Origin of the sequence: Pseudomonas sp. A214, assembly GCF_900156295.1 — a bacterium.
Classification (GTDB): Bacteria; Pseudomonadota; Gammaproteobacteria; order Pseudomonadales; family Pseudomonadaceae; genus Aquipseudomonas; species Aquipseudomonas rhizophila.
In genome coordinates, this window is the sequence record NZ_LT707062.1 from 5,762,944 (window position 1) to 5,993,629 (window position 230,686).

The 230,686-nt window shown below is 60.4% G+C and carries 205 protein-coding genes, 8 tRNA genes, 3 rRNA genes, 2 pseudogenes and 1 riboswitch (2 of these 219 running past the window's edge); of the genes and pseudogenes, 102 read left to right on the plus strand and 116 right to left on the minus strand.

Features of this window, described 5'->3' with window-relative positions:
* From BW979_RS25820 to BW979_RS25835, 4 genes are all read left to right on the plus strand, one after another.
* Positions 1–166 carry the 3' end of a TRAP transporter small permease gene (locus tag BW979_RS25820; RefSeq protein WP_047229439.1) on the plus strand. Its footprint begins 467 nt before the window's first position, so 166 of the gene's 633 nt are visible here — the last part of the coding sequence; the start codon falls outside the window, past its left edge; the stop codon is at positions 164–166.
* Positions 163–1,446 carry a C4-dicarboxylate TRAP transporter large permease protein DctM gene (gene dctM / locus BW979_RS25825; protein WP_047229438.1) on the plus strand — a complete coding sequence of 428 codons (1,284 nt, stop codon included), beginning with the start codon at positions 163–165 and terminating at the stop codon, positions 1,444–1,446. Before BW979_RS25820 ends, dctM begins: the two co-directional genes overlap by 4 nt.
* A 108-nt stretch (positions 1,447–1,554) precedes the next feature.
* Positions 1,555–2,550, plus strand: coding sequence for a TRAP transporter substrate-binding protein (locus BW979_RS25830; protein ID WP_047229437.1), 996 nt, complete (start codon positions 1,555–1,557; stop codon positions 2,548–2,550).
* A gap of 147 nt (positions 2,551–2,697) precedes the next feature.
* Positions 2,698–4,605: an alkaline phosphatase D family protein gene (locus tag BW979_RS25835; RefSeq protein WP_076386267.1), complete on the plus strand. Its 1,908-nt coding sequence runs from the start codon at positions 2,698–2,700 to the stop codon at positions 4,603–4,605.
* A 147-nt stretch (positions 4,606–4,752) separates the two neighbouring features.
* Here the strand turns inward: BW979_RS25835 and BW979_RS25840 are convergent, their stop codons facing one another.
* The 5 genes from BW979_RS25840 to BW979_RS25860 form a co-directional block, all read right to left on the minus strand.
* Positions 4,753–5,253 carry a methylated-DNA--[protein]-cysteine S-methyltransferase gene (locus BW979_RS25840; protein WP_076386269.1) on the minus strand — a complete coding sequence of 167 codons (501 nt, stop codon included), beginning with the start codon at positions 5,251–5,253 and terminating at the stop codon, positions 4,753–4,755.
* A gap of 47 nt (positions 5,254–5,300) precedes the next feature.
* On the minus strand, positions 5,301–8,030 hold the full coding sequence (locus BW979_RS25845; RefSeq protein WP_076386271.1) for a LuxR C-terminal-related transcriptional regulator: 2,730 nt from the start codon (positions 8,028–8,030) through the stop codon (positions 5,301–5,303).
* A gap of 325 nt (positions 8,031–8,355) precedes the next feature.
* The gene (locus tag BW979_RS25850; RefSeq protein WP_047229433.1) at positions 8,356–9,720 is read right to left on the minus strand and encodes a DUF1329 domain-containing protein; all 1,365 of its coding nucleotides are present in this window, start codon (positions 9,718–9,720) and stop codon (positions 8,356–8,358) included.
* Positions 9,721–9,745: 25 nt separating this feature from the next.
* Positions 9,746–11,611: a DUF1302 domain-containing protein gene (locus tag BW979_RS25855; RefSeq protein ID WP_047229432.1), complete on the minus strand. Its 1,866-nt coding sequence runs from the start codon at positions 11,609–11,611 to the stop codon at positions 9,746–9,748.
* A gap of 335 nt (positions 11,612–11,946) precedes the next feature.
* Positions 11,947–13,629, minus strand: coding sequence for a fatty acid--CoA ligase (locus tag BW979_RS25860; protein ID WP_076386273.1), 1,683 nt, complete (start codon positions 13,627–13,629; stop codon positions 11,947–11,949).
* A gap of 269 nt (positions 13,630–13,898) precedes the next feature.
* Here BW979_RS25860 and BW979_RS25865 point away from each other — a divergent pair, with 269 nt between their 5' ends.
* Together BW979_RS25865 and BW979_RS25870 are read left to right on the plus strand one after the other, a co-directional pair.
* Positions 13,899–14,813 carry a glycosyltransferase family 2 protein gene (locus BW979_RS25865; RefSeq protein ID WP_076386275.1) on the plus strand — a complete coding sequence of 305 codons (915 nt, stop codon included), beginning with the start codon at positions 13,899–13,901 and terminating at the stop codon, positions 14,811–14,813.
* Positions 14,810–15,427, plus strand: coding sequence for a CatB-related O-acetyltransferase (locus BW979_RS25870; protein ID WP_076386277.1), 618 nt, complete (start codon positions 14,810–14,812; stop codon positions 15,425–15,427). The genes BW979_RS25865 and BW979_RS25870 overlap by 4 nt, the downstream gene beginning before the upstream one ends.
* 46 nt (positions 15,428–15,473) lie before the next feature.
* Here the strand turns inward: BW979_RS25870 and BW979_RS25875 are convergent, their stop codons facing one another.
* Positions 15,474–16,103 (minus strand): LysE family translocator, encoded by a 630-nt coding sequence (locus BW979_RS25875; protein WP_076386279.1) that lies wholly within the window; start codon positions 16,101–16,103, stop codon positions 15,474–15,476.
* 140 nt (positions 16,104–16,243) lie between these two features.
* Between BW979_RS25875 and BW979_RS25880 the strand changes: the two genes are divergently transcribed.
* The 3 genes from BW979_RS25880 to BW979_RS25890 all read left to right on the plus strand — a co-directional run bounded on the left by BW979_RS25880 (position 16,244) and on the right by BW979_RS25890 (position 19,088).
* The gene (locus BW979_RS25880) at positions 16,244–17,209 is read left to right on the plus strand and encodes a 2-hydroxyacid dehydrogenase (RefSeq protein ID WP_076386281.1); all 966 of its coding nucleotides are present in this window, start codon (positions 16,244–16,246) and stop codon (positions 17,207–17,209) included.
* 33 nt (positions 17,210–17,242) lie between these two features.
* Positions 17,243–18,241, plus strand: coding sequence for a class I SAM-dependent methyltransferase (locus BW979_RS25885; protein WP_076386283.1), 999 nt, complete (start codon positions 17,243–17,245; stop codon positions 18,239–18,241).
* Positions 18,242–18,291: 50 nt separating this feature from the next.
* A riboswitch (yybP-ykoY riboswitch) is annotated at positions 18,292–18,414 on the plus strand.
* A gap of 89 nt (positions 18,415–18,503) precedes the next feature.
* Positions 18,504–19,088 carry a TMEM165/GDT1 family protein gene (locus BW979_RS25890; protein ID WP_076386285.1) on the plus strand — a complete coding sequence of 195 codons (585 nt, stop codon included), beginning with the start codon at positions 18,504–18,506 and terminating at the stop codon, positions 19,086–19,088.
* 195 nt (positions 19,089–19,283) lie between these two features.
* Here BW979_RS25890 and BW979_RS25895 read toward each other — a convergent pair whose 3' ends face one another.
* A complete protein-coding gene (locus BW979_RS25895) occupies positions 19,284–20,099 on the minus strand; it encodes a M48 family metallopeptidase (RefSeq protein WP_047229426.1) in 816 nt (271 codons plus the stop codon).
* Positions 20,100–21,402: 1,303 nt separating this feature from the next.
* Between BW979_RS25895 and BW979_RS28235 the strand changes: the two are divergent.
* Both BW979_RS28235 and BW979_RS28240 read left to right on the plus strand, forming a co-directional pair.
* A pseudogene (locus BW979_RS28235) lies at positions 21,403–21,597 on the plus strand (HAMP domain-containing protein); the annotation flags it as partial.
* A gap of 114 nt (positions 21,598–21,711) precedes the next feature.
* Positions 21,712–22,455 carry a methyl-accepting chemotaxis protein gene (locus BW979_RS28240; protein WP_442962061.1) on the plus strand — a complete coding sequence of 248 codons (744 nt, stop codon included), beginning with the start codon at positions 21,712–21,714 and terminating at the stop codon, positions 22,453–22,455.
* A 113-nt stretch (positions 22,456–22,568) separates the two neighbouring features.
* On the opposite strand, the gene BW979_RS25905 is transcribed toward BW979_RS28240, so the two are convergent.
* From BW979_RS25905 to BW979_RS25915, 3 genes are read right to left on the minus strand one after another with little or no spacing between them, the layout of a single operon-like run.
* The gene (locus BW979_RS25905) at positions 22,569–23,192 is read right to left on the minus strand and encodes an SOS response-associated peptidase (RefSeq protein ID WP_047229424.1); all 624 of its coding nucleotides are present in this window, start codon (positions 23,190–23,192) and stop codon (positions 22,569–22,571) included.
* Between the two features lie 35 nt (positions 23,193–23,227).
* A complete protein-coding gene (locus tag BW979_RS25910) occupies positions 23,228–23,488 on the minus strand; it encodes a putative signal transducing protein (protein ID WP_014340166.1) in 261 nt (86 codons plus the stop codon).
* A gap of 12 nt (positions 23,489–23,500) precedes the next feature.
* Entirely contained in the window at positions 23,501–23,683 is a 183-nt protein-coding gene (locus tag BW979_RS25915) for a CPXCG motif-containing cysteine-rich protein (protein WP_047229423.1), read from the minus strand.
* A 139-nt stretch (positions 23,684–23,822) separates the two neighbouring features.
* On the opposite strand from BW979_RS25915, the gene BW979_RS25920 reads away from it, so the two are divergent.
* Positions 23,823–24,989: a 1-acyl-sn-glycerol-3-phosphate acyltransferase gene (locus tag BW979_RS25920; protein ID WP_047229422.1), complete on the plus strand. Its 1,167-nt coding sequence runs from the start codon at positions 23,823–23,825 to the stop codon at positions 24,987–24,989.
* A 99-nt stretch (positions 24,990–25,088) separates the two neighbouring features.
* On the opposite strand, the gene BW979_RS25925 is transcribed toward BW979_RS25920, so the two are convergent.
* The gene (locus tag BW979_RS25925) at positions 25,089–25,370 is read right to left on the minus strand and encodes a hypothetical protein (protein ID WP_047229421.1); all 282 of its coding nucleotides are present in this window, start codon (positions 25,368–25,370) and stop codon (positions 25,089–25,091) included.
* A 332-nt stretch (positions 25,371–25,702) separates the two neighbouring features.
* Between BW979_RS25925 and BW979_RS25930 the strand changes: the two genes are divergently transcribed.
* Positions 25,703–25,909 (plus strand): hypothetical protein, encoded by a 207-nt coding sequence (locus tag BW979_RS25930; RefSeq protein ID WP_047229420.1) that lies wholly within the window; start codon positions 25,703–25,705, stop codon positions 25,907–25,909.
* Positions 25,910–26,038: 129 nt separating this feature from the next.
* Here BW979_RS25930 and BW979_RS25935 read toward each other — a convergent pair whose 3' ends face one another.
* Positions 26,039–26,623, minus strand: coding sequence for a YajG family lipoprotein (locus BW979_RS25935; protein WP_047229419.1), 585 nt, complete (start codon positions 26,621–26,623; stop codon positions 26,039–26,041).
* Positions 26,624–26,828: 205 nt separating this feature from the next.
* Between BW979_RS25935 and BW979_RS25940 the strand changes: the two genes are divergently transcribed.
* Entirely contained in the window at positions 26,829–27,062 is a 234-nt protein-coding gene (locus tag BW979_RS25940; RefSeq protein ID WP_047229418.1) for a hypothetical protein, read from the plus strand.
* 737 nt (positions 27,063–27,799) lie between these two features.
* Positions 27,800–29,308, plus strand: coding sequence for a malate dehydrogenase (quinone) (gene mqo / locus BW979_RS25945; protein ID WP_047229417.1), 1,509 nt, complete (start codon positions 27,800–27,802; stop codon positions 29,306–29,308).
* Positions 29,309–29,425: 117 nt separating this feature from the next.
* On the opposite strand, the gene BW979_RS25950 is transcribed toward mqo, so the two are convergent.
* Both BW979_RS25950 and BW979_RS25955 read right to left on the minus strand, forming a co-directional pair.
* Positions 29,426–29,713 (minus strand): PA4642 family protein, encoded by a 288-nt coding sequence (locus BW979_RS25950; protein ID WP_047229416.1) that lies wholly within the window; start codon positions 29,711–29,713, stop codon positions 29,426–29,428.
* 63 nt (positions 29,714–29,776) lie between these two features.
* Positions 29,777–30,262 (minus strand): hypothetical protein, encoded by a 486-nt coding sequence (locus BW979_RS25955; RefSeq protein ID WP_047229415.1) that lies wholly within the window; start codon positions 30,260–30,262, stop codon positions 29,777–29,779.
* Positions 30,263–30,581: 319 nt separating this feature from the next.
* Here BW979_RS25955 and dauA point away from each other — a divergent pair, with 319 nt between their 5' ends.
* Complete coding sequence (dauA, locus tag BW979_RS25960; RefSeq protein WP_047229414.1) at positions 30,582–32,321, plus strand: C4-dicarboxylic acid transporter DauA; 1,740 nt, start codon at positions 30,582–30,584, stop codon at positions 32,319–32,321.
* A gap of 128 nt (positions 32,322–32,449) precedes the next feature.
* On the opposite strand, the gene BW979_RS25965 is transcribed toward dauA, so the two are convergent.
* Together BW979_RS25965 and BW979_RS25970 are read right to left on the minus strand one after the other, a co-directional pair.
* A complete protein-coding gene (locus tag BW979_RS25965; RefSeq protein ID WP_076386290.1) occupies positions 32,450–32,923 on the minus strand; it encodes a WbuC family cupin fold metalloprotein in 474 nt (157 codons plus the stop codon).
* 3 nt (positions 32,924–32,926) lie between these two features.
* On the minus strand, positions 32,927–33,484 hold the full coding sequence (locus tag BW979_RS25970) for a hypoxanthine-guanine phosphoribosyltransferase (RefSeq protein ID WP_047229412.1): 558 nt from the start codon (positions 33,482–33,484) through the stop codon (positions 32,927–32,929).
* Between the two features lie 175 nt (positions 33,485–33,659).
* On the opposite strand from BW979_RS25970, the gene upp reads away from it, so the two are divergent.
* Complete coding sequence (gene upp, locus BW979_RS25975; protein ID WP_030138594.1) at positions 33,660–34,298, plus strand: uracil phosphoribosyltransferase; 639 nt, start codon at positions 33,660–33,662, stop codon at positions 34,296–34,298.
* A gap of 2 nt (positions 34,299–34,300) precedes the next feature.
* Positions 34,301–35,575: a uracil-xanthine permease family protein gene (locus tag BW979_RS25980; protein ID WP_076386292.1), complete on the plus strand. Its 1,275-nt coding sequence runs from the start codon at positions 34,301–34,303 to the stop codon at positions 35,573–35,575.
* A 129-nt stretch (positions 35,576–35,704) separates the two neighbouring features.
* Here BW979_RS25980 and hemH read toward each other — a convergent pair whose 3' ends face one another.
* The gene (gene hemH, locus BW979_RS25985; RefSeq protein ID WP_076386294.1) at positions 35,705–36,730 is read right to left on the minus strand and encodes a ferrochelatase; all 1,026 of its coding nucleotides are present in this window, start codon (positions 36,728–36,730) and stop codon (positions 35,705–35,707) included.
* 13 nt (positions 36,731–36,743) lie between these two features.
* Positions 36,744–37,643, minus strand: coding sequence for a TIGR01777 family oxidoreductase (locus BW979_RS25990; RefSeq protein WP_047229409.1), 900 nt, complete (start codon positions 37,641–37,643; stop codon positions 36,744–36,746).
* 196 nt (positions 37,644–37,839) lie between these two features.
* Here BW979_RS25990 and BW979_RS25995 point away from each other — a divergent pair, with 196 nt between their 5' ends.
* The 6 genes from BW979_RS25995 (at position 37,840) to BW979_RS26020 (ending at position 43,565) form a co-directional block, all read left to right on the plus strand.
* On the plus strand, positions 37,840–38,826 hold the full coding sequence (locus BW979_RS25995; protein ID WP_047229408.1) for an NAD(P)/FAD-dependent oxidoreductase: 987 nt from the start codon (positions 37,840–37,842) through the stop codon (positions 38,824–38,826).
* Between the two features lie 170 nt (positions 38,827–38,996).
* Positions 38,997–39,959 carry a YbgA family protein gene (locus BW979_RS26000; RefSeq protein WP_047229407.1) on the plus strand — a complete coding sequence of 321 codons (963 nt, stop codon included), beginning with the start codon at positions 38,997–38,999 and terminating at the stop codon, positions 39,957–39,959.
* Complete coding sequence (locus BW979_RS26005) at positions 39,959–40,897, plus strand: MerR family transcriptional regulator (RefSeq protein ID WP_047229406.1); 939 nt, start codon at positions 39,959–39,961, stop codon at positions 40,895–40,897. The genes BW979_RS26000 and BW979_RS26005 overlap by 1 nt, the downstream gene beginning before the upstream one ends.
* Positions 40,898–42,331: a deoxyribodipyrimidine photo-lyase gene (gene phrB / locus BW979_RS26010; RefSeq protein ID WP_076386296.1), complete on the plus strand. Its 1,434-nt coding sequence runs from the start codon at positions 40,898–40,900 to the stop codon at positions 42,329–42,331.
* A gap of 126 nt (positions 42,332–42,457) precedes the next feature.
* On the plus strand, positions 42,458–43,231 hold the full coding sequence (locus BW979_RS26015) for an SDR family NAD(P)-dependent oxidoreductase (RefSeq protein WP_076386298.1): 774 nt from the start codon (positions 42,458–42,460) through the stop codon (positions 43,229–43,231).
* A gap of 28 nt (positions 43,232–43,259) precedes the next feature.
* On the plus strand, positions 43,260–43,565 hold the full coding sequence (locus BW979_RS26020) for a YkgJ family cysteine cluster protein (RefSeq protein ID WP_076386300.1): 306 nt from the start codon (positions 43,260–43,262) through the stop codon (positions 43,563–43,565).
* Positions 43,566–43,664: 99 nt separating this feature from the next.
* On the opposite strand, the gene BW979_RS26025 is transcribed toward BW979_RS26020, so the two are convergent.
* The 6 genes from BW979_RS26025 to hemA form a co-directional block, all read right to left on the minus strand.
* Positions 43,665–44,183 (minus strand): acyloxyacyl hydrolase, encoded by a 519-nt coding sequence (locus BW979_RS26025; RefSeq protein ID WP_047229402.1) that lies wholly within the window; start codon positions 44,181–44,183, stop codon positions 43,665–43,667.
* 113 nt (positions 44,184–44,296) lie between these two features.
* Positions 44,297–45,088, minus strand: a complete 792-nt coding sequence (gene murI, locus BW979_RS26030; RefSeq protein WP_076386302.1) for a glutamate racemase — start codon at positions 45,086–45,088, stop codon at positions 44,297–44,299.
* Positions 45,081–45,839, minus strand: coding sequence for a molybdopterin-synthase adenylyltransferase MoeB (locus tag BW979_RS26035; RefSeq protein ID WP_076386304.1), 759 nt, complete (start codon positions 45,837–45,839; stop codon positions 45,081–45,083). The genes murI and BW979_RS26035 overlap by 8 nt, the downstream gene beginning before the upstream one ends.
* Positions 45,833–46,663, minus strand: a complete 831-nt coding sequence (gene prmC, locus BW979_RS26040) for a peptide chain release factor N(5)-glutamine methyltransferase (protein ID WP_076386306.1) — start codon at positions 46,661–46,663, stop codon at positions 45,833–45,835. Before prmC ends, BW979_RS26035 begins: the two co-directional genes overlap by 7 nt.
* A gap of 14 nt (positions 46,664–46,677) precedes the next feature.
* Complete coding sequence (gene prfA / locus BW979_RS26045) at positions 46,678–47,760, minus strand: peptide chain release factor 1 (RefSeq protein WP_047229398.1); 1,083 nt, start codon at positions 47,758–47,760, stop codon at positions 46,678–46,680.
* Positions 47,757–49,046: a glutamyl-tRNA reductase gene (gene hemA / locus BW979_RS26050; RefSeq protein WP_047229397.1), complete on the minus strand. Its 1,290-nt coding sequence runs from the start codon at positions 49,044–49,046 to the stop codon at positions 47,757–47,759. Before hemA ends, prfA begins: the two co-directional genes overlap by 4 nt.
* A 171-nt stretch (positions 49,047–49,217) precedes the next feature.
* On the opposite strand from hemA, the gene BW979_RS26055 reads away from it, so the two are divergent.
* The 8 genes from BW979_RS26055 (at position 49,218) to ychF (ending at position 56,138) form a co-directional block, all read left to right on the plus strand.
* Positions 49,218–50,942: a tetratricopeptide repeat protein gene (locus BW979_RS26055; protein WP_076386308.1), complete on the plus strand. Its 1,725-nt coding sequence runs from the start codon at positions 49,218–49,220 to the stop codon at positions 50,940–50,942.
* Between the two features lie 4 nt (positions 50,943–50,946).
* Positions 50,947–51,564 (plus strand): lipoprotein insertase outer membrane protein LolB, encoded by a 618-nt coding sequence (gene lolB / locus BW979_RS26060; protein WP_047229395.1) that lies wholly within the window; start codon positions 50,947–50,949, stop codon positions 51,562–51,564.
* A 1-nt stretch (position 51,565) separates the two neighbouring features.
* Positions 51,566–52,417 carry a 4-(cytidine 5'-diphospho)-2-C-methyl-D-erythritol kinase gene (gene ispE, locus BW979_RS26065; RefSeq protein WP_076386310.1) on the plus strand — a complete coding sequence of 284 codons (852 nt, stop codon included), beginning with the start codon at positions 51,566–51,568 and terminating at the stop codon, positions 52,415–52,417.
* Positions 52,418–52,453: 36 nt separating this feature from the next.
* Positions 52,454–52,528: transfer RNA gene (locus BW979_RS26070), tRNA-Gln, on the plus strand.
* 47 nt (positions 52,529–52,575) lie between these two features.
* The gene (locus tag BW979_RS26075; protein WP_003171603.1) at positions 52,576–53,517 is read left to right on the plus strand and encodes a ribose-phosphate pyrophosphokinase; all 942 of its coding nucleotides are present in this window, start codon (positions 52,576–52,578) and stop codon (positions 53,515–53,517) included.
* Positions 53,518–53,660: 143 nt separating this feature from the next.
* Positions 53,661–54,263 carry a 50S ribosomal protein L25/general stress protein Ctc gene (locus BW979_RS26080; protein ID WP_076386312.1) on the plus strand — a complete coding sequence of 201 codons (603 nt, stop codon included), beginning with the start codon at positions 53,661–53,663 and terminating at the stop codon, positions 54,261–54,263.
* A 167-nt stretch (positions 54,264–54,430) separates the two neighbouring features.
* A complete protein-coding gene (gene pth / locus BW979_RS26085; RefSeq protein ID WP_003185374.1) occupies positions 54,431–55,015 on the plus strand; it encodes an aminoacyl-tRNA hydrolase in 585 nt (194 codons plus the stop codon).
* A 22-nt stretch (positions 55,016–55,037) separates the two neighbouring features.
* Positions 55,038–56,138: a redox-regulated ATPase YchF gene (gene ychF / locus BW979_RS26090; protein WP_047229391.1), complete on the plus strand. Its 1,101-nt coding sequence runs from the start codon at positions 55,038–55,040 to the stop codon at positions 56,136–56,138.
* 159 nt (positions 56,139–56,297) lie between these two features.
* Here the strand turns inward: ychF and BW979_RS26095 are convergent, their stop codons facing one another.
* From BW979_RS26095 to BW979_RS26120, 6 genes are all read right to left on the minus strand, one after another.
* The gene (locus BW979_RS26095; protein WP_076386314.1) at positions 56,298–57,845 is read right to left on the minus strand and encodes a TerC family protein; all 1,548 of its coding nucleotides are present in this window, start codon (positions 57,843–57,845) and stop codon (positions 56,298–56,300) included.
* Between the two features lie 374 nt (positions 57,846–58,219).
* Entirely contained in the window at positions 58,220–59,245 is a 1,026-nt protein-coding gene (locus BW979_RS26100) for a sensor histidine kinase (protein ID WP_076386316.1), read from the minus strand.
* A gap of 9 nt (positions 59,246–59,254) precedes the next feature.
* Positions 59,255–60,715: an ATPase domain-containing protein gene (locus BW979_RS26105; protein WP_076386318.1), complete on the minus strand. Its 1,461-nt coding sequence runs from the start codon at positions 60,713–60,715 to the stop codon at positions 59,255–59,257.
* A complete protein-coding gene (locus BW979_RS26110) occupies positions 60,712–61,146 on the minus strand; it encodes a hypothetical protein (protein WP_047229387.1) in 435 nt (144 codons plus the stop codon). The genes BW979_RS26105 and BW979_RS26110 overlap by 4 nt, the downstream gene beginning before the upstream one ends.
* A 174-nt stretch (positions 61,147–61,320) precedes the next feature.
* A complete protein-coding gene (locus tag BW979_RS26115) occupies positions 61,321–63,483 on the minus strand; it encodes a methyl-accepting chemotaxis protein (RefSeq protein WP_076386320.1) in 2,163 nt (720 codons plus the stop codon).
* Positions 63,484–64,011: 528 nt separating this feature from the next.
* Positions 64,012–65,229 (minus strand): MFS transporter, encoded by a 1,218-nt coding sequence (locus tag BW979_RS26120; RefSeq protein ID WP_076386322.1) that lies wholly within the window; start codon positions 65,227–65,229, stop codon positions 64,012–64,014.
* A gap of 327 nt (positions 65,230–65,556) precedes the next feature.
* On the opposite strand from BW979_RS26120, the gene BW979_RS26125 reads away from it, so the two are divergent.
* The 3 genes from BW979_RS26125 (at position 65,557) to ggt (ending at position 69,779) form a co-directional block, all read left to right on the plus strand.
* Positions 65,557–67,614 carry a methyl-accepting chemotaxis protein gene (locus BW979_RS26125; protein WP_076386324.1) on the plus strand — a complete coding sequence of 686 codons (2,058 nt, stop codon included), beginning with the start codon at positions 65,557–65,559 and terminating at the stop codon, positions 67,612–67,614.
* 103 nt (positions 67,615–67,717) lie between these two features.
* Positions 67,718–67,794: transfer RNA gene (locus tag BW979_RS26130), tRNA-Met, on the plus strand.
* 143 nt (positions 67,795–67,937) lie between these two features.
* A complete protein-coding gene (gene ggt, locus BW979_RS26135) occupies positions 67,938–69,779 on the plus strand; it encodes a gamma-glutamyltransferase (protein WP_076386326.1) in 1,842 nt (613 codons plus the stop codon).
* Positions 69,780–69,852: 73 nt separating this feature from the next.
* Here ggt and BW979_RS26140 read toward each other — a convergent pair whose 3' ends face one another.
* The 4 genes and pseudogenes from BW979_RS26140 to BW979_RS28250 form a co-directional block, all read right to left on the minus strand.
* Positions 69,853–70,077, minus strand: coding sequence for a helix-turn-helix domain-containing protein (locus tag BW979_RS26140; protein ID WP_047229383.1), 225 nt, complete (start codon positions 70,075–70,077; stop codon positions 69,853–69,855).
* Positions 70,078–70,084: 7 nt separating this feature from the next.
* Entirely contained in the window at positions 70,085–70,639 is a 555-nt protein-coding gene (locus tag BW979_RS26145) for a DUF2975 domain-containing protein (RefSeq protein ID WP_076386328.1), read from the minus strand.
* A 91-nt stretch (positions 70,640–70,730) separates the two neighbouring features.
* Positions 70,731–71,162: a methyl-accepting chemotaxis protein gene (locus tag BW979_RS28245; protein ID WP_373685103.1), complete on the minus strand. Its 432-nt coding sequence runs from the start codon at positions 71,160–71,162 to the stop codon at positions 70,731–70,733.
* A 108-nt stretch (positions 71,163–71,270) separates the two neighbouring features.
* A pseudogene (locus BW979_RS28250) lies at positions 71,271–72,047 on the minus strand (PAS domain-containing protein); the annotation flags it as partial.
* A gap of 220 nt (positions 72,048–72,267) precedes the next feature.
* Between BW979_RS28250 and BW979_RS26155 the strand changes: the two are divergent.
* From BW979_RS26155 to BW979_RS26165, 3 genes are all read left to right on the plus strand, one after another.
* A complete protein-coding gene (locus BW979_RS26155) occupies positions 72,268–73,686 on the plus strand; it encodes a short-chain fatty acid transporter (protein WP_076386741.1) in 1,419 nt (472 codons plus the stop codon).
* Positions 73,687–73,797: 111 nt separating this feature from the next.
* Entirely contained in the window at positions 73,798–74,955 is a 1,158-nt protein-coding gene (locus BW979_RS26160; protein ID WP_047229380.1) for a hypothetical protein, read from the plus strand.
* A gap of 174 nt (positions 74,956–75,129) precedes the next feature.
* On the plus strand, positions 75,130–75,657 hold the full coding sequence (locus BW979_RS26165; protein ID WP_047229379.1) for a lysine methyltransferase: 528 nt from the start codon (positions 75,130–75,132) through the stop codon (positions 75,655–75,657).
* A 10-nt stretch (positions 75,658–75,667) separates the two neighbouring features.
* Here the strand turns inward: BW979_RS26165 and can are convergent, their stop codons facing one another.
* Positions 75,668–76,312, minus strand: coding sequence for a carbonate dehydratase (gene can / locus BW979_RS26170; RefSeq protein ID WP_047229378.1), 645 nt, complete (start codon positions 76,310–76,312; stop codon positions 75,668–75,670).
* 132 nt (positions 76,313–76,444) lie between these two features.
* Between can and BW979_RS26175 the strand changes: the two genes are divergently transcribed.
* The gene (locus BW979_RS26175; RefSeq protein ID WP_076386330.1) at positions 76,445–76,849 is read left to right on the plus strand and encodes a serine kinase/phosphatase; all 405 of its coding nucleotides are present in this window, start codon (positions 76,445–76,447) and stop codon (positions 76,847–76,849) included.
* 280 nt (positions 76,850–77,129) lie between these two features.
* Here the strand turns inward: BW979_RS26175 and rimI are convergent, their stop codons facing one another.
* Positions 77,130–77,582: a ribosomal protein S18-alanine N-acetyltransferase gene (gene rimI / locus BW979_RS26180; RefSeq protein ID WP_047229376.1), complete on the minus strand. Its 453-nt coding sequence runs from the start codon at positions 77,580–77,582 to the stop codon at positions 77,130–77,132.
* Positions 77,575–78,360 (minus strand): energy transducer TonB, encoded by a 786-nt coding sequence (locus tag BW979_RS26185; protein ID WP_076386332.1) that lies wholly within the window; start codon positions 78,358–78,360, stop codon positions 77,575–77,577. Before BW979_RS26185 ends, rimI begins: the two co-directional genes overlap by 8 nt.
* Before the next feature lie 180 nt (positions 78,361–78,540).
* Between BW979_RS26185 and mksB the strand changes: the two genes are divergently transcribed.
* The 3 genes from mksB to mksF are packed head-to-tail and all read left to right on the plus strand — an operon-like array spanning position 78,541 to position 83,349.
* Positions 78,541–79,821, plus strand: coding sequence for an Mks condensin complex protein MksB (gene mksB, locus BW979_RS26190; RefSeq protein ID WP_047229374.1), 1,281 nt, complete (start codon positions 78,541–78,543; stop codon positions 79,819–79,821).
* On the plus strand, positions 79,811–80,512 hold the full coding sequence (mksE, locus tag BW979_RS26195) for an Mks condensin complex protein MksE (protein WP_047229373.1): 702 nt from the start codon (positions 79,811–79,813) through the stop codon (positions 80,510–80,512). Before mksB ends, mksE begins: the two co-directional genes overlap by 11 nt.
* Positions 80,509–83,349, plus strand: coding sequence for an Mks condensin complex protein MksF (gene mksF / locus BW979_RS26200; protein ID WP_047229372.1), 2,841 nt, complete (start codon positions 80,509–80,511; stop codon positions 83,347–83,349). Before mksE ends, mksF begins: the two co-directional genes overlap by 4 nt.
* Before the next feature lie 177 nt (positions 83,350–83,526).
* Here the strand turns inward: mksF and BW979_RS26205 are convergent, their stop codons facing one another.
* The 14 genes from BW979_RS26205 to BW979_RS26270 form a co-directional block, all read right to left on the minus strand.
* Positions 83,527–85,830 carry a PqiB family protein gene (locus BW979_RS26205; RefSeq protein ID WP_076386743.1) on the minus strand — a complete coding sequence of 768 codons (2,304 nt, stop codon included), beginning with the start codon at positions 85,828–85,830 and terminating at the stop codon, positions 83,527–83,529.
* The gene (locus BW979_RS26210; protein ID WP_047229371.1) at positions 85,823–86,446 is read right to left on the minus strand and encodes a paraquat-inducible protein A; all 624 of its coding nucleotides are present in this window, start codon (positions 86,444–86,446) and stop codon (positions 85,823–85,825) included. Before BW979_RS26210 ends, BW979_RS26205 begins: the two co-directional genes overlap by 8 nt.
* Positions 86,433–87,092 carry a paraquat-inducible protein A gene (locus BW979_RS26215; RefSeq protein ID WP_047229370.1) on the minus strand — a complete coding sequence of 220 codons (660 nt, stop codon included), beginning with the start codon at positions 87,090–87,092 and terminating at the stop codon, positions 86,433–86,435. Before BW979_RS26215 ends, BW979_RS26210 begins: the two co-directional genes overlap by 14 nt.
* 149 nt (positions 87,093–87,241) lie before the next feature.
* Positions 87,242–87,357: ribosomal RNA gene (gene rrf, locus BW979_RS26220) — 5S ribosomal RNA — on the minus strand.
* A 150-nt stretch (positions 87,358–87,507) separates the two neighbouring features.
* Positions 87,508–90,399, minus strand: a 23S ribosomal RNA gene (locus BW979_RS26225).
* A gap of 248 nt (positions 90,400–90,647) precedes the next feature.
* Positions 90,648–90,723 (minus strand) — tRNA-Ala (locus BW979_RS26230).
* 27 nt (positions 90,724–90,750) lie between these two features.
* Positions 90,751–90,827 (minus strand) — tRNA-Ile (locus tag BW979_RS26235).
* 65 nt (positions 90,828–90,892) lie between these two features.
* Positions 90,893–92,429, minus strand: a 16S ribosomal RNA gene (locus BW979_RS26240).
* Together the 16S, 23S and 5S rRNA genes with 2 tRNA genes alongside form the textbook arrangement of a ribosomal RNA operon.
* 541 nt (positions 92,430–92,970) lie before the next feature.
* On the minus strand, positions 92,971–93,591 hold the full coding sequence (gene msrQ, locus BW979_RS26245; RefSeq protein WP_047229828.1) for a protein-methionine-sulfoxide reductase heme-binding subunit MsrQ: 621 nt from the start codon (positions 93,589–93,591) through the stop codon (positions 92,971–92,973).
* Positions 93,591–94,604, minus strand: a complete 1,014-nt coding sequence (gene msrP, locus BW979_RS26250) for a protein-methionine-sulfoxide reductase catalytic subunit MsrP (RefSeq protein ID WP_047229829.1) — start codon at positions 94,602–94,604, stop codon at positions 93,591–93,593. The genes msrQ and msrP overlap by 1 nt, the downstream gene beginning before the upstream one ends.
* 63 nt (positions 94,605–94,667) lie before the next feature.
* Positions 94,668–95,525, minus strand: a complete 858-nt coding sequence (gene pssA / locus BW979_RS26255; protein ID WP_076386334.1) for a CDP-diacylglycerol--serine O-phosphatidyltransferase — start codon at positions 95,523–95,525, stop codon at positions 94,668–94,670.
* A gap of 143 nt (positions 95,526–95,668) precedes the next feature.
* Positions 95,669–96,685 (minus strand): ketol-acid reductoisomerase, encoded by a 1,017-nt coding sequence (gene ilvC, locus BW979_RS26260; protein WP_003228216.1) that lies wholly within the window; start codon positions 96,683–96,685, stop codon positions 95,669–95,671.
* A gap of 45 nt (positions 96,686–96,730) precedes the next feature.
* Complete coding sequence (gene ilvN / locus BW979_RS26265) at positions 96,731–97,222, minus strand: acetolactate synthase small subunit (RefSeq protein ID WP_003205610.1); 492 nt, start codon at positions 97,220–97,222, stop codon at positions 96,731–96,733.
* A gap of 2 nt (positions 97,223–97,224) precedes the next feature.
* The gene (locus BW979_RS26270) at positions 97,225–98,949 is read right to left on the minus strand and encodes an acetolactate synthase 3 large subunit (RefSeq protein ID WP_047229879.1); all 1,725 of its coding nucleotides are present in this window, start codon (positions 98,947–98,949) and stop codon (positions 97,225–97,227) included.
* Between the two features lie 400 nt (positions 98,950–99,349).
* Here BW979_RS26270 and BW979_RS26275 point away from each other — a divergent pair, with 400 nt between their 5' ends.
* The gene (locus BW979_RS26275) at positions 99,350–99,772 is read left to right on the plus strand and encodes a DUF4124 domain-containing protein (RefSeq protein WP_076386336.1); all 423 of its coding nucleotides are present in this window, start codon (positions 99,350–99,352) and stop codon (positions 99,770–99,772) included.
* A 7-nt stretch (positions 99,773–99,779) separates the two neighbouring features.
* Here the strand turns inward: BW979_RS26275 and BW979_RS26280 are convergent, their stop codons facing one another.
* From BW979_RS26280 to mrcB, 3 genes are read right to left on the minus strand one after another with little or no spacing between them, the layout of a single operon-like run.
* Positions 99,780–100,109: a YqcC family protein gene (locus tag BW979_RS26280; RefSeq protein WP_047229832.1), complete on the minus strand. Its 330-nt coding sequence runs from the start codon at positions 100,107–100,109 to the stop codon at positions 99,780–99,782.
* Entirely contained in the window at positions 100,109–100,828 is a 720-nt protein-coding gene (locus tag BW979_RS26285; RefSeq protein WP_047229833.1) for a tetratricopeptide repeat protein, read from the minus strand. The genes BW979_RS26280 and BW979_RS26285 overlap by 1 nt, the downstream gene beginning before the upstream one ends.
* 16 nt (positions 100,829–100,844) lie before the next feature.
* Complete coding sequence (gene mrcB / locus BW979_RS26290; RefSeq protein WP_047229834.1) at positions 100,845–103,163, minus strand: penicillin-binding protein 1B; 2,319 nt, start codon at positions 103,161–103,163, stop codon at positions 100,845–100,847.
* Between the two features lie 127 nt (positions 103,164–103,290).
* Between mrcB and BW979_RS26295 the strand changes: the two genes are divergently transcribed.
* The 3 genes from BW979_RS26295 to BW979_RS26305 all read left to right on the plus strand — a co-directional run bounded on the left by BW979_RS26295 (position 103,291) and on the right by BW979_RS26305 (position 105,762).
* Positions 103,291–104,847, plus strand: coding sequence for a bifunctional aminoglycoside phosphotransferase/ATP-binding protein (locus BW979_RS26295; protein WP_076386338.1), 1,557 nt, complete (start codon positions 103,291–103,293; stop codon positions 104,845–104,847).
* Positions 104,848–104,938: 91 nt separating this feature from the next.
* Entirely contained in the window at positions 104,939–105,280 is a 342-nt protein-coding gene (locus BW979_RS26300; RefSeq protein ID WP_047229836.1) for a pentapeptide repeat-containing protein, read from the plus strand.
* A 209-nt stretch (positions 105,281–105,489) separates the two neighbouring features.
* Positions 105,490–105,762, plus strand: a complete 273-nt coding sequence (locus BW979_RS26305) for a TfoX/Sxy family protein (protein ID WP_047229837.1) — start codon at positions 105,490–105,492, stop codon at positions 105,760–105,762.
* Between the two features lie 172 nt (positions 105,763–105,934).
* Here the strand turns inward: BW979_RS26305 and BW979_RS26310 are convergent, their stop codons facing one another.
* From BW979_RS26310 to BW979_RS26325, 4 genes are read right to left on the minus strand one after another with little or no spacing between them, the layout of a single operon-like run.
* A complete protein-coding gene (locus BW979_RS26310; protein ID WP_076386340.1) occupies positions 105,935–106,831 on the minus strand; it encodes a ChaN family lipoprotein in 897 nt (298 codons plus the stop codon).
* 21 nt (positions 106,832–106,852) lie between these two features.
* On the minus strand, positions 106,853–107,620 hold the full coding sequence (locus BW979_RS26315) for a heme ABC transporter ATP-binding protein (RefSeq protein ID WP_076386342.1): 768 nt from the start codon (positions 107,618–107,620) through the stop codon (positions 106,853–106,855).
* Positions 107,620–108,603, minus strand: a complete 984-nt coding sequence (locus BW979_RS26320) for a FecCD family ABC transporter permease (protein ID WP_171061425.1) — start codon at positions 108,601–108,603, stop codon at positions 107,620–107,622. Before BW979_RS26320 ends, BW979_RS26315 begins: the two co-directional genes overlap by 1 nt.
* 50 nt (positions 108,604–108,653) lie before the next feature.
* The gene (locus BW979_RS26325; protein ID WP_047229840.1) at positions 108,654–109,532 is read right to left on the minus strand and encodes a heme/hemin ABC transporter substrate-binding protein; all 879 of its coding nucleotides are present in this window, start codon (positions 109,530–109,532) and stop codon (positions 108,654–108,656) included.
* A 263-nt stretch (positions 109,533–109,795) separates the two neighbouring features.
* Between BW979_RS26325 and BW979_RS26330 the strand changes: the two genes are divergently transcribed.
* Positions 109,796–110,119: a Rieske (2Fe-2S) protein gene (locus BW979_RS26330; RefSeq protein ID WP_047229841.1), complete on the plus strand. Its 324-nt coding sequence runs from the start codon at positions 109,796–109,798 to the stop codon at positions 110,117–110,119.
* Here BW979_RS26330 and sfsA read toward each other — a convergent pair.
* Both sfsA and BW979_RS26340 read right to left on the minus strand, forming a co-directional pair.
* The gene (gene sfsA / locus BW979_RS26335; protein WP_047229842.1) at positions 110,069–110,809 is read right to left on the minus strand and encodes a DNA/RNA nuclease SfsA; all 741 of its coding nucleotides are present in this window, start codon (positions 110,807–110,809) and stop codon (positions 110,069–110,071) included. The genes BW979_RS26330 and sfsA overlap by 51 nt on opposite strands.
* Complete coding sequence (locus BW979_RS26340) at positions 110,809–111,981, minus strand: pyridoxal phosphate-dependent aminotransferase (RefSeq protein ID WP_047229843.1); 1,173 nt, start codon at positions 111,979–111,981, stop codon at positions 110,809–110,811. The genes sfsA and BW979_RS26340 overlap by 1 nt, the downstream gene beginning before the upstream one ends.
* Positions 111,982–112,323: 342 nt before the next feature.
* Between BW979_RS26340 and dksA the strand changes: the two genes are divergently transcribed.
* The 15 genes from dksA to BW979_RS26410 all read left to right on the plus strand — a co-directional run bounded on the left by dksA (position 112,324) and on the right by BW979_RS26410 (position 132,446).
* A complete protein-coding gene (gene dksA / locus BW979_RS26345; RefSeq protein WP_047229844.1) occupies positions 112,324–112,767 on the plus strand; it encodes an RNA polymerase-binding protein DksA in 444 nt (147 codons plus the stop codon).
* A 234-nt stretch (positions 112,768–113,001) separates the two neighbouring features.
* A complete protein-coding gene (gene gluQRS / locus BW979_RS26350; RefSeq protein WP_047229881.1) occupies positions 113,002–113,892 on the plus strand; it encodes a tRNA glutamyl-Q(34) synthetase GluQRS in 891 nt (296 codons plus the stop codon).
* A gap of 77 nt (positions 113,893–113,969) precedes the next feature.
* Positions 113,970–114,146, plus strand: coding sequence for a hypothetical protein (locus BW979_RS27535; RefSeq protein ID WP_003176118.1), 177 nt, complete (start codon positions 113,970–113,972; stop codon positions 114,144–114,146).
* Positions 114,130–117,084 carry a sensor histidine kinase gene (locus BW979_RS26355; protein ID WP_172833807.1) on the plus strand — a complete coding sequence of 985 codons (2,955 nt, stop codon included), beginning with the start codon at positions 114,130–114,132 and terminating at the stop codon, positions 117,082–117,084. The genes BW979_RS27535 and BW979_RS26355 overlap by 17 nt, the downstream gene beginning before the upstream one ends.
* A gap of 22 nt (positions 117,085–117,106) precedes the next feature.
* On the plus strand, positions 117,107–118,537 hold the full coding sequence (locus BW979_RS26360; protein WP_076386346.1) for a sigma-54-dependent transcriptional regulator: 1,431 nt from the start codon (positions 117,107–117,109) through the stop codon (positions 118,535–118,537).
* 715 nt (positions 118,538–119,252) lie between these two features.
* Entirely contained in the window at positions 119,253–120,650 is a 1,398-nt protein-coding gene (locus BW979_RS26365; RefSeq protein WP_047229847.1) for a polynucleotide adenylyltransferase PcnB, read from the plus strand.
* A 3-nt stretch (positions 120,651–120,653) separates the two neighbouring features.
* Complete coding sequence (gene folK / locus BW979_RS26370) at positions 120,654–121,139, plus strand: 2-amino-4-hydroxy-6-hydroxymethyldihydropteridine diphosphokinase (protein WP_076386348.1); 486 nt, start codon at positions 120,654–120,656, stop codon at positions 121,137–121,139.
* 402 nt (positions 121,140–121,541) lie between these two features.
* On the plus strand, positions 121,542–122,342 hold the full coding sequence (gene panB, locus BW979_RS26375) for a 3-methyl-2-oxobutanoate hydroxymethyltransferase (RefSeq protein WP_047229849.1): 801 nt from the start codon (positions 121,542–121,544) through the stop codon (positions 122,340–122,342).
* Complete coding sequence (gene panC, locus BW979_RS26380) at positions 122,339–123,199, plus strand: pantoate--beta-alanine ligase (protein ID WP_047229850.1); 861 nt, start codon at positions 122,339–122,341, stop codon at positions 123,197–123,199. Before panB ends, panC begins: the two co-directional genes overlap by 4 nt.
* 240 nt (positions 123,200–123,439) lie before the next feature.
* Positions 123,440–123,820, plus strand: a complete 381-nt coding sequence (gene panD, locus BW979_RS26385; RefSeq protein ID WP_047229851.1) for an aspartate 1-decarboxylase — start codon at positions 123,440–123,442, stop codon at positions 123,818–123,820.
* A 316-nt stretch (positions 123,821–124,136) separates the two neighbouring features.
* Entirely contained in the window at positions 124,137–125,801 is a 1,665-nt protein-coding gene (pgi, locus tag BW979_RS26390) for a glucose-6-phosphate isomerase (RefSeq protein ID WP_076386350.1), read from the plus strand.
* A 205-nt stretch (positions 125,802–126,006) separates the two neighbouring features.
* On the plus strand, positions 126,007–127,944 hold the full coding sequence (acs, locus tag BW979_RS26395) for an acetate--CoA ligase (protein ID WP_047229853.1): 1,938 nt from the start codon (positions 126,007–126,009) through the stop codon (positions 127,942–127,944).
* 134 nt (positions 127,945–128,078) lie between these two features.
* The gene (locus tag BW979_RS26400) at positions 128,079–129,095 is read left to right on the plus strand and encodes a class I SAM-dependent rRNA methyltransferase (RefSeq protein WP_047229854.1); all 1,017 of its coding nucleotides are present in this window, start codon (positions 128,079–128,081) and stop codon (positions 129,093–129,095) included.
* 119 nt (positions 129,096–129,214) lie between these two features.
* Entirely contained in the window at positions 129,215–132,148 is a 2,934-nt protein-coding gene (locus BW979_RS26405; RefSeq protein ID WP_076386352.1) for a DUF748 domain-containing protein, read from the plus strand.
* A gap of 1 nt (position 132,149) precedes the next feature.
* Positions 132,150–132,446 carry a DUF2845 domain-containing protein gene (locus tag BW979_RS26410; RefSeq protein ID WP_047229856.1) on the plus strand — a complete coding sequence of 99 codons (297 nt, stop codon included), beginning with the start codon at positions 132,150–132,152 and terminating at the stop codon, positions 132,444–132,446.
* Between the two features lie 322 nt (positions 132,447–132,768).
* Here the strand turns inward: BW979_RS26410 and BW979_RS26415 are convergent, their stop codons facing one another.
* Both BW979_RS26415 and BW979_RS26420 read right to left on the minus strand, forming a co-directional pair.
* Positions 132,769–133,122 (minus strand): BON domain-containing protein, encoded by a 354-nt coding sequence (locus BW979_RS26415; RefSeq protein ID WP_047229857.1) that lies wholly within the window; start codon positions 133,120–133,122, stop codon positions 132,769–132,771.
* 280 nt (positions 133,123–133,402) lie between these two features.
* Positions 133,403–133,822, minus strand: coding sequence for a pilin (locus BW979_RS26420; protein WP_047229858.1), 420 nt, complete (start codon positions 133,820–133,822; stop codon positions 133,403–133,405).
* Positions 133,823–134,047: 225 nt separating this feature from the next.
* On the opposite strand from BW979_RS26420, the gene pilB reads away from it, so the two are divergent.
* Genes pilB through yacG form a run of 5 tightly spaced genes read left to right on the plus strand, consistent with a single transcriptional unit; the run spans position 134,048 to position 138,671 of the window.
* Positions 134,048–135,748, plus strand: a complete 1,701-nt coding sequence (gene pilB, locus BW979_RS26425; RefSeq protein WP_047229859.1) for a type IV-A pilus assembly ATPase PilB — start codon at positions 134,048–134,050, stop codon at positions 135,746–135,748.
* Positions 135,749–135,750: 2 nt separating this feature from the next.
* Positions 135,751–136,968: a type II secretion system F family protein gene (locus BW979_RS26430; protein WP_076386354.1), complete on the plus strand. Its 1,218-nt coding sequence runs from the start codon at positions 135,751–135,753 to the stop codon at positions 136,966–136,968.
* A gap of 1 nt (position 136,969) precedes the next feature.
* On the plus strand, positions 136,970–137,839 hold the full coding sequence (locus tag BW979_RS26435) for a prepilin peptidase (RefSeq protein ID WP_076386356.1): 870 nt from the start codon (positions 136,970–136,972) through the stop codon (positions 137,837–137,839).
* 11 nt (positions 137,840–137,850) lie between these two features.
* Complete coding sequence (coaE, locus tag BW979_RS26440; protein ID WP_047229862.1) at positions 137,851–138,474, plus strand: dephospho-CoA kinase; 624 nt, start codon at positions 137,851–137,853, stop codon at positions 138,472–138,474.
* Entirely contained in the window at positions 138,471–138,671 is a 201-nt protein-coding gene (yacG, locus tag BW979_RS26445; protein WP_047229863.1) for a DNA gyrase inhibitor YacG, read from the plus strand. The genes coaE and yacG overlap by 4 nt, the downstream gene beginning before the upstream one ends.
* A 32-nt stretch (positions 138,672–138,703) precedes the next feature.
* Here yacG and BW979_RS26450 read toward each other — a convergent pair whose 3' ends face one another.
* Both BW979_RS26450 and BW979_RS26455 read right to left on the minus strand, forming a co-directional pair.
* Complete coding sequence (locus BW979_RS26450; RefSeq protein WP_076386357.1) at positions 138,704–138,919, minus strand: hypothetical protein; 216 nt, start codon at positions 138,917–138,919, stop codon at positions 138,704–138,706.
* A 63-nt stretch (positions 138,920–138,982) separates the two neighbouring features.
* Positions 138,983–139,669, minus strand: a complete 687-nt coding sequence (locus BW979_RS26455; RefSeq protein WP_047229865.1) for an energy-coupling factor ABC transporter permease — start codon at positions 139,667–139,669, stop codon at positions 138,983–138,985.
* A 145-nt stretch (positions 139,670–139,814) separates the two neighbouring features.
* Between BW979_RS26455 and BW979_RS26460 the strand changes: the two genes are divergently transcribed.
* The 4 genes from BW979_RS26460 to BW979_RS26475 are packed head-to-tail and all read left to right on the plus strand — an operon-like array spanning position 139,815 to position 142,550.
* Positions 139,815–140,441, plus strand: coding sequence for a DUF1780 domain-containing protein (locus BW979_RS26460; protein ID WP_047229866.1), 627 nt, complete (start codon positions 139,815–139,817; stop codon positions 140,439–140,441).
* Positions 140,438–140,965 carry an MOSC domain-containing protein gene (locus tag BW979_RS26465; protein ID WP_076386359.1) on the plus strand — a complete coding sequence of 176 codons (528 nt, stop codon included), beginning with the start codon at positions 140,438–140,440 and terminating at the stop codon, positions 140,963–140,965. Before BW979_RS26460 ends, BW979_RS26465 begins: the two co-directional genes overlap by 4 nt.
* 52 nt (positions 140,966–141,017) lie before the next feature.
* A complete protein-coding gene (locus BW979_RS26470; RefSeq protein ID WP_076386361.1) occupies positions 141,018–141,191 on the plus strand; it encodes a DUF3094 family protein in 174 nt (57 codons plus the stop codon).
* 60 nt (positions 141,192–141,251) lie between these two features.
* The gene (locus BW979_RS26475; RefSeq protein WP_076386363.1) at positions 141,252–142,550 is read left to right on the plus strand and encodes an NAD(P)/FAD-dependent oxidoreductase; all 1,299 of its coding nucleotides are present in this window, start codon (positions 141,252–141,254) and stop codon (positions 142,548–142,550) included.
* 157 nt (positions 142,551–142,707) lie between these two features.
* On the opposite strand, the gene BW979_RS26480 is transcribed toward BW979_RS26475, so the two are convergent.
* The 8 genes from BW979_RS26480 to rluD form a co-directional block, all read right to left on the minus strand.
* Entirely contained in the window at positions 142,708–144,333 is a 1,626-nt protein-coding gene (locus BW979_RS26480) for a methyl-accepting chemotaxis protein (protein ID WP_076386365.1), read from the minus strand.
* 144 nt (positions 144,334–144,477) lie between these two features.
* Positions 144,478–144,554: transfer RNA gene (locus BW979_RS26485), tRNA-Pro, on the minus strand.
* Between the two features lie 94 nt (positions 144,555–144,648).
* Positions 144,649–144,724 (minus strand) — tRNA-Lys (locus BW979_RS26490).
* Positions 144,725–144,729: 5 nt separating this feature from the next.
* Positions 144,730–144,806, minus strand: a tRNA-Pro gene (locus BW979_RS26495).
* A gap of 7 nt (positions 144,807–144,813) precedes the next feature.
* Positions 144,814–144,889, minus strand: a tRNA-Asn gene (locus tag BW979_RS26500).
* A 316-nt stretch (positions 144,890–145,205) separates the two neighbouring features.
* The gene (clpB, locus tag BW979_RS26505) at positions 145,206–147,770 is read right to left on the minus strand and encodes an ATP-dependent chaperone ClpB (protein ID WP_047229871.1); all 2,565 of its coding nucleotides are present in this window, start codon (positions 147,768–147,770) and stop codon (positions 145,206–145,208) included.
* Positions 147,771–147,900: 130 nt separating this feature from the next.
* Positions 147,901–148,626: a peptidoglycan editing factor PgeF gene (gene pgeF / locus BW979_RS26510; RefSeq protein ID WP_076386367.1), complete on the minus strand. Its 726-nt coding sequence runs from the start codon at positions 148,624–148,626 to the stop codon at positions 147,901–147,903.
* Entirely contained in the window at positions 148,623–149,585 is a 963-nt protein-coding gene (rluD, locus tag BW979_RS26515) for a 23S rRNA pseudouridine(1911/1915/1917) synthase RluD (RefSeq protein ID WP_047229873.1), read from the minus strand. Before rluD ends, pgeF begins: the two co-directional genes overlap by 4 nt.
* Positions 149,586–149,736: 151 nt before the next feature.
* On the opposite strand from rluD, the gene BW979_RS26520 reads away from it, so the two are divergent.
* The 4 genes from BW979_RS26520 (at position 149,737) to BW979_RS26535 (ending at position 154,035) form a co-directional block, all read left to right on the plus strand.
* Positions 149,737–150,753, plus strand: a complete 1,017-nt coding sequence (locus BW979_RS26520; protein WP_047229874.1) for an outer membrane protein assembly factor BamD — start codon at positions 149,737–149,739, stop codon at positions 150,751–150,753.
* 123 nt (positions 150,754–150,876) lie between these two features.
* Positions 150,877–151,110 carry a PP0621 family protein gene (locus BW979_RS26525; protein WP_047229875.1) on the plus strand — a complete coding sequence of 78 codons (234 nt, stop codon included), beginning with the start codon at positions 150,877–150,879 and terminating at the stop codon, positions 151,108–151,110.
* The gene (locus tag BW979_RS26530) at positions 151,100–152,692 is read left to right on the plus strand and encodes a two-component system sensor histidine kinase NtrB (RefSeq protein ID WP_076386369.1); all 1,593 of its coding nucleotides are present in this window, start codon (positions 151,100–151,102) and stop codon (positions 152,690–152,692) included. Before BW979_RS26525 ends, BW979_RS26530 begins: the two co-directional genes overlap by 11 nt.
* On the plus strand, positions 152,689–154,035 hold the full coding sequence (locus BW979_RS26535; protein ID WP_076386371.1) for a sigma-54-dependent transcriptional regulator: 1,347 nt from the start codon (positions 152,689–152,691) through the stop codon (positions 154,033–154,035). The genes BW979_RS26530 and BW979_RS26535 overlap by 4 nt, the downstream gene beginning before the upstream one ends.
* Before the next feature lie 50 nt (positions 154,036–154,085).
* Here the strand turns inward: BW979_RS26535 and BW979_RS26540 are convergent, their stop codons facing one another.
* The 8 genes from BW979_RS26540 to BW979_RS26575 form a co-directional block, all read right to left on the minus strand.
* A complete protein-coding gene (locus BW979_RS26540; RefSeq protein ID WP_076386373.1) occupies positions 154,086–154,451 on the minus strand; it encodes a DUF6124 family protein in 366 nt (121 codons plus the stop codon).
* A 1,396-nt stretch (positions 154,452–155,847) separates the two neighbouring features.
* Positions 155,848–156,948 carry a glycine oxidase ThiO gene (gene thiO / locus BW979_RS26545; protein WP_047230179.1) on the minus strand — a complete coding sequence of 367 codons (1,101 nt, stop codon included), beginning with the start codon at positions 156,946–156,948 and terminating at the stop codon, positions 155,848–155,850.
* 55 nt (positions 156,949–157,003) lie between these two features.
* Positions 157,004–157,405 (minus strand): type IV pilin protein, encoded by a 402-nt coding sequence (locus BW979_RS26550; protein ID WP_076386375.1) that lies wholly within the window; start codon positions 157,403–157,405, stop codon positions 157,004–157,006.
* Between the two features lie 10 nt (positions 157,406–157,415).
* Positions 157,416–160,517 carry a pilus assembly protein gene (locus BW979_RS26555; RefSeq protein WP_076386377.1) on the minus strand — a complete coding sequence of 1,034 codons (3,102 nt, stop codon included), beginning with the start codon at positions 160,515–160,517 and terminating at the stop codon, positions 157,416–157,418.
* Positions 160,504–160,983, minus strand: coding sequence for a pilus assembly PilX family protein (locus tag BW979_RS26560; RefSeq protein WP_076386379.1), 480 nt, complete (start codon positions 160,981–160,983; stop codon positions 160,504–160,506). Before BW979_RS26560 ends, BW979_RS26555 begins: the two co-directional genes overlap by 14 nt.
* A gap of 9 nt (positions 160,984–160,992) precedes the next feature.
* Positions 160,993–161,706, minus strand: a complete 714-nt coding sequence (locus BW979_RS26565) for a PilW family protein (protein ID WP_076386381.1) — start codon at positions 161,704–161,706, stop codon at positions 160,993–160,995.
* Entirely contained in the window at positions 161,703–162,164 is a 462-nt protein-coding gene (gene pilV / locus BW979_RS26570; protein WP_047230174.1) for a type IV pilus modification protein PilV, read from the minus strand. The genes BW979_RS26565 and pilV overlap by 4 nt, the downstream gene beginning before the upstream one ends.
* Entirely contained in the window at positions 162,161–162,634 is a 474-nt protein-coding gene (locus BW979_RS26575) for a GspH/FimT family pseudopilin (protein WP_076386383.1), read from the minus strand. Before BW979_RS26575 ends, pilV begins: the two co-directional genes overlap by 4 nt.
* Positions 162,635–162,748: 114 nt before the next feature.
* Here BW979_RS26575 and BW979_RS26580 point away from each other — a divergent pair, with 114 nt between their 5' ends.
* Positions 162,749–163,264, plus strand: coding sequence for a GspH/FimT family pseudopilin (locus tag BW979_RS26580; RefSeq protein WP_076386386.1), 516 nt, complete (start codon positions 162,749–162,751; stop codon positions 163,262–163,264).
* On the opposite strand, the gene ispH is transcribed toward BW979_RS26580, so the two are convergent.
* The 6 genes from ispH to murJ form a co-directional block, all read right to left on the minus strand.
* The gene (ispH, locus tag BW979_RS26585) at positions 163,241–164,188 is read right to left on the minus strand and encodes a 4-hydroxy-3-methylbut-2-enyl diphosphate reductase (protein WP_047230171.1); all 948 of its coding nucleotides are present in this window, start codon (positions 164,186–164,188) and stop codon (positions 163,241–163,243) included. The genes BW979_RS26580 and ispH overlap by 24 nt on opposite strands.
* 128 nt (positions 164,189–164,316) lie before the next feature.
* The gene (fkpB, locus tag BW979_RS26590) at positions 164,317–164,760 is read right to left on the minus strand and encodes an FKBP-type peptidyl-prolyl cis-trans isomerase (protein WP_047230170.1); all 444 of its coding nucleotides are present in this window, start codon (positions 164,758–164,760) and stop codon (positions 164,317–164,319) included.
* Positions 164,753–165,274, minus strand: coding sequence for a signal peptidase II (gene lspA / locus BW979_RS26595; RefSeq protein WP_047230169.1), 522 nt, complete (start codon positions 165,272–165,274; stop codon positions 164,753–164,755). The genes fkpB and lspA overlap by 8 nt, the downstream gene beginning before the upstream one ends.
* The gene (gene ileS / locus BW979_RS26600) at positions 165,267–168,098 is read right to left on the minus strand and encodes an isoleucine--tRNA ligase (protein ID WP_076386388.1); all 2,832 of its coding nucleotides are present in this window, start codon (positions 168,096–168,098) and stop codon (positions 165,267–165,269) included. The genes lspA and ileS overlap by 8 nt, the downstream gene beginning before the upstream one ends.
* A 13-nt stretch (positions 168,099–168,111) precedes the next feature.
* Positions 168,112–169,050, minus strand: coding sequence for a bifunctional riboflavin kinase/FAD synthetase (gene ribF, locus BW979_RS26605; RefSeq protein ID WP_047230167.1), 939 nt, complete (start codon positions 169,048–169,050; stop codon positions 168,112–168,114).
* 130 nt (positions 169,051–169,180) lie between these two features.
* Positions 169,181–170,719: a murein biosynthesis integral membrane protein MurJ gene (murJ, locus tag BW979_RS26610; protein ID WP_076386390.1), complete on the minus strand. Its 1,539-nt coding sequence runs from the start codon at positions 170,717–170,719 to the stop codon at positions 169,181–169,183.
* A gap of 254 nt (positions 170,720–170,973) precedes the next feature.
* Here murJ and rpsT point away from each other — a divergent pair, with 254 nt between their 5' ends.
* Entirely contained in the window at positions 170,974–171,252 is a 279-nt protein-coding gene (gene rpsT, locus BW979_RS26615; protein WP_003185593.1) for a 30S ribosomal protein S20, read from the plus strand.
* A 182-nt stretch (positions 171,253–171,434) separates the two neighbouring features.
* Here the strand turns inward: rpsT and BW979_RS26620 are convergent, their stop codons facing one another.
* The 5 genes from BW979_RS26620 to rplU form a co-directional block, all read right to left on the minus strand.
* Positions 171,435–171,899, minus strand: a complete 465-nt coding sequence (locus BW979_RS26620; protein ID WP_076386392.1) for a CreA family protein — start codon at positions 171,897–171,899, stop codon at positions 171,435–171,437.
* 9 nt (positions 171,900–171,908) lie between these two features.
* Positions 171,909–173,027, minus strand: a complete 1,119-nt coding sequence (proB, locus tag BW979_RS26625) for a glutamate 5-kinase (protein ID WP_047230164.1) — start codon at positions 173,025–173,027, stop codon at positions 171,909–171,911.
* Between the two features lie 278 nt (positions 173,028–173,305).
* Positions 173,306–174,529 carry an Obg family GTPase CgtA gene (cgtA, locus tag BW979_RS26630; protein WP_047230163.1) on the minus strand — a complete coding sequence of 408 codons (1,224 nt, stop codon included), beginning with the start codon at positions 174,527–174,529 and terminating at the stop codon, positions 173,306–173,308.
* 190 nt (positions 174,530–174,719) lie between these two features.
* Positions 174,720–174,977 carry a 50S ribosomal protein L27 gene (gene rpmA, locus BW979_RS26635; protein ID WP_003205738.1) on the minus strand — a complete coding sequence of 86 codons (258 nt, stop codon included), beginning with the start codon at positions 174,975–174,977 and terminating at the stop codon, positions 174,720–174,722.
* A gap of 35 nt (positions 174,978–175,012) precedes the next feature.
* Positions 175,013–175,327, minus strand: a complete 315-nt coding sequence (gene rplU, locus BW979_RS26640) for a 50S ribosomal protein L21 (protein WP_003176051.1) — start codon at positions 175,325–175,327, stop codon at positions 175,013–175,015.
* Between the two features lie 239 nt (positions 175,328–175,566).
* On the opposite strand from rplU, the gene BW979_RS26645 reads away from it, so the two are divergent.
* The 3 genes from BW979_RS26645 (at position 175,567) to BW979_RS26655 (ending at position 177,525) form a co-directional block, all read left to right on the plus strand.
* Positions 175,567–176,535 (plus strand): polyprenyl synthetase family protein, encoded by a 969-nt coding sequence (locus BW979_RS26645; RefSeq protein WP_076386394.1) that lies wholly within the window; start codon positions 175,567–175,569, stop codon positions 176,533–176,535.
* A 188-nt stretch (positions 176,536–176,723) separates the two neighbouring features.
* Positions 176,724–177,065 carry a zinc ribbon domain-containing protein YjdM gene (locus BW979_RS26650; RefSeq protein WP_076386396.1) on the plus strand — a complete coding sequence of 114 codons (342 nt, stop codon included), beginning with the start codon at positions 176,724–176,726 and terminating at the stop codon, positions 177,063–177,065.
* A gap of 202 nt (positions 177,066–177,267) precedes the next feature.
* A complete protein-coding gene (locus tag BW979_RS26655) occupies positions 177,268–177,525 on the plus strand; it encodes a PA4570 family protein (RefSeq protein WP_047230160.1) in 258 nt (85 codons plus the stop codon).
* Positions 177,526–177,652: 127 nt separating this feature from the next.
* Here BW979_RS26655 and BW979_RS26660 read toward each other — a convergent pair whose 3' ends face one another.
* The 4 genes from BW979_RS26660 to BW979_RS26675 form a co-directional block, all read right to left on the minus strand.
* Entirely contained in the window at positions 177,653–178,270 is a 618-nt protein-coding gene (locus BW979_RS26660) for an FKBP-type peptidyl-prolyl cis-trans isomerase (RefSeq protein ID WP_025215564.1), read from the minus strand.
* Between the two features lie 205 nt (positions 178,271–178,475).
* Complete coding sequence (locus BW979_RS26665) at positions 178,476–178,964, minus strand: TIGR00645 family protein (protein WP_047230159.1); 489 nt, start codon at positions 178,962–178,964, stop codon at positions 178,476–178,478.
* A gap of 132 nt (positions 178,965–179,096) precedes the next feature.
* On the minus strand, positions 179,097–179,438 hold the full coding sequence (locus tag BW979_RS26670; RefSeq protein ID WP_047230158.1) for a PA4575 family protein: 342 nt from the start codon (positions 179,436–179,438) through the stop codon (positions 179,097–179,099).
* 346 nt (positions 179,439–179,784) lie between these two features.
* Positions 179,785–182,223 (minus strand): Lon protease family protein, encoded by a 2,439-nt coding sequence (locus tag BW979_RS26675; RefSeq protein WP_047230157.1) that lies wholly within the window; start codon positions 182,221–182,223, stop codon positions 179,785–179,787.
* Positions 182,224–182,494: 271 nt separating this feature from the next.
* On the opposite strand from BW979_RS26675, the gene BW979_RS26680 reads away from it, so the two are divergent.
* The 4 genes from BW979_RS26680 to BW979_RS26695 all read left to right on the plus strand — a co-directional run bounded on the left by BW979_RS26680 (position 182,495) and on the right by BW979_RS26695 (position 185,960).
* Positions 182,495–182,983 carry a DUF3015 domain-containing protein gene (locus tag BW979_RS26680; RefSeq protein WP_047230156.1) on the plus strand — a complete coding sequence of 163 codons (489 nt, stop codon included), beginning with the start codon at positions 182,495–182,497 and terminating at the stop codon, positions 182,981–182,983.
* Positions 182,984–183,072: 89 nt separating this feature from the next.
* A complete protein-coding gene (locus tag BW979_RS26685; RefSeq protein ID WP_076386398.1) occupies positions 183,073–184,926 on the plus strand; it encodes an Lnb N-terminal periplasmic domain-containing protein in 1,854 nt (617 codons plus the stop codon).
* 118 nt (positions 184,927–185,044) lie between these two features.
* The gene (locus BW979_RS26690; protein WP_047230154.1) at positions 185,045–185,398 is read left to right on the plus strand and encodes a hypothetical protein; all 354 of its coding nucleotides are present in this window, start codon (positions 185,045–185,047) and stop codon (positions 185,396–185,398) included.
* Positions 185,399–185,468: 70 nt separating this feature from the next.
* Positions 185,469–185,960 carry a GreA/GreB family elongation factor gene (locus BW979_RS26695; RefSeq protein WP_047230153.1) on the plus strand — a complete coding sequence of 164 codons (492 nt, stop codon included), beginning with the start codon at positions 185,469–185,471 and terminating at the stop codon, positions 185,958–185,960.
* A 242-nt stretch (positions 185,961–186,202) separates the two neighbouring features.
* Here the strand turns inward: BW979_RS26695 and ettA are convergent, their stop codons facing one another.
* Positions 186,203–187,867: an energy-dependent translational throttle protein EttA gene (gene ettA / locus BW979_RS26700; protein ID WP_047230152.1), complete on the minus strand. Its 1,665-nt coding sequence runs from the start codon at positions 187,865–187,867 to the stop codon at positions 186,203–186,205.
* A gap of 270 nt (positions 187,868–188,137) precedes the next feature.
* On the opposite strand from ettA, the gene BW979_RS26705 reads away from it, so the two are divergent.
* From BW979_RS26705 to BW979_RS26715, 3 genes are all read left to right on the plus strand, one after another.
* On the plus strand, positions 188,138–191,986 hold the full coding sequence (locus tag BW979_RS26705; protein WP_047230151.1) for a bifunctional diguanylate cyclase/phosphodiesterase: 3,849 nt from the start codon (positions 188,138–188,140) through the stop codon (positions 191,984–191,986).
* A gap of 239 nt (positions 191,987–192,225) precedes the next feature.
* Positions 192,226–193,479, plus strand: a complete 1,254-nt coding sequence (glyA, locus tag BW979_RS26710) for a serine hydroxymethyltransferase (protein WP_047230150.1) — start codon at positions 192,226–192,228, stop codon at positions 193,477–193,479.
* A gap of 200 nt (positions 193,480–193,679) precedes the next feature.
* On the plus strand, positions 193,680–194,210 hold the full coding sequence (locus BW979_RS26715; RefSeq protein ID WP_076386400.1) for a hypothetical protein: 531 nt from the start codon (positions 193,680–193,682) through the stop codon (positions 194,208–194,210).
* Here BW979_RS26715 and BW979_RS27540 read toward each other — a convergent pair.
* On the minus strand, positions 194,191–194,352 hold the full coding sequence (locus BW979_RS27540; RefSeq protein WP_156893538.1) for a hypothetical protein: 162 nt from the start codon (positions 194,350–194,352) through the stop codon (positions 194,191–194,193). The two genes, BW979_RS26715 and BW979_RS27540, sit on opposite strands and share 20 nt — an antisense overlap.
* A gap of 150 nt (positions 194,353–194,502) precedes the next feature.
* Here BW979_RS27540 and BW979_RS26720 point away from each other — a divergent pair, with 150 nt between their 5' ends.
* The 3 genes from BW979_RS26720 to BW979_RS26730 are packed head-to-tail and all read left to right on the plus strand — an operon-like array spanning position 194,503 to position 197,322.
* Positions 194,503–195,816, plus strand: a complete 1,314-nt coding sequence (locus BW979_RS26720; protein WP_076386402.1) for a C4-dicarboxylate transporter DctA — start codon at positions 194,503–194,505, stop codon at positions 195,814–195,816.
* A gap of 59 nt (positions 195,817–195,875) precedes the next feature.
* Positions 195,876–196,580, plus strand: a complete 705-nt coding sequence (locus tag BW979_RS26725; protein ID WP_047230147.1) for a FadR/GntR family transcriptional regulator — start codon at positions 195,876–195,878, stop codon at positions 196,578–196,580.
* A 22-nt stretch (positions 196,581–196,602) separates the two neighbouring features.
* Positions 196,603–197,322, plus strand: a complete 720-nt coding sequence (locus tag BW979_RS26730; protein ID WP_155417201.1) for a GntR family transcriptional regulator — start codon at positions 196,603–196,605, stop codon at positions 197,320–197,322.
* Here BW979_RS26730 and yjiA read toward each other — a convergent pair.
* From yjiA to BW979_RS26745, 3 genes are all read right to left on the minus strand, one after another.
* The gene (gene yjiA / locus BW979_RS26735) at positions 197,314–198,282 is read right to left on the minus strand and encodes a GTPase (protein WP_047230146.1); all 969 of its coding nucleotides are present in this window, start codon (positions 198,280–198,282) and stop codon (positions 197,314–197,316) included. The genes BW979_RS26730 and yjiA overlap by 9 nt on opposite strands.
* Before the next feature lie 310 nt (positions 198,283–198,592).
* A complete protein-coding gene (locus BW979_RS26740) occupies positions 198,593–198,790 on the minus strand; it encodes a YbdD/YjiX family protein (RefSeq protein ID WP_047230563.1) in 198 nt (65 codons plus the stop codon).
* Between the two features lie 16 nt (positions 198,791–198,806).
* Positions 198,807–200,873, minus strand: a complete 2,067-nt coding sequence (locus BW979_RS26745) for a carbon starvation CstA family protein (protein ID WP_076386404.1) — start codon at positions 200,871–200,873, stop codon at positions 198,807–198,809.
* A 159-nt stretch (positions 200,874–201,032) separates the two neighbouring features.
* On the opposite strand from BW979_RS26745, the gene BW979_RS26750 reads away from it, so the two are divergent.
* Entirely contained in the window at positions 201,033–201,401 is a 369-nt protein-coding gene (locus BW979_RS26750) for a PilZ domain-containing protein (RefSeq protein WP_076386406.1), read from the plus strand.
* 31 nt (positions 201,402–201,432) lie between these two features.
* On the opposite strand, the gene radA is transcribed toward BW979_RS26750, so the two are convergent.
* From radA to katB, 3 genes are all read right to left on the minus strand, one after another.
* Positions 201,433–202,800, minus strand: coding sequence for a DNA repair protein RadA (gene radA, locus BW979_RS26755; protein WP_030140305.1), 1,368 nt, complete (start codon positions 202,798–202,800; stop codon positions 201,433–201,435).
* 43 nt (positions 202,801–202,843) lie between these two features.
* The gene (locus BW979_RS26760; protein WP_410479124.1) at positions 202,844–203,395 is read right to left on the minus strand and encodes an ankyrin repeat domain-containing protein; all 552 of its coding nucleotides are present in this window, start codon (positions 203,393–203,395) and stop codon (positions 202,844–202,846) included.
* A 148-nt stretch (positions 203,396–203,543) separates the two neighbouring features.
* Positions 203,544–205,085, minus strand: a complete 1,542-nt coding sequence (gene katB, locus BW979_RS26765; protein ID WP_047229581.1) for a catalase KatB — start codon at positions 205,083–205,085, stop codon at positions 203,544–203,546.
* A 282-nt stretch (positions 205,086–205,367) separates the two neighbouring features.
* Between katB and mscL the strand changes: the two genes are divergently transcribed.
* Positions 205,368–205,781, plus strand: a complete 414-nt coding sequence (gene mscL / locus BW979_RS26770; protein WP_047229580.1) for a large-conductance mechanosensitive channel protein MscL — start codon at positions 205,368–205,370, stop codon at positions 205,779–205,781.
* A 56-nt stretch (positions 205,782–205,837) separates the two neighbouring features.
* Here the strand turns inward: mscL and BW979_RS26775 are convergent, their stop codons facing one another.
* Positions 205,838–206,614 carry a ferredoxin--NADP reductase gene (locus tag BW979_RS26775; RefSeq protein WP_076386408.1) on the minus strand — a complete coding sequence of 259 codons (777 nt, stop codon included), beginning with the start codon at positions 206,612–206,614 and terminating at the stop codon, positions 205,838–205,840.
* 291 nt (positions 206,615–206,905) lie between these two features.
* On the opposite strand from BW979_RS26775, the gene BW979_RS26780 reads away from it, so the two are divergent.
* Together BW979_RS26780 and BW979_RS26785 are read left to right on the plus strand one after the other, a co-directional pair.
* Complete coding sequence (locus BW979_RS26780; RefSeq protein ID WP_047229578.1) at positions 206,906–207,619, plus strand: autoinducer binding domain-containing protein; 714 nt, start codon at positions 206,906–206,908, stop codon at positions 207,617–207,619.
* Positions 207,620–207,801: 182 nt separating this feature from the next.
* Entirely contained in the window at positions 207,802–208,941 is a 1,140-nt protein-coding gene (locus BW979_RS26785) for a methyltransferase (RefSeq protein ID WP_076386410.1), read from the plus strand.
* Positions 208,942–208,961: 20 nt separating this feature from the next.
* Here BW979_RS26785 and BW979_RS26790 read toward each other — a convergent pair whose 3' ends face one another.
* From BW979_RS26790 to BW979_RS26800, 3 genes are read right to left on the minus strand one after another with little or no spacing between them, the layout of a single operon-like run.
* On the minus strand, positions 208,962–209,126 hold the full coding sequence (locus BW979_RS26790) for a DUF2474 domain-containing protein (RefSeq protein WP_076386412.1): 165 nt from the start codon (positions 209,124–209,126) through the stop codon (positions 208,962–208,964).
* A 21-nt stretch (positions 209,127–209,147) separates the two neighbouring features.
* Positions 209,148–210,155, minus strand: a complete 1,008-nt coding sequence (gene cydB / locus BW979_RS26795) for a cytochrome d ubiquinol oxidase subunit II (RefSeq protein ID WP_047229576.1) — start codon at positions 210,153–210,155, stop codon at positions 209,148–209,150.
* A 3-nt stretch (positions 210,156–210,158) separates the two neighbouring features.
* Positions 210,159–211,598 (minus strand): cytochrome ubiquinol oxidase subunit I, encoded by a 1,440-nt coding sequence (locus tag BW979_RS26800; protein ID WP_047229575.1) that lies wholly within the window; start codon positions 211,596–211,598, stop codon positions 210,159–210,161.
* Positions 211,599–212,103: 505 nt separating this feature from the next.
* Between BW979_RS26800 and BW979_RS26805 the strand changes: the two genes are divergently transcribed.
* Positions 212,104–213,342 carry an MFS transporter gene (locus BW979_RS26805; protein ID WP_047229574.1) on the plus strand — a complete coding sequence of 413 codons (1,239 nt, stop codon included), beginning with the start codon at positions 212,104–212,106 and terminating at the stop codon, positions 213,340–213,342.
* On the opposite strand, the gene BW979_RS26810 is transcribed toward BW979_RS26805, so the two are convergent.
* From BW979_RS26810 to BW979_RS26830, 5 genes are all read right to left on the minus strand, one after another.
* Positions 213,339–215,540 (minus strand): xanthine dehydrogenase family protein molybdopterin-binding subunit, encoded by a 2,202-nt coding sequence (locus BW979_RS26810; protein ID WP_076386414.1) that lies wholly within the window; start codon positions 215,538–215,540, stop codon positions 213,339–213,341. The genes BW979_RS26805 and BW979_RS26810 overlap by 4 nt on opposite strands.
* Positions 215,540–216,529: an FAD binding domain-containing protein gene (locus BW979_RS26815; RefSeq protein ID WP_047229572.1), complete on the minus strand. Its 990-nt coding sequence runs from the start codon at positions 216,527–216,529 to the stop codon at positions 215,540–215,542. The genes BW979_RS26810 and BW979_RS26815 overlap by 1 nt, the downstream gene beginning before the upstream one ends.
* Positions 216,526–217,047: a (2Fe-2S)-binding protein gene (locus BW979_RS26820; RefSeq protein ID WP_047229571.1), complete on the minus strand. Its 522-nt coding sequence runs from the start codon at positions 217,045–217,047 to the stop codon at positions 216,526–216,528. Before BW979_RS26820 ends, BW979_RS26815 begins: the two co-directional genes overlap by 4 nt.
* Before the next feature lie 322 nt (positions 217,048–217,369).
* Positions 217,370–217,936: a DJ-1 family glyoxalase III gene (locus BW979_RS26825; protein WP_047229570.1), complete on the minus strand. Its 567-nt coding sequence runs from the start codon at positions 217,934–217,936 to the stop codon at positions 217,370–217,372.
* A gap of 75 nt (positions 217,937–218,011) precedes the next feature.
* Positions 218,012–218,467, minus strand: coding sequence for a DUF4879 domain-containing protein (locus tag BW979_RS26830; RefSeq protein WP_076386416.1), 456 nt, complete (start codon positions 218,465–218,467; stop codon positions 218,012–218,014).
* A 204-nt stretch (positions 218,468–218,671) separates the two neighbouring features.
* Here BW979_RS26830 and BW979_RS26835 point away from each other — a divergent pair, with 204 nt between their 5' ends.
* From BW979_RS26835 to BW979_RS26850, 4 genes are all read left to right on the plus strand, one after another.
* Positions 218,672–219,967, plus strand: a complete 1,296-nt coding sequence (locus BW979_RS26835) for an NCS2 family permease (protein WP_047229568.1) — start codon at positions 218,672–218,674, stop codon at positions 219,965–219,967.
* A complete protein-coding gene (trmA, locus tag BW979_RS26840; protein WP_076386419.1) occupies positions 219,964–221,043 on the plus strand; it encodes a tRNA (uridine(54)-C5)-methyltransferase TrmA in 1,080 nt (359 codons plus the stop codon). Before BW979_RS26835 ends, trmA begins: the two co-directional genes overlap by 4 nt.
* Before the next feature lie 295 nt (positions 221,044–221,338).
* Positions 221,339–221,779, plus strand: coding sequence for a type II 3-dehydroquinate dehydratase (gene aroQ / locus BW979_RS26845; RefSeq protein ID WP_014340320.1), 441 nt, complete (start codon positions 221,339–221,341; stop codon positions 221,777–221,779).
* Between the two features lie 5 nt (positions 221,780–221,784).
* Positions 221,785–222,636: a shikimate dehydrogenase gene (locus tag BW979_RS26850; RefSeq protein WP_370695173.1), complete on the plus strand. Its 852-nt coding sequence runs from the start codon at positions 221,785–221,787 to the stop codon at positions 222,634–222,636.
* A gap of 110 nt (positions 222,637–222,746) precedes the next feature.
* Here the strand turns inward: BW979_RS26850 and BW979_RS26855 are convergent, their stop codons facing one another.
* Both BW979_RS26855 and quiC read right to left on the minus strand, forming a co-directional pair.
* Positions 222,747–223,424 (minus strand): TetR/AcrR family transcriptional regulator, encoded by a 678-nt coding sequence (locus BW979_RS26855; RefSeq protein ID WP_047229564.1) that lies wholly within the window; start codon positions 223,422–223,424, stop codon positions 222,747–222,749.
* Positions 223,425–223,528: 104 nt separating this feature from the next.
* Positions 223,529–225,430 (minus strand): 3-dehydroshikimate dehydratase QuiC, encoded by a 1,902-nt coding sequence (gene quiC / locus BW979_RS26860; RefSeq protein ID WP_047229563.1) that lies wholly within the window; start codon positions 225,428–225,430, stop codon positions 223,529–223,531.
* 272 nt (positions 225,431–225,702) lie between these two features.
* Here quiC and BW979_RS26865 point away from each other — a divergent pair, with 272 nt between their 5' ends.
* Positions 225,703–227,040 (plus strand): MFS transporter, encoded by a 1,338-nt coding sequence (locus tag BW979_RS26865; RefSeq protein ID WP_076386421.1) that lies wholly within the window; start codon positions 225,703–225,705, stop codon positions 227,038–227,040.
* Positions 227,041–227,176: 136 nt separating this feature from the next.
* On the opposite strand, the gene BW979_RS26870 is transcribed toward BW979_RS26865, so the two are convergent.
* Both BW979_RS26870 and BW979_RS26875 read right to left on the minus strand, forming a co-directional pair.
* Positions 227,177–228,055: a DMT family transporter gene (locus BW979_RS26870; RefSeq protein ID WP_047229561.1), complete on the minus strand. Its 879-nt coding sequence runs from the start codon at positions 228,053–228,055 to the stop codon at positions 227,177–227,179.
* A 51-nt stretch (positions 228,056–228,106) separates the two neighbouring features.
* Positions 228,107–228,883, minus strand: a complete 777-nt coding sequence (locus tag BW979_RS26875) for an IclR family transcriptional regulator (RefSeq protein WP_047229560.1) — start codon at positions 228,881–228,883, stop codon at positions 228,107–228,109.
* Between the two features lie 233 nt (positions 228,884–229,116).
* On the opposite strand from BW979_RS26875, the gene ypfJ reads away from it, so the two are divergent.
* Positions 229,117–230,004 (plus strand): KPN_02809 family neutral zinc metallopeptidase, encoded by an 888-nt coding sequence (gene ypfJ, locus BW979_RS26880; protein WP_047229559.1) that lies wholly within the window; start codon positions 229,117–229,119, stop codon positions 230,002–230,004.
* On the plus strand, positions 230,004–230,686 hold the 5' portion of the coding sequence (locus BW979_RS26885) for a hypothetical protein (RefSeq protein WP_076386422.1). It continues 265 nt past the right edge of the window; only the first 683 of its 948 coding nucleotides appear in the window; the start codon lies at positions 230,004–230,006; its stop codon lies off the right edge, out of view. The genes ypfJ and BW979_RS26885 overlap by 1 nt, the downstream gene beginning before the upstream one ends.

Genomic DNA, 230,686 nt, shown 5'->3' on the forward strand with positions numbered 1-230,686 from the left:
GCAATGGCACATCGGCCTGATTGTGCCGGTGGGTTTTGCGTTGGTGTTTATCCGTTTCGCGGAAATCCTCGTGCGCATCCTGATGAATCGTCAGACCGGCTTGGGCCTGGCCGATGAAGCGGCCGAAGCCATCAAATTGACTGAACACGAGGAAGACAAGCCATGACCATTGCCTTCCTGTTCGTGGCGCTGTTCGTGCTGATGTTTATCGGCGTGCCCATCGCCATTTCGTTGGGGCTGGCCGGTTCGCTGACCATCATTTTCTTCAGCCCGGACTCAGTGCGCTCCCTGGCGATCAAGCTGTTCGAAACCTCTGAGCACTACACACTGCTGGCGATTCCGTTCTTCCTGCTGGCCGGTGCGTTCATGACCACCGGTGGCGTGGCGCGACGCCTGATCGACTTTGCCAACGCCTGCGTCGGGCATATCCGTGGCGGGCTGGCGATTGCGGCGGTACTGGCGTGCATGCTGTTCGCCGCGTTGTCGGGTTCAAGCCCTGCGACGGTGGCGGCGGTCGGTTCCATCGCCATTGCCGGTATGGTGCGCTCGGGTTATCCACAGGCGTTCGGCGCCGGCATCGTCTGCAACGCCGGCACCTTGGGCATCCTGATTCCGCCGTCGATCGTGATGGTGGTGTACGCCGCCGCGACCGAAACCTCGGTGGGCAAGCTGTTCATGGCCGGGGTGATCCCGGGCCTGCTGCTGGGTTTATCGTTGATGGTGGCGATCTATATCGTCGCTGTGAAGAAAAACCTGCCGGCCCTGCCTCGGGCAACGTTGCGCGAATGGCTGTCCACGGCGCGCAAGGCGCTCTGGGGTCTGCTGCTGATGGTGATCATCCTCGGCGGGATCTATTCCGGGATGTTCACACCCACCGAAGCGGCTGCGGTGGCGGCGGTGTATTCGGCCTTCATCGCACTGTTCGTCTACAAGGACCTCACGTTCCGTGAGACGCCCAAAGTGCTGCTCGAATCGGCCAAGCTGAGCATCATGCTGATGTTCATCATTGCCAACGCCATGCTCTTCGCCCATGTGCTGACCACCGAGCAACTGCCGCAGCAAATCACCGCTTGGGTGATCGATGCCGGGCTGACGCCGGTGACCTTCCTGCTGGTGGTGAACATCGTGCTGTTGATTGCCGGTGCGTTCATGGAGCCTTCGGCGATCATCCTGATCCTGGCGCCGATTCTGTTCCCTATCGCCATGCAACTGGGCATCGACCCAATCCACCTGGGCATCATCATGGTGGTGAACCTGGAGATCGGCCTGATCACGCCTCCGGTGGGGCTGAACCTGTTCGTCACCTCGGCGGTGACCGGCATGTCGCTGCCCGCCACCATCCGCGCAGCTATGCCATGGCTGATGATCTTGCTGGCGTTCCTGATGCTGATTACCTATGTGCCATGGATCTCGCTGGCCTTGCCGAACTGGTTGGGGATGAGCTAGCCCCGACTCAAGACAGGCGCAGCGGCGAGGGCATTTGTTCCCTCGCCACTGCGCTGTCGGGCTAAGCCTGCGTGTCGCACCGTCGACCAATAAAAGGGAAGCCTCACCATGCTAAAACCTCTTTGCAAAGCGCTCGTCTGTACCTTGAGTTTCAGCCTGCTGGGCTCAGCCATGGCGGCTGAACCGATCGTGATCAAGTTTTCCCATGTCGTGGCCGAGCAAACGCCCAAGGGCCAGGGCGCGTTGATGTTCAAGAAACTGGCGGATGAACGATTGCCGGGCCGGGTGAAGGTCGAGGTGTATCCCAACTCCACGTTGTTTGGCGATGACAAGGAGATGGAAGCGCTGCTGCTGGGTGACGTGCAGATCATTGCGCGCTCGCTGGCCAAGTTCGATCAGTACACCCGATCCGTGCAGTTGTTCGACTTGCCGTTTCTGTTCAACGACATTGCCGCGGTGGACCGCTTCCAGCAGAGCGCGGAAGGCCAGAAACTGCTCAAGTCCATGGAAAGCAAGAACGTCACTGGCCTGGCCTATTGGCACAACGGCATGAAGCAGTTGTCGGCCAACAAACCACTGCGTGTACCCGAGGATGCCCGTGGCTTGAAGTTCCGGGTGCAGAGTTCGGCCGTGCTGGAAGAACAATTCAAAGCCGTGAGCGCCATCCCCCAACCGATGATTTTCTCTGTGGTATACCAGGGCCTGCGCACCGGTTTGGTCAACGGCACGGAAAACACCTACTCAAACTTCTACAACCAGAAACAGCATCAAGTACAGAAGTACATCACCGAATCCAACCACGGCATTCTCGACTACATGCTGATCGCCTCGTCCGACTTCTGGAACGGCCTGCCGCCGGATATCCGCACCGAACTGGACAAGATCGTGGTCGAGGCCACCGCCTATGCAAACAGTGAGGCGGACCGACTGAACCAGCAGGACAAGCAGTTCATCCTCGACGCCGGGACCACCGAGATCATCAGCCTCACTCCCCAGCAGCGCAACGCCTGGCGCGAGAAGATGAAACCGGTGTGGGCAAAGTTTGAAAAAGAGATTGGGCCGGATTTGATTAAAGCCGCTGAAGCTTCCAATCAGGCGCAGTGAGGCAGCAAAGCCCAGTGCAGCCTGTGGCGAGGGAGCAAGCTCCCTCGCCACAAGAGCTGGAGCACGTCGCCTTTTCACCGAGTCCCAGTTCTCCAGCGCATTGCGTTATGATCCCCGCCTCCATCGGAGCCAGAGCTTTACCCGCGAATGTTGCCGTCCTCATCTGACATCTCCCCTGCCCTGCCCCCTGTCCTGGTCGGCCCGCTGCTGCGGCGACTGGAGCCCACACGGCTGGTGATGTGGCTGGTGGGTACACGCCCCCTCACGTTGACGCTGCGTGTGGACGGTGTGGGCGATCTCACCCTGGATGCCCCGCGCTGCACCGTAGTGCCGGTGGGGCAGCAGGCTTTTGTGCACCTGATCGATGTACGACTCGACACCGCCCTGCCCCAGGACGTGGCAATTGACTACGACCTGCTGGTGGACGGCGCGCCCATTGCCGAATGGGCGCCCCATCTGTTGTATGGCCAGGCGCAGCGCCCGAACTTTGTCCTGCATTCGCGTATCGATCAATTGGTCCATGGCTCCTGCCGCAAACCCCACTACCCGACCCACGACGGCTTGCTCTGCGTCGACCGGCTGTTGGCACAAGCCCCACAGCAGCGTCCGGCGTTGTTGATGATGAGCGGCGATCAGGTCTATGCCGATGACGTCGCCGGGCCCATGCTGCGGGCGATTCATGCGTTGATCGAGCGGCTGGGGCTGTTCGAGGAATGCCTGGACGGCGCGGTGGTTGAAGACAGCGCCAAGCTCTATGAACACCCGGCCAGCTACTACCACCGCGCCGATTTATTACCGGCGCTGGAAAGCAATGAAACCCTGCGCGAGCGTTTTTTCGGCGGGGCCCGCAAGCCAATATTCACCAGCAGCAGCGCCGACAATCATCTGGTGACCTTCGCTGAAGTGATGGCGATGTATTTGCTGGTGTGGTCACCCGTGCCGTGGACCCTGATCGACCCGCAACCGCCGGAACTGACCGCCGAGCGGCGCCAGCGCTACGCGCTGGAACAGCAGCGCATCGAGGGTTTCAAGACCGGTCTTGGGGACGCGGCGCGGGTGTTTGCACACCTGTCGTGCCTGATGATTTTCGACGATCACGACATCACCGATGACTGGAATCTATCCGCGCAGTGGGAAGAAACGGCCTACGGCCACCCGTTCTCCAAGCGCATCATCGGCAACGCACTGATCGCCTACATGCTCTGCCAGGGCTGGGGCAACAACCCCGACGCGTTCGATGACGTGATCCAGCAAACCCTGGCCCTGAGCGACACCGCCCGGGACCGCTACCTGGACAGCGGCCCACAGGACAAACTGATCGACACGCTGCTGGGTTTCCAGCAATGGCACTACGTGTTGCCGACCACCCCGGCCCTGGTGGTGCTCGACACCCGCACCCGCCGCTGGCGCAGCGAGCGCAACCTCAAGCAGCCTTCGGGACTGCTCGATTGGGAAGCCCTGAGCGAACTTCAGCAGGAACTGCTGGATCATCCCTCGGCGATTATCGTTTCACCGGCGCCGATCTTCGGTGTGAAGCTGATCGAAACCGTGCAACGGGTGTTCAGTTGGTGCGGTTATCCGCTGCTGGTGGACGCGGAAAACTGGATGGCCCATCGCGGCGCGGCGCAAGTGATCCTGAACATTTTCCGGCACTCACGCACGCCCGGTAATTACGTGGTGCTGTCCGGGGATGTGCATTATTCCTTCGTCTATGAGGTGCTGATCCCACACCGTAAGGGCGGCCCGCGCATCTGGCAGATCACCAGCAGCGGCATCAAGAATGAGTTCCCGCCGGCGCTGCTGGAATGGTTCGATCGTCTGAACCGTTGGCTCTACTCACCCCGCTCGCCCCTGAACTGGTTCACCAAGCGCCGCAGCATGCGCATCATTCCTCACACCCCCGAACACGCCGAGGCTGGAGAGCGGTTGTGGAACTCGGCGGGGATCGGGCAGGTGTTCTTCAATGAACAGGGGCAGCCGACGCAGATATTCCAGCACAACGCCAACGGCCAACCGCCGACGCGCATGCTGGCGCCGCAAGAGCCTTCCGCCTGAACCGAATGAGTCCTGTGTGGGAGCGAGCCTGCTCGCGATAACGCAGGCCCATCCAACATCCTTGCAAGCTGACCTTCCGCTATCGCGAGCAGGCTCGCTCCCACAAGGGATTTGCAGTGTTATGGGTTTGCGGCCAAATGAAATAACTCAAAACACCAACTGCAGCGTCTGCTGACCTTCCAGGCTCAGCAGGAACTGTTTGGCCGCAAGGCCGCCCGCAAAGCCGGTAAGGCTGCCGGAGGTGCCGATGACGCGGTGGCAGGGGGCGATGATGGAGATGGGGTTGCGGCCGTTGGCGGCGCCTACCGCCCGCACCGCCGTGGGCTGGCCGATCTGGATGGCGATGTCGCGGTAGCTGCGGGTTTCACCGAACGGAATACTCAGCAGCGCCTGCCAGACCCGGACCTGAAAGTCGGTGCCGGCAAAGTCCAGCGCCAGGTCGAAACGGCGGCGCTGGCCGGCGAAATACTCCATGAGCTGGCGCTCGGTTTCCTTGAGGACCGGATGCTGGCTGTCCTCTTCCAAAGGCCCCAGGCGCACGCGGTTGAGACGTTCGTTTTCCCAGAGGATGGCCGCCAGTTTTGTATCCCGGGCGACGAGGATCAGTTGGCCTACGGGGGATGGGATGGTTTTGTACAGGGGTAACATCAAGCATTCCTTATCGCTGGCCAACCGCTTGGCACAAGTAACCAGTCCTAGCCCAACAACCCCAGCACCTTCGCCCGCGCCACGGCCTGGGTGCGGCGCTCCACGCCGAGTTTGCTGTTGATGTGGCTGGCGTGGGTCTTGACCGTGTGCAGTGAGATGAACAACTGCTCGCTGATTTCCTGGTTCGAACAGCCCTGGGCAATCAATTGCAGCACCGCCCGCTCGCGACTGCTGAGGGTTTCAACGGGGGCCGGTGAATCGGCAGCCACCGTCGACGGCAAGCGCTCAAGCAGGTTCTGGCGCAAGGGACTGGGGGGTGCGCGCAACAATTGCTCGCGCAGCCACTCCCGATGTTCGCCCAGCAACCATTCGAACGGCTGCAGCACCCCGCCAGCGGCGGCTTCGAGGGCTTGGGCCAGGGTACTGCGGGCTTCGGGTTCGCGGCCGACGCTCAGCAGCAAGGCGACCTTCTGGTTGAGCGCCATCACACTGAGCATCTGCCGGCCGGTTTGCTGGCCGTGTTCAAGCAAGGCATTGAGCCGTCCTTCGGCCAACATGGGCTGGCCGCGGATGGACTCCAGCACTGCCTGTTGCAGTTCGACGTGCAGCGGCAGTTGCGGGTGGAATTCCGGCGGCGCGGCGGCCCGCTCACCGGTGTAGGTCTGCCCCAGTCGCGCCAGCCAGGCTTCGGCCAGGTCCGTACGCCCCTGGGCCAGCCAGAGTTCGCATTTGACCAGGGTGATCATCGCCAGGTAATAAATCGGCGGAACGTCCCAGATATGCATCAGGCGTTCGGCTTCGGCCAGTTCGGCAAAGGCCCGGGAGAATTCACGAGCGTGGCCTTCAACCCGCGCGATCACGCAGTGGCCGATCAACACGCTGATGTCGCGACACGCCCGCGCTTCGGTAAGACCGGCCTGCAACCGCGCCAAGCCGACCTGGGGCTGCATGCGCAAGGTCAGCAGGAATCCTTCGTACAGAATCAATCGCGCCCGCACGGCATACAGCCGTTGCGGCGAGAGTGCATGCAGGCGTTGCAGGCCCTGGCGCACTTCATCGAGCGCCCGCAGGATCTCCCCTCGCGCTTGCAACACCCGGGCGCGGTCGTAATGGGCCAGGGCCTCGAACAACGGGTTACCGACGCGCTGCGCCAGCTCCAGGGAGTCACGGTTCAAGGCCCGGGCGCGCCACAGGTCACCGTCGGCAATCGCCAGGTTCGACAGCGTGGACAGGCACATCAGACGTTGGCCATAGCGCTTTTGCGGCAGGCTCTCCAGGGCTTCGGTGCAGTAACGCACAGTGGCCTCGCGGTCCCCACGGCCACGGGCAATAATCCCGCTCAGGGCCAGCCATTGGGCAAGCATGGATTTTTGCGCAGTGGCCGAAGGCGCCGGCAGGAACCGGCTCAGGTGGGCGGCCAGTTCTTCAGCGGCGTCCAACTGGCAGGCCAGCCCCAGCGCCCAGCTGTACAGCACGATCAAGCGCGGTGTGCTGATGAGCAGGCTGTCGGGCAAGTCCATTTTCCAGCGCAGCAACATGCCGACGTTCTGCTCGGCCAGCAATTGCTCCTCCGAGAGGTTCTGCACCAGGTTCGCCGCCACATCCAGGTGCCCGGCCCGCAGCGCCTGTTCCACGGCCTCGTCGATCAGGCCCTGGGCATTGAACCAGCGGCAGGCCCGCAGGTGCAGGGTCGCAGCCGGCACCATGGCCGGCGCACTGGGACGGCTACGCAGCAAATCGGAAAACAGATGGTGGTAACGGTACCAGTGGCCATGCTCGTCCAGCGGCACCAGGAACACCTGGTGCGCCGCCAGATACTCCAGGATTTCGGCGCTGTCATGGGCTTCGCGCACGGCATCACACAGTTCGCTGCAGAAACGTTCCTGGGACGCGGTGTCGTAGAGAAACGCCTGCACTTCGGCGGGCAGACAGTCGATGACTTCCTCAAGCAGGTAATCGCGAATCAGCCCTTCGCCGCCATGCAGAGCCTGGGGCATTCGGCCCTCAGTCCCGGCCTCGGAAGCGGCCAGCAACCAGAAACGCAGCCCGGCCACCCAGCCTTCGCTGCGCTGGATCAGACTCTCCAGGGCTTCGCCGCGCAACGAACTGCTGTGGTGCTGCAGCAGGGTCTGGGCTTCTTCATGGGTCAGGCGCAAGTCCTGCTCGTTCAGTTCGAGCAATTGGCGTGACAGACGCAGGCGCGCCAGATGCCAGTCCGGGCGCTGCCGACTGGTGACCAGCACCAGCAAACCTTCGGGCAGGTGATTGAGGAAAAACTGCAGGCAACGATCCAGTACCGGGCTTTGGGCCAGGTGGTAGTCGTCGAGCACCAGCAGCAAGGGTGTATCCGGCGACAGATGCGCGGACAGTTCATCCAGCAGACCGTCGAGCCATTCTTCGAAGGCGAAAGGTTGGTGGCGCTGGCGCATTTTCAGCAGCCCCAACGCCCGACCTCCCAACTGCGGGAAGAACGCCTGGAGCCCTTCGAGCAGCCGTTCCAGAAAGCGTCCCGGGTCGTTGTCCCGGGCACTGAGCCCCAGCCAGAGGCTTTGCCAGTGGGCCGGCAGGCTCTGGCAGAACTCCACCGCCAGTGAGCTTTTGCCGAACCCCGCCGGGGCGCTCACCAACAGCAACCGACCTCCAAGCCCCGCACTCAAGCGCTCGCACAACCGCGGCCGCACGACATGGCCGTCAGGCAAGGGCGGGCGGTAGAAGCGCCCGTCCTGGACCGCGACGGCGGTGCGGGCAGAACCCGGGAGTGAAGACAGATCAGTCATGGCCGGCTCTTGTTGAAATGCGGGTGGCGGCGTTGCAGATGTCCGCAGACTAGCGGTAAACGAGGAGGTATTGAAGGGAGTTGCTACAAATGGCTACAAAAAGGCTACAAGCCGACCGATTCGAAAAATTCAGACAGCCACCGCTCTTGTGGCGCGGGAGCTTTGATCGTTCCCACGCAGGAGCGAGGGAACGCTAGAGCTTTTTGGGGCTGCTTCGCAGCCCAGCGGGGATAAATCCCCTCGCCACAGGGGGTTTGTGTTGGGCAAAAAAAGCCCCGAACCAGTCGGGGCGTTTTTTCGAGGATGCGGCCTCGGGTGAAGCTGTTTAGCGGATACCCTCCTGGCGCAATGCGTTGGGAGTGAACTCAGCGGTGCTGGCGGTGAAGCCGAAGTCGTAGGCTGATTTCTCTTCGTTCTTCATGCCCAGCGCCAGATAGCGGCCGGACTGCAGGTCGTAGAGGGTTTCCAGGGCGTACCACGGCACTTGCTTGTCGTAGTAGTTCTCGGCATGGGCCTCGGCAACGCGCCACAGTTGGCCACGACCGTCGTAATGGTCGATCACCGCGGCTTGCCAGGTGTCTTCGTCGATGTAGAAGTCACGCTTGGCGTAGATGTGGCGTTGGCCTTCCTTCAGGGTCGCGGTCACATGCCAGACCCGACGCAGCTCGTAGCGAGCCAGGTCCTGGTTGATATGGCCGGCCTTGATGATGTCGGCGTACTTGAGCTGAGGCGAATCGATCTTGTAGCTGTTGGAGGCAATGTACAGTTCTTTCTTGCCCACCAGCTTCCAGTCGTAGCGATCCGGCGCACCGTTGTACATGTCCAGGTTGTCGGAGGTACGCAGGCCGTCGGCAGCGGTGCCCGGGCCGTCATAGGAGACCTGTGGCGCACGGCGCACACGGCGCTGGCCGGCGTTGTAGACCCACGCAGAACGCGGTTCCTTCACCTGGTCGAGGGTTTCGTGCACCAGCAGTACACCACCGGCCAGACGCGCCGGCGCGGTGACTTGCTGCTTGAAGTAGAACAGGATGTTGCCAGGGTTGGCCGGATCGAAATCCTTCATCTTGTCGCGGAACACGAACTGGTCCCTGAAGTACACCAGGCTGTAGGAGCCGTTGGGCTGAGGCGTGGCCTGGGTCACCAGGCGGGTCACGCTGCCGCCGCGATAGCGGGTGATGTGGTTCCAGATCACTTCCACACCGCTCTGGGGAATCGGGAACGGCACAGCCGTCTCGAAGTTCTCCAGACCGTTACCGCCGGACACCAGCTTGGTGTTCACCGCGTTTTTCTTGATGGAGGCATACACGTCATCCGGCACGGTGGCGCCGCGATGGGATGGGTAGACCGGCATCTTGAAGGATTCCGGGTAACGCTTGAACATCGCGTACTGGCCCGGCGCGAGCTTGTCTTTGTACTGGTCGACGTTCTGCGCAGTGATGGTGAACAGCGGCTTTTCACTGGCGTACGGGTCGGAAAGGAAACCCTTGCTGTCCACGCTGCCGGCGTTCTTGGCCATGGGTTTCCAGGCCGGGATCGAACCGTCGGCATTGCCGGCCATTTCGGCGCCCATCGGCGTCAGGCTTTTGCCCAGTTTGTCGGCTTCGGCGGCAGGCACAGCCGCCATGACGCTGGCGGCCAGCAGGGATAGCCCCAAAACACCGACCTGCAACAGACTCTTTGTTATTTTCATAGTGTGTCGTCCTGAAATACTGTGCTTAGAAGGTCACGCCGACGCTGAGCGCCAGGAAATCGCGATCGTCCACGGTGCTGAAGTCGCCACCAAAGAAGTTGGTGTAGGCCAGGCTCGCGTTGTAGGTGTTCTGGTACTCGGCATCCAGTCCGAGGCTGACGGCTTTGCGGCCTTCTTCAAAGTTGGCGCCCGGGCCTGGCGAGTAGCCTTTGACGTCATGGGACCAGGCCACGTTGGGCTTGAGGTTCACACCGGCGAACACGTCCGGGTATTCCCAGATGGCGCGGGCACGGTAGCCCCAGGAAGTGGAGGTGGTGAAGCCGTCGTTGTTGCAGTTGCTGTTCACATCGGCACTGGTCTGGCCACCACCGGCCGCAGTCGAGCCATTGAGCAGGTTACAGAAACCGTTGGGCAGTTCGCCCGGACCAAACACCGGGTCACGGCCGTAACGAGCGTCGGACCTGCTTTCCAGGCCGCCCACGTAGGTCACGCCGACTTCGCCCACCAGGGTCAGACGGCTGGCGCCCATGACCTGATCCAGGAAGTGGGTGAACGTGGTCTGGAACTGAGTGATTTCCTTACGGTTATAGCCATGCAGGTCCTGACCCGGCGAGCCAGGGAGGATCGAAGCATTGCCAAGACCGGGAAGCGGGGTCACACCGGCGAAAAGAATGTCCGTGGTGCTCAGTTGCACCGGGGCGTTCGGACGATAGCTCAGTTCACCGCTCCACGCCGTACCGGTAGGCAAGGTGGTGGAGAAACTCAAACCGTAGAGACGGATGTCTTCAGGGTACTCGATGAAATAGTTCGAGTTACCCGCCACCAGCAGAGGCGACAGCGCGGCGAACGCAGGCGGCAGTCCTGCTGCCAGGTCAAAGACGGACTGTGGAGCACCGGTGGCACTGAAAATCGGCGCACGGCTGTGGTAGTTCATGAAGTAGGCACCAAACTCGGTGTCCAGCGGCTCGAACATGTACTTGAACGACACGCCCCACTGGCCACTGTCGCGAGCATCACGATCCGGACCGCGACGCACCAGCACGCCTTCTTCGTTGACGTTGACGCCCAGCGCCTCCGCTGGGCCCAGGGCGGCCGCCGGGAGCGTGGAGCGTTTGTTCAGCACTCGCAGGTTGTCGGTGCAACCATCGGCAACCACGTCCGGCTGCGAGAAGAACGTACCGCAGTTGTCCACCACGGTCTGGTCCCACTCCAACTGGTAGAACGCCTCGGCCGACAGGTTGTCGGTCAGGCTCTGGGACACATAGAACATGTTGACCGGAATCAGGCCTTCCTTGACCTCGGCACCAGGACGACGGAACGCCGACACGTCGACCGGGTTGATCGAGTTGATCCCGCCCTGGATGAAGGTGCTTTCACCCCAGCTGACCACCTGTTTACCCAGGCGAACCGAACCTGGCTGATCGCCAATGGCGTAGTTGTGGTAGATGAAGGCATCGAGGATCTGCCCGCCGGAAGACTGGGCGCCTTCCTTGCGGTTAGTGTCGCTGATGTCCTTGTACAGGCGATGTTCGTCCTTGAGTTCGAAGTCGTACCAGTACTTGCCGCGCACAAACACGCCGGTATCGCCGTACTTGAGTTCCAGGTCGTGGATACCCTTGAAGATCTTCGAAAAGGTTTCCCCGCGCTTGAAGTTCAGGTGACCGTCGTCGGAGGTCTGGGACAGGCCCTTGCCGCCGTTGTTGACGCCGATCAGGTCCCTGTTGGCCTTGGCCGTGGACCAGCTTGCGCCGACCGACAGGGACGAGTCGAACTGGCCCTCGATTTCACCGATGTTGAAACTGACGCCGAATGCTGGCCCGGCGAGCGAAGAGGCGAGACTGACCGCCAGAGGCAGTTTTGCCCGGCGCCAGAACGTGTTTGCTGAGGTCATCGACGCTACTCCATGTGCTTTTATTTTTATGGCAGTCAGTATTTTCCAAGAACACTTTCAACGGCTGGGAATGGCAACGTTCCTCCCCGTTCAAAGTCACATCGCCCGTTTAGTGCGTGCGCCCCGTTCTTGAAAATCCTTAAACGGACTATAGCCAGCAGGTAGTACGGCTTGATCCCTCTAAAGTGTGATTTGCAGCCCGCGACCACTCTGGAACAGTCCTTTCGCCAGGCCGACAGATGTCGGCACGGCAAGGATGGCTGAAATTTTCGGTTTGACAAGGCAAGCGCTTGCTTGGTGGGGCTGCCGTGCCCTTTCTGGCACGGCAAAAACGTTTAAAGCGTCGACAGGAAGGTGCTGTTATTGCTCTGCCATTCGGTGACGTCGATGCGGATACGCTTCTTGTCGAGCTTGCCGACGCTGGTCTTGGGAATTTCCGTAACAAGGGCGATCTGGCTCGGGATCGCCCACTTGCTCAGGTGCCCCAATTCGACGAACGGCTTGAGATGTTCCTTGAGCTCGCGAGCCCCGATCTGATGCCCTTCGCGGATGACCAGCAAGGCAAATGGGCGCTCGCCCCACTGCGGATCGGGAATCCCCACCACTGCTACTTCGCGTACCGCCACGTGACGGCTGATGAGGTCTTCCAGGTCCAGGGACGAGATCCATTCACCGCCAGTCTTGATCACGTCCTTGATGCGGTCGCGAATATCGATCACGCCCATGCTGTCCAGCGTGGCGACATCGCCGGTGTGCAGCCAGCCGCCGGCCCAGAGCTCGGCGCCCTTCTGCGGCTCGTTGAAATAACCCTCGGTGAGCCACGGTGCGCGCAGCACCAGCTCGCCCTGGGTCTCGCCGTCAGCGGGCAGGAAATGCCCCTCGGCGTCGACAATCGCCGCTTCCACCAATGGCCCTGGTACGCCGGCCTTGATCCGGTAGGTGATGCGTTCGTCTTCGCTGCCGGCCATCAATTCGTCGTTGAGGTGGGCGCAGGACACCAGCGGGCCGGTTTCCGACATGCCATAGGCGGCGGTGAGCTGGATGCCCCTGGCCTTGGCCGCTTCATAAAGGCTGCGGTTCAGGGCGCTGCCGCCGATGACGATTTTCCAGCCAGCGAAATCGGTGTCCTGGGCGCCCTTGGCATTGAGGACCATTTGCAGAATGGTTGGCACGCAGTGGGAAAAGGTGACTTTCTCCTTGCGCCACAACTGGACCAGGAATTCGGGGTCATAACGGCCGGGGTAGACCTGCTTGAGCCCGAGCATGGTCGCCACGTACGGCAGGCCCCAGGCATGGACATGGAACATCGGCGTAATCGGCATGTACACGTCGTTGGTGCCCAGCAACCGCACACTGTCGATGGCGCCCATGATGGTCGACACGCCCATGGTGTGCAGCACCAGTTGCCGATGGGTGAAATACACGCCCTTGGGGTTGCCGGTGGTGCCGGTAGTATAGAACGTGGTGGCGACCGAGTTTTCGTCGAAGTCCTGGAAATCGTAGGCGGGGCTGGCGGCGGCGAGCAGTTGTTCGTATTCGCCCACCAGGTTCGGCAGGTCGGCGGTTTTTTCAGGCAGGTCGGTCAGCAGGAGGGTTTTTTCTACGGTCGTCAGGTGTCCGGCAATCGCCTGGTACAAACCGACGAACTCGCTGTTGACCAGCACGAAGCGGTCTTCAGCGTGATTCATGGTGTAGAGGATCTGTTCCGGTGACAGGCGCACGTTGATGGTGTGGATCACCGCGCCGATCATCGGGATCGCAAACATGCATTCCAGGTAGCGATGGCTGTCCCAGTCCATCACCGCCACGGTATCACCGGCCTTGACCCCGGCCTCGGTCAGCACATTGGCCAGCCGCGCGACGCGTTCGATCAGGGTCGGATAGCTGTAGCGCAACTGGTCGCGGTAAATGATCTCGCGGGTTTTCTCGTAACGCGCACCGGACATCAGCAGCCGCTTGATCAGCAGCGGGTATTGATAAGCGCCTTCGGCTGGAGGAATAACGCGAGTCTGCAACATAAGAGTCCCTTTTCTGACTGCACGGTCTTGGCTGGAAGTAAGCACTGTAGAGCGCCGGTACGCGGATCAAATCAGCCAAAGGAATGATTTGATCCGCCCGCAAATACTGGCCTTGAGCCACTTAAGTGCACGTTTTGCACGCATTATGTTGGTTAAACCTTGTCAGAGCTGGATCCAGCAGCGAGCATAGGTGTCAACGTTGTTACAAAAGCCTGTAGGGAAGTACTCTCGCAGGCTCACCCGATACCACCCGCCTTTTGCAGAGAACAATGAGCACCGACCTGACTTCTTCCCCGGCCATCGCGCCACAGAGTGAGCCGCTCGTGTCGATCGTGGCCCCTTGCTACAACGCCGAGAAATACCTGGAAGAAGCGATCCACAGCATCTTTGCCCAGGATTATCCGAACGTTGAGGTCATCGTGGTCGATGACGGCTCCACCGACAATAGCCTCGCCATGCTCCGGCAGTTGCAACAGACCTACAACTTCCAGCTGTACTCCCAGGAAAATCAGGGTGTCAGCGCGGCGCTCAATCACGGGCTGAAATACGCCAAGGGCGTTTACATCTCGACCCCGGACCTTGACGACATCATGTTGCCCCACTCGGTCGGGCTCCGTGCCCGATACCTGGACGAGCATCCGCAGGTCGGTTGTGTCGGCGCGCTGATCATCTACATGGACAGCGAAGGCCACACCATCAAGGCGCAACAACGCGACCACATCCAGGTGCATACCTTCGACGACCTTCTACGCAGCGCTGCGGTCATCGGCGCGCCAACAGCGCTGTATCGCATGAGCGCACTTCGCGACGCCGGCTTTTATGATCCGCTGCTGCGGGTCCAGGATTTCCAGATCACTTTGCGGATCGCCCACAAGGGTTATGAAATTCATGAATTGCCGGTTTGTGTGACGCGCTATCGACGCCACCCCAATAACCTGTCGAGAAAGTACCGGTTGATGCTCAAGGCCGACCTGCAGGCTATCGAGCCCTATCGGGCCCACCCCGCCTACGGTGCGGCTCGTACGGTGCTGGTCCACAAAGCGCTGAAGTACGCGGTGGTCGAAGACCGCAAAGAAGCCTGGCGGCTGCTGCGCAGCATCCCGTGGCGCCACCTGAACGCAACCAGCCTGAAACGCTTCAAGCGACTGGTCTTGCGACGCCCGACAGCGAGGGCGCGACCTTGAATTTTTTGAAAAAGCTCAAAGAGCGCAAAGTACGCAAGCATCTCAAGCGCCTGGAGAAACTCGAGAGAGCGCCGGAAAAAATCCGTTTGCGCTATCCGAAATACCAGATTGGGGTGGGCACGTATGGCATTCCCGAAGTCATGGAGTTCGGCGACGACACGATCCTCAAAGTCGGGTCTTATACGTCGATCGCTCAAGGCGTGAAAATCCTGCTGGGTGGCGGGCATCGCACCGACTGGGTCAGCACCTTTCCGTTCCCGCTGATGATCGAACAGGCCCAGGGTATCGCCGGCTGCAACCCGACCAAGGGCGATGTGGTGATTGGCAGCGACTGCTGGATCTGCGCCGAAGCGATGATTCTGTCCGGTGTGACCATTGGTCATGGCGCCGTGGTCGCAGCCGGCGCCGTGGTGACGCGCGATGTCGAGCCATACGCCATCGTCGGCGGCAACCCATGCCGGTTCATTCGCTGGCGCTTTGAAGAGCCGGTGCGTCAGGCCTTGCTTGAGTCATCCTGGTGGGACTGGCCGATGGAAGAGGTCAAAGCGGTGTCGCCACTGCTGTGCAGTGACAACATCGACGCCTTTCTGGAGTACGTTCGTCAACGCCACTGACCGTCCCCTCCCTGGTGTGGGGACGATCAGAAGTAGGATCAAACGATCAACGCATCTCGGTAAACGCCAATTTGACGCCAATGGCAACGAGTACCGCGCCCATGGTCCGGTCGAACCAGTGACCCATGCGGGCAAACCCGGCGCGCACTCGCTGCTGGCTGAACAGCATGGCCACCAGACAGAACCACACTGCCGTCGCCGCCGCCAGGTAAACGCCGTAACCGGCCTGGATTGCCAGGGGGGTATGAGGGTTGATGACCACGGTGAACAGCGACAGGAAAAACAGCGTCGCCTTGGGGTTCAGGCCGTTGGTGACGAAGCCCGAGGTGAACGCGCCACGGGCGGTACGTTGGCCGGCCTCTTTGTGCAGGTTGTCCGCCGTCGGCTTGACCGGTTGCGCCCGCAACGCCTTGAAGCCGATGTACAGCAGGTAGGCGGCGGCGGCCCATTTCAGCGCGTTGAACAGCACGATCGATTGCGACACGATCAGGCCAATGCCCAGCAGCGAATACCCCACATGCAGGAAAATCGCCGTGCCCACGCCCAGCGCAGTCCAGGTTCCGGCGCGGCGACCATGGGTCACGCTCTCGCGCACCACCACGGCAAAATCCGGCCCGGGGCTGGCCACGGCCAACAGGTGGATCAGGGCGACGGTGAGGAATTCGGTGAGGTACATGGGGACTCCTTGGCTAGCTCAATCTCAAGACAAACATCAACTGTGAGTGAGGGGCTGTGTGGGAGCAAAGCTTGCTCCCACAGACATCTGATAGGCTCGCCACATTACGCCTTCGATTCCTGCGATAAAAGGTACAGCTGATGACGAACAACGGCCGCGCAGTTTTCCTCGACCACCCTTCCCTGGACCTCGGCGATCTGGACCTGGGACCACTGCGCAACTGCTTCAGTGAACTGCAACTGTTCGCCCGCACGAGCCGGGATGAAGTGAGCGAGCGGCTCAAGGGCGCCACGGTGGCGATCACCAACAAGGTCGTGATCGATGCGACCGCCATGGCCGCCAACCCCGAGCTGAAGCTGATCCTGATCAGCGCCACCGGCACCAATAACGTCGACCTGGACGCCGCGCGCCAACACGGCATCACAGTGTGCAACTGTCAGGGCTACGGCACGCCGTCGGTGGCCCAGCACACGATCATGCTGCTCTTGAATCTGGCGACGCGCCTGGGTGATTACCAAAAAGCAGTCGGCGCAGGTCGGTGGCAGCAGGCTTCGCAGTTTTGCCTGCTGGACTATCCCATTGTCGAACTGGAAGGCAAAACCCTCGGGCTGTTGGGTCATGGTGAACTGGGCAGCGCCGTCGGACGACTGGCCGAGGCCTTTGGCATGCGCGTGCTGTTGGGGCAGATCCCCGGACGCCCTGCCCGCCCCGACCGCTTGCCTCTGGATCAACTGTTGCCGCAGATCGATGCCCTGACCTTGCACTGTCCTCTCAACGAACACACGCGCAACTTCATCGGTGCCCGGCAACTGGCGCAGCTCAAACCCGGCGCCTTTGTGCTCAACACCGCCCGCGGCGGCCTGATCGACGAACAGGCCCTGGCCGATGCCTTGCGCAGCGGCCATTTGGGCGGCGCGGCCACCGATGTACTGAGCGTGGAGCCACCGACCCAGGGCAATCCGCTGTTGGCCGCCGACATTCCGCGGTTGATCGTCACGCCCCACAACGCCTGGGGCAGCCGCGAGGCGCGGCAACGGATCGTTGGCCAACTGACGGAAAACGCCCAAGGTTTTTTCAGCGGTACAGCGCGGCGAGTCGTCAGTTGATAAACTGCCGCACTTTTTTTCAAGGAGCAGACCATGGATCCGCGCAGTGAAGTACTGCTTCGTCAGGCCGAGTTGTTTCAGGGTTCGGTCCTGCTGGCCGGCCTGCCCGCCGACGATCTGCTCGGCCGCTTGCCCCAAGCCCACGGCTGGTGCTGGCACGCCGGTGATCAGGCCGCGCTGGATGCCCGTTTCCCCGAGCGCAGCCACTTTGGCGTGAACGTGCCGGCCCGTGAGTTCGATACCGCCGTGGTGTTCCTGCCCAAGGCCAAGGACCTGACCGACTACATCCTCAATGCCGTGGCCTCGCGCCTGGCCGGTCGCGAGGTGTATCTGGTGGGGGAAAAGCGCAGCGGCATCGAAGGCGCGTCCAAGCAGCTCAATGCCTTCGGCAAGCCGCGCAAGCTCGACAGCGCGCGCCATTGTCAGCTGTGGCAGGTCACCGTGGCCGACGCCCCCGCGGCCAAGCCTTTGGAAAGCCTGGCCCAGACCTACGAGCTGCCCCTGGCCGAAGGCGCACTGAAGGTCATCAGCCTGCCGGGGGTGTTCAGCCACGGTCGCCTGGATCGCGGCAGTGCGCTGTTGCTGGAACACCTGGATAAACTGCCCAGCGGCCACCTGCTGGACTTCGGTTGTGGCGCCGGGGTGCTGGGGGCAGTGGTCAAGCGTCGCTATCCGCACAACACCGTCACGCTGCTGGACGTGGACGCGTTCGCTGCCGCCAGCAGCCGCCTGACCCTGGCCGCCAATGGTCTGGAGGCCGAGGTGCTGACCGGCGACGGTATCGACGCCGCGCCCATGGGATTAAGCGCGATTCTGAGCAACCCGCCGTTCCATGTCGGCGTGCACACCGACTATCACGCCACGGAAAATCTGCTGCGAAAAGCAGCGAAACATCTGAAAAATGGCGGCGAACTGCGCTTGGTGGCAAACAGTTTCCTCAAGTATCAGCCGCTGATCGAAGAGCATCTGGGCGTGTGCGCGATCAAGGCCGAAGGCCAGGGTTTTCGCATCTACCGGGCCAAGCGCGGCTGAAGCAAATTTAAGAAACAGCACTTGCCCAATCGGATTTGCCTAGGCAGAATCCGCTCCGTCCTAGGGGAGTAGTCTCCCGCGAGCGCCATGCTCGCCCGGCATACGTCAACATACTTGGTCAGCAGACCATGGCGTATGCGGCCCAAGCGTCCACGCAGATGGTCGCTGGGTTTGACAAGACCTATGACACGCACACCTTACCCGGGGCGGGAAGGCTGTACGTGTCATAGCCGTGTCGACCCGCCCCTCTAGGAATCACCTGATGCTGGACTCTTTCCTCGTACCTACCGCTATCGTTGCGCTGGCCGAAATCGGCGACAAGACGCAACTGCTCGCGCTTATTCTCGCGGCTCGCTTTCGCAAACCCTGGCCCATCATTGCCGGCATCGTTGCCGCGACCTTGGCCAACCATGCGGCAGCCGGCGCGGTGGGAGCCTGGGTCGGTAGTATTTTCTCGGACGCGGTCCTGCACTGGATCCTGGCGGTGAGCTTTGCCGCCACGGCGCTGTGGACGTTGGTGCCGGACAAACTGGACGATGAGGAAGCCAGTACGGCCCGCAAGTTCGGGCCTTTCCTGACCACGCTGATCGCGTTCTTCCTGGCGGAAATCGGCGACAAGACCCAGATCGCCACCGTGATGCTCGCCGCGCAGTACCCGGAACTGTGGCTGGTGATCATCGGCACCACCGTGGGCATGCTGATTGCCAACGTGCCGGTGGTCCTGGCGGGCAATTTCGCCGCCGAGAAGCTGCCCCTGACACTGATCCGCCGCCTGGCCGCCTCGGCGTTCTTGGTCCTGGCGATCGTGGCGGTGTACAAGGCGATGCAGAGCAGTGGGTGGGTTTGATCGGGTAGGTGAGTAATACCGCGTTATCGTTCATCGCGAGCAGGCTCGCTCCCACACTGGCGGCGGGTGTTCACAAGAATATCGAACACGGCCAATCTCTTGTGGGAGCGAGCCTGCTCGCGATAAACGATGACGCGGTCTGATTGAAGTCTGCGTCGCCTCTGTCGCGAGCAAGCTTTGCTCCCACAACGATGATTACTTTCTAGCCTGCTGATACAGCGGCATCACCTTCGGAATCGCCGCCTGCAGCGACGCGATCCGGCTGCTGGAGGACGGGTGGGTGCTCATGAATTCCGGCGGCGCGCCTTCTGAAGCCTTGGCCATCTTGTTCCACAACGTGATCGCGGCATTCGGGTCGTAGCCGGCGCGAGCGGCCAGTTCCAGGCCGATCAGGTCGGCTTCGTTCTCATTGCCGCGACTGTTGGGCAGGGTCATGCCGTAGTTGGCCACGGTATCGGCCAGTGCCAGGCTGTCCTGGCCCAGACCGAACAATGCACCGGCGCCCTGCTTGGCCATTTCGATGCCGTAGGCCTTGGACATCGCTTCGCGGCCGTGCTCGCGCAAGGCGTGGGCGATTTCGTGGCCGATGATCGCGGCGATTTCATCGTCAGTGAGCTTGAGCTTGTTGATCAAGCCGGTATAGAAAATGATTTTGCCGCCGGGGCCGCAACTGGCGTTGAGCTCATCGCTCTTGATCAGGTTCACTTCCCAGTTCCATTGCGCCGAATCCGGGCGGAACACAGGTGCCTGAGCGATCAGCCGACTGGAGATGGCCTGGACGCGCTTGGCATCGCTACTCGTCTTGTCCAGTACACCCTTGGCGCTCGCTTCGCCCATGGTCTTTTGGTAGGACTGGGCATACATCTGATTGACTTGGTCGGTGGACAGCATGCTGAACATGTATTGCTTGCGCTCCACGCCCACGGCTCCGCCGCTGGTAGTGTTGACCGACTGGCAACCGGCAAGCAGCAAGCCCACACTCAGTGCACTCACCATCAATATCTTGTTCATGTAAGAAGCTCCCTGGAAACGTGGGCGTATCCTAGGCGCTGATTTGTATCGGCGCCAGATACATAGCGTGGGATTACAGTTTTTTCAGACAGACCCTACTCCAGTCCATTTACGACACCCACAAAGCCAAAACAGTCATCCGACGAACAGCGCCTCATGCTGGGCCAAAGAATCGCCGATACAGGCTTCAGACGTCATTCCCGCGTCCGGAGCCTTTATGAAATTCAAATCGATCCAGTTTTCCGTGGCCGCTCTGGCCGGCGCCATCATCCTCAGTGTGGTCGGTGCCCTGGTGCTGTACGCGCTGTTTGCCGGCGCCCGCACCCAGGACATGGTGCAACAGCGGACCAAGGCGCAGTTCGAGCATCTGATCGAACAACGCCTCGACGCGCTCGCCCGCACCCAGGCCAGCCTGATCCAGCGAGAACTGGAGGCACCGCTGTTGCTTGCCCGGGGCCTGGCGACCACCAATGCCTTGATGGGCATGAACGGCCCGGACGGCAACGCACAACTGAAGGTGCCCCGCGAGCAGATGATCAGCCTGCTGCGCGAAACCGTGGTGCGCAACCCGAAGATTCTCGGCGCCTACATCGCCTGGGAACCGAACGCCATTGACCACGACGACGCCAATTACGTGAACAGCCCGGTGCTGGGCATGGAAACCGACGGGCGCTTCCTGCCGTGGTGGTTTCGCAACCAGGACGGCACCCTGGGCCTGGAAAAGCTCGCCGATGTGACGGACCAGAAACTGCTGTCCACCGGTATTCGCGCCAGTGAGTACTACCTGTGCTCCCGGGACAGCAAGAAAGCCTGCGTGATCGACCCGGCGCCTTATCGCGTTGGCAACACCATGACCATGCTCGCCTCGTTCATCGAGCCGATCATGGTCGATGGCAAGTTCCAGGGCATCGTCGGCGCCGACCTGTCGGTGAACTTCATCCAGGACATGCTCGTCGCTGCCGACCGCGAGCTGTATGAGGGCGCCGGGGAAATGGCGTTGCTCTCCAGCAACAACCGCTTGGTGGCCTTCACGAAGGACCCGTCCAAACTGGGAGAAAAGGCCAGCGACCTGCTGGACGCCAATGAACTGGACAACCTGTCCAAGCTCAGCGTCGGCCAGGTACGTTACGACGTCGATGAAGCCCATGGGCACATCGAGGTGTACATGCCGTTCGGCATCGGTGAAACCCAAGCCCGTTGGACGCTGATGCTGCAACTGCCACTGGATGCGGTGATGGCCGAACTGCAAGCGTTGCAAAAAGACCTGGATGCGCAACGCCAGACCGACATCTTCGGCATGGCCATGGTGGGCCTGGTGATTGCCGGCATCGGCCTGTTGGTGATCTGGCTGGTGGCCCACGGCATCGCCCGTCCCCTCAAGCAAATGGTGGCGATGCTCGATGACATCGCCCAGGGCGAAGGCGACCTGACCCGTCGGCTGGTGAGCGACCGCGCGGATGAACTGGGTGCGATCGCCAAGGGCTTCAATACCTTCCTGAGCAAGTTGCAAGGGATGATCACCCAGGTCGTCACCTCGGTGCAGAGCGTCAGCGATTCCTCGGAGCACACTGCCGACATCGCCATCCGCACCAACCAGGGCGTGCACAAGCAAATGGTGGAGATCGATCAGGTCGCCACCGCCGTGCACGAGATGACCGCCACCGCCCAGGACGTGGCCCGCAACGCGACCCAGGCCGCCCAAGCCGCTGGTCACGCAGACCAGGCTGCCAGCCAGGGCATGCAGATCGTGCGGGACACTTCCACCTCCATCGGCGCCCTGGCCGTGGAAATCGGCAAGGCCGTGGGCGTGGTGCAGGCTCTGGCCAAGGACAGTGAGAACATCAACGCGATTCTCATCGCCATCCGCGGGATCGCCGAACAGACCAACCTGCTGGCCCTCAACGCGGCCATCGAAGCAGCTCGCGCCGGTGAACAGGGGCGTGGATTTGCGGTGGTGGCCGATGAGGTGCGCAACCTCGCGCAGAAAACGCAGCAGGCCACTGAAGAAATCCAGACGATGATCCAACAGTTGCAACAAGGCACCCGGGATGTGGTGCGGGTGATGGAAGACAGCCAGCACCGCACCGATGAAAGCGTGCAACACGCAGCGAAAGCGGCCCAGGCCCTGGAGACCATCACCCAGGCGGTGTCGGTGATCAACGACATGAACACCCAGATCGCCAGCGCCGCCGAGGAACAAAGCGCGGTGGCCGATGACATCAACCGTAACGTGATCAACATCGGGCAAGTGGCAAATGAAGTGGCGGGCGGCGCGGACGAATCCAGCGCGGCCAGTGCGGATCTGACCAAACTGGCGGAGCAGCAGCGGCGGTTGATCAATCAGTTCAAGGTTTGATCCTAGGGCCCCATCGCGAGCAGGCTCGCTCCCACAAAGGGTTGGTGGCGAACACTCTCTCTAATGTGGGAGCGAGCCTGCTCGCGATGGGGCCAGCACAGGCGCCTCAACACTCAAGCCGGAGTCAGGCACTCCGGCCCGTTGAGCTTCGGATCATTGACCATGTTGGCCAGTACCCGCTCGCGCAGTGCCGCCGGTTCACTGGCCAGCAAGCCTTGCAATACATGCAAGGGCGTCTCGGGATCGAGCCACAGGCGCTGGCCTTCTTCATCCAGGATCAACGGCCGACGCTGCCCTGCCGCCGGCTGAGTGATGACTGCGGTGCTCAGCCACACCTGTTCCTGCACGGGATAGGCTTCCCAGATCGCGGCGAAAAACAACGAAGAGCCCTCCCCCGGCGTCAACCAGTAAGGGCGTTTGCGCGTGCCACCGCGCCATTCATAGAAGCCGTTGGCCGGCAGCAGGCAGCGGCGCAGGCGCAGGGCCTCACGAAACATCGGCTGCTCGGCCACGGTTTCGGCACGGGCGTGGGCCGGGGTACGGGACAGGTCGGTCAGCCAGGGCGGCGTGAGGCCCCAGCGGGCCCGGGCCAGTTCGCGCTGCCCCTCAGCGCCGGCGCGCAGCATCAGCACCGAATCGTTGGGCGAAATATTCCACTGGGCCTTCTGGTCGGCGGGGAAGCCGGGCAAGGCCGCAAAGGCGGGGTTCCAGCGAAACAGGGCATAACGTCCACACATGGGGCAACACGACTCTTGATCAAACGGTCGCCAGCCTAACAGACCAATGTGCCGGGGTAACTGTCCGGCTCATCGCCGGGCAATGGCAACGCGGCATTGTAGGCGGCGATCAGCTCCCGGGCGTATTGCGCCTGGTCGTCCTCCACCGCCAGTCCCAGCAGGCCATACATCGGCAACTCGCCGGCGCCGCCCACCAGGTCACGGCCCACCAGGTGGGCGGTGATGCCTTCGCTGGCGAGCATGCCCTGGAGCAGTTCGCCTTCCATCAAATTTTCCAGCTCGTAGATTCGCTGCATGGACGTCCCCCATCATTCGTTTTCACTGAAGACTTCCAGATGCCATTCTTCATCGTGGACCTGCAGGACAAATGTTATCGGTCGGCAACAGACCTGACAGTCCTCGATATAGGTCTGATCACCGCCGGACAGGTCCACCAGCGTTTCCACTTCCTCACCACAATACGGACATTCATACGGAGCGGTTTCCAGCATCGCGGTCTCCCAGGTGACTTGTGCGTATAATCGCCGGTCTATTTGCAGGGCTATTTTTGTCTGGCTTATCTTCCAGGCCGTGCCCTGTCGGTTTTTCGATCGAACCTTTACTTACCCTAGCCGTTTCCTACAAGAGAGCATGATGGGCGAATTCGATGCCATCCGACCTTACGACGACAGCGAAGTCCCAGCGGTGCTGGCACGGCTGCTCGGCGACAAGGCGTTTCTAGATATCCTCACCCACTTCCGCTTCCCACGCCTGGCCGGGGCTTTCGGCTGGATGCTCAAGCCTCTTATAGCGCAAAGGTTGCGTCGTGAGTTCGCCGGCGTGACATCGGTCGCCACTTTGCAGGACAAAGTGGAGTTCTATGTCGACCACACGATCGAGCGTGCCACCGATGGCGTGACCTACACCGGGGTGGAGCAATTCAAATCCGGTAGCGCGTACCTGTTCATCGCCAACCACCGCGACATCGTGATGGACCCGGCCTTCGTCAACTACGCCGTGTACCACGCCGGCTTGCCGACGCCACGCATCGCCATCGGCGACAACCTGCTGCAGAAGCCCTTTGTCAGCGATCTGATGCGTCTGAACAAAAGCTTCATCGTGCACCGCTCCATCACCGGACGGCGGGAAAAAATGGCCGCGTACCAGTTGCTCTCGGCCTATATCAATCACTCGATCCGCAACGACTGCGCCTCGATCTGGATTGCCCAGGCCGAGGGTCGGGCCAAGGACGGTGACGACCGCACCGAATCGGCGATCCTCAAGATGTTCCACATGAGCCGCAAGGACGAACCCTTCGGCGAGGTCATCCAGTCGCTGAACCTCACGCCGGTGTCCATCAGCTACGAATACGACCCGTGCGACCAGGCCAAGGCCCGCGAGCTGTACATCCGCGCCACCACCGGCACCTACACCAAGGCACCGGGCGAAGACGACGTGAGCATCGCCAAGGGCATTACCGGCTACAAGGGGCGGGTCCACGTGAACTTCGCCGCGCCGATCACCGAGCTGTTCGAGGACACCAAGCAACTGGCCCAGGAAATGGACCGGCAGATTCTCGGCGGCTACCGCCTGTTCCCGGTGCATTACCTGGCTTACGCCCAATGGGCCGACGCCGACCCGCAGTTGCAGGTTCCGACAGCGGCCGAGGTGTTTGGCGCCGATGAACTGGCCAAGGCCCAGGAAGAATGGCAGCGCCGGCTGGACGCTTGCCCGCCGGAGCACCGCCCATTCCTGGTGCTGCAATACGCGACACCGGTGCGTAATCAGTATCGGGTCAAGGCGGGATTGGCGCTTTAAGCGACGCCTGTCAAAAAGATCGCAGCCTTCGCCAGCGCCTACATGAATCGATTGTTCATCTTGTAGGCGCTGGCGAAGGCTGCGATCTTTTTTTATCCATCAGAACTGTGTGCTGACCCACGACACCAGCAGTGCCAGGCCCAGGCAGGCAAAGCCGAAACGGTAGAAAAACCGGTTCATGCGCTGGGTCGCCAGGTCCAGCAAGGCTTCGAATCGCTCGTCGCCGTCGCTCTTGCGCGCCTCAAGGCAGGCCCGCGCCCGTTGTTCGCGGCGGCGCGTGGCATGCAGCACCCAACCGCCCGGGCAGGCAAACAACAATGCGAGCAGGTTGATCAGTTTGGCGGGGTGAGCAGCGAACAACGAAAACAAATGCAGCGACATCACAAACCTCAAGCAATAAACGGACAGGACGCGCCCGGGACCTACGATCGGCGTGAATTCTACCGAAAGCGCCCTCGCCTACTGCACTTTTTCCGACCAATAACGATCAGTTGGGGCGATGGCGCGCAGACTTTGTGGCGAGGGGATTTATCCCCGCTCGAGTGCGCAGCGCTCGCAAACGCTTAAGCAAGGCAGACGTCCCAGGGGCCGCTTCGCGACCCAGCGGGGATAAATCCCCTCGCCACAGGTTCAATCCGGCTAATTCCAGGCGTCACGGTTTCGTCATCTGAATAGGCCACCCTGTCGCCCTTCAAACCTGCCCGGAACCCACCATGCTCCACGCCGAAAACCAGGATCGTCTCTATCTCATCAGCCCGAGCGACGAACAACAGAACCTCGTCGGCAGCCTGTCCTTCAACGTACAGGATCGGCATTGGCTGGTGTATTGCGCCCTTGGCGGCCATCAACACGCCGACCTTCCGGAGACCGATCTGCTGACCGGTATCAGTGTGCTGGAGCTGTATTCCCAGGCTGCATGAAGGTTTCTTGCTTGCAAAAAAACTGTGGGAGCGAGCCTGCTCGCGATAGCGGAGTGTCAGTCACCTCAATGTTGACTGATCCGCCATCGCGAGCAGGCTCGCTCCCACAGGGGTTACGGAACGTCCTACTTACTCAGCCAGCACCTGACCAATGGTCGGGTCCTTGAACAGGCGTGTCAGGGCGTCGCTCAAAACGTCGCTGACCAGCTTGGTGTTGGTGTCCTGGTTAGGCGCCATGCCGAAGCGCTGGTCCAGCGAGGCACCGTAACGACCGCTGTAACGACGATTGGCGTTCTGCACCTCGGAGCGGAAGGTCGCGCCGATGGTGGCTTCGGTCACATACATGCCTTCCTTGGGCGACTGGTACTTCAACTCGGCCAGGGTGACGGTCAGTTGCGGTGCATTCATCGCGTTGGCGGTAGGGGTGAAGCCCAGCAAACGTACCGCCGCTTCGGCCTGGGCCTGCAGCTTAGGCAAAATCTGCGCGCCCTGCACCGTGATCACACTGGTTTCCGGGTACAGCCCGCCGCGGGTGCCGAGGGTCGGCGACGGACGACCGTCCACCACCCGTACCACCACCGGCTGGCCGCGGCCCACGGGCGCCAGCTGGGCGTTGAGCTTGGGCTCCGGGTTAAGTTGTTGCGGGCTGTGGGCGCAGCCGACGAGGGCCAGACTGGTCACAGCGATCAAACCGAACAACAGGCGTTGCAACATGCTCTTCTCTCCAGAATCGGGCACAAACAGGCCAGCAGTATAGCGGTGCGCCATGGCGGTGAACTAGCGCTGCACGATGAATACTCAAATGTCTGACACTCCATGGGAAAACCGGTTCGTGTCATGCCATTGTCATGATCCTTACACCGGCATGTCATGGCCTCCTGTCAGCCTTGGCACAAGCTCCCCGACACGGTGTCCGACCATGCGTTTTCTCATTTCCCTGTTCACCCCGCGCCCACAGCACCGCTGCTTCGCCCTGCTGGACCGCAACGGCCGTTGCCAGGCATTCAAGCAATGCAACCTGCAGCCCATGGGTGAAGGTTGGGTGGAAATCGAAGAGATTCGCTTGAACTGGCTGCACCAGCCATTGCCCGCCAGCGCCCGCGTGCAAACCCTTGGCGCTCGCCCACGCAACCGTCAACTGTTGGCCGTCTGACCGGATGGCTAATAAAAGTCATTAAACACGACCATTTCCCTGCGTTTCTTCGATACAATCTGCCCCCGATTATAAGGACGTCTCCTGATCGGGCCTCGCAACACCGCTAATGCGCTTGTATTGGCACCCCGCACCGCCCACAGAGAGCCGCCCACACAGATCGAGTGAAGCTGGCGCGCTTGCTGTTTTTCAAGCAAATCACCACTTTTCGCGAATCTGCAGAGCTGTCATTACGCTCGGTCACTGAGCTGTCTGCCCGTTTTGCCTGTCATGTATTACATGGGGGCAAACCAAACCGGGCGCGGTGCCAGGCTGGGACAGCCCTTTTTTGAGGTTCACGTCTTCAAAAGAGCGTGAAAAAACGGGTTTTCACAACTTCACGAGAGTGTGGCGAGCAAATGAATAGTTTTGCGTCTGAACAAGCACCATTAGCGTCTGAAACAGCCCAACGACACAGGACCGCCTATCGTTCAAGAACCGGCGCCTGAAGCCTGTCCGCTACGGATTTGGTTGCACGAACGGATGTCTCGGCCATAAGTCGAATTGCCTGCCCGGCGCTTAAATGAGTTCATGGGACTCTGAGGCCAGGCTGCATGCATCCGCAGTAGTTGCGAAAAATTGCGAAGATTCGGACATGGTGATCCTGGCCATGGATACCTGGGGCGCAACTGACCTGCCCCGCCACTCCTGGCCGCCATGCCGACAATTTGGTGCTGCAGATTTTGGAGACGCGTTAAATGGCGCATAACGAAGCAGTCGATGTAGTTCTGGTAGGGGCCGGCATCATGAGTGCCACCCTGGCCGTGCTGCTCAAGGAACTCGACCCCGCGATCTCGCTGGAAGTCGTCGAGTTGATGGATTCCGGTGCCGCGGAGAGTTCCAACCCGTGGAACAACGCTGGCACCGGCCACGCCGGGCTGTGTGAGCTGAACTACACGCCCCAGGCGGCCGATGGCAGTGTCGACATCAAGAAAGCCGTGCACATCAACACCCAGTTCGAGGTGTCGAAGCAGTTCTGGACGTACCTGACCAAAAAAGGCACGTTCGGCTCATCCAAATCCTTCATTGCCCCCGTCCCGCACCTGAGCTTCGTGCAGGGTGAAAAAGGCGTGTCGTTCCTGAAAAAGCGCTTTGAACTGATGCGCCAGCATCACGCCTTCGCTGACATGGAATACACCGAGGACAAGGCCGTGATGGCCGAGTGGATGCCGCTGATGATGCCGGGCCGGCCAGCTGACGAAGTCATCGCCGCCACCCGCGTCATGAACGGCACCGACGTCAACTTCGGCGCCCTGACCAACCAGTTGCTCAAGCACCTGACCAGCGCCCCGGACACCCAGGTCAAGTATTGCAAGCGCGTCACCGGCCTCAAGCGCAACGGCGCGGGCTGGACCGTCAGCATCAAGGACGTCAATTCCGGCAGCAGCCGTGACGTCGATGCCAAGTTTGTCTTCCTGGGCGCCGGTGGGGCGGCATTGCCGCTGCTGCAAGCGTCGGGCATCGAAGAAAGCAAAGGCTTCGGTGGCTTCCCGGTCAGCGGCCAGTGGCTGCGTTGCGACAACCCGGAAGTGGTCAAGCATCACCAGGCCAAGGTCTACAGCCAGGCCGCCGTGGGCTCGCCACCGATGTCCGTGCCGCACCTGGACACCCGCGTGGTCGATGGCAAGAAATCCCTGCTGTTCGGGCCATACGCCGGTTTCACCACCAAGTTCCTCAAGCATGGTTCGCTCATGGATCTGCCGCTGTCGGTACGTGCCGGCAACATCGGCCCGATGCTGGCCGTGGCCCGGGACAACATGGACCTGACCAAGTACCTGATCAGCGAAGTGATGCAGTCCATGGAGCAGCGCCTGGAATCCCTGCGTCGCTTCTATCCCGAGGCGAAAGCCGAGGACTGGCGCCTGGAAGTGGCCGGCCAACGGGTTCAGATCATCAAGAAAGACCCGAAGAAAGGCGGTGTCCTGCAGTTCGGCACCGAACTGGTGGCGGCCAAGGACGGCACCCTCGCCGCCTTGCTCGGCGCCTCGCCCGGTGCTTCGGTGACCGTCTCGATCATGCTGGACCTGATCGAGCGCTGCTTCCCGGACAAAGCCAAGGGAGAATGGGCGAGCAAACTCGCTGAGATCTTCCCGGCGCGGGAAAAAGTGCTGGAAACCGACGCGGCGCTGTATCGCAAGGTCAATGCGCAGAACAACGTCGCCCTGGAACTGGTTGAAGAAAGCAGCGAGACACCCAGCTTCGCTTGATTCTGCCGGATAAAAAAACGCCCCGTTCTTTCTGAGAACGGGGCGTTTTTTTATGGGAGAAGCTGTCGTGGCGAGAGGGCTTGCTCCCGCTGGCCTGCGAGGCAGGCCGCTTAGTAATCAGCCACGAGCCTTGTTGATCAACTCGATGTACTCCTCGGCATTACGCTGGTCCTGGATCAGCGCCACGAAATCGTTGCCATGCTCATCCTTGCCATTGAGGTCGTAGCCGGCCTCGACGAAAAACGTCAGAAAGCGCTCGAAGTCGTCGACCCGCAGGCCACGGTAGGCCTTGATCAGTTTGTGCAGCGACGGCGAAGTGGCATCGACCGGATCGAAATTGAGGAACAGCTTGATCTGCTCATCGCCAATCTCGTCACCAATCACTTGTTTCTTGTCTTTACGCATTGCCGGGCTCCAGCTCGCACAGTTCACGGGGGCGGGCAGTTTACCCCCGGCAGGCCTCGGGGCTCAACGCGGGCGTACAGCACCGGTGTGCAGGTCGGCCCAGATATGGCCGTTGGCGTAGCTGAGGAACTGCACGTACACCGTGTCGCTGCGCAGCAGATCGATCACCACTTGATACTGGGCCTGTGGATAAGACAGGGTCAGAGTCTTGCTCGCCTCGTCGAAGGCAGGTTTTTTCAGGCTTTTGCTTTCGCCATCGAAGTTCAAGATCACCTGGTTGAGGGTGGCGCCTTTGTTCAGGGGTTTACCTTTGAGGCGCACCAGCAACGGCGATGTAACCGGTATCGGTTGCTGGTTGGACTGACGCTGATTGCCCAGCACCACCGAATACTCGGTGACCTGGAGCAATTGCTGGTGTTCGGGTTGCTCCTGACGTACCGCCAGATCGTCGGGGGGCAGAAATTGACTGTGCATCGGTGCGCCAACGGCCGCCCACGACAGGCTGGACATCAGCAGCAGAGCGGCGCAGCGGCGGGTCAGTACACTCATGACAGGCTCCAGGATCTTGGCCCGGCACTCTAGCATGAGCCCAGGCGGTAAAAATAACGATCCAGGTCAATACATCCGCGCCACGAGCACGGCATACTCAAGGAGCCATCAGCCCTAGCATCACATGATGCCCCTTGTGGCGAGGGGATTTATCCCCGCTGGGCTGCGAAGCAGACCTAAACCGGATACTCGGTGAATCAGACAGATCACCCAACCCGACGGGGGCTGCTATGCAGCCCAACGGGGATAAATCCCCTCGCCACTGGTTAGGTGTTTGCCGGGTATTTGGTATTTGCCCCGCTCATTTCGTGGAGTGCCCATGTCCTTCTCCGCCCCACCGATATTCGCCGCTTGGCGCCAAACCTGGCGCGCCGGTTACACCCTTGAACGCCTACGCGGCGATCTGGTGGCCGGGCTGACCGTCGGCATCATTGCCATCCCCTTGGCCATGGCCCTGGCAATCGCCGTGGGCGTGCCGCCGCAGCATGGCTTGTACACGGTGCTGGTAGCCGCCCCCCTGATCGCCCTCACCGGCGGCTCGCGCTTCAACGTGAGCGGGCCGACAGCGGCGTTCGTGGTGATCCTGCTGCCCATTACCCAGCAATACGGACTGGGCGGCCTGCTGCTGTGCACGATGCTGGCGGGCATGATCCTGATAGCGCTGGGCCTGATGCGGGCAGGGCGGCTGATCCAGTACATTCCTTATCCGGTCGTTCTCGGTTTTACCGCTGGGATCGGCGTGGTCATTGCCACCCTGCAACTCAAAGACCTGTTGGGCCTGACCACTGTCGGCAACGCCGAGCATTACATCGAGCAATTGGGCGCCTTGATCACGGCGCTGCCCAGCGCCCGGCTCGGCGACGGCCTTATCGGCCTCATCTGCCTGGCGGTATTGATTGTCTGGCCGCGCTGGGTGCCGCGTGTTCCGGGACATCTGGTCGCCCTGTTGGTGGGTGCGCTGTTGGGGCTGGCGCTGGAAAGCGGCGGCTGGCAAATCGCGACATTGGGCGAACGTTTCAGCTACGTGGTCGACGGCATCAGTTACCCCGGCATCCCGCCATTTTTGCCGAGTTTCGACTGGCCTTGGAATCTCCCGGACAATCAGGGCCGCTCCTTGGAACTGTCCTACGATCTGATCCGCCAATTGCTCGGGCCTGCCTTTGCCATCGCCATGCTCGGTGCCATTGAGTCGCTGTTGTGCGCGGTGGTGGCCGACGGCATGACCGGCAGTAAACACGACCCCAACGCCGAACTGATCGGCCAGGGCCTGGGCAATCTGGTGGCGCCACTGTTCGGCGGCATCACTGCCACGGCGGCGATTGCCCGCAGCGCCACCAATGTGCGCAGCGGCGCGTTTTCGCCATTGGCCGCGATCATTCACAGCCTCGTGGTATTGGGGGCGATTGTGCTGCTGGCGCCGTTGTTCAGCTATCTGCCCATGGCAGCGCTGGCGGCATTGCTGGTGATGGTGGCCTGGAACATGAGCGAAGCCGGACACGTGCTGCACACCTTGCGTATCGCCCCACGCAGTGACGTGCTGGTGCTACTGACCTGCCTGAGCCTGACCGTACTGTTCGACATGGTCCTGGCCGTCGCCGTCGGCCTGCTGCTGGCCGCCGGGCTGTTCATCAAACGCATGAGCGAGCTGACGGACACCGCCGAACTGCCGCGCCATTTCCATCAGGCCCTGCTGGAGATGCCCGAGCACGTCCGCTGCTACGCCATTCGCGGACCGCTGTTTTTCGGCGCGGCAGAAAAGGCCCTGGATGTGCTGCGCAAATTCGATCCGGGGATTCGGGTGATGGTGGTGGAAATGAGCGCCGTGCCGATGTTGGACATGACTGCGCTGGCGGCTTTTGAAAGCATCCTCAAGGACTACCGCAAGCAGGGCATCGGCCTGATTCTGGTGGCAACCGCGCCACGGGTACGCCTGAAGTTGCGCCGCGCCGGCATCCATCGCGAGCAGCGCCAACTGGCGTATGTGCAGACCCTGGAGCAGGCACGGGCCAAAAGCGAAAAATGGCTCGCCGGTAGCGCTGCACACTCGAGCCCGGCCTGATTGATCTGTTGCCACGCAGCTGTTTGTGGCGAGGAAGCTTGCTCCCGCTTGGGTGCGTAGCATCCACCTGCAATTGGGGCTGCTGCGCAGCCCAGCGGGAGCAAGCTCCCTCGCCACAGAAGCAACGCTCAGTCGAACTGAGCGCGCATCCAGGCCTGGTACTGCGCCACCCCCGCCTCGCCTTCGCGGGGCGCCCAGGGGGCCAGTTCGCCATCGCCCACCGGGCGGTAAGGCCCGGCCTTGCACTCGAACATCAGGCTGTCGGCTTCCAGCACCACTAAACCGTGGTACACGCCCGCCGGCAGGTCGACACCGAGGCAATCGCCACCGGCCTGCAGGATACGCTTGTCCACCACCGTCCCGGTTTCATCAAAGATCAACACACCGAGCCGGCCCTTGAGCACCAGCAGGGTTTCAGCCTTGTCGGCGCTCAGGTGGCGATGCGGCGGGATGTAAGTGGACGGCTGCAAGCCAACCGCCATGCGATGGCAAGGCTCGTCCATCTGATGAAAATTGTGGTGTTGGCGCCCGCGAGGACTGGCCGTGGCTTTCTCGGCCAGTTCGTTGAACAGCGCTTGATCCAGAAAGCCCGGCCGGTTCATCGATTACATTCCTTTGACGGCGAAAATACCGTTGGCATTGCGCCAGTAACCTTTGTAGTCCATGCCGTAGCCGAAGATGTAGCGGTCAATGCACGGCAGGCCGACGAAATCGGCTTTCAGGTCCGGACGAGCCTTGCGGTCATGGTCCTTGTCGATCAGCACGGCGGTGTGCACGGCGCGGGCACCGGCGTGTTTGCAGAAGTCGATGATGGCGCCCAGGGTGTGACCTTCGTCGAGGATGTCGTCGATGATCAGCACGTCACGGTCGATGAACGAAACTTCCGGCTTGGCTTTCCAGAACAGGTCGCCACCGCTGGTTTCGTTGCGGTAACGGGTGGCGTGCAGATAGGACGCTTCCAGCGGGAAGTTCAGGTAGGTCAGCAGTTTGCCGGAGAAAATCAGCCCACCGTTCATGACGCAGAACACCACCGGGTTGGAATCGGCCAACTGGTCGTTGATTTGCGCGCCGACACGGGCGATGGCCGCTTCGACTTCGGCTTCGGTGTACAGGCAGTCAGCCTCTCGCATGATTTGACGGATATGCTCGAGATCAGCGGACATGGCGCTCTCCAGGGGAGGTTGGGGGAGGGACGGGTTCGGAAAAGCGGGCAAAGGTACGCATCCCGCCCGGCCAGATCAAGCGTTTGTGGACTAACGTTCTGTATTGTCTATAGGACAACACCCTCGGATAGATTAATCTAGGCCGGTTTTTTTGCCCGCCGCCGGAGCTTTCCCCATGCCCATCCTCGAGATCCGCCACCCGCTGATCAGACATAAACTCGGCCTGATGCGCCGCGCCGACATTAGCACGAAGAACTTCCGCGAACTTGCCCAGGAAGTCGGTGCACTGCTCACCTATGAAGCCACCAAGGACCTGCCGCTGGAGTCCTATGAAATCGACGGTTGGGCCGGTACGGTCCAGGTGGAAAAAATCGCCGGCAAGAAAATCACCGTGGTGCCGATCCTGCGTGCCGGCATCGGCATGCTCGAAGGCGTGCTGAGCCTGATCCCGGGCGCCAAAGTCAGCGCCGTGGGTGTGGCCCGCAACGAGCAGACCCTGCAGGCGCACACCTACCTGGAAAAACTGGTGCCGGAAATCGACGAGCGCCTGGCAATGATCATCGATCCGATGCTCGCCACCGGCAGCTCCATGGTCGCCACCATCGACCTGCTGAAAAAAGCCGGTTGCCGTGACATCCGCGCCATGGTGCTGGTGGCGGCCCCCGAAGGCATCAAGGCGGTGGAAGACGCTCACCCCGACGTCACCATCTACACCGCTTCCATCGACCAGAAACTCAACGAACATGGCTACATTATCCCGGGTCTGGGCGATGCCGGCGACAAGATCTTCGGTACCAAGCAGAAGGACGCTTGAGCATGCAGGATGAGTTCAACGATCCGCTCTGGCGCCAGGTATTGTCTGGCGCGCAGATGCTGTTCGTCGCCTTCGGCGCGCTGGTACTGATGCCGCTGATCACCGGGCTGGACCCGAACGTAGCGCTGTTCACCGCAGGCCTGGGAACAATCCTGTTCCAGATCGTCACCGGGCGTCAGGTGCCGGTGTTTCTGGCATCGAGCTTTGCCTTCATCACCCCGATCATTCTCGCCAAGGGCCAGTTCGGCCTGGCCGCGACCATGGGCGGGGTGATGGCGGCCGGTTTCGTCTACACCTTCCTGGGCCTGGCGGTGAAGGTCAAGGGCACCGGATTTATCGACCGCTTGCTGCCGCCGGTGGTGATTGGGCCGGTGATCATTTCCATCGGCCTGGCCATGGCACCGATTGCCGCCAACATGGCCATGGGCAAGGCCGGCGACGGCACCGAGCTGATTGCCTACCAGACGGCGATGCTGATCTCGATGCCGGCGCTGCTCACCACCCTGATCGTCGCGGTGTTCGGCAAAGGCATTTTCCGCCTGGTGCCGATCATTTCCGGCGTGCTGGTGGGCTTTGCCATGGCGTTTTATTTTGGGGTGGTGGACACCGCCAAAATCGCCGCCGCGCCATGGTTCGCCCTGCCGAACTTCACCGCGCCGGAGTTCAACTGGCAAGCGATCCTGTTCATCGTGCCGGTGGCTTTGGCGCCAGCCATCGAGCACATCGGTGGGGTCATCGCGGTGGGCAGCGTGACCGGTCGCGACTACCTGAAAAAACCCGGCCTGCACCGCACCCTGCTCGGCGATGGCATCGCCACCACGGCCGCCGGCCTGTTCGGCGGCCCGCCCAACACCACCTACGCCGAAGTCACTGGCGCGGTGATGCTGACCAAAAACTACAATCCGAAAATCATGACCTGGGCGGCGATCTTCGCCATCAGCCTGGCGTTCATCGGCAAGTTCGGCGCGCTGCTGCAAAGCATCCCAGTGCCGGTGATGGGCGGGATCCTGTGCCTGTTGTTCGGTTCGATCGCGGCGGTGGGCATGAACACGCTGATCCGCCACAAGATCGACCTGAGCGAAGCGCGCAACCTGGTGATCGTTTCGGTGACGCTGGTGTTTGGTATCGGCGGTGTGCTGGTAGGCACCGGCACCGGCCCGGACGACTTCGGCCTCAAAGGCATCGCGCTGTGCGCGGTGGTGGCGATCGCCCTGAACCTGATCCTGCCGGGCAATGACGGTTGGAAGCAGAAGAAGGCGGATGAGCCGCTGATCTGACTCAAGCTTGAAGTTTTGTGCTGCCAGTCAGATAGCTATCGCGAGCAGGCTCGCTCCCACATCAGCGGATCTTTGAACACTCGAGATCCATTGTGGGAGCGAGCCTGCTCGCGATTGGGCCCTTGAATTTTACAGAGCGATCGGTGCCCGCTCGCACAGGGTGCTCAACGCCTGCGCCCATTGCACATCATCATTGAGACACGGCACCAGCACCAACTCCTCCCCGCCCGCCTCACGAAATTGCTCGCGCCCGCGATCACCGATTTCTTCCAGGGTTTCGATGCAGTCGGCCACAAACGCCGGGCACATCACCAACACTTTTTTCACGCCACTTTTAGCCAGTTCATCCAGGCGCGCTTCGGTGTAGGGTTCGATCCACTTGGCGCGCCCCAGTCGCGACTGGAACGACACCGACCATTGGCCATCCTTGAGCCCCATGCGCTGGGCGAATAGGTCGGCGGTGCGAATGCATTGCGCGCGGTAACACGTAGCCATGACCTCAGGCGGCGCATTTTTGCAGCAGTCGGCGTCCTTGAAGCAATGGAAACCCCTGGGGTCGAGCTTGGTCAGGTGCCGCTCGGGCAAACCATGGAAGCTCAACAGCAGGTGGTCGTAATCCTGCATCAGATACGGCTTGGCGCTGGCAACCAGGGCGTCGAGGTATTCCGGCTGATCGTAGAACGGCTGGAGAATCGAGAACTGCACATCGAGCTTCTTCTCGCGCACCACCCGCTTGGCTTCTTCGATCACCGTGGTGACTGTGCTGTCGGCAAATTGCGGATACAACGGCGCCAGCGTGATCTTCTTGTGGCCCTGGCTTGCCAGGCGCACCAGGGTCGACTCAATGGACGGCTCGCCATAACGCATCGCCAACTCAACCGGCCCCTGGGTCCATTGCGCAGTCATGGCTTGTTGCAAGCGACGGCTGAGCACCACCAGCGGCGAGCCCTCGTCCCACCAGATCGACGCATAGGCATGGGCCGATTGCTCGGGGCGCTTGATCAGGATCAGCGACACCAGCAAGCGCCGCACCGGCCACGGCAGGTCGATGACGTAGGGATCCATCAAAAACTGATTGAGGTAGCGGCGCACATCGGCCACCGAAGTAGAAGCAGGCGAACCCAGATTCACCAGAAGCAACGCGTGATCGGTCATGCAACGTCCTATTTCAAAGGCGGTCCGACAAATCGTCGAGAGCCGCATGCAAATCAGTGAACCGGAAAGTGAAACCCGCCGCCTGCAATCGGGCCGGCGTTGCGCGCTGGCCGCCCAGCAACAGCAATGACAATTCTCCCAATGCGACCTTCAGCGCCAGTTCCGGCATCGGCACCACGGCCGGCCGATGCAGCACGTGCCCCAGGGCCTTGGCAAAATCGCGGTTGCGCACCGGGTTCGGCGCGCAGGCATTATAAGGACCGCTGGCCTCATCGCGGTGCAGAAGAAAATCAATCAGAGCGATTTGATCGGCAATGTGAATCCACGGCATCCACTGCCGGCCATTGCCAATACGCCCGCCCAACCCCAGTTTGAACGGCAGCAGCAGCCGCGACAAAAAGCCGCCCTCGGCCGACAGGACCAGACCGGTGCGAACCAGTACCACCCGTATGCCCATGGCCTCGGCGCGCTGCGCGGTTTCCTCCCAGGCGATGCACAACTGGCTGGCGAAGTCCTCGCTCACCGGTCCCGAGTCCTCGGTCAGCTCACGCTCGCCGCCGTCGCCGTACCACCCCACCGCGGAACCGGAAATCAATACCCCGGGTTTGTGTTCGCTACGCTCCAGCCAAGCCAACAACGCTTCTGTCAGGGTGATGCGACTGCTCCACAACAACTTCTTGCGTTTATGGCTCCAGGGTCGATCCGCAATCGGTGCCCCCGCGAGGTTGACCACCGCATCCACCGGCTCGGCAATCTCCTCGAGCCGGGCGACACCCCGCACTTGCGCGCCGCAGATCTTCGCCACGTCTTCGGGGCGACGACTCCACACCGTCAAGCGATGGCCCTGCGCCAACCAGTGGCGGCAGAGCTGACGTCCGATCAAACCAGTACCGCCGGTCAGCAATATGTGCATGAAGTGTTCCTCGCATCGCGTTTTACCCAGCCCATTAGTCTATTTTTATAAGCAGGGATTTTTCGTATCAGGCAGGGTCTGTGTTTAACAATAGGTCACCCTGTCAAAACGCGAACGGTAAAACTTATACCAAAAACCCTAATTGTACAGGTTTAAACGACGGCGTAGTCTGTACAGAAAGGTAAACGAGGCCCTCATGACTGTACCTATCGCAATCATCGGCACCGGCATCGCCGGACTTTCAGCCGCCCAGGCCCTGACGGAGGCCGGGCATGTCGTTCAACTCTTCGATAAAAGCCATGGCAGTGGCGGACGCATGTCCAGCAAGCGCAGTGATGCCGGCGCACTGGACATGGGCGCGCAGTATTTCACTGCCCGCGATCGCCGCTTCGTGATGGAAGTCCAGCGTTGGCAAGCCCAGGGCTGGGCGGCGGAATGGACACCTCAGCTTTATCATTTCAAGGATGGGCAATTGAGCCCGTCGCCGGATGAGCAGACCCGCTGGGTCGGCACCCCGCGCATGAGCGCCATCACACGCGCCCTGCTTGGCGAGTTGCAGGTGCAGTTCTCCTGCCGCATCACCGAGGTGTACCGCGGTCAGGAGCATTGGCACTTGCAGGACGCGGAAGGCTTCACCCACGGCCCCTTCGGCCAGGTGGTGATTGCTACGCCCGCGCCCCAGGCCACGGCATTGCTGGCGGCCGTGCCAAAGCTGGCCGCAGTGGCGGCGGGCGTGAAGATGGACCCCACCTGGGCCGTGGCCCTGGCCTTCGAAACACCGCTGGATACCTCCATGGAAGGCTGCTTCGTCCAGGACAGCCCCCTCGACTGGCTGGCTCGCAACCGCAGCAAACCGGGGCGCGACAGCACGCTCGACACCTGGGTGCTGCACGCCACCAGCGACTGGAGTCGCCAACATATCGACATGGCCAAGGAAGCGGTGATCGAACACCTGCACGGCGCGTTCGCCGAGCTGCTGCACAGTGCCATGCCTGCGCCCAGCTTCAGCGTGGCCCATCGCTGGCTTTACGCGCGCCCCGCCGGCAACCATGAATGGGGCGCCTTGGCCGATGCCGACCTGGGTATGTATGTCTGTGGCGACTGGTGCCTGTCCGGTCGTGTCGAAGGTGCTTGGCTAAGCGGTCAGGAAGCCGCACGCCGTCTGCACGCCAGCCTGCAATAGAACGCGCCAGCCTACGTCACCCGCTGCTGTCGAAACAGGCAGCAGCCTGTCTGCGCAAAAACCACATCGCCCCACACGCAAAAGCGGTTGACTTGTGCGCGTTCGGATCTATGATGAAAATATTGTACACAAATGTTATTTTGTACAAGATTTGAAATCAGAGGTCGCCCATGCCCCATGATGCCGTCGTCAAACCGAAAATCGCTATCAGCGCCTGCCTGATGGGCGCTGAAGTTCGCTTCAACGGCGGACACAAGCAATCGCAGCTATGCAGCCGTACCTTGGTCGACTACTTCGACTTCGTGCCGGTCTGCCCTGAAGTCGCCATTGGCCTGGGCATCCCCCGCGAGCCGATCCGGCTGGTGGGTAATCCCGAACGGCCTGACGCGGTTGGTACGGTCAGGCACGACCTCAATGTAACCCGGCCATTGGCCGCTTACGGAGAGCAGATGGCCGAGGAACTGGATGACATCTGCGGCTACATCTTCATGCAGAAGTCGCCGTCCTGCGGACTGGAGCGGGTCAAGGTCTACGATCACAACAGCGTGCCACAGGACGGCGGCGGACGCGGCATCTATGCCCAGGCGTTTTGCGAGCGCCACCCCGACTTGCCGGTGGAGGAAGACGGTCGCCTGAACGACCCGGTGCTGCGGGAAAATTTCCTGACCCGGGTATTTGCCTACGCGGCCTGGCAACCGCTGCGCCGCAAAGGCCTGACACGCCGTGACCTGATCCACTTTCACTCGCGCTACAAATATCTGTTGATGGCCCATAACCCGGTGCAATACAAGGCCTTGGGCAATCTGTTGGGCAACATGGGCAAGGCCGATCCTGACGAGCTGGGCGCACGCTACTTCAGCGCCTTGATGGCTGCTTTGAAGAAATGCGCCACCCGCCGCACTCACACCAATGTGCTGCAACACCTGAGCGGTTACCTCAAACGCGCCATCAACGCCGAAGACAAGCAGGAAGTGCAACACCTCATCGGGCAATACCGCCTCGGCATCGTACCCCTGGTAGTTCCGCTGACCTTGCTCAAGCATCACTTGCGCCTGCATCCCGATCCCTATCTGGCGCAGCAGGTCTACCTGCAACCACACCCGGAAAACCTCAGTCTGCGAAATGCCATTTGATGAAAAGCGAACCTGATTCCAGCGCCAGCGAAGACCTGGGGGCCGACTTCGCCAAAGCCCTGGCGCAGGGCTGGCTGCCCATACGCGAAGTTGCCCGCCAAACCGGGGTCAATGCCGTCACGCTAAGAGCCTGGGAGCGCCGTTATGGCCTGATCGTGCCGCACCGCACCCCCAAGGGTCACCGACTGTTCAATGCCGATCATGTGCAACGTATCTTGAGCATCCTCACCTGGATCGATCGGGGGGTGGCGGTGAGCAAGATAAAACCGCTGCTCGACACACCGCAGCCGCCCAGTGAACCGTTGGAAAACGACTGGCAGCGTCAGCGCCACGCCCTGATGCTGGCGGTCACGCAACTGGCCGAGCGTCAGGTCGATGATCTGGTCAACCAGGCTATGGCGCTTTATCCGCCCTGGACGGTGTGCGAGCAGTTGTTGCTGCCTTTGCTGGCCGAACTGCAATTGCGCTGGCAAGGCCAGTTCGGTGCGCAGTTGGAGCGGGTGTTTCTGTACTCCTGGCTGCGCAGCAAATTCGGCAGTCGGATCTACCACAACAATCGTCAGTTGCGCGGTGCGCCATTGCTGCTGGTCAACCATTCGGACCTGCCCCTGGAACCCCAATTGTGGCTTAGCGCCTGGCTGGCCAGCAGCGCCGATTGCCCCGTGGAAGTGTTCGATGGGCCGATACCCGCAGGCGAACTGGCCTTGGCCGTCGAACGCCTCAAAGCCCGTGGAGTGCTGCTGTACTCCAGCAACGCGCTGAACCTGTCCCAACTGCCCAAGCTGATCAGTGGAGTGGATTGCCCGATCATCATCGCCGGCCCGGCCGCATCGATCCATCACGCCCGGTTATCCACAGGCATTTCGACCGACAACCTTACGTGGGCCGAAGATCCGTTATCGGCTTACCGCGAACTGAGTCGCAGAGCACTTATTTGAATGAAAAAACCCACGCAACTGATCTGGCTGCGCAGCGACCTGCGCCTGCACGACAACACCGCCCTCGCCACCGCAGCAGCCCGGGGACCTTGTGTGGCGGTGTACCTGCCGAGCCCGGAACAATGGCGCGCGCATGACGATGCACCGTGCAAGATCGACTTTTGGCTGCGTAACCTCGCCTCGTTGAGCACTGCCCTGGAGGCGTTGAACATCCCGCTGCTGATCCGCCACGCTGCACGCTGGGATCAGGCACCGCAGATTCTGCTCTCGCTGTGCCACGAACTGGCAATCGACGCCGTCCATGTCAATGAAGAATACGGCTTGAACGAAACCCACCGAGATGCCGAAGTTGCCCGAACGTTGCAGGGCCAGGGCATCGAATTTCACAGCCACCTCGACCAGTTGCTGTTCAAGCCCGGCAGTGTGCTGACCAAGACCGGCACCTATTTCCAGGTGTTCAGCCAGTTCCGCAAGGTCTGTTACAGCCGCCTGCACTTTTCGCTGCCAAGCCTGGTCGCCAAACCGGCCCGGCAGGCACCCACCGGCATTGTCAGCGACCCGGTGCCCACGCAAGTCGAAGGCTTCTCGCCTGCGAGTGAAACGCTGCGCGCCCTCTGGCCAGCGGGTGAAAACGAAGCCCGGCGGCGCCTGGACACCTTCGCTGAGCAACACCTCGATTATTACCAGAGCGAACGGGACTTTCCCGCCAGGCCAGGCACCAGCCAGCTCTCGGCGTACCTGGTGGCGGGTGTGATCTCGCCACGCCAATGCCTGCATGCGGCGCTGCAGGCCAACCAGGGTGAATTCGAGAGCGGAAATGTCGGTGTTGTGACATGGATCAATGAATTGCTCTGGCGTGAGTTCTATAAACACATTCTAGTGGGCTATCCACGGGTGTCTCGCCATCGCGCGTTCCGTCCGGAAACCGAAGCGCTGGCCTGGCGCAACGCCCCTGAAGAGCTGGAGGCCTGGAAACAGGCACGCACTGGCTTGCCGATCATCGACGCGGCCATGCGCCAGTTGCTGGAAACCGGGTGGATGCACAACCGTTTGCGGATGGTGGTGGCGATGTTTCTGACCAAGAACCTGCTGATCGACTGGCGCGAGGGTGAGCGCTTTTTCATGCAACACCTGATCGACGGCGACCTGGCCGCCAACAACGGCGGCTGGCAGTGGAGCGCCTCGACCGGGACGGATGCTGCGCCCTGGTTTCGGATCTTCAACCCCTTGAGTCAATCGGAAAAATTCGACCGTGAAGGATTGTTCATCAAACGCTGGTTACCTGAACTGAACGATCTCGATAAGCAACAGGTCCATAATCCAAACATGCAGGGCCGATTGTTTGGCGTGACGGATTATCCTCCGGCGATTGTCGACCTGGGTCAGTCCCGGGCTCGTGCATTGCAGGCGTTCAGAAACCTGCCAACTCGATAAGTGTAAAACCAAGAAATCGGGCGATCAGCGAACAGAAAAACACGGACCGTAAGATGCAATTTCAACCCTGCGGCCATACAGTCTTATACCAAACTCGTGCACTCTGCTCGGCGAAGGAAGTATGGAATGGGTCTAGAAACTCGTAAGCGATATTGGCTGACCGGCGCGGGCAACGGAATCGGCGTTTCGTTGGCCGAAGCGATACTCAAAACCGGCGCACACCTGGCCGTTAGCTCGCGCTCGTCGCGCTCGAGTGAAGACCTTTCGGCACGTTATCCGGGACAAGTACTGGCGGTGCCCGGCAACTTGACCGACAGCCAGACCGTACGCGAGATCGGCGAACAGATTGCCCGGCAGTGGGGCTCGCTGGACACCGTGATTCTCAATGCAGGAACCGCCGAATACATCGACGGCCAACCCGCCGACCCTTTGATCATCGAACACATTGTGCGCAGCAATCTGATAGCGGCCAGCTTCTGCATTCACACTGCCCTGCCATTGCTGCGTGCAGGCAACCGGTCCCATCTGGTGGGCATCGCCAGCCCGGCGACTTACCTGCCACCGTCATATAGCGAGGCCGACGGCAAAGGCATGCGTTTTCTGTTTGAGTCGGCTCGCGTCCAACTGGTGGCCGAGGGCATCGACGTGACGCTGGTTCATCCGGGCTTCGACAGCCCTTCGCTCAGGCTCGACGACTGTTTTCCGGCCCCAGTCCAGTGGACGGCCGAAACGGCGGCACATCACGTGCTGAAACAACTGGCCGAGCGCCCCCATGAAGTGGCGCTCCCCGTTTCGTCCATGACCGTACTCTGGCCGCTACCTTCATCGACCGAATCGATGCTCACTGACGTCAACTCAGATAAAGCGGGAAATGGGTGCCCGATCAAGGGCCAACCCTGAGGGGCGCGGTTGCCTTACACTGCGCGCCATGAAAACCATCCCTGTCCATCAGATCCCCCAGCCTGCCGTCACTTGTTCGACGTGCGCGGCGTGCTGTTGCCAACTGGAAGTCATGCTGATCACTGACACTGGCGTGCCCGAACGCTTTATCGACACGGACGAATGGGGTGGAGAAGTGATGTTGCGGCTCGACGATGGTTGGTGCGCGGCGCTGGATCGCGACAGCATGAGGTGCACGATCTACGAAAAACGCCCGCTGATCTGCCGCGAGTTCGAGATGGGCGCGCCGGAATGTATTGAAGAACGCAAAGGGATTGCGACTGCGTATCGGTAGCCCGTGGGAACGAGCCTGCTCGCGATAGCGGTAGACCAGTCAATATGAGGTTGTCTGATACTTCGCTATCGCGAGCAGGCTCGCTCCCACGGGTTTGGGTTACAGCGGCATCGTGTAGTGCAGCGCGTAACTTTCGACACCGTCGTTGGTCGACTTGATGCCGGCGTTGGAGTAATGAGTGGCGCGAATACCCACTTCATGTCCACCGTTGAAGCGCAGGCCGAAACCAATGCGGTCCTCGAACTGAAAAGCCGTACCGAGCTGGTTGTTTTCCACTTGGGTATTTTCAAACAACGCAACACCGATACCCGCCTCGATGTAGGGTTTTACGTTTTGACCGGCAAACTCATACACAAAGACAGGCGAGAACGACAGGCTGTGATTGCTGGAGGCCTCATCCCCTTCCCAATACGTGTAAGCGCCGCTCCAATAGCCGGTCAGGCGACCTACATCACTCTGCAACCAGCTCTTGTCCCAATCGAACTGCATACCCAAGCGGTAAGTCATGGTCGACTCGCCGGTCTGGCCCACCCCAAACTCCACACCTGCCGCTTGTGCGGAGTAAGTGTGCCCCAACAATGCAGCCGCAAGTGCGGCCAAGCAGAATAAACGCTTCATTAGAAACATCCTTTTCCGAACAGACTTAGTTAGTTTTGTTACAAACAGACAAAGCTATAGAAATCCGCGTTAAAACAGAAGTTCAGCCTGATTTAGGTATTTTTCAGGTTTTTTTACAGACTGAAGCTTCGCACAACGCCGGACGAATTCCATAGCGTTGGTAGGATTTTTCTTAAATGTATCGGATCTGCGCTACTCCAGAATCGCGTTTCACTGGCGGGACCGGCGGCCAGGAGGCCGCGTTCAGCGAGCAGGCGCTGAAGTTGCCGGGCAACGGCGGCCCCCGTGTCGATCAGGCTGATGTGCGCGGGGACCATGTGCTTGAGCAATGGCTTGAGGAAGGGATAGTGCGTGCAACCCAGGATCAGCGTGTCGCAGCCGGCGGCCAGCAAAGGTTCGACATAGCCCTGCAGCAATTGACGCAAAGCCGGGCTCTGGAGATCGCCTGCTTCGATCAGCTCTACCAGCCCGGGGCATGGCTGGGTGATCACCTGCACATCGGTGGCGAACCGATCAAGTAACGCGGCGAATTTGGCACTTTGTAATGTGCCAGTGGTTGCCAGCACACCGACAATGCCACTTCGAGTGGCAGCCGCCGCCGGTTTGACCGCCGGCTCCATGCCGACAATGGGCCAGTGGGGATAATCACGACGCAAATCGGCGACCCCGGCGACCGTCGCGGTATTGCAAGCCACCACCAGCGCCTTGGCGCCCTGGTGATGGAGAAAGTTGGCGATGATTGCGCACCGCTGCCGGATGAATTCCGGGGTTTTCTCGCCGTAGGGAATATGCCCACAGTCTGCAACGTAGAGCAGTGACTCATTGGGCAACAGCCGACGAATCTCCCCCAGCACCGACAACCCGCCGACACCCGAATCGAACACACCGACCGGCGCTTCAGTCATGCTGGCTGCTACCACAGACGCTGCACCCCGGATCACGCTTGACCCTCAGCTCACGAAAACGGCTGCCCACGGCGTCGATCAACAGCAGGCGTCCCACCAGTGGTTCGCCGAAACCGGCCAACAGTTTCAAGGCTTCAAGGGCTTGCAGACTGCCCACCAACCCCACCAGCGGCCCGAGCACACCGGTTTCGCTGCAGGTCAATTCGGCTTCACTGCCGTGGCCATAGAGGCAGTGATAGCAGGGGCTTTCCGGGCGGCGCGGATCAAACACGGATAGCTGCCCTTCCAGGCGAATCGCCGCACCGCTGACCAGCGGTTTGCCCGCTGCGACACACGCCGCATTCACCGCTTCGCGGGTGGAGAAATTGTCGGAACAGTCCAGCACCACATCCACTGCCGCAACGGCAGCAGACAGGCTGTCTTCATCCATGGCCTGTGGGTGAGGCACCAGGCTGATTTCAGGGTTGAGCGCCGTCAGGCGACGCATCGCCGAATCGACCTTGCTCAGGCCCACACTGTCGGTGTCGTGGATGATCTGGCGTTGCAGGTTGGTCAGGTCGACCGTGTCAAAATCCGCCAGGTGCAACTCACCGACGCCAGCAGCGGCCAGGTACAACGCCACCGGAGCGCCGAGTCCGCCGAGGCCGACAATCAATACGCGGCTGTGCTTGAGTCGCAGTTGCCCGTCGATGTCGACGTGCTGCAACAGAATCTGCCGGCTATAGCGCAACAGCTCCTGATCGTTCAGCACGGCAGGCGCCCCAGGCTGATGCGCTCATGCCCACCCAGGTCCTGGCGGCTGTGGACTTCAGTAAACCCTTGGGTTTGCAGCAGATCACGCACCGCGTCGGCCTGATCGTAACCGTGCTCGAGCATCAACCAGCCACCCGTTTCAAGATGATCGGGGGCCTGGGTGATAATTGTGCGCAAATCATCAAGCCCGTCGTGCCCTGCCACCAGGGCACTGGCCGGCTCAAACCGCACGTCGCCCTCGGCCAGGTGAGGATCGGTGGCGGCTATATAGGGTGGGTTGCTGATGATCAGCTCAAAACGCTCACCGTCCAAAGCGCTGAACCAGTGGCTGCTCAGCACCGTGACGTTGCGCAGGTCCAGGCGCTGGCGATTGCGTTCGGCCAGGGCCACCGCCTCCAGCACACGGTCGACCGCGGTGACTGTCCAGGCCGGGCGCTCGCTGGCCAATGCCAGGGCAATCGCGCCGCTGCCGGTGCCCAGATCCAGAACCCTCGCCGGTGCGGCCGGCAGCAAGGCCAGCGCGGTTTCCACCAGCAGTTCGGTGTCGGGACGCGGAATCAAGGTGTGGGGCGCCACTTCCAGGTCCAGGTTCCAGAAGCCTTGCTGCCCGAGGATATAAGCCACTGGCTCGCCAGAACGACGGCGGCGCAGGTATTCAGAGAACACCAACGCCGCTTCGCTTGGCACGATTCGCTCGGGCCAGGTGTGCAGGAAGCTGCGGGACTTGCCCAGTGCCGCGGCCAGCAGCAATTCGGCATCCAGTCGGGACGTGGGCGAATCCGGCAGCTCGGCGGCGCGTAACAAACTGGCGATGATGGTCATATGTTCACCTGTGCTTACTCGCCAATCGCGGCCAACTGGTCGGCCTGGTATTCGGCCAGCAACGGTTCGATCACTGCATCGACGCCGCCGGCGAGAATTTCGTCCAGCGAATACAACGTCAGGTTGACTCGATGGTCGGTGACCCGCCCCTGGGCAAAGTTGTAGGTACGAATCCGCTCCGAGCGATCTCCAGAGCCCACCAACAGCTTGCGTTCGCTGGCGATGGCGTTGGCCGCAGCACTGGTCTGTTGATCGTTGAGCTTGGCCGACAACCACGACATGGCACGCGCACGGTTCTTGTGCTGGGAACGCTCCTCCTGGCACTCGACCACAATGCCCGAAGGCAGGTGAGTGATACGGATAGCCGAATCGGTCTTGTTGACGTGCTGACCGCCCGCACCCGAGGAGCGGTAGGTGTCGACCCGCAGGTCCGCCGGGTTGATCTCGATGGCTTCCTGCTCGTCCGGCTCGGGCAAAACCGCCACGGTACAGGCCGAAGTGTGGATACGCCCCTGGGATTCGGTGGCCGGGACACGCTGCACGCGGTGGGCGCCGGATTCGAATTTCAGCTTGCCGTAGACGTTGTCACCTTCGACCCGGGCGATGACCTCTTTATAGCCACCGTGTTCGCCTTCGTTCTCCGAGAGGATCTCCACCCGCCAGCCGCGACGCTCGGCGTAACGCGAATACATGCGGAACAGGTCCCCGGAGAATATCGCCGCTTCGTCGCCGCCGGTGCCGGCACGGATCTCGAGAAACACATTGCGACCGTCATTCGGATCCTTGGGCAACAACATGCGTTGCAGGTTGCTTTCAAGCTCGAGCAACTGCTCCTTGGCTTCACGGACTTCCTCGACCGCCATTTCGCGCATGTCCGGATCGCTGTCCTTGAGCAACGCCTGGGCGCCTTCAAGGTCGCCCTGCACTTTGAGCAACTGTTTATAGGTGGCGACGATCGGCTCGACTTCGGCGTATTCCTTGGAATACGTGCGGAACTTGTTCTGGTCGGAAATGACTTCACCATCGCCCAGCAGGGCGGTCAGTTCCTCGAAACGGTCCTGGAGAATGTCCAGCTTATTGAGCAGTGACGCTTTCATTGCGATTTTTTATCCGAAAAACTATCCGGTGAACCCTCACCGAGGGCAAAGAGTTCCTGGGCCATGGCCAACGCATCGAGGCGGCCTTCGGCGGTCAGCTTCTTGAGCTGGACACTGGGCGCGTGAAGCAATTTATTGGTCAGGCCGCGAGCCAGTTGCACCAGCACCTCTTCGGCGCTGCCACCGTTGGCCAGCAGGCGCTGGGCCTTTTGCAGCTCTTCGTCGCGCAGGCGTTCGCTCTGCTGACGATAAGCCTTGAGCACATCCACCGCCGCCAGCTCGCGCAGGCGGACCATGAAATCCTCCGCGCCGATGGTGATCATTTCTTCGGCCGCCTGGGCCGCCCCTTGCCGGCTCTTGAGGTTCTCGGCGACCACTTCGTGCAGGTCGTCGACGCTGTACAGATAAACGTCGTCGAGCTCGCCCACTTCCGGCTCGATGTCCCGGGGAACGGCAATGTCCACCATGAAAATCGGCTTGTGCTTGCGCAGTTTCAGGGCGCTTTCCACTGCGCCTTTGCCCAGGATCGGCAACTGGCTGGCGGTGGAGCTGATGACGATGTCACTGTGCACCAGCTCGGCCGGGATGTCCGAGAGCAGCACAGCATGGGCGCCGAACTGCTCGGCCAGGGTACTGGCGCGCTCCAGGGTACGGTTGGCAACCACGATACGCTTGACCCCCAGGTCGTGCAGATGGCGCGCGACCAGGGTGATGGTCTCCCCCGCGCCGATCAGCAGCGCCTGGCTGCGTTGCAGATCGCTGAAAATCTGTTTCGCCAGGCTGACCGCGGCAAATGCCACGGACACCGGGTTTTCGCCGATGGCCGTGTCGGTGCGCACCTGTTTGGCGGCATTGAACGTGGCCTGGAACAAGCGCCCCAGCAGAGGCCCGACCGTGCCGGCCTCACGGGCCACGGCATAGGCCGACTTCATCTGGCCGAGAATCTGCGGTTCGCCCAGCACCAGCGAATCGAGCCCGGAGGCAACGCGCATCATGTGACGAACGGCCGCATCGTCTTCATGCACATAGGCACTGGCGCGCAGCTCTTCAAGACTCAGATCGTGATATTCGGCCAGCCAGCGCAGCACGGTATCGGCCGAAATGTGATCCTGCTCTATATAAAGCTCGCTGCGATTGCAGGTGGAGAGGATGGCAGCCTCGCGGCTCTCGGTGAGTCGGCAAAGCTGCTGCAGGGCCTCAACCAGTTGCTCAGGCGTAAAGGCCACGCGCTCGCGGACGTCTACGGAAGCAGTCTTGTGGTTAATACCAAGTGCAAGGAAGGCCATTCAAGGTCGCTGATAGTGACGTGAAGCCGGCAATTGTCCTACTTCGCCAGATTCAGAACAACCACTCGATATCTATCGCCCTGCCCCGTGCCGTAAATCGACGGGCCGGTTATGTTTGACCGAAGGCTGTGTCATGATGATCCGACCGCAGGTTAGTCGTCCTTTTCCTATATGAATAGATCTTCCGCGTTGCTCCTCGCTTTTGCCTTGCTCGGCGGCTGTCAGTCCATGGCCCCCGTGTCGACAGACGGTACGCCGCCGGTCGAAGACAGCACCCAGGCCCCTGAAAAGCCCAAGGTCTATAGCTCATTCAGCGAAGAAACCATTTTCAGCCTGTTGAGCGCCGAACTGGCAGGCCAGCGCAATCGCTTCGACATTGCGCTGGACAACTACGTCACCCAGGCCATCAACACACAGGACCCGGGCATCTCCGAGCGGGCGTTTCGCATTGCCGAATACCTGGGGGCCGACCAGCCCGCGCTGGATACCGCACTGATCTGGGCCAAAAACGCCCCGCAAGACCTCGAAGCGCAACGCGCCGCCGCCGTGCAACTGGCCCGGGCCGGACGCTACGACGACTCCATGGTGTATATGGAGAAAGTCCTGCTGGGCAAGGGCGACACCCATTTCGACTTCCTTGCGCTATCAGCGGCCGATACCGACCAGGAAACCCGCGACGGCCTGACTAAAAGCTTCGACCGACTGCTGCAGCGCCATCCCGATAACGGTCAGCTGATTTTCGGCAAGGCCCTGCTGCTGCAACAGGATGGTGACATCCAGGGCGCCCTTTCCCTGCTGGAAGACAACCCGCCGCAGGCGGGCGAAGTGGCGCCGATTCTGCTGCGCGCTCGCTTGCTGCAAGGCGCGAACCGCGGCGACGAAGCCCTGCCGCTGCTGAAAAAGAGCATCAAGCAATACCCGGACGACAAGCGCCTGCGTCTCACCTACGCGCGCATGCTGGTGGAAAACGACCGCATGGACGACGCCAAGGTGGAGTTTTCCAGCCTGGTCCAGCAGTACCCTGAAGACGATGAATTGCGCTATTCCCTGGCGTTGGTCTGCCTGGAAGCCAAAGCGTGGGAAGAAGCCAAGGGTCACCTGGAAGACCTGATTGCGCGGGGAACGCATGTCGACTCCGCCCACTTGAACCTGGGCCGCATCGCGGAAGAACGCAACGACCCCGAGAGTGCACTGCTCGAGTACGCCCAGGTCGGCCCAGGCAACGATTATCTGCCGGCCCAGTTGCGCCAGGCCGATATCCTGATGAGCAACGGCAAAACGGCCGAGGCCCAGAGTCGCCTCGCCGTGCAGCGGGACACCCAGCCGGACTACGGCATCCAGTTGTATCTGATCGAGGCTGAAACCCTGTCGGCCAACAATCAGGGCGACAAAGCCTGGACCGTGCTCGATCGGGCGTTGAAGCAGTACCCGGACGACCTGAACCTGTTGTATACCCGCGCCATGCTGGCGGAGAAACGCAATGACCTGGCGCAGATGGAGAAAGACCTGCGCCTGATCATCCAGCGCGACCCCGACAATGCAATGGCCCTCAATGCCCTGGGCTACACCTTGTCCGATCGCACCACCCGATACGCCGAAGCCAAGGTGCTGATCGAACAGGCCCACCAGCTCAACCCGGAAGACCCGGCGGTGCTCGACAGTCTTGGCTGGGTGCATTTCCGCCTGGGTAACCTCGACGAGGCCGAACGCCTGCTGCGCCAGGCCCTGGAGCGCTTTCCCGACCAGGAAGTCGCCGCGCACCTGGGCGAAGTCCTGTGGGCCAACGGCAAACAGCGCGAAGCCCGGCAGATCTGGAGCAAGTTCCTCAAGGAACAGCCCGACAGCCCCATCCTGCGCAGCACCATCAAACGCCTGACCGGATCAGAGACCCTTTAAAATTATGCTTTTGCGCCACTTCATCGTTTTCAGCTTTATCGCCCTGCTCGCCGGTTGCGCCGGCTTCGGCGCCCGAGAATCCGTCCAGGGCCACGGCAACACGGCCCAATGGCGAGAGCACAAGGAACAACTGAGCGGTCTCGACGGCTGGCAGATCGATGGCAAGATCGGCATACGCGCACCGAAAGACTCGGGCAGCGGCACACTGTTCTGGTTGCAACGCCAGGACTACTACGACATTCGCCTGTCCGGTCCGCTGGGTCGTGGCGCGGCGCGCCTGACCGGCCGACCAGGCCAGGTTTCGCTGGAAGTGGCCAATCAGGGTCGCTACGAATCACCCTCGCCGGAAGCCTTGCTGGAAGAACAACTGGGCTGGAAGCTGCCCGTATCCCACCTGACCTGGTGGGTTCGCGGCCTGCCGGCACCGGACAGCAAAAGCCGCCTGACCCTCGATGCCGACAGTCGCCTGTCCAACCTGGAGCAGGACGACTGGCAGATCGAATACTTGAGCTACGCCGAGCAAAACGGTTACTGGTTGCCCGAGCGCATCAAACTGCACGGCAGCAACCTGGACGTCACGCTGGTGATCAAGCAATGGCAGCCGCGCAAGCTGGGGCAATGACATGACCGCTGCGCGCCTGACCCTGCCCTCCCCGGCCAAGCTCAACCTGATGTTGCACATCCTGGGCCGTCGCCCGGACGGCTATCACGAGTTGCAGACGATTTTTCAGTTTCTCGACTACGGCGATGAAATCACCTTTGCCGTGCGTGACGACGGCGTGATTCACCTGCACACCGAATTCGAAGGCGTTCCTCACGACAGCAACCTGATCGTCAAAGCCGCGAAAAAACTTCAGGAGCAATCCGGGTGTTCGCTGGGCATTGATATCTGGATCGAAAAAATCCTGCCCATGGGCGGCGGCATCGGCGGCGGCAGCTCAAACGCGGCAACGACTTTGCTGGGGCTCAACCACCTGTGGCAGCTGGGTTGGGACGCTGATCGCCTGGCCGCATTGGGCCTGACGCTGGGCGCCGACGTGCCGGTTTTCGTACGGGGCCACGCGGCTTTTGCCGAGGGCGTCGGGGAAAAACTCACACCGGTAGAGCCCGAGGAACCCTGGTACTTGGTGCTGGTGCCGCAAGTATCTGTAAGTACAGCAGAAATTTTTTCAGATCCACTGTTGACACGTAACTCTCCTCCCATTAAAGTGCGCCCCGTTCCCAAGGGAAACAGTCGAAATGACTGCTTACCGGTGGTAGCAAGGCGTTATCCAGATGTTCGTAACGCTTTGAATTTGTTAGGTAAATTTACCGAAGCAAAACTCACCGGAACTGGAAGTTGTGTGTTTGGGGGCTTCCCAAGCAAAGCTGAAGCTGATAAAGTCTCGGCCCTTCTGACAGAGACCCTTACAGGGTTTGTAGCAAAAGGAAGCAACATTTCGATGTTGCATCGCAAGCTGCAAAGTCTGCTCTAACGGAATCGAGTGCTGGGCACTCGAAGCAACAGATACAGGGGCGTCGCCAAGCGGTAAGGCAGCAGGTTTTGATCCTGCCATGCGTTGGTTCGAATCCAGCCGCCCCTGCCATTTTCCTATACTCATCCAGGTATACCCTCAGCCTTCAGGTACTGCGCGTGTCCAAGATGATGGTCTTTACGGGGAACGCTAACCCCGATCTGGCTCGGCGTGTTGTACGTCAGCTGCATATCCCTCTCGGTGACATTTCTGTCGGTAAGTTCTCCGACGGCGAAATCACTGCCGAGATCAATGAAAACGTTCGCGGTAAAGACGTCTTCATTATTCAGCCGACTTGCGCTCCGACCAACGATAACCTGATGGAACTCGTCGTGATGGCTGATGCCTTCCGCCGCTCCTCGGCTACTCGTATTACTGCTGTTATTCCTTATTTTGGTTATGCCCGTCAGGATCGCCGTCCGCGTTCCGCACGTGTGGCAATCAGCGCGAAAGTCGTGGCTGACATGCTTACCGTAGTCGGCATCGATCGTGTGCTCACGGTCGATCTGCATGCTGACCAGATTCAAGGCTTCTTCGATATTCCCGTGGATAACATCTACGGCTCCCCGGTTCTGGTGGATGACATTGAAGATCAGCGCTTCGAAAACCTGATGATCGTGTCCCCGGACATTGGCGGCGTCGTGCGTGCACGGGCCGTTGCCAAATCCCTGGGCGTTGATCTGGGTATCATCGACAAACGCCGTGAGAAAGCCAATCACTCCGAAGTGATGCATATCATCGGCGACGTCGAAGGGCGTACCTGTATTCTGGTCGACGACATGGTCGATACCGCCGGCACCCTGTGCCACGCGGCCAAGGCCCTGAAAGAGCATGGCGCTGCCAAAGTCTTTGCCTACTGCACACACCCTGTGCTGTCGGGTCGAGCGATCGAAAACATTGAAAATTCCGTGCTGGACGAGCTGGTGGTCACTAACACCATCCCGCTGTCCGCTGCAGCACAAGCCTGTGCGCGTATCCGCCAACTGGATATCGCACCGGTTGTTGCCGAGGCGGTTCGCCGCATCAGCAATGAAGAATCGATCAGTGCGATGTTCCGTTAAGGGCCCTGCCCTTTCCATTACATCTCGTTGACGAAAAGCGCCCCGCCCCGACATTACCTGCCGGGGCGGGGCTTTTTTGCCCATATCGCCTTTAGCGCTGGTCGCAAGCGCTGGGGTGAATGTGGTTACTTTGGAGATACAACATGAACGAATTTACCCTGAATGCTGAAGTGCGTTCCGACCTGGGGAAAGGTGCGAGCCGCCGCCTGCGTCGTCTCGCAAGCCTGGTTCCAGCTGTAGTCTACGGTGGCGACAAAGCCCCTGAGTCCATCAGCATGCTGGCCAAAGAAGTTGCCAAACTGCTCGAAAACGAAGCGGCCTACAGCCACATCATCGAGCTGAACGTTGGCGGCACCAAGCAAAACGTCGTGATCAAAGCCCTGCAGCGTCACCCGGCCAAAGGCCACGTGATGCACGCTGACTTCGTACGCGTTGTTGCCGGTCAGAAGCTGACTGCTGTTGTTCCAGTGCACTTCATCAACGAAGCTGCTCCGGTCAAGAAAGGCGGCGAAATCTCGCACGTAACTTCCGAGCTGGAAGTTTCCTGCCTGCCGAAAGACCTGCCTGAATTCATCGAAGTCGACCTGGCTGACGCCGAAATCGGCACGATCATTCACCTGTCCGACCTCAAGGCCCCTAAAGGCGTTGAGTTTGTTGCCCTGGCGCACGGCGATGACAAGGCTGTTGCCAACGTCCACGCTCCACGTGTTGCTCCAGAAGCGACTGAAGAAGAAGCTGCAGAGTAATTTCACTCTGTCGCCGGAGTGACCGGAAACATCGCGGACTGGAACGTAGCGAGACAGCGGGCGAGAACGCGAAGTTTACTTAACGGTAGATCCGCCATTTTCGTCTCACTGTCGCAACACCGTTTGAGCGCGACGTTGTTATCCACACTCCAGGAAGGGCCCCTATCGTGACTGCCATTAAACTGATCGTTGGCCTGGGAAATCCAGGCGCTGAATACGAACAGACCCGGCATAACGCAGGGGCCCTTTTTGTTGAGCGCATCGCGCACGCACAAGGCGTCAGCCTGGCGGCCGATCGCAAATATTTCGGCCTGACCGGGCGTTTTTCACACCAGGGTCAGGATGTTCGTCTGTTGATTCCCACCACCTACATGAACCGCAGCGGCCAGGCCGTGGCGGCATTGGCCGGTTTCTTTCGCATCAAACCTGAAGAAATCCTGGTGGCCCACGACGAACTCGACCTGCCTCCGGGCGTCGCCAAGCTCAAGCAGGGCGGCGGCCATGGCGGTCACAACGGGTTGCGCGACATCATCGCGCAACTGGGTAATCAGAATACCTTTCACCGCCTGCGGCTCGGCATCGGCCACCCGGGCGTTGCCAGCATGGTTTCAAATTTTGTCCTGGGTCGTGCGCCTCGCGCCGAACAGGAAAAACTCGATGCCAGCATCGACTTTGCCCTCGGCGTGCTGCCGGATATCCTCGCCGGTGAATGGAACCGCGCGATGAAAAACCTGCACAGCCAGAAGGCCTGACTCTACTCCGAGGGGAAACACCATGGGATTCAATTGCGGCATCGTCGGCCTGCCTAACGTCGGCAAGTCCACCCTGTTCAACGCCCTGACCAAGTCCGGTATCGCGGCCGAAAACTTCCCCTTCTGCACCATCGAGCCTAACAGCGGCATCGTGCCGATGCCCGATCCACGCCTGGAAGCGCTGGCGGCCATCGTCAATCCCAAGCGCATCCTGCCGACCACCATGGAATTCGTCGACATCGCCGGTCTCGTCGCCGGTGCCTCGAAAGGTGAAGGCCTGGGTAACAAGTTCCTGGCCAACATTCGTGAAACCGATGCAATCGCCCACGTGGTGCGCTGCTTTGAAGATGAGAACGTCATTCACGTCTCCAACAGCGTCGACCCCAAGCGTGACATCGAGATCATTGACCTTGAGCTGATCTTCGCCGACCTCGACAGCTGCGAGAAGCAACTGCAGAAAGTCGCTCGCAACGCCAAGGGTGGCGACAAGGACGCAGTGGTCCAGAAGGGTCTGCTGGAGCAGTTGATCGCCCACTTCACCGAAGGCAAGCCCGCGCGCAGCCTGATGAAGAACATGAGCACCGATGAGAAGCTGGTGATCAAAGGCTTCCACCTGCTGACAACCAAGCCGGTCATGTACATCGCCAACGTCGCTGAAGACGGTTTCGAGAACAACCCGCACCTGGACGTGGTCCGGGCCATCGCCGAAGAAGAAGGCGCCATGGTCGTTCCGGTCTGCAACAAGATCGAAGCGGAAATCGCCGAGCTGGACGATGGTGAAGAGAAAGACATGTTCCTCGAAGCCCTGGGCCTGGAAGAGCCCGGCTTGAACCGCGTGATCCGCGCCGGTTACGAAATGCTCCACCTGCAGACTTACTTCACTGCCGGTGTCGAAGAGGTCCGCGCCTGGACCGTACGCGTCGGCGCCACTGCCCCGCAAGCCGCTGGCGTGATCCACACCGACTTCGAAAAAGGCTTCATCCGCGCCGAAGTCATCGCCTACGCAGACTTCATCCAGTACAAAGGTGAAGCCGGCGCCAAGGAAGCTGGTAAATGGCGCCTGGAAGGCAAGGAATACATCGTCAAGGATGGCGACGTGATGCACTTCCGCTTCAACGTTTAAGAGAGCCCGTGGAATCACACGGACTTCCCTAGACGAAAAAATCCCCGTAATCATGACTGATACGGGGATTTTTTTCGTCTCGGGATTTTCACCGGTGACAGAGACTCGCCATACGCTTCAAACAAACGAGGCCGCGGATGCGGCCCCAATTCTTCCACGTTAGCTTTTACGCAACAGCACCCTCGTCACCCGACGCTCTTCAACCTCGACAACGGTCATGCTCCACTCTTGCCAATCGAGTTTGTCTCCGATGATGGGCAAGCGGTCCAGCAAGCTCATGACCAACCCGGCGAGCGTCTGATAGTCATCCGTCGCTTTTGCCTGGAAGCCGATGTGTTCGCGCACCTGGCTGAGATTCAGCGCGCCGCTGACCAGAAATCCGTCATCCTGGGCCACGATGTTCGGACCCTCTATTTCACTGGCATCGGGCAGTTCACCGGCGATGGATTCGAGAATATCGGTCATGGTGAGAAGACCAATGAAATCACCGAACTCGTTCACCACGAAGGCGATGTGGGTCGACTCTTTGCGCATCTGTTCCAGCGCGTTGAGAATCGTGAAGTTGTCCAGCAGGTTGATGGCCTTGCGAGCCATGGCTTCCAGATTCGGCTCGTTGCCCGCCAACAGTTCCTTGAGCAACTCCTTCTTGTGGATGAACCCCAGAGGCTCATCCACACGGCCGTCGCGGATCAACGGCAACCTGGAATACGACGAGTGCATCAGCCTGGTGCGGATCTCGTCTGGGGAATCGGCCAGGTCGAGGTGGTCGATTTCCGCCCGATGAGTCATGACACTGCGTATTGGGCGCTCCGCCAACTGCAACACACCACTGATCATGACCCGCTCACGTCGGTGGAAGACCTGTTCGGCTTCGTCGCCTGACAGCATGTCAGCGATCTCTTCACCGACTTCATCAGCCCCCAACTTGTGTCCACCCAGCAAACGCATGACGGCATGGGCAGTGCGTTCGCGCATAGGGCGATGCCCTTGCATGCTCTTCTTGCGACGAGAGCGAGCCAACTGGTTGAACAGTTCGATCAGGATCGAAAAACCGATCGCGGCATAGAGGTAGCCTTTCGGAATGTGGAAGCCCAGGCCCTCAGCCGTGAGGCTGAAGCCGATCATCATCAGAAAGCCCAGACAGAGCATGATGACGGTTGGGTGGCTGTTGACGAACTGGGTCAGGGGCTTACTTGCGATGATCATCAGGCCGATGGAGAAAATCACCGCGATCATCATGACCGACAGATGTTCCACCATGCCCACGGCCGTGATCACGGCGTCCAGGGAGAAGACCGCGTCCAGCACCACAATCTGCGCAACGATAGGCCAGAACATCGCATAGGCGGCGTTACCTGTACGCTCGGTGACATGCCCCTCAAGTCGTTCATGCAACTCCATGGTGGCCTTGAACAACAGGAATACACCACCGAACAGCATGATCAGGTCCCGGCCCGAGAACGTCTTGTCGAAGACCTCGAACAACGGCTCGGTCAGGGTCACCATCCAGGAGATGCTGGCCAGCAGGCCAAGGCGCATCAACAATGCCAGCGACAGGCCAATGATCCGGGCACGATCGCGCTGCTCCGGCGGCAGCTTGTCAGCCAGGATGGCAATAAACACAAGGTTATCAATGCCGAGCACCAGCTCCAGCACGATCAGGGTCAGCAGGCCAAGCCATGCCGTCGGATCAGCAATCCATTCCATAAGGGTTATTCAACCTCTCGTAGAGTCGGGGCGAAAGGTGCCAGGGAAAGAAGCTTTATCGAGCGGATAGAGCAAGGCATGACTTGGGAGGCGACACCGTTGGTCTCACTGGGAGAAATCGATGAGAAGCCTACGGATGGGATTTGGATAGCCAGCGATCCAGAAAAACCGGATAAACGCTGGGTAACGCAGAGCGGACTTGTAGGGGGCGCGGATTGAAAAAAACGACTGGGAGGCTCCAGAAGGGTGTTCATATAGACCTGAAAATAATTGGGGAGGTGATCCTATAATGTTTCCGAACGCGTCATACGCATCGAATTATTACAGAATCTGACATCCCCGCACGCGGCGGCAGATGGGACGACTGCGCAGCTTCATGGATTTGCCAACGGCAACCTCACCACGAACTCGCTCCCCTTGCCATCCCCCTCACTCTTGCCGACCACTGTGCCACCGTGGCTTTCGACCAACTCGCGCACCACCGTCAAACCAATGCCCAGGCCAACGCCGTTGAAGCCGATGGCGTGAACATCCTGCACAAAGGGTTCAAAAATAAACGGCAGCGCCTTGGCCGAAATACCTATGCCGGTATCACGGATGCTGACCTTCAAGACACTCCCTTCGACGGTAACCGACAATTCGACGGTGCCGCCCACAGGGGTGTATTTGACCGCATTACCCAGCAGGTTGCCGAGAATCTGAGCAAGCCGTACCGGATCGCCGTACACCAGCAGGGCACACTCGGGCAGTGTGGTGCTGAACAGCAAATTGCCGCTGACCATGGCCGGTTTACAGATATCGATGGCCTCGCGAACGATCTGCACCATATCGACAATCTGGCAATCGAGGCGAAACTTGCCGGTGCTGACGCGGGAGACATCGAGCAAGTCCTCCACTAATCGAGACATGTGCCGGACCTGACCTTCGATCAGCTTCTGCATGCGCGGCAACTCCTCACTGGGCACCCGCACCAGTCGGCCGGCAATCATGCTGATGGGCGTCAGCGGATGACGCAGTTCGTGGGCAACCAAAGCGAGAACGCTACGCTGGCGCTCCAGCGCCCGTTCGGCCGCGTCTTGCAGATGCTGCGCGCTAAGGGCGGCAATGACCAATTGCTCATTGGCCTCGCGCATCTGCCGATACAGTTGTTGTTCTGCCTGCGTGGAAGGTGGCTTTTCAGCCTCGGACTGGGCCGACAGGATCGCCAGGACCAGTTGCTGATTGGCCTCGATCAGTTGCTCGACATGTTGCTTGTCGGCAAGTTGGGTGTTGGCGTCGTTCAGCTCCTTGCGCAGCGCGGCCAGCACCGCACGCGCCTCGACGGTTTTCTGGCCGAGCAGGAACAGCTCGCGAGCGGCCATCGCCTTCGCCTGCTCATTCCCGCCATTGGCCTCATTCATGATGATGCCTCATCCAGTACCTTTGCCAGACAACTGCCGGGTAGGCCGGCCTCCGAGCAAACCTTCCTGATCCGGCAACATGTCACCGATCTGCAAACCGCTATCGTCAATGCTGTAAAGGCGTAACTCATCGGAGTGAGCGCTGGCCCGCACCTTGACCACGGCCATGATGCGCAATAAACGGCTTTGCACTTCAATGTAGCGCTGAACGATGATTGCATCGGTGAGAAAAGCCGTGCCGTAAGGACTGAAACGCAGATCCGTGTAGCGATCCTCCAACTCCGAGGTCAGCAATACACTGACACCGGCGCTGGTCAACGCGGTGACCATGCGCGACAGCGACTCGCGAAAGTCTTCGCGAAAGGTCGGCGCCAGGGCCAGTTCGAACCCCGACAGCGAGTCAATCACCACCCGCGTGGCGTTCAGGCGAGCAATCTCGCTCAACAGCAACTGCACGATCTCGTCGATGGACAGATCTGGAGCACGGCTATCCACCAGCCCGACTTTGCCGCTTTTAATCAAGTTTGAGAGGGTGGCGTTCTGGGAGTGATTCGGGCGCTGCTCGAACACGGCGATCACGCCGTTTTCACCGTTTCGCGCGCCTTCAGCGAGAAACGATGCCGCGAGAATGCTTTTTCCAGAACCCGACGGGCCAGCAACCAACAGGGAGTAACCGCGCGGCAGGCCACCACCGAGCATTTCGTCGAGCTGTGGCACACCCATTCCCAAGCGTTTGATGGGGAACTCCAGCGGGGCTTCGATCGGATTGTAGGGCGCAGGGGCAAATACCTTGATTCCCGATGGGGCGATACGGAAAGTGTGCAGACCCGGCAGCGTTGGCTGGCCACGCATCTTCATGATTTCCATCTTGCGCACCATGGAATTGCGCTGAACGCTCTGGCGCAGCCAGATCAGTCCGTCGGCCACGGTGAAAATCGGGTTGGTATCGGTTTCGGTAAAGTACTCACCAATCAGGAAAGTCGTGGCCTGCCAGGTGGTCATCAACATGCCCAGTTGCTGGACGAACTGCGGCAAGTTGTTATTCGGGTTGTCCTGGGTCTGGCTGGCCAGCACCACCGAGCGGAACGAGTCAACGAACACCAGCGCCGGAGAGTGCGCCTCCACCTCGCTGACAATGCGCCGCAGCACTTCGTCCAGATCCCCGGCCAGGGTATCGTCAGCCAGGTTGACGTAGCGGATCGAATGATTGATCGCGTCGCTGTCGAAGAAATCGAACTGCTGCTGATAGCGCAGCATCTTCAGTGGTGGCTCACCCAGCACGGTAAAAAACAGCGCCGGACGTGCGGGGGTCGCCAGGGCAAACATCATCTGGTGCGCGAGGGTAGTCTTGCCGCAACCGGGTGGGCCGGCGATCAGATTGAACGAAAACTCCGGCAATCCTCCGCCCAAGACCTCGTCCAGTCCTGGCACGCCGGTGGCCAAGCGGTTGATAGTCACTTTGCTGCTCATGGCGAATTTTCCTGCGAAGGGGTGTCGCTCAAAGAAGAATCCCACACGTCACGAAGCAAACGTGCGGTAAGCGAGGGTCCGATCAGCGTGGTCAGCAACTCATAGAAAGTGGTCAGCAACATTTCACCGAAAAACCGCGCATCGGCTTCGCTTTGCTCAACAAGCACTGAATTCAGGGCGGTCAGAACCATGCCGGACGGCACCTTGTTGCAGGTGCTGGTCAGGCGCGGATGAGCGGAGCCACACAGATGCAGGCTACGGCGATACAACGCGACAACCCCTTGCTGACCAATGACGGGCGTCAGGGTCGCCTCTATATCCTGCAAGATGGAAACGATCGCGTGGGCGGTCTTTGCAATGTCAGCGTTGGGGCCAACGCGGTGCGCCAGAGAAGCTACGATCTGACGGCTCTCTTCGCTTAGCGTGGACATGGCTAACTGGTATCCGATGGGCGAGTATCGATAGTACACCCTCAAGGGCGTTACCAAGACCCTATTGGATAACGCAATGCAATTGCGAACACTCAAGAACCGGATTGAATCCGCAGCGAGGGAGCTGGTCCCTCGCACAATAAATCTGAGTGGAGCACGTGGCCAGGAAACCCACTACCCCCTTTTGACTTTGAAGCGCCCCAGCACGCGCTGCATCAAAGATGCTCGCTCCGAAAGATCCTTGGCCGCCACCGCGCACTCTTGTGAGTTGGACTGGTTTTTCTGCGTCACTTCATCGATCTGCTCCAACCCGATGCTGGCCTGTTGCAGGCCTGAGGCTTGCTCGCTGGAGGCTTGATAGATCAATGAAACCAGGTTGGAAACAGCACTGGTTCCGCTGACGATGTTTTTCAGCGATTCGGCGGTCCGGCCCGCGATGATCATGCCGCGTTGCGTTTTGCTCGAGGAGTCGGCAATCAATGCAGCCGTCTGCTGGGCGGCCTCGGCGCTGCGGGCGGCCAGGCTACGCACCTCATCCGCCACCACAGCAAAACCACGCCCCAACTCACCTGCCCTGGCGGCTTCGATAGCCGCGTTCAACGCCAACAGGTTGGTTTGCGCGGCGATGTTGTCGATGGTGGTGATGATCGCGGTAATATCTTTGCCCGAATTGTCGATTTCGGCCATGGCGGCAATCAGCTCACTCATCAATTTGTCGCTTTCCCCGGCATCGGCCCGTGATGCCTGGGACTGCTCATCGGCCTTTTTGGCATTGGCGGCGTTGTCCCGGGTCTGTGCGGCCATTTGTGTCATCACCGCGCTGATTTCAGTGATGGACGACGCGGAATTGGACGCCCCATCGGACAATGACTGGCTCAGGTCGGTAACCTGCGCCGAGCTGCCGGTGATCTGGGTGGCACTGGCCTGAACTTCGCCAATCAGTTGGTTCAGATTACCCACCATCTTCTCCAGTGACTTGCCAAGGGTATCGTGGGGCGAGGACAACCGGACCTCCAGGTCCAGATCACCTTCGCTAATGCGCTCAGCCACCCTGACCTGCCGTTGCAGGCTTTCAGACATATCGTTGAGCGCGACAGACAACTGGCCCACTTCGTCCTCGGATTTCTGCACCAGGCGACGCGAGAAATCCCCCAGGCTGATGTTGGCTGCCAAGGCGGCGGCTTCGCGAATCGGCCCAACGATTTTTGCGGCGGCAAACCACAGGGCGACCAGCGCCAACAGCGAAACGCCCAGGCCAACCGACACCTGCCAGATGCTGTTGCTGATACTGCGCGCCTGTAACTCCTGCTCCAGGGCAATGGCCTGAGTCATGACCACTGCCTTTGGCAGGCGAATCAGCACCGCCCAGGGTTTACCTGTGCGCCCCAGCTCGATGGGCATCAGCACTTCGATATGCTGGGTGTGCGGATTGAGCAGACCGTCACCACGACCACTCTGGATATCGCGCAGCACTTTCTCCCAAGAGTCAGGCAACAAGGCCTTGATGGGCTGGCCAATCAGGTCGGTACGCTGACTGTCCGCGACCACCAGCCCCTGGTTACTCAGAATCGATACCGTGCCTTTGCCACCGTAGAGATCGGCCGACATCTGCTCGCTGAGTTTCTGGATAAAGTCGATATCGAAGTCAGCGCCGACCACGCCGTAGAACTTGCCATCGGATACGATCGGCACCGACAAAGTGGTCAGCCATACGTTTTTGCCCTGAACCACATAAGGAATGGGGTCCAGCACGCTTTCCTTCAGAGTGTCGCGTGGGCCGCTGTACCAACCCCCTTTGGGTACACCGTTCGGGTGGCGATCCGGGGAGTCATACTCGACCAATGGCTGTACTGCCACATGTCCGCCAGCGCTGCGCGTCCAGTAAGGCGTGAAGCGCCCGGTCAACGGATTACTGCCGTCCTGAGCATTGCGCAACACAAGATCCTGACCATCCAACGCGTCCGGTTCCCAGCAGGAGTAAGTGCCATTGAAGTCCGGGTTATCTTTTAGAACACTGAGCAATACCGTGTTGATCTGCTCACGTCCCAACGCCAAAGGGCTCTGCGAAGCCTTGCTGGAGGCAAAGGTATTGGCCATGGTGCGGGCCGCATCCAGAGCATTTTGCAACTTGGCCTGAATGGCATTGGCACGGGACTCGGCCAGGTTCTGAATTTCCCGGATCGTTGATTCTTCAACCAACGCCGAGACTTCGGTCGCCACGTATTGTTCATTGGCCCTGGCGGTAAAGAGCCCGTAAATAACCAGGCTAATTGATGAAACAAACAGACATACGCCTGCCGTGACACAAATGCGTGCCTGCAACGACTTGAACTTCATATCATCCCCTGCCTGATTATTTTTATTGCCAACGTTTAAGACGACAGCCTCAAACTTGTGCACGACACGGCAAATAACAATCGCTCACGGCTGTTTACGCTGTCCACGAGGCAATCGCCTTGAACGGACGCGGCGATACAACTGCTTTATAAGTATTTGTGGCAGGTAGGGGCGTGAGTCACCTCACCCGAGGGGTGAAGGTATTCAGATCAAGAGCCGAAGGCCTTATGTCCCAAGACAATAAGAGCGGCGGGTGGAAAGAATGTGGAAAGCTGCTTTCCGGTCACCCCAGCGGACTCCCTTGAAGATTGCCGCTGCGTCCATTCAATCCATCAACCACAGCAGCAAATTAACATGACCGACCTTTATACAAAATCAAACTTAAGACTTATACAAAACGGTACTTTAGTAGCGACTCCAAGCAACTAATCAAATCGCTCTGGTGGGCGGGTATTTTTTCAACGCTTTGCAATTCAGTTGTTTGCAAGGCCCGGCGGGGCCCACTCGCCTCCGCCGGTTGAGTACACGTCAGTTTTTTCTGCTTTTGGGCAGAAAAATCGCCAGGGCTCCAAACAACGGCAAAAACGAGCACAACCAATACACATACTCGATGCCGCGGATGTCGGCCAGATGCCCCAGCAGCGCGGCGCCAATCCCGCCGAAGCCAAACATCAAGCCAAAGAACACGCCGGCAATCATGCCGACGTTACCCGGCACCAGTTCCTGGGCATACACCACGATGGCCGAAAATGCCGAAGCCAGGATGAAGCCGATGACCACGCTGAGAATGCTGGTCCACAGCAGGTCAACGTGAGGCAGGATCAGCGTGAACGGTGCCACGCCAAGGATCGAGAACCAGATCACCGCCTTACGTCCGATCCTGTCGCCTATCGGACCGCCAAAGAAGGTCCCCGCCGCCACAGCGCCGAGGAACAGGAACAGATACAACTGCGACGACGCCACCGACAGGTCGAACTTCTCGATCAGGTAGAAGGTGAAGTAGCTGGTGAAACTGGCCATGTAGAAATACTTGGAGAACACCAGCAAACCCAGCACCGCCAATGCACTCAAGACCCGGCCCCTGGACAGACCGTGAGTAGCCGCCTGGCCTTGCTTGAGCTTGAACAGGTTCAGGTGATTGGCGTACCAGCGGCTGATGCGGTACAGCACGAACAGCGCAAACAGTGCGAACAGGCCGAACCAGGCCACATTACCTTGCCCGTAAGGAACGATGATCGCCGCCGCCAGCAACGGGCCGAAAGCAGAGCCGGCGTTACCGCCGACCTGGAACGTCGACTGCGCCAACCCATAACGCCCGCCCGACGCCAGGCGTGCGACTCGCGAGGCTTCAGGGTGAAAGGTCGAGGAGCCAATACCGATCAGACCGGCGGCCAGCAGGATCATGGCAAAACTGCCAACCATGGACATCATCACGATCCCGATCAGCGTGCAGACCGTACCGGCCGGCAGCAGCCAGGGCTTGGGGTGCCGGTCCGTGTGATAACCCACCCAGGGCTGCAGCAGCGATGCCGTCAACTGGAAGGTCAGCGTAATCAAGCCAACCTGGGTGAAGGTCAGCCCATAACTGGCCTTGAGCATCGGGTAAATAGACGGCAGTACCGCCTGGATCAGGTCGTTGATCAAATGCGCCAACGCCACGGCGCCGATGATGCGCATGACCAACGGGCTGCTTTGGGGTGTGGCAGGGATAGACGCGGTATCGACCTGGGTATCGCTGATAGCCATGGGAGTTTCCATACGGGGTTTGCACAGGAAGCGGATTCATCAATGTGCCATTTTTCGGTGCAGCAAGGCTATCCCCTTAGCTTGCTATCGACTTGAAATATTGTCAGCGAGCTCGGTAATAGCGCAAAGCCATGGTCTGAATCTTGCCTTGTTAACGGTCTACAACGCGGCCCCTTACAAAGGGGACCGAGAATGGGAAGTTTCGCTACAGAGCCAGCCTACAGAGCGGGCCTGGACAAACTTTCGAGGCCTTTTAAAAGGGCACCTGTTTCGGCACTGTGTCGAAACGCACAAAAATAGTGCAAAGGTGTTCAGGGGAGTATGGGCATGCAGGCTTTTCTATCACCGGGAATCAGGTTGCTGGGGCGTTTCGGCTTTGCCCGCAAATTTCAGTTGCTGTTCCTGCTTTTCATCCTGCCACTCATGGGCAGCCTGTGGATCATCGGCCAGGACTATCGCGACAAACTCAGCCTGATTTCCGAAGAACGCGCCGGGGTTCGCCAGTTGCTGGCCCTGGATAACCTGGACAACCTGCTCGCCGCCCAGCGCAACCGCGCGGCCCGTTGGCGAGCCACGGAAACCAATCGCCAGGCAACACCCGCAACGCTTGCCGCGATGGCTGCTTTCGATGCCGTGCAGCCGGCCCTCAACCAGGCCGCCAATGATCTGGGCAGCACCTTGCAAACCGAAGGTGCCGAAGCCGACACCCTGGCTCGCTTCCAAACGTTGCAAACCAGTCTCAATGGTCTTGATTCGAAAAGCCTGGGCACCGTCGGTTGGTGGCCGGACGGCTATGACCGCTTCACTGCGGCCTTGAGTGCCCTGCAAGCCTTGCGCGAGCAGATCGTCATGGACAATCGCCTGACCCTCGCCTCCTGGCTGGAAACCTACCTGCTGATCCAGATCTCGACCCAGCAGACACCGGACCTGATCGAGCGGGTCGGTCGCCTGGCCAGCGTTGGCCAGGCCTCCGTTGTGTCGGGTCAGTTCACCCTGCAAAGCCGCCTGCAATTGCGCGACCTGCGCAGCCGGATCGGCGATGCCCGGGATCAACTGGTCAAAACCGGTGGAGTACTGCAAGCGCGCCTGCCCAACGAACTGCAAGCCTGGGCCGGACAATTCCAAGACAGCCTCAAGCATCTGGATTCCGGCCTGAAAGTCCTGGATGAAGGGGTCTTCGCCGGCTCCATCAGCCTCAAGCCGGAAGAATTCGAGAAACACATGGATGCGCTCCTGGCGGACTTGGCGACCTTGCGCCAGCAGTCTCTGATGGCTCTGGATGCGCGACTGGACCACTACCACTCCTCGGCCATCCGCCAATTCACCCTGGTGGCCACGGTGCTGGGTTGTCTGCTGTTGGCCGCGCTTTACCTCTTCGTCTGCCTGCAAGCGTCCATCCGCCGCAGCGCCAGTGGCATCACATTACTGGCCGAAGCCCTGCGTGACGGCAACCTCAGTCTGCAAGTGCCGGTGCAAGGACGCGACGAACTGGCGGCCATCAGTACCGCTCTCAACGTTGCAGTGGTGCAGTTGCGCAACAGCCTGTTGGGTGTGGACCACGAAACGTTGCAGTTGAGCAATGCCGTTCGCACCCTCAACACGCACTCCAGCGGCGCCCTGGGCGAAGTCGAAGCCCAACAGATGCAGATCAGCCAGATCGCCGCGGCCGCCACGCAACTGGCCGCCACCTCTCAAGGGGTCGCCAGAAGCTGTGAACAGGCCTCCGACAGCGCCCAGCAGACCCGGCGTATCGCCGCCGACAGCAGCCGCGACAGTCAACGCACTACGGCGAGCATCCAGCAACTCAACCAGCGCCTCAACGAAACCGCCGCCGCATTGGGCCGGGTCAGCGAACAGGGGCAACAGATCCAGGTGGTGGTCGACACCATCCGCGGCGTAGCCGAGCAGACCAACCTGCTGGCCCTCAATGCCGCCATCGAAGCCGCTCGCGCTGGGGAACAGGGCCGTGGTTTCGCGGTGGTGGCCGATGAGGTACGCAGCCTGTCGCAACGCACCCAGTCCTCCACCCAACAGATTGCTGGCACCGTCGACAGCCTGCGCGCTACGGTCAACGAAGCGGTCAGCCTGATGGAAGCCGCATGCGGCCAGGCCCAGACCGACGCGCAAGCCGTTACCGGCCTTGGCGAGCGCCTGGGAGAAATTGCCAGCGCCGTGCAGAGCGTCACCGACACCCTGGCGCAAATCGCCACCGCGGTGGACGAACAAGCCAGCACCGCCGACGAGGTCAGCGGCAATATCCAGCAGGTCGACCAGGCGGCCATGCGATTGCTTGAAGGGGCACGCGCCGTGAACCTCGCGGCGGATACTTTGAGCCAGGGCAGCCAGGCCCTGAGCGCCAACACAGGGAGATTTCAACTCGGTTGACGGGTATTTGCGGCGAGGATTGATAAGCGGTTGAAAGCGCTGAGAAATATTTCAGATTTACGCTTGACACATCTTCGTTACCGGCGAATAATGCGCGCCACTTGGCTACATAGCTCAGTTGGTTAGAGCATAGCATTCATAATGCTGGGGTCCGGGGTTCAAGTCCCTGTGTAGCCACCAAGTACTAAAAACGGCTTATCGAAAGATAAGCCGTTTTTTTATGCCTCGATAAAAGCCGTCCCCCAAGTCCGCGCTGATTTGCGCCCGACGCCTCGCATCGCTACAGTCGATCCCTATCCCCTGGCCCACGGATGGAGCGACACATGCTTGCAGATCTGAAACCGAATCTTCATCGCCTGTCAGCCGTTTCGCTGCTGGCTGTAGCCCTGGCACTCGTTGCCTGTAAGGCCCCGTCCTCCTCCACAACCCCAGCATTGCCCGTCGCACCGGAGATCGCCTCCGGCTATCGCACCGACCTGCAGACCCGCCACGCCGACAAGCACATGGCCGCGGCGGCCAACCCGCTGGCGGCCGAAGCCGGGCGGCAGATGTTGCGGCGCGGCGGCTCGGCCATCGACGCGGCGATTGCCATGCAGGCGGTGCTGACCCTCGTGGAGCCGCAGTCCTCCGGGATCGGTGGCGGTGCATTCATCGTGTTGTGGGACGGCAAGGCAGTACGTACTTACGACGGTCGCGAAACGGCACCGGCCGGCGCCACCGAGAGACTTTTCCTGCAAGCAGATGGCAAACCCATGCCGTTTACCGCCGCGCAGATAGGCGGCCGTTCCGTGGGCACACCGGGCGTGTTGCGAGCACTGGAACTGGCCCATCGCAAACATGGCCGACTTGAATGGGCCACGCTGTTCGAGCCGGCCATCGCATTGGCCGAACAGGGTTTTGCGATCTCGCCCAGGTTGCACTCGATGATTGCGGCCGATGCGTCCCTGCCGGGGTCGCCGGACATGGCCGCCTATTTCCTGAACGCCGACGGCAGCCCGAAGGCGGTCGGCACCCTGCTGAAAAACCCCGCTTTGGCCGACGTGCTCAAGCGCATCGCCCGCGAAGGTCCCGACGCCTTGTACAAAGGGCCGATTGCCGAAGAAATCGTCGCCAAGGTGCAGAAGCATGCCAACCCCGGCAGCCTGTCATTGAATGACCTCCAGGGCTACGCCGCCCGGGAACGTGCGCCGCTTTGCACTGACTACAAGCGCTGGCAAGTCTGTGGCATGGCGCCCCCGTCTTCGGGCGGGATCGCCGTGGCACAGATTCTCGGAACCTTGCAGGCATTGGAGCAGCGCGACAGCCGCACGGCCCTCGCGCCCATGAAACCCGTCAAGACAGAGAAACCCGCCGGCATTGAGCCGACGCCCGAAGCAGTGCACCTGATCGCCGAAGCCGAACGCCTGACCTACGCCGACCGCGCCCTGTATGTCGCTGACTCGGACTTCGTCCCCGTACCGGTCAAAGGCCTGGTCGATCCCGGTTATCTGGCCAGCCGCGCGAGCCTGATCGGTCCACGCAGCATGGGCATCGCCAAACCCGGCACACCACCGGGCGTCCAGGTGGCCTACGCCCCGGACCGTTCGCCCCTGCGCATCTCCACCTCGCAAGTGGTGGCAGTGGATGACCAGGGTGGCGCCGTGTCGATGACCACCACGGTGGAGTCGGCGTTCGGCTCACACCTGATGGTCCGGGGTTTCATGCTCAACAACCAGATGACCGACTTCTCGTTCATACCCGAAGAAAATGGGCAAAAGGTCGCCAACCGCGTCGAACCCGGCAAACGCCCCCGCTCGTCCATGGCGCCGACCCTGATCTTCGATCGCCAGAGCGGTGAATTGCTGGCCGCTGTTGGCTCACCGGGAGGCTCCCAAATCATCGAATACGTCGCCAAGTCAGTGATCGGCCTGCTGGACTGGGACCTGGACGCGCAAGCCGCCATCAATCTTCCCAACTTCGGCAGCCGCAACGGCCCCACCGAACTGGAACAAGGTCAGTTCAGCCCGACGCTGATCCAGGCGTTGAAAAACAAAGGCCATGCCGTGAGCGAAATCGACATGACCAGCGGGACCCAGGCAATCGTCCGAGTCCGTGATGCCCAAGGCAAAACCTCACTGGCCGGTGGAGCGGACCCGCGGCGTGAGGGGCAGGCGCTGGGGGATTGAGCGTCGCGGCCATCCGACCGGTCTGCGAAGTCGCGTCGCCGCCCATCGCGGGCAGGCTCGCTCCCCCAAGGGGTCAAGCCTTGGGGGGATCGCTCTGCGGTTGGTAAATCAGCAAATCGGCGGGCTGACATTGCAGATGGCTGCAAATGGCTTCGAGGGTAGCCAGGCGAATACCCTTGACCTTTCCTTGCTTCAACAAGGAAAGGTTGGCTTCCGTAATGCCTATCGCGGCGGCAAGGTCCTTGGATTTAACCTTGCGCGTCGCCAGCATCACATCAAGTTGAATAACGATAGGCATAGGGCTCTCAAACAAAAGTCCGGTTTTCTGAATCGACTTCACTGGCCCGGGACAATATCCGGGCAATGATTGCAATGCAGGCTGCAAGAAACAACGCGACAAACGACGGGGCGGTAACGCTGAGGGTAAGCAGACGCTGACCGACCGGTGCATTGATCGTCACCAGCAGGCTGAGAAACGGCTCACACAGGAAATCCAGCAGCACCCACAGCGCCACAGCGCGGCCTACCTTCCCCAGGCAAACGGCTGCTTCGCTGGAAAAGTACTCGCCTTGGGCATATCGCTGGAACAACTGCCGCAAATGGCCCAGCCCGATCGCCAGTGCCAGCAGCGGTATGCTCGACAACAGCATTGCGCCAAGGCACTGCCAGCCAGTCAAGCGCATAGCCTCTGCTGACAAGCTCGACAGCTGTCGCTCGGTCAGGGCAAAGCCCAGACCGTATTCTGAAGCAACGTCAGGAAACAGCCAGACCCCGGCGTTGAGGACCATCATCGTGATAATGAAGACAAGTGTGATGACAGCCATGCGCTGGCTGTACAGGGCGAGACGATTCGAGGACATGGAAGGCTCCACAGAACAAAGGAAGCGCAAACCATAGCGGCGAAATTATCGTATAACAATAATTAATATGTAAAAAACGATAACATCAAACTCAAGTCGACAACTGATTGGCAAACTGGCTCACGGCATCGACCACCTTCTTCGCACCATCCTGAATCTCGACGATCACCGTCCCCGCCTCCGCTGCCAGGGCCAGACCCTGTTCGGCCTGGTGCTGGCCGTCGGTCATCAGTGCCACGGCGTTGCGGGCCATGTCCTGGTTCTGGCGAACCACGCCGACGATCTCATCAGTGGCCTGACTGGTACGCGACGCCAGTTGCCGCACTTCATCGGCCACCACCGCAAAGCCCCGGCCCTGCTCACCCGCCCGGGCGGCTTCGATGGCCGCGTTGAGCGCCAGCAGGTTGGTCTGTTCGGCAATGCCACTGATGGTCTTGACGATGGTGCCGATCACCAGGGATTGCTCATTCAGGGCCTCGATGCCTTCGCCGGCGGTTTGCATGTGCCGGGCCAGGTCACGCATCACGCCCACGGCCTGGGTCACCACGGTGGTGCCGCGCTGGGCGCTGCTGTCGGTTTGCAACGAGGTGCTGTAGGCAATGCCGGCCGCCTCGGAGACAGCTTTTTCCTGGTTGACCTGATCAGTGATGTTCGTGGCGAACTTGACCACTTTGTACAATCGCTCGTTGGCATCAAGCACCGGGTTGTAAGAGGCTTCCAGCCAGACTTCACGGCCGTTGCTGTCCAAGCGTTTGAAGCGACCGGCGACGAACTCGCCGCTATTGAGACGCTGCCAGAACTGCTGGTAGGTGGCGCTGTTGTACTCCTCCGGTTCGCAAAACATGCGGTGATGCTTGCCCTTGATCTGCGCCAGGCTGTAACCCATGGCATTGAGGAAGCGATCATTGGCTGTCAGTACGTGACCGCCCAGGTCGAATTCGATCACCGCCGTTGAACGCACCAGCGCACCAATGAGGTTTTCATGTTCACGCGACGCCTCGATGGTACGGGTCAGGTCGCTGGAATACATCGAGAAATAGCGGATTCGGCCATCAGCCGCCCGAACCGGTTGGAGAATCGAACGCAACCAGGCTTCCTTACCGTTGCCCCGGAGCAGCCGTACGGCGCCGGAGAAATGCTCGCCTCTAGTCAGCGCCGTCTTGAAACGCAACTGGAACTCATTGGATTTCAGGTAAGCCGGCACCAGCTCTTCGACAGACCGGCCGATGAGGTCCTGGGTCTTGTAGTGCATTTCGTCGAGAAAATTCTGATTGACCGTCTGCACCCGCCCTTCGGCATCCAGAGTGAGGGCCAGCATCTCGCGGTCCAAACTCTCCTTCACCTGCACAAGGCTGGACAGTTCCTGGCGAAGAGCCGAAAGCTCCTGCTTCAAGCGTTTATTGAACATGGCATGCTCCGAGAGCAGGAGAGTTAGGTGGCCTGTTCTCTTGCCATCGGCTCGCCGATTTTTTTCTAAAGAGCGCCCCGGGCCGCTTCTGAAAATAATCCTGCGCGCTCGCGAACCCCGATTAGCCTCCCATGGTCACTGGAATGTTCCAGTGTTGGCGCCTGACGCCAAGACCCTGCCGCACCCAATACCCATAACCATAAAAATCGAGGTAATTGCCGTGACCACCGACATACAAGACAGCCGTTCCGCCCGCTTCGCCTTGCGCTGTTCCAGTTTTGCCGAGCGCTGGTTCCCTGACTCCTGGGTATTTGCCGCCCTGGCAGTATTGGTAGTCGCGGTGGCGACACTGTTCATCGGCGCCAAACCCACGGCCGCCGCCATGGCGTTCGGCGATGGCTTCTGGAGCCTGATACCGTTCACCATGCAGATGGCCTTCGTGGTGATCGGCGGTTACGTGGTCGCCAGCTCGCCGCCCGCCGTCAAACTGATCGATCGCCTGGCACGCATCCCGAAAAACGGTCGCTCCGCGGTGGCCTGGGTCGCATTGATCTCCATGGTCGCGTCGCTGCTCAACTGGGGGCTTTCCCTGGTATTTGGCGGTTTATTGGTACGTGCCCTGGCCCGTCGCACCGATCTGAAAATGGACTATCGCGCCGCGGGCGCCGCCGCTTACCTGGGCCTGGGCGCGGTTTGGGCACTGGGTTTGTCTTCGTCGGCGGCGCAATTGCAGGCCAACCCGGCCAGCCTGCCACCGTCGATCCTGTCGATCACCGGGGTCATTCCGTTCACCCAGACCATTTTTCTCTGGCAATCGGGAGTGATGTTGCTGGCGTTGATCGTGATCTCGCTGATCGTGGCCTATGCCACCGCTCCCGGCCCGAACAGTGCCCGTGACGCCGCCGCCTGCGGGATTGATCCCAGCTTCAGCATGCCGGCATTGCAGCCTCGCACCCGCCCGGGAGAATGGCTGGAACATAGCCCGCTGCTGACCATTGCCCTGGCGCTACTGGCCGCCGGCTGGCTGTTCCACGAGTTCTCGACCAAACCTGCGATAAGCGCCATCTCCGGGCTCAACACCTATAACTTCCTGTTCCTGATGCTTGGCGCGTTGCTGCACTGGCGGCCGCGCAGCTTTCTCGATGCCGTGGCGCGCGCGGTGCCGACCACCACCGGCGTGCTGATCCAGTTCCCGCTGTACGGCTCGATTGCCGCGCTGCTGACCACGGTCAAGGGTAGCGACGCCCAGACGCTCGCCCATCACATATCCACCTTTTTCGTACAGATCGCGTCCCACGATACCTACGCCGTGTTGATGGGCGCCTACTCGGCGGTGCTGGGCTTTTTCATTCCTTCGGGAGGCGGCAAATGGATCATCGAAGCCCCCTATGTCATGCAGGTGGCCAATGATCTGAACTATCACCTGGGGTGGGCGGTGCAGATCTATAACGCCGCCGAAGCGCTGCCAAACCTGATCAATCCGTTCTACATGCTGCCGCTGCTGGGAGTGTTGGGGCTCAAGGCCCGGGACCTGATCGGTTTCTCCTTCGTGCAATTACTGGTTCACACGCCATTGGTGCTGGTGCTGCTGTGGGCGCTGGGGACGACATTGTCTTATCTGCCGCCCGTGATGCCATAAAGCCATAAAAAAGGGCCGATATTTTCGTCGGCCCACTTTTTCTTCGCTCCGGTCTGTTTCAGTATGGCTACACCCTGTTCGAGGGGTCCACACGCTGAAAAGGATCTGAGCATGTCCAAACTCGCCGTACTTTCTCTTGCCACCCTGGCCTTCAGTGCCGCCGCCCATGCCGACATCGATGTTCAGTTGGGCAGTACCGAACGCGTCACCCGTCTCTTCGCCTACCCCAACAACTGCAACGTCATTTGTTTTCGCAACTGGACGCTGGAGCAGACCGTTGAGCATTACCTGACCCAAAGCGTGCAGCGTGACGGCTACAGCGCGGCCAAGGTCAGCGTCAAAAGCGACAACGATAAGGTCTACGCCAGTATTAGCGGCGTGCCGCAAGACTACGGCAAACCGTTGACTGCGCTGCTGGATGCCGGTGACCTGGCATACAAGGGCGCCACCAAACTCAACAGCGATAACAAATGGGCCTACGACTGGTACCTGTTCCTGCCGCTGGGCATGGCCCTGGAGAACCGCAAGAGCATTGAGTTGCTGCACTTCCCGCCGGATTACTCCCTGACCCAGGCGCAGGACTACCTGGAATCGGCCACCACCGATCGCTGGGCCACGCTGCTGACCGCCAACGGCATCGCCGCCGAACAGACCCCGGCCTTCCAGACCATTGTCGACATCGCACCGATTGCGGCGCCATCCAATGCCGGCCAGGCGCTGGGCGGGGTCTACGACTATTTCAATGACTACCAGACCACCATGGTCAAGCAAGTCAGCCAGAACGCCAGCGGCGACGCCCTGCCGATGGTGGCCTTCGGCGCTCCCGTGCGGAACTGGATCAAGACACAGTACGGCCAGACCGTGGACGTGCTGGGTCTGGCGACCATTACGCCGACTGCGGGTGTCAAGGTTCCGGTCCTGGGCTCCAACCACCCGAGCTACATCTGGTATGCCGCCGACCCTGACAGCTACAACGGTGATCAGGCCAAGGCGGATGCGGCAGGTTTGAAAGTCATGGGTCAGGACCTCAGCGCTGCATGCTGGCAAGCCGGCATGGGCAGCAAACCGGGCACCGATCCGAGTGCGCAATTGAATCAATGCACACAGACCTGGCAGGTCACGCAAAAGGAAGAAACCTGTGAGCTGTTCTATACCTCGATCCGCAAGCTGTCTGCGGACGAAGCGGCGAAAAAATGCGCGGAGCCGGCGATCAAATCACAACTTCCACAATTGAAAGTCCCCATGCCAGCGCTGCCTGACGCGGTTTAAACCCCAAGGACTTTCCTGCGTAAGCCTGGGCTCACGCAGGAAAGCGCCTTTGGCTCCTGTCAGAGTCGACAGTAGATGTCGTTTCAAGGTTGCGCGAAGCTAGGCAGGTTTCAATGATCGCTGGCAGGATCGCCAGCGCCAGAAGGCCGAGCGTCCTACGCGACAGGGACCGTCATGACCACCTTCCTTGCAGACAGCGCATCCTCACCGAACGGGGACGGCATCTACCCCGAGAAACAACTCAGCACGCGCATGGGTTATCCATCCAGGCGCGATTTCGAAGTGCGCCAGACGACTAACGGCCGCGGCAATGGCATCGTCGCCCGCAAGCGGTTTGCGCCGTTGGAAAGGATGTGCAAGGTATCGGGACTGATCGTCAGCCGACGACGCCTGCATACACTGCAGATCCTGCCGGACATCCACATGTATGACCCGCGCTTCGCCGGATTGCTGCAGCACTCCTGCAGCCCGAACGTTTTCCTGGACATGAGCGAACTGTGGTTATGGGCGTTGACCATCATCGAGGAAGGTGACTGCCTGACGATGGATTACGCCAGTACCGAGCAGAAATTGTATCGACAGTTCGCCTGCCGGTGCGGTTCGTCCAACTGTCATGGCTGGATCACAGGCTATGACGAACCGCCCAACGAGCGAGGGATGAAATTTCTGCGGCACTGGCGTCGCCGCTGTCATCGCGACTGAATGAGCCGAATCAGGGCGCGCCGACCGGACGTAGCCGATACTGCGGCGGCAACTGCTCGAAACCGCTGATCGTCGTGTCCAGGCTTTTCCAGCGGCCGTCCTTGATCCCGTAGATACAGCCGTGAATCGACAGTTTCTGCCCGCGATGCCAAGCGTTCTGCACAATGCTGGTGTGGCCGACATTGGCCACCTGCTGGATCACATTGAGCTCGCACAAGCGATCCACGCGCTCTTCTTCGGTCGGCAATTGGGCCAACGTTTCGCGATGCTCGTAGTACAGGTCGCGAATCGAACGCAGCCAGCCGTCGATCAGACCCAGTTGACGATCCTGCATCGAGGCACGCACGCCGCCACAGCCGTAATGCCCGGTGACCAGGATATGTTTGACCTTGAGCACGTCCACCGCGTACTGGATCACCGACAGGCAGTTGAGGTCGGTGTGCAGCACCACGTTGGCCACGTTACGGTGCACAAACAGATCGCCGGGCAGCATGCCGACGATCTCGTTGGCCGGCACCCGCGCATCGGAACAGCCGATCCACAGATACTCAGGGGTTTGCTGACGGGCCAGCTTGGAAAAGAAATCAGGATCTTCCTGCTTGATCGCATCGGCCCAGCGCGCGTTGTTATCAATCAGATCTTGTAATTCGTTCATGCTATCTAGCCCTCGAGAATAGTGCGCAACTTTGACAGACGACCGCCCGTCGAGGTCACGTCCAGAATGCCGTTGGAATTCTCGCCACGGCTGTGGGTCCACCCAGTAAGCCCCACAGTATGAGGAATTGCCATGAATGATTCACGACGTCCTTTCGACGCGGTCCAGCCGGAACCCATCGACGATAACGAAGACCGCATGGGCTCGATGCATGAACTGGAATTCGACGAACAAGAGCCCAGCGCGAAAATCGGCGACGAACTGCCGGAAAATGAACGCGAACAGTTGATGCCGCGTGAACGCGTGCGTGAAGCCGGGCTGACAGGGGCTTCAACGGATGATCACGAACCCACCGACGACGACATGAGCCCGGAAACACTGATCCGCGAAGACGGTGCCCGGGACGCCCATGAAGCCGGTGACGACAAACGGGCGGACTGGGACCTGAGCGTAGTGGATGAAAATGACATTGGCGGGGGTGACGGGCTCGACGAAGCGGAAATGGCCGATATCGATCCGTTGGATGGCAAGCGGTAAGTGTCGATCGAGCTGACGCCATCGCGAGCAGGCTCGCTCCCACAGGTTCTGCGTCATAACCCAATGTCTTGAGCGATGCAGATCCAATGTGGGAGCGAGCCTGCTCGCGATAGCGGTGGATCAGTTTGCACTGGGGTTGAATGTGCCGCCGTCATCGCGAGCAAGCTCGCTCCCACAGGGTTTTGTGTTCGAGCGCAAATTTGATGCACACCGCCAAGCTCCCTGTGGGAGCGAGCTTGCTCGCGATGACGGCGTTGCGGTTAACCTCGATGTGGCAAGTTCAGTCCACCAAGGTACACGCCATGACCACCGCATCTTCGCGTCCGCCCACCGCGGGGTAGTAATCGCGGCGACGGCCGACTTCATTGAAGCCATAGCGCTCATACAGCCGGAACGCTGTGCGGTTGCTGTCACGCACTTCCAGGAAGCACTCCCGAGCCTCGGCCTTGTAGGCAATGGACATAAGATGCTCCAGCAGCCGCAAACCCAAGCCGCGCCCCTGGTTTTCCGGTTTGACGGTGATGTTGAGCAAGTGCGCTTCATCCAGAATGATCTGCACCACGCCGTGGCCCACTTGCTGCTGGCCTTCGAACATCAGCCAGATCTGGTACTTGCCCAGCCCGTCGAGAAAGATCCCTCGGGTCCAGGGGTGGCTGTAGGCCGCATATTCTATTTTCAGCACAGCGTCGAGGTCCGCCTCGGTCATCGGGCGGAACGATACAGCGTCACTCATTCGATTCTTTCCAACGCGCCATCAGCCGGCGCATGGCTTGCCAGACATCAGCCTTGCGCTGTGGCGTCTCCATTAACAATTCCAGGCCGGGCAACGCCCAGGCCGAGCCCAGGCCTTCGACCTGCAGTTCGCGATTGAACGCTTCAGCATCCACCTCACCAGCAAATTTCACCGCCGGCAGGCCTATCAGCCACAGGCACACGCAGGGCTCATCCTCAAGCCGCGCCGAGACGAAACCCTGGACAAAATCCCGCGCCGCTTCTGGTCCCTGGTCCATGGTCCCGCGAGACAACAACGGCCAGCGCACCGGCTCGCCAATGATCTGTGGGCTGTCCGGCAGACCGGCGGCGCGCAGCATGTCCTTGAGCAGCAGATACGCCGGATCGCGGCTTTGAAACGGTTCGCCCGTGGGCAGTTCCACCAGTAGCAGGCAACGTCCTGCCCGTAGCAGTTGCAGCGCGAAACGCGGCGGTGCGACGTAAGGGGTCTTGACCGGGGCCGGGGTCTCATCGGCGGCCTCTACCGGTTTGGCGTTGGTGCGGGTCGAAGCCAGGCTCGGGCGCGGAACCTCGATCTTCGGCCGTTCGACCACAGGCGCCACCGGCTCGGCAACCGTCCTGGCCACGGGCGCGCTCACGACCGGCTCGATATCCAGCGGCTCGGGCGTTTCCAGCAGCTCGGGCCGCGACGGGGCGGCAAACGGCAATTCGGTACGCGGCAGCCAGTTGACCACCTGCATGGCGGTCAGATAGGCGCGGCGGCGGGACTCGATAAGCAAGGGTCGGCCACTTGTGGATAACTGAAAGTGGAAGGGATTCTACCGCCCTTCGAGAGAGATCGCTTCCCTGTTGAATCAATAGTTGAGCGATTCAACCGACAGTCCGTCTCAGGGGTGAATCGCAACCGGCCTGATGCAGTACAATCGCCCCTTTTAATTGCCAACCCGACGGCCATTGCGATGATCGAACCCAAGCGCGTCTTGCGCGCCCTCGCTGAACACTGGGCATTGCTGGAACCTTTGTGCGAGCACTTCGACCAGGGCACCCTGAGCCTCAACGAATTGCGTTCACAATTGGCCGCCCAACAACTGGACAGCACGCCCCAGGACATCACCAACCTGTTGGACGTGTGGATCCGCCTGGACATCCTCGTACCGGTGGCGAAAAGCCCGAACCGTTTCGAGCTCAACGCCCAGATCCATGACTTCCTCGCCTACCTGCGCCGCGAACACCGTCTGGGCCTGTGCCTGGAGATCGAAGCCTACCTGCGCCACCTCGAGCGCCTGGCCGGCTACATCCAGGACGCGTTCGACATTCGCGACGGCAACGACCTGGCCCGCCAGTTGCGCCTGCTGGACATGCGCGTGCGCGACGTACTCAAGAAACTCGCCAACGACGAACAGGCCCTGGTAGCGGTGGCCGAACGGGCCAAGACCAGCGACCGGCAGATTCCGTTGCGCCAGCGCTACGCCGAAGTACTGGCGACCTGGGATGAATACGTCGAACCGATGATCCAGTTGGTGAACGCCGACGGTGCGTTCGAGCAAGGCGTGCGCAAGGTCGAGAATGTGCTGTTGCGCATGCTCACCGAACAGCAGCGCCTCGGCCACCTGGTGGACGATGACATGCTGCTGCGCACCCACGCGCGCATCCTCGAGATGCAGACCAGCGCCCAGTTGACCCTGCGCCATGCCCGCGAATTGCTCCTGCCGCTACGCGAAGAGGCCCGCCGTCACAACGCGGTGACCCGTGGCGCCGCCCTGGCCCTGGCCGCCATTCGGCGCAAAGGCCTCGATGCCGTGCCCCAAGCCGCCATGCCGCTGTTCACCCGCCCGCAAAGCACCTTCCTGGGCAGCGCCAGTCAGGTCGAAGCCTACGTGTATGCCCTGGCCCGTTTCGAACCGAAACCGGCGCGCTTCCCCAAGTCCCACAAGACCCACAAGGGCGGCGAGGCTCCTCGCGCGCCACGCACCGTACGCGAGATGGTCGAGCGTTGCGAAGACGCGCTGCCAATGCCGGACCTGATGACCTGGTTGCTGGAGCAGGAGCCGGACGGCGCCACCGACGAATTGCTGTACTGGTTCTCGCGTCTGTCGCGGGAAAAACGTTTCAAGCGCGAGCGTCTGGAACGCCGCGACTACCACACTCACGAGCATCAGGTCAGCCTGCGCTCCTTCGCCCTGCTCTCGGCCCGCGACACCGCCGCCGAGGATTCTGCGAGCATCCCCCATGCATCTTGATCTATCCGAACTGTCCCAACTGGCGCCGATTTTTCGCGAGCTGTTCAAGGGTTACCACGTCAGCCGCCGCGACCCGGAGCTGTACGCACAACTGTCGAACTTCCAGGACCAGTACCGCACGCTGTTCAAGGCCCTGGGTTTCGAACTGGTGTGCGACACCCGTGGTTTCTACTACTTCGTGCCGGACCTCGCCGCCGCTGCGGTGAACAAGACCGCCCAACGCCTGGCGCTGTTCACCTTCATCCTCGTCGAGCACCTGGCCGACCAGGGCCGCGACCCGATTGCCGTGCTCGACGGTGGTAGCCTGGGCCGCGATGAGCTGCCCTCGCTTCTGGAAAAGTACCGCGACCTGTTCCTTCAGGCCGAAGTGCAGACCCAGGAAGAGCTGGAAGAAAAAATCATGCGCCGCATGACCCAACTGGGTTTTGCCGGCGAAGAGAACGGTGTCTACCGCTTCCTGCCACCGATGCACCGTTTCCTCGACGTCTGCCTGTCGGTCCAGCAGGACCGCGACCTGGCCGCCAGCCTGCACAGCGTGCTGCCGTTGCCTGCACCGGTACTGATCGACGAAGACAGCGACGAAAAGTTGCTGCAAACCGATGATCCGCTGGATCTGAGCGAATTCGAAGGTGAAAGCGAAGAAGACGCACTGGCCCGTGCCATTGCCGAAGAACAGGAGACCGACGCATGAGCAAGGAACGCTACGGCATCCGCCGCTTTGCCCTTTTGAACACCGCCGGCTACAGCCTGGGCCTGTTCCCGCTGGAAGAACCGCTGTCGGTGTACGGCGCGAACAACCTCGGTAAATCCGCGTCGATCAACGCCTTGCAGTTCCCGATCCTGGCGCGCATGTCGGACATGAGCTTCGGCAAGTACAGCCTGGAGCAATCCCGGCGGTTCTACTTTGCCTCGGACACCAGCTACATCCTGGTGGAAGTCGCCCTGCCCCACGGCCCGCACGTGATCGGTGTGGTCGGGCGCGGCCCCGGCGGCGGTTTCGGCCACCAGTTCTTTGCCTACGCCGGCAAGCTGGACCTGGCCCATTATCAGAAAGACGACACCTGCCTGCGTCAGAAAGAGCTGTTCACCAACCTGGAGCGCGAAGGCCTCAAAGCCTACGAACTCAAGCCTGATGAACTGCGGCGCCTGCTGGTGGGCGGTCATACCTCGATTCCGCTGGACCTGACGCTGATCCCGCTGCGCTCCACTAGCGAGCAAAGCCTCAAGACTTTCCGCGCGCTGTTCATCAACCTGTTGCACATGCGCGAAATTACTGCGGCCAAGCTCAAGCAACTGTTCCTCGACGCGTTCGAGCACAGCCTGCGTTCCGGTAGCGTGGATTACATCGCCGCGTGTGAAGAAGCCTTCCGTGATGTACGACGCATGGAGCAGGACTACAACTCCCTGGTGGCTGCCGGTCCGCTGGTGGAGGCCCTGGCCAATGGCGTGAAGCAGCGCGATGTACTGCGCGGCAAACTGCATCGTCTGTCACCGTTGCTCGACTCGCTGCTGGGCACCTGGTCGGACTACGCCAGTGCGCGCAAGGAAGAGCTGACCATCCAGGCCGAACACTACCGCAACGAGCAGGATTCGCTGCAGAACGACCAGCGCGGCGGCACTCAGGAGTTGATGCGCCTGGAACGGGAAATCAGCGGTATCCAGCGCTGGATTGGCGAACTGTCGGTGCTCAAGAACCGCTTTGCCCTGGTGGATGACGTCAAGGTCCTCGAGCAACAACTGCTCGCGGCCAAGGATGCCCACGACGAACTGGCCGGTGCCCTGGCCCAGTCCCGGCAGTTCAGCGCCGAAGACCTGGATGAGCGCCTGCGGGATCTGGAAAAACGCCTGAAGTCGGTCAAGCAGCAACTCGATCACGCCGATAACAACAGCTACGCCCGCCTGCGGGAAGAATTCTCGCAACAGGACGTTGAACGCCTGATGCGCCTGTTCAACAGTGCGCTGTTCAGCCTGCCGCTGGGCGAGCACGGTATCGCGCTGGACGAGAACGGCGAGTGGGTCAAATCCATGGAGCTGATCCTCGACGGCTTCAAAGGTGAGCGTTTCGAAGTACCGGGCCTGTCCATCGACCTGTCCCACATCGAACCGCCGGCCCTGCAAGCCCTGGCCGACCGCGCCGCACTGCGAGACCAGAAAGAACGCCTGGAAAAAGAACTCAAGCAGCTCAAGACCCAGCAAGCGGTGGCCGCCGACCGCGCCGCGAGCAAGACCCAGACCGAGGCGCTGTACCAGCAGGTTCTGGATGCGCAGAAAGCCCTGGAAGACTTCCGCCGCACCCAGACCCTGAGTGCCGAGGAAGGCGAAAAGCTTGAGCAACTGGCGCAGATGGAAGCCGCCCAGGACGAACTCAAGCGCTCCAGCGATGCCTTCACCGAACGTGTCCAGCAGTTGTCCGCCAAGTTGCAACTGGTGGGCCGGCAGATCGCCGACATGGAAGCCAAGCAACGTACCCTCGACGACGCCCTGCGCCGTCGTCAATTGTTGCCAGCGGACCTGCCGTTCGGCACACCGTTCATGGACCCGGTCGACGACTCCATGGACAACCTGCTGCCATTGCTCAATGACTACCAGGACAGCTGGCAGGGTCTGTTGCGGGTCGATGGCCAGATCGAAGCACTGTACGCCCAGGTGCGCCTCAAGGGTGTGGCCAAGTTCGACAGCGAAGACGACATGGAGCGCCGCCTGCAACTGTTGATCAATGCCTATGCCCACCGTACCGACGAAGCCCTGACCCTGGGCAAGGCACGGCGTGCGGCGGTGACTGACATTGCCCGGACCCTGCGCAACATCCGCAGCGACTACGACAGCCTCGAGCATCAACTGGCGCTGTTCAACCGCGAGATCAACAAGCGTCAGGTGTCCAACCTGCAGAGCTTCCGGATCGTCCTGGCGCCGAACAAGGAAGCGCTCAAGCACATCGACCAGATCATCCACAGCGCCGGCCAGTACGAGGAAGGCGAGACCCTGTCGGTGTTCGACCTCAGCCAGAGCGCCGAGCAGGACAACAAGAACGAAGAGGCCAAGGAATACCTGGCCCGCCTGGTGGCGGCCAACCACAACCAGCTCGGCCTCAAGGACCTGTTCGAACTCGCCTTCGAGATCACCAAGGTCAACGGCCAGCCCGTGATCCACACCGATATCGATGGCGCGGCGTCCAACGGCACCACGATGACCATCAAGGCGCTGACCAACATGTATTTGTTGCTGCACCTGATGGACCGCGAACAGGCCGGTCGCGTGCGTCTGCCGTACTACCTTGACGAAGCGGCAGACATCGACGAGAAAAACCAGGCCGCGCTGCTGGAAACCAGCTTGCAGCTGGGTTTTGTGCCGATCCTGGCCAGTGTGAAACCGCAAGTCTGCGCCAGCGTCGCCATCGACCTGGAAGGCGGCAGCGGCCCCAACGGCATCTACATCGACGAGGCGGACTGGAAGTACATCCGCCGTCACGATGCGGTGAAAGCCACGGTGAACGTGCAGGCCGACGAGCCGGAGCTGGATCCGGTTTGAGGTAAATAGCCGGACACAAAAAAGGCCGCGATCCAATGGATCGCGGCCTTTTTCATTGGGCTTTTTAGGATTGTCGCGAGCAGGCTCGCTCCCACAGGTTTAGCGTCGCAATCAGATGACACTTCGTGGGAGCGAGCCTGCTCGCGATGGCGTCAGAACAGACTGATTGCCCCCTGATCACTTACCCAGCTTGATCTTCGGCGCCCAGGTCAGCCACTCCTCTTCAAACTGATCGAACAAGGGGAAGGTCTGCTCCGGTCGCGCCGGGTTGCCCATCCGCTCGCCATCCGGGGTGGCAAAAGCGATGCCGCCCTGGATCAGCGTCTCCAGCGACTCAGTCCGCACTGTCGCGCCTTTGAACAACCCGAAGTCCATGCCGAAGCCACTGGTATTCCAGAATCGCGTGCCGCTGCGCACCAATGGCGCGTACTTGGGCTCGATCAGGATATGGACCAGCACACGGTCCGCCGTCTGGCCCAATTCATAGCCGGTGACCTTGCCCACGGTAATCTCGCGATACGTCACCGGCACGCCGGTCTTCAACGAACCACGGCGAGCGGCGCTCAACACCAGGCTCAGACCGGCTTCAGGGACGGCGTTTTGCGGTGGGCTGGCGAGGGCCACGAAGTTTTTCTGCGGCCCCAGGTTTTTCACCGGTGGCTGTACTTCGATGTACTGCCCGGTCACCAGCGTCTCCAGGTTCGAGGTCTTCATCAGCCCCAGTTCGGGCTTGACCACCCAGAACTGGGAGCCGACCCGAGCAATACGCTCCGGCACTTCGGTGATACGTGCGGTGAGCAGGATAGATTGCATGTCGGCGCTGAGGTCCACGTCCTCGATCTTGCCCACATCCAGCCCTTTGAAACGAATCGGCGTGCCGCTGCGCAAACCGTCGGCGCGATCGACCTTGATCGTCACCATTGTGCCTTTCTGTTGCGCGGCTTCGCGGTCTGCATGCAGGCGGAACCGTGGGATGCGCCTTTTCAACGGCACATTGGGTTCCGGCGTCTCGAAAGAAATGCCGCCGGCCATCAGGCTTTGCAAGGATTCGCTCTTGACCTGGATCCCCCCCGTCAAACCACCCGTGAGCGTAATCCCGCTGGCATTCCAGAACCGGGTCGATCCGTTGACCAGACCTTCGTATTCCTTCTCGATGTGCACACCAATGATCAACTGCTTTTTCTTGCGGGAGAACTGGTAGCTCTGCACCGATCCAACCTTGACCTGTTTGTAGAGAATCGGACTGCCGACCTCCAGCGAACCCAGGTTTTCAGTGAGCAGGACCAGGTGCAGCCCGGGCGAACGCAAGTCCAGAGGTGGCGCCTTCGGCCTGGCTTCAAACTCGCGCTGCGGCGCGCCTCCCTTGTCGCCGGGACGTATGGCGATGTAGTTACCTTTGACCAATGCCTCAAGGCCCGTAATCCCCGCCAGCGAGATCGACGGCTTGACCACCCAGAACTGGGTGCCGGTCACCAGGTAATCTTCGGCCAGTGGGTCTAGGGTCAATTCAGCGGTAGCGCTGGACAGATCCGGATCGACCTTGAGGTTCTTCAGGCTGCCGACCTGAATGCCTTTGTACATCACCGGAGTACGACCGGACTGTAACCCTTCGAAGTCGCTGAGCTTGACCTTCACGCGGATGCCGGCAGCGGCAGCGTCGAAGTCTTCATAAAGACGAAACGGCAGGCTCGGGTCTGTGGGCGGACTGTCTTTGCGACTCTCCGGCGTGGCGAACGCGATACCACCGGCCACGATGCTCGCCAGGGATTCGCTGCGCACTTTGACGCCCGACAGATTGGCATCGATGCTGATGCCGCTGGCATTCCAGAAACGCGTATGTTTACGCACCAGGCCGGCATAAGTCGGTTCGATATAGATTTTGATTTCGACCGTGCTCTGATCCTCCGATAGCAGGTAGCTTTTCACCTGCCCGACCTGAATCTGTTTATAGAACACCGGGCTGCCACGGTTCAGCGAGCCCAGGCGCTCGGCCTTGAGGGTCAGGTGCAAACCAGGCTTGGCGTCCGAGAGCGGCGGCTCTTCGGCCAGGGCCTTGAATTTACGGATCGGCTCCCCTTCCCCCGGGCTGATAGCCACGTAGTTACCGGAAACCAGGGTTTCCAGGCCGGTGATGCCGGCCAGGGTCACGCTCGGCTTGACCAACCAGAAGCGTGTCCCGGTCTTGAGGTATTGCTCGACGTCCTTGTTCATCTCAATGGTCGCGACCACGCCTTTCGAGGTGCCTTCGTCATCGAGCTTGAGGGACTTCACTTTGCCAACCGGCATACCCTTGTAGACGACTTCAGTCTTGTTGACCTGAATACCCTCGCCGCTTTCAAAGCGCACGTTGATCTCGATGCCGGTTTCGTTATAGGCCCGCCAGCCGAGCCAGCCGCCGATAATCAAGGCAATCAGCGGCAAGACCCAAATTGCGGACCAGTTCGAAGCCGGTCGGGTTTTAGCGGTAGGCAAATCAGTCATGGTCGTCATCCGACTCCGTGTTATCCCAAATCAGTCGGGGATCGAAGGTTACTGCGGCAATCATTGTCAAAATCACTACGCTGGCAAAAGCAATTGCACCAAGACCGGCTTCGACACTGGCGAGTCGACCGAAATTCACTACCGCCACCAATATGGCGATCACAAAAATATCCAGCATCGACCAGCGCCCAATGAACTCGATAAAACGGTACATAAGGATGCGTTGCCGCGCAGACATGGGCTGGTGCCGTTGCACGGAAAACAGCAGCAAGGCGATGCCTACCAACTTGAAAGTCGGAACGACGATACTGGCGATGAACACCACGGCGGCAATCGGAATCATCCCGTGCTGAACCAGCTCGATGACCCCGGCCATGATGGTGCTCGGAGCCCCTTGCCCCAACGAGTTGATGGTCATGATCGGTAGCATGTTGGCCGGAATGTAGAGAATCGCGGCAGTGACCAATAACGCCCAGGTCCGCATCAAGCTGTTTGGGCGACGAGGATGAACCAGGGCGCCGCAGCGGGTACAGGTTTGTGTATCGACGTCAGCTTCCTGCCGGTTTAGCTCGTGGCATTCTGTGCAGATCAAAATACCCGCATCAATCGCCCGCATGAGCGTCCTCTCCTGATAACGCTTGCCAGATCTGATGCGGCGACATCACCACCTCCAGCCAGACCTGGACGAGCAACAAACTGATAAAACACGCCAGACCAAGCCCCACGGTAATGGCCGCCATGTCTGCCAACTTGACGATGGCCACCAGCACACCCATGAGGTAAACCTCCAGCATGCCCCAGTCGCGTAAATGGTGATAAATGCGATAGAGCAATAAGCCGTAGCTACGGCCGATATTCCAGCGAATGGTCAGTAACACGGCCAATTGGCAAAGCAGTTTAAGCAGCGGAATACCCATGCTGCACAGGAAAACCACCACCGATACACCTTGCATGCCGGTATTGAACAGGCCGACCACACCACTCCAAACGGTGTCCTGGGAGGATTGGCCGAGCAAATTGAGCTGCATGATGGGTAAAAAGTTCGCCGGCACATACAACAGCAGAGCGGCAATGACCAATGCAAGGCTGCGTTCGACCACATTGTGTCGGTGAGCGTAGAGCTCATACCCACAGCGAGGGCATTCGGCTTTTTCGCCATGGGCCAGCTGGGGCTTGCGCATCAACAGGTCGCACTCATGGCACGCCACCAAGTCATCCAACGGCAGATCTGACAACCGAGGGGCGTCAAACGGATCGGGCATAAAGAGCTCTGGCTCAACTAAGGTGGAGGCTATTCTAGTTCGCTGGCTTGAAAATAACTGTGCAAATTTATTCCGAGCCTCGGCGCAATTTTATTGCGGGCAAAACAAAACCCCTACCTGCGTCAGCAGATAGGGGTTTCGGAATTTAATCTTGACGATGACCTACTCTCACATGGGGAAACCCCACACTACCATCGGCGATGCATCGTTTCACTGCTGAGTTCGGGATGGGATCAGGTGGTTCCAATGCTCTATGGTCGTCAAGAAATTCGGTAGCCAGCGCGTGCCTTGCGGTCACGTTCCAGCAAATGGGTATGCGATAGGTTTGTGTGTTGTGCGAACTTTCGGTTCATAGCGTCTTCACACACCGCAATCTGGTGCCCTGTATCGGGTCAACAAATTGCTTGGGTGTTATATGGTCAAGCCTCACGGGCAATTAGTATGGGTTAGCTCAACGCCTCACAGCGCTTACACACCCCACCTATCAACGTCGTAGTCTTCGACGGCCCTTCAGGGGACTCAAGGTCCCAGTGAGATCTCATCTTGAGGCAAGTTTCCCGCTTAGATGCTTTCAGCGGTTATCTTTTCCGAACATAGCTACCCGGCAATGCCACTGGCGTGACAACCGGAACACCAGAGGTTCGTCCACTCCGGTCCTCTCGTACTAGGAGCAGCCCCTCTCAAATCTCAAACGTCCACGGCAGATAGGGACCGAACTGTCTCACGACGTTCTAAACCCAGCTCGCGTACCACTTTAAATGGCGAACAGCCATACCCTTGGGACCGGCTTCAGCCCCAGGATGTGATGAGCCGACATCGAGGTGCCAAACACCGCCGTCGATATGAACTCTTGGGCGGTATCAGCCTGTTATCCCCGGAGTACCTTTTATCCGTTGAGCGATGGCCCTTCCATACAGAACCACCGGATCACTAAGACCTACTTTCGTACCTGCTCGACGTGTCTGTCTCGCAGTCAAGCGCGCTTTTGCCTTTATACTCTACGACCGATTTCCGACCGGTCTGAGCGCACCTTCGTACTCCTCCGTTACTCTTTAGGAGGAGACCGCCCCAGTCAAACTACCCACCATACACTGTCCTCGATCCGGATAACGGACCTGAGTTAGAACCTCAAAGTTGCCAGGGTGGTATTTCAAGGATGGCTCCACGCGAACTGGCGTCCACGCTTCAAAGCCTCCCACCTATCCTACACAAGCAAATTCAAAGTCCAGTGCAAAGCTATAGTAAAGGTTCACGGGGTCTTTCCGTCTAGCCGCGGATACACTGCATCTTCACAGCGATTTCAATTTCACTGAGTCTCGGGTGGAGACAGCGCCGCCATCGTTACGCCATTCGTGCAGGTCGGAACTTACCCGACAAGGAATTTCGCTACCTTAGGACCGTTATAGTTACGGCCGCCGTTTACCGGGGCTTCGATCAAGAGCTTCGCGTTAGCTAACCCCATCAATTAACCTTCCGGCACCGGGCAGGCGTCACACCCTATACGTCCACTTTCGTGTTTGCAGAGTGCTGTGTTTTTAATAAACAGTCGCAGCGGCCTGGTATCTTCGACCGGCGTGGGCTTACGCAGCAAGTGCTTCACCCTCACCGGCGCACCTTCTCCCGAAGTTACGGTGCCATTTTGCCTAGTTCCTTCACCCGAGTTCTCTCAAGCGCCTTGGTATTCTCTACCCAACCACCTGTGTCGGTTTGGGGTACGGTTCCTGGTTACCTGAAGCTTAGAAGCTTTTCTTGGAAGCATGGCATCAACCACTTCGTCACCCAAAGGGTAACTCGTCATCAGCTCTCGGCCTTAGAATCCCGGATTTACCTAAGATTCCAGCCTACCACCTTAAACTTGGACAACCAACGCCAAGCTGGCCTAGCCTTCTCCGTCCCTCCATCGCAATAACCAGAAGTACAGGAATATTAACCTGTTTTCCATCGACTACGCTTTTCAGCCTCGCCTTAGGGACCGACTAACCCTGCGTCGATTAACGTTGCGCAGGAAACCTTGGTCTTTCGGCGTGGGTGTTTTTCACACCCATTGTCGTTACTCATGTCAGCATTCGCACTTCTGATACCTCCAGCAAGCTTCTCAACTCACCTTCACAGGCTTACAGAACGCTCCTCTACCGCATCACCTAAGTGATACCCGTAGCTTCGGTGTATGGTTTGAGCCCCGTTACATCTTCCGCGCAGGCCGACTCGACTAGTGAGCTATTACGCTTTCTTTAAAGGGTGGCTGCTTCTAAGCCAACCTCCTAGCTGTCTAAGCCTTCCCACATCGTTTCCCACTTAACCATAACTTTGGGACCTTAGCTGACGGTCTGGGTTGTTTCCCTTTTCACGACGGACGTTAGCACCCGCCGTGTGTCTCCCATGCTCGGCACTTGTAGGTATTCGGAGTTTGCATCGGTTTGGTAAGTCGGGATGACCCCCTAGCCGAAACAGTGCTCTACCCCCTACAGTGATACATGAGGCGCTACCTAAATAGCTTTCGAGGAGAACCAGCTATCTCCGAGCTTGATTAGCCTTTCACTCCGATCCACAGGTCATCCGCTAACTTTTCAACGGTAGTCGGTTCGGTCCTCCAGTTAGTGTTACCCAACCTTCAACCTGCCCATGGATAGATCGCCCGGTTTCGGGTCTATTCCCAGCGACTAGACGCCCTATTAAGACTCGCTTTCGCTACGCCTCCCCTATTCGGTTAAGCTCGCCACTGAAAATAAGTCGCTGACCCATTATACAAAAGGTACGCAGTCACCCAACAAAGTGGGCTCCCACTGCTTGTACGCATACGGTTTCAGGATCTATTTCACTCCCCTCTCCGGGGTTCTTTTCGCCTTTCCCTCACGGTACTAGTTCACTATCGGTCAGTCAGTAGTATTTAGCCTTGGAGGATGGTCCCCCCATATTCAGACAAAGTTTCTCGTGCTCCGTCCTACTCGATTTCATGACTAAGAGATTTTCGCGTACAGGGCTATCACCCACTATGGCCGCACTTTCCAGAGCGTTCCGCTAATCTCAAAGCCACTTAAGGGCTAGTCCCCGTTCGCTCGCCACTACTAAGGGAATCTCGGTTGATTTCTTTTCCTCAGGGTACTTAGATGTTTCAGTTCCCCTGGTTCGCCTCTTGCACCTATGTATTCAGTACAAGATAACCATCTTATGATGGCTGGGTTCCCCCATTCAGACATCTCCGGATCAAAGTCTGTTTGCCGACTCCCCGAAGCTTTTCGCAGGCTACCACGTCTTTCATCGCCTCTGACTGCCAAGGCATCCACCGTATGCGCTTCTTCACTTGACCATATAACCCCAAGCAATCTGGTTATACTGTGAAGACGACATTCGCCGAAAATTCGCATGCTCTAAGAGCAACTCACAAATTTTACCTTAGCCTGATCCGTTACCAGTGAAAGTAACGTCCAGTCTATCTTTCTATCACATACCCAAATTTTTAAAGAACGATCTAATCAAAAGACTAGAAATCAACATTCAGCACCGTCTTGGTGGAATGCTCATTTCTAAGCTTTAAACGTTGGTGCCAATCTGTAATGGTGGAGCCAAGCGGGATCGAACCGCTGACCTCCTGCGTGCAAGGCAGGCGCTCTCCCAGCTGAGCTATGGCCCCGTATTTCTACAGGGAACACCATGAAATTGGTGGGTCTGGGCAGATTCGAACTGCCGACCTCACCCTTATCAGGGGTGCGCTCTAACCAACTGAGCTACAGACCCAATCGTCTTCTTCAATGAATCAAGCAATTCGTGTGGGAGCTCATGAAGCAGCTGCGGTCGTCGATTAAGGAGGTGATCCAGCCGCAGGTTCCCCTACGGCTACCTTGTTACGACTTCACCCCAGTCATGAATCACACCGTGGTAACCGTCCCCCCGAAGGTTAGACTAGCTACTTCTGGTGCAACCCACTCCCATGGTGTGACGGGCGGTGTGTACAAGGCCCGGGAACGTATTCACCGCGACATTCTGATTCGCGATTACTAGCGATTCCGACTTCACGCAGTCGAGTTGCAGACTGCGATCCGGACTACGATCGGTTTTGTGGGATTAGCTCCACCTCGCGGCTTGGCAACCCTCTGTACCGACCATTGTAGCACGTGTGTAGCCCAGGCCGTAAGGGCCATGATGACTTGACGTCATCCCCACCTTCCTCCGGTTTGTCACCGGCAGTCTCCTTAGAGTGCCCACCACGACGTGCTGGTAACTAAGGACAAGGGTTGCGCTCGTTACGGGACTTAACCCAACATCTCACGACACGAGCTGACGACAGCCATGCAGCACCTGTCTCAATGTTCCCGAAGGCACCAATCCATCTCTGGAAAGTTCATTGGATGTCAAGGCCTGGTAAGGTTCTTCGCGTTGCTTCGAATTAAACCACATGCTCCACCGCTTGTGCGGGCCCCCGTCAATTCATTTGAGTTTTAACCTTGCGGCCGTACTCCCCAGGCGGTCAACTTAATGCGTTAGCTGCGCCACTAAGAGCTCAAGGCTCCCAACGGCTAGTTGACATCGTTTACGGCGTGGACTACCAGGGTATCTAATCCTGTTTGCTCCCCACGCTTTCGCACCTCAGTGTCAGTATCAGTCCAGGTGGTCGCCTTCGCCACTGGTGTTCCTTCCTATATCTACGCATTTCACCGCTACACAGGAAATTCCACCACCCTCTACCATACTCTAGCTCGACAGTTTTGAATGCAGTTCCCAGGTTGAGCCCGGGGATTTCACATCCAACTTAACGAACCACCTACGCGCGCTTTACGCCCAGTAATTCCGATTAACGCTTGCACCCTCTGTATTACCGCGGCTGCTGGCACAGAGTTAGCCGGTGCTTATTCTGTCGGTAACGTCAAAACACTAACGTATTAGGTTAATGCTCTTCCTCCCAACTTAAAGTGCTTTACAATCCGAAGACCTTCTTCACACACGCGGCATGGCTGGATCAGGCTTTCGCCCATTGTCCAATATTCCCCACTGCTGCCTCCCGTAGGAGTCTGGACCGTGTCTCAGTTCCAGTGTGACTGATCATCCTCTCAGACCAGTTACGGATCGTCGCCTTGGTGAGCCATTACCTCACCAACTAGCTAATCCGACCTAGGCTCATCTGATAGCGCAAGGCCCGAAGGTCCCCTGCTTTCTCCCGTAGGACGTATGCGGTATTAGCGTCCGTTTCCGAGCGTTATCCCCCACTACCAGGCAGATTCCTAGGCTTTACTCACCCGTCCGCCGCTCTCAAGAGGTGCAAGCACCTCTCTACCGCTCGACTTGCATGTGTTAGGCCTGCCGCCAGCGTTCAATCTGAGCCATGATCAAACTCTTCAGTTCAAACATCTTTGGGTTTTGAGAAAACCCTAAACTTGGCTCAGCAATCGTTGGTTACATCTTTGATTTCTCGCGGAGTAACTTGTGATGCTGATAATCTGTTGACTAGCAGTCTGACTCCACAAGCACCCACACGAATTGCTTGATTCAGTTGTTAAAGAGCGGTGGGTTGAGCCTTTCGTCTCAACCGAGGCGCGCATTCTACAGCGCCCGGTGTATCTGTCAAGCGGTTATTTTAAGAAGTTTTCAAAGTTTCCTCTGCAACTTCAACCACTTGCGCTTCCGATCTCTCGTTAGCGGGAGGCGAATTCTACAGCGTTACTCGCTGCTGTCAACACCTCTTTTTGACGCTTTCGATCGAGAAGATCGAATCGTTAACGGAGCCAGAAAAACCGCCCCACCAACTGCTTCCCAAGCTTCGATGACCTGAAGCCCTGCGCTGCCTAAAATCGTTTAACTCATTGAAACTCAAGGAGTTTTTCGTTTCGACTGCGCCGGAAGTGGGGCGAATTATAGACGTCCAGGATTTGCCGTCAAGCGTTAATTACGCTTTTGTTGCAGAAGGTGCTTTGCGTCCAATTAAACGCGGTATCCGGCGCGTAACCACAGGAATTCGAAGCATCAAAAGCACAGCACCTATAAAGGCGTAAATCGACCACTCCTTAAGATCCGCCCGCACAATCCACAACATATGCAGCAATCCAAGGCCCAAGATCGGATAAACCAGGCGATGCAGTTTTTTCCAGCGCGCGCCCAGTCGCCGCTGACTGTAGCGATTGGAAGTAATCGCCAGCGCCAAGAGCCCCAGAAACCCGAGCGCTCCTACGATAATATAAGGTCGCTTGCTCAGCTCGACGCCCAGTTGCGACCAATCGAACCCCAGGATGAACGCCGTATACCCACTCAAATGCAGCACCACATAAGCAAAGCACCACAATCCCAGCTGACGCCTGACCGCGATCCACCCTGCCCACCCCGTGAGTTTCTGCAACGGCGTCATGCTCAAGGTGATCAACAACAAAATAAGCGTGCCCAACCCGAGCCGATCCACCAGCACCTTGCCTGGGTCAGGCCCCAACTTATTCATCAACGCTTCGTAGAGCCAGAGCAACGGCCAAACCGCCGCCGCGACAAAGACGCCGATTCGCCAGACTGGAAAACGCATCAGTAGTCCTTCCTCAAGTCCATCCCTGCATATAAAGAAGCGACTTCATCCTGATAGCCGTTGAACATCAACGTATCGCGCACGTTAGGACTGAACAGCCCGCTCGGCAGACGGCGCTCCCGTGCCTGGGTCCAACGCGGGTGATCGACCGTCGGATTGACATTGGCGTAAAAGCCGTACTCGTCGGACGCAATGCTCTGCCAGGTGGTCTTGGGCTGCTCGCTGACCAGACTGATGCGCACAATGGACTTCACACTTTTGAACCCGTACTTCCACGGCACCACCAAGCGCAACGGTGCACCGTTCTGATTCGGCAACTCTCGCCCATACATCCCAACCGCCATGATTGCCAGCGGATTCATCGCTTCATCCAGTCGCAAGCCCTCGACATAAGGCCAGTCGATCAAAGCAAACCCTGAGCGCTGCCCTGGCATAGTCTTGGGATCCTGCAGGGTTTCGAAACGAATGTACTTGGCCTTGGAGGTCGGCTCGACCTGCTTGAGCAACGCCGAAATGGGAAAGCCAATCCATGGGATAACCATGGACCAGGCCTCCACGCACCGCAGGCGATAGATTCGCTCCTCCAACTGGTAAGGTTTCATGAAGTCTTCCAACGCATAGCGCCCCGGCTTGCCCACTTCCCCATCGACCACCACGCTCCAGGGCTCGGTTTTCAAGGATCCGGCATTGGCCGCCGGATCACCTTTGCCGGTTCCGAACTCATAGAAATTGTTGTAATGGGTGGCGTCTTTAAAAGGGGTGATGGACTCATCCTTGACCGTAACCGCGCCCCATTGGGTGGACGGCAGCTTCTCGGCAAACCACGACGGCGCCTTGCCGGGCTCGACATCCGCATAACGCGCAACATCGGCAGCACTGGCCCAACGCGGAAGACCGCTGACGGCAAGCCCCGCCATGGCGGCCCCAAGCATTTGGCGACGGGATAGATAGAGGGATTCTGGCGTGACGTCCGACTCAAGGCAGTCGGACGACTTGGGGATCTTGATCAGCATGACAACTCCGCAGCATTGGAGGGCAGATGCACCAATAGACTGCGGAGTATGAGGGAAATTACATCACTCGGCTTTTTTGTGTCGGCGCAGGCGCAACAGGTATTGAACCGGGCCGGAAGCGGCATAGGCGAGGAATACCAGCAACAAGATACGTGGCGGATCACTGAAGACCACCGCGAACACCAGCACCACCGCCAGAATCGCAACGAACGGCACTCGCCCTTTGAGATCCAGCTCCTTGAAGCTGTTGTACTTGATGTTGCTGACCATCAGCATACCGGCCGCCGCTACCAGCAGCGCCACAAGGAACGACATCTTCGATCCCTGGATACCGTAGTCGCTGAAAGCCCAAACAACACCGGCTACGACACCCGCAGCGGCAGGACTCGCCAAGCCGATGAAGTAGCGCTTGTCAGCCGTACCGACCTGGGTATTGAAACGTGCCAGACGCAACGCGGCACCGGCGACATAGATGAAAGCGACCATCCAGCCAACCTTGCCCATGTCCCCCAGCGCCCAACCGAACGCCAGCAAGGCCGGGGCCACGCCGAAAGCGACCATGTCCGACAGCGAATCGTACTCGGCACCGAACGCGCTCTGGGTATTGGTCATGCGGGCCACACGCCCGTCCAGGCCATCGAGCACCATGGCGACAAAGATCGCGATGGCAGCGAAGGCAAAGTAACGACTCGCCCCGGCGCTATCGCCGGCGCTCAAGGCCGCTTGGGCGCTCATGGAGCTGATGATGGAATAGAAACCGGCGAACAGGTTCGCGGTGGTGAACAGATTCGGCAGCAGATAGATGCCACGGTGCCGGACCTTACGGCCTTCAGCGTCATGTCCTTCTTCGACGTGCTCATCGATGGGCAGCAGGCTTTCGGCGTCAGGAGCCTGGTTGGGCTCGTCGGGGCGTTCGCTCATGGACAGTACCTTGCAACGGTGTGAAAAATTCGACAGGTGTCTGGGACGAGGGTTCGGCCGCAAACGATGCAGCTTTATACCAGAAGCCACCGCCCAAACGAAAAAACGCGGCCAGGGCCGCGTTTTCCGATCAAGCTCGCGACTTAGTTCTTGGCTTTGTCGACGATCTTGTTGGCACCGATCCACGGCATCATCGAGCGCAGCTGCTCGCCAATGATTTCGATACCGTGAGCGGCGTTGTTGCGACGCTTGGCGGTCATCGAAGGATAGCCGGTAGCGCCTTCGCTGATGAACATCTTGGCGTATTCGCCGTCCTGAATACGTTTCAGGGCGTTACGCATGGCCTGGCGGGATTCGGCGTTGATCACTTCCGGACCCGTCACGTACTCGCCGTATTCAGCGTTGTTGGAGATCGAGTAGTTCATGTTGGCGATACCGCCTTCGTACATGAGGTCAACGATCAGCTTCAGTTCGTGCAGGCATTCGAAGTAGGCCATTTCCGGCGCGTAGCCAGCTTCAACCAGGGTTTCGAAACCGGCCTTGACCAGCTCGACAGTACCGCCGCACAGAACGGCTTGTTCGCCGAACAGGTCGGTTTCGGTTTCGTCCTTGAAGGTGGTTTCGATGATGCCGGTACGGCCGCCGCCAACACCGGCAGCGTAGGACAGAGCGACGTTCTTGGCGTTGCCGGAGGCGTCCTGATAGATCGCGATCAGGTCAGGGATACCGCCGCCCTTCACGAATTCGGAACGAACGGTGTGGCCCGGGGCCTTCGGCGCGATCATGATCACGTCGAGGTCGGCGCGTGGCACTACCTGGTTGTAGTGAATCGCGAAACCGTGGGAGAAGGCCAGGGTGGCGCCTTTCTTGATGTTCGGTTCGATTTCGTTCTTGTACAGCGAAGACTGGAACTCGTCCGGGGTCAGGATCATGACCAGGTCGGCGGCGGCAACGGCAGAAGCTACGTCGGTGACTTTCAGGCCATGGGCCTCGGCCTTGGCAACTGTGGCCGAGCCTTTACGCAGGCCAACGGTCACGTCAACACCGGAGTCCTTGAGGTTGCACGCCTGGGCGTGGCCTTGGGAACCGTAACCGATGATGGCGACTTTCTTGCCCTGGATGATCGACAGGTCGCAGTCTTTATCGTAGAAAACTTTCATGAATTACCCCTATTTCCGGCCATTCAGGCCATTCGCTAATTTGGTTTAGATGCTCAGTACTTTGTCGCCACGGGCAATCCCGGTGACGCCACTGCGTACGGTTTCCAGAATCGAGGCAGTGCCGATCGATTGAATGAAGCTGTCGAGCTTGTCGCTGGTACCGGTCAACTGAACGGTATAGACGCTGGCGCTGACATCGACGATCTGCCCACGATAAATATCGGTAGTGCGTTTGATCTCGGCGCGCTGGGCACCGGTGGCCTTGACCTTGACCAGCATCAGCTCGCGCTCGATGTGCGCGCTTTCCGACAGGTCCACCAGCTTGACCACCTCGATCAGCTTGTTCAGGTTCTTGGTGATCTGCTCGATGATTTCATCGTGCCCCACAGTGGTCAGCGTCAGACGCGACAGGGTCGGGTCTTCGGTTGGCGCCACGGTCAGGCTTTCGATGTTGTAGTTGCGCTGCGAAAACAGGCCCACTACGCGAGACAGAGCACCCGGTTCGTTTTCCAGAAGCAGGGAAATAATATGTCGCATGATTAGGTACGCTCCGTCTTGCTCAGCCACATATCGCGCATGGAGCCGTCTTTGATCTGCATCGGGTAGACGTGCTCGCTGGTATCGACCTTGATATCGAGGAACACCAGGCGATCCTTCATGGCGAAAGCTTCTTCGAGCCCGGACTTCAAGTCCTTCAGGTCAGTGATGCGGATGCCCACGTGACCATAGGCTTCGACCAGCTTGACGAAGTCCGGCAACGACTCCATGTAGGAGTGCGAGTGACGGCTGCCGTAGCTCATGTCCTGCCACTGGCGAACCATGCCCAGTACGCCGTTGTTCAGGTTGACGATTTTCACCGGCAAACCGTACTGCAGGCAGGTCGACAGCTCCTGGATGTTCATCTGGATACTGCCCTCGCCCGTGACACAGGCGACGTCGCTATCCGGAAAGCTCAACTTGACGCCCATGGCCGCCGGGAAACCGAAGCCCATGGTGCCCAGACCACCGGAGTTGATCCAGCGGTTGGGCTTGTTGAACTTGTAATACTGCGCGGCGAACATCTGGTGCTGGCCCACGTCGGAGGTCACAAAGGCATCGCCCTTGGTCACTTCGCACAGGGTTTCGATCACGGTCTGTGGCTTGATCACGCTGCCGTCGCCCTTGTCGTAAGGGAACAGGCCACGATCACCGCGCCACTCATCAACCTGCTTCCACCAACTGGCCACGGACTCCTTGTTCGGAGCCTCGCCGATTTCCTTGAGGATGGCGACCATTTCGCTCAGCACGCTCTCCACAGGACCGACAATCGGCACGTCTGCCTTGATGGTCTTGGAGATCGACGCCGGGTCGATGTCGATATGGATGATCTTGGCGTTCGGGCAGAATTTCGCCGGGCCGTTGATGACACGGTCGTCGAAACGCGCGCCGACCGCCAGAATCACATCGGCATGGTGCATCGCCAGGTTGGCGGTATAGCTGCCGTGCATGCCGAGCATGCCGATGAACTGACGGTCAGTGCCCGGGTAGGCGCCCAACCCCATCAGCGTATTGGTGACCGGCAGGTTGAGCATTTTCGCCAATTCGGTCAGCGGCGCGGAGCCACCACCGAGGATAACGCCGCCACCCGAGTACAGCACCGGACGCTTGGCCGCCAGCAGCATTTCGGCTGCCTTGCGGATTTGCCCGGAGTGACCGCGCACAGCCGGGCTGTAGGAACGCAGCTTGGCTTTCTTGGGGAAAATGTATTCGAACTTCTCGGCCGGGTTGGTCATGTCTTTCGGGACATCGACCACAACCGGGCCCGGACGACCGGATTCAGCCAGGTAGAAAGCCTTCTTCATGACCTCCGGGATCTCCGAAGCGTGCTTGATCATGAAGCTGTGCTTCACGATCGGCCGGGAAATACCGATCATGTCGGTTTCCTGGAACGCGTCGGTGCCGACCATGGTGCTGGGCACCTGACCGGAGATGATCACCATCGGGATAGAGTCCATGTACGCCGTGGCGATACCGGTGATGGCGTTCGTGGCGCCAGGGCCGGAAGTCACCAGGACCACGCCGGCTTTACCGGTGGCACGGGCATAACCGTCAGCCATGTGGGTCGCCGCTTGCTCATGACGAACCAGGATGTGGGTCACTTCCGGTTCTTTGAACAGGGCATCATAGACATGAAGAAGAGCACCACCGGGGTACCCGTAGATATATTTGACGCCTTCGTCACGCAAAAAGCGGACGAGCATCTCACCGCCAGATAAAAGCTCCACGTTGTTCACCTCTAAAACGCCAGAATACCGGCCCACAAAAAGGGACGGGTCTTAATAGGTTTACTTCTCGGCAGAGCATGAGCGACGGTGGTCGCCGACTACGTCAGCACTGACTGAGCAAGTATTGGGATCGTCCCAAGTGTTGCGGGCCTTTCCCACCCAGCGCGAGGTAACGCGTTGCGGGTGTAACAGGTCGGCGCGGATGTGCGCCTCATGATCTGCCGAGTGGGCCTGCTTCTGGCAGTCCCTCTACAGCGGACTTTGGATTCTTCTGTTTCGCCCTCTGCAAGTCAAGCCGTCAATGTGCTTTATTCGAAGTAAGCGCATGAGAACGCAAGAAAAAACCTTTAAACAGCAACTGTGTTAGCTTCAATTGCGCAACCCATGACAAGGAAACAGCATGCGAATGTTCTTCTTGACGGCCAGCCTGCTGGTTGGCCTGAGCCCGATGTGCATGGCCGGTCAGGTCTATAAATGGGTGGACGCCCAAGGGGTTACCCACTTTGGCTCCCAGCCACCGCCTGGAGGACAGGCCACAACGGTGATCAAGTCCTCCCCTTCCGCCGCCAAGCCAGCAGCCCCCCCGCCTGCCGAGGTCATTGGTGACCAGAAGGCGATTGACCAACAGGTCAAGCAACAGATTGCCGAGCAGCAAGCCCAGCTCAAGGCCTTCTGCGAACAGACTCGGACCAATCTGGCGCAACTGCAGAACAACCCGCGGGTACGCGAGGATGTGGAAGGGGAAATGCGCCGCCTCACAGAAGAGGAGCGGCGCCAGCGCATCGACGAAACCCGCAAGCAGATCGAGGAGCACTGCCAATAAATGGCGGTCAGTTAACGTCGCTGATCAATTGGTCGAACTGCGCCAACAGTCGCTGCAACTCCACGCCTTGCCCCGGCCGCTGGGCATAGACCATTTGAGCCATCTCCAGGATGCCCGAGGCGTTGGGCAGCGGCAGGTCATTTTCCAGGATGGCTTTCATGCGCGGCAGGAAAATCCATTGCAGCCATTGCTCGAAGTCCAGCGTGTCGACCGCGAACGGCTCGACACTGGCCAACGCCTCGGCCGACGGCGAAACGCTGCTCCACCAGCCCTGGACCCGCAACTCGCGCTCAATCAGCAGCAACTGATCGGCGATCTTGGGAAAACGCGTATCCATCAGAGCGAAACCTTGGCCTTCTGACGGGCCAATGCCGCGCCGGCGGAGTCGCCTTGTTTCTCACGGGCCTGAGCGATCAATTCCCACAGGCTGGCCTGAAGCGCCGGACGACCGTTGGCGAATGTCAGGCCACGGCGGGCCAGTTGCTCGGCTTGCGGCGCATCGCCCTGGGCCATGCGCACCTGGGCCAGGCGATAGAGAACCTGGGGTTCACGCGGCGCAACACGCTGGGCTCGCTCAAGGCTGGAGGACGCACCATTGAGGTCACCACCGGCCTGTTGCTGTTGGGCTGTGGTGAGCAATGCCAGTACTGGACCGTCCAATTGTTCATCAGCGGACAGACCTCCCGAACTGGTCGAGGGAATGCTGCTCGGTGCAGAAGGCATGTTGAAGCTGCCCTGGTCGATTGGTGAAGTATCGATAGGGCCCGGCGTGATCGGCCCTGGCGTGATCGGTGTGCTGCTGATCGGTGCCGACGTCGTGGCGCCGCCACCGGGCACCATCACGACGACACCGGTATCGCCCTGGGGAATCGCCTGGACCTGTCCCTGCACCGGCCGCTGCACCGTCGTTTGACGGAAGCCGCCATTGGCCGAGACCCGCTCGCTATTGGAAACGGCAGTGCCGGAATCGACAACCGGAATCGAACCGCGTTGTACGGTGGAGCAACCGCTGAGCAATGCCACGGCCGTAACCGCTGGAATCAACCACTTGTTCACTTGAAACCCTCTTTGCTTAATTCATCCAGTCCTTGACCCAATCCATGACCGATTCGGCGGGGTTTGGAATGCCACAGGCTGCACCGGGTGGTGGTTCGCTGCCGCGAATATACGGCATCTGCACCGCGCCCGGGCAACTGGCGTCGGAGCCTTGACCGGTGCGCGAATCCACCCAGGCCTGAACGATATTGTCTGGTTGCGGCATGTCCAGCGGCAACGGATCGGCCTTGCGCATGAAACTGGTCCAGACCTGCAATGCCCCGGTGGCGCCAGTGAACGGGGTCTTGCCATTGTCGTCACGGCCGAGCCAGACCACTGCCAGCAGGTCCTGGCTGAAACCGGCAAACCAGCTGTCGCGCGAGTCGTTGCTGGTACCGGTCTTGCCCGCCAGGGTCAGGTTACGCGGTAGTACGTTATAAACCGAACTGCCGGTGCCTTCACGCATGACCCGTTGCATGGCGCTCTGGATCAGATAAATGGACGCGGGATCAAAACGCTGCTGGATCTGGAACGGATAGCGCTTGAGCGGCTCGCCGTCGGCGGTAAGCACGCTGCGAATGCCGCGCATCGGCGTGTTGAAGCCACCGTTGGCCAGTGTCTGGTACATGGCTGCCACTTCAATCGGCGTGAGGCCACCGGCTCCCAGCAGCATCGATGGGAATGCCGGGAATTCGCGACTGACACCCAGGCGGGCCAAGGTCTTGAGGACATTCGGCACGCCGATTTCAAGCCCGAGGCGAGCCGTCGACAGGTTGTAGGAATGCGCAAGCCCCTGGTACAGGAACACCGTACCGTGGGAGCGGCGATCATAATTTTGCGGCTTCCACACCTGGCCGTCCGCGCCCTTGACCGAGAACGCCTCGTCGGACAGCCAACTGGTCAGGGTGTACTGGCTCGGTTTTTCCAGGGCGGTGAGGTAGACCGCCGGCTTGATCAGGGAGCCGATCGGGCGGACCGCATCGAGCGCCCGGTTGAAACCGGCAAAACTGGCCTGCCGACTGCCGATCATGGCCTGGACTTCGCCGGTTTCCGGGTTGGTCACCACCATCGCGGCTTCCACTTCATCAGAGCCCTTGCGCCCGGCCAGTCGCTTGAAGGTGTCATTGACCGATGCTTCGGCCTTCATCTGCAGGATCGGGTCGAAACTGGTGAAGATCCGCAGGCCTTCTTCGGTCAAGTCTTCGTCGCGGTAGTCCTCACGCAGTTGACGCTTGACCAGGTCCATGAAACCAGGAAACGAGCTGTCGGCCAGACTGCCGCGCTTGGTTACGCCCAAAGGCATCTTCTTCGCCGCTTCGACTTGCTCGGCCGTCGCCACGCCTTGCTGTTGCAGCAAGTCGAGTACCAGATTGCGCCGCTCGAGGGCGCGCTCCGGATTACGCCGCGGGTTGTAGGAGGACGGCCCTTTCACCATCCCCACCAGCAATGCCACCTGATGCAGCTTGAGCTCGGACAGCGGCTGGCTGAAGAAGAACTGGCTGGCCAGGCCGAAACCGTGAACCGCCCGCTGGCCGTCCTGACCGACGAAGACCTCGTTGAGGTACGCCTCGAGAATCTCCCGCTTGTCGTAGTGCAGTTCCAGCAACAGCGCCATCATGGCTTCGGTAAGCTTGCGGCTGAGGCTGCGCTCGTTGGTCAAATAGAAGTTCTTGACCAATTGCTGGGTCAAGGTACTGCCGCCCTGGCGCATACGGCCCGAGGAGGTGTTGACCCAGATGGCCCGGGCAATCGACTTGGGCGAGACGCCGAAGTGATGGTAGAAATCGCGGTCCTCGACAGCGATCAGCGTATCGAGCAGGAACGGCGGCACCTGGTCGATCTTGATCAGGATCCGGTCTTCAAGGTTCTTGGGGTACAGGCCACCGATCAGCAGCGGTTCAAGGCGCACCACTGACAGCTTCGCATTGTTGGCACCGGTCAGCGCAGCCACGTAGTCGCCGGAGAAACGCACTCGCACCGCCTGCGCCTGCTCCATGCCTTCATAAAATTGGAAACCGCGGGTATTGAGGTCGACGGTATTGCCGTTGACGGACGCAGCACCCGGGCCATTGGCAACGCTTTCACGGCGATAGCCGAGGGCATCGAGCTCGGTCAGGAAATCGTCCCGACTCAGCTTTTGTCCGACGAACAGCTCCAGGGGCCTGGCGTAGACCTTGGCCGGGATGGTCCAGCGCTTGCCGGAGAACTTCTCCTGGACCACGGCATCGAGGTAGACCGCAAAGCCAGCGAGCACGACGAGGCCCACCAGGCTGAGTTTAAGGGCCCAGCCCAGCCAGGGCCGCAAGCGACTGGCGGGTGGTTTCTTGGGGGTACGGGGGGATCGGGTACGAGTCATGGCGGCGGATTATACGCACTTTGCCGCGGTTCAACATGACCACACAACGGCCCCCTCCTGTTTGCGTTAACGCGGCTTGCCGCCATAATGACGGCCTTGAATTTTCCCAGTCTCTGAAGGATCGCCCGTGAGCCAGTCCCTGATCGCTGCCCTGCAAAACCCGGCCCTCTATCCGCATCCCGTCGAAGGGTTCCAGGTCATCGAGACCCACATTTCCTGGGTATTGCTCACCGGGCCGTATGCCTACAAATTCAAAAAACCGGTCAATTTCGGCTTCCTTGATTTCACCAGCCTCGAGGCACGCAAGCATTTCTGCGGGGAAGAACTGCGCTTGAACCAGCGCCTGACCCAGGATCTGTACCTGGAAGTCATGCCGATTACCGGCACCCCGCAAGTGCCGCAACTGGGTGGCGAAGGTCCGGCCATCGAATACGCCCTGAAGATGCGTCAGTTTCCCCAGAGCCAACTGCTCAGCACGCTCCAGGCCAACGGCGAACTGACCACCGCGCACGTTGACGAAATGGCCGCGCAGATCGCCCGCTTCCATCTCTCTACGCCCACCGTGCCTGCCGAAAACGCCGCCGGCACCCCCGACAGCGTTATGGCACCGGTGCGGCAGAACTTCGAACAGATTCGTCCGTTCCTCAGTGACAAGGCTGACCTGTTGCAGCTCGAAGCCCTGCAAGCCTGGGCCGAAAGCAGCTTCGAACGCCTCAAACCGCTGTTCACCCAACGCAAAGCCGAAGGTTTCATCCGCGAATGCCACGGTGACATCCACTTGGGCAATGCCACGGTGATCGATGGCAAGGTAGTGATTTTCGACTGCATCGAGTTCAACGAGCCGTTCCGCTTCACCGATGTCTATGCCGACACTGCATTCCTGGCGATGGACCTGGAAGACCGCGGCCTCAAGTCGCTGGCGCGACGTTTCGTCAGCCAATATCTGGAGCTGACCGGCGACTATCAAGGCCTGGAGCTGCTGAACTTCTACAAAGCCTACCGCGCCCTGGTCCGCGCCAAGGTCGCGCTGTTCAGCATGCCGGCCGAAGCCGACCCGGTGCAGCGCGCCACAACCCTGCGCCAATACCGCAACTACGCGAACCTGGCCGAAAGCTACAGCACCATTCCCTCGCGCTTTCTGGCCATCACCCACGGCGTTTCGGCCGTTGGCAAAAGCCATGTCGCGATGCGCCTGGTGGAAGCCCTGGGCGCCATTCGCTTGCGCTCGGACGTTGAGCGCAAGCGTCTGTTTGGTGAGCAGCAAGTGCCCAATGATCCACAAGCCGGCATCTATAGCAGCGGCGCCAGCGACGCCACTTATGCCCGCTTGCATGAAATCGCCAGTGTCATCCTGCATGCCGGCTTCCCAGCAGTGATCGACGCCACGTACCTCAAACACGATCAGCGCGATGCTGCGGCGAAAGTTGCCGAGGCCACGGGCGCTCCGTTCCTGATCCTCGATTGCAATGCGCCACAAGCGGTTATCGAGAGCAGGCTGGCGCAGCGTCAGGCCGATCAGACAGATCCGTCCGACGCAAATCTGGCCGTTATCGCCGCCCAACAGGCCAGCCGCGAAGCACTCACCCCTGCGGAAATCCTGTGCAGCAAACGGGTCCAGACCAATGAAAGCGGCACGCTCGACATCGTGGTCGCGCAGATTCGTCAACGCTTGCCAGGCCTGTAAAAAACTATTTCGGCCGTGGAGTCTGCCCACCCTTCACGGCCGTCAAACAGTGGCACTATACTGGCGTCATAAAACCAACAGGTGATATGAAATGAGCCTACCCAAGCTTCTCAGTACCCCGCTTTATGCTTTGCTGCGCGAAGACGACATTGCCGGTTTCAACAACGAACGGCCACAAGGCCCGGTTGATATGCGTGGCGGCGATTTTCGTGGTCTGGATCTGCGAGAGCTCAATGCCGACGACGTGGATTTCACCGACGCTTACTTCCGCTCCGCGGATTTGCGCGGCATCGATTTTCGCAAGTCGTCCCTGGAAGGTGCCAGCCTGGCCCATGCGCAAATATCGGGCGCCTATTTCCCGGCAGAACTGTCTGCCGACGAAATTCTGATGTCGATGAACTTTGGCACCCGGCTGCGCTACCGCACCCGCTGAATCGGGCCGAATCTGCCGTCAACCCAATTGATCTCCAGCGCCCCCGCCTGCGCTGGACGCTGCATCTTGCCGCGCGCCCCCACCTATCGTGCGTAATGCATTAGAAGCTTTTGCTTCAAATCCCACCAAAGAATCACGTTTTTCCTACTGACCGCTACACTCCTGAGAAGCTTGCCCACTGCACCAGTCGGCCGTCGCAAGGAGGTTCGATGAATGATGAACTGCAACACCTGAAGAACCTGGGCAAGACATCAGCCCAGTGGCTGCATGCCGTGGGCATCCACAGCGCCTCGGATCTGCGCCGCCTCGGAGCGGTTGATGCCTATCGCGCAGTACGCACTCGCGGGTTCCGGGCTTCGAAGGTGTTGCTCTATGCCATTGAGGGCGCATTGATGGATGTGCACTGGAATGACATCCCCGCCGAACGCAAGGAAGCCTTGAACAAACAATTGGACGCCGTTTCGACGCGTCACAAAGCCTGACCATTCTCCTTGTTTGTCGCCACACGGCCTGCGCTTGAAAGTTATTTGGGCCAATTCAAAAAACAACGTTTGACATGGTAATGAGAATCGCTATGATTAGCGCATCCGGTCGCGAGACTGGTCGATATTTGAATAGCCCTTGGTTCGGACTCTCAGATATCTCCTCATCAGGCTAATCACGGTTATTTGACCCGACTTTTGTCGGGTCTTTTTTGTCTGGAGGAAATGCGCTGTGTTCACGCATCTGCGCGCAGTAATCCTGAGGGGGAGTGGCCTTGGTGTACCACACGTAATCTGCCATGACCGATGTCATCTCGCTGCCCTCCTCGGCCAGCATCAGGACGGTGGGCGCCTCACTGGCCCCCAAGTCCAGCACATGCAGCGGCACCCCGACGTCTTTTCGTCCATGCCAGGCACCGGCGAACAACAACGCAGGCAATGGCGCAGCCAGCAGACGTTCGGCCATGCGTCGGTCACGTTGTTGCTGGACAGCCAGCATCGCCGGCATCTGAGATTCGGGCAGCAGGCCGCAATGGGATTGGCGAATCTGCTCCAGCAACTGATCCTTCACACTTGCCGCATTCGCACGGGCGCCTCGCAAGTCCGGCGCCTGCCGGTAGACGCGCTGGATCTCGGCGGTGTCCAGATTGGCGGCCAACAACGGATAGCGTTGCGTCAGGGCAAACTCCACGACCGGACCATACAGGCTCCAGTCCCATCCCGGCGACCAATCCAGGGCACCGGGAAGATCAGTTGGCAAGGCAGGTAACTGGCGGACCGCATCAACGCGAGGCTGCTGGTGGGGTGTCAGCATTTCCAGCAGGAGGCTGCCCTGGGCCCGTTGCGCGGCCAGGGCCTGAAGCAGCCATAGCTGCAGCGCGTGGTGATCCGGATTGTCGTGCTGCTCGCCGACCACCACTCGCGGCGCCCGTGCCAGACGCTCGATCAACGCTTGAGGCGTGATGGCCCGGCCACTGTGCAAATCAAGGATCTGCCCGTCGACCGGGGGCGGCGCAGTGCTCTGACAGGCCGTCAGCACACTCAATGCCAGAATCAGGATCAGGCGCACGTCTACATCCTCAGGCAACCCTCAGCGGGCGATGATCAATGGATGTCCGCGCTCCGGATGGGGTTGCACCAGCACTTCCAGGCCAAACACTGCTTTGAGCGGTTCCGGGCGCAGCACTTGTTGCGGCGTGTCCAGGGCCACCGGCCGGCCGGACGCGAGCAACAACAGGCGATCACAATAACGCGCTGCCAGGTTCAGGTCATGCAGGATCACCAATACGGCCGCGCCGCGATCGGCAAACTCACGCACCGCTTGCAGGATGGTGTGCTGGTGCAGTGGATCGAGCATCGAGGTCGGTTCGTCGAGCAGCAGGGTCTGCCCCGCTTCCCCTGGCCACAACTGTGCCAAGACCCGCGCCAGGTGCACCCGCTGACGCTCGCCTCCCGACAGCGCCAGGTAACTGCGACCGTGCAGATGCGCCGCGTCTGCAGCGTGCAACGCCAAGGCAACGATTTGCTCGTCACGCACTCGACCACACTGATGAGGCAGGCGCCCCATGCCGACTACTTCCTCGACTCGGAAAGCAAAATCCAGGGTCGATGACTGCGGCAATACCGCCAGGCGGCGGGCACGCTCGGCGCCGTCCCACTGGGACAAAGGCCGATCATCGAGCCAGACCTGTCCCTGCGCAGGAGGCAATTGACCGCACAGCCCCGCCAGCAAAGTACTTTTACCTGCACCGTTGGGGCCGAGCACGCCCAGCACCTGGCCGGCATGCAGATCAAGATTGACATCAGCCAACACGGTCTTGCGACCCCGCTGGATGTGCAGGTTCTGCGCTCGTAACATCAGGCGCGTCCTCGCAGCAATAAATAGAGGAAGAACGGCGCCCCGATGAATGCCGTGACGATGCCGATCGGCAGTTCCGCCGGAGCCAGCGCCAGACGCGCCACCAGATCGGCGAACAGCAGCAGGCTCGCCCCCGCCAGCACCGAAGCCGGCAACAGAACGCGATGATCGGGGCCGGCCATCAACCGTACCAAATGCGGCACTACCAGCCCGACAAAGCCGATCATGCCCGCCGCCGCCACTGCCGCGCCAACCCCCAGGGCCGTGCAAAACACCAGTTCACGCTTGAGCCCTTCGACATCAACGCCCAAATGGGCGGCTTCGGATTCACCCAGCAACAGAGCATTGAGTGCCCGGGCCCGTCGTGGCAGCCAGAGTGCTACGCCAACGCTGACCAGCAACAGCGGCCACAACCGCGCATAGCTGGCACCATTCAGGCTCCCCAGGTTCCAGAACGTCAAGGTGCGCAGGGTCGCGTCGTCCGCCAGGTAAGTGAACAAGCCCACCGCCGAGCCGGACAGCGCGGTCAGGGCGATACCGGCCAGGAGCATGGTCGCGACATGGGTCTGGCCGTTGCGCCGACCGAGGCGATAAACCAATGCCGTAACCCCAAGCCCGCCGAGGAACGCACACAACGACAACACATAGGGGCCGAACGCTTCGGGCAAGCCACCCAGCGCCGAGCCGCCAACAATGGCGAACGCCGCGCCCAGCGCCGCACCGCTGGACACCCCGACCAGCCCCGGGTCGGCCAACGGGTTGCGGAACAGCCCCTGCATCGCCACCCCCGATAATGCCAATACCCCGCCCACCGCCAGCCCCAGCAGGGTGCGTGGCAGACGGATCTGACCGAGGATCAGTTCGGCCTGCTCCAGACCTTCGGCGGCCACTGGCAAACCCATCAAGCGCAACGCGGCGCGCAAGGTATCGAACAGCGGCAAACTCACCGGCCCCAGGGCCAGGGACAGCCAGATCGCCAGCAGACACAACAGGGCCAGGCCAATGAACAAGGTGCGCGGTTTGACCAGAGGGGTCATGGTGCCTTGGCCGGTTCGGTCGGGTAAAAACCGGCCGTCAGCTTCACCAGACTTTGCGGCAACCGCGGGCCTAGCCCGCCGACCAACAGTGTCGGGTCAAGCTCGATAACGCGCCCGGCCCTGGCGGCACGGGTGGAGGAAAGAATCGGATTTCCCCTGAACAACGCCGCACGCGCTTCTTCGCCACTCAACGCGCGATCGGCGAACACCAGTACTTCGGGATTCAGGCTGGCCAGGCTCTCCACCGAAAATGCCTTGTAACCATGGTGTGTCGCCAAGTTGTGACCGCCGGCCTGCTGCACCAGCCAATCGGCGGAGGTGCCCAGGCCTGCGACCATCGGCTTGCCGCCGGAGCTTGCGACCAACAGCAACACGCCGGGGGCCTGTTGCTCAAGCTGGATTTTACTCACTCGAGCTTTCTGTTGGCTGAGCTGCTGTTGATAACTGTCGAACAACTGCGCGGCTTTGGCCTCGGCGCCCAGCAGTTGACCCAGGTGCCGCAGATTGCCCTGAAGGGTCGACAGGTCGGGCGTGGCCGAGAACAGTTCAACCTGTACCCCGGCGCTGCGGATCTGCGACAGCACCGGTGGCGGCCCCATTTCTTCGGTGCCTACGAGGATCTGCGGACGCAGGCTCAATACCCCCTCGGCCGAGAGTTGTCGCTGATAACCGATGCTGGGTAAATCCCGCAAGGCTTCGGGATGCTGGCTGGTGGTGTCCACGCCCACCAGTTTCGACTCACCGCCCAGCGCGCTGACCCATTCGGACACTGCCCCGCCGGCACTGACCCAGCGCTGCGGCAGTTCAGCCGCCACCAAGCCCTGGCTGGCTAACATGACAACACAGAGCGTGACAACACGGATATTCAGGCGCATCGGGCAGCTTCCTCGAAGAAATGTTCACAGGGCCGGGCATGAACCCCGCAGGCAAAGTATCCTCAGCCCCCTGCGAAGGAGGCGCCATTTGATAATTGTTTTCATTTGGACGTCAAGCATGAACCTTTGGGGGGTTGCCTCTGTGGGAGCGAGCCTGCTCGCGATTAGCGGTGTGTCGACCCATTGCTGCTGGCTGATCGACCGCTATCGCGAGCAGGCTCGCTCCCACACAAACTCGCCCACTCATAACCATAGAGACCCACATGAAGTTTCTTTGTACCGGCGCCGAATTGCCCGACAACAGCAGTCGCGGTTTCGACCTCGATGGGCGCAAGTTGCTGGCGGTGCGTCGCGCCGGCCAGGTGTATGTCTATCTCAACCGCTGCCCGCACCGCGGCGTACCGCTGGAATGGCGGCCCGATGAGTTTCTCGACCCCAGCGCCAGCCTGATCCAGTGCGCCACCCACGGCGCACTGTTTCTGATTGAAAGCGGTGAATGCGTCGCCGGCCCCTGTGCCGGGCAGTCCCTGGCTGCGTTAGAGAGCCGGGAGGACGAGCAAGGCATCTGGGTCGAGCAGCACCGGTAACGGCCGATCCACCCACATTTGCTCGGGCATCAGCGTCACCCCGTAGGCCAGCACTTCCACGCCCGCGGCCACAGCGTCGCGCAACGCCGCCGCGTACAGCGGGTCGATTTCCTGTGCCGGGCGCACGGCGTCGATCCCGCTCAGGTTGACACAATACAACTGCACCGCCCGCACGCCGTCCCGGGCCAGGTGAGCGAGTTCGCGCAGATGCCTGGCTCCCCGCTGGGTCACCGCATCAGGAAACGCCGCCACGGTCGTGCCGTCAAAACCCAACGTGACACTTTTGACTTCGACCCAGGCGGAGCCTTCGTCGTAGTCCAGTCGAAAATCGATACGACTGTTTTCCTGACCGTAAGCCACTTCACGCTTGAGCCCGGTAAAACCGTTCAGCTCGCTGATGACCCCGGCACGCAGGGCCTCTTCGATTAGCGGGTTGGCTCGCGCGGTGTTGATGCAGGCCAACCGCCCCTGGGGGGTTTCGCCTATTTCCCAGGTGCCGGGCAATTTGCGCTTGGGGTCGCTGGAACGACTGAACCAGACTCGCGCACCTTCGGCCATGCAATTGAGCATCGAACCGGTGTTGGGGCAATGAATCGTCAGCAGTTCGCCATGAACGGTCTCGATATCGGCAAGAAAACGCTTATAACGTCGAATCAGCCGGCCTTCTTCCAGCGCAGGTGAAAAAAGCATCAGCCTTGCCAACTCCGCAGTCCGCGCTCGATTCGCTCCACCGCTTCCTGGAGCCGCGGCAAGCTCTGGGTGTAGGCGAAACGCACATGGTGCCCAGCCTGATGGCGACCGAAATCCAGCCCCGGCGTGAACGCCACATGCTCGGTCTCCAGAAAGTGCTGGCAGAACGCAAAAGCATCGCCGCCGAATGCACTAATGTCGGCATACAGGTAAAACGCCCCTTCCGGCTCCACTGCGATGCCGAACCCCAGATCACGCAAGGCCGGTAGCAGAAAGTCGCGCCGCAGCGCGAACTCGGCCCGGCGCTGCTCGAATATCTCGATTGTCGCCGGTTCGAAACAGGCCAACGCCGCGTACTGGGCCATGCTCGGCGCACTGATGTAAAGGTTCTGCGCCAGCTTCTCCAGCTCACCAACAGCCGCCGAAGGGGCCACCAGCCAGCCCAGCCGCCAGCCGGTCATGCCGAAATACTTGGAAAAGCTATTAAGGACGAAAGCTTCGTTGTCGACTTCCAGCACGCTCGCGGCATCGGTGCCATAAGTCAGGCCGTGATAGATCTCATCCACCACCAAGTGACCGTTGTGGCCCTTGATTGCCTTGGACAGGCCGGCCAGTTCGTCCCGGCTGAGAATCGTCCCGGTCGGGTTGGCCGGCGACGCGACCAGCGCACCCACGCTGTTCGAGTCCCAATAGCGGTTCACCAGGTCCGGGGTCAGCTGGTAGCGCACGTCCGGGCCTACCGGCACCAATTGAGCCGTACCTTCCACCAGCCGCAGAAAGTGGCGATTGCAGGGGTAACCGGGGTCCGCCAACAGCCAGTGCTTGCCCGGGTCCACCAGCAACGCGCTGGTCAGCAGCAACGCGCCGGATCCGCCCGGCGTGACCAGGATGCGCCGTGGGTCTATGTCCACACCGTAGCGCTGCCCATAGAAACCGGCGATGGCTTCGCGCAGCTCGGGGATGCCACGGGCCGCCGTGTAACGGGTCTTTCCCGCCGCCAGCGCGGCCTGGCCGGCCTGGATGATCGGCTCAGCCGTGGTGAAGTCCGGCTCGCCGATCTCCAGGTGGATGACATCGTGCCCGGCGGCCTGCAGCTCATTGGCACGGGCCAGGAGCGCCATCACATGGAAAGGTTCGATGGCGCGGCTACGCGCACTGTAGGGCTGAGCCATTAGCCTTCCTTCTGGTAAAAAAGAACCGATTCTACCTAACTCTCCGGCCAACCCAGAAACAACTGCGCAAGCGAGCACGAACTCAGGGCCCGGCCGCTTGCAGCAAATGTCTCCAGCGATCGGCTCAGGCTTGACTAGAATCAAGCATTGAGCAGGTTTGTCACTCCACCGGACTGAACTTGACCACGCTTTGCAAGCCCCGGCCACCGCAGGCTCGACAACCGGGAGTAGCGCGGCCCGATTTGATCTGGTAAGTTCGCCCGCTTGCAGCCGCAGGGCCGGCAGGTGTCGGTGATGGAGCAATCCTGCGTAGTGGATTACAAGAGTAGAGGCGGTCCATTCATGCCCACCCAAGCAAAGCAGAATCAAAATCAGTCGCTCAGCGGGTTTGAGCCGTACGTGCCGCAAGCTGGCGAAGAGTACATGGGCGCCCCCATGCGCGCGCACTTCACCAAGATCCTGAACAAGTGGAAACAGGACTTGATGCAGGAAGTCGACCGCACTGTGGATCACATGAAAGACGAAGCGGCGAACTTCCCTGACCCGGCCGACCGTGCCAGCCAGGAAGAAGAATTCAGCCTCGAACTACGCGCCCGCGACCGTGAGCGCAAGCTCATCAAGAAAATCGACAAGACGTTGCAACTGATCGAAGACGAAGAATACGGTTGGTGCGAGTCCTGCGGCGTCGAGATCGGCGTCAAGCGGCTGGAAGCACGTCCGACCGCCGACATGTGTGTCGACTGCAAGACCCTGGCGGAAATCAAGGAAAAACAGGTCGGCAAGTAAATTGCCTGGGCTGTCATCGAAAAACGGAGCGTTCACACGCTCCGTTTTTTGTTTCTGATACTTCCCGCACACCCGGTTCCCTTGTGGGAGCGAGCCTGCTCGCGATAGCGGTGGGTCAGCCACATCAATGCCCACTGATAAGACGCTATCGCGAGCAGGCTCGCTCCCACAGAGGGATGGCTTCGTCAGCAGGATATGTATTCCAACAGCCCGGACCCCAGTAACATTCGCTTTATGACCGCCACTGCCCCCTACATCGGCCGCTTCGCCCCCACACCCAGCGGCCACCTGCACTTTGGCTCCCTGGTCGCCGCGCTGGCGTCCTATCTGGATGCCCGGGCCGCGGGCGGGCGCTGGTTGCTGCGCATGGAGGACCTTGACCCACCACGGGAAGAGCCTGGCGCGCAAGCGGCAATCTTGAAGGCACTGCAAAGCTACGGGTTTGAATGGGACGGCGAGATGGTCCGTCAGAGTGAGCGCCATGAGGCCTACGACCAGGTCATCAATCGCCTGCTCAGCCAGGGTCTGGCCTATGCCTGCACCTGCTCGCGCAAACAACTGGAGCCGTATCAGGGCATTTATCCGGGCCTGTGCCGCAACGCCGGTCACGACACCAAAGACGCGGCCATCCGCCTGCGCGTTCCTGAGCTGGCATATCACTTCAACGACCGAGTACAAGGCCCGTTCCGCCAGCACCTGGGCCGTGAGGTCGGCGATTTCGTGATTCGCCGTCGCGACGGGCTCTATGCTTATCAACTGGCGGTGGTGCTGGACGACGCCTGGCAGGGGGTCACCGATATCGTGCGCGGTGCCGACCTGCTGGACTCCACACCACGTCAGCTGTACCTGCAAGAGCTGCTTGGCTTGCCACAACCGCGCTACCTGCATGTGCCGCTGATCACCCAACCGGACGGACACAAACTCGGCAAGTCCTACCGCTCGCCACCGCTGGCGGCCGATCAGGCCACGCCATTGTTGTTGCGGGCACTGCGCGCGCTGGGCCAACAGCCAGGCCCCGAACGGGTCGACGCCAGCCCCCGGGACCTGCTGGACTGGGGCATTCGCCATTGGGATGCGGGGAAGATACCGCGCACTTTGACCCTGCCAGAGGCGCAAATACGTTGACGGCGCTTGCAGCTTGGCCCCCATCCGTTACCATCGCCGCACGTTTTCGGGCACGCGTTTAAAAAAGAGAGGCCGGGATGTACATCTATCGCTTGGTCCTGCTCCTGGTAGTGGGGATTTATCTGTTCTCCCCGGCCATCATGGATTGGTGGATCGACGCCACGGGTGCCTGGTATCGGCCCTATCTGCTTTGGCTGATCCTGATCGTCGTGACCTTCATCCTGCAGAGCCAAAAAGATGCCGATGAGCTTTAGCCTGACCCAGATGATCCTGATCAGCGCAGCCTACCTGGCAGTGCTGTTCGGCGTCGCCTGGATCAGCGAACGGGGCATGATCCCCCGGGCGATCATCCGCCACCCGCTGACCTACACCCTGTCGCTGGGCGTCTACGCCAGCGCGTGGGCGTTCTATGGCACGGTCGGGCTGGCCTATCAGTACGGCTACGGTTTTCTGTCCAGCTACCTGGGTGTATCGGGGGCATTCCTGCTGGCACCGGTGCTGCTCTACCCGATCCTGAAAATCACCCGCACCTACCAGCTATCATCCCTGGCCGACCTGTTCGCCTTTCGCTTTCGCAGCACCTGGGCCGGCGCGCTGACCACGATTTTCATGCTGGTGGGCGTATTGCCGTTGCTGGCCCTGCAGATCCAGGCGGTGGCCGACTCCATCAGCATCCTCACCCGCGAACCGGTGCAGCACCGGGTCGCACTGAGTTTCTGCGCGCTGATCATTCTCTTCACGATTTTCTTCGGTTCCCGCCACATCGCCACCCGGGAGAAACACGAAGGCCTGGTGTTCGCCATCGCCTTCGAATCGGTGATCAAACTGATCGCCATCGGCGGCGTCGGTCTCTATGCCCTGTACGGCGTATTCGATGGCCCGCAACAACTGGAGCTGTGGCTGCTGCAGAACCAGACCGCCCTCGCCGCCCTGCACACACCCCTGCAGGAAGGCCCGTGGCGCACGCTGTTGCTGGTGTTCTTCGCGTCAGCGATCGTCATGCCGCACATGTACCACATGACCTTTACCGAAAACCTCAACCCGCGCTCGCTGGTGAGCGCGAGCTGGGGCCTGCCGCTGTTCCTGCTGCTGATGAGCCTGGCGGTGCCGCTGATCCTGTGGGCCGGACTGAAGCTGGGAGCCAGCACCAATCCTGAGTATTTCACCCTCGGCATCGGCATCGCCGCCAACAGCAAGGCCCTGGCGTTGCTGGCCTACATCGGTGGCCTGTCAGCGGCCAGCGGCCTGATCATCGTTACCACGCTGGCGCTGTCGGGCATGGCGCTCAACCATCTGGTGCTGCCGCTCTACCAGCCGCCAGCCGAGGGCAATATCTACCGCTGGCTGAAATGGACCCGCCGCGCACTGATCGTCGCCATCATCATGGCCGGCTACGGCTTTTACCTGATGCTGGGCGACGGACAGGACCTGGCCAACCTCGGCATTGTCGCGTTCGTCGCCACCTTGCAGTTCCTGCCCGGCGTACTGTCGGTGCTGTATTGGCCAACAGCCAACCGCCGTGGTTTTATCGCCGGTCTGCTCGCGGGGATCCTGGTGTGGCTGGTCGCCATGCTGTTGCCACTGCTGGGCAACATGCAGGGCTTCTATATCCCGTTGCTGAACATGATCTACGTGCTCGACGACACCAGTTGGCACATGGCGGCCATCGCCTCGCTGGCGGCGAACGTGCTGATGTTCACCCTGATTTCACTGTTCACCAACGCCAGCAGCGAAGAGGCCAGCGCCGCCGAAGCCTGCGCGGTGGACAACGTTCGCCGCCCTCAGCGCCGGGAACTGCACGCCGCCTCACCCCAGGAGTTCGCCACGCAACTGGCCAAGCCCCTGGGCGCCAAAGCCGCGCAAAAAGAAGTCGAACAGGCCCTGCGCGACCTCTACCTGCCCTTCGATGAACGCCGTCCATATGCCCTGCGTCGCCTGCGGGACCGGATCGAAGCCAACCTGTCCGGCCTGATGGGCCCCAGCGTGGCCCAGGACATGGTCGAGACGTTCCTGCCCTACAAGGCCGGCGGCGAGAACTATGTCACTGAAGACATCCACTTCATCGAGAGCCGCCTGGAAGACTACCACTCGCGCCTCACCGGCCTGGCCGCCGAACTGGACGCCTTGCGCCGTTATCACCGCCAGACCTTGCAGGAACTGCCGATGGGCGTGTGCTCCCTGGCCAAGGACCAGGAAATCCTGATGTGGAACAAGGCCATGGAGGAACTGACTGGAATCGCCGCCCAGCGCGTGGTCGGTTCACGCCTGAGTACCCTGAGTGAGCCGTGGAAAGGCCTGCTGCAAGGCTTCATCGACCTGCCGGATGAGCATTTGCACAAGCAGCACCTGGCCCTCGACGGCCAGACTCGCTGGTTGAACCTGCACAAGGCGGCGATCGACGAGCCGCTGGCGCCGGGTAACAGTGGCCTGGTATTGCTGGTGGAAGACCTCACCGATACTCAGATGCTCGAAGACAAGCTGGTCCACTCCGAACGGTTGGCAAGCATCGGTCGGCTGGCCGCCGGGGTGGCCCACGAAATCGGCAACCCGATCACCGGCATCGCCTGCCTGGCGCAAAACCTGCGCGAAGAGCGCGAGGACGACGGCGAACTGACGGAAATCAGCGGCCAGATCCTCGAACAGACCAAGCGTGTGTCGCGTATCGTCCAGTCACTGATGAGCTTCGCCCATGCCGGCGGCCACCAGCACAACGACGAGCCCGTCTGTCTGGCCGAAGTGGTCCAGGACGCCATTGGTCTGCTGGCCCTGAACCGGCGCAATTTCGAGGTGCAATTCTTCAACCTGTGCGACCCGGATCACTGGGTCGACGGCGATCCCCAGCGGCTCGCCCAGGTACTGATCAACCTGCTCTCCAACGCCCGCGACGCCTCACCTGCGGGCAGCGCGGTGCGGGTCAAGAGCGAAGCCAGCGAACACACGATCGACCTGATCGTCGAAGACGAAGGCAGCGGTATCCCCCAGAACATCATGGACCGATTGTTCGAACCTTTCTTCACCACCAAGGACCCGGGCGAAGGCACCGGTCTGGGCCTTGCACTGGTCTATTCCATCGTTGAAGAGCATTATGGACAAATCACCATCGACAGCCCGGCCGATGTACAAAGCCAACGCGGCACCCGTATACGGGTGACCTTGCCGCGTCATGTCGAAGCGACGTCCGCTGTGAACTGAGACCGTCGAGAGAATCGAATCAATGCCGCACATTTTGATCGTCGAAGACGAAACAATTATCCGCTCCGCCTTGCGCCGCCTGCTGGAACGCAATCAGTACCAGGTCAGCGAAGCCGGTTCAGTGCAGGAAGCACAAGAACGTTTCAGCATTCCAACGTTTGACCTGATCGTCAGCGACCTGCGCTTGCCTGGCGCCCCCGGCACCGAACTGATCAAGCTCGGCCAGGGCACGCCGGTGCTGATCATGACCAGTTACGCCAGCCTGCGCTCGGCGGTAGACTCCATGAAAATGGGCGCGGTGGACTACATCGCCAAGCCGTTTGACCACGACGAGATGCTCCAGGCCGTGGCCCGCATCCTGCGCGACCGACAGACGGCGGCCAGCCATGCGCCGGAACCGGCGAGCAAGGCGACAGCCTCCACCAAAGGCGGCGCCGGCAACCATAACGGCGAAATCGGCATCATCGGCTCCTGCCCGCCCATGCAGGACTTGTACAGCAAGATCCGCAAAGTGGCGCCCACCGACTCCAATGTCCTGGTCCAGGGCGAGTCCGGCACCGGCAAGGAGCTGGTAGCCCGTGCGCTGCATAACCTGTCCCGACGGGCCAAGGCCCCGATGATTTCGGTGAACTGCGCGGCGATCCCGGAAAGCCTGATCGAGTCCGAACTGTTCGGTCACGAAAAGGGTGCGTTCACGGGTGCCAGCGCCGGGCGCGCCGGGCTGGTGGAAGCGGCGGACGGCGGGACGCTGTTCCTCGATGAAATCGGTGAACTACCCCTTGAAGCCCAGGCACGTTTGCTGCGGGTGCTTCAGGAAGGCGAGATCCGTCGGGTCGGGTCGGTGCAGTCGCAGAAAGTCGACGTGCGCCTGATCGCGGCCACGCACCGCGATCTCAAGAGCCTGGCGAAGATCGGCCAGTTCCGTGAAGACCTGTATTATCGTTTGCACGTCATCGCCTTGAAGTTGCCGGCCCTGCGCGAACGTGGCGCCGACGTCAACGAAATCGCCAATGCTTTCCTTGCCCGCCAGAGCGCGCGGGTCAACCGCACCGATCTCAAGTTCGCCCCGGATGCCGAACAGGCCATCCGTCACTACGCCTGGCCGGGTAACGTTCGAGAGCTGGAAAACGCGGTAGAGCGAGCAGTGATCCTCTGCGAGAGCCCGGAAATCTCGGCCGACCTGCTAGGCATCGACATCGAGCTCAGTGACCTGGACGATGACGAGTTCATCGGCCTGGCCCCGCAACAGGGTGGTGCCAACAACTCCAGTCACGAGCCTACCGAAGACTTGTCCCTGGAAGATTACTTCCAGCATTTCGTCCTCGAACACCAGGACCACATGACTGAGACCGAACTGGCGCGCAAGCTGGGGGTTAGCCGCAAATGCCTGTGGGAACGCCGCCAGCGCCTGGGTATCCCACGCCGCAAGACCGGGGTCGCCAGCGAAAGCTGAGGTGCGCGGGTAACACCGCCCAATGTGAAAAAACTGTTACCTCAGCTTTTTCACGTAACAGAAGCCGGGGTTTACGGTAACGAAACCCCGGCTTTTTTTCGCCCCGAAATAACCAGCAACCCCGCCAGCCCCCCGACTTTGCTGGGGTTCGCAAAAGTTGGCACGCACCCTGCTATAGCTTTGGTACAAGAACAATAACAAACCGTGTAAACGACAATAAAAATAAGACGAATCGACTCACGCACAATAAAAACAAGACGGCGAGAGGCGCAGCTAACTGATTCTTTTGGAGAGGCGTTGTATTTGGGGCTTGCCCCACAACCAGGCCGAGAACAATAAAACTGTCCCAAGACAGGTGCCTGAACTGGTTGGATCGATTGATCACTGCAACACAGCGACCAAAGCAATCCGTTTGCTCTTGACTCCCGAATGGGAGTGTCACGCAGGGAAAACCTCGTGGCGCGGGCACTCAACAAAAACAAGAAGCCCGAAATCAATAATAAAAACAGAGCACGCAACTAATTCTGGGGGAGCTTCGGCTCCCCCTGTGGTTTCCGCCATTCCCCTTCCCTTAAAGCCTACAAGGCTTGTCGCTCAAGCTTGCAGCTCAAAACTGCTCCGTCCTACACCATCCCTCGACTAAATGCTAGAATCCCCGCCCATCATGCGGTCACTCTTCGTTTTTGGCCGAATATTCCTTCAAACAGTGCATCCCATGCTGAAGAAGCTGTTCCAGTCATTCCGTTCTCCCTTGCGTCGTACGCAACACATTCGCAGCACGCCTGAAGTGCTCAACAGTGGCCAGCATTCGTTGCAAAAGGCCCAGTTCAGCCGTTACGCGGTGAACATCGTCGAACGCCTGCAGAACGCCGGCTACCAGGCTTATCTGGTGGGCGGATGTGTGCGTGACATGCTGCTCAACATCACGCCCAAGGATTTCGACGTCGCCACCAGCGCCACGCCGGAACAGATCCGCGCCGAATTTCGCAACGCACGGATCATTGGCCGGCGCTTCAAGCTGGTCCACATCCACTTCGGCCGCGAAATCATCGAAGTGGCGACATTTCGCGCCAACCACCCGCAAAACGATGAAGAAGAAGACAGTAGCCAGTCTTCGCGCAACGAGAGCGGGCGCATCCTGCGCGATAACGTCTACGGCACGCTGGAAGAAGACGCGCAACGCCGCGACTTCACCATCAACGCCCTGTATTACGACCCGGTCAGCGAACGCATCCTCGACTACGCCAATGGCGTACACGACATCCGCAATCGCCTGATCCGCCTGATCGGCGACCCCAAGCAGCGTTACCAGGAAGACCCGGTGCGCATGCTGCGAGCCGTGCGTTTCGCCGCCAAGCTGGATTTCGGCATCGAAAAACACAGCGCCACGCCGATCCGCGAATTGGCGCCGATGCTGCGGGAAATCCCGTCGGCCCGTCTGTTCGAGGAAGTGCTCAAGTTGTTCCTGTCGGGCAACGCGGCGGACACCTTTGAAATGCTGGTGGACCTGCAACTGTTCGACCCGCTGTTCCCGGCCAGCGCCGAAGCGCTGGAGCACAACCCGACCTACACCCACACCCTGATCAGCGAAGCGTTGATCAACACCGATCTGCGCATCAAGCAGAACAAACCGGTGACCCCGGCCTTCCTGTTTGCCGCACTGCTCTGGCCTGCCCTCCCGGCCCGGGTGCTGCGCCTGCAGGAGCGCGGCATGCCGCCGATCCCTGCCATGCAGGAAGCCGCCCACGAGCTGATCAGCGAACAGTGCCAGCGTATCGCGATTCCGAAACGCTTCACGATGCCGATCCGCGAAATCTGGGACATGCAGGAACGCCTGCCACGGCGCAGCGGCAAACGTGCCGACCTGCTGCTGGACAACCCGCGTTTCCGGGCTGGCTACGACTTCCTGCTACTGCGTGAAAGCGCCGGCGAACAAACCGATGGCCTCGGTGAATGGTGGACTGACTACCAGGACGCCAACGACAGCGAGCGCCGCGACATGATCCGCGAACTCAGTGGTAAGGACGACGGTGCCAGCGGCCCGCGCAAGCGTCGTCGCAGCAGCGGCGCCAAGCGTAAACGTGCCGGTGTCCCGAGCGCTTCGGACGAGTAATCGATGGAGCGCATCTACATCGGCATGGGCAGTAACCTCGCCGAGCCCGCCGAACAATTGCGCAGCGCTGTCCAGGCGCTGGCGCAACTGCCCGACACGCAACTGGTGGGCGTGTCAGCGTTCTACCAGAGCGACTCCCTGCTGCCCGGCCAGCCACGCTACACCAATGCGGTCGCGGCGCTGGACAGTCGCCTGGCGCCGCTGGACCTGCTCGATGCGCTGCAAGCCATCGAAACCGGGCAAGGTCGCGAACGCCTGGAGCGCTGGGGTCCGCGCACCCTGGACCTGGACATTCTCCTGTTCGGCGATCGCCTGATCGACGAGCCCCGCCTGAAAGTCCCTCACTACCACATGCATGCCCGGGCCTTCGTACTCTATCCCCTCGCAGAACTGGCACCCGCCGACCTGCGCCTGAGCGATGGACGCCTGCTCAAGGACCTGCTTGCAGTGTGTCCGTTTGTCGGCCTGGAACGCTTGCCCTCCAACTGACGTAGATAGCCTGTGGAAGCGAGCCTGCTCGCGACAGCGGTGATTGAACCAATGCAAATGTCGACTGACACACCGCAACCGCGTGCAGGCTCACTCCCACAAGATTCGGACCCTACAGTCACTTTCGAGACTCTCCCCCACGCTGAAACGCATCAGTAACCCCGGTAACACCCGGCGGTAACACATCCAATTGACTTCCCGGGTACTCCTCACGACTATAGGCGTCCCGTCGCCGCCAACGCGGCGCTAAAGGGCGCAATCCAGGCCTTACAAGCACCACGCATAGAGGGTGCGCCTGTATAAATGACGAATCATGCGCGTTACTCGCAGTAGTTCAAGGAGGTGTTCTCAGTCAGGGAAACCGATTGAGAACATCCCCTGGCGCCTAATGAGGACTTTTTCATGCCAGCTATTACCCTGACCACGCTGCAAGGTCTCAAGCAAAAAGGTGAAAAAATCACCATGCTGACCTGCTATGACGCAACTTTCGCCCACGCCTGCAATGAGGCCGGTGTCGAAGTGCTGCTGGTGGGCGATTCCCTCGGCATGGTGCTGCAAGGTCACGACAGCACGCTGCCGGTGACCACCGCCGAGATGGCCTATCACGTGGCCGCCGTCAAACGCGGTAACACCGATGCACTGATCCTTGCCGACCTGCCATTCATGGCCTACGCCACCCTCGAACAAACCATGACCAACAGCGCCATGCTGATGCAGGCCGGCGCCCACATGGTGAAAGTAGAAGGCGCGTTGTGGCTGGCCGATTCCATTCGCCTGCTGGCCGAACGCGGCATCCCGGTGTGCGCACACCTGGGCTTGACGCCCCAAGCGGTGAACATCCTCGGTGGCTACAAGGTTCAGGGCCGCAATGAAAACCAGGCCCGTCAGATGCGCGCCGATGCGATCGCGCTGGAGCAGGCGGGTGCCGCGATGTTGCTGCTCGAATGCGTGCCCAGCGAACTGGCGGAGGAAATCACCCAGGCGGTGAAGATCCCGGTCATCGGCATCGGCGCCGGCAGCGCCACCGACGGCCAGGTACTGGTGCTGCATGACATGCTCGGCTTGTCGATCACCGGTCGCGTACCCAAGTTCGTGAAGAACTTCATGGCCGGGCAAGCGACCATCCAGGCCGCCCTGGGCGCCTACGTTGCCGAAGTCAAAGCGGCGACCTTCCCTGGCGTCGAGCACGGATTTTCTGCATGAACACCGTCAAAACCGTACGCGAACTGCGGGCCGCCGTGGCCCGCGCCCGCAGCGAAGGCAAACGCATTGCTTTCGTGCCGACCATGGGCAACCTGCACAGCGGCCATATGGCGCTGATCACCAAAGCGGCGCAGCGGGCCGACTTCGTGGTGGCGAGCATTTTCGTCAACCCGCTGCAATTCGGTGCCGGCGAAGACCTGGACAAATACCCGCGCACTTTGGCTGCCGATCAGGAAAAACTGCTCCAGGCCGGCTGCCATCTGCTGTTCGCTCCAACCGTCGAAGAAATGTACCCCGACGGCATGGCCGGACAGACCCGGGTCAGTGTCCCGCAACTGTCCGAAGGCCTGTGCGGCGCCAGCCGTCCGGGGCATTTCGAGGGCGTGGCAACGGTGGTCAGCAAACTGTTCAACATGGTCCAGCCTGACCTTGCGGTGTTCGGCCAGAAGGACTTCCAGCAACTGGCGGTGATCCGCGCGCTGGTCCATGACCTGAACATGCCGATTCAGATCATCGGTGAGCCGACCGTTCGCGCCGAAGATGGCCTGGCGCTGTCGTCACGCAACGGCTTCCTCAGCCCTGAACAACGCGCGGTGGCACCCGTGGTCTATCGCAGCCTGAGCCAGATTGCCGAGGCGATCAGGCTGGGGCGGCGGGATTTCCCGGTGCTGGTGGCCGAGCAGGTCAAGCAACTGGAAACTGCCGGCTTGCGTCCTGATTATCTGGAAGTCCGCCACGCCCGTACCTTGCGTCCGGCCACGGCCGAGGATCGTGATCTGGTGATTCTGGTTGCCGCTTTCCTGGGCACCACCCGGTTGATCGATAACCTGCACCTGGACCTCGACGCACTCGCCTGAACACCCTAGCCCAATGGGGGCCTTGTGGGAGCCAGGCTTGCTCGCGATAGCAGTCTAAAAGTCGACATATGTGTTGAATTTGACGGCGTCATCGCGAGCAAGCTTTGCTCCCACAGCCTTCGCTTCCACAAGGGATAGACGGTGTTTTACAGACTGCATTCTCACATCTCTTGTGTATTGCTGCCTCCAGAGCCTTCGGGCAAACTGCCCGCCGTTCGGACCCGACCAGAGGAAACATTCATGCACGCCATCATGCTCAAGGCCAAGCTGCACCGCGCCGAAGTCACTCACGCCGTGCTCGACTACGAAGGCTCCTGCGCCATTGATGGTGAGTGGCTGGACCTGTCGGGTATCCGCGAATACGAACAGATCCAGATCTACAACGTCGACAACGGTGAACGCTTCACCACCTATGCGATCCGTGGCGAAGAAGGCTCGCGAATGATTTCGGTCAACGGCGCTGCGGCGCACAAGGCCAAGGTGGGTGACCGGGTGATCATCTGCGCCTACGCCCATTACAGCGAAGCCGAACTGGCCAACTTCAAGCCCCGCATGCTGTACATGGCCCCGGGCAACGAACTGAGCCACACCAGCAATGCCATCCCGGTTCAGGTCGCCTGACCGAACCCTGTGCCGCTCCCTCGGTGTGCAAGCTTGGGGAGCACGCTTAGCTCCCACAGCGGGCATTCCCCAGAATAGGGACTTTGTGCCAGGGAACATCGCCGCGCTTCCGTCTGTCGGACCAATCCCGCCCCTGTTGTATAAAAAAGTACCGGGAAACGGTCTGACAAAGCCAAGACAGATCGCAACGCGAGGTTTACTGTAGTCGCCCTGTGCCCATAGATCGTGTCGACACAGTTGTCCGGACGCCCCCAGAGGCCATGCCGGAATTTTTAGTGTACAAAAGGTCGTTCAAGTAAAAAGGAAACCCGCAGCGATGGCGTATTACCGAACCCCTCACGACGTGACCGCTCTGCCTGCCTGGCAAGCGCTGAATGACCACCGCAAAGCCATGCAGGATTTCAGCATGCGCGAAGCGTTCCATGCCGATCCGCAGCGTTTCAATCAATTCACTCTGTCGAGCTGCGGCCTGTTTCTCGACTACTCAAAGAACCTGATCAACGCCCAGACCCGTGACCTGCTGGTGTGCCTGGCCAATGAAGTCGACCTCAAGGGCGCGATCAAGGCGCTGTTCGAAGGCGAAATCGTCAATGCCTCCGAGAGCCGCCCGGCCCTGCATACCGCGCTGCGCCGCCCTGTGGGCGATAAACTGCTGGTGAACGGCACCGACGTCATGCCCGACGTACACAAGGTGTTGAACCAGATCACTGATCTGGTGGGGCGCATCCATGACGGCCTGTGGCGCGGCTACACCGAGAAACCGATTACCGACGTGGTGAACATCGGCATCGGTGGCTCTTTCCTCGGCCCGGAACTGGTCTCCGAAGCGCTGCTGTCTTACGCGCAAAAAGGCGTGCGCTGTCACTACCTGGCGAACATCGACGGCAGCGAGTTCCATGAACTGACCATGAAGTTGCGCGCCGAGACCACGCTGTTCATCGTCTCGTCGAAATCCTTCAACACCCTCGAAACCCTGAAGAACGCCCAGGCTGCCCGTGCCTGGTACCTGGCCCAGGGCGGTTCCGAAGCCGAGCTGTACCGCCACTTCATCGCCGTATCGAGCAATAACGCCGCCGCCGTGGCCTTCGGCATCCGCGAAGAAAACATCTTCCCGATGTGGGATTGGGTCGGCGGGCGCTACTCGCTGTGGTCGGCCATCGGCTTGCCGATCGCCCTGGCCATCGGCATGTCGAACTTCAAGGAATTGCTCTCCGGCGCCTATTCCATGGACCAGCATTTCCAGAGCGCGCCGTTCGAACAGAACATGCCGGTACTGCTGGCGCTGCTGGGCGTGTGGTACGGCAACTTCTGGGGCGCGCAAAGCCACGCGATCCTGCCGTACGACCACTACCTGCGCAACATCACCAAGCACTTGCAGCAACTGGACATGGAATCCAACGGCAAGAGTGTGCGCCAGGACGGCACTCCGGTGTCTACCGACACAGGTCCTGTGATCTGGGGCGGCGTCGGTTGCAATGGTCAGCACGCCTACCACCAGTTGCTGCACCAGGGCACCCAATTGATCCCGGCAGACTTCATCGTGCCGATCGTCAGCTTCAACCCGGTTTCCGATCACCACCAGTGGCTGTACGCCAACTGCCTGTCCCAGAGCCAGGCACTGATGCTGGGCAAGACCCGCGCCGAAGCCGAAGCGGAACTGCGTGACAAAGGTGCGAGCGAAGAAGACGTGCAGAAACTGGCCTCCCACAAGGTGATCCCGGGCAACCGTCCGAGCAACACCTTGGTGGTCGAACGCATCAGCCCACGTCGCCTTGGCGCATTGGTAGCGCTGTATGAACATAAAGTGTTCGTGCAAAGCGTGGTCTGGGGCATCAACGCTTTCGACCAATGGGGCGTGGAGCTGGGCAAGGAATTGGGCAAGGGCGTCTACAACCGTCTGGTGGGCAGCGAAGAAAGCGCGGCCGAAGACCCTTCGACCCAGGGTTTGATCAACTACTTCCGCGGGCGTCATCGCGGCTGATCCTCAAGTAGTTATCAAGGCCCGCGTTACCTTTGTGGGAGCGAGCCTGCTCGCGATGGCGGTGGATCAGTTGACACAGATGTTGACTGACACAGCGCCATCGCGAGCAGGCTCGCTCCCACAGTTGATTTGTACATGACTTGAACCCTCCGGCTACTCGGCGCATCTTTATGACTTGTCGCAAAAACAAGAATAAGGAACCGTCATGTTCGATATCAGCCAGTACCCCCAAGCCGATGCCGTCCGCCGGGCTGCGCAACTGAGTCAGGACGAGTACACGCGGCTCTACAAAGAATCCATCGAACATCCCAGCGCTTTCTGGGGCGAGCAGGCCACGCGCTTTCTCGACTGGATGACGCCTTGGCAAACCGTCCAGCGCTATGACCTCAAGATCGGCGACGCCACCTGGTTCGCCGGGGGCAAGCTGAACGTCAGCGCCAACTGCATCGACCGCCACCTGGAGACACGTGGCGACCAGACGGCGATCATCTGGGAAGGCGACAACCCCGCCGAATCGGCAGAAATCACCTACAAAAAACTTCATCACCATGTTTGCCGCCTGGCCAACGTGCTGAAAAGCCGCGGCGTGAAGAAAGGCGATCGGGTCTGCATCTACATGCCGATGATCCCTGAAGCGGCCTACGCCATGCTTGCCTGCACACGGATTGGCGCGGTGCATTCGGTGGTGTTCGGCGGTTTTTCACCGGACTCGCTGCGCGACCGGATTCTCGACGCCGATTGCCGCACCGTGATCACAGCCGACGAAGGCGTGCGCGGCGGACGATTCATACCGCTCAAACGCAACGTCGATAAGGCCCTGGAAAGTTGCCCGAACGTCAGCACCGTGCTGGTGGTCGAGCGCACCCAGGGCGAAGTGGCCTGGGTCGAAGGCCGCGACCTGTGGTACCACCAGGCCATGCACGACATGAGCGACGATTGCCCGCCGGAACCGATGGACGCCGAGGACCCGCTGTTCATCCTCTACACCTCCGGCAGCACCGGCAAGCCCAAGGGCGTACTGCACACCACAGGTGGTTATCTGCTGCAAGCGGCGATGACGTTCAAGTACGTGCTCGATTACCGCGACAACGAAGTGTTCTGGTGCACCGCCGACGTCGGTTGGGTCACCGGTCACAGTTACATCGTCTACGGCCCGCTGGCCAACGGCGCCACCACGCTGATCTTCGAAGGCGTACCGAGCTACCCCAGCAGTTCGCGCTTCTGGCAGGTGATCGACAAACATCAAGTCAATATTTTCTACACCGCGCCGACGGCCCTGCGAGCGCTGATGCGCGAAGGTGCCGGACCGTTGCAGGAAACGTCGCGCAAAAGCCTGCGATTGCTCGGCAGCGTCGGTGAGCCGATCAACCCGGAAGCGTGGGAATGGTACTTCAACGTGGTCGGCGAACAGCGCTGCCCGATTGTCGACACCTGGTGGCAGACCGAGACCGGCGGCATCATGCTCAGCCCGCTGGTGAGTGCGCCGCGGCTCAAGCCGGGCTGCGCCACCCGACCGATGTTTGGCGTGCAACCGGTGTTGCTGGATGAAACCGGCAAGGAAATCCATGGCGCCGGCAGCGGTGTGCTGGCGATCAAGGCGAGCTGGCCGGGGCAGATTCGCAGCGTTTATGGCGACCACTCCCGCATGGTCGACACCTATTTCAAGCCCTACCCCGGCTATTACTTCACCGGCGACGGCGCCCGTCGAGACGAAGATGGCGATTACTGGATCACCGGGCGCATCGACGATGTGATCAACGTCTCCGGTCACCGCATCGGCACTGCCGAAATAGAAAGTGCCTTGGTGCTGCACGACAACATCGCCGAAGCGGCAGTGGTCGGTTACCCCCACGACCTCAAAGGCCAGGGCATCTACGCTTTCGTCACGCCGATGGACGGAATCGAGGCCAACGACGCGTTGAAAAAGGAATTGCTGGACCACGTCAGCAAGGAGATCGGCAGCTTCGCCAAACCGGAACTGATCCAGTGGGCGCCGGCACTGCCCAAGACCCGCTCGGGCAAGATCATGCGGCGCATCCTGCGCAAGATTGCCTGCAACGAGCTCGACAGCCTCGGTGATACCTCGACCCTGGCCGATCCAAGCGTGGTGGAGGGGCTGATCGACAAGCGCCTTAATCGCTGAGCGAATGACTCGGTTCCCCTGAGGCATCGAGTCCTTGCGTCGCTGGACTGTGGGAGCACAGCTTGCTCCCACAAATCCCCTCGCCACAGAAACTGCTAAACTCCCGCGCCTCATTTCCTTAAGGCGCGCCCGGCATGTCTTCCTTGAATCAGGCGCTGCGCGCCGCCCTCGATCAGCGCCAGGACCTGCTCGGCCAATTGCACCAGCAAGGCACCGATTGCTATCGCTTGTTCCATGGCAGCCAGGAAGGCGCCCCTGGCCTGACGGTCGACCGCTACGGCCCGCAATTGCTGGTGCAAAGTTTCCATCAGTCACTGGAACGCGATGCCTTGCTGCAATTGCACGGTATCGTCAACGAGTGCCTGGGCCTGGACACCCTGCTGGTCTACAACGATCGCGCCCGGGGCAATTCGCGCGTCGACCGCCAGGACACCGTTTACCAGGCTGACGAAGCCGCCCTGCAAGACCTTGTCGGCCGTGAATGGGGCCTGAACTACCGCGTGCGCGGGCGCCATGCCGGGCAGGATCCATTGCTGTTTCTCGACCTGCGCAACGCCCGGGGCTGGGTCAAGGAACACAGCCGTCACAAAAGCGTGCTGAACCTGTTCGCCTACACCTGCGGCGTCGGCCTGAGCGCCGCGGCCGGTGGCGCGCGCGAGGTGTGCAACCTGGACTTTGCCGAAGGCAACCTGGCGGTGGGGCGCGAGAACGGTTTGCTCAACCCTGATCTGCCGCCCATGGATTTCGTGCAATCGGATTACTTCCCGGCCATCCGCCAACTGGCCGGCCTGCCCATCAGTCAGCGACGCGGGCAGAAGCTGCCAGGTTATGTGCGCCTGGAGCAACGCCAGTACGACCTGGTGTTGCTCGACCCGCCCGCCTGGGCCAAGAGCGCGTTCGGCACTGTCGACCTCTTGCGCGATTACCAGAGCCTGCTCAAGCCGGCGCTGCTCACCACCGCTGAAAATGGCGTGCTGATCTGTTGCAACAACCTGGCAAAAGTCTCCATGGACGACTGGCGCGAGCAGGTGCTGCGCTGCGCGGAAAAGGCCGGCCGCCCGGTGCGCGAATGGAAAATACTGACACCCGGCAGCGATTTCCCCTCGCGGGACCAGCAGCCGCCACTCAAGACGTTGATCCTTCAGCTCTGAACCAGCGGTTCAACTCCTACGCCGAAAACGGACAAATCTGATAAATCACAGTGGCTTCGGAACCGTAAACGCATGCCATACTCCAAGGCACTCCGAATTCACACCAGATGAAGCCGCACATGCCCAAAGGATTGATTCGCGCTTTCGGCGCCCTGTTGACCGTACTGGCCCTCTACAGCCTGCTGGGTTTTCTGATATTACCCGGTGTCGCCTTGCGGATCGCCAATCAACAACTGGCCGACCATGCAACGGTGCCAGCCCAGATTCAGCGTATCGAGCTCAATCCCTTCAGCCTCGAAGTCACGCTTTGGGGCCTGAATGTCGGCGAACCGGGCAAGGAGCAGGTCGCCTTCGAACGGCTGTACACCAACCTGCAGCTCGACAGCCTCTGGTCCGGCGCCCTGCACCTGACCGATATCGAGCTGGACAAGCCCAAGACCGAGATCATGTTCGCCAAGGACGGTCAGTTGAACCTGTTGGGCCTGTTCAAGCTGCCGGCCAGCGAACCCACCCCGGCCGACCCCGACGCCAAGCCGTTTCCCCTGCGAATCGACCGGATCAAACTGGCCGGCGGTTACCTGCATTTTCAGGACCTGCGTCCCAGCGAGCCCATCGAGTTTCTGTACGACACCCTTGATTTCGAGCTCAAGAACCTCAGCACACTGCCCGATGACAACGCCGACATGACCCTGGTGGCCGTCAGCCCTCAAGGCGGCCGGGTCGACTGGACCGGCAACTTCAGCCTCACGCCGATCGCCTCCGAGGGCAAGATCAAAGTCACCGACGGCCAGATGAAAGTCTGGTGGCCCTACGTACGCGACGCGGTACCGCTGGTGCTGGAAAACGGCGTGCTGAACCTGAGTACCGACTACAAGCTCAACCTGGCCAAGGGCACCGAACTGCTGCTCAACAACGTGGCCGTCAGCGTGGCCCCCTTCTCCATCAAGGCGCCGGATGGCCGTCCATTGGCGAAGCTCGAACGCCTGGATGTGAGTGATACAACCGTCGACCTGGCCAAGCAACAAGTCATCGTCGGCAAGATCCGCAGCCAGAAGCTGGAAACCTGGGCCGCGCGCGAGGCGGATGGGCAACTGGACTGGCAAAAACTCTTCGCCAGTCAGCCGGCCAAACCGCAGGTCAAGGTCGAACCGGCGTCGGCCCCGGCAGCCGCCGATTCGCCCGAGCCTGCCCCCCAGGCACCGAGCAAGCCCTGGCAGGTGCTGTTGAAGGACGTGCAACTGCGCAATTACCAGGTGCACCTGGCCGACCGTCAGGCGCAGCCGGCGGTGGCCCTGGAGGTCGGCCCGCTGAACCTCGACCTGCAGAACTACGACACCCTCAACGGCTCACCCTTTACCCTCAAGCTGGATACCGGGATAGGCAAACAGGGCAAGATCCTGGCTGACGGCGAGGTCAACCTGAACCCGATCACCGCCCGGCTCAAGGTCAAGACCCAGGACATCGACCTGCGGGTCGCCCAGGCCTACATCAACCCGTTCATTCGCCTGGAACTGCGCTCCGGGATGCTCGGCAGCGACCTGGCGGTGGACCTCAAGAGCACCGAGCCGCTGGCATTCGCCGTCACCGGTCGCGCCCAGGTCGATCAACTGCACACCCTCGATACCCTCAGGACCCGGGACTTCATCAAGTGGAAACAGTTGGTGCTCGAAGGGCTCAACTATCAGCACGGCGACAGCCTGTCGATCGACAAGGTCAACCTGTACCAGCCTTACGCGCGATTCATGATCAACCCAGACCGCACCACCAACGTCGATGACCTGCTGATCCCGCAACCGGCCGACAGTGGTACGAACAACAGCCCGGCAAAACCGGCATCCCAGGAGAAACCGCTGGGCATCCACGTCGGCGGCATTGCCATCAACGATGGCTCGGCCAACTTCGCCGACTTCAGCCTGACGCCGAACTTCGCCACGGCCATCCAGCAGCTCAACGGCCAGATCGGCACCATCGACAGCCGCCAGGCCAAGCCGGCCACCGTGGACATCAACGGCAAGGTCGACCGCTACGCGCCTGTCACCATCAAAGGGGCGCTCAACCCCTTCGACCCGATGGCCAGCCTCGACATCGCCACCAGTTTCAAACGGGTCGAGCTGACGACCCTGACGCCCTATTCCGGCAAATTCGCCGGCTATCGCATCCGCAAGGGCCGACTCAACCTCGACCTGCATTACCGGATCACCAAAGGCAAGTTACAGGCCGACAACAAAGTGGTGGTCGAGCAGCTGCAGCTGGGGGAAAAGGTCGACAGCCCGGACGCCGTGAGCCTGCCGCTCAAGCTGGCCGTCGCGCTGCTGAAGGACTCCGAAGGCAGGATTTCCATCGAGCTGCCGGTTTCCGGCGACCTCAATGACCCGCAATTCAGCGTGATGCCGATTGTCTGGCAAACCCTGCGCAACCTGGTGGTACGGGCGGCCCAGGCGCCATTCAAACTCATCGGTGGGCTGGTGGCCGGGGGTGCCTCGCAAGACTTGGGCAGCGTGTCATTCGCCCCGGGCTCAAGCGAACTGAACCCGGACAACGAAGGAACGCTGCTCAAGTTGTCCGAAGCCCTCGGTAAACGTCCGGAGTTGCGCCTGGAGATCGAAGGCACCGCCGCCCAAAGCAGCGACGGTCCGCTGCTCGCCGCCCAGCGTCTGGAACGCGAATACCAGTACAACTACTACAAGATGCTGCAGCGCAGAGGCGACAAAGTCCCTGCCAAGGCCTCGCTGCTGGAGGTGCCCGAGGATGAAAAGGCACCGCTGCTCGAAGGCATCTATCGCACCCGCCTCAAGACCCAGCCACCGGTCGAATGGACGCAACTGGATAAAAAGGCGCGCACGGAAAAACTGCGCGAAGGCGTGATCTCGTTCTGGAGTGGCAACGAAGTGCTGTTGCGCCAGCTGGGACAGGAGCGCGCCAGCAGCATCAAGGATTTCCTGGTGGACAAAGGGCAATTGGCTGATGACCGTGTGTATTTCATCGACGCCAGCCTCGGTCAGGCCGAAAGCGACGGGCGCGTGATCACCCCCATGCATCTGGATGCCGAATAAGATGAAACGTCTGTACGGGCTTAGCCTGATCTTGCTGCTCGCCAGCGGCCAGACGTCGGCAGCCGATACATTGCGCTGTGGCAGCCAGTTGATCAGCGTCGGTGACCGCTCCAGCGAAGTCCTGCAAAAATGCGGGCAACCCGCGGCGCGGGATGACCTGGGCTACAAACGCAGCGTCAATCGCCGGGAAGAATACCCGGTGGAAGAATGGACCTACGGCCCCAACAGTGGCATGTACCAGTACCTGCGTTTCGAGGGGAATCGGTTGGTGCAGATCACCAGCAAGCGGGGGCGCTGAGCGGTTCTGTCATTCAGTTGAGATGGCGTGGGATGTGCCGCCGCCAATCGCGAGCAGGCTCGCTCCCACATTCGAACGCATCTTGCCGAAGAAGCTCGTCCACTGTGGGAGCGAGCCTGCTCGCGAAATCGGCCAGTCGATTTCCCAGATGGGTCCCTGAATACTTTTCCATTGCGCAATAGAACAGGCCCCCGGCACGAATGCTGGGGGCCTGTAATGGCCACTTCCGTGTGGCCTTCGCATGAACTCCAAAGCAACGGCAAACGTATGTCTCAGCCCGCTTGCCGTGCCTTCTCCCAGTCCAGGCGAGAAGCCTTGAGTCTTACTCGGATTTCAGGCCGTCAGCCGAAACGTCTCGGACGCCTTTGATTTTCTTGGTAATCGCCACGGCGGTGTCTTTTTGCGCGTCGGTCAGGACAGTAGTCGACGACAGCGACACTACGCCTTTATTGGTTTCTACCTTGATATCGGAACCTGGGATGCCTTTTTCAGTGACCAGATCGGCTTTGACCTTGGTGGTGATCCAGGTATCAGAAACGTCTTCTTTGGCTTCTGTCACTTCACCAGCAGCCAGCATCATCGGAGCCTGAGTTGCTTGAGTGGTCTCGGCGAAAGCGCTAGCCATGGTCAGAGTCAGGGCGGTGGCAGCTGCGGCAGTGATAGCGAACTTCTTCATACGAGTAACTCCTGTTTTTCTCAAAAACTGCCGGAGGTGTTTCCCGGCAGGGTTATCAGGAGTAGTGCGAAGGCTGTGCCAGTTTTCACGAATTAATTAATTCTTTTAAAATCAACCAGTTAAGCGAAACGGAAATTTTCACAATCATGCAAAATGCATGGCCTGCTGATTTGGGACATGCAAGTTGCGGCTTTTTCGGCGCTCCCTAAGTTTATGAATTGTTGAGGTTTTCCTGGGCAAGGGGAAAAGCCCCTCGCCACCGGCTCAACCAGACCCAAAATCAGGGTGCAGCGGCCCCCGTGCAACCGGCGGGCAAGAATTCCTGGACGGCCGTCGAAGCGCAGGTCCAGACACCGGCTGCTGAACGGGAAAGGGTGATTGCCTTGCCGAGAACGGGAGCTGGCGCATTCAGCAGGGTGCATGCAATGGTTCCGGTTCCGTCCGCTGCAGTACCTGAAGCGGTCAGGGTGCAATTGCTGGTGGGCGATGTTCCGCCGATGTTGGCTAACGTCGGGTTGGTTCCCTGGTTCATGACGTCCTCGAACGGCACCTTCAACGCGGAGACTTCCGCCAGCCCCGCCGTAGCTTTCGCCCGCGCTTGATACTTGGAATACTGCGGCAACGCAAACGTCGCCAGGATGCCGATGATCGCTACAACGATCAGCAACTCGATCAAGGTAAAACCGTTTTGCTTATTCATAGATAATCTCCAAAGCATGAGGTGGAGTCTCATGACCTGAGGAGGCCATTGCATGGCATGTGCCAACCCTGTCGCGCCCGCTGGCAAGGGACTTCGACCCGCAGCGCCCCTATGTCCTACCCCAACAAGCGCACTATCTGACGTTTTTTGTCACTGCGCCCCCGCTGGTTTGGTCTGGATGCTTGACTAGGCTATAAGTCATGAACTGTCCGCGTCGGGATTCCCATGAATGACATCGCCTTAAGCGGTCTGGCCAAGCAATTGGTGCTGGCCGAACTGATCACCGAGCAAAGTGCGCAGCAGGCGTACCAACAAGCCCAAAGCAGTCGCATGCCCCTGGTCAGTTACCTGGTGCAGAACAAACTGGTCCAGAGTCGCCAGGTGGCGGAAATTGCCTCGGAGCATTTCGGCGTGGCCCTGCTGGACCTCAACAGCCTGGACAAGGAAACCCAACCCACCGGCCTTGTCAGCGAAAAACTGGTGCGCCAGCACCACGCCCTGCCGCTGTGGCGGCGTGGCAACAAGCTGTTCGTGGGCATCTCCGACCCCACCAATCACCAGGCCATCAATGACATTCAGTTCAGCACCGGCTTGACCACCGAAGCCATTCTGGTGGAGGACGACAAGCTCAGCGACGCCATCGAAAAGTTTTTCGAATCCACCAGCACCGGCCTGGAAGGCATGGGCGATGTCGACCTCGACGGCCTGGACATCGAGTCGATCGATGATCACAAGCAAGACTCCATCGCCGGCCAGGACACCGACGATGCGCCGGTGGTGCGGTTCGTCAACAAGATGCTGCTGGACGCGATCAAGGGCGGCTCCTCCGACCTGCACTTTGAACCCTATGAAAAAATCTACCGGGTGCGGGTGCGTACCGACGGCATGCTGCGAGAGGTGGCCCGCCCGCCGATCCAGTTGGCCACCCGCATCGCCGCGCGCCTGAAGGTCATGGCCAGCCTTGATATTTCCGAGCGGCGCAAACCCCAGGACGGGCGCCTGAAAATGCGCCTGTCGAAAAACAAGTCCATCGACTTCCGGGTCAACACCCTGCCGACGCTCTGGGGTGAAAAAGTGGTGATCCGGATCCTCGACCCCTCCAGCGCGCAGATGGGTATCGATGCCCTGGGCTACGAGCCGGACCAGAAAGAGCTGTACATGGCGGCGCTCAAACAACCACAAGGGTTGATTCTGGTGACCGGGCCCACCGGCTCTGGCAAAACCGTGTCGCTCTATACCGGGCTCAATATCCTCAACACTGTGGACATCAATATTTCCACCGCTGAGGATCCGGTGGAAATCAACATGGAAGGCATCAACCAGGTCAACGTGAATCCGCGCCAGGGTCTGGATTTCGCCCAGGCCCTGCGCTCGTTCCTGCGCCAGGACCCGGACGTGATCATGGTGGGCGAGATCCGCGACCTGGAAACCGCCGAAATCGCCATCAAGGCCGCCCAGACCGGACACATGGTGCTCTCCACCCTGCACACCAACAGCGCCGCCGAAACCCTGATCCGCCTGCACAACATGGGCATTCCCGGCTTCAACATCGCCACGGCGGTCCACCTGATCATCGCCCAGCGACTGGCGCGCAAGCTGTGCCCGCATTGCAAAAGGGCCATCGAGATTCCCGAAGAAACCCTGCTCAAGGAAGGCTTCCCCCGGGAACGCATCGGCTCGTTCACGATCTATGAGCCGGTCGGTTGCGAACAGTGCAACAACGGCTACAAGGGGCGCGTGGGGGTTTACGAAGTGGTCAGGAATACGCCCGAGCTGCAACGGCTGATCATGGCCGAGGGCAACTCGTTGGAAATCGACCTGCAAATGCGCAAGGACGGTTTTAATGACCTGCGCGCCTCGGGACTGCTCAAAGTGATGCAAGGCATCACCAGCCTCGAAGAAATCAACCGGGTCACCAAGGATTGAGCATGGCGGTCAAGGCAATAAAAACCGACGTTTACACGTGGGAAGGCAAAGACCGCAAAGGCACGAAAATGACCGGCGAGCTGACTGGGCAGAGCCCGGCCCTGGTCAAGGCCCAGTTGCGTAAACAAGGCATCAACCCAGGCAAGGTTCGCAAGAAGTCCACCTCGATATTCAGCAAGGGCAAGCGTATCAAGCCATTGGATATCGCCTTGTTCACTCGTCAGATGGCGACCATGCTCAAGGCCGGCGTGCCCTTGTTGCAGGCGTTCGACATCATTGGCGAAGGCTTCGACAACGCCAACATGCGCAAGCTGGTGGACGAGGTGAAACAGGAAGTCGCCGCCGGCAACAGCTTCGCCGCGTCGTTGCGCAAGAGCCCGCAATACTTCGACGAACTGTACTGCAACCTGGTGGACGCCGGTGAACAGGCCGGCGCCCTGGATACGCTGCTGGAGCGCGTCGCGACCTACAAGGAAAAAAGCGAAGCCCTCAAGGCCAAGATCAAGAAGGCCATGACCTACCCGGCCGCTGTGGTGCTCGTCGCCGCCGTGGTCACGGGTATTCTGCTGGTCAAGGTGGTGCCGCAGTTCGAATCGGTATTCTCCGGGTTCGGCGCCCAACTGCCGGCCTTCACGGTGATGGTCATCGGCCTGTCGGAGTTCATGCAGCAGTGGTGGTGGATGCTGCTGGGCGGCGCGGTGGCGGCGTTCTTCGGTGTCAAACATGCACTCAAGCGCTCCCAGGGCTTGCGTGACTGGCGCGATAAATGGCTGCTCAAACTGCCGCTGATCGGCACCCTGATGTACAAATCCGCCGTGGCCCGCTACGCCCGGACCCTGTCCACGACATTCGCGGCCGGCGTGCCGCTGGTGGAAGCCCTGGACTCGGTATCAGGCGCCACCGGTAACGTGGTGTTCAAACGCGCGGTACAACGCATCCGGCAGGATGTCTCGACCGGCATGCAATTGAATTTTTCCATGCGTGCTTCAGGCATATTCCCGAACATGGCGATCCAGATGACCGCCATCGGCGAGGAGTCCGGCGCGCTGGACGACATGCTCGACAAAGTGGCGAGCTTTTATGAAGCCGAGGTGGACAATCTGGTGGACAATCTCACCAGCCTGATGGAACCGTTCATCATGGTGGTCCTGGGGGTGGTCGTCGGCGGCCTGGTGGTTGCCATGTACCTGCCCATCTTTCAACTCGGCTCTGCGATCTGACATGCCCCTGACCGAATTTTTCGCGCTGTATCCCCTGGCCTTTGTGCTCGCCGCTTTACTGCTCGGACTGATCATCGGCAGTTTCCTCAACGTCCTGGTGTGGCGCCTGCCCAAGATGCTCTCGCGCGAATGGCGGCTGCAAGCCCATGACTTGCTGGGCCTGCCCGCCGAAGCCCCTGGCCCGGTCTACAACCTGATGCTGCCGCATTCCCAGTGCCCGCACTGCGGCCACCGCATCCGGGCCTGGGAAAACATTCCGCTATTGAGTTACCTGGCATTGCGCGGTCGTTGCTCCAGTTGTGCCGCGCCCATCGGCCGGCGCTATCCCCTGACCGAACTGGCCTGCGGCATCCTGTCGGCGTTCGTCGCCTGGTATTTCGGCTTTGGCTGGCAGGCCGCAATGGTGATGGTGCTGACCTGGGGCCTACTGGGCATGAGCCTGATCGATGCCGAGCACCAATTGTTGCCCGACACCCTGGTGCTGCCATTGTTGTGGCTGGGCTTGATCGTCAACAGCTTCGGCTTGTTCGTCCCCTTGAATCAGGCGATGTGGGGCGCCGTGGCCGGCTATCTGGCGCTGTGGTCGGTGTTCTGGGTGTTCAAATTGATCACTGGCAAGGAAGGCATGGGCTACGGGGATTTCAAGCTGCTGGCGATGCTGGGCGCCTGGGGCGGCTGGCAGATCCTGCCACTGACGTTGCTGTTGTCATCGCTGGTGGGCGCCATTATCGGGGTCATTGTGTTGCGCCTGCGTGATGCACCGACATCGACGCAAATCCCCTTCGGGCCCTATCTGGCCATTGCCGGCTGGATTGCCTTGCTCTGGGGTGGTCAAATAACCGACTTCTATTGGCAGTCTGTCGGTTCCTAATGTCGATTTTAATGAATAGCCCCGCAGAAAAACCCTGGATTCTCGGCCTGACTGGCGGTATCGGCAGCGGCAAAAGCGCGGCGGCCCAGCACTTTATCGACCTGGGCGTACACGTCGTCGACGCCGATCACGCGGCGCGCTGGGTGGTCGAACCCGGACGCCCGGCGCTGGCCAAGATCGCCGAACATTTTGGCCCCGGCGTATTGCAGGCCGACGGCACACTGGACCGAGCGGCCCTGCGCCAACTGATTTTCGAAGATGCCGAGCAACGCCGCTGGCTCGAGGCGCTGCTGCATCCGTTGATCGCCGAGGAAATCGCTCATCATCTGGCCCAGGCACAATCACCCTATGCGATTCTGGTGTCGCCGCTGTTGATCGAGTCCGGCCAGTACGCCATGACCCAGCGGATCCTGGTGATCGATGTGCCGGAACAACTACAGATCGAACGCACCTTGCAGCGCGACAAGACCAGCGAGCAACAGGTCCAGGCGATCCTCAAGGCCCAGTCCAGCCGTCAGGATCGCTTGAGCCATGCCGACGACGTGGTGGTCAATGACCGCGACCTCGCCTGGCTGCACAGCGAGGTCGAGCGCCTGCATCACTTTTACCTTACTTTGCGTGGAGGCCAGTCATGAGCCAAACCCCAACCGTTGATTGCCCAACCTGTGGCGCCCCTGTGGAATGGAGCCCGGAAAACACCTTCCGGCCCTTCTGCTCCGACCGCTGCAAACTGATCGACCTGGGCGCCTGGGCGTCGGAAGAACACAAGATCCCGGTCAGCCCCGATGCCGAGGACGACCTGTTCAGCGAAGAGTTCGAGCCTCGCCACTAGGGAGCCATGAGTTTCCCCACCGCGTTGTCGCTTTAAGGCCGCATGAAACCGTAGTCCTGTTCATCGTCGAGATTCTCCGCCAGGAAACTCAGTTCATCGGCCAGGTCTTCAGCACTGCGCACCGCCTTGCTCTGCTGCACGATCGCACTGAGCAAGGCCCGCAGGCTAAGGCCCGGGTCGAAGCCGATTTCCACTGCCGCGTCCTGGCTGCGCCTGATCTCTTGTCTCGCCCACTCATAAACACTCATGGTTGTGCTCCTGGAATTTTTCCAGAGCATGAAGCGCACCCGGCTGCTCAGCCTTGATGTGAATCAAGGCTTGTCGTCATCCTTCCAGGGGGCCGACAGATAGCGCGTACGGTTAAAAGTCTCCAGCCATTCGGGGCTGAACACCACCAACGCACTGACCACCATGCCGTTGATAAACGCCTCGGGAAAGATGATCAGCCAGAGGTAGCCGATGAAATCTTCCAGCCAGTAAGGCATGGCGAACACCCCGTCGTACCACAGCAGGCCAAGCCCCACCAGCAGGCACAACAACGCCGAAAGCGCGGCGGCGAGAAATCCCGAACAGAAGATGTACACGAACAGATTGCGCGGTTGGGCGCGTTCCACCAGGATCGCGCAGCACTCGGTGACCAGCACCGGCAGCAAAATCAGCAACGCACCGTTGATACCCACCGCCGCCATGTCCTGGCGTCCCAGCAGCACCAGGGCAAGCTGGGCGCAAAGGCCGCCGAGAATCGCCAGCGGCCAGTCCAGCAGCAGTGTCACGGCGGTCATGCCGATGAAGTGATACGAGACGCCGGTATCGAAATCCCGTCGCACCAGCCACAACATGAACACGGCCAGGACCGTGCCGAACAGCAAGTGCTGGCGACGGCTGTCGGTGAACAGCTCCACCCATGGCGCCCGTGCTACGGCCCAGGCCAGCACCGGTACATAAATCAGCCAGCCGACCGTCAACGTCTGCGCAGACAGCAGTTCGGCACCGATCATGGCGCTACTCCTCTGGCTTGTCCTTGCATCAAAGACTCCATGATCACCTCAGGATTCAAGCCAGCAGTCTACACCCCACCCTTAACCGGCCATAAATCAATGCAACGCTTCCAGCTTGTCGCAATTGAACGCTAAGCTTGGGCTCATGGATGATTCCGATTATTTACGCCTGCTGACCATCGCGGCCGAGCAAGCCAACGCTTTTCTGTCCAATGCCCGCAAATGGGAGCGTGAGCGTTGGGTCTGCCAGCGTCTGCTGCAAGGGCTGAACGTGCCCTATCGCGCTGATGAGTTCGCCCCTGCGGGAGAGCCGCCGGACGTATTGTTTCGCGATGCCAACTTCGAGGTGTTTTTTGTCCTCGACGAAGGCCGTCGCCTCAATGACGAATGGCGCGACGAGCTGCAGCGCCGCCGTAGCGCTTTCTCCCTGAGCCAACTGGTGCGCCGCGAAGCCAAGCCCCGACGCATCCCGGCCAATGAATTCCTGCTGCGCCTGGCCCCGACCCTGCGCAAGAAAGCCCACAACTACACCGAACGCGGCATGGATCTGGGGGAGCTGGACATCATCGCCTTCGCCAGCCTCAAGCGTGAAGTGCTGGACCTCAACAGCCATTTCCCGCCGCCGACCGAATACCTGCGCCAGGGTTGGCGCTCGCTGTCGCTGGTGGGGCCGACGTTTGCCCGGGTGCTGTTCGCCCATCCCGATGCGCCGGATTTCCTGCGCAGCAATCTGGGGCGCAGCATCGTGTTCGATGTCGGGATCAGCCTGTGAGCCCACTGCAGGAACTGATTGCCGCCGTGCCCCAGCAAGGCCGCGTACGCTGGATAGGCGTGCGCCCCGAGGGCCATGCACCCATGATTGAGCTCGACGCCGTGGAGGCACGCCTGGAGGCCGGCCTGACGGGCGATCATGCCCGTCCCGGCGTGCGCAATGCCCGGCAAGTCACCTTGATTCAGTGGGAACACCTGGCCGTGATCGGTTCGCTGATGGGCCGCCCGGTGGATCAGCCGGTGTTGCCGCAAGAGCTGCGACGCAACCTGGTGGTCAGCGGTATCAATCTGTTCAGCCTCAAGGGCCGGCGCTTCCGCATCGGCCAGGCCATCTTCGAAACCACCGGCTGGTGCCAGCCGTGCGCGCGACTGGAGCGCAACCTCGGCGAAGGGACGTTCCAGGCCGTGCGCGGCCATGGCGGAATCACCGCCCGGGTGTTAAAAAGTGGAATCATTCGCCTGGACGACAGCTTGAGTGTCGAACCTGTTCCGGCGAGCGGCTACGCTGCTTTCAATGCCGGATAGCCAGACGCTGTAGCGTCTATACCTTTCGCAACGTCTACCTGCCGAGGCCTTTATGACCAGCCGCCTGAACCCGGAAGACCAGAAGCATGTCGAAGAGTACCTGCAACTGTCCCAGCACCGAGTCGAGCGCCGGCCTTTCCGGCCGTGGATGCTCCTGGTGGTGGTACTGGCCATCACCATCGGCCTGGGCCTGTTGAGCCGACTGATCAGTTACCTGACGCTATGAGCCGCTTGATGCTCGCGCGGGTAACGGCACCGATTTCCTTTAGCCTTGCGAGATATCCCCATGACTCATCGTATTGTCATCGTTGGCGGCGGCGCCGGCGGTCTGGAGTTGGCTACCCGTCTGGGTAAGACTCTGGGCAAGCGCGGCACGGCCAGTGTGATGCTGGTCGACGCGAACCTGACCCATATCTGGAAACCGCTGTTGCACGAAGTGGCTGCCGGTTCCCTGAACTCCTCCGAAGACGAACTCAACTACGTCGCCCAGGCAAAATGGAACCATTTCGGGTTCCAGCTGGGGCGCATGAGCGGTCTGGATCGCGAGCGCAAGAGCATCCAGCTGGCCGCCACCTATGACGAGGCGGGCCTGGAACTACTGCCGGCTCGTGAACTGGGTTACGACACTCTGGTGATCGCCGTCGGCAGCACCACCAATGACTTCGGCACCGAAGGCGCGGCGCAGCATTGCCTGTTCCTCGACACGCGCAAACAGGCCGAGCGTTTCCATCAGCAATTGCTCAACCATTATCTGCGCGCCCATGCCGGGCAAACCGACGTGGTCGAACGCATCAGCGTTGCCATCGTCGGCGCCGGTGCGACGGGGGTTGAACTGGCGGCCGAGCTGCACAACGCCGCCCATGAGCTGGCAGCCTATGGCCTGGACCGGATCAAACCGGAGAACATGCACATCACCCTGATCGAAGCCGGACCGCGAGTCCTGCCGGCCTTGCCGGAGCGCATCGGCGGCCCTGTGCACAAGACCCTGGAGAAACTTGGGGTCAATGTCATGACCAACGCCGCTATTGGCCAGGTGACAGCCGACAGCCTGATCACCGTCGATGGCAAGGTCATCGACGCGAGCCTGAAAGTCTGGGCCGCCGGGATTCGCGCCCCGGACTTCCTCAAGGAAATCGACGGTCTGGAGACCAACCGGATCAACCAGCTGCAGGTGCTGCCGACGCTGCAGACCACCCGTGACGAGAACATCTTCGCCTTCGGCGATTGCGCCGCCTGCCCGCAACCCGGCAGCGATCGCAACGTTCCGCCCCGTGCCCAGGCCGCGCATCAGCAAGCCTCGCTGCTGGCCAAATCCCTGAAGCTGCGGATCGAAGGCAAGGCCCTGCCGGAATACAAATACACCGACTACGGTTCATTGATTTCGCTGTCGCGCTTCTCAGCGGTGGGTAACTTGATGGGCAACCTGACCGGCAGTGTGATGCTCGAAGGCTGGCTGGCGCGGATGTTCTATGTCTCGCTGTACCGCATGCACCAGATGGCGCTGTACGGCATGTTCCGCACGGCCATGCTGATGCTGGGCAGCAAGATCGGGCGTGGGACCGAGCCTCGGCTGAAGCTGCATTGAGTCAGCAGTACTGACATCGAATGATCCACCGTCATCGCGAGCAAGCTCGCTCCCACAGTTGATCGCGGTCATCCTGTGGGAGCGAGCTTGCTCGCGATGGGGGCGGTACAGTCAATACTTGAGCTCGGGCAGGATCACTGTCCGAGCCATCCATCGATCAAACCTGAAACCGCTGCACCATGGTGCGCAATGAATTCGCCAGTTGCGACAACTCATGGCTGGACGCGCTGGTCTGGTCCGCACCGGTGGCCGAGCGCACCGACAGATCCCGAATGTTCACCAGGTTGCGATCCACCTCCCGAGCCACTTGCGCCTGTTCTTCAGCGGCGCTGGCGATCACCAGATTGCGTTCGTGGATCTCGTTGACCGACGCCGTGATGGTCTGTAGCGCCTCCCCTGCCCGCTCCGCCATTGCCAGAGTGCTGGCGGCGCGACTGGAGCTGGCCTGCATCGAATCCAGCGCCTGGGTGGCGCCGCTGCGCATGCCCTGGACCATCTGCTCGATTTCCTGGGTCGATTGCTGCGTGCGATAAGCCAGCGCCCGCACCTCATCGGCCACCACCGCAAACCCACGACCGCTTTCGCCAGCCCGGGCCGCCTCGATGGCCGCGTTGAGGGCCAGCAGGTTGGTCTGCTCGGCGATGGCCCGGATCACGTCCAGCACCTTGCCGATATCCTGCGATTGGTTGGCCAGGGACTGCACCAGGCCGCCAGTCACCTGCACATCACTGGCCAGGGCGCCGATGGCGTCGACCGTGTCGCTGACCCGCTGCTGCCCAAGGGACGCCGACTCACTGGACTGACGCGTGGCATCGGAGGTGGAAACCGCATTGCGCGCGACTTCCTCCACGGCGGTGGTCATCTCGGTGACGGCGGTGGCGGCCTGTTCAATTTCGTTATTCTGCTGTTGCAGGCTGTGGGTGCTATCGACCGTGACCGCGTTCAGCTCATCGGCGGCGGTCGCCAGTTGGGTAGCTGAGCCGCTGATGCCCTGCAAGGTTTCACGCAGGTTCTGCTGCATGGTCGCCAGCGCCTTGAGCAAGCGGCTGACTTCGTCGCTGCCGTGGGTCTTGATCGGTCGGGTCAGGTCGCCTCGGGCGACGTTTTCGGCGGCATTCAACGCCTCGCCCAAAGGCTTGACGATACTGCGAGTAAGCAGCATGGCCAGGGCCACCGTCGCCAAGGCGGCGAGCACAATGAACAGGCTGACGATCATCCGGGAATTGACGTAGTGTTCCTGGGATTTCTGGCTCTCGATGGAGACTTGTCTGGAGAACAGTTCCGCCAGATCGTTGAGCTGTTTGCCGGAACCGTCCACCACGGTCTTCATGTCCACCAGCAGCAGCTTGATCAACTCGTCCCGACGCCCCTGCTCTGCCAGGGCGAAGGATTGGGCGATGCCCGTGCGGTAAGCGGCAAAGGTTTGCTTGAACTGGTCATAAAGCGCCTTGCCTTCAGGCGTGATGACGAGCTTTTCGTAACTGGCGATTTTTTCGCTCAGTTCTTTGTCGCGGGTGTCCATTTGCCCACGGTACACCGGGATGTTCTTCGGGTCCTGGTCCAGGGCCATGCGCAGGGAAATGGTGCGGATGCGCAACATCAATTCACGGATCTCGTCACCGCCGCGAATACTGGGCAACCACTGGGTTTCTACCGCGACTTCACTGTCACGGATACTCGACATCTGTCCTAGCGCAAACACCCCGAGCAACGCCACCAGCACGGCGATCAAAGCGAAACCCAACGCGGCACGGGGGGCGATATTCAGTTGACGAAGAACCATGGGGAGCGCCTTTTTTATTTTGGCCTGAAGTGGGGCCATGCCCCTGTCGGTGGGTTATCGGCAGGTTGTACGATGACTTAAGGCAATCTGCTTTATCGCAGGCAAAAAAAATCCCCGTATCTTTCGATACGAGGATTTTTAATATGGTCGGGGTAAGGGGATTCGAACTCCTGACATCCTGCTCCCAAAGCAGGCGCGCTACCGGACTGCGCTATACCCCGGTAAAAAAAAGGCGACCTTCGCAAGTCGCCTTCCTCGATCAGCGCTTTTGGCCTCTGATCTTAAGATTCGATTCCAGCGAACTGGTTTCAAAAATGGTGGGTCGTGTGGGATTCGAACCTACGACCAATTGGTTAAAAGCCAACTGCTCTACCAACTGAGCTAACGACCCAAAAATGGTCGGGGTAAGGGGATTCGAACTCCTGACATCCTGCTCCCAAAGCAGGCGCGCTACCGGACTGCGCTATACCCCGATTGAAATGGCTCCGTGACCAGGACTCGAACCTGGGACCCAATGATTAACAGTCATTTGCTCTACCGACTGAGCTATCACGGAACTGATATTTCAAGTTACTGCTATTTGAAGCTACAACATTGAAGCCAGCTTCAACCTCTTCTACCCGTTCGCATCGCTGCGTTCGTGTGTCTGAGGCGCGCTATTCTACAATCTTAAAAACCTCTGTCAACCCCTTAAATTGCTTTCAAGACAATGATTTGCAACTTATTTCGGGTTGCTTCTCACAGAGAAGTGGCCCTTGGGGGTGACGTACTGCGGGGCGCACTTTACAAGCCTTTTCCTTTGAGTTCAACGGCCTGATGAAAAAAATGGCCTCGCAGTGCGAGGCCATTCCAATCACCCGATCCGCAGGCTTTCAGTTGAAGACGATTTCGTCGTTCTCCACCGTGCCGGTCACGGTTTCGCCCGGCATGAAGCGCCCGGACAGAATCAACTGTGCCAGCGGGTTTTCGATCCAGCGCTGGATGGCACGTTTGAGTGGCCGCGCGCCATAGACCGGGTCATAACCCACCGCGATCAGCTTATCCAGCGCCTCGTCACTCAATTGCAGCTTCAGCTCGCGCTCGGTCAGGCGGCTGCGCAGACGTCCCAGCTGGATCTCGGTGATGCCCGCGATCTGATCACGAGCCAGCGGCTCGAAGATCACCACTTCGTCCACCCGGTTGATGAACTCCGGTCGGAAGTGAGTGGAGATTGCATCCATCACCGCCGCGCGTTGCGCCTCGCGATCACCCACCAGCTCCTGGATCTGCGCCGAGCCCAGGTTGGAGGTCATCACGATCACGGTATTGCGGAAGTCCACCGTGCGTCCGTGGCTGTCGGTCAAACGACCATCCTCCAACACTTGCAGCAGGATGTTGAACACATCCGGGTGGGCCTTCTCGACTTCATCGAGCAGGATCACCGAGTACGGCTTGCGTCGCACAGCCTCGGTCAGGTAACCGCCCTCTTCGTAGCCGACATAGCCCGGTGGCGCACCGATCAGCCGCGCCACGGAATGTTTCTCCATGAACTCGGACATGTCGATGCGCACCATGGCCTCTTCGGTGTCGAAGAGAAACTCGGCCAGCGCCTTGCACAGCTCGGTTTTACCGACACCGGTCGGGCCGAGGAACATGAACGAGCCACTCGGACGGTTAGGGTCCGACAGCCCGGCTCGAGACCGGCGCACGGCGTTGGAAACCGCCACTACCGCTTCTTCCTGACCGATCACGCGCTGGTGCAGCAGGCTTTCCATCTTCAGCAGTTTGTCGCGCTCGCCTTCGAGCATTTTCGACACCGGAATGCCGGTCCACTTGGAAACCACTTCGGCAATTTCTTCTTCGGTGACCTTGCTGCGCAGCAACTGGTTTTCGCTCTTGCCGTGCTGGTCGACCATTTGCAGGCTGCGCTCCAGATCCGGGATCACCCCATATTGCAGCTCGGCCATGCGGTTGAGGTCGCCTTTACGACGGGCCGCTTCCAGTTCCTGGCGGGACTGTTCGATCTTTTGCTGGATCTGCGCCGAGCCCTGGACTTCAGCTTTCTCCGAATTCCAGATTTCCTCGAGATCGGAATACTCGCGCTCGTGGCGAACAATCTCTTCCTGCAACCTTTCCAGGCGCTTCTTCGCCGCTTCGTCGCTTTCTTTCTTCAAGGCCTGGGATTCGACCTTGAGTTGAATCAGGCGCCGCTCCAGACGATCCAGCACTTCCGGTTTGGAATCGATTTCCATGCGGATGCGGCTGGCGGCTTCGTCGATCAGGTCAATGGCCTTGTCCGGCAACTGACGGTCGGTGATGTAGCGATGGCTGAGCTTGGCCGCCGCAATGATCGCGCCATCGGTAATCGCCACCTTGTGGTGAACCTCATAGCGTTCTTTAAGGCCACGCAGGATGGCAATGGTGTCTTCTTCGCTGGGCTCTTCCACCAGCACTTTCTGGAAACGCCGCTCCAGCGCCGCGTCCTTCTCTATGTATTGGCGGTACTCGTTGAGCGTTGTCGCACCGACGCAATGCAGCTCGCCACGGGCCAGCGCAGGCTTGAGCATGTTGCCGGCGTCCATCGAGCCTTCGCCCTTGCCCGCACCGACCATGGTGTGCAACTCGTCGATGAACAGAATGATCTGCCCTTCCTGCTTGGACAATTCATTAAGCAAGGCTTTGAGCCGCTCTTCGAACTCGCCGCGGTACTTGGCACCGGCAATCAACGAACCCATGTCCAGGGACAACAGTCGCTTGCCCTTGAGGCCATCCGGCACTTCGCCATTGATGATGCGCTGGGCCAGGCCTTCGGCGATGGCGGTTTTACCCACGCCAGGCTCACCGATCAGCACCGGGTTATTCTTGGTGCGACGCTGCAGCACCTGAATTGTGCGGCGGATTTCGTCGTCACGGCCGATCACCGGGTCAAGCTTGCCTTCCTCGGCACGCTTGGTCAGGTCGACGGTGTATTTGTCCAGCGCCTGGCGGGACTCCTCGTGGTTGGCGTCGTTTACCGCTTCGCCGCCACGCAGGTTGTTGATGGCATTTTCCAGGGCCTTCTTGCTCACGCCCTGGCCGAGCAACAGCTTGCCCAGCTTGCTGTTCTCGTCCATGGCGGCAAGCAGCACCAGCTCACTGGAGATGAACTGATCGCCCTTCTGCTGGGCCAGGCGGTCGGCCTGGTTGAGCAGGCGCGCCAGATCCTGGGACATGTTCACGTCCCCTGTCGGATTCTGGATCTTGGGTAGCTGGTCGAGCTCTTTGGCCAGCTCTTTACGCAGGCTGCTCACGTCAAAGCCCACCTGCATCAGCAGTGGCTTGATGGAGCCGCCCTGCTGCTCGAGCATGGCTTGCATCAGATGCGCCGGCTCAATGCCGGGATGGTCCAGGCCGACAGCCAATGACTGGGCATCGGACAGGGCCAATTGCAACTTACTGGTTAAACGGTCAATACGCATGGGTCACCTTCCTTTTGAGCAGGCCGGACCTTAAAAACATCCTGAATGAAGAAACCTGCCAGATACCGCTATAGATGTGGACGATTCTGGAAGATTCAAGCAGTGCGCTATTGATACAGATCAGAGAAGTCTAGCGGTCGAGCCAGATCAGGGAGGCGAAGCGACCGGTACGCGAGTTGCGCCGATAGGAAAAGAAGCGTGGGTCGGTCACCGTGCACTGGCCGCCACCATAGACCGCCGTGACACCGCGCACCGCCAGCCGTTGGCGGGCCAGTGCATAAATATCGGCCAGGAACTTGCCGGCAGTGTCGCCAGGCACGAAGGCGTCTGCCGCCCTAGGCAGTTGCGCCATGAACGCTTCACGCACCTCTGGCCCCACTTCAAAGGCTTGCGGACCGATGGCCGGGCCGAGCCAGGCAAGGATTTCGTCGGCCGGGACCTGGAGACTGTCGAGAGTCGCTTCCAGTACGCCGTTGGCCAGCCCGCGCCAACCGGCATGGGCTGCCGCGACGCGGGTGCCGGCACGGTTGCAGAACAGCACCGGCAGGCAGTCCGCCGTCATCGCCGTGCAGGCGATACCCGGTGTGGCGGTCCAGCTGGCATCGGCGATGGCCACCTGAGCCGGATCAGCCTCGACCACGGTAATACCGTGGACCTGCTGCAACCAGGCCGGACGGATGGCAAATCGATCGGTGAGGCGGCGACGGTTCTCAGCGACGGCCGTGGGCTCATCGCCCACATGGTCGCCCAGGTTGAGGCTGTCGAACGGCGCCAGGCTGACGCCGCCGGTCCGGGTAGTGACGCAGGCCTTTACCCAGGCCGGCGCGGGCCAGTCGGGTATCAGCCAGTCATTCATCCGATGAACGCCTCGCGGTCCTGCTTGAGCAACGTCAGCAGCCAGACGAAGTCATCCGGCAGCGGCGATTCCCAGCTCATGCGCTTGCCGGTGGTCGGATGATCCAGCTCCAGGAAACGTGCATGCAGCGCCTGGCGCGGGAAGTTTTTCAACGACTCGACCATGGTGATGCTCGCGGCCGGCGGAATGCGGAAACGTCCGCCATAGGCCGGATCGCCCACCAACGGGAAGTTGATGTGGGCCATGTGCACGCGGATCTGGTGGGTACGACCGGTTTCCAGCTTGACTCGCACATGCGTATGGGAACGAAAACGCTCCAGCACGCGATAGTGGCTGACCGCCTGCTTGCCGCCTTCCATCACCGCCATGCGCTGGCGCTGCTGGCCGTGACGGCCGATGGGGGCGTTGATCTTGCCACCGGCGGTGACCACGCCGATCACGATGCATTCATAAATGCGGCTGACGCTGCGACTTTGCAGCTGTGTGACCAGTTGTGTCTGCGCCTGAATGGTCTTGGCCACCACCATCAGACCGGTGGTGTCCTTGTCCAGGCGGTGCACGATGCCAGCGCGGGGCACGTTGACGATGTCCGGCACGTGGTGCAACAAGGCGTTGAGCAGGGTGCCATCGGCATGACCGGCGGCCGGATGCACCACCAGGCCCGCAGGCTTGTTGATCACCAGGATGTCGTCGTCTTCATAGACGATGTCCAGGGCAATGTCCTGGGCGACCCATTCTCCCTGGGCCTCCTGCTCGGCAGTCAGTTCGAGGATGGCGCCGCCATGGACGATGTCGCGCGGGCGGATCACCGCCCCATCCACAGTCAGGCGGCCGTCCTTGATCCAGGCGGAAAGGCGCGAGCGCGAGTGCTCGGCGAAGAGTTGTGCGGCGACTTGATCGAGGCGTTGGCCGCCCAATTCGGACGGCACCTCTGCGCGAAGTTCTATTTTATCGGACATGCTCGGACTAGGCGTCGGCACAGCCTTTGGTTTCGGCTGCGCGCTTGTGGTTAAATACGGCGTCTTTTGCCCCGAGGCTTCTCAACGGGGCGCTCATCATAACAGGACGGCCCCGCCCAAGACAGCGGCCGTCATAGGGACGCAAGCCGCCATGCAAGTGAAACACCTGCTGCTGATCGCCATCCTCGCATTGACTGCTGCTTGCTCGTCGAAGGAAGTCGTAGACGAAAACCTGAGCGAAGTCGAACTGTACCAACAGGCGCAGACCGACCTGGACAACAACAGCTATACCAGCGCCACGGCCAAGCTCAAGGCCCTGGAGTCGCGGTATCCGTTTGGTCGCTATGCCGATCAGGCCCAGCTGGAGCTGATCTACGCCAACTACAAGAACGCCGAGCCGGAAGCTGCGAAATCCGCCGCCGAGCGCTTCATTCGTCTGCATCCGCAGCACCCGAACGTCGATTACGCTTACTACCTCAAGGGCCTGACCTCCTTCGACCAGGACGTCGGCCTGCTGGCGCGCTTCCTGCCGCTGGACATGACCAAGCGGGACCCGGGCGCCGCGCGCGACTCCTACAACGAGTTCGCCCAGCTGACCAGCCGTTTCCCCAACAGCCGTTATTCGCCGGACGCCAAGCAGCGCATGATCTACCTGCGCAACCTGCTGGCCGCCTACGAAATCCACGTGGCTGACTACTACCTGACCCGTCAGGCCTACGTCGCTGCCGCCAACCGTGGCCGCTACGTGGTGGAAAACTTCCAGGAAACCCCCTCGGTGGGCGACGGCCTGGCAGTGATGACCGAAGCCTACCAGCGCCTGCACCTGGACGACCTGGCCGCCACCAGCCTGGAAACCCTCAAGCTCAACTACCCGGATCACCCGTCCCTGGAGGATGGTCAGTTCACTCCACGAGTTGACGAGGCCGACAACCGTTCGTGGCTGAGCAAGGCGACCCTGGGCCTGATCGAATCCCGTCCACCTCTGCCGCCGGGCGAAACCCGCGCCAACCAGGACGTTCAGCGCCAGTTCCAGGATGCCAAGGAAGCCATTCCAAACGAGCTCAAGCCCAAGGACGAAAATGGCGACGTGCTCGAAGAAGAAGAGCCTGAGAGCGAATCCAGCGATCGCTCCTGGTTCAGCTACATGACCTTCGGCCTGTTCGACTGAGGCCAGGTGTCAGCAAAAGGGAGGCCCGCGGGTCTCCCTTTTTTGTGCCTGGATTTTATAGCGCTGTGCGCCGTTCCTGTCCTTGGCTAAACTGCCTGATCATTAGCCAAAAAGCCGCCCATCATGCTTCGTTTACTGTTCTGGATCGCCCTGATTGCCGCCGCGATATGGTTGTGGCGCAAGTTCAAGGGGACCTCTGCCGCGCCGAACTCCCCTCGGGAACAGGACGCACCACCCATGGTCCGTTGCGCCCATTGCGGCGTGCACCTGCCGCGAGATCGGGCACTGGCCCTCGAACAACAGTGGTATTGCAGCCAGGCTCACCTCGAGCAAGGCCCGGGCACTCGTGACCGCTGAGCAAGCCTCAAGCCCTCGCGTCAAACAGGCGCAGCGCCTGCTGCGTCTCTATCACCTGTACCGTCTAAGCATCGGCATCACCCTGGTGCTGCTGATCTCCAGCAACATGGACAACCGCTTGCTGGAGTTCGCCAACGACGATTTGCTGCGCAGCGGCAGCTGGTTGTACCTGGTGCTGAATATCCTGCTGGTGGTGTTTCTTGAAAATACCCGCCGCCCAGCCCGGCTGTTCGGCCTGGCTCTGACCGACGTGCTGTTGTTGTCGTGGCTGTTCTACGCTGCCGGCGGCGCCCCCAGCGCCATCGGCAACCTGCTCATCGTCTCGGTGGCCATCGGCAATACGTTGTTGCGAGGCCGAATCGGCCTATTGATTGCCGCTGTCGCCACGCTGGGCATCGTCGGATCGAGCTTCTTCCTTGACCTCAGCGATTCGAGCCGTCCCAGCAGTTATCTGCAGGCCGGTACCCTGGGGGCCTTGTGTTTTGCCGCCGCGCTGCTGGTGCAAGGCCTGACCCGACGCCTGGAAGCCAGTGAAATCCTCGCCGAACAACGGGCCAGCGAAGTAGTCGGTCTGGAAGCGCTCAACGCACTGATCCTGCAACGCATGCGCACCGGCATCCTGGTGCTCGATCGCCAGCGCCGGGTGCAATTGGCTAACGAAAGCGCATTGAACCTGTTGGGCATGCACGACCTGGTCGGCCAGCGGCTCGACGACTGCTCCGGCGCCCTGGTGGAGCGGCTACAGCTGTGGTTGAACAACCCCAGCCTGCGTCCGCAAAGCCTGACCATTAACGGCACCGGCCTGACCTTGCAACCGAGTTTCATTGCCCTGGGGCATCACGATCAGCATCAGATCCTGGTCTTCCTCGAAGACCTGGCCCAAGTGGCCCAGCACGCCCAGCAGTTGAAACTCGCCTCCCTGGGGCGCCTCACCGCCGGTATCGCCCATGAAATCCGCAACCCGTTGGGGGCGATCAGCCATGCGGCGCAATTGCTGCGCGAGTCCGAGGAACTGAACGACGCAGATCGGCGTCTGACGCAGATCATCCAGGATCACTCCCAACGAATGAACCGCGTCATTGAAAACGTCCTGCAACTGTCCCGCCGCCAGCAGACCACGCCGCAGCGCCTGGATCTGCGGATCTGGCTCGACCAGTTCGTCCGACAAGCCCGGGAAAACGCGGCTGGGCATCAGCACTTGCACCTGAGCATCAACCCGGGTGACTACCTCACGCTGATGGACCCCGATCAGTTGACCCAGGTGCTCGACAACCTCCTGCGCAACGCCTGGCGTCACAGCGCGATGGCCCATGAAGAGGCTGAGGTCTGGCTGAAGCTGTTCATCGATCCCCACAGCCAGCTGTCCACGCTGGACATTATCGACAACGGCCCCGGCGTGACACCGGACCAGCAAGCGCATTTGTTCGAACCTTTCTTCACCACCAGCAGCCAGGGCACCGGCCTTGGGCTCTATCTGTCCCGTGAGCTGTGCGAAAGCAACCAGGCCCGCCTAGACTTCAAACCACGCCAAGGCGGCGGCTGCTTTCGCATCACTTTTGCTCACGGACGGAAACAGATTTGACTACGCGCTCACGGCAACGAATCCTGATCGTCGATGACGAACCGGACATCCGCGAACTCCTGGACATTACCCTGGGCCGGATGAAACTCGACACCCGCAGCGCCGAGAACCTTGCCCAGGCCCGGGCCCTGCTGGCTGAAGACACCTTTGACCTGTGCCTGACCGACATGCGCCTGCCCGACGGCACTGGCCTGGAGCTGGTGCAACATATCCAGCAACGCTACCCGCAATTGCCCGTGGCAATGATCACCGCCTACGGGAGCCTGGAAACCGCCATCGACGCCCTCAAGGCCGGCGCCTTCGACTTCCTGACCAAACCGGTCGACCTGGGTCGGCTGCGTGAGCTGGTAACCAGCGCATTACGCCTGCCGTCGGTCGCCATCCCGGCGGCGTCCATCGAGCGCTGTCTGCTGGGCGATTCCCCGCCGATGCACAACGTCCGCAAACAGATCGAAAAACTCGCTCGCAGTCAGGCGCCGGTCTACATCAGCGGGGAATCGGGTTGCGGCAAGGAACTGGTCGCCCGGTTGATCCATGAGCAAGGCCCGCGTTCCGCCCAGCGTTTTGTGCCGGTCAACTGTGGGGCGATTCCCACGGAGCTGATGGAAAGCGAGTTTTTCGGCCATCGAAAAGGCAGCTTCAGCGGCGCCATCGAAGACAAACCGGGACTGTTCCAGGCCGCTCACGGCGGGACCTTGTTCCTTGACGAAGTGGCCGACCTGCCCCTGGCGATGCAAGTCAAATTGCTGCGGGCCATCCAGGAAAAAGCCGTGCGGGCCGTTGGTGGCCAGCAGGAAGAAGTGGTGGATGTACGAATTCTTTGCGCCACCCACAAGGACCTGGACGCCGAAGTCACCGCCGGGCGCTTTCGCCAGGACCTGTACTATCGACTCAACGTCATCGAACTGCGCGTCCCGCCGCTGCGCGAACGCCGCGAAGACATCGAATCGCTCGCCAATCATACCCTCCAGCGCCTGGCCGCCAACACCGGCAGCCCCGCGGTCAAGCTCCATCCCCAAGCTCTGGACGCCCTTCGAAACTACCGCTTCCCGGGCAATGTTCGGGAACTGGAAAACATGCTCGAACGCGCCTACACCCTTTGCGAGCACCAGTTGATCGAAGCCCACGACCTGCGCCTGGCCGAGGGCATCAGCACCACCGACGCAGGCAGCCCCGACCTGATGCGGGTCGATAACCTGGAAGACTATCTGGAGGACGTCGAACGCAAACTCATCCTCCAGGCTTTGGAGGAAACCCGCTGGAACCGCACGGCGGCGGCCCAACGGTTGAAGTTGTCGTTTCGGTCGATGCGGTATCGGTTGAAGAAGTTGGGGTTGGATTGAGGCGCGGTCCTGATGCTCCTACTTACCCCGTGTTTGCCTTGGCAGCTCTTCTAGCCTTCCGCCACCGGCACCCGCTCATCCAGCACACGGTTGGCCAACAACTCGCTCAGCTCAATCAACTGTTGCACTCCCAATGCGACATGCCGTCGCGAGCCTTCGAGTTCGAAGGCCAGGTCGCTGACGGTTGCGTTGGCTGAGGCCAGGGTTTCGCTGAGGTTGGCGAGCAGGCATTCGGTGTCGATGCCATCCACCACGGCGAACAGTTGGGTTGAGGTTGGTTTCTTTTTGGTTTCGGGCTTTGGGCCGAGGTAATAGTCGAGGGCGCGCTGGGCGGCTTCATCGAGTTTTTGAGAATCGAGCCCGCCATGGGCTGACGAGGGATCGGTTTCGGGGGGATTGGGTGTGACTTTGATCATCGTGCATCTCCAAGTTTTGGAGCTGCCACCGATCGCCGCGACGCGATTGGAGGTGGTAGCTGTACGCAGGTTCGCGGACCGAACTTGGAGCCTCCGGCATACCCGAAGGTATCCCACGCACAGCCAACCATGACAGAACGACAAATACCGAAGCCCTGTCGTCGTCTGGAATTATGCACCAAGTTAGCGGGCCGCGACGCCCGGTCGCTGAATTGGCAGCGACGGAAAAAGGTTAGCCAGAGTTCTTCCCACCCGGCAACCGCCAGAACTCGTCGGAAAATTCGGCTTGAATTAGGGGCTTTGTCCGACCATTCCCACAAATTCTGGTTGGCTGTGAAGGCGCTATTGTGAGTGTGTATATCCATTTCTGCGGTAACGGCTACTTAGGGTTCCGCCCTTACGGCGGCTCACTTTTGAACAGCGCAAAAGTAAGCAAAACGCTTCTGCCCCACCACTCGGCACCTCGCTTAGGCTCGGTGTGCCCTCACTCCGGCATTGCTCCGTGGGCCCGCCGCGAAGGGCCATCCATGGCCCAGCGCGGCTATCCCGGCATCCATGCCGGGATGCCCACTCCACAATGCCTGCGTTCGGCCAGCGTGGTTAACGGGGCGCCGAGATCAACGTCCTCCGCGAGGCGGCCTGACAGCCGGCCTGGTTTTGGGCGAACGCGTTTCTCCTGTGGGAGCGAGCCTGCTCGCGATAGCGACACCTCGGTTGCATCGAGGGTGGATGGGCTGACATCGCGAGCAGGCTCGCTCCCACACTGGGATAGGGCTACGCCCGCAAGAGACAGGCCGGCTGTCAGGCCGCCTCGCGAGCAGGCTTTGCTCCCACAGGTCCGGCTCAACATGTCTGATGGGTGTACACCCGCAAAAAACAGGCCGACTGTCAGGCCGCCTCGCGAGCAAGCTTTGCTCCCACAGGTCCGATGGGTGTACACCCGCAAAAAACAGGCCGGCTGTCAGGCCGCCTCGCTTTTGATTTTGATCTGGGGCGCCCCGTTAACCACGCTGGCCGAACGCAGGTATTGTGGAGTGGGCACCTCGGCATGGATGCCGAGGTAGCCGCGCTGGGCCATGGATGGCCCTTCGCGGCGGGCCCACGGAGCAATGCCGGAGTGAGGGCATGCCGAGCCTAGGCGAGGCACCGAGTGGTGGGGCAAGAGCGTTTTGGTTACTTTTGCGCTCTTCAAAAGTGACCCGCCGTAAGGGCGGAACCATAAGTAGCCGTTACCGCAGAAACGGATATATACCCAACCAACAAAACCCTGGCCGGCTGTCAGGCCGCCATCGCGAGCAGGCTCGCTCCCACAGTTGGATCCGGGTACAACCGTGAGAGACAGGCCGGCTGTCAGGCCGCCTCGTCACCAAGCTCACCCCCAAGCCAAAGCCGAACCTTACAACCGCCCCGCCGGCGCATAAGGCGCAGGATCAATCACCGGCTCACGCCCCAACATCACATCAACAAACAACCGACACGACGCCGGAGCCAACACCAACCCATTGCGATAATGCCCACAGTTCAACCACAACCCCGAAAACCCCGGCACCTCACCAATATAGGGAATGCCCTCCGGCGATCCAGGCCGCAACCCGGCCCAATGCCCGACCACCTCGGCGTCCGCCAGCGCAGGAATCAGCTGCTGCGCCGACGCCTTCAGGCTATCGAGCGCAACATCGGTCGGGGTCTTGTCGAAGCCTTCGCGCTCCAGCGTACTGCCCACCAGAATATGCCCGTCGCGACGCGGAATCGCATAACGGCCCTTGGCCAGGACCATGCTCGATAGAAAATCCGACGCACATTTGTACAGAATCATCTGGCCCTTGACCGGCTCGACCGGCAACTTCAGCCCCAGAGTCTTGAGCAGTTCACCGCTCCAGGCGCCCGCCGCCAGGACCACCTGATCGCCAAGGATCGGCCCCTCGGAGCTGTTAACCCCCACAATACGCCCACCGTCGCGGATGAACCCGCCGACCTCGCATTGCTCATGCAGCGTGACATTGGGTAGCGCCAGCAACGCAGCCTTGAGGGACTTCACCAACCGGGGATTGCGCACATTGGCCACATCGGCCATGTGGATCGCCCGGGAGAAACCCGCGCCCAGTACTGGCACCGCGTCATGGACAGCCGAGATTTCCACAGCCCGCAACGGGCGCCCTTCCCGCTCGGCCCAGGCCAGTGCTTCGGCCTGATCGTCCAGGTCCAGCCAATACAGACCGGTGACATGCACCTGCGGATCAACCCCCGTGGCCGCGAACAGACGCTGGGCCAGCTGTGGATAAAAGTCCTGCGACCAGTGGGCCAGTGCGGTGACCGCCGGGCTGTAGCGCCAGGGGTACAGCGGCGAAACAATACCGCCGCCGGCCCAGGACGATTCCTGGCCGACACTGGAGCGGTCCAGCAGCACCACGCGCTGCCCTTCGGACGCGAGATTGAACGCCGTCAGCAGGCCAATGACTCCGCCGCCGACAATCACCACTTGCTGTTGCCTGGTCATGTTCTATTTCAACTCACAAGACAAAGGGCGCAGGACAGCGCCCGAAAAAATAAACTCAGCGACCCCAGCAATCCTTGGCAGTCAGCCCGGCAGCAGCGTTGATGATGCTTCGCGCGCCCGTGTTGTTGATGGTGAAATCACCGCACTTGTCGGTGGCCATGGACGAGGCGCTGTTGCGCACGGCAGTCAGGGTGAAACTCTGATCCATGAGCGTCTGGGTAATGGTGTAGAAATCATTACCGCTGCTCAGCCCGGTCGCGTTGGTGTAGACATTGTTCTTGGAGTAATGGCGCTCAAGAATCTGCGCCTGCTCCGATAGCAGCCCGGCGATTTCGGCCCTTCGGCCCTTTTTCATGTATTCGGTCAGGCTCGGATAGCCGACGGTGATCACGATACCGATGATGGCGATCACGATCATGATTTCGATCAAGGTGAAACCCCGGTTGGATCTGCGCATACCTTATCTCTCATTGTATTTGCCGCCACATGATGCGGCGGCTGCCGCCGACGGATTTCCCCAGCAGGTCGGTGATACCGCCACCGGAGTCGTTCACGATCATGTTGGTGGCCCCGTTGGCACTGACGACAGCGCTCAAGGTCGGGATCCCGCCCGTGAAAATCACTCCGCTGGAGACCGTGTCGAGGCTGTTGAGCATGCCGTCACCGTTGGTGTCGAGCACCGCGTAGTTGAGCATCTTACCGTTGAACGCATCCACCTCGATCAGTTTGCCAGTACCAAAGCTGGCGCAGGGATCGGTGGTGTCCACCGCGGCCGTGGTGAAAACCACGCGCCCGAGCACCAGACTGGCCGGGTTGATCACCCGTTCCCCAGTCAATGCGTTGTTGTACACCAAGGGCAGATACCAGCCATTTTTTGCAGGATACGTCACGTCGGTCTGGCTGGTCGTCACGAATTGCCCAGTGCTGCCTGAGAACACCCCGGTGATCGACTGGGCTTGCAGGCTCGAAACCGGGATTTGTCCGGTACCGCCGACGGCGTCCCAGATCGAATAGAACCCCTGCAGATCCTTATTGAGCTTGTCCACCGCTTCGTTGAATTTGCCCGTGCCGAAAAAAACCTGGGTCCCGCCTTGAGGGTTTTCCGCCAGCAACGGCTGGACGGTGATGGGCTGGGTTGCACCACCGGGCGCGGTGAACAACGGCTGCCCGGCAAACGCAACGCCCCAGGCGGTGGGGGAAGTGCCGCTGAGGTCGAATTTCCACATCCGCCCTTTCAAATCGCCACCGTACGCGGCCTGCACCACGTTCTGGGAATTGACCCGAAGCTTGACCGACGACAGGCCGTTACCCGTCTCGCTGTTATTGACCGTGATTTTCCTGATCAGCGAGCCATCACGGATATCCACCACATACAGCGCCGCTACGCCGGTGTTGCTGCCATAGCCATTGGCGATGAACGCGGCCCAGCGACCATCGGCCAGGCGCGCGACTTCGGGACGCGCATAGGCGTAGCCCAGGTCATTGAAGGCGTTGGCCGTATTGGCGACGGTCGGTGCGCTGATTTCCCACAACGCCCGGAGCGCATTGCCTGCCGCTGCGTCGAACAATTGCACCGCATAGAACGCTTTGCCCCCGGCTCCGGTCCCGCCCAGGGCAACGGTCTTCCAGGCATTGCCCAATTGCGCATCGAATACGCCGATCTGCCCATCCACCAGGAACTTGTGACTCACGCCGTTGATGTAATTGGTGTCAGCGATGTCCCGCAACGAGGGCAGGACGCTCGAGGGCATATAAGCGTAACGCCGCGTGCCGTTTGCGCTGTTGATGACGCTGAAGAAACCATCGTTGGCATTCACCACGAGATTGGCGTTCATGTTCGCCGCCTTGGTTGCCAGGTAAGTGCTGTAGCTGGTGTCGTTCAGCAGGTCCGAGGCGGTCTGGTCGTTCGGCGAGGCCAGGAGCAGTGGCGAGTTGATAATGTCCCCCAGCAACGCGCTGCGCACCTTCAACCCGGTTTTATTGACACCTTTGCTCCATTCCACCAGATCGCTGCCGGTGATCCCCGTGGGCAGGCCCTGGCTGAGGCTGGTTTGCTGGGCCGGTGAAAAGTTGCCGTAGGCCAAGGTTACCGGCGTGTTGGTCGCGGTGTTCCAGGACTGATAGGTCGGTGCCGTGGCACCCGGCACGATGCTGGTGTTGGTGGTCCATTGCACGGCCGCCGTATCGACCGTCCCCGCCGAGGTAAAACCGAATGCGCGGATGGTGCCTCGCCAGTCCTTGGGGTCATAGGTGGTCTGGTAATAGCTGGAGGTGGTGGACAACGTTGCACCGTTGGTGGTGCCGCCGCCCCCCGATCCGGCCTTGGAGGTGATGTCACTCAAGGCCGATGACAAGGCCGAGTTCAGGCCTTCGCTGTCGGACGCTGGATAATATTTACCCGCGCCGTAGCGAGCGGCGTCGGACAGCATCGTATTGGTGACGGCAAAACCCACGGTGTAGGTATTGAGGTACTGCCGGGGAAAATCCGTGGCATTCCAGCTCTGGCCAGTGACGTCGGTGCCGGTGGAACGCATGTCGATGTCGAAAGCGAACTTGGCGATATCGTCCAGATAAAGCGTATCGCCCTCAGCGTCACCGTTGCGGTCAGCACCATCGTTGGTACTGATGCCATCCCAGTTCGGCAGACGGGATCCGCCTAACGGATCGTTGGTGGGAAAGGTACGGTCGTAGGTGGGCAAGCCGTCGGTGATCACCACACCGAAATTCTTCTGGCACCGGTACTGGATCGGGCTGGTGTAGGTGCTGGGGCTATTGTTGTGGTACGGCGCCATGCCCCTGAAATAACGGGTGACCTCGTAATAGCTCTCGGCCAATGGCGTATTGGCGACCGCGCCCAGACCGTTGATGGCGTTGATCAGGGCACTGTAGTTGGCGTTGGCCTGGGTCTGGGTCACGCTGCCGCTGACGGGTGACAGATCGCTGATGACACGGGCGATGTAGCCCCCCGGGCCGGAGTTGCTGAAGTTGGGAGGATTGAAGGTGGCAAGCCCGATGCGCAAGGCACGGTTGTTGGCGACCAAGTCGTTGGAGACATCCCGTGCCACGTTGATTCGATAATCCCTGGGGATTGAGCCATTGGTGTAGTCCCGGTTCGAGCCGTTGGCCAGGGTTACCAGATACGCCAGGTACTTGGCGGTGTAGCGTGTATCGCCCCCACCCACCGGGTCTGGCAGCCGCAGACAGATCCGACCAAGGCCGGGCCGGTAGAAACCGTACCAGCCAGACGAGCAACCGCCCCGCAACAGGCTCATTAACAGAATGTTCGAGTCATCCAGATCCAGTTCATACCTATCGTTGCAATTGCTACTGGCGCTGCATGCATAAGTGCGCGTTTGCGTCACCGTCGGATCAAACCCCGACGCCCAAATGATGTTGTTCATACTCCCCGAGTCATCGATCAGCAGCATCACGTTGGGCGTGACTGCGGCGGCACTCAGCAACGGCGAATCCGAAGGCGTGAAAGCATAGGCCGGTGCAGCCAGGTACAGGCTGAGCAGCACACCCCACAACGCCTGCTTCCAATCGCGACGCACCTTAATATTTCGCATAGATGCTCTCCACGACGCTGCGCTGGTTATTTCCCACCACGGCCACCGCCGTGATCCGGTACAGCGTCGCCGACGTATTGATCGGCACGTTGACCGCCGTCAGCGTGGTGCCCAGATTCTGCACGCCATAGAACCCGCCAGGGACGGCGATCCAGGTCACCCCCGACGATGAATTGCGCCCGGCCGTCGTGAGGGTTGCCGATTCAGCCGGCGGCGCACACTGGGTCGCGGTGGTACACACCGGCAGGGAGTAGGCCTCGGCCTGTACCGCGCTTTCACCAACCCGCAGCGCTGCCTCGGCCAACTGGAAGGACTGGTTGCGTAGCATGACGCTACTGGTCATTTTTTCCTGAAGGGTGGCGCTCTGCATCGACGACAGGCCGATCAGCGTCAGGAGCAGCAGGAAAACCAGGCTGACCAGCAATGCCATACCGCGCTGGCGATGCTTGATGGGCGTTGAATTCATCAGTCGCCCTCACAGAAGCCGGTTGCGCAAAGCGGCAACCACGTTGAAGGTCTGCTCACGCACGTTGTTCTTCGGATCAAAGAGCGTGAGGGTCAGGCGCACGCTGCGGATCAGGGCCGGATTGCTCGGGTTGCGGCTGTAGCTCGATGCCGCGATGTCTGTCGCGCTGCTGGCCACCCCAAATGTCACATCGAATGCCCGGACGTTATCCACCAGCACCGCCTGGGTCGGGTTGCCAGCCCCGGTGCCCATCAACAACTGGTTATTGCTGAAACTGTAGACCAGCCGCCGTATCGGAAACGCCATTTGCCCGGCCGCCGGTAGCCGCGCCCCGGTATAGGCGGTCGCCGTGTTACGACAATCCGAGATGACGGTCCAGGTCGGCACGCCGCCGCTGTTGCCGACATCTGTCGTCACCAGGGTCAGCTTCAGATTGGCATTGTCCCAACTGATCGGCGTGACCTTGCTGGCATTGAAATCCCCCGCCGAGGACGCGTCGAGGACGGTCTCCAGGCAACCGAACATGCCCACCATGCGAAGCTCCTGGACCATCTTGCTCAGAGCGAACCGCGCATCCTCCTGCATCACCGCCGCCGCGCCCTGGCTGACGTAGGTGTTTTTGGCGGCGATGAAAATCTGCACCACACCCAGCACGACAATCAGGCTGAGCACCAAAGCGATCATCAGCTCAATCAGGCCGAATCCCCGGCAATGCCTGTTCATGGCGTCGCCCCGGGTGGGTCGACGGCGACGCGACTGGTCAGCACGAAACTGCGGCGAGCCTCGGCGGCGTTGGTCGTGTTGGCGGCCCGGGCGTCGTCCCAAGAGATGGTAATGGTGTAGACCCGCTGGTGCAGCGCAACAGTGCCGGTGGCCGTGGCGCCGCCGAAGCTGACGATGTTGGTCTTGAAATCGTAGAGATCCTGGTCCCGGGCTACGTTGAGATTGGGTGAACTGGGCGGCGTGACCGTGTAATCGGCGCCGGAGTTGGCGCGAATGCGGTCGAGCATGTCGTAGGCGATGAAGCTGGCCTGGCTGGTCATGCGCGAGCTGTCGGTATATTTGAGGGCATTGAGCTGAACCATCGCCGCTCCCAGCAAGCCCACGCCAAGAATCAGCACCGCCACCAGCACCTCGATCAGTGTCATGCCATCCTGTGCCTGTTTACTGCAACCCTTCATCCGCAACTTCCACCCAATACGATTCGTCCATTGAGGCAAACACTCAGTGTCCTGCTCTGCGCCCCCCTTACATAATTGAAAGTCACCGGCGTGGCCGGTGCCGACAACCCGCCGAGGTTGTTGAAATCAATGCTGGTCACGTCTGAGGTTAGCGTCAGAGTCGCGCCGCTGCTCATCGCTGGAACAACCCGCAATACATTGGGCTCAGCGCCAGTACTGTCATACACCGTCAGCTCGCTGCTCCATACGCTGCCCTGGACCGTGGGGCGAATCCGTGTGGTGACACCACGGTCGATCGCCGTCATCCGGGCGAAGTTCAGTGCCCGGCGCAGGTCGCCAATATCGGTATCGGCCTTGGTGCCCTGCACCGAACCGGTAAGGGCCGGTACCGCCAGGGTGATCAGGAGCAGCAGCACGCCAAGGGCGACCAGCACCTCAATCAGCGTGAAACCTTTTGTACGAAGATCCATCGATGCCCTCCGTCGCCATTGGCTATACCTGCTTCTACACGCTAGAACAAACGACTGCCTGTGGCGAGGGAGCTTGCTCCCTCTCTACAACAAGCTCTCCAGGGAGGAGACGTCATGTATCAACAGGGCTTTAGCCTGATCGAACTGCTCATGGGACTGGCGATTGCCGCGATTGTTCTGCCGTGGGCCGGTTCCGGATACAAAGCCCTGGTGGAATCCACTGACCGCGACGACGCCGCACGGCTGCTGGCCAGCGGTCTGCGCAGCGCCCGCAGCGAAGCAATCACGCGCAATCGGACAGTGACGATTCAAGGAATAGACAACGATTGGAGCCTGGGCTGGCAAATCATGCTGGACGGCGATGACCAGCCACTGCTGACGCAGCACAGCCGCCATGCTCGAATCATTGGCAACGGGCCGGTAAAACACTCGGTGAGATTCGCAAGCCAGGGGGAGCCGCTCCTGCCCAGCGGCGCATTTCAGGCGGGAACGTTACACGTTTGTGCACACCATAAGCCGGTCAGTCACCACCAGGTGGTCCTGTCGCGCAGCGGCCGCGTCAGCCTGCGCAGCGAGAAAACCGAGCAGGCCTTGTGCGAAATGGACTCAAAGCAAGGAGCGCACGCGTAGTTCCTTGGGCATGGAGAAGGTGACGTTCTCCTCGCGACCGGACAATTCATCGGCACCGGTTGCCCCCCAGGCCTGCAGTTGCTGGATCACGCCGCGCACCAACACTTCCGGCGCTGAAGCACCGGCGGTAATGCCGATACGCTCGACGCCGTCAAACCAGCTGCGCTGCATGTCTTCAGCGCCGTCGATCAGGTACGCCGGAGTGGACATGCGCTCGGCCAGCTCACGCAGGCGATTGGAGTTGGAGCTGTTCGGGCTACCGACTACCAGCACGACATCACACTCGTCGGCCAGTTGCTTGACCGCATCCTGACGATTCTGGGTGGCGTAGCAGATGTCATCCTTGCGTGGCCCACCGATGGCCGGGAAGCGCGCACGCAGGGCGTCGATCACTCGACTGGTATCGTCCATGGACAGGGTGGTCTGGGTGACAAACGCCAGCTTTTCCGGGTTACGCACCTGAAGGGCGGCGACGTCCTCTTCATCCTCGACCAGGTAGATCGCGCCACCATTGCTGGCGTCGTACTGGCCCATGGTGCCTTCGACTTCCGGATGGCCCTCGTGGCCGATCAGGATGCACTCACGACCGTCACGGCTGTAACGGGCCACTTCGATATGGACCTTGGTCACCAAGGGGCAGGTCGCGTCGAATACCTTCAGGCCACGGCCGGCGGCTTCGGTACGCACTGCCTGGGAAACCCCGTGGGCACTGAAGATCACGATGACGTCGTCTGGCACCTGGTCCAGTTCCTCGACGAAGATCGCCCCGCGGCTACGCAGGTCTTCGACGACAAATTTGTTGTGGACCACTTCATGGCGCACATAGATGGGCGGCCCGAAGACTTCCAGGGCGCGGTTGACGATTTCGATCGCCCGGTCCACGCCGGCGCAGAAGCCACGGGGGTTGGCGAGTTTGATTTGCATGCTGTGCCTCGTGTCTGTGGGAGCGAGCCTGCTCGCGATGCGGCAGAACAGTCAACTCGATGGTGGCTGTGATTCAGCCATCGCGAGCAGGCTCGCTCCCACAGGTATGGTGGGGGCGGTAACTGCCGTTAAATCTCAACTGCCTTGACGTCGATGATTTCCACTTCGAAATTCAAGGTCTTGCCCGCCAACGGATGGTTGAAGTCCACGGTCACCTGGGCGTCGTCGAACGCCTTCACCACGCCCGGCAGTTCGGTATTGGCCGCATCGTTGAAGATCACCAGCAACCCTTCGGACAGTTCCATGTCCTGGAACTGCGAGCGTGGCATGGTCTGCACGTTTTGCGGGTTGGGCTGACCAAAGGCGTTTTCCGGTGGAACCACCACGGTGCGCTTGTCACCGGCCTTGAAACCGAAGATCGCCGCCTCGAAGCCCGGCAGCAGGTTGCCGTCGCCAACCTTGAACACGGCCGGAGCCTTGTCAAAGGTGCTGTCGACGGTGTCGCCGTTTTCCAGGTGCAGGGCGAAGTGAAGCTTCACTTCAGTGTTTTGAGCGATACGCTGCTCAGTCATGGACGGCTTCTCCGGGTTTCTTGCTCTTGAACATGTCCAGGGCGAGCATTACGGCGCCCACGGTGATGGCGCTGTCGGCAAAGTTGAACGCCGGGAAATACCAGCGGTTCTGCCAATGCACCAGGATGAAATCGATCACGTGGCCCAAGGCAATCCGGTCATAAAGATTGCCCAGCGCGCCCCCAAGCACCAATGCCAGCGCCACGGCCAGCCAGGTCTCATCGCGACCCAGGCGTTTGAGCCAGACCACCAGCACGCCGCTGACCACGACAGCGATCAGGGCGAACAGCCAGCGCTGCCAGCCCGAACTGTCGGCCAGGAAGCTGAACGCCGCGCCCGTGTTGTAAGCCAGGGTCCAGCTGAAGTAGTCGGGGATGACCACGATCTGCTGGTACATGGTCAGCGAGTTTTCGAAGTGGAACTTGCTGGCCTGGTCAATGACCAGCACCAGCAAGCTCAACCACAGCCAGCTCAGCCGGCCGAAACGGCTCGCCACGTTAGACGCACTAGGCATAGTGACGAACCTCACCAGTGCCGCTGATGTTGTCGACGCAACGGCCGCAGATCTCCGGATGCTCCGGATTCACGCCGACGTCTTCGCGGCAGTGCCAGCAACGGGCACACTTGGTGTGGTTCGACTTGACGATCTTCAGCTTCAGGCCGCTGACTTCAGTGACGACCGCATCGGCCGGCGCCTGCACCAACGGTGCGACACTGGCGGTGGAAGTGATCAGCACGAAACGCAGCTCGTTGCTCAGCTTGGCCAGATCGGCACTCAGGGCTTCTTCGGCGTAGAGCGTCACTTCGGCCTGCAGGTTGCCACCGACGGCCTTGGCCGCGCGCTGGATCTCCATTTCCTTGTTGACCGCCGCCTTGACCGCCATGATCCGGTCCCAATAGGTACGGTCCAGCTCGAAACCTTGCGGCAGTTCGGTCAGGCCTTCGTACCAGGTGTTGAGCATCACCGACTCGTTGCGCTCGCCCGGCAGGTACTGCCACAGCTCGTCGGCGGTAAATGCCAGGATCGGCGCGATCCAGCGCACCAGCGCTTCGCTGATGTGGAACAGCGCGGTCTGGCACGAACGGCGCGCCTTGCTGTTGGCGCCAGTGGTGTACTGACGGTCCTTGATGATGTCGAGGTAGAAACCACCCAGCTCCTGCACGCAGAAGTTGTGGATCTTGGAGTAGACGTTCCAGAAACGGTACTCACCGTAATGCTCCTGCAATTCGCGTTGCAGCAGCAGGGTACGGTCCACGGCCCAGCGGTCCAGCGCGAGCATTTCTTCGGCCGGCAGCAGGTCGGTGGCCGGGTTGAAACCGGTCAGGTTCGAGAGCAGGAAGCGCGCGGTGTTACGGATCCGCCGGTAGGCGTCCGCGCTGCGCTGCAGGATCTGCTCGGAAACGGCCATCTCCCCGGAATAGTCGGTGGAGGCGACCCACAAGCGCATGATGTCGGCGCCCAGGGTGTCGTTGACCTTCTGCGGGGCGATCACGTTGCCCAGGGACTTGGACATCTTGCGGCCGGACTCATCGACGGTGAAGCCGTGGGTCAGCAACTCGCGATACGGTGCGTGGTTGTCGATGGCGCAACCGGTCAGCAACGAGGAGTGGAACCAGCCGCGGTGCTGGTCCGAACCTTCCAGGTACAGGTCAGCACGCGGACCGGCTTCATGGCCCATCGGGTGCGAGCCACGCAGCACATGCCAGTGAGTGGTGCCGGAATCGAACCAGACGTCCAGGGTGTCGCTGATCTTGTCGTACAGCGGCGCTTCGTCGCCCAACAGTTCGGCGGCGTCCATCTTGAACCAGGCTTCGATGCCTTCGACTTCGACGCGCTTGGCCACCTCTTCCATCAGCTCGACGGTGCGAGGGTGCAGTTCGCCGCTTTCCTTGTTCAGGAAGAACGGGATCGGTACGCCCCAGTTACGCTGGCGGGAGATGCACCAGTCAGGACGGTTGGCGATCATCGAGTGCAGCCGCGCCTGGCCCCAGGCCGGCACGAACTTGGTGTCCTCAATGGCTTTGAGGGAGCGCTGGCGCAGGGTGTCGCCAGTGGCTGGCTGCTTGTCCATGCCGATGAACCACTGCGCGGTGGCGCGGTAGATCAGCGGAGTCTTGTGGCGCCAGCAGTGCATGTAGCTGTGTTCGATGACGGTGGTGTGCAGCAGCGCGCCGACTTCGGTCAGTTTGTCGACGATGGCCGGGTTGGCTTTCCAGATGAACTGGCCGCCAAAGAACTCCAGCGACGGCACGTACACGCCATTGCTCTGTACCGGGTTGAGGATGTCGTCGTTGACCATGCCGTACTTCTTGCAGGTCACGAAGTCGTCAACGCCATAGGCCGGCGCGGAGTGAACCACACCAGTGCCTGCGCCCAGCTCTACGTAGTCGGCCAGGTACACCGGCGACAGGCGGTCATAGAACGGATGACGGAAATTGATCAGTTCCAGCGTCGAACCTGGCGCGGTAGCCAGCACCGAGCCTTCGAGGTTGTAGCGGGCCAGGCAGGACTCGACCAGTTCTTCGGCCAATACCAGCAGCTTGTCGCCAACATCGACCAGGGCGTAGTTGAATTCCGGGTGAACGTTCAACGCCTGGTTGGCCGGGATGGTCCACGGGGTGGTGGTCCAGATCACGATCGACGCCGGTTTGCTCAGCTTGCCCAGGCCGAAAGCGGCGGCGAGCTTGTCTTCATCGGCGATCGGGAACGCGACGTCGATGGTCGACGACTTCTTGTTTTCGTACTCGACTTCCGCCTCGGCCAAGGCCGAACCGCAATCGAAGCACCAGTTCACGGGCTTGAGGCCCTTGAACACAAAGCCGCCCTCGACGATTTTCGCCAAGGCCCGGATTTCGCCGGCTTCGTTTTTGAAGTCCATGGTCTTGTAAGGGTTGGCGAAGTCGCCCAGCACGCCGAGGCGGATGAATTCGGACTTCTGCCCTTCGATCTGCTCGGTGGCGTAGGCACGACACAATTCGCGAGTCTTGTCCGCGCCCAGGTTCTTGCCGTGGGTCACTTCAACCTTGTGCTCGATCGGCAGGCCATGGCAATCCCAGCCCGGGATATACGGCGCGTCGAAACCCGACAGGGTCTTGGAGCGCACGATCATGTCCTTGAGAATCTTGTTCAACGCGTGACCGATGTGGATCGTGCCGTTGGCGTACGGAGGGCCGTCGTGCAGGACGAACTTCGGACGATCCTTGCCAATCTCGCGCAACTTTCCGTACAGGCCAATGCTGTCCCAACGCTGCAGAATCTGTGGTTCGCGCTGAGGCAGGCCGGCCTTCATAGGGAAGGCGGTGTCCGGAAGGTTTAGCGTGGCTTTATAGTCGGTCATTTAAGGCTCTTCATTAGCGATTGGCGCTGGTTGCGACAAGGGCACGGGCGGCGGCGATATCTGCATGGATCGCCGTCTTGAGCGCCTCCAGAGAGGCAAAACGCTGCTCTTCACGCAGCTTTTGGTGGAAAACCACCGTCAAACGCCGGTCATACAGATCGCCGGCAAAATCCAGAACATGTACTTCGAGGTGGGCCTTGCCATCCCCTTGGACCGTGGGCCGGACGCCGATATTGGCGACACCGGGCCAGGTCTTGCCGTCGATCTCGACACTCACCAGGAACACCCCGGTCAGCGGTACACGACGACGCTTGAGTTGCACGTTGGCCGTCGGCGTGCCCAGTTGGCGCGCCAGTTTCTGCCCGTGCAGGATCCGTCCGGCAATCCGGTATGGCCGGCCGAGCAAACGCTCGGCCAATTCGAAGTCGGCAGCCGCCAGGGCATTGCGGACCTGGGTACTGCTGACGCGCATGCCATCCATCTCGACGGTCTGCGCCGCTTCGACGGTAAAGCCCCGGGCCTTGCCGGCCTGTTGCAGGTAATCGAAATCCCCTGCCCGGTCGCAGCCGAAACGGAAATCATCACCGACTTCCAGATGTTTTATGTCCAGACCGCCCACCAGGATGGTCTCGACGAATTCGGCGGCACTGAGTTTGCTCAGGCGCTGATTGAAGGCCAGGCACAAGACCCGGTCGACGCCTTCGGCGGCCAGCAGATGCAGCTTGTCCCGCAGCCGGGCCAGACGGGCCGGCGCGGTGTCCGGGGCGAAAAACTCCCGGGGTTGCGGCTCGAAGATCACCACGCAACTGGGCACGCCCAATTCCTGGGCACGCTCGCGCAACCGCGCCAGGATAGCCTGGTGGCCACGGTGAACACCGTCAAAGTTGCCAATAGTGGCGACACAGCCCCGATGCTGGGGGCGCAGGTTGTGGAGGCCTCGAACCAGCTGCATAACGCGCTTCTTGCTCATAAAGTGGCCGATTATAACCACACCCGGCGGCCGACGACAGGCAACACCGTAACCCAAAGTGATCGAGCCGACAAAACCACTGCCCGGCCCGGGATTATCGAGGGTAAACCCCTCAGCTCAAGCCCTTGCGGTTGAAGTCGCGCAGGCGAAAGCCCATCAGCAGCAGCATGCCGAAATACGCCACCACACCCGCCGCGACCAGTACACCCAGGCGCAGGAAACGCTCGAGCATCTGTCCTTCACCCCAGGCTGGCATGAAATGCATCGCCCCCAGCAGCACCGCCGACATCACCCCCACGGCCACCAGCAGCTTGAGGCCGAACTTGCCCCAGCCCGGCTGCGGCTGATACATCTTCTGCTTGCGCAGTTGGTAAAACAGCAGCCCGGCGTTGAGGCACGCGCCGGCACTGATCGCCAGGGCCAGGCCAGCGTGGGCCAGCGGGCCGATCAGCAACAGGTTGAACAATTGGGTCATCACCAGGGTAAAAATGGCGATTTTCACCGGCGTGCGAATGTTCTGCTGGGCGTAGAAGCCTGGCGCCAGCACCTTGATCACAATGATCCCGAGCAAGCCCACCGAGTAAGCGATCAGCGCACGCTGGGTCATCAGCGCGTCAAAAGCGTTGAACTGGCCGTACTGGAACAACGAGACGGTCAGCGGCTCGGCCAGGATGCCCAGCGCCAGGGCACAAGGCAACACCAGCACGAAGCACAGGCGCAGGCCCCAGTCGAGGATGCGCGAGTACTCCTGGCGGTCCTGGCTGGCGTAAGTCTTGGCCAGGGTCGGCAACAGGATCGTGCCCAGGGCCACGCCCAACACACCGGACGGCAACTCCATGAGGCGGTCGGCGTAGTACATCCACGACACCGAGCCGGCCACCAGGAACGAGGCGAAAATGGTGTTGATGATCAGGGAAATCTGACTCACCGAAACCCCGAGGATCGCCGGCAACATCTGCTTCATCACCCGCCACACGCCGCTGTCGCGCAGATTCAGGCGCGGCAGCACCAGCATGCCGATTTTCTTCAGGTGAGGCAGCTGATACAGCAACTGCGCCAGGCCACCCACCAGCACCGCCCAACCAAGTGCCATCACCGGCGGGTCGAAGTACGGTGTCAGGAACACCGCAAAGACGATCATGCTGACGTTGAGCAGGGTCGGCACGAAGGCTGGCACCGAGAAACGGTTCCAGGTATTGAGGATCGCCCCGGCCAGGGACGACAGGGAAATCAGCAATATATAAGGAAAGGTCACCCGCAACAGGTCCGAGGTGAGCTGGAATTTTTCCGGGGTATCGGTAAAACCCGGAGCCGTGGCCCAGATCACCCAGGGCGCGGCGAGCATGCCGGCGACCGTAACCAGCGCCAGCACCAGCGTCAGCAAACCCGTGACGTAGGCAATGAACGTGCGGGTCGCTTCGTCGCCTTTCTGGCTTTTATATTCCGCCAGGATCGGTACGAAGGCTTGGGAAAACGCCCCTTCGGCGAAGATTCGCCGCAACAGATTGGGCAACTTGAAGGCGATGAAGAAGGCGTCGGTGGCCATCCCGGCACCGAATATCCGAGCGATCAGCGTGTCACGAACGAACCCCAGGACGCGTGAAAGCATCGTGATAGAGCTGACGGCAGCCAACGATTTGAGCAGATTCATGAAAAGAGTTTTTGCCTGTCGATAAACAGCAGGCGAACAACGCGCCCACTTATGCGATACTCCGCGCCGCTAAACAGTGCAGAGCCAAAGCCCGCGAGTTTACAGGTCGCACGCCGGAAAGAAATCATCCGGTGCGTTGTACCTGCCATTCAGCGGAACGCGTCACCCGCCCTTGACAAGACATCAACTCATCGGCATGATTCGCGGCCTATTTTGTTTGCTATTTCCTAAAAAGTCTTTCGAGGAGCTCGACGGTGGCCAACACACCTTCCGCCAAAAAACGTGCAAAACAGGCTGAGAAGCGTCGCAGCCACAACGCCAGCCTGCGTTCCATGGTCCGTACCTACATCAAAAACGTAGTTAAGGCCATCGACGCAAAAGACGCTGAAAAAGCACAAGCTGCTTACGTTCTGGCTGTGCCAGTTATCGACCGTATGGCCGATAAAGGCATCATCCACAAGAACAAGGCTGCTCGCCATAAGAGCCGCCTGAATGGCCACGTAAAGGCCCTGAACGTTGCCGCTGCTGCCTAAGCGACGCGCTCGTTAAAAAACCGACCTTAGGGTCGGTTTTTTATTGCCTGGGATTTACCACACATACCGCAAAAAAATGTGGGAGCGAGCCTGCTCGCGATAGCTGACTAACACTCAATACAAGTTGACTGTTATATAGCTATCGCGAGCAGGCTCGCTCCCACACTGGGATTTGCCTCAGGTTATTGGGTACGAGCCCACGGCAGGATCGGGATCGCCGTCACCGCATTCTGCGGACTGCCTTCGATCACACGGTCGCTGTAGACCAGGTACACCAGCGTATTACGCTTCTTGTCGAGGAAGCGCACCACCTGCATGGTCTTGAATACCAACGACGTGCGCTCCCTGAACACCTCCTCGCCGTCCTTGAGCTCCCCCTTGAAGCTGATGGGGCCGACCTGGCGGCAGGCAATGGATGCCTCGGCGCGATCCTCAGCCAGACCCAGGCCGCCCTTCACACCACCGGTCTTGGCCCGGGACAGATAACACGTCACCCCGTCCACCTTCGGATCATCGAAGGCCTCAACGACGATCCGGTCATTTGGCCCGACAAACTTGAACACCGTCGACACTTGGCCAATTTCCTCGGCCGAGGCCAGCAGCGGCAATGCCACCAGCAAGCCGATCAATCCTTTTGCCAAACCCATGATTTTTCCTTAGACGAGAATCAGGTTGTCACGGTGAACCAGCTCTGGCTCGGCCATGTAACCCAACAGACCGACAATCGCATCAGACGATTGACCGATGATTTTTTGTGCTTCGAGCGCGCTGTAGTTGGCCAGGCCGCGAGCGATTTCGCGACCATCCGGCGCCACGCACACCACCATTTCGCCGCGACGAAAACTGCCCTGGACCAGCTTCACGCCCACCGGCAGCAGACTTTTATTGCCTTGGGACAGCGCCGACACCGCCCCCGCATCCAGCACCAGCGTGCCACGGGTTTGCAGATGCCCGGCCAGCCATTGCTTGCGCGCCGCCAGCATGCCGCGCTCAGGGGACAACAATGTGCCGATGCGCTCGCCCGCCTTCAGGCGATCCAGCACTCGCTCCAGCCGACCACCGACAATGATGGTGTGAGCCCCGGAGCGAGCAGCCAGACGGGCGGCGCGCAGCTTGGTCTGCATGCCGCCACGCCCCAGCGCACCACCGGTACCGCCTGCCACCGCGTCCAGCGCCGGATCATCGGCACGGGCTTCGTAGATCAGCTTGGCATCAGGATTGTTGCGCGGGTCGGCGTCGAACATGCCGTCGCGATCCGTGAGAATCACCAGCAGATCCGCCTCCACCAGGTTCGCCACTAACGCGGCCAGAGTGTCGTTGTCGCCGAAACGAATCTCGTCGGTAACCACAGTGTCGTTTTCGTTGATCACCGGGATGACTTTCAGCTCGACCAGCGCACGCAAGGTGCTGCGGGCATTGAGGTAGCGCTTGCGGTCGGACAGGTCGTCATGGGTCAGCAGGATCTGCGCCGTATGGCGACCGTGCTCGGCAAAGCTCGACTCCCAGGCCTGCACCAGCCCCATCTGACCGATGGCGGCAGCGGCCTGCAACTCGTGCATCGCGCTGGGTCGCGATGTCCAGCCCAACCGGCTCATGCCAGCGGCTACAGCCCCCGAAGAGACCAAGACCAGTTCGACGCCAGCCTCATGCAAAGCCACCATCTGCTCGACCCACACCGCCATTGCTTTGCGATCCAGGCCCTTGCCATCCGCCGTCAGCAATGCGCTGCCGATCTTCACGACCCAGCGCTGCGCACCCGTCACCTTGCTCCGCATCATCTTCAACCTTTGCCAGCGAACGGCGCGACCCAGCACCGCCCATGGGATTATTCGTATTTGCGTTTTACAGATACCAAAACGCCGCTCGAATGAGCGGCGCCTTGGAAACTGGCTGGTTGCGATGATAACACCGCGCTGAAACACTTAAACCTGTGGGAGCGAGCTTGCTCGCGATTGCATTGGGTCAGCAATATTGATACCGGCTGTCACACCGCTATCGCGAGCAAGCTCGCTCCCACAGGTCCTGGCTTCAACTGAGTGGCATCAGCACACGATCAGTCGCGAACGTAGATGATTTCCGGACCGTCTTCGTCATCCACGTCTTCTTCGTCCCAATCGTCGTCACCGATGTCATGGACCGACTTCACGCCGCTGCGACGCAGGGCACGCTGATCATCCAGCGCCTGCAACTGAGCACGCGCCTCGTCTTCGATACGCTGATCGAGCTCGGCCAACTCTTCCTTGTAGGCAGGGTCATTGGCCAGGCGATCGGCACGATCTTCCATGTAACGCATGATGTCGTGGCACAGGCGCTCGGTGCCTTCTTTGGCAATGGCCGAGATCACGTAGACCGGACCTTCCCACTCCAGGCGATCAACGATTTCCTTGACCCGCTCCTCGTGCTCTTCTTCGAGGATCTGGTCGCACTTGTTCAGCACCAACCAGCGATCACGCTCTGCCAGGGCCGGGCTGAACTTGGTCAGCTCGCTGACAATGACTTCAGCCGCATCAGCAGCACTGGTTTCATCCAGCGGCGCCATGTCCACCAGGTGCAACAACAACCGGGTACGGGACAAGTGCTTGAGGAAGCGAATCCCCAGGCCAGCACCATCGGAAGCACCTTCGATCAGCCCCGGAATGTCCGCAACCACAAAGCTCTTCCAGCGGTCGACACTGACCACGCCCAGGTTCGGCACCAGGGTGGTGAACGGGTAATCGGCGACTTTCGGCTTGGCTGCCGATACCGAGCGAATGAAGGTGCTCTTGCCGGCGTTCGGCAGACCCAGCAGGCCCACGTCGGCCAGCACTTTCATTTCCAGCTTCAGGTCACGCTGCTCGCCTGGCTTGCCTGGCGTGGTCTGGCGCGGCGCACGGTTGGTACTGGACTTGAAACGGGTGTTACCCAGACCGTGCCAGCCACCATGGGCCACCAGCAGACGCTGGCCAGCCTTGGTCAGGTCGCCAATGACTTCCTGGGTGGCGGAGTCGATCACCGTGGTGCCGACCGGCACGCGCAGGATCAGGTCTTCGCCCTTTTTGCCGGTGCAGTCGGTGCTGCCGCCATTGGAGCCACGCTCAGCATCGAAGTGACGGGTGTAACGGTAGTCCACCAGGGTGTTGAGGTTTTCGTCGGCGAGCATGTAGATCGAGCCGCCATCGCCGCCGTCACCACCGTTCGGACCACCGTTCTCAATGAATTTTTCTCGACGGAAACTCATGCAACCATTGCCGCCGTCGCCGGCCTTTACTCGAATCGATACTTCATCAACAAACTTCATGACACACGCCTCTCGCCATACGGACGAGCCAAAAAAACAAGACATAAGACTCTTGCAAAAATGAGCGCAGCGACCTGATGACACGCCCCAACCGCAGCGCCGACAGCCCATACAAACAGTTTTGCAAGAGACTCACCCCACAAACGAAAAAGCCCCGTCGCAAGACAGGGCTTTTCCAGCGGTCTCGCAATTAAGCTGCGATAACGCTTACGTAACGACGACCGAAGGCGCCTTTTACTTCGAACTTGATCACGCCTTCGACTTTAGCGAAGAGGGTGTGATCCTTACCCATGCCTACGCCGTAGCCAGCGTGGAATTGGGTGCCGCGCTGACGCACGATGATGTTGCCCGCTTTGATAGCCTGGCCGCCATACATCTTGACGCCAAGGCGTTTGGCTTCTGAGTCGCGACCGTTACGGGTACTACCACCAGCTTTTTTGTGTGCCATGAGTTCAATTCTCCTAGTGAGGAATTAGGCTGAAATTAAGCCTGAATACCGGTGATTTTGATCTCGGTGTACCACTGGCGGTGGCCCATACGCTTCATGTGGTGCTTACGGCGACGGAACTTGATGATGCGGACTTTATCGTGACGACCTTGGGAGATCACTTCAGCCACAACGGTAGCGCCAGCAACGACTGGAGCGCCGATATTCACGTCATCGCCATTGGCGACCAACAGAACGCGATCAAAAGTCACGGATTCGCCAGTAGCGATTTCCAGTTTTTCGATCTTCAGGTATTCACCTGGGGCGACCTTGTATTGCTTGCCACCAGTAACAATTACTGCGTACGACATGGTATTTCTCCGATAATCCTGCTCACCCAGCGCTTTATAAGAAGAGGTATTGGCTGGCATGGCTGCATGGGCTGGAAGGCCCGGATGCAATTGCGTAAGGCAGGTGCTGCCCAGGAAGTTCAGGGTGCGCGATTGTACGCAAGCCGCAAGCGCCTTGCAAGAGGCCGTCCATCGCGCCTTGACAGGCCCAGGCGTGGGTCCTAGCATGCCGCGCAACCCTTCTGGAGCACCTGTCGCTGATGCAACCCCAAGCTTTCTACCGCGCGGTGGCGGACGATTTTAGCGCCGTCGACGGCATCATCAAGAAGCAGCTGACTTCCCGAGTGCCGCTGGTATCGAAAATCGGCGATTACATTACTTCGGCCGGGGGCAAACGCCTGCGTCCTTTGTTGGTGCTGTTGTGTGGCAAGGCCTTGGGCCGCGAAGGCGACGACATGCGCCTGCTGGCCGCCACCATCGAATTCCTGCACACCGCGACCCTGCTGCATGACGACGTGGTCGACATGTCCGGCATGCGCCGCGGCCGCTCGACCGCCAACGCCATGTGGGGCAACGCCCCAAGCGTGCTGGTGGGCGACTTCCTGTATTCGCGCTCGTTCGAAATGATGGTCGAGCTGGGCTCGATGCCGGTGATGAAGATCCTGTCCCAGGCCACGCGCATCATCGCCGAAGGCGAAGTGCTGCAGCTGTCCAAGGTGCGCGACGCCAGCACCACGGAAGAAACCTACATGGAAGTCATCCGCGGCAAGACGGCGATGCTCTTCGAAGCCTCGACCCACAGCGCCGCCGCCCTGGCCGGCGCCAGCGCCGAGCAAAGCGAAGCGTTGCGCACCTTTGGCGATCACCTGGGCGTGGCCTTCCAGTTGGTGGACGACCTGCTGGACTACAAGGGCGACGCCGAGACTTTGGGCAAGAACGTCGGGGACGACCTGGCCGAAGGCAAGCCGACCCTGCCGCTGATCTACACCATGCGCGAAGGCACCCCTGAGCAGGCAGCACTGGTACGCCAGGCGATCCAGAAAGGCGGGATCGAAGACCTGGAGAGCATCCGGGAAGCGGTTGAAGCCTCCGGCTCGCTGGACTACACCGCAAAACTGGCCCGCGACTACGTCGCCCGCGCAATCAAATGCCTCGACGCCCTGCCGGCCAGCGAATACCGCGATGCGTTGGTGGAACTGAGCGAGTTTGCGGTGGCTCGCACCCATTGATGGCATGAAGCCCCTGTGGGAGCGAGCTTGCTCGCGATAGCGTTGGGTCAGTAAGCTTGATGCTGATTGGCAGACCGCTATCGCGAGCAAGCTCGCTCCCACAAGGGTATTTCACTGCCCTGCCCTTCGCGGCCTAAAACCCTATATAATGTGCGCCCTTTTACCCTCCTGATACCCAAGGAACCTTAGTGAGCACGTTGCCTCCCTGCCCGAAATGCAATTCCGAATACACCTACGAAGACGGTACTCAACTGGTCTGCCCGGAGTGTGCCCACGAATGGTCTGCCAGCGGTGAAGCTGAAACGGCGTCCGATGAGACGGTGAAGAAGGATTCGGTCGGCAATGTCCTGCAGGACGGCGACACCATCACCGTGATCAAGGACCTGAAGGTCAAAGGCACGTCGCTGGTTGTCAAGGTGGGCACCAAGGTCAAGAACATCCGTTTGTGCGATGGTGATCACGACATCGACTGCAAGATCGATGGCATCGGCCCAATGAAACTCAAATCCGAGTTCGTCAGAAAAGTCTGAGCCGTGTGTATTCCATCCCACGCCCCGCGTGGGATGGTGCTTTACCCTCCCCGCTCCACCCCCCATTTACGCCTCCGAGCCAAGCGCGAGCCGATTGAGCTGCCGCAACCCACCGTCAGAAAAACAATTCGAACACCAATAGAGCCTTGCTATTTAGCGAATAAGAATTATTCTCATAACGCCCATCAAGGAGATGAGAACCATGACTTATTTGATCGATGCCTGGCTGGACCGCCCACACCCTTACCTGAGAATCCTGCATCGGGAAACCGGGGAAGTCTGTGCGGTGCTTGAAGAAGAAGCCCTGAACGAACTGCAGGACCAGGGGGATCTGGACCTCAACAGCCTCAATTCCAGCGAGCCGCTGGTGCTCAAGGAACTGGTGCGCAATCTGTTCCTGTTCTGTTACGCCCGGGCGTTGCGCCCTACGGCGGATTTCAATGGCAGGTTTCATGGATGAAGCGCGCAAACCCTGTGGGAGCGAACCTGCTCGCGATAGCGGTGTGACATTCAACATCAATATTGACTGACCGACCGTCATCGCGAGCAGGCTCGCTCCCACAAAAGCCTGCTTAAGCGTTGATGCCTTACAGAACGTCCAACAGCTCGACGTCAAACACCAGTACGCTGTGCGGCGGAATGCTGCCAACGCCTTGAGCGCCGTAAGCCAGTTCGCTTGGCACGTACAAACGCCATTTGCTGCCGGCGTTCATCAATTGCAAGGCTTCGGTCCAGCCTGGGATCACGCCACCCACCGGGAATTCGGCAGGCTGGCCACGATCGTAGGAGCTGTCGAACACAGTGCCATCGATCAGGGTGCCATGGTAATGGGTACGCACCTGGTCTTCACGGCTCGGCTTGGCGCCTTCGCCCTGAGTCAGCACTTCAAATTGCAGGCCCGAGGCCAGGGTGGTGATGCCTTCGCGCTTGGCGTTTTCAGCCAGGAATGCACGACCTTCGCCAGCGGCGGCTTCTGCCTTGGCGGCAGCTTCGGCCTGCATGATTTCGCGAATGACTTTGAAGCTGGCGGACATCTCGTCCTGGCCCACACGGCTCGGCTTGCCGGCGAAAGCGTCGGTCAGGCCAGCCAGGATTGCGTCCAGGCTAACGCCCGGTGGCGGGTTGTCGCGCAGTTGGTCGCCCAACTGACGGCCAATGCCGTAGCTGACGCGGGTTTCGTCGGTGGACAGGTTAACTTCGGACATGATGCTGCTCCGCTGTGCGGACGGCTCGGGAATTTGCCGTGCTTGACACAGCGCCTCCCGGAGCGCCCGGAACCAAAAGGGCGAGCAGACTAGCACAGATGCCGCAGCGGGTGACGAGCCCCCTGATCAAAGCGCCGCCACCAGAAACGACAACGCCCGCCTGCTTTGCAACAGACGGGCGGTGCGCCGCAGCGATGAACGGACCTCAGTGCTTGGTCAGTTTATCGAGGTAACCCATGGCAAACGCCGAAACCACGAAGGTCATGTGGATGATCACGTACCACATCAGGTGCTCGGGATCGACGTTCTTGGCATCCATGAAGATGCGCAGCAGGTGAATCGAGGAAATGGCAACGATCGAGGCCGCAACCTTCATTTTCAGCGAGGACGAATCCATGGTCCCGAGCCAGTTGAGCTTTTCCTTGTCGGAATCGATGTCCAGTTGCGAGACGAAGTTCTCATAGCCGGAAATCATCACCATCACCAACAGGCCGCCCACCAGCGCCATGTCGATCAGCGACAGCAGCACCAGAATCAGCTCGGATTCGGCCATGGCAAACACATTGGGAATGATGTGAAAGACTTCCTGGAAGAACTTCAGGGCCAGGGCCAGCAAGCCGAGGGACAGCCCGAAATAGATCGGCGCCAGCAGCCAACGGGAGGCGTACATTGCATTTTCGATAAAGCGTTCCATTGAGTCTCACACCAGGGCTGAAAAATCGCGGCGAGTATATCAGTCACGACCTGGGTCATAAACGCCAGGCCCATCCGCGACTTCAGCCCTTGGAGCTAAACCGTACTGCCAGCGCCCGCACGATGACGGCTTTCAATGCAACGGGCGAAACTCGAAGCCGTCAACGCTGCGACAACGGCCTCCATTGATTTCCCGCAATTGGGCCTGCATGTGCAGGCACCAGATCTGCGGGTCGTCGGCCAGCTCATAACCATGCGTTGTCAGGCTTTGCACAATGGTGTCGAGAATGGACTCAGCGGCATTCGGGCCGGGAAAAGGGCCTTGGGCCTTGATGGCCGAAGGTTGTTCGCCAGCCATTCCGGCGGCGAAGAGTAAGGTCCACATACCGGTATCTCCCGCCAGCGGACGGATGGCGCATTCGATACGGGTCACAAGGCCCAGGCATTGACGAGTGAGGCAAAGGTTGCGCGACATGGCGGCGCCCCTCGATAGATCCGGTATTCAGCCTCAGGACAAGGCTGTTTCGATCCGATGATGGCTCTCGTTATCCTTGAACTGAGGATAGAAGAAAAGTTCCGGCCGCAAGTCCCGCCGAGACCAGAATGCGCCGAATGGTCATAGTGTGAATATTGACGCCAAAGTGGTGGCACTTTTTAGCCATCACCACAAACAATTGTGGGAGCGAGCCTGTGGGAGCAAAGCTCGCTCGCGATGACGTCGTCACAGACAACACCTCTGTTGGCTGTAAAACCGCTATCGCGAGCAAGCTTTGCTCCCACAAAGCTCGCTCCCACATTGACTTACTCCGACCTGGAACGCATCAAGCCGGCTTGGCCTCCGCCAGCGCCTGTTGCGCCAGTTCCTTTTCCGCTTCCTTGATGTCGTCTTCGCTGATCATCTCCGCGATCACCCGCAGCCGTTCCACCACCCGGGCATTGACGCTCCCTTCGGGGAACTCACCGTTTTCATCCGGCTCGCCGGCCGGCTCACCCACCAGCAGGCTCAGGGCTTCGTCGGCCTGGCGCACCGCATAAACGTGGAACTGCCCGGCGCGCACGGCGGCGAGCACCTTCTCGTCGAGCATCAGGGTGGCGACGTTGGCCTGGGGGATGATCGCCCCCTGCTCGCCGGTCAGCCCACGGGCTTCGCAGAGGCGGAAGAAGCCTTCGATCTTCTCGTTGACCCCGCCCACCGCCTGCACTTCACCGAACTGGTTGATCGAGCCGGTGATAGCGAAACACTGCTTGAGCGGCGTCTTCGACAAGGCAGAAATCAGCGTGCACGCCTCACCCAAGGACGCGCTGTCGCCGTCCACGTAGCCGTAGGATTGCTCCAGGGCGATGCTGGCCGAGATCGCCAGAGGAAACTCCTGAGCGTACCGGCTGCCCAGGTAACCGGTGAGGATCATCACGCCCTTGGAGTGGATCGGCTGGCCGAGGTTGACCTCTCGCTCGATGTCGACGATGCCGCTGCCGCCGGGGTAGACCGTGGCGGAAATCCGCGCCGGCACGCCGAACGCCGAATCCCCCACCTCCAGCACCGTCAAGCCGTTGCACTTGCCTACGGCCGCGCCGTCGGTGTCGATCAGGATGATTCCCGCCAGCATGTCGTCGAGGATCCGCGCCGAGACGCGCCCGGTGCGGGTGGCCTTGGCCTTGAGGGCGCGTTCGATGTGACCGGCATCAGTCATCTCGTCACCGGCCAACTGACGAATGAAATCCGCCTCGCTGACCAGCTGGAACAGATCGCCAATCCGCGCCGACAAACGCCCCTGATGTTCGGCCAGGCGCGCACTGTAGGTGGCCAGGCGCGCCACCGCATCGGCGGTCAACGGGGCCATGCCCTCCTCCGAAGTACGGGTCTTGAGCAACTGGGCGAACTGCTCCAGGCTTTCATCCCCCATCGGAATGTCTTCGTCGAAATCCACCAGCACGCGAAACATTTCCTGGAAGTCCGAATCCAGGTCCTGCAAGGCGTAGTAGAGCTGGCGGGCGCCGATGATCACCACTTTGACTTGCAGTGGAATGTGCTGCGGGGTCAGGGTGACCGTGGCCAGACGCCCCAGCTCGCCCAGTGGCGACTCCATTTTCAGTTTGCGCGATTGCAGGGCACGTTTTAGTGCATCCCACACGAACGGCTCGCCAAGCATTTTTTCTGCTTCAAGGATCAGGAAACCACCGTTGGCCCGGTGCAACGCCCCCGGGCGCAGTTGTCGATAGGTGGTGTAGAGCGCGCCCTGGTCAGTGCTGTACTCAATGCGCCCAAACAGGTTGTCGTAGGTCGGGTGCGGTTCAAACACCACCGGCGCGCCACCGCTGGTTGGGTGCCCTACCATCAGGCTCGGGGCGTATTGCTCCTCCAGGAGCTTGCGGGCAATGGCGTCGGTCTTGCTGTCATCCACCAACTGCTCGACCACCGTTTTGAGCAAGTAGACCTGCATGGCTTGCAAGTAACCGCAGACCGCGGCGTTCTCTGCGTACTTTTCCGACAGCGGCGCCAGCAACGGTTGCAGGGCCAGGGTGATGGTTTCTTCGTTAAGTTGACGCAACTGGTTGCTGGACTCACGCTTCCACTGCGGCAGGCTGGCGAGCTCTTCGTTCAGGCGTTCTTCCAGGCCCGAGATGTCGTCATGAAAACGCTCGCGCTCGGACTCCGGCAACTGGGCGAATTCCGCTTCGTCCAGGGCCTTGCCCTCGCTCATCGGCGTGAAGGCGATGTTACTGCTGTCGCGGTACAGGGCGACATCCTTCTCCAGCGCCAGGCGCTCGATGACATCCAGGGCACGGTCGTAGCGCTGGTTGAAAGCACGGTCGATGGCGCTTTTTTTCTGTTGGTAGGACGGGTGCTCGAACACTGCCGGGAAAGTCGCCAGCAGGTTGTCGATCAGGCCGTTGATGTCGGCGATGAAAGCCCCCGCCGTACCCGATGGCAGCTCCAGGGCGCGGGGTTCGCGGGGCTCATCAAAATTATTGACGTAGACCCAGTCCGCCGGGGTCTGCATACGCTTGCCTTCGGCCTTGAGATAACGCTTTACGAACGAAAACCGGCCAGTGCCGGGCTCTCCCATGACAAATACGTTGTAACCGGGGCGCGGCATGGCCACGCCGAACTGCAATGCTTCGACCGCACGCTCCTGGCCAAGCACACCGCGGAAGGGTTCCAGATCATTGGTGGTAGAGAAGCTGAACTGTTCAGCGGAAAACGGGCGGGTCAGCGCTTCGGGCGCTAGACGCAAGCTGGCAGCAACAGGATCAGGCATCGGGCTTCCTTACATCAGGCGGGGCAGATAGCGGCATTCTGGCGCTGCCTGCACCTGACTGGCAAGAAGCGCCTCAGGCCAAAGCATAGTCCAGGGGCATCCCCTGAGCCCGAGCCCGTAATTCATGACACTGCTGTTACTTTTTGCAAAATGTCACGGAACCCCAGGATCGTGCCTAAACTCCAAATTGCGCGGCTGGAACAATAACCGGCCCACTGGCCTGTAGGGTCAGACCCTGTCCATTGGTATGCACATAAAAGAGAACATAGCTATGAAACGGATTCTTCTCGGTACTCTCTTCACCGCTGTATCCCTCAACGCCATGGCTCAGGCGCCAGGCGGTCCGGATTGCGGCTGGGGCAACATGCTGTTCGAAGGTCAGCGTGGCACCCCGGCTCACTTCCTGGCATCCACCACCAACGGCACCTCGGGCAACGCCACCTTCGGCATGACATCCGGCACCAACGGTTGCTCGACCAACGCGGCACTGACCTACGGTGGCAAGTCCTGGCTGGCCATGAATGGCATGATGAACGAGCTGTCCGAAGACATGGCCAAGGGCCAAGGCGAAGCGCTCACCACCTACGCCGTAGTACTGGGCGTGGCACCGGAAGACCGTGCGCATTTCTCCGCTGTCACTCACGAGCACTTCCAGCAGATCTTCAGCAAGGCTGATGTGACCGCAGAAGACGTGCATACCAACACCCTGGCCGTGCTGAAAAGCGACCCACGCCTGGCCAAGTACGCCACTCCAGCTTAAGCTCGACACCACTCGCTCCTCTCGGGGAGCGGGTTTTCTTTTTGGGGCCCCTTCCGGTCTTTATTTTTCGATTGTCCAAGTAGCCAACTATGCTCAAACGCCTTGCCTGGCTGGCGCTCTGTGTGTGCGCCCCGTTGTCCGCCGCACCTCATGTCGACCCTCAACGCTTGCAGCAACTGGCCAACGACCGTTTCTGGATTTCCCTGGGCCACTACGAAACCGCCAAGCTCGGTGGCTGGCGCAGCTATATCAGCGACAAAAGATTTTTCCTCGCTCCCGACGGCAACGAACATCCCGACCACGAACTGGCCGCCACGGTGCAAGCGCTGTACGGCCCGGCCAGTGCTGGTCAGCAACACGCCCAATGTGTGTACCCGGCGCGAACACGCTGGCTGAAGGCGCAGCTCAACCTGACGGATCTGCCGACGGTTGACTGCAGCGAATTCACCCAATGGTTCAAGGACGTCGCGCCCCACAGCGCGGTGATGATTTTTCCGGCCGCCTACCTGAACAGCCCTTCTTCGATGTTTGGCCACACCCTGCTGCGCATCGACCAGGCCGATGTGCAAAGCGACAAGACCGCGCTGCTCAGCTATGCGATCAACTTCGGCGCCTACATCGAAGGCTCGGACAACAGCATTCTGTATGCCTGGAAAGGCCTGATGGGCGGTTACCCGGGCCTGTTCGCCCTGGTGCCCTATCAGGAAAAGCTCTCCGAGTACCGCAGCCTGGAAAACCGCGACCTGTGGGAATACCGCCTCAATCTGAGCCAGGTGGAAACCGAGCGCATGGTCGAGCATGTGTGGGAACTCAAGCAGATTGAGTTCGACTATTTTTTCTTCGACGAAAACTGCTCCTATCGCCTGCTCGAACTGCTGCAAGTGGCCCGTCCCAGCCTGCGGCTGACCGAACAGTTCCCGTTGACGGCGATTCCCACCGACACCGTGAAGGCGGTGAAAGAAGCCGGGCTGGTGGAAAGCATCGAATACCGGCCCTCCCGTGAGCGGGAACTGCTCAGCCGCGCCGAACCACTCACCGACGACGAGCAGCAGTGGGTGCTGAAAGTCAGCGCCGACCAAAAACAACTGCAGACTTCAGCATTCAAGGCATTGCCTCGCGCTCGCCAGGCGCTGATCATCGACGCCGCCTATCGCCTGGAGCGCTACCGCGCCAACGGCCAGGAACGCAACCCACAGCGCGCCCAGCGCAGTTTCGAACTGTTGCGGGCGATCAACCAGAACCCCGCGCCGGAACTCGACATCCCGCAACCGGGCCTGCCCGAGGATGGCCACGAGTCGCGCACCTGGCAGGCTGGCCTCGGCACTCGTGGCGACCGGGCGTTCGGCGAATATGGCCTGCGCATGGCCTATCACGACCTCAACGACAACGCCGAGAGTTTCCCGTTGGGCGCACAGATCGAGATCCTGCAACTGAAGCTGCGCCAGTACGAAGGCAATGACTGGCAGGTGCAACAGCTGGACCTTGCAACCATTCGCTCCCTGACTCCGCGCAACGAACTGCTGCAACCGCTGTCCTGGCAAGTCACCGGCGGCCTGGAGCGGGTGCCGGGCAAGCACGACGACGAAACCCTGGTCAGCCACGTCAATGGCGGAGCCGGCGGCACCTGGGCACTGGGTGACGACATGCTGGGGTTCGCCTTGGGCACGGTGCGGGTCGAACACAACAACGACTTCGCCCAGTTCATCGCTCCGGCCGCAGGCTTCAACACTGGCGTGCTGTGGAAAAACCCGCTGGGCAACTTGAGCCTGGAGGCCAAAGGCGACTATTTCATCAACGGCGAAGTGCGCCGTAGCGTGAGCCTGAACCAGCAGTGGGAACTGTCACGCAACCTCGGTCTGCGCCTGAGTGCCCAGCGCGAGTTCAGCCATCTGGCGTCACCGGAGAACGAAGTGATGCTGGAGGTGAAGTGGTATCACTATTGACTGGGGCATACCCCGCACTCACCTAAGCGAACAGATTCATCACAGCGCTTTCACATCGGCCTGACGAATCCACTTCTAAACTTCTCTTATGAGTGGATCAGGCAGGAATGCAAAAAAAATGAGGCGCGCGGTGGTGCTGAGTGTGGTGATGTTGCTCGGTGGCTGCGAAACCACCCACGAAAACCTGATCGCCCGGGGTTACCCTCCGGCATTCGCCGACGGCTTTGATGACGGTTGCAGCAGCGGCCGGCAGGCAGCCGGCGTGATCACCGGCCAGTTCAGGAAGGACGTGCCACGGTATCTCAAGGACGCTCCCTATGCCGAAGGCTGGAGCGACGGTTTCCGTCAATGCCAGGCCATGCGCGAAAGTGAGGAGCGTAACGCTTACCGCGAACGCCATTGGGACGAGCGAGAACGGGCCTGGCAGCAGCAGAAGGACCAGGACGCCGCCCGGGCTTATCGCTCACAGTGAGTCGCGTACAGACATCCGCTGAAACCAAAAGCCTGCGACCATGGCCCAAACTCCAATAGAGGAGAACATCATGAGTCGCGCCTTCGTCAATGAGGACAACGCCGCTGCCCAGGCCGATCAGCCGGTCGAACGCCAGGTCAGCGCGCAACCCAATTACGTCACGCCCGCCGGACTCGCCCAATTACAGGCCCGGGTCGCTGAGCTGCAGGCGCTGCACAGCCAGCAGGTGGCCAGGGGAGAACTGGCGGACAAGCAGCGAATCGCGGATATCGAACGGGATCTGCGGTATTTCAATCAGCGTTTGCAAAGCGCGCAGGTCGTTACGCCAACCTCATTGGATCAGGTGCGGATCGGGCATTGGGTGACCTTTGTCGATGAGCATGACCACGAGCAGCGAGTGCAGTTGGTGGGTGAAGATCAGGCCGATGCGGCCAGCGGACTGGTCAATTGGGGCTCGCCGCTGGGGCGGGCGTTGCTGGGGACGAAAGTTGGCGATGAAGTGATCTGGAAACGGCCGGTGGGGGATTTGACCATTGAAGTGGTGGCGATAGAACCGGGGTGATCTTGCCGGCCTCATCGCGAGCAGGCTCGCTCCCACAGGAATCGCGCCCCACCGTGCAGCTTGTGACTGACCCAAACCAGTGTGGGAGCGAGCCCCACCGTGCAGCTTGTGACTGACCCAAAACCACTGTGGGAGCGAGCCTGCTCGCGATGGCGGCGGGTCAGGCAACTTACGCTGGCTGATCCACCACTATCGCGAGCAGGCTCGCTCCCACAGGGTTTGTCGCTCGGTCGCCGGCCGAATCAGGCCAGCTTCTTGTGCCTTACGCGGTGTGGCTGGGCAGCGGCTTCGCCCAGGCGTTTCTTGCGATCGGCCTCATACTCGGTGTAGTTGCCTTCGAAGAACACCGCTTGCGAGTCGTCTTCGTACGCCAGGATGTGGGTCGCCACACGGTCGAGGAACCACCGGTCGTGGGAGATCACAATCGCTGCGCCCGGGAAGTCCAGCAGGGCTTCTTCCAGGGAACGCAGGGTTTCGACGTCGAGGTCGTTGGACGGTTCGTCGAGCAGCAGGACGTTGCCGCCCTCCTTCAAGGTCAACGCCAGGTGCAAGCGACCGCGTTCACCACCGGACAGGTCCTTGACGAACTTCTGCTGGTCGCCGCCCTTGAAGTTGAAGCGCCCCACGTAGGTGCGCGACGGAATCTCATAGTTGCCGATGCGGATCTGGTCGGAACCGTCGGAGATCTGCTGGAACACGGTCTTGCTGCCGTCCAGGTCTTCGCGGCTCTGGTCGACACAGGCCAGCTGCACGGTTTCGCCGATTTCGATGGTGCCCGAATCCGGTGTTTCCTTGCCCATCAGCATGCGGAACAGCGTGGATTTACCCGCACCGTTACCACCGATCACACCGACAATGGCGCCTTTGGGCATGGCGAACGACAGGTTGTCGATCAGCACGCGGTCGCCATAGCCCTTGGTGACGTTCTTGAATTCGATGACCTTGTCGCCCAGGCGCGGACCGGCCGGGATGTAGATCTCGTTGGTTTCACTGCGCTTCTGGAATTCCTGGGACTGCATTTCCTCGAAGCGTTGCAGACGTGCCTTGGATTTGGACTGGCGGGCCTTGGCGCCTTTGCGCACCCACTCCAGTTCTTCCTTCATGGCTTTTTCATGGGCCGACTGCTGCTTGGATTCCTGGGCCAGACGATCGGACTTGGCTTCAAGCCAGCCCGAGTAGTTGCCTTCGTAAGGAATACCCGCGCCGCGGTCCAGTTCCAGGATCCAGCCGGCGACGTTGTCCAGGAAGTAACGGTCGTGCGTGATCGCGACCACAGTGCCCGGGAAATCGTGCAGGAAGTGTTCGAGCCAGGCGACAGAATCGGCGTCCAGGTGGTTGGTTGGCTCGTCGAGCAACAGCATGTCCGGCGCCGACAGCAGCAGGCGGCACAGAGCCACACGACGCTTTTCACCACCAGAGAGGTGTTCAACCTTGGCATCCCAGGCCGGCAGGCGCAGCGCATCGGCGGCGACTTCCAGCTGGCGATCCAGGTTATGGCCATCGCTGGCCTGCAGGATCGCTTCGAGCTTGGCCTGTTCGGCGGCCAGCTTGTCGAAGTCGGCATCCGGTTCGGCGTAGGCCGCGTAGACCTCGTCCAGGCGCGCCTGGGCATCCTTGATCACGCTGACCGCCTCCTCGACCACTTCCCGTACGGTCTTGGTCGGATCCAGCTGAGGCTCTTGAGGCAGGTAACCGATGTTCAAGTCGGGCATCGGACGGGCTTCACCGTCGAACTCGTTGTCGACACCGGCCATGATTTTCAGCAGCGTGGACTTACCCGAACCGTTGAGGCCCAGTACGCCGATCTTGGCCCCGGGGAAGAACGACAGTGAAATGTTTTTCAGGATTTCCCGCTTCGGCGGAACAACTTTGCTCAGCCGATGCATGGTGAAGACGTATTGAGCCATGGTGAACCTAGCGTCAGTGACAGGTGAAAAGAACGGGCCAGGCCATGCGCGGCGCCGGCGCTTGACGGTTATCAATGCCGGCGGGCAGATAAAGCCTGGGGATCGGAGCTTGCGCGCTCTTGTTTGACCGGCAAAGCTACCTCAACCATCGGTCAAGGTCCAGCCACCAGGGGCTGGCACTTTGCCACAAGTCAAGGCATGCTAGCCGCCCTTTGGGCGTCCGGCTTATAGTGCACGTCGCGCCAGTCCAGCAAACTGCAGGATTACAGCTTGTCCAACGTCACGCCGACCCTGTCCCCACGCGCACCGACTGCTGCGAGCGGCTCGCCCCTGCGCGGGACATTGAAGGGCGCGCTGGCCACACTGGTGCTCTTGCTGCTTGGATTGCTCTTCTGGCAGTTGCTTGATCAATTGCGCGAAACCCAGCAGCAACAGCGCCAGTACACCATCGATTACACCGCCGACCTGGCCGCGCAAGTCAGCCTGAACATGGCCTTGAATGCGCAGATCGCCCTCAACCTGCTACCGATCGTCGAACAACCGCAGAGCGCCGACGAACAGCAGGCCCTGCTGCGCAAACTCCAGCAATCGTTGCCCGAGCTACGCAGCCTGGCGTTGCTGAGCCCTTCCGGCCGGGTGCTCAGCGACAGTGATCCTGCCAGCCACGATGCCGATTACCTGGCAGAGCTGGTACGGCGCAGTCGGGCCCAGGCGCACTATTTCAGCAATGCCGATGACGGCTCCGTGGTGCATCTGTTGTTGCACCAGGCCAGCGGCAGCAGCCGCAGCTATTGGGCGCTGCGCCTGACCCCAACCTTCTTCTCGACCCTGACCAAGCAGGCCGATACAGGCATGCGCCCACTGTGGCTGGTGGAAAACCGCCTCAACCAGCAAATCATCAGCCGGGACGAAAGCCTGCCCTCGGCCAGCCCTACCCGGCTGTCCCCGGATGATCTGAGCAACACCGTGCTGACCGTGCCCCTGAGCAGCAGCGACTGGCAATTGCGTGGACTGTTCGACCGGCGCCAGGTGCTGGAGCAATTGCTGCCGGCCTTCATCGGCAAATGCCTGCTAGGCCTGGCGTTTTCAATGCTGCCGGTGATCGCGCTCTTGAGCATGCGCCGTCGCCAGCGTCAGTTGCACGAGGGCCGCCGACGCTACCAGGATATTTTCGAAGGCACCGGCGTCGCGCTCTGCGTGCTTGACCTGTCGAGCCTCAAGGCATTTTTTGAAAGGACCGGCCTGCGCAACGGCGACCAGTTGCGCGCCTGGTTGGCCATCCCTCACCAGCTTGAACAACTGCAGCAGGAAGTTCACGTCACCGAGGTCAATCAGATGGCGTTGAAGCTGCTCAACGTCAACTCCTGCGAGCGGGCCTGGCAACTGCTGGTCGGCAATGCTGCCCAGGACAACAACCCAGTGGGTTCGAAGCTGCTCGAAGCGCTGCTCGACCAGCACAAGCAGTTGGAGCTGGAAATCAAGCTGCAGGACGCCCATGGCCGTGATCAGCACCTATGGCTGGTGCTGCGTCTGCCGGAAAAACAGCAGGACTACAACGCCGTCATCCTGAGCATCAGCGACATTACCAGCCGCAAGCTGATCGAACTGTCGCTGCTCGAACGCGAAGGCTTCTGGTCCGACGTGGTGCGCACCGTACCGGACCATCTCTATGTGCAAGACGTGATCAGCCAGCGGATGATCTTCAGCAACCATCACCTGGGACAGACCCTGGGGTACGACCGCACCGAACTGCACCAGATGGGCGAATACTTCTGGGAAATCCTGCTGCACAGCGAAGACGCCGACCACTATCACAACTTGCGCCAGGCACAACGCCAGGCCGGGTATGCGCAACTGCTGCAATGCCAGCTGCGCTTTCGCCATCGCAATGGCAAGTGGCGGCGCTTCGACATTCGCGAACAAGCCCTGGCCCGGGACCGGCACGATCAGGTGACACGCATCATCGGCGTAGCCAAGGACATCACCGAACAGATCGAAGCCAGCGAATCGCTACGCGACAGCGAACAACGCTACCGGATGCTCGCCGAAAGCATCAGCGACGTGATTTTCTCCACCAACAGCAAGCTTTCGCTCAACTACGTCAGCCCCTCGGTGCAAGCAGTGCTGGGCTACAGCGCTGACTGGATATTCCAGAACGGCTGGCAATCGACCATCGCCAACCCGCAACAACTGACCGGCATCTACACCTTGATGGATCGGGTCAGCAAAGCCCTCGACAAGCCTGAGCAACTGGCCGAGTTGCGCAACCAGATGCAGACCCAGCTGTTTCTGTTCGACTGCCTGCGCGCCGACGGGCGCAAGATCCCCATCGAGCTACGGTTGGTGCTGGTGTGGGATGAGCACGGCGCGTTCGAAGGCGTGCTGGGCGTGGGCCGCGATATCAGCCAGCAACGACGCGCCGAAAAAGACCTGCGCATGGCCGCCACGGTATTCGAGCATTCGACCTCGGCGATCCTGATCACCGACCCGGCCGGTTACATTGTCCAGGCCAACGAAGCCTTCAGCCGCGTCAGCGGGTATGCGGTGTCGCAGGTGCTGGACCAGTTGCCCAACATGCTGACCGTGGACGAGCAGCAGGAAGCCCACCTGCGCTACGTACTCAAGCAGTTGCAGCAACACAGCACCTGGGAAGGCGAGGTCTGGCTCAAGCGCCGCAATGGCGAGCACTATCCGGCCTGGGTCGGCATTACGGCGGTGCTGGACGATGAAGGCGACCTGGCCAGCTACGTGTGCTTCTTCAGCGACATCAGCGAACGCAAGGCCAGCGAACAGCGCATCCATCGCCTGGCCTACTACGACGCGTTGACCCACCTGCCCAACCGCACGCTGTTTCAGGATCGCCTGCACACCGCGCTGCAATCGGCCGAGCGCCAGAAAAACTGGGTCGTGCTGATGTTCCTCGACTTGGACCGCTTCAAGCCGATCAACGACTCCCTGGGCCACGCCGCCGGCGACCGGATGCTCAAGGAAATGGCCACGCGGCTGCTCGGCTGCGTGGCCGACGACGACACCGTGGCGCGCATGGGCGGCGACGAATTCACCCTGCTGCTGCAACCGCGTTCCAGCCGCGAAATGGCGCTCAACCGGGCGATCAACGTGGCCGAGCAGATCCTCGCCAGCCTGGTCCGACCGTTCGTACTGGAAGGTCGGGAGTTCTTCGTCACCGCCAGCATCGGTATCGCCCTGAGCCCTCAGGACGGCAACGAGCTGAGTCAGCTGATGAAGAACGCCGACACGGCCATGTATCACGCCAAGGAGCGCGGCAAGAACAACTTCCAGTTCTACCAGGCCGACATGAACGCCAGCGCCTTGGAACGACTGGAGCTGGAAAGCGACCTGCGCCACGCCCTGGAGCAGAACGAGTTCGTGCTGTATTACCAGCCACAGTTCAGCGGCGACGGCAAACGCCTGACCGGCGCCGAGGCCTTGCTGCGCTGGCGCCATCCACGACGCGGGCTGGTGCCGCCAGGGGACTTCATCCCGGTCCTCGAAGAGCTCGGGTTGGTGGTGGACGTCGGTGACTGGGTGATCAGCGAAGCCTCTCGACAGCTCAAGACCTGGCACCAGGCCAAGGTCCGGGTGCCGAAAGTCTCGGTCAACATTTCGGCCCGGCAGTTCTCCGATGGCCAGCTCGGCACGCGCATCGCCAACATCCTGCGTAGCACCGGCCTGCCGCCGGCCTGTCTGGAACTGGAACTGACCGAAAGCATCCTGATGCGTGAAGTCAGCGAGGCGATGCAGATCCTGGCCGGGCTGAAAAACCTGGGCCTGAGCATCGCCGTGGATGACTTCGGCACCGGTTATTCGTCCCTCAACTACCTCAAGCAATTCCCCATCGACGTGTTGAAAATCGACCGCACCTTTGTCGATGGCCTGCCATCCGGCGAACAGGACGCCCAGATCGCCCGGGCGATCATCGCCATGGCCCACAGCCTCAACCTGGCGGTGATTGCCGAAGGGGTCGAAACCCACGAGCAACTGGACTTTCTGCGCGAGCACGGCTGCGATGAAGTCCAGGGCTACCTGTTCGGCCGGCCGATGCCGGCCAACCGGTTTGAGGCGCAGTTCAGCAATGATGCGCTGTTCATGCTCGACTGAAAGCTTGTGCTGGCCGGGCGGGCCTCATCGCGAGCAGGCTCGCTCCCACAATTGCTTTTGGCTGTCCTTGGAATAGACATACACCACAGCCCCCCTGTGGGAGCGAGCCTGCTCGCGATGAGGCCAGTACAGGCAGCGTGAATCCCATTCGTCCGCGACATGACGTCCTTTCATATGCCTTCCAAAACCGGTTGGGTTAGAATGCCCCCCTTTTCTGCCCCCGATCCTTGAGGACCGCCATGTTCAGCCGTGATTTGACTATTGCCAAGTACGACGCCGATCTCTTTGCCGCCATGGAGCAAGAAGCTCAGCGCCAGGAAGAGCACATTGAGCTGATCGCTTCGGAAAACTACACCAGCCCCGCGGTGATGGAAGCTCAAGGCTCGGTACTGACCAACAAGTACGCCGAAGGCTATCCAGGCAAGCGCTACTACGGTGGTTGCGAGTTCGTCGACGTGGTCGAGCAACTGGCCATCGACCGCGCCAAGGAACTGTTCGGTGCCGACTATGCCAACGTCCAGCCTCACGCCGGTTCCCAGGCCAACGCCGCCGTCTACCTGGCGCTGCTGTCGGCCGGTGACACCATTCTGGGCATGAGCCTGGCCCACGGCGGTCACCTGACCCACGGCGCCAGCGTTTCGTCCTCGGGCAAGCTGTACAACGCCATCCAGTACGGCATCGACGGCAATGGCCTGATCGACTACGACGAAGTCGAGCGCCTGGCACTCGAGCACAAGCCGAAAATGATCGTGGCCGGTTTCTCCGCCTACTCGCAGATCCTCGACTTCCCACGTTTCCGCGAAATCGCCGACAAGGTCGGTGCCTACCTGTTCGTGGACATGGCGCACGTTGCGGGCCTGGTTGCCGCTGGCGTCTACCCCAACCCCGTGCCATTCGCCGACGTCGTCACCACCACCACCCACAAGACCCTGCGCGGCCCACGTGGTGGCCTGATCCTGGCTCGTGCCAACGCCGACATCGAGAAAAAGCTCAACTCCGCCGTATTCCCCGGCGCCCAGGGTGGCCCGCTGGAACACGTGATCGCCGCCAAGGCGATCTGCTTCAAGGAAGCGCTGCAGCCTGAGTTCAAGGCTTACCAGCAACAAGTGGTGAAAAACGCCAAGGCCATGGCCGGCGTATTCATCGAGCGTGGCTTCGACGTAGTGTCCGGCGGGACCGAGAACCACCTGTTCTTGCTGTCGCTGATCAAGCAGGACATCTCCGGCAAAGACGCCGACGCAGCGCTGGGCAAGGCGTTCATCACCGTGAACAAGAACTCGGTGCCCAATGACCCACGCTCCCCGTTCGTCACCTCCGGCCTGCGCTTTGGCACCCCGGCCGTGACCACCCGTGGTTTCAAAGAAGCCGAGTGCAAGGAGCTGGCTGGCTGGATCTGCGACATCCTGGCGGACCTGAACAACGAAGCGGTGATCGACGCCGTTCGCGAGAAGGTCAAGGCGATCTGCAAAAAGCTGCCGGTATACGGCGCTTAATCAGCCCGTTACACCTCAGTAAGAAAGGCCTCCATTGAAAGATGGGGGCCTTTTTCATGGGCGCAAACAATTACCCCAAATAATTAACCCCCACGCTTATCTAATGTCTTGCAATACACACACCACCACCGACAGCTAATAAATCAATAATATCGCTCCATAACTGCACACTTCATAAACCCAACGAGGAGTCGAATCACATGGACCGTGATCAATCTTTTAACGCCACACTTCGAATGTTTGACAACCACGTCAACCTGCTTGAAATACTTCATGGCAAACCCGCGATGGCCACCGTGAGTTTATTCAGCGGCGGCTTCTTTACCGGCCGCCCGCAAACCCACGACCACTCCAGCCTGCTCGGCATGCGCCCCAAAAATCAGGGTCAATCCAGCAACCCATTGAAATTGCATTTGCGACACACCCCGAACGGCTACAACCTGGTCATTAAAAACACGGGGGAACATGAAAACAAACTTGTCGGTAAACGCTGGCTTGAGGTTCTCGGCGCACAGGACTCCGGCACGGATGATCCGATGTTCTTTACCCTCGTTGATCATCAGAACAACGCCATCACCCGGCAGAATATTTCCACGCCGCATTTACCTGTCTCGTTCATGACAAAAAACAAAAAATATATCGGCGGATTGAAAGTTCGAGGCTCGCCTTATATTTATCTCGCCGAGACAGAAGAAAAATCGAAAGTAACATTCATCCTAAGTGTTCTTTAAAGAACATGTCGATATCTTTGTGGCGAGTGGGCTGATCCCTCGCCACAGGGAGCTGTGGCGCACTGCTTGCCACCCACATTTTTTTCACTGCAACAAACGGCTCAAGCACAAGGGTTCCGGCCAAACTGGTAAGACCGGTCATGCCAAATCTCTACAGATCAGCTTGCACAGCAGCGAAAACAGGGCCTAGACTGCGCCTGCACTGGACAAACCGGTAAGACCACAATAATGAAGTCCTGACGCCAACAGCTCTATTGACGGCGAAAAGGACACCGAACCAGGAATCCCTCCCATGCTCAAATGGTGCTCGCGTTCGATCTTCCTTCAAGTTGTCCTCGGATTGGTGCTCGGCATCGTCTGTGGACTGACCCTTCCCGAATACTCCGCACAGCTCAAACCCCTCGGCGACGGCTTTATCAAGCTGATCAAGATGCTCATCGGCCTGATCGTGTTCTGTGTGGTAGTCAGCGGCATCTCGGGTGCCGGAGACCTCAAGAAGGTCGGGCGCATTGGCCTCAAGTCGGTCATCTACTTCGAAGTATTGACCACCATCGCCTTGGTCATCGGTCTGGTGCTTGCCTTCAGCACCGGTATCGGCAGTGGTGCGAACATCCACCTGGAACAACTCTCCAGCGCGGACATGGGGGATATCGCCCAGCGTGGCGAGCACCTGGTCACCACCACCCAGTTCCTCATGAACCTGATCCCAACCTCGGTGCTCGGGGCCTTCGCTGAAAACAACATTCTGCAAGTGCTGTTGTTCTCCGTGCTGTTTGGCAGCGCCTTGAACCTGGTGGGCGATGCAGCGTCCGGCATCTCGCGGTTGATCAACGAACTGAGCCACGTGATCTTCCGCATCATGGGCATGATCGTGCGTCTGGCCCCCATTGGGGTCTTCGGGGCCATCGCCTTCACTACCAGCAAATATGGCCTGGACTCACTGCAACACCTGGGCAGCCTGGTGGGCCTGTTCTACCTGACCTGCATCGCCTTCGTTGCGCTGATCCTCGGCTTGGTGATGCGTGTCTCGGGCCTGCCGATGTTGCCGTTTCTCAAATACCTGCGTGAAGAGCTGCTTATCGTGCTCGGTACGGCCTCTTCCGACGCCGTGCTGCCACAGATCATGCGCAAGCTTGAGCACCTGGGGATCGGCAGTTCCACCGTCGGCCTGGTGATTCCGACCGGCTACTCGTTCAATCTGGACGGTTTTTCGATCTATCTGACCCTGGCGATTGTGTTCATTGCCAACGCCACCGGCACACCTCTGGCCATGAGTGATTTGCTGACCATCCTGCTGGTGTCACTGATCACCTCCAAGGGCGCCCACGGGATTCCCGGCTCGGCGCTGGTGATCCTGGCTGCCACGTTGACGGCCGTCCCGGCGATCCCGGTGGTTGGCCTGGTGCTGGTACTGGCGGTGGATTGGTTCATGGGCATCGGCCGGGCCCTGACCAACCTGATTGGCAACTGCGTGGCCACCGTGGCGATTGCCCGCTGGGAAAAAGACATCGATGTCCCTCGGGCGCGCAAGGTACTGTCCGGCCAACACGGTTATACCTTCCAATCCAGGAAACCGGTGGGCACTGCCCATCAGCAGCAATTCTGAAAGACTGCGGTGCCGGCCCGCGAACCGGTACCGCCTGATTGATTTTCGAGGAGTCACCAGTGATCAGTTCATCAACCGTCGTCAATTCCGTAGTGGAGAAACTACGTGCCGCCCTCGCTCGGGGCCAATGGCGCTCGGGCGACATGCTGCCCGGCCAGCGCGAGCTGGCCGAGCAATTGGGCATCAGCCGACCAAGCCTGCGCGAAGCGGTGATTGTCCTGGAAACCCTGGGGCTGGTGCGTTCGATGCCCGGCAAGGGCGTCGTGGTGCTGGAGGCCAACTTCACCGACACCGCCAATGAAGGCAGCGCCATGGCCGGCGCCAGCCTGGAGGACGTGCTGCAACTGCGCTACACCCTGGAGCCTTTCATCGTCGGCCTTGTGGCGCAATCCATCAGCAGCAAGGAGGTCGGCCAGTTGCGCCTGACCCTCATGGACATGCGCGAAGCGTTGGAGGCCAACGACAGCGACGCTTGCGCCAACGCCTACATTGCCTTCCATGAAGAGCTGTTTGCCTTGACGTCCAACCCGATTTTTCAAAACGTGGTCCAGCAGACCAGCAACGCGCTCAAGCAAAGCGCCGATGTGTTGCGCAATTCACCCCAGCATCTGGCCGAACGCCTGGAGGAAAACGAAGCCGTGGTGCGCGCCATCCGCGCCAAGAACAGCGCCCAGGCCAGCACCGAAATGCGCCGGCATATCCTCAGGGAAGGCCAGCGCATGGGCATCGAACTGAACATTCCGGACGACAACCTCGGCACTTGAGCCACACCCTGCGGAGACCGCCATGAACAACCTCATGCCCCACCCGGATCAGCCTGAGCGTAACGTGCTCGCGTCCCTGTCGCTGCCCGGTCGGGTCGGCAAACCGTCGGTGGACGATATCTACCCGCGGATCTTCGACGCCATCCTCGAACAACGCATTGCTCCGGCCAGCCGTTTCACCGAGGAAAGCCTGGGGGATGTGTTCGGTGTCAGTCGCAGCATCATTCGCCGTGTCCTGGCGCGCCTGTCCCACCAGCAAGTGGTGATCCTGCGGCCCAACCATCGGCCCCAGGTGGCGGCACCGGACCTGGAACAGACCCGGCAAATCCTGCATGCCCGGCGCCTGGCCGAACAGACCCTGGTGCGCCTGGCCTGCAAGGCGCCGCAGCCCAAGGACCTGCAGCGCCTACGCGATCTGATAGAGCGCGAGCGCCAGTGCCTGGATCGCGGCGAACGCGGCCCGGCGATTCGCCTGTCCGGCGAGTTTCACCTGCAATTGGCGACCATGGCCGGGAATGCGCCGTTGGCGCAGTTTCTCGGCAGCCTCGTGCCATTAACCTCGCTGGCCCTGGCGCGGCATGAGCTCAAGTCCCGCAGACATTGCGCCTGGCAGGAGCATTTGGCGATCGTAGACGCGATAGAACGTGGCAACGCTGATCAAGCGTTGCAACTGATGAGCGAGCACCTGGACCATCTTGAGCAAAAGCTGCTGATGGCCGCAGGCACCGGGACGTCAAAGTAGCGCGGCTTCGAAGCCTGCGCGGATCTTCTCTTCGGGCAACTCGTCGGCGATGAACACAATGACGCTCTCCCGTGCTTCGCCTGGCGCCCATTCGGTGTCCCAGTCAAAACCGTACAGTTTGAGTACGCCCTGGAACACCAGTCGTCGGGATTCGCCAGCGATGCTCAGTACCCCCTTGTAGCGCAGCAACTGCTTGCCGTGCTCCTCCAGCAACTGGTTCATGAACTCGCTGAGTTTGTCGATATCCAGCGGTTTGTCGGTGCGAAGCACGAGGCTGCTGATGCGATCCCCGGTGCTTGCCTTGCCCACCGGTCGCAGGCTGAACCCCGCCCCCAGGTCTGCGTTGAGATTGAAGCCGCGGATGTCGAGCAGTTCGGCCAGATCGATCTTGCCGTGCTCCACCACCCTGATCGGCGCCCGTCGGTTGATCCGCGTCAGTCGTTCGCCAAGGGCTTGGACATGGGCTGCGTCCACCAGATCGGTCTTGCTCAGCAGCAGACGGTCGGCAAACCCGACCTGGGCCTGGGCAATGGCCTGGGTCAGGTGGATCTCGGCGTGAGCGGCGTCCACCAGGGTCAGGATACCGTCGAGGATGTAGCGCTCGCGCAGGTCCTCATCGATAAAAAATGTCTGGGCCACAGGGGCCGGATCGGCCAGGCCGGTGCATTCGATCACCAGGCGATCAAAGGCAATTTCGCCGCTGTCCAGCCGTTCGAGTAGCAGGTACAGGGCTTTGGTCAGGTCAGTGTGAATGGTGCAGCACACGCAGCCATTGGCCAGGGTCATGACTTGCACCGGCTCATCGCCCAACAGCTGGGTATCGATGCCGGCATCGCTGAATTCATTCTCGATCACGGCGATTTTCAGGCCGTGCTCGGCCTTGAGCAAATGACGCAAAAGCGTGGTCTTGCCGGCGCCGAGGAAGCCGCTGAGGATGGTGACCGGGATGGGAGAGGACAACGTGATTCTCCTGTTGCGAAATTAAAAGAAGAGCACAGAACCCATGTGGAGGCGAGGCAAACTGTTGCGATGCCTTCGCGAGCAGGCTCGCTCCCACAAGGGGATCGGTGGTGTATGCAAATGTTGAGATCCCCCCAAAACAACTGTGGGAGCGGTGGCATATGCAAATCCCGAGGCCATCCTAAAACAACTGTGGGAGCGAGCCTGCTCGCGATGGCGGTGGATCAGTCAACATCATCGTAACTGACCCGACGCCATCGCGAGCAAGCTCGCTCCCACAGGGTTACCTCATCAACCTGAAATCAGTTGATCAACAGCACTTGGGTCCCGCCTTGCCACCGTATCGGGCTTCCTGGCGTTCGCGGAAGAACGCCTCGTAGTCCATCAGCGGTTTGTCCGGGTGTTTGCTTTGCATGTGCTCGACGTAGTTGTCGTAGTCGGGCATGCCGACCATCAGGCGGGCGGCCTGACCGAGGTATTTACCGAGGCGACTCAAGTCATTGAACATCGTTGCAATCCTCGATTCAGGCGTCCGGCACGGCCTGGAAGGGCGCTTCTTTATCCGTGCGTTCCTTGTGACCCCAGGCAGCGATGCCGACCTTGAGCGCGTAGAACAGGATGCTGAAGACCACCAGCAGGAACAACACCGTCAGCGTTGCGTTGGTGTAAGCGTTGTACACCACGTGCTGCATCTGCTCGATGCTCTTGGCCGGGGCCAGGATCTGGCCGGCGGCCAGGGCATCGTTGTATTTGCGCGCCAGGGCCAGGAAGCCGATCGCCGGGTTGGCGTCGAACAGCTTGATCAGGCCCGCCGTGGTGGTGCAGATCAGCAGCCAGACCGCCGGCAGCATGGTCACCCAGACGTAGCGCTGGCGCTTCATCTTGATCAGTACCACGGTGCCGAGCATCAGGGCGATACCGGCCAGCATCTGGTTGGAGATGCCGAACAGCGGCCACAAGGTGTTGATGCCGCCCAGCGGATCGATCACGCCCTGGTACAACAGGTAGCCCCACAGCGCCACACAGCCGGCGGTGGCGATCAGGTTGGCAACCCAGGATTCGGTCCGCTTGAGGGCCGGGACGAACGAGCCCAGCAGGTCCTGCAGCATGAAGCGCCCGGCACGGGTGCCGGCGTCTACCGCCGTGAGGATGAACAGCGCCTCGAACAGGATTGCGAAGTGGTACCAGAACGCCATGGTGTTCTCACCCGGCAACACCGAGTGCAGGATCTGCGCGATCCCCACCGCCAGCGTCGGCGCACCGCCGGCACGGGCCAGGATGGTGGTCTCGCCGATGTCATTGGCCACCGCCTGCAGCGCTTCGGGGGTGATTGCAAAGCCCCAGCTGCTGACAGTCTGCGCCACGCTCACCACATCACCGCCGACGATCGCCGCCGGGCTGTTCATGGCGAAGTACACACCCGGCTCGATCACCGAAGCGGCGACCATTGCCATGATGGCCACGAACGACTCCATCAGCATGCCGCCGTAACCGATGTAGCGGGCGTTGACTTCGTTATCGAGCATCTTCGGCGTGGTGCCCGAAGAGATCAGCGCGTGGAAACCCGAAACCGCGCCACAGGCGATGGTGATGAACAGGAACGGGAACAATCCGCCCTTCCACACCGGGCCCGTGCCGTCGGTGAACTGGGTCAGTGCCGGCATTTTCAGCTCGGGCATGGTGACCAGGATGCCGATCGCCAGGGCGACGATGGTGCCGATCTTCAAGAAGGTGGACAGGTAGTCGCGCGGCGCCAGGATCAGCCAGATCGGCAACACCGCGGCAACAAAACCGTAGCCGATCAGCATCCAGGTGATTTGCACGCCGGTGAAGGTGAAGGCCTCGGCCCAGACCGGGTCTGCGGCCACTTGCCCGCCGAGCCAGATCGAACCCAGCAGCAACAGCACGCCGATGAGGGAGATTTCACCGATGCGGCCCGGGCGGATGTAGCGCATGTAGATGCCCATGAACATCGCGATCGGGATGGTCGCCATCACCGTGAAGATCCCCCACGGGCTCTCGGCCAGGGCCTTGACCACGATCAGCGCCAGCACCGCGAGGATGATGATCATGATCAGGAAGCAGCCGAACAGCGCGATGGTGCCGGGAACGCGGCCCATCTCTTCGCGGACCATGTCGCCCAGGGAGCGACCGTTGCGACGGGTGGACAGGAACAGGACCATGAAGTCCTGCACGGCACCGGCCAGCACCACCCCGGCGATCAGCCAGAGCGTACCGGGCAGGTAGCCCATCTGCGCCGCCAGTACCGGCCCGACCAGCGGCCCCGCACCGGCAATGGCCGCGAAGTGGTGGCCGAACAGGATGTGTTTGTTGGTCGGGACATAGTCCAGGCCATCGTTGTTGAGCACGGCGGGGGTGGCCCGGCGCGCATCGAGTTGCATCACGTTATTGGCTATGAACAGGCTGTAGTAGCGGTAGGCGACCAGGTAGATGGCCACGGCTGCGACGACGATCCAGAGGGCGTTGATCGCCTCTCCCCGACGCAATGCCACGACGCCCAGGGCGCTCGCTCCCAAGACGGCCAGCAGTAGCCAGGGTATGTGGCGCAGCAGGCTATTATTATTTGTCATTTTTATATTCCGGCCAGGGTGGACAAGAAAGACAGCCATCGGAGTTTAGCGCTAACGAGAACAAAGGCCACCCCCGACATTTGTCTGCCAGCAGCCCAACGGTGACGACGGCGCGCCAGTTGGGTCTATAGTCAATCAATCTTCAGAAAGGAATACGTAATGAGCGAACGCCGCCGCTTCGTACGAATCGAGTTCCATGCCCGAACCGAGCTGAGTCAGGGCAAGGACGAGGACAAACTGACTTGGCCGGTCGAACTGCTGGACCTGTCTCTCAAGGGCCTGCTGATCAAAAAGCCCGAGCCCTGGCTTGGCAATCCCGAGAAGACTTTCGTAGCCGACATTCACTTGAGCAACGACGTGGAAGTGCGGATGGAGGTCCGGTTAACCCACGACGACCATGGCCATCTGGGCTTTGTCTGCGAGCATATCGACCTGGACTCCATCGCCCATCTGCGCCGGCTGGTGGAGTTGAACCTCGCCGATCAGGCTGAGCTGGAGCGGGAGTTGGCGGCGTTGGTACAGATCTGAATAACCCTGCACCACACAGCAGGCCTCGGAGTTATTCGAACAACGCATCCAGCGCCTGTTCCAGGCGGGTCACGGCAATGATCTGCAACCCGGCAGGCGCTTCCTTCGGCGCGTTGCCCTTGGGCACGATGGCGCGTTTGAAGCCGTGCTTGGCCGCCTCCTTGAGTCGCTCCTGTCCACTGGGCACCGGCCGGACTTCCCCCGACAGCCCCACTTCACCGAACACCAGCAGATCATGGGGCAGCGGCCGATTGCGCAGGCTGGACATGACCGCCGCCATCAACGCCAGGTCAGACGCGGTTTCCAATACTTTGACGCCGCCCACCACGTTGAGGAAAACATCCTGATCATGGGTAGGAATGCCACCGTGTCGATGCAGGACCGCCAGCAGCATGGCGAGCCGATTCTGATCCAGCCCCAAGGTGACCCGACGCGGGTTCGCCAAATGGCTGTCATCCACCAGCGCCTGAACCTCCACCAGCATCGGCCGGGTGCCTTCCCAGGTCGCCATGACCACACTGCCCGGCACTTCTTCCTGGGCGCGCGTGAGAAAAATCGCCGAAGGATTCGAGACTTCTTTCAAGCCTCTGTCGGTCATGCCGAACACACCCAATTCATTGACGGCGCCAAAGCGATTCTTCACTGCCCGCAACAAACGCAGGCGACCGTCGGATTCGCCCTCGAAATACAACACGGTATCCACCATGTGCTCCAGCACCCGCGGGCCTGCCAGCGCGCCTTCCTTGGTGACGTGGCCCACCAGGAAAATCGCCGTACCGCTCTGCTTGGCATACCGCACCAGCAACGCCGCGCTTTCACGCACCTGTGACACGCCGCCCGGCGCCGATTGCAGTTGTTCGGTGAAAATCGTCTGGATCGAGTCGATCACCATGACCTTGGGTTTTTCCAGGCGGGCCGTGGCGATGATGGTTTCGATGCACGTCTCGGTCATGACCCGCAGTTGATCCTGGGGCAGCCCCAGACGCCGGGCGCGCATGGCGACTTGCTGCTGGGATTCCTCGCCAGTGACGTACAGCGCCGGCATGCGCGTGGCCAGGTTGCACAAGGTTTGCAACAGGATGGTGGACTTGCCGATGCCCGGGTCCCCGCCAATCAGCACGACCGAACCGTCCACCAGACCACCGCCCAATACGCGGTCCAGCTCGCCGGACGCGGTGGAAAACCGTGGAATTTCCTCGACGCTGACTTCGGCCAGGGTCTTGATTTGCGCCTGCTGACCGGCCCACCCCGTGCGACCGGTGGGGGCTGCGGCACCGCCACTCTCCACCATGGTTTCGGTCAAGGTGTTCCAGGCACCGCACTCACTGCACTGGCCGGCCCATTTGGGAAAGGTCGAGCCGCACTCGGTGCAGCCATACATGCGCTTTGCCTTGGCCATCTGAACTCCGGGATAAAAACCGCGATGATAGCCCACGCGGGGGTCAGCGCGGGGCCGGCATTCTGATTTCACCGTTGGCCAGGTTCGCCGCGGTATTGCCCAGCGGATCCTGGGCCTGCAGGTCCGCCCCTTTGGCCGCCAAGGCGTCGAGCAACTCGACGCGCTTGAACAGGCCGGCGTACATCGCTGCGGTCTGTCCGGCGCCGTTGCGCTGGTCCGGGTTGCAATCGGTGGACAACAAACGGCGCGCGATCTGCACTTGGCCCTTGAAAATGGCGCCCATCAGCGCCGTGTTGCCCCGGTTGTCCTGGGTGCAGGCATCGGCGCCAGCGGCCAGCAGCCGCTCCACCGCCGCGCCATGGCCGTGGTAAGCGGCCAGGATCAGCGCGGTGTAGCCCTTTTCGTCCTGGGTGTTGAGCGAGTAACCAGCCTCGATAAAGGTCTCGAGCATCGGCACGTCGCCCCGCCGGGCGGCGTCGAAGTAATAAGTTTGCAACTGCTCTTGTACAACCACCGGATCGGTGGGCACGGGCTGATCGGCCCATACGCTCAACGACCCGATTGCGAGCATCGAAAACAGGAAGTTACGCAGCATGACGTCTCCTTGGCGCAAGGCTGTAGATGCAGGGCTGTGGGAGCATGGCTTGCCCGCAACGCAGACGACTCGGTCTGGCTTCAGACCGCAGCGCCTGCTTCGCGAGCAAGCTTTGCTCCCACGGGTTATGCACGTGCCAGGCTGTGGATCAGTCGCTGAGTTTTTCCGCCAGCGCCTTGACCCGGGTCAGATCGCCTTTGGCGACACGGGCTACACCGGTGCCGTATTCAGGATCAGCCTTGTAGAGGAACGACAGGATGATGTGCTTGCTCTCCTCATCGGTGGTCGCCAGCGATCCGCCGAAGCTTTCGATCAGGTCATTGCGCTCTTTCTGGTTGAACGAGCGGTACAGGTCACCGGCTTGCTTGAAGTTCTGCTCACGCTGGATCTTCGCCTGCTGGGTACTGCCAGTCAGCGCGGTCTGGCTGTAGCGTGCCGTTGGCTGTTCCTGGCGAGGCATCAGGCGGCTCGGCTGATAATTCACGCCGGTGCTGGTGGCGCCCGAATTCATCGCGCCGTCCTGGTTGCCATTGTTGACCGCCACCTTCGGCGCATTGATGGGCAACTGAAGCGCGTTGGGTCCCACTCGATACATTTGCGTATCGGCATAGGAGAACACCCGCCCCTGCAACAGTCGATCTTCCGACGGCTCGATGCCCGGAACAAGATTGGCCGGCGCCATCGCCACTTGCTCGGTTTCCTGGAAAACATTCGCCGGGTTACGGTTCAAAACCATTTGCCCGACTTTGCGTTCAGGCACACCCGGCCAGATTTTTGTCGCATCAAGAGGATCGAAATCAAACGTGGAAAGGTCCTGCGGGTTCAACACCTGAACGTACAAGTCCCATTTCGGGAAGTCGCCCTTATTAATATGACTCACCAGATCGTTAGTCATATGGCTGTAATCTTGCCCCTGAACTTTCACAACTTCTTTCGGATCGAGATTTTTCAGGCCCTGCAAACTTTTCCAATGAAACTTTACGTAGTGAACTTCACCCTTTGCATTCACCAACTTGTAGGCATGCACACCGTTACCGTCCATTTCACGATAACTGGCCGGCGTGCCGGAGTTGGAATACAACTCGGTCAGCGTGCGCGTTGCTTCGGGCACGTGAGAAAAGAAATCGAAACGGCGGGCGTCATCATCCAAGTTGGTCCGAGGGTCGGGTTTGAAAGCATGGACCATGTCTGGAAACTTGATGGCATCGCGAATGAAGAAGGTCGGGAAGTTGTTACCCACCAGATCCCAGTTACCCTCGGCCGTGTAGAACTTGGTGGCAAAGCCACGGGGGTCACGCAGGGTTTCCGGCGAATGGTTGCCATGCACTACAGCAGAAAAACGCACGAACACCGGCGTGGCCTGGCCAGCGGCGAAGACTTTGGCCTTGGTCAGATCACTGAGGTCGTCGGTGACTGTAAATGTGCCATGGGCACCGGTTCCTCGTGCATGCACCACGCGCTCGGGGATGCGCTCGCGGTCGAAGCGCTGGAGTTTCTGGATCAGTTGCACGTCTTGCAACAAGGTCGGCCCGTTAGGACCGGCTGTTTGCGAGTTCTGGTTGTCGCCCACGGCCGCACCGTTATCGCGGGTCAGGGTGGCCGCGTTGACGGACAAGGACAACAGGCTGGCGGTGAGCACAAAAAAAGCACGGCGAGGGGTAAAAGTCCCGCCGCCAAGGGAAATGTTCATAGGCGTTTCCTCTGATGTTATAGAGCGCATCCATGTGCGCCTTGCAGAGGCTAGTGCTCTAAAAAGAAAAACCTAAATAGAAATGCCGCACCGATCCGATAGAAAAATCCTTATAGGGAATCGGCTCGGGACCGCGTATCACGCGCGATTGATGGCACTTTGTAAACTTTTCCTCCTGTCCCGAGTCGATAACTGAAGCTTTTTAAGCAGGCGTTTCGAGCAGGACGCGTTTGGCTGATTTACACTGCCACCATCCACTTCATCTGTCACAAGGAACAACTCATGGGCGTGATTAACGAGTTCAAGGCCTTCGCGGTCAAAGGCAATGTCGTCGACATGGCCGTCGGGATCATTATCGGTGCTGCTTTCGGCAAAATCGTTTCGTCCTTCGTTGGCGACGTCATCATGCCTCCGATCGGCCTTTTGATTGGCGGGGTGGACTTCAGCGACCTGGCCATCACACTCAAGGCGGCACAAGGCGATGCGCCGGCGGTGGTATTGGCCTATGGCAAATTCATTCAAAGCACCATTGATTTCATCATTGTGGCGTTCGCCATTTTCATGGGCGTCAAGGCCATCAACCGTCTCAAGCGCGAAGAAGCCGTTGCTCCCAGCGCGCCACCGGTTCCGACCAAGGAAGAACTGTTGCTGAGCGAAATTCGCGACCTGCTCAAGGCCCAGAACGAGAGGCCCTGACTCACGCTTCGCCGCCTGTGGCGTGGGTTTTTATCTCCTCGCCACAGGCGCCTTTGCTACCAATAGTTTTCCACGGCCACCTGACCCGGCCGACGGCTGAGACTCAGTTGCAGGCCCCTGGCCTTGAGCAGCTTGCGCGTGTCATCGATCATCTGCGGATTGCCGCACAACATCACCCGCGAGTGTTCCGGCGTCAGCTCGATGTCAGCCGCCCTTTCCAACTCGCCATTTTCGATCAGTGTCGTGATTCGTCCGCTGAGCGCACCGGGATGCTGTTCACGGGTGACGGTCGCGATGAAACGAAACTTGTGGGCGTAGCCGGCCAGGTAGTCGCGCTGGGTCAACCCTTTGATCAGCTCCTGATATGCCAGCTCCCGTGCCTCGCGGACGCTGTACACCAGGACGATCGTCTCGAATTTTTCCCATGCTTCGAAATCCTGGAGAATCGAGAGGAACGGTGCGACGCCCGTTCCCGTGGACAGCAGCCACAAATCGCGCCCGTCAACGAAACGATCAAGCGTCAGGTAGCCAAAGGCCTGGCGATCAACCAGCAGGCTGTCGCCTGGCTGCAGCCGACTCAGTTCGCTGGTGAACTCGCCGTCCGGTACCACGATGGAAAAAAACTCGAGGAATTCATCGAACGGCGAAGACACCATGGAATATGCCCGCCAAACGATGGTGCCATCCGCTTTAGCGACCCCGAGCCGGGCGAACTGGCCCGCCCGAAAACGAAAACCGCGATCCCGTGTGGTACGCAACGTAAACAAATGAGGTGCCACGGGCTGCACATCGAGCAAGGTTTGACGGGTGAACTTCTCTGAGCTGTCGATCATGAGCCACTCCAACGAGACAAGACTTACAGTGTCCCGCAAAGTGAGCCCCTTCACCACTGACAACGAGTAGTGGCACTTTAGCTACTAATGCCTCCGTCGCCGAGCATATCTTCTACCAGACTTATACAAAACTATCCCAACTGTAAAATCATACTCAAAAAGTTTATTTCTTAAACATTTCAAACTGTAAGCAAATAAAAAAAAGCTCACTGCAATTTAAGAATAGTCCTACACTAAAAATTCGCATCATGGATTGGATCCGCATGGACGAACTCAACCCAGGAGAGAGCGATGGACAAGTGGAAGGACTTGCTGTTGAGGAAGTTATCCTGTGAAAAGGACTTACAGACGGCCTATCGTCTAGTCCTGAATTTCTTTAACAATCAGGGATTTGAATATTGTGCATTCTCAGCCTATCTCGGAAGCCCGGACAAGCATACCAACAAGGTAAACCTGAATAACTACCCTTATGGATGGGACAGACTATATGAACAGAACGGCTATGCATCGAACGACCCACTAGTAGCACATTGCAATCAATCACCGCTTCCAATCTTGTGGGATGAGACTGTTTTTGCTCAGGCCCCCAAGTTGTGGCGAGAACTTAATCGTCAGGGACTCAAGTATGGCTGGACCCAGGCCGTTCATGATGAACAGGGGGCACACTGCAGCCTTTTCAGCCTGGCCCGGACTCATTGCCCCATCGATATCGACGAGCATTACGCAAATCTGGGCTATGCCATTTTCGCCAGTCAAAGATTGCATGCGCTGGCCAGCAAAAAACTGGCTGACGCTGCCGCGACTCCACAAAAATGTCATTTATCACCCAGAGAGATCGAAGTATTGAGGTGGTCGGCCGAAGGCAAGACGGCTTCGGAAGTGGGCAGAATCCTCTGCCTCTCCGAGCGCACCGTGAACTTCCATGTGTGCAGTTGCATGCGAAAGCTGAACGTCAACAACAAAATCTCAGCGGTAGCCAAGGCGGCCCACATCCATGTGATCTGAACCGTGCGGCGCACTTACCAACCTGAAAAAACCCGCGAGTAATGCCTGGAAAAAAAACGTACCATTTACGGCTCCACTTGAATGATGACGCGCCCAGTACGCGACGAAGTTCATTCAGGCGGTCCCGCTGAGACACCTGCCCCGGGGCAGCGGGACATTCGTTGATCTCCAGAGTCCCAGCCATGCCCTTGCTCGACAGTCCCTTCGCCCAACTTGACCTGATCCGCCAACCCGAACAGCAGAACGAACCGCTGCAAGCCTTTGACGCAGCCGACGAATACCTGCTCGCGTATCTGGCCGAGCAACAGCCGCTCGCCGATACCCGGGTCCTGGTCCTCAATGACAGCTTTGGTGCCCTGGCGGCGAGCCTTGCCGGCAAGGTTGAAGTCATCAGCAGCAGCGACTCGTACCTGGCCTTGCAGGCGCTGGAGAAAAACCTGGTGCGCAACGGCCTGCCCTTTGATGCAGTGCCGACGTTGCCGGCCAGTGAACCGTTGACCGGACCTTTCAACCGCGTCCTGATCAAAGTGCCGAAAACCCTGGCCCTGCTGGAAGAACAGTTGATTCGCCTGCAAGGCCAATTGGCCCCCGGCGCCCAGGTGATTGCTGCTGCGATGGTCAAGCATCTGCCACGGGCCGCCGGTGACCTGCTGGAACGCTACGTTGGCCCGGTGCAGGCCTCGCTGGCAGTGAAAAAAGCTCGCTTGTTGATCGCCACGCCAGAAGCGCTCCAGCCAGAAACCCGAGTGCCGACCGCATCCCCCTACCCCACGCGCTATTGGTTGGAAGAGCCAAAGATCGAATTGCTCAACCACGCCAACGTGTTCTGTCGCGAAGGCCTGGACATCGGCACCCGGGCATTTCTGCCGCATCTGCCAAAGAACCTGGGCACCGCCCGCGTCGCGGACCTGGGGTGCGGCAACGGTGTACTGGCAATCGCCAGCGCCCTGCAGAATCCCGAGGCCCACTACACCCTGGTGGATGAATCGTACATGGCCGTGCAGTCGGCCGCCGAGAACTGGCGCGCCGCCCTGGGCGAGCGTGAGGTGACCATACGAGCTGGGGACGGTCTGGCCGGGCAAGAGCCGCAATCATTGGACGTAGTGCTGTGTAATCCGCCTTTCCACCAACAGCAGGTGGTGGGCGACTTCCTCGCCTGGCGGATGTTTCAGCAGGCGCGCGAAGCACTGGTGGTCGGCGGCGCGCTGTACATCGTCGGCAATCGGCACCTGGGCTACCACAGCAAACTGGCGCGGTTGTTCCGGGGTGTCGAACAAGTGGCCGCAACCCCGAAATTCGTCATCCTCAAGGCCCGCAAATAATTTGACCCTGCCCGGGAGCGTCAGTGGGTGGTCAGCCCTGCGGCGTTCATGAACATCCGCATCAGGCTGGCGACGATAAACAGCGCCAGTACACTGCCGGCCCAGATCAGCGCCAGCCAGCCAAGTCGCTGCCAGAGCGGCTTCTTTTCAGCCGCTTCGATGTCTTTCAAATCAGGCTTGGCCATTTTCAATGCCTCGCAGGTCAATCAATGGTAGCCGTCGTCATGGGTCACCTTGCCCCGGAACACGTAGTAGCTCCAGAAGGTGTACACCAGAATCAAAGGAATGATGAACAGCGTCCCGACCAGCATGAACCCCTGGCTCTGTGGCGGTGACGCCGCGTCCCAGATGGAGATGGATGGCGGCACGATGTTCGGCCACAAGCTGATGCCCAGACCGCTGTAACCGAGGAAGATCAGCGCCAGCGTCAGAATGAACGGCGTGTAGTTGGCGTTGCGGGCAACGGCGCGAAACAACCCGTACATGGTCACCAGCACCAGGATCGGTACCGGCAGGAACCAGAACAGATTCGGCAGGGTAAACCAGCGCGCCGCGATATCGGCGTGAGCCAGCGGAGTCCAGATACTGACGATACCGATCACCGCCAGCACCCCGAACGCCAGCGGCCTGGCCAGGTTATGCATCTGCTCCTGCAACTTGCCTTCGGTTTTCATGATCAGCCAAGTGCAGCCGAGCAAGGCGTAGGCGACGATCAAGGCCAGGCCACAGAAGACGGTGAACGGTGTGAACCAGTCCAGGGAGCCGCCGGCGAACTGGCGATCGACCACTTCGAATCCATCAATGAACGCCCCCAACGCCACTCCCTGGAAGAAGGTGGCCGTCAGGGAACCGCCGATGAACGCCTTGTCCCACAGATGGCGCTTGTGAGCCTTGGCCTTGAAGCGAAACTCAAAGGCCACGCCGCGGAAAATCAGCCCGATGAGCATCAGGATCAGCGGCAGGTACAGCGCCGAAAGCACTACCGAATAAGCCAGCGGAAACGCCCCGAACAGGCCCGCGCCGCCCAGCACCAGCCAGGTTTCGTTACCGTCCCAGACCGGCGCTACGGTGTTCATCATCACGTCACGATCACGCTCAGCCTTGATGAAGGGGAAAAGAATGCCGATCCCCAGGTCAAAGCCATCCATGATCACGTACATCATGATGCCGAAGATGATGACCACGGCCCAGATCAGCGGAAGATCAATACCCATGACTCAATTCCCCTTGTGCGAGCTGTCGTTATGGTCCACTTCGTCGTCGCCATCATCGGCGGCCGACAATGGACGGGCCGGGGTACGTTTCTGACCCGGGCCACCGTCGGCCGGCTCATCTTCATGGGCTTCCGGCCCTTTGCGCACCAGGCGCATCATGTAGCTCAGCCCCGCACCGAACAGCGCGAAATACACCACGACGAACAGCACAAGCGTGATGCTCATCTGCGCAAAGCTGTGGCCGGAGGAAGCATCGGCCGTGCGCATCAGGCCGTAGACCACCCAGGGCTGGCGACCGATTTCGGTGGTGAACCAGCCTGCCAGGATCGCGATCAGGCCGGACGGCCCCATCCACAAGACCATATGAAGGAACGGTCGAGACTGGTAGAGCCGGTCGTTGCGGCGCAACCAGAGACTGCACAGACCGGTGAAGATCATCAGCAGCCCCAGGCCCACCATGATCCGGAACGACCAGAACACAATGGTCGAATTCGGTCGGTCTTCAGGCGGAAACTCCTTGAGGGCCGGCACCTGCTTGTCCAGGCTATGGGTCAGGATCAGGCTGCCCAGGTAGGGGATTTCCACGGCGAACCGGGTCTTTTCCGCCTGCATGTCCGGCCAGCCAAACAGGATCAGCGGGGTAGGCTCATTGCCGACGTTTTCCCAGTGACCTTCGATGGCCGCGATCTTGGCCGGTTGATGCTTGAGGGTGTTGAGGCCATGGAAGTCGCCAATGACGGCCTGGATCGGCGCCACCAGCAACGCCATCCACATCGCCATCGAGAGCATGCGGCGAATGGCCGGGGTATCCCGACCGCGCAACAAGTGCCAGGCCGCCGACGAACCGACGAAAAACGCCGTGGCGACAAACGCTGCCGTGGACATGTGCAACAGGCGATAGGGGAACGAGGGGTTGAACACCACCGCCAGCCAGTCCACCGGGATGACCCGGCCATCGATGATTTCGTAGCCCTGGGGAGTCTGCATCCAGCTGTTGGAGGACAGGATCCAGAACGTCGAGATCAGCGTGCCGATCGCTACCATGACTGTGGAAAAGAAATGCAGACCGCGCCCGACGCGGTTCCAACCGAACAGCATCACCCCCAGGAACCCGGCTTCGAGGAAGAACGCCGTGAGCACCTCGTAAGTCAGCAGCGGCCCGGTGACCGCACCGGCAAAGTCAGAGAAACGGCTCCAGTTGGTGCCGAACTGATAGGCCATGACCAAACCGGATACCACACCCATGCCGAAGTTGACGGCAAAGATCTTCGACCAGAAGTGGTACAGGTCGCGGTAGGTGTCGTCGCGGGTCTTGAGCCACAAGCCCTCGAGTACCGCCAGGTAACTCGCCAGGCCGATGGTGATGGCCGGGAACAGGATATGGAACGAGATGGTGAACGCGAACTGGATTCGGGCGAGATCGAGCGCCTCCAAACCGAACATAAGTCTTCCTCTGTCAGGTAAAACCGGCTGCGGGCGGGGCTTGCATCGCAACCTCCAGGGATATGGAGTGCGATGCTTTTCAAATCGTTCTTTTTTTAAACCGTCACAACGCAGGAACGTGGCCGGATGGCCGCCAGCCCAAGCCCCCGGAGGGTATTGACCTGGATCAAGCAATGCTCAAAGAGTAGTCGCATTATGGCCGCCGGACGGCGTGGTCTTTTGTCGCGTGACAGGTTGTCTCAGTGCTGCAATCCTGCTCTAAGCCAAGATTTCTTGAATCTTGAGGAGTGCACTGTTGTGGCGAGGGGATTTATCCCCGCTCGAGTGCGCAGCGCTCGCAAAAGCTTGGGGCCGCTTCGCACCCCAGCGGGGATAAATCCCCTCGCCACAAAAAAAGCGTGCTATGTGAAAAGTAGATGCTTGGCTAACTATTTTTCCAGCAACCGCAACCTCCAGTTACAACTCGGTGATAATCTCGATGCCCTCATCACCGGACCCGTCATAGATGCCCAGCCAAGCGCCATTGCTGCTCCGCCACCACCGCCCCTTCATCGCCTTCTGGCTGGCCCGGATTTTCACCGCCAGTGGCTTCCAGATGCTCACCGTGGCCATCGGCTGGAACCTCTATCAACTGACCGGCAACGTATTGGACCTGGGTCTTGTAGGGTTGGTGGAGTTTGCTCCGCGTGTGCTGTTCATGCTGCACACCGGGCATGTGGCCGACCGCTATGATCGCCGCAAGGTCGCGGCGATCTGCCAGTCGTTGCAGGCGATGATTGCCCTGGCGCTGGTCATCGGCAGCGCCACCGATAACGTCACGCGGGAGATGATCTTCATCCTCGCCTTCCTGCTGGGCGCCGCCCGCTCCTTTGAGATGCCGACCACCCAAGCGCTGCTGCCGAGCATCGTGCCGGCCGCGCTGTTTCCCCGCGCCGTGGCCGCCGCGCAGTCGGCCCAGCAGTCCGCGACCATCGTCGCCCCGGCACTGGGCGGTCTGCTCTATGCCTTTGGCAGCGTCTGGGTCTATGGGCCGACCGTGTTGCTCTACGTCATCGCCTGCTGCCTGATGCTCAACCTGCCCGCCCGCCAGACGCCGCTGAACAAAGGCAAGGCAACCATGGATTCGTTGCTGGCCGGGATTCGCTTCATCCGCAGCCGCCCGGACATTCTCGGGGCGATTTCCCTGGACCTGTTCGCGGTACTGCTGGGCGGCGCGACCGCGCTGTTGCCGGTGTTCGCCAAGGATATTCTGCTTACCGGCCCTTGGGGCCTGGGCCTGCTGCGCTCGGCTCCGGCGGTGGGGGCCTTGCTGATGTCGCTATGGCTGGCGCGGTTTGCCGTGGAGCGCAAGGTCGGTCGGGTGATGTTCACCGCCGTGGGCGTGTTCGGCGTCGCCACCATTGCCTTCGGCCTCTCCACTTCGTTCTGGTTTTCCCTGGCGGTGCTGGTGGTGCTAGGCGCGGCGGACATGATCAGCATGGTGATCCGCGCCTCCTTCGTGCAGTTGGAAACGCCAGACGAAATGCGCGGCCGGGTCAGCGCCGTGAACGGACTGTTCATCGGTGCCTCGAACCAGTTGGGCGAGTTCGAGTCCGGCCTGACCGCCCACTGGTTCGGCACCGTGCCGGCGGTGGTCATGGGCGGTGTCGGCACACTGCTGGTGACCGGGGTCTGGATCAAACTGTTCCCGACCCTGGCCAACCGTGACCGGATGCACGAACCGGTGGACGCTGCGAAAACCTAAAGCAATTTATCCAGCGTGATGGGAAAGTCCCGGACCCGTTTGCCGGTGGCGTGATAAATCGCATTGGCCACGGCCGCCGCCACACCAACGATGCCAATCTCACCGACGCCCTTGGAGCCGAGGGCATTGACGATCTCGTCGTGCTCGTCGACAAAAACCACGTCAATATCCCCGATGTCGGCGTTCACCGGCACATGGTATTCCGCCAGGCTGTGATTCATGTGCCGGCCCAACGCATGGTCAGTCAAGGTTTCTTCGTGCAAGGCCATGCCGACGCCCCAGACCACGCCGCCGAGGATCTGGCTGCGCGCGGTTTTCGGGTTGATCACCCGTCCGGCGGCGATGGCGCTGACCACCCGATTGACCTTCACCGTGCCCAAGTCCTCATCCACCAGCACTTCGACAAACACCGCCGAATGCGTGGCCGTAGCGTAGGCTTGGCGTTTTTCCTCCGGCTCGGCAGTAACCTGAACCTGCAAGGGCGTCTCGCCGCTTTTTTGCGCCAACTCTGCCAACGAGACACAGGCCTCGCCCAACCGTAGCTGACCGTCGGCAAACGTCACTTGCTCAAGGGTCGCGCCAGCAAAGGCCGGACAGCTCTGCCGCGCCACAGCCAGGAGTTTTTCCTTCAGGGCTTCACAGGCCTGCTGCACAGCGGTGCCCACCGACGAGACGGTGAACGAGCCGCCCTGCAGCGGCGCAGTCGGCAGCGACGAATCACCGAGGATAAAGGTGACGTTTTCCAGGGAAACGCCTGACGCTTGGGCGGCGATCTGGGTCATGACTGTGTAGGTGCCAGTACCGATGTCAGTGGTGGCACTGCTGACGGTCAACTGACCGTTGGCATCCAGCGAGGCCCGAGCGCTGGCCTTCTGCTGCATGGCCTCCCACACACCGCCCGCCATGCCCCAACCGACCAACTGCCGACCTTCACGCATGCTGCGCGGTTCCGGGTTGCGCTTGTCCCAGCCGAAACGACGGGCACCTTGGGCATAGCATTCACGCAACTCTTTGCTGGAATATGGTTTGCCTTCATTCTCGTTACGCTCGGTATAGTTGAGCAGCCGCAGCTGGATCGGGTCGATCGCCAGGGCACAGGCCAGTTCATCCATGGCGCACTCCAGGCCGATCAGTCCCAGGGCAGCGCCGGGAGCGCGCATGTCCAGCGGCGTATAGACGTCCAACGGCACCAGTTTGTAGGTCAATTCGACGTTGTCGCAGTGATAGAGCATGCCGCTCCACTCCACCACATGCTCGGTGAAATCTTCAAAGCGCGAGGTCTGGCCGATGGCGGTATGCGCCACCGCCAACAGTCGCCCGTTGGCCGCGGCCCCCAGTTGCAGGCGCTGAAAGGTCCGTGGTCGATAGCCAAAGGTAAACATCTGCTGGCGCGTCAGACTGACCCGCACCGAGCGTTTGAGCGTCAGCGCTGCCATCACCGCCAGGGGCAGTTGGTACTGTGGCCGCAGCCCGGAACCGAAGGCGCCGCCCACATAGGCGGCAAACACTCGCACCTGCTCTTTCTCAAGCCCGAAGACCTTTTGCACATAGGCCTGGCAGTTTTGCGTGCCTTGGGTCTTGTCGTGGATGTGCAGGCTGCCGTCAGGCTGATACAGCACGGTGGAGGCATGAGGCTCCATCGGGTTGTGGTGTTCGATCGGTGTGCTGTAGGACACGTCCACACTGAGGGCCGAACTGGCGTACTCGCCCTGAAAATTCCCACGGGGCTTGGGCAATTCTGCCGGTGCCGGATGGGCTTCGTTTTGCAGGATTGCCAGATCGGTCTGATGGTCCTGGGCTTCATATTCGATTTCAATAAGCGAACCGGCGTAGCGGGCCAGCTCGAGGTTTTCAGCGACTACCAAGGCCAACGGCTGGCCGCTGTAGAGTACCTGATCGTTGTACAGCGGTCGAAACGGCGAACCCTCTGCCGCATCGGCGTCCTCGTAAGGCTCGTCGTAGCTGGCGATCCTGGGGCGGTTGGTGTGGTCGATCACCGTGACCACCCCGGGCAACGCCAACGCTCGGGTGGCATCGATGCGCAGCACGCGGCCACGGGCGATGCTGCTGGAGACGACGCTGCCGTGCAGCAAACCGTCCTCGGGGTATTCGCCGGCATATCGGGCCTGGCCGGTGACCTTGAGCAGGCCATCGACCCGGTCAAGTGGTTGCCCTATGGATTTGCTCGAAGCATTCATCAGGCTTGTCCTCCCACCAGTGCGGCATCGCTCAAGGCGCGGACCACCGCCCGGCGCGCCAGTCTGACCTTGAAGCCGTTATGTTCCAGCGGCTCGGCGTTTTGCAACAGCGCGTCAGCGGCAGCAGTGAAGGTTTCGCGGCTGACGGTCTGACCGGTCAGCCAGCTCTCCACGGCCCGGTCGCGCCAGGGTTTGTGGGCCACGCCGCCGAGGGCCAGGCGCGCCTGGCGGATCACCGGCCCGTCCAGCTCGAGCGCCGCCGCTACCGAAACCAGCGCAAAGGCGTAGGAGGCCCGGTCCCGAATTTTCAAGTAATGGCTGTGTTCAGCGAAACCGGCGGCAGGCAACTCAATGGCGGTGATCAGTTCATCATCGGCCAGTTGGTTGTCCCGTTCCGGGGCATCGCCGGGCAGACGGTGAAAGTCAGCGAACTCGATGGTCCGTGCCCCGCCCCGGCCGATAACATGCACCACGGCCTCCAAGGCAGCCAGTGCCACGCACATGTCGGAAGGGTGCGTGGCGACACATTGATCACTGGCGCCGAATATCGCGTGCATACGGTTCAAGCCGTCCCGAGCCGGACAGCCGCTGCCTGGCCGTCGCTTGTTGCACGGCACGTTGGCGTCATAGAAGTAATAACAGCGGGTGCGTTGCAGGAGGTTACCGCCGGTGCTGGCCATGTTGCGCAACTGCGGCGAGGCGCCCGCCAGGATTGCCTGGGAAAGCAGCGGATAGCGGCGCTGGATCCAGGGATGCCAAGCCAGATCGGCATTGCTCACCAACGCGCCGATCATCACCCCACCGGAAGGGGTTTCGCTGAGGTCCGCCAGGGGCAGCCCGGTAATGTCGATCAGGTGCTCGGGGCGGGTGAGGTTTTCTTTCATCAGGTCCAGCAGGTTGGTGCCACCGGCAATGAAGCGTGAAACCGGGCTCGACAAGTCGACGGCGGCCTGCACGGTGTCGGGCTTGCTGTATTGGAAAGGGTTCATTGATCACCTCCCTGCTGACAGAGCGGCAATGCCTCTTCGATAGCGTCACGAATGTTGTTGTAGGCGCCGCACCGGCAGAGATTGCCGCTCATCAGTTCGCTGATCTGCGCCCCAGTCTGTGCCCGGCCTTCATTGGCCAATCCCACCGCGGAACAGATCTGCCCAGGCGTGCAGTAACCGCACTGGAAGGCGTCGTGCTTGATGAAAGCCTGCTGCATGGGATGCAACTGATCACCGTTGGCCAACCCCTCGATGGTGGTCAGCTCAGCGCCGTCGCACATCACCGCCAGGGTCAGGCAGGCGTTGATCCGCTTGCCATCGCGCAGCACCGTACAGGCACCACATTGACCGTGGTCGCAACCTTTCTTGCTGCCCACCAGATCCAGTTGCTCACGCAGCAGGTCCAGCAGCGTGGTCCAGGGCAGCACGTGCAGTTCGCGCGCCTGACCATTGAGCGTCAGGCGGATCGGATGGCGGACGAAGGACGCCGGTGTCGCTTCGGACAGGGTCGCGCTCATAAACACCTCACGGTTGGTCGTACACTCGCGGCGTTTTCGCAAACCGCCGTCATAAGGGGTACGACTTCGGGGTGGGGTGAGCGTTCAAGGCAAGTTAGCGACGTTGGAAGCCAGCGCCTTCAGTGGGTCGGCTTGCATTGATGTTGAATGTACTGACGCCATCGCGAGCAGGCTCGCTCCCACATTGGTTCTCGGGTGTTCATAGATGCTGCCTCCACCACAAATCCCTGTGGGAGCGAGCCAGCTCGCGATAGCGGTGGGTTAGCTTGCATTGATGTTGAGGAGCAAGCTTTCTCGCCACAGGCCGGTGGCTTGAAGAGTGTCAGGCCAGCAACTCCGCCGCCACCACGCCCCTCACGCCCTTGCCACAGAGCTGTTCCACCAGCGTCAAGGCAAACGCCAGCGCGGCAGCCGAGCCTTGGGCGGTGATGCAGTTGCCGTCCACCACCACCGGCTGATCGACAAAATTGCAACCGGACAGTTGCTGGCTCACGGCGGGCAGGCAGGTCATGCGGCGCTGGCGCAGTACGCCGAACGCCTGCAAGGCAAGGGCCGGGGCTTCGGCGATGGCGGCGAAGAAACGTCCAGTGGCGGCCTGGTCCTTGATCAGTTGTCGCAGTGGCTGATGGGCCGCCAGGTGTTGGGCGCCGATGATGCCGCCGGGCAGGACGATCAGATCAAAGTCCTGTGCCAACAAGTCCACCAGCATACCGTCGGCGGTCAGGCGCGTGCCGCGGGCACAGGTGAGCATCCGCCGCCCTTCGATACTTGCCACCACCACTTCGACCTGAGCTCGACGCAGCACGTCGATCAGCGTAACGGTCTGCAAGTCGTCGACACCCTCGGCGACGGCTATCAGGGCTCGGGGGATCTTGGTTCCAGGCATCATCGGTGTTCTCCGCTGGGTGGTTTATGAAGCCTAGTCAGGTTTTCCGGGCCGCGTGCGGCTTGTCAGGCTGGAAGGTCATTTGATGTACAGCTGGGTCGACATCCGGTTGCCTGGTGCGTTGATCGACTGGTTGCTGAAGCTGAAGGTGCCTTCCTGCTTGCCCTTCAGATCGAAGACATACAAATAGCCAACCGTTTTGCTCCGCACGGAACAATCATTCAGGTTGCCATTGCTGAACGCACAGACCGGCGAGCGGGTGCCATCGACTTCAAAACCGTCCAGCGTGACGTGAGGCTGACGGCCATACCCCACCTCCAGCACATAGACCTTGATACTCGGGCCGCTGTGATTGCAACGGGTCTGCTCTTGCCCTTGTGCGATGTCCTCGAAGCCGCAGGCGGGCGACTCGACCTTGAGCACCTTGACCTCGCTCAGGGGCGGCGCCGAAGCGGCATTGACGGCCTGCCCGGGTAACCCCAGGCCCAGCGCACACCCCCATGCGACCAATAGGTGTTTTTTCATACGATGCATAAAGACCTCCCGGAACCGCGCGCAGTATGGCCGACTTGGCGCTTGGGCAAAACATCGACGAGGATCGCAGCCACAGCGCCACGCTGCTGGTATGATGCGCGGCTTTTTCCGACCCACAGAAAATTCCCGAGCGCCCCTGGCGGTCTGTGCTTTGCTGTTGAGGTCGATACATTCACGGCGCCCGGCGCGCCACGGGGAGCAGACATGCTGGAAAGGCTGTTTCAACTCAAGGCACACAACACCAACGTGCGGACCGAGATTCTGGCGGGCGTCACCACCTTCCTGGCCATGGCCTACATTCTGTTCGTCAACCCGAGCATCCTCGGCGAAACCGGCATGGACAAAGGTGCGTTGTTCGTCGCCACCTGCCTGGCGGCGGCCATCGGCTCCACCACCATGGGCCTGATCGCCAACTACCCGATCGCCCTCGCGCCGGGCATGGGCCTGAATGCGTTTTTCACCTACACCGTGGTCCTGCACATGGGCCATACCTGGCAGGTGGCGCTGGGTGCGGTGTTCATTTCCGCCGTGTTGTTCTTCCTGCTGTCGATCTTTCGTATCCGCGAGTGGATCATCAACAGCATCCCGCTGCCCCTGCGCTCAGCCATCGCCGCCGGTATCGGCCTGTTCCTGGCGCTGATCGCCCTGAATAACGCCGGCATCGTGGTGAAAAACCCGGCAACCATGGTCGGCCTCGGTGATTTGAAACAACCCGCGCCGATCCTCGCTACCCTCGGCTTCGTCCTGATCGTCGCCCTCGAAGCGCTGAAAGTGCGCGGTGCCGTGCTCATCGGCATCCTGGCGGTCACCGTCGTTTCGATCCTGATGGGCTTCACCCCGTTCGGCGGCGTGATGTCGATGCCGCCGTCCCTGGCGCCGACCTTCCTGCAACTGGACATCAAGGGCGCCCTGGACATCGGTCTGGTGAGCGTGATTTTCGCCTTCCTGTTCGTCGACCTGTTCGACAATTCCGGCACCCTGATCGGCGTCGCCAAGCGCGCCGGACTGATGGGCAAGGACGGCCACATGCCGAAGATGGGGCGGGCACTGATCGCCGACAGCACCGCCGCCATGGCCGGTTCGCTGCTAGGCACCTCCACCACCACCAGCTACATCGAGTCGGCGGCGGGCGTCAGCGCCGGCGGCCGCACCGGCCTGACCGCCATCGTCGTGGCGATCCTGTTTCTGCTGGCGTTGTTCTTTTCGCCACTGGCCTCCAGTGTCCCGGCCTTCGCCACCGCACCGGCGCTGTTGTTCGTCGCCGTGCTGATGACCTCAGGCCTGGCGGAAATCGACTGGGACGACATCACCGTGGCCGCTCCCGTGGTGATTACCGCGCTGGCGATGCCGTTCACCTATTCCATCGCCAACGGCATTGCCTTCGGCTTCATCGCCTGGACCGCCATCAAACTGGTGTCTGGCCGTGGCCGTGAGCTGAACCCGGCGCTGGTCATCCTGTCGATTCTGTTCGTGATCAAGTTGGGTTGGTTCAACGCATGACTTTTGATTCCCAGGCCTACGCCACTCAGCTCCAGGACAAGGTCAGCCGCTTGCGTGACCTGCTGGCCCCGTTCGATGCGCCGGAGCCAGCGGTGTTCGACTCACCGCTGGAGCACTTCCGCCTGCGGGCCGAATTCCGCCTGTGGCGCGAGGCCGGCGAACGGCATTACGCGATGTTCTCCCAGGACGACAAGCGCACGCCGATCCTCATCGAGCAGTTTCCCATCGCCAGCCTGCGCATCAACCAGTTGATGCCGCAACTCAAGGCGGCCTGGCAAGCCAGCGCGCCGCTGAGTCACAAGCTGTTCCAGGTGGAGTTCCTGACCACCCTGGCCGGCGATGCGATGATCACCCTGTGTTACCACCGCCCGCTGGATGAGCACTGGCACGCAGCGGCCACGAAACTGGCGAGCGACCTCAGTGTGAGCATCATCGGTCGCTCCAAAGGCAAACGGGAAGTGATCGGCCATGATTACGTGGTGGAGAAACTCGACGTCGGTGGCCGCACTTTCAGCTATCGCCAACCTGAAGGCGCCTTCACCCAGCCCAACGGCACCGTGAACCAGAAGATGCTCAACTGGGCCTACGAGGCCTTGGGCGATCGCAGCGACGATCTGCTGGAGTTGTACTGCGGCAACGGCAACTTCACCCTGCCTTTGGCCACCCGCGTGCGCAAAGTGCTGGCGACCGAAATCAGCAAGACGTCGGTGAACGCCGCGCTGAGCAACCTCAGCGAAAACGCTGTGGATAACGTGACCCTGGTGCGCCTGTCCGCTGAAGAACTGACCGAAGCCCTGAACGAAGTCCGCCCGTTCCGTCGCTTGCACGGCATCGACCTCAAGAGCTACGCATTCGGCAGTGTCTTCGTCGACCCGCCCCGCGCCGGCATGGACCCGGACACCTGCGAACTGACCCGGCGTTTCGAGAACATCCTCTACATCTCGTGCAACCCGGAAACCCTCGCCGCCAACATCGCGCAACTGCACGACACCCACCACATCACGCGCTGCGCGATGTTCGATCAATTCCCTTGGACCCATCACATGGAATCCGGGGTGTTGTTGACTCGGCGCTAGACGCTGCGGGGCTGGACAGGGCAAAGCTATGTGGGAGCAAGGCTTGCCCGCGATACAGGCAATGCGGTCGTTCAGAATTTGAGCCGCCTGTATCGCGGGCAAGCCTTGCTCCCACAGATAAATCCCCTCGCCACCATTGCCCTCCCTCACCTCCCGACCAAGATCATGTTCGATCATCGAACACTTATTGCCCGATGCCATCGGCTTTGTTTGACCAAATTAACCATCTAGTACAATTTATCTCCACCGGCTGAAATCCGCCGACATCAACAATAAAAATTGTGGAGAAATTGCGATGCCTCCGATCGTTCTGGTGCTCAACGGCCCGAACCTGAACCTGCTCGGCACCCGCGAGCCGGCGACTTATGGCCACGAAACCCTGGCGGACATCTCCGCACTGTGCGGCCGCGCCGCTGAAGAATTCGGCCTGGCGGTGGAGTTTCGCCAGACCAATCAGGAAGGCGAATTGCTCGACTGGGTGCATGGCGCCCGCGGTCGGTGTGCCGGCATCGTCATCAACCCGGCAGCCTGGACCCACACCTCGGTAGCGATCCGTGATGCGCTGGTCGCCAGCGAAGTCCCGGTGATCGAGGTGCACCTGTCCAACGTTCACGCCCGCGAAACGTTCCGTCATCACTCCTTTGTTTCATCGGTCGCCATCGGTGTGATGTGCGGGTTTGGCAGCCATGGTTATCGCCTGGCGCTGGAGCATTTCAGTCAGCGGTTGAAGGGTTGATGAGCATGTCGAATATCACCGTGCTTGCCGGCCTGATTGGTGCGGGCATCCAGGCGTCGCGCACCCCTGCGCTCCATGAGCGCGAGGGCGATGCCCAGGGCATGCGTTACCTCTATCGACTGATCGACCTGGACGCCCTGGGACTCGACAGCGGCGCCCTGCCCGATTTGCTCAAGGCCGCCGAGCGCATGAACTTCACCGGCCTGAACATCACCTTTCCCTGCAAACAGGCGATCATCCCGTTGCTCGACGAGCTGTCGCCCGAGGCCAGGGGCATTGGCGCGGTGAATACCGTGGTGTTCAAGGAGGGCAAACGCATCGGCCACAACACCGACTGCCTGGGGTTCGCCGAAGGGTTTCGCCGCGGCCTGGGTGAAGTGGCGCGCAAGCACGTGGTCCAGATGGGTGCCGGCGGCGCAGGCGCGGCGGTGGCCCACGCGCTGTTGGCAGAAGGCATACAGACGCTGAGCATTTTTGATGTTGAAGTCAGCCGTGCCGAAGCACTGGCAAACAACCTGAATCAACACTTCGGTCCTGGCCGCGCCCGGGCCGGGCATGATTTGCCTACAGCGATGGCCGAGGCGGACGGCCTGGTGAATACCACGCCCATGGGCATGGCGAAACTGCCGGGCATGCCGGTGCCGGTGGAGCTGCTGCGGGGCCAATTGTGGGTCGCGGAAATTGTCTACTTCCCCCTGGAAACCGAACTGCTGCGCAACGCCCGCGCCCTGGGTTGCCGCACGCTGGATGGCGGCAACATGGCCGTGTTCCAGGCGGTGAAGGCGTTCGAGTTGTTCAGCGGCGTGGCGCCGGATGCGCAGCGGATGCTGGAGCATTTCCAGAGCATGAATCACTGAAACCACCCTTGTGGGAGCGAGCCTGCTCGCGATAGCGGTGAATCAGTCAGTGTTGATGTGACTGACATACCGCCATCGCGAGCAGGCTCGCTCCCACAAAGGTTTCAAGGTCAGGCCTGCAGATACCGCAACACCGACTCACAAATCATCTGGCGATGACGCTGCTTGATCGCTTCGTCCGGCAAATCGATCTGAAAAATCTCACCGAATGTGTGGCGGTTGGACACGCGGTAAAAGCAGAACGAACTGATCAGCAGATGCACATCCAGCGGTTCCAGGCCGGCGCGGAACACCCCCTCTTCGGCACCTCGGCGCAGGATCACGCCCAGGGAATCAAGGATGGTATTGGTCATTGCCTTGATGGCGCCCGATTGCTTGACGTACTCGGCGTTGTGAATGTTTTCGATGCAGACGATGCGCACGAAATCCACATTGCGGTCATGGTGGTCGAAGGTGAATTCCACCAGGCGCCGGATCGCATCGACCGGGGCCAGTTCCGCCAAGTGCAGGCGGCTCTCAGTGTTGCGGATATCGCCGTAGAGTTTTTCCAGCACCTCGACGTACAACTGCTCCTTGCTGCCGAAGTAGTAGTAGATCATGCGCTTGGAGGTGTGGATGCGCTCAGCAATGGCGTCGACCCGAGCGCCGGACAGGCCCTGCTGGACGAACTCGACGATGGCTTCCTGAAGAATGTTTTCCCGGGTTTTCTCCGGGTTGTTCTTGCGACTCTTGCGCGGCTCGACGACAGGTTCGTCGAGGTCTGCGGAAAGCTCTGAATTCGTAGTCATTGCGGGGCTCACGGCCATCACTGCACAGGTTGGCGATTATGGGCCGCACCGCGCAGTCAAGCCAAGCCACGGGGTTGCCCTTTACCGCCGCGTTTACGATTTGCCTACAACTTGGCGTGCCGCAAGCCACCGCTGCGGGACTTGGCCATGGCTGCCAGCCTTACCGCGACATTGGCGGCGCCGTAGCCGGCATAGCCGTTCTTGCGCTGGATGATTTCAAAGAAGAAGCGCCCTTCGAACGGCTCGGTGTAGACGTGAAACAATTCACCGCCCTGGGCATCTCGGTCGTACAACACGTTGAAATAAGCCAGCTCGCTGAGAAACTCATCATCGAAATCGAAACGCGCCGCGAGGTCATCGTAATAGTTGAGCGGAATGTCCAGCAGCGGCACACCGGCCTCTTTGGCGCGGCTGACCTGGGCAAAGATGTCATCGCAGTCGAAGGCGATGTGGTGCACGCCGGAGCCGCGATAACTGGACAGCGCATGGGAGATCGCGGTGTTACGGTTCTCGGAAATATTGAGCGGTAAGCGGATCGAACTGCAACGGCTACGCAGGGCGCGACTCTTTACCAGGCCATACGGATCGGGCAACACCACTTCGTCGTCGGCTTCGAAATCCAGCAGGCTCTTGTAGAACAGCACCCAGCTGTCGAGGCTATCGGCCGGCAGCGCCATCGCCATGTGGTCGATGCGCTTGAGTCCGGCACCGATGACAGCGCCCGGTTGCAGGTTGAAATCGGTGCCGTAGACGTCGGCGTCCTGATCCACCAGGTAAATCAGGCTGCCGTCCGGTGCACGCACCGCCGCCAACTCCAACTCGTTGGGCCCCACCAGGCCGCGATAAGGCTGGCCCTTGTAGGCCACGGCCCGCTCCAGGGCGCTGGCGCTGTTTTTGACCCGCACGGCGGTGGCGCACAGCGATGGCCCGTGAGCTTCGAAAAAGCTGTGGGCAAACGAATAGGGTTCGCAATTGAGGATCAGGTTGATGTCGCCCTGGCGCAGCAGGCTCACGTTCTTGGAGCGATGCTGGCCGGCCTTGACGAACCCCAACCGTTCCAGCCAATGGGACAGCTTCGCGCCAAGACTGTCGTCCACGGCAAACTCAAGGAATTCGATACCGTTGTATTCGCTGGCCGGTGGTGTGGCGAACAGGATATCAGCATGGCTTGCCGGTGCGGCCTCTTCGGCCAGCCGCTGGCGGGTCTTCTCCTCCAGGTACAGCAACGAACGCAGGCCGTCGGCGGCATTGGCCCGTGGTGGCGCGGCGCGGAAACCGTCGTTGAAAATCTCCAGCGACAATGGCCCGGTGTAGCCACTCTTGATGATCGGTGCCAGGAAGCCCGGCAGATCGAACTCGCCCTGGCCTGGGAAGCAACGGAAATGCCGGCTCCATTCCAGGACATCCATCGCCAGGATCGGCGCATCGGCCATTTGCACGAAGAAAATCTTGTCACCGGGGATCTGGGCAATCGCACTCGGATCGCCCTTGAGGGACAAGGTATGGAAGCTATCGAGCAACACCCCCAGATTGGGGTGGTCGGCCTGGCGCACGATGTTCCAGACCTGTTGATAAGTGTTGACGTGCCGGCCCCAGGCCAGCGCCTCGTAACCGATGCGCAAGCCTCGCGCCCCGGCTCGTTCGGCCAGCAATCGCAGGTCATCCACCAAAATCTGCTCATCACCCAGGCTGTCGGCCGAGGCATTACTGCACACCAGCACCAGGTCGGTGCCCAGCTCCTGCATCAGGTCGAACTTGCGCTCGGCCCGCTCCAGATTGCGCGCAAGGCGTTCGCGACGGCAACCTTCAAAATCCCGAAACGGTTGGAAAAGCGTGATGGCGATGCCCAGGTCGGCGCACATCTGCCTGATTTCCCGAGGGCTGCCATCGTAATAGAGAAGGTCGTTCTCGAAGATCTCCACGCCGTCGAAACCGGCGGCGGCAATGGCTTCAAGTTTCTCCGGCAGGGTACCGCTCAAGGACACGGTGGCAATGGAACGCTGCATGACTTCGGCTCCCGGGACAGGCATCGGCTACACACAGGTGTGCCGCTTTTGAAAGAGTGAGCCGATTATTGAGCTGGAGGTTTGTTTCAGCAATTTAATATGTACCATCCGGTTAGTTTTTTGGGCGATTATCGAACACAATGCCCGATCAACGAATTGACGGTTTTTTGCTCACTGCGCACCATCGGCCCCTCATTGAGGCCGCCCTGATCGTCGGCACCTTTGAACAGACCCAGACCACACCATAAGAATTTCAAAAACGGGTACACGCTATGATTCCCTCCCAAAGCTCCCGCCTGCCCCCCGTCCTGGGTGCCACAACCGCTGGCGTCGGTAACAAGATCCGCGGCGCCCTGGCCGTGGGCAAAACCCGTTGGGGCATGCTCGCCCTGGTGTTTTTCGCCACCACCCTGAACTACATCGACCGCGCCGCACTGGGCGTGATGCAGCCCATTCTCGCCAAGGAAATGAGCTGGACGGCGATGGATTACGCCAACATCAACTTCTGGTTCCAGGTTGGTTATGCCATCGGTTTCGTGCTGCAAGGCCGACTGATCGACCGGATCGGCGTCAAGCGCGTGTTCTTTTGCGCCGTACTGCTCTGGAGCCTGGCGACCGGCGCCCATGGCCTGGCCACGTCGGCGGTGGGCTTCATGGTCTGCCGATTCATCCTGGGCCTGACCGAAGCCGCCAACTACCCGGCCTGCGTGAAGACCACACGGCTATGGTTCCCGGTCGGTGAACGGGCCGTGGCGACCGGTATTTTCAACGCCGGAACCAACGTTGGCGCGATGTTCACGCCAATGCTGCTGCCGCTGGTCCTGCAGGTGTGGGGCTGGCAGGCTGCGTTCCTGTGCATGGCCGCGCTGGGCGGGATCTGGCTGGTGTTCTGGGGCCTGAAATACTTCAACCCGGAGGATCATCCCAGCGTCAAACAGGCGGAACTGGACTACATCCAGGCCCAGGACGAACCCGATCAGGTCCGCGTGCCCTTCTCCCGTATCCTGCGCATGCGCGGCACCTGGGCGTTCGCCCTGGCCTACTCGATCACCGCACCGGTGTTCTGGTTCTACCTCTACTGGTTGCCGCCGTTCCTGAACCAGCAATACAACCTGGGCATCAACGTGACCCAGATGGGCATCCCGCTGATCATCATTTACCTCACCGCCGATTTCGGCAGCGTGGGCGGCGGGATTCTGTCCTCATTCCTGATCGGCCGCGGCCTGAACCCGATCAAGGCACGGCTGATTTCCATGTTGCTGTTCGCCTGCTGCATCATCGGCGTGATCCTGGCCGCCGGTTCCAGCAGCCTGTGGATGGCGGTGTTTGCCATCTCCCTGGCCATCGGCGCGCACCAGGCCTGGACCGCCAACATCTGGAGCCTGGTGATGGACTACACGCCCAAGCACATGATGAGCACGGTGTTCGGCTTTGGCGGCATGTGCGCCGCCGTCGGCGGGATGTTCATGACCCAGTTGGTGGGCCACATCCTCACGGTGACCCACAACAACTACACCGTACTGTTCACCCTGATCCCGGCGATGTACTTCATTGCCCTGATCTGGTTGTACTTCATGGCACCGCGCAAGGTGCCGACGCTGGAAAGCTGATACCAGTCAGCCCGGGATTCATCCCCATGTGGGAGCACGGCTTACTCCCGATGCAGGCACCTCGGTTCACTCAGGACCGTATCGTCTTCACCGCGGGCAAGCCTTGCTCCCACAATCGATCCCACCATGGCGCGCGTTAGCTCCGCCGCTGTTGCCACGCCGCCGCCAGCCCGCTGAGGCAGATCAGCACAATGCCGAACACCGTGGTCAACGTTGGCGTATGGCTGAACAGCAACCAACCCAACAGGCCGGCAAATACGATCTGGCAATACCCGAACGGTGCCAGCAGCGCCGGGGCGGCGAAGCGGAAGGCCTGGGTCAGCATCAGGTGCGCCGTCATCCCACACGCTCCCAACGCAAGCATCATTGCCCCATGTACCAGGCTTGGCACCTGCCAGAAGAACGGCACCAGGGCGCTCATCACCAACGTATTGCACAAGCCGGCGAAGAAGTTGCTGGTGGTCGGGCTGTCAATCTCACTGAGCTTGCGAGTGAGCAGTTGATAGAAACAGAAAAACAGCGCCGAACAGAACGGCAATAACACCGCTGGCGTAAACAGGTCACCGCCCGGATGGACAATGATCAACACCCCGATAAAGCCGAAGATCACCGCGATCCACTGGCCGCGCGTCACGTGTTCGCCCAGCAAAGGCACCGACAATGCAGTGACCAGCACGGGCGCCAGGAAGTTGACCGCGGTCGCCTCCGCCAAAGGGATGTATAGCAGCGCCGTGGTGAAGAACAGGCTGGTGCCCAACAGACACAACGCACGCGCCAACTGCCATAACGGACGCTTGGTACGCAGCACCCGCAGCCCCGAACGCGGCAGGAAAATCCCGGCCATCAACAGCGTGTGCACGACATAACGCGCCCACACCACCATGATGATCGGATAGAACCCTGAAAGGTATTTGGACAAGGCGTCATGGCTGGAGAACAGGAACGTCGCGCAGAGTATCAACAGGATGCCCTTGAAGGCCTGATTGACGCCGGAAAGCGGAGTGCTGACGGTCATGTAGGAATCCTGTGTTGCTTGATGTAGGGAGCCGATGTCTGCGACGGCGATTCAGCTGAACAACTCCGATGCCTGGCTGGCGTGTGACAATTCCTCGGTAAACGCAAGCAAGGTCGGCGCCAGCTCATGCAGCCTCGATCGCGTCATCCGGGCGGTGGGTCCGGCGATGCTGAGCACGCCCAAGACCCGGCCATCCAGCGGATGACGCACCACGGCCGCAATGGCTGAGGTGCCGACCGCCGAACTTTCCTCGACACAGGCATAGCCCTGCTCCCGGGCCTGACGCAGGTATTGAAGCAGTTCAACGCTGTCACGCGGCGCGTTGGGGCCCACGTCCGCCGGCATTTTCAGGGCCTGGCGGTCCACCAGCGACAGCGCCTCGGCATCGCTCATGCACGCCAGCCAGGCATGGCCCGACGCGGTATAGACCAATGGCGTCTCGCGGCCCATGTCAGGGTCGTAGCGCAACCCGGAGCGAGCGCCCTGGGACTTGGCAATCCAGGTCTGGCGATCACCCTCGATCACACCCAGGCGTACCAGTTCACCGCTTTCCCGAGCCAGACGATCGAGCACCGGCTGCACGATGTCGGCACCACTGCGCGACAGGTAGCGAAAGCCCAGGGCGACCAGGCGGGTCGACAAGTGATAACGCAGGTTCTCGGGATTCTGGCGCACGTAACCCAGGCGCGTCAGTTCAGCAAGCAGGCGGTGCGTGGCGCTCTTGGGAATCTGTAATTGTTCGGCCAACCCTTGCAGAGCCCAGCCGTGGGGATCGCTGGCGAGACTTTCCAGCACATTGAAAACCCGTTCGATTTGACTGCCGGCCATGAAAAATCCAGAGGAGAGAGGCTGATTCCAAAATACGCGAAGTGTAATGCAAATTCTGGAACCCGACATTCATTGTTGACGGATGAACCAAAACCCGTGGCGATTGCCTGAGAGCTCAGGCGTACAGCCTGCGCCTTCAAACGCTAGACTCACTGCGAATGTCTGTCCGTGAACTGGCGGCAACCCCACTCAGCGGCAACACTCTTCACACGGTCAATCAGAGGATTTCCCACATGTTATGGAAAAAAGGTCGCCGCAGTGACAACGTGGTGGACGCCCGCGGTGACGGTGGCGGCGGTGGTGGGATGCGTTTCGGTGGCGGCAAGGGGCTGAGCCTGACGGCCATTGTCCTGATCGTCGGTATCGGCTGGATCACCGGCCAGGACCCCATGCAGATTCTCGGGCAACTGGCCGGGCAGATGGACCAGACCTCGGCCCCCGCCTCCTCCCAAACCCGGCAGGCGCCGCCCGCGAACGATGAACAGGCCGAGTTCGTGCGCTCAATCCTGGGTGATACCGAAGACACCTGGGGCCAGGTCTTCCAGCAGGCCGGGCGCCAGTACCAGCAACCCAAACTGGTGCTGTTCAGCGGTCGGGTCAACTCGGCCTGCGGCCTCGCTTCATCAGCCACCGGCCCGTTCTATTGCCCGGCCGATAAACAGGTCTACCTGGACATGAGTTTCTTCCAGGAAATGTCCCAACGGTTCTCCGCCGCCGGGGATTTCGCCCAGGCCTACGTCATCGCCCATGAGGTCGGGCATCACGTCCAGACCCTGCTCGGGGTGTCGGCAAAAATCCAGGAGGCTCGCCGTCAGGGCCGCCAGATGGAAGGCGATGGTGGTCTGCTGGTCCGTCAGGAATTACAGGCCGACTGCCTGGCGGGCGTCTGGGCCAACCATGCACAGAAGCGCCTGAACTGGCTGGAGCCGGGGGACATTGAAGAGGCCTTGACCGCCGCCAACGCCATCGGTGATGACCGCCTTCAGCAGCAGGGCCAGGGCCGGGTAGTGCCGGACTCCTTCACCCACGGCACCTCGGCGCAACGGGTTCGCTGGTTCAAGACCGGGTTTGCCCAGGGTCAGGTCAGCCAATGCGACACCTTCGCGGCAAAAAATCTGTAATGAAGTGGGGCGCCCTCCTCAGCCTGCTGCTGTGCTGCACTTTTACCCAGGCAGACGAACAGGGCGTGGGCGTGGTCGCTCAAGGGCGACTGCAGCTCAAGGGCGGCGCCATGGTCGTCGGCGTGAGTCCACCCCCGGCGTCTATCCAGCGCGTGTTGATCATCCTCCATGGCCGGCTGCGCAACGCCCAGACCTATCTGCACAGCGCCGAAAAGGCCGCCGCACACGCCGGTCAACTGACCACGACCCTGATCATCGCCCCGCAGTTTCTCAACGAACATGACGTTGCCCGCCATCAGTTGCCCAATGACCTGTTGCGCTGGCAAGGCAACGACTGGATGGCCGGCGGCTTATCCACGGGGCCCAAGGCGGTCAGTTCCTTTCAAGTCATCGACGACATCGTCGCCCGGGTCAGTGACCGGCAGCAGTTTCCCGAGGTGAAAGAGATCGTCATCGCGGGCCATTCCGGCGGCGCGCAGGTCGCGCAGCGCTACGCCCTGCTCGCTCGCGGTCAAACCCGGATCGCCCCCAGATTCGTCATCGCCAACCCGTCCTCCTATGCCTATTTCGATGCGCAGCGCCCCATGGCCTTCGACCCGGCCGGTTGTCCCGGCTTCAACCATTGGAAGTACGGCCTGCAGAACTTGCCCGCCTATGCCGCCGGGCACCCCCCCGCTCAACT

Excerpts from the sequence above, each read along its gene's own strand:
- katB (WP_047229581.1), bottom strand. The coding sequence starts at position 205,085 with ATGAACATTTCCCTTGGCGGCGGGACTTTTACCCCTCGCCGTGCTTTT.
- BW979_RS26055 (WP_076386308.1), top strand. The coding sequence starts at position 49,218 with ATGAATAGATCTTCCGCGTTGCTCCTCGCTTTTGCCTTGCTCGGCGGC.
- BW979_RS26680 (WP_047230156.1), top strand. The coding sequence starts at position 182,495 with ATGAAACGGATTCTTCTCGGTACTCTCTTCACCGCTGTATCCCTCAAC.
- BW979_RS26415 (WP_047229857.1), bottom strand. The coding sequence starts at position 133,122 with ATGAAGAAGTTCGCTATCACTGCCGCAGCTGCCACCGCCCTGACTCTG.
- BW979_RS26105 (WP_076386318.1), bottom strand. The coding sequence starts at position 60,715 with ATGAGCAGCAAAGTGACTATCAACCGCTTGGCCACCGGCGTGCCAGGA.
- BW979_RS26760 (WP_410479124.1), bottom strand. The coding sequence starts at position 203,395 with ATGCTGCGTAACTTCCTGTTTTCGATGCTCGCAATCGGGTCGTTGAGC.
- lolB (WP_047229395.1), top strand. The coding sequence starts at position 50,947 with ATGCTTTTGCGCCACTTCATCGTTTTCAGCTTTATCGCCCTGCTCGCC.
- BW979_RS26835 (WP_047229568.1), top strand. The coding sequence starts at position 218,672 with ATGCTGGAAAGGCTGTTTCAACTCAAGGCACACAACACCAACGTGCGG.
- BW979_RS26025 (WP_047229402.1), bottom strand. The coding sequence starts at position 44,183 with ATGAAGCGTTTATTCTGCTTGGCCGCACTTGCGGCTGCATTGTTGGGG.
- BW979_RS25965 (WP_076386290.1), bottom strand. The coding sequence starts at position 32,923 with ATGAACCGGCCGGGCTTTCTGGATCAAGCGCTGTTCAACGAACTGGCC.
- BW979_RS26305 (WP_047229837.1), top strand. The coding sequence starts at position 105,490 with ATGAATGATGAACTGCAACACCTGAAGAACCTGGGCAAGACATCAGCC.
- murJ (WP_076386390.1), bottom strand. The coding sequence starts at position 170,719 with ATGAATCTGCTCAAATCGTTGGCTGCCGTCAGCTCTATCACGATGCTT.
- BW979_RS26145 (WP_076386328.1), bottom strand. The coding sequence starts at position 70,639 with ATGTCCTCGAATCGTCTCGCCCTGTACAGCCAGCGCATGGCTGTCATC.
- BW979_RS26080 (WP_076386312.1), top strand. The coding sequence starts at position 53,661 with ATGAACGAATTTACCCTGAATGCTGAAGTGCGTTCCGACCTGGGGAAA.
- BW979_RS26400 (WP_047229854.1), top strand. The coding sequence starts at position 128,079 with ATGTCTTCCTTGAATCAGGCGCTGCGCGCCGCCCTCGATCAGCGCCAG.
- rluD (WP_047229873.1), bottom strand. The coding sequence starts at position 149,585 with ATGTCCGATAAAATAGAACTTCGCGCAGAGGTGCCGTCCGAATTGGGC.
- BW979_RS26020 (WP_076386300.1), top strand. The coding sequence starts at position 43,260 with ATGAAAACCATCCCTGTCCATCAGATCCCCCAGCCTGCCGTCACTTGT.
- cydB (WP_047229576.1), bottom strand. The coding sequence starts at position 210,155 with ATGGGTATTGATCTTCCGCTGATCTGGGCCGTGGTCATCATCTTCGGC.
- BW979_RS26470 (WP_076386361.1), top strand. The coding sequence starts at position 141,018 with ATGACCAGCCGCCTGAACCCGGAAGACCAGAAGCATGTCGAAGAGTAC.
- BW979_RS26830 (WP_076386416.1), bottom strand. The coding sequence starts at position 218,467 with ATGCATCGTATGAAAAAACACCTATTGGTCGCATGGGGGTGTGCGCTG.
- BW979_RS26160 (WP_047229380.1), top strand. The coding sequence starts at position 73,798 with ATGTCCAAACTCGCCGTACTTTCTCTTGCCACCCTGGCCTTCAGTGCC.
- BW979_RS25830 (WP_047229437.1), top strand. The coding sequence starts at position 1,555 with ATGCTAAAACCTCTTTGCAAAGCGCTCGTCTGTACCTTGAGTTTCAGC.
- BW979_RS26645 (WP_076386394.1), top strand. The coding sequence starts at position 175,567 with ATGCAACCCCAAGCTTTCTACCGCGCGGTGGCGGACGATTTTAGCGCC.
- BW979_RS26360 (WP_076386346.1), top strand. The coding sequence starts at position 117,107 with ATGCCGCACATTTTGATCGTCGAAGACGAAACAATTATCCGCTCCGCC.
- clpB (WP_047229871.1), bottom strand. The coding sequence starts at position 147,770 with ATGCGTATTGACCGTTTAACCAGTAAGTTGCAATTGGCCCTGTCCGAT.
- ispH (WP_047230171.1), bottom strand. The coding sequence starts at position 164,188 with ATGCAAATCAAACTCGCCAACCCCCGTGGCTTCTGCGCCGGCGTGGAC.
- BW979_RS26000 (WP_047229407.1), top strand. The coding sequence starts at position 38,997 with ATGCCCCATGATGCCGTCGTCAAACCGAAAATCGCTATCAGCGCCTGC.
- BW979_RS26325 (WP_047229840.1), bottom strand. The coding sequence starts at position 109,532 with ATGCGCCTGAATATCCGTGTTGTCACGCTCTGTGTTGTCATGTTAGCC.
- dksA (WP_047229844.1), top strand. The coding sequence starts at position 112,324 with ATGCCCACCCAAGCAAAGCAGAATCAAAATCAGTCGCTCAGCGGGTTT.
- BW979_RS25925 (WP_047229421.1), bottom strand. The coding sequence starts at position 25,370 with ATGTCGCTGCATTTGTTTTCGTTGTTCGCTGCTCACCCCGCCAAACTG.
- BW979_RS26565 (WP_076386381.1), bottom strand. The coding sequence starts at position 161,706 with ATGAACAGGCATTGCCGGGGATTCGGCCTGATTGAGCTGATGATCGCT.
- prfA (WP_047229398.1), bottom strand. The coding sequence starts at position 47,760 with ATGAAAGCGTCACTGCTCAATAAGCTGGACATTCTCCAGGACCGTTTC.
- ggt (WP_076386326.1), top strand. The coding sequence starts at position 67,938 with ATGCTTGCAGATCTGAAACCGAATCTTCATCGCCTGTCAGCCGTTTCG.
- thiO (WP_047230179.1), bottom strand. The coding sequence starts at position 156,948 with ATGACCAGGCAACAGCAAGTGGTGATTGTCGGCGGCGGAGTCATTGGC.
- BW979_RS26120 (WP_076386322.1), bottom strand. The coding sequence starts at position 65,229 with ATGGCTATCAGCGATACCCAGGTCGATACCGCGTCTATCCCTGCCACA.
- lspA (WP_047230169.1), bottom strand. The coding sequence starts at position 165,274 with ATGCCTAGTGCGTCTAACGTGGCGAGCCGTTTCGGCCGGCTGAGCTGG.
- BW979_RS25970 (WP_047229412.1), bottom strand. The coding sequence starts at position 33,484 with ATGTCCGCTGATCTCGAGCATATCCGTCAAATCATGCGAGAGGCTGAC.
- trmA (WP_076386419.1), top strand. The coding sequence starts at position 219,964 with ATGACTTTTGATTCCCAGGCCTACGCCACTCAGCTCCAGGACAAGGTC.
- BW979_RS26140 (WP_047229383.1), bottom strand. The coding sequence starts at position 70,077 with ATGCCTATCGTTATTCAACTTGATGTGATGCTGGCGACGCGCAAGGTT.
- BW979_RS26675 (WP_047230157.1), bottom strand. The coding sequence starts at position 182,223 with ATGCCTGATCCTGTTGCTGCCAGCTTGCGTCTAGCGCCCGAAGCGCTG.
- BW979_RS26115 (WP_076386320.1), bottom strand. The coding sequence starts at position 63,483 with ATGAAGTTCAAGTCGTTGCAGGCACGCATTTGTGTCACGGCAGGCGTA.
- BW979_RS25890 (WP_076386285.1), top strand. The coding sequence starts at position 18,504 with ATGCTGGACTCTTTCCTCGTACCTACCGCTATCGTTGCGCTGGCCGAA.
- BW979_RS26810 (WP_076386414.1), bottom strand. The coding sequence starts at position 215,540 with ATGAATGCTTCGAGCAAATCCATAGGGCAACCACTTGACCGGGTCGAT.
- BW979_RS26815 (WP_047229572.1), bottom strand. The coding sequence starts at position 216,529 with ATGAACCCTTTCCAATACAGCAAGCCCGACACCGTGCAGGCCGCCGTC.
- BW979_RS26175 (WP_076386330.1), top strand. The coding sequence starts at position 76,445 with ATGAATGATTCACGACGTCCTTTCGACGCGGTCCAGCCGGAACCCATC.
- ispE (WP_076386310.1), top strand. The coding sequence starts at position 51,566 with ATGACCGCTGCGCGCCTGACCCTGCCCTCCCCGGCCAAGCTCAACCTG.
- BW979_RS26100 (WP_076386316.1), bottom strand. The coding sequence starts at position 59,245 with ATGAATGAGGCCAATGGCGGGAATGAGCAGGCGAAGGCGATGGCCGCT.
- BW979_RS26620 (WP_076386392.1), bottom strand. The coding sequence starts at position 171,899 with ATGGGTTTGGCAAAAGGATTGATCGGCTTGCTGGTGGCATTGCCGCTG.
- pgeF (WP_076386367.1), bottom strand. The coding sequence starts at position 148,626 with ATGAATGACTGGCTGATACCCGACTGGCCCGCGCCGGCCTGGGTAAAG.
- BW979_RS26015 (WP_076386298.1), top strand. The coding sequence starts at position 42,458 with ATGGGTCTAGAAACTCGTAAGCGATATTGGCTGACCGGCGCGGGCAAC.
- BW979_RS27535 (WP_003176118.1), top strand. The coding sequence starts at position 113,970 with ATGTACATCTATCGCTTGGTCCTGCTCCTGGTAGTGGGGATTTATCTG.
- BW979_RS26730 (WP_155417201.1), top strand. The coding sequence starts at position 196,603 with ATGAACAACCTCATGCCCCACCCGGATCAGCCTGAGCGTAACGTGCTC.
- quiC (WP_047229563.1), bottom strand. The coding sequence starts at position 225,430 with ATGCAGCGTTCCATTGCCACCGTGTCCTTGAGCGGTACCCTGCCGGAG.
- pgi (WP_076386350.1), top strand. The coding sequence starts at position 124,137 with ATGGCGTATTACCGAACCCCTCACGACGTGACCGCTCTGCCTGCCTGG.
- BW979_RS25860 (WP_076386273.1), bottom strand. The coding sequence starts at position 13,629 with ATGTTGCAGACTCGCGTTATTCCTCCAGCCGAAGGCGCTTATCAATAC.
- BW979_RS25905 (WP_047229424.1), bottom strand. The coding sequence starts at position 23,192 with ATGTGTGGACGTTATGCCCTGTTTCGCTGGAACCCCGCCTTTGCGGCC.
- aroQ (WP_014340320.1), top strand. The coding sequence starts at position 221,339 with ATGCCTCCGATCGTTCTGGTGCTCAACGGCCCGAACCTGAACCTGCTC.
- BW979_RS26520 (WP_047229874.1), top strand. The coding sequence starts at position 149,737 with ATGCAAGTGAAACACCTGCTGCTGATCGCCATCCTCGCATTGACTGCT.
- BW979_RS26315 (WP_076386342.1), bottom strand. The coding sequence starts at position 107,620 with ATGTTACGAGCGCAGAACCTGCACATCCAGCGGGGTCGCAAGACCGTG.
- BW979_RS26800 (WP_047229575.1), bottom strand. The coding sequence starts at position 211,598 with ATGTTCGGTTTGGAGGCGCTCGATCTCGCCCGAATCCAGTTCGCGTTC.
- BW979_RS25865 (WP_076386275.1), top strand. The coding sequence starts at position 13,899 with ATGAGCACCGACCTGACTTCTTCCCCGGCCATCGCGCCACAGAGTGAG.
- pilV (WP_047230174.1), bottom strand. The coding sequence starts at position 162,164 with ATGAAGGGTTGCAGTAAACAGGCACAGGATGGCATGACACTGATCGAG.
- BW979_RS26695 (WP_047230153.1), top strand. The coding sequence starts at position 185,469 with ATGAGTCGCGCCTTCGTCAATGAGGACAACGCCGCTGCCCAGGCCGAT.
- ypfJ (WP_047229559.1), top strand. The coding sequence starts at position 229,117 with ATGTTATGGAAAAAAGGTCGCCGCAGTGACAACGTGGTGGACGCCCGC.
- BW979_RS26365 (WP_047229847.1), top strand. The coding sequence starts at position 119,253 with ATGCTGAAGAAGCTGTTCCAGTCATTCCGTTCTCCCTTGCGTCGTACG.
- ettA (WP_047230152.1), bottom strand. The coding sequence starts at position 187,867 with ATGGCTCAATACGTCTTCACCATGCATCGGCTGAGCAAAGTTGTTCCG.
- fkpB (WP_047230170.1), bottom strand. The coding sequence starts at position 164,760 with ATGACTGAGCAGCGTATCGCTCAAAACACTGAAGTGAAGCTTCACTTC.
- phrB (WP_076386296.1), top strand. The coding sequence starts at position 40,898 with ATGAAAAAACCCACGCAACTGATCTGGCTGCGCAGCGACCTGCGCCTG.
- mrcB (WP_047229834.1), bottom strand. The coding sequence starts at position 103,163 with ATGACTCGTACCCGATCCCCCCGTACCCCCAAGAAACCACCCGCCAGT.
- dctM (WP_047229438.1), top strand. The coding sequence starts at position 163 with ATGACCATTGCCTTCCTGTTCGTGGCGCTGTTCGTGCTGATGTTTATC.
- acs (WP_047229853.1), top strand. The coding sequence starts at position 126,007 with ATGTTCGATATCAGCCAGTACCCCCAAGCCGATGCCGTCCGCCGGGCT.
- BW979_RS25895 (WP_047229426.1), bottom strand. The coding sequence starts at position 20,099 with ATGAACAAGATATTGATGGTGAGTGCACTGAGTGTGGGCTTGCTGCTT.
- BW979_RS25935 (WP_047229419.1), bottom strand. The coding sequence starts at position 26,623 with ATGTTGCAACGCCTGTTGTTCGGTTTGATCGCTGTGACCAGTCTGGCC.
- BW979_RS26820 (WP_047229571.1), bottom strand. The coding sequence starts at position 217,047 with ATGAGCGCGACCCTGTCCGAAGCGACACCGGCGTCCTTCGTCCGCCAT.
- murI (WP_076386302.1), bottom strand. The coding sequence starts at position 45,088 with ATGACTGAAGCGCCGGTCGGTGTGTTCGATTCGGGTGTCGGCGGGTTG.
- BW979_RS26340 (WP_047229843.1), bottom strand. The coding sequence starts at position 111,981 with ATGGCTCAGCCCTACAGTGCGCGTAGCCGCGCCATCGAACCTTTCCAT.
- BW979_RS26125 (WP_076386324.1), top strand. The coding sequence starts at position 65,557 with ATGCAGGCTTTTCTATCACCGGGAATCAGGTTGCTGGGGCGTTTCGGC.
- BW979_RS25910 (WP_014340166.1), bottom strand. The coding sequence starts at position 23,488 with ATGCAGCGAATCTACGAGCTGGAAAATTTGATGGAAGGCGAACTGCTC.
- BW979_RS26330 (WP_047229841.1), top strand. The coding sequence starts at position 109,796 with ATGAAGTTTCTTTGTACCGGCGCCGAATTGCCCGACAACAGCAGTCGC.
- BW979_RS26550 (WP_076386375.1), bottom strand. The coding sequence starts at position 157,405 with ATGCGCAGATCCAACCGGGGTTTCACCTTGATCGAAATCATGATCGTG.
- BW979_RS26555 (WP_076386377.1), bottom strand. The coding sequence starts at position 160,517 with ATGCGAAATATTAAGGTGCGTCGCGATTGGAAGCAGGCGTTGTGGGGT.
- BW979_RS26780 (WP_047229578.1), top strand. The coding sequence starts at position 206,906 with ATGGACAAGTGGAAGGACTTGCTGTTGAGGAAGTTATCCTGTGAAAAG.
- BW979_RS26805 (WP_047229574.1), top strand. The coding sequence starts at position 212,104 with ATGCCCAGCCAAGCGCCATTGCTGCTCCGCCACCACCGCCCCTTCATC.
- panC (WP_047229850.1), top strand. The coding sequence starts at position 122,339 with ATGAACACCGTCAAAACCGTACGCGAACTGCGGGCCGCCGTGGCCCGC.
- BW979_RS26480 (WP_076386365.1), bottom strand. The coding sequence starts at position 144,333 with ATGGTTCTTCGTCAACTGAATATCGCCCCCCGTGCCGCGTTGGGTTTC.
- BW979_RS26300 (WP_047229836.1), top strand. The coding sequence starts at position 104,939 with ATGAGCCTACCCAAGCTTCTCAGTACCCCGCTTTATGCTTTGCTGCGC.
- BW979_RS26785 (WP_076386410.1), top strand. The coding sequence starts at position 207,802 with ATGCCCTTGCTCGACAGTCCCTTCGCCCAACTTGACCTGATCCGCCAA.
- mqo (WP_047229417.1), top strand. The coding sequence starts at position 27,800 with ATGGCGCATAACGAAGCAGTCGATGTAGTTCTGGTAGGGGCCGGCATC.
- BW979_RS25885 (WP_076386283.1), top strand. The coding sequence starts at position 17,243 with ATGGATCCGCGCAGTGAAGTACTGCTTCGTCAGGCCGAGTTGTTTCAG.
- BW979_RS25835 (WP_076386267.1), top strand. The coding sequence starts at position 2,698 with ATGTTGCCGTCCTCATCTGACATCTCCCCTGCCCTGCCCCCTGTCCTG.
- panB (WP_047229849.1), top strand. The coding sequence starts at position 121,542 with ATGCCAGCTATTACCCTGACCACGCTGCAAGGTCTCAAGCAAAAAGGT.
- BW979_RS25950 (WP_047229416.1), bottom strand. The coding sequence starts at position 29,713 with ATGCGTAAAGACAAGAAACAAGTGATTGGTGACGAGATTGGCGATGAG.
- panD (WP_047229851.1), top strand. The coding sequence starts at position 123,440 with ATGCACGCCATCATGCTCAAGGCCAAGCTGCACCGCGCCGAAGTCACT.
- rimI (WP_047229376.1), bottom strand. The coding sequence starts at position 77,582 with ATGAGTGACGCTGTATCGTTCCGCCCGATGACCGAGGCGGACCTCGAC.
- hemH (WP_076386294.1), bottom strand. The coding sequence starts at position 36,730 with ATGACCGATCACGCGTTGCTTCTGGTGAATCTGGGTTCGCCTGCTTCT.
- BW979_RS26410 (WP_047229856.1), top strand. The coding sequence starts at position 132,150 with ATGAAACGTCTGTACGGGCTTAGCCTGATCTTGCTGCTCGCCAGCGGC.
- BW979_RS26210 (WP_047229371.1), bottom strand. The coding sequence starts at position 86,446 with ATGCGGGCGATTGATGCGGGTATTTTGATCTGCACAGAATGCCACGAG.
- BW979_RS26205 (WP_076386743.1), bottom strand. The coding sequence starts at position 85,830 with ATGACTGATTTGCCTACCGCTAAAACCCGACCGGCTTCGAACTGGTCC.
- BW979_RS25880 (WP_076386281.1), top strand. The coding sequence starts at position 16,244 with ATGACGAACAACGGCCGCGCAGTTTTCCTCGACCACCCTTCCCTGGAC.
- BW979_RS26665 (WP_047230159.1), bottom strand. The coding sequence starts at position 178,964 with ATGGAACGCTTTATCGAAAATGCAATGTACGCCTCCCGTTGGCTGCTG.
- BW979_RS26660 (WP_025215564.1), bottom strand. The coding sequence starts at position 178,270 with ATGTCCGAAGTTAACCTGTCCACCGACGAAACCCGCGTCAGCTACGGC.
- BW979_RS26165 (WP_047229379.1), top strand. The coding sequence starts at position 75,130 with ATGACCACCTTCCTTGCAGACAGCGCATCCTCACCGAACGGGGACGGC.
- prmC (WP_076386306.1), bottom strand. The coding sequence starts at position 46,663 with ATGACCATCATCGCCAGTTTGTTACGCGCCGCCGAGCTGCCGGATTCG.
- rplU (WP_003176051.1), bottom strand. The coding sequence starts at position 175,327 with ATGTCGTACGCAGTAATTGTTACTGGTGGCAAGCAATACAAGGTCGCC.
- pssA (WP_076386334.1), bottom strand. The coding sequence starts at position 95,525 with ATGAGCGAACGCCCCGACGAGCCCAACCAGGCTCCTGACGCCGAAAGC.
- msrQ (WP_047229828.1), bottom strand. The coding sequence starts at position 93,591 with ATGCGTTTTCCAGTCTGGCGAATCGGCGTCTTTGTCGCGGCGGCGGTT.
- BW979_RS26280 (WP_047229832.1), bottom strand. The coding sequence starts at position 100,109 with ATGGATACGCGTTTTCCCAAGATCGCCGATCAGTTGCTGCTGATTGAG.
- BW979_RS25990 (WP_047229409.1), bottom strand. The coding sequence starts at position 37,643 with ATGCACATATTGCTGACCGGCGGTACTGGTTTGATCGGACGTCAGCTC.
- upp (WP_030138594.1), top strand. The coding sequence starts at position 33,660 with ATGCCCATCCTCGAGATCCGCCACCCGCTGATCAGACATAAACTCGGC.
- BW979_RS25995 (WP_047229408.1), top strand. The coding sequence starts at position 37,840 with ATGACTGTACCTATCGCAATCATCGGCACCGGCATCGCCGGACTTTCA.
- BW979_RS25875 (WP_076386279.1), bottom strand. The coding sequence starts at position 16,103 with ATGTACCTCACCGAATTCCTCACCGTCGCCCTGATCCACCTGTTGGCC.
- BW979_RS26750 (WP_076386406.1), top strand. The coding sequence starts at position 201,033 with ATGAGCGAACGCCGCCGCTTCGTACGAATCGAGTTCCATGCCCGAACC.
- BW979_RS26655 (WP_047230160.1), top strand. The coding sequence starts at position 177,268 with ATGACTTATTTGATCGATGCCTGGCTGGACCGCCCACACCCTTACCTG.
- BW979_RS26745 (WP_076386404.1), bottom strand. The coding sequence starts at position 200,873 with ATGACAAATAATAATAGCCTGCTGCGCCACATACCCTGGCTACTGCTG.
- BW979_RS26870 (WP_047229561.1), bottom strand. The coding sequence starts at position 228,055 with ATGACCGTCAGCACTCCGCTTTCCGGCGTCAATCAGGCCTTCAAGGGC.
- ileS (WP_076386388.1), bottom strand. The coding sequence starts at position 168,098 with ATGACCGACTATAAAGCCACGCTAAACCTTCCGGACACCGCCTTCCCT.
- BW979_RS25915 (WP_047229423.1), bottom strand. The coding sequence starts at position 23,683 with ATGCTGGAAACCGCTCCGTATGAATGTCCGTATTGTGGTGAGGAAGTG.
- cgtA (WP_047230163.1), bottom strand. The coding sequence starts at position 174,529 with ATGAAGTTTGTTGATGAAGTATCGATTCGAGTAAAGGCCGGCGACGGC.
- BW979_RS26355 (WP_172833807.1), top strand. The coding sequence starts at position 114,130 with ATGCCGATGAGCTTTAGCCTGACCCAGATGATCCTGATCAGCGCAGCC.
- pilB (WP_047229859.1), top strand. The coding sequence starts at position 134,048 with ATGAATGACATCGCCTTAAGCGGTCTGGCCAAGCAATTGGTGCTGGCC.
- radA (WP_030140305.1), bottom strand. The coding sequence starts at position 202,800 with ATGGCCAAGGCAAAGCGCATGTATGGCTGCACCGAGTGCGGCTCGACC.
- BW979_RS26720 (WP_076386402.1), top strand. The coding sequence starts at position 194,503 with ATGCTCAAATGGTGCTCGCGTTCGATCTTCCTTCAAGTTGTCCTCGGA.
- sfsA (WP_047229842.1), bottom strand. The coding sequence starts at position 110,809 with ATGCTTTTTTCACCTGCGCTGGAAGAAGGCCGGCTGATTCGACGTTAT.
- BW979_RS26525 (WP_047229875.1), top strand. The coding sequence starts at position 150,877 with ATGCTTCGTTTACTGTTCTGGATCGCCCTGATTGCCGCCGCGATATGG.
- BW979_RS26580 (WP_076386386.1), top strand. The coding sequence starts at position 162,749 with ATGTATCAACAGGGCTTTAGCCTGATCGAACTGCTCATGGGACTGGCG.
- BW979_RS26430 (WP_076386354.1), top strand. The coding sequence starts at position 135,751 with ATGGCGGTCAAGGCAATAAAAACCGACGTTTACACGTGGGAAGGCAAA.
- BW979_RS26005 (WP_047229406.1), top strand. The coding sequence starts at position 39,959 with ATGAAAAGCGAACCTGATTCCAGCGCCAGCGAAGACCTGGGGGCCGAC.
- BW979_RS25845 (WP_076386271.1), bottom strand. The coding sequence starts at position 8,030 with ATGACTGATCTGTCTTCACTCCCGGGTTCTGCCCGCACCGCCGTCGCG.
- ribF (WP_047230167.1), bottom strand. The coding sequence starts at position 169,050 with ATGCAGCTGGTTCGAGGCCTCCACAACCTGCGCCCCCAGCATCGGGGC.
- BW979_RS25955 (WP_047229415.1), bottom strand. The coding sequence starts at position 30,262 with ATGAGTGTACTGACCCGCCGCTGCGCCGCTCTGCTGCTGATGTCCAGC.
- BW979_RS26715 (WP_076386400.1), top strand. The coding sequence starts at position 193,680 with ATGGACCGTGATCAATCTTTTAACGCCACACTTCGAATGTTTGACAAC.
- gluQRS (WP_047229881.1), top strand. The coding sequence starts at position 113,002 with ATGACCGCCACTGCCCCCTACATCGGCCGCTTCGCCCCCACACCCAGC.
- glyA (WP_047230150.1), top strand. The coding sequence starts at position 192,226 with ATGTTCAGCCGTGATTTGACTATTGCCAAGTACGACGCCGATCTCTTT.
- mscL (WP_047229580.1), top strand. The coding sequence starts at position 205,368 with ATGGGCGTGATTAACGAGTTCAAGGCCTTCGCGGTCAAAGGCAATGTC.
- BW979_RS26850 (WP_370695173.1), top strand. The coding sequence starts at position 221,785 with ATGTCGAATATCACCGTGCTTGCCGGCCTGATTGGTGCGGGCATCCAG.
- mksE (WP_047229373.1), top strand. The coding sequence starts at position 79,811 with ATGCATCTTGATCTATCCGAACTGTCCCAACTGGCGCCGATTTTTCGC.
- BW979_RS25940 (WP_047229418.1), top strand. The coding sequence starts at position 26,829 with ATGCGTTTTCTCATTTCCCTGTTCACCCCGCGCCCACAGCACCGCTGC.
- BW979_RS26435 (WP_076386356.1), top strand. The coding sequence starts at position 136,970 with ATGCCCCTGACCGAATTTTTCGCGCTGTATCCCCTGGCCTTTGTGCTC.
- BW979_RS26450 (WP_076386357.1), bottom strand. The coding sequence starts at position 138,919 with ATGAGTGTTTATGAGTGGGCGAGACAAGAGATCAGGCGCAGCCAGGAC.
- BW979_RS26855 (WP_047229564.1), bottom strand. The coding sequence starts at position 223,424 with ATGACTACGAATTCAGAGCTTTCCGCAGACCTCGACGAACCTGTCGTC.
- yacG (WP_047229863.1), top strand. The coding sequence starts at position 138,471 with ATGAGCCAAACCCCAACCGTTGATTGCCCAACCTGTGGCGCCCCTGTG.
- BW979_RS28245 (WP_373685103.1), bottom strand. The coding sequence starts at position 71,162 with ATGCGTGACCTGGCCCGGCACATGCAAACCGCCGGCGAAGGCATCGAG.
- BW979_RS26405 (WP_076386352.1), top strand. The coding sequence starts at position 129,215 with ATGCCCAAAGGATTGATTCGCGCTTTCGGCGCCCTGTTGACCGTACTG.
- BW979_RS26740 (WP_047230563.1), bottom strand. The coding sequence starts at position 198,790 with ATGTTCAATGACTTGAGTCGCCTCGGTAAATACCTCGGTCAGGCCGCC.
- can (WP_047229378.1), bottom strand. The coding sequence starts at position 76,312 with ATGAACGAATTACAAGATCTGATTGATAACAACGCGCGCTGGGCCGAT.
- mksF (WP_047229372.1), top strand. The coding sequence starts at position 80,509 with ATGAGCAAGGAACGCTACGGCATCCGCCGCTTTGCCCTTTTGAACACC.
- BW979_RS28240 (WP_442962061.1), top strand. The coding sequence starts at position 21,712 with ATGGTGGAGATCGATCAGGTCGCCACCGCCGTGCACGAGATGACCGCC.
- BW979_RS27540 (WP_156893538.1), bottom strand. The coding sequence starts at position 194,352 with ATGACCGGTCTTACCAGTTTGGCCGGAACCCTTGTGCTTGAGCCGTTT.
- BW979_RS26685 (WP_076386398.1), top strand. The coding sequence starts at position 183,073 with ATGCTCAAACGCCTTGCCTGGCTGGCGCTCTGTGTGTGCGCCCCGTTG.
- BW979_RS26110 (WP_047229387.1), bottom strand. The coding sequence starts at position 61,146 with ATGTCCACGCTAAGCGAAGAGAGCCGTCAGATCGTAGCTTCTCTGGCG.
- BW979_RS26690 (WP_047230154.1), top strand. The coding sequence starts at position 185,045 with ATGAGGCGCGCGGTGGTGCTGAGTGTGGTGATGTTGCTCGGTGGCTGC.
- BW979_RS25980 (WP_076386292.1), top strand. The coding sequence starts at position 34,301 with ATGCAGGATGAGTTCAACGATCCGCTCTGGCGCCAGGTATTGTCTGGC.
- folK (WP_076386348.1), top strand. The coding sequence starts at position 120,654 with ATGGAGCGCATCTACATCGGCATGGGCAGTAACCTCGCCGAGCCCGCC.
- BW979_RS26420 (WP_047229858.1), bottom strand. The coding sequence starts at position 133,822 with ATGAATAAGCAAAACGGTTTTACCTTGATCGAGTTGCTGATCGTTGTA.
- BW979_RS25930 (WP_047229420.1), top strand. The coding sequence starts at position 25,703 with ATGCTCCACGCCGAAAACCAGGATCGTCTCTATCTCATCAGCCCGAGC.
- BW979_RS26875 (WP_047229560.1), bottom strand. The coding sequence starts at position 228,883 with ATGGCCGGCAGTCAAATCGAACGGGTTTTCAATGTGCTGGAAAGTCTC.
- BW979_RS26540 (WP_076386373.1), bottom strand. The coding sequence starts at position 154,451 with ATGATCAAAGTCACACCCAATCCCCCCGAAACCGATCCCTCGTCAGCC.
- ilvC (WP_003228216.1), bottom strand. The coding sequence starts at position 96,685 with ATGAAAGTTTTCTACGATAAAGACTGCGACCTGTCGATCATCCAGGGC.
- ilvN (WP_003205610.1), bottom strand. The coding sequence starts at position 97,222 with ATGCGACATATTATTTCCCTGCTTCTGGAAAACGAACCGGGTGCTCTG.
- msrP (WP_047229829.1), bottom strand. The coding sequence starts at position 94,604 with ATGCTGATCAAGATCCCCAAGTCGTCCGACTGCCTTGAGTCGGACGTC.
- BW979_RS25920 (WP_047229422.1), top strand. The coding sequence starts at position 23,823 with ATGATGGGCGAATTCGATGCCATCCGACCTTACGACGACAGCGAAGTC.
- BW979_RS25855 (WP_047229432.1), bottom strand. The coding sequence starts at position 11,611 with ATGACCTCAGCAAACACGTTCTGGCGCCGGGCAAAACTGCCTCTGGCG.
- BW979_RS26825 (WP_047229570.1), bottom strand. The coding sequence starts at position 217,936 with ATGATGCCTGGAACCAAGATCCCCCGAGCCCTGATAGCCGTCGCCGAG.
- BW979_RS26775 (WP_076386408.1), bottom strand. The coding sequence starts at position 206,614 with ATGATCGACAGCTCAGAGAAGTTCACCCGTCAAACCTTGCTCGATGTG.
- rpmA (WP_003205738.1), bottom strand. The coding sequence starts at position 174,977 with ATGGCACACAAAAAAGCTGGTGGTAGTACCCGTAACGGTCGCGACTCA.
- proB (WP_047230164.1), bottom strand. The coding sequence starts at position 173,027 with ATGCGGAGCAAGGTGACGGGTGCGCAGCGCTGGGTCGTGAAGATCGGC.
- hemA (WP_047229397.1), bottom strand. The coding sequence starts at position 49,046 with ATGGCCTTCCTTGCACTTGGTATTAACCACAAGACTGCTTCCGTAGAC.
- coaE (WP_047229862.1), top strand. The coding sequence starts at position 137,851 with ATGAATAGCCCCGCAGAAAAACCCTGGATTCTCGGCCTGACTGGCGGT.
- dauA (WP_047229414.1), top strand. The coding sequence starts at position 30,582 with ATGTCCTTCTCCGCCCCACCGATATTCGCCGCTTGGCGCCAAACCTGG.
- BW979_RS26865 (WP_076386421.1), top strand. The coding sequence starts at position 225,703 with ATGATTCCCTCCCAAAGCTCCCGCCTGCCCCCCGTCCTGGGTGCCACA.
- BW979_RS26215 (WP_047229370.1), bottom strand. The coding sequence starts at position 87,092 with ATGCCCGATCCGTTTGACGCCCCTCGGTTGTCAGATCTGCCGTTGGAT.
- BW979_RS26790 (WP_076386412.1), bottom strand. The coding sequence starts at position 209,126 with ATGGCCAAGCCTGATTTGAAAGACATCGAAGCGGCTGAAAAGAAGCCG.
- BW979_RS26275 (WP_076386336.1), top strand. The coding sequence starts at position 99,350 with ATGCGAATGTTCTTCTTGACGGCCAGCCTGCTGGTTGGCCTGAGCCCG.
- BW979_RS26455 (WP_047229865.1), bottom strand. The coding sequence starts at position 139,669 with ATGATCGGTGCCGAACTGCTGTCTGCGCAGACGTTGACGGTCGGCTGG.
- BW979_RS25840 (WP_076386269.1), bottom strand. The coding sequence starts at position 5,253 with ATGTTACCCCTGTACAAAACCATCCCATCCCCCGTAGGCCAACTGATC.
- BW979_RS26670 (WP_047230158.1), bottom strand. The coding sequence starts at position 179,438 with ATGTCGCGCAACCTTTGCCTCACTCGTCAATGCCTGGGCCTTGTGACC.
- BW979_RS26460 (WP_047229866.1), top strand. The coding sequence starts at position 139,815 with ATGGATGATTCCGATTATTTACGCCTGCTGACCATCGCGGCCGAGCAA.
- BW979_RS25850 (WP_047229433.1), bottom strand. The coding sequence starts at position 9,720 with ATGAAAATAACAAAGAGTCTGTTGCAGGTCGGTGTTTTGGGGCTATCC.
- BW979_RS26575 (WP_076386383.1), bottom strand. The coding sequence starts at position 162,634 with ATGGATCTTCGTACAAAAGGTTTCACGCTGATTGAGGTGCTGGTCGCC.
- BW979_RS26560 (WP_076386379.1), bottom strand. The coding sequence starts at position 160,983 with ATGAATTCAACGCCCATCAAGCATCGCCAGCGCGGTATGGCATTGCTG.
- ychF (WP_047229391.1), top strand. The coding sequence starts at position 55,038 with ATGGGATTCAATTGCGGCATCGTCGGCCTGCCTAACGTCGGCAAGTCC.
- BW979_RS26095 (WP_076386314.1), bottom strand. The coding sequence starts at position 57,845 with ATGGAATGGATTGCTGATCCGACGGCATGGCTTGGCCTGCTGACCCTG.
- mksB (WP_047229374.1), top strand. The coding sequence starts at position 78,541 with ATGATCGAACCCAAGCGCGTCTTGCGCGCCCTCGCTGAACACTGGGCA.
- BW979_RS26475 (WP_076386363.1), top strand. The coding sequence starts at position 141,252 with ATGACTCATCGTATTGTCATCGTTGGCGGCGGCGCCGGCGGTCTGGAG.